This window comes from Paracoccus aurantiacus (assembly GCF_007993065.1).
GTDB lineage: Bacteria > Pseudomonadota > Alphaproteobacteria > Rhodobacterales > Rhodobacteraceae > Paracoccus > Paracoccus aurantiacus.
Genome location: NZ_VOPL01000001.1, coordinates 1 through 228205, shown reverse-complemented (window position 1 = coordinate 228205; position 228205 = coordinate 1). Strand labels below are relative to the sequence as shown.

Sequence of the window (228205 nt, the reverse complement as noted above, 5' to 3'; positions counted from 1 at the left end):
TGCGACCTTCTGCTGAACGGTTTTGCAAAACTTCTGCGCCGTCGCGGCGGCACGATTCAGCATGATGCGCCGGCCAAGGCGATCGACCGCAGCGACGGGCTGTGGCAAGTCACAACGCCTGCCGGACGCTTTTCTGCCCCGGTCATCGTCAATGCAGCCGGTGCCTGGGCGGACGAAGTTGCCAAAAGCGCGGGCATAGGACCGCTGGGTCTGGTGCCGCACCGGCGCAATGCCGCGATCCTGCCTGCGCCCGAGCATCATGACATCGCCGCATGGCCGATGGTGGTAAATGCGTCGGAGCGCTGGTATTTCAAGCCCGAGGCAGGCAAGCTCATGTTCTCTCCCTGTGATGCCATCGCGACGCAGCCGATGGACGCGTGGAGCGATGACATGGAACTGGCGGAGGGGCTGGATCGGTTCAGTCAGGACGTGACTTACGAGGTCACGCGCGTCGAACGCTCCTGGGCCGGGCTCAGGACATTTGCGCCAGACCACGTCCCCGTCATCGGGTTCGATCCGTCCGCAGAAGGTTTCTTCTGGCTGGCCGGTCAGGGCGGCATCGGAATTCAGACATCGCCCGCGCTTTCGGAACTGGCCGCCGCGCAGATCCTTGGGCTGCCTTTGCGTCTGTCGGCACAAACCGTCGCAGCACTTTCGCCGGCGCGGTTCACGCCGGCTCAACCATAAAGCTGACGGGCGCGATCTTCGAAGGCACGCACGATCCGGCCCATTGCCTCGTCAAAGACAACGCCGATCAGCTTGCCCAGAATGGCGTTGCGGAATTCGAAATCCACGAAGAAATCGACCTCGCTGCCGCCTTCCGGCAGGTCGCGGAAGGTCCAGCCGGATTTCAGATAGCGGAAAGGACCGTCGAGATATTCGGTGTCGATCTTGCGATCATCGGGCCACAGGACCACACGACTGCCAAAACGTTCGCGGAAGACCTTGAAGGAGATAACCAGATCGGCCTCGATCACCTCGGACCCGTCCGGGCGCGTCTGTCGTTCACGGATGCGGGCAGCGGTGTTCCAGGGCAGGAATTCCGGGTAGCGTTCGACATCGGCGACCAGTTCATACATTTGTTCGGCGCGATAAGGCAGTTTGCGCGTTTCAGAACGATGAGGCAAAAGCTAAGGTCCGTTGCAGGCGATTTCGCCGGGAATAGCGCAGGGGGCGCATATGAGCAATCTGAACTGGCTGATCCGCGCGTATCGTTGGGCGCGCAACCCGCCGGGTCCGCGACGCATCAAGCTTGTTTTCGGCATTATCGCTGCGGGCCTGATCATGTTGGCGCTGGAGAAGCTGGGCTGGTGGCCAGACTGGGCGACGATGGAGCGGGGCCGCGGTCCGTGAACCGCGACCCGATCCGAACGTCCTAAAGACCCGCCGCCTTGAAGGTATTGCAAGACGCGAGATTGCCGCCGTCATAGCCGCGCATGAACCATTCCTGCCGATCGGCAGAGGAGCCATGCGTGAAGGCATCCGGCACAACTGCGCGGCCGGAGCTTTGCATCAGCGCGTCGTCGCCCACCGCAGCGGCCGCATCCATCGCCTCGCCAATGTCTTCGCGGGTGATCTTCAGGTCCTGCGCCGAATTGCGGGCCCACATACCCGCAAAGCAATCGGCCTGAAGCTCTGTCAGGACAGACAGATAGTTCGAATCCTTCTGACTGGACTGCTGGCGCATCTGGGTGACGCGCGGCAAGATGCCAAGCTGGTTCTGGACGTGGTGGCCCACCTCATGCGCGATCACATAGGCCGCAGCCAGATCGCCGCCGGCGCCCATCCGGTTCTGCATGGTGTTGAAGAAATCCGTATCGAGATAGACCTTCTGATCCATCGGGCAATAGAACGGCCCCATCTGTGCCGACGCCCCGCCGCAGCCTGACTGCGTCATGCCGGAATACAGCACCATCTGTGGATCCGTGTAATCCTTGCCGGCCTGATCGCGCACAGTCTGGCCGAACACGTCTTCGGTCTCCGCGAGGATGACGGACACGAACTGGCCCATCTGCTGTTCCTCTGCCGTCAGCTCGCGTGGCTCGCTGCTGGTTTGCGTCTGCGAAACGCTGTTCACCACCGGCGAGATGTCGATGCCGAAGAAATAACCGAATGCCAGCACGGCCAGCATCCCGACGATCCCCATGCCACCTGCACCACTGACGCCCATCCCGCGCCGATCTTCCACATTGCGGCTGGTCCGCCGTCCGCGCCATTCCATCGCTGTCTTCTCTCCTGCAAAAGGCTGCGCCGTGTTCACAGGCGCATGATTGGCAAGGATAAACCCTAAGCGGGCTTGACGGTTCCTGCAAGGCGCGCGAGACGGGGCGCGAATTCGTCGGTTGAAGGGACCACGACCATGCTGAGACGGCTTTACGACTGGACAATGGACCTGGCCGCGCGCCCATATGCGATGTGGGCGCTGTTTGTCGTGGCCTTCGTCGAAAGCTCGTTCTTTCCGATCCCGCCCGATGTGCTGATTATCCCGATGGTGCTGGCTGCACGGCACAAATGGGCGCGGATCGCGCTTGTCGCGACGGCCGGATCTGTGCTGGGTGCCTTGTTCGGCTATTGGATCGGCGCGGCCCTTATGGACACGCTCGGCAACCGCATTCTGGCGGCTTACGGCAAAGAGGGCGACTTCGCATCGCTGGCAGCCCGATTCGATCAGTATGGGGGCTGGGCAGTCCTGTTCGCGGGCCTTACCCCCTTCCCGTTCAAGGTTATCACGATCTTTTCAGGTGCCGTGAACCTGAGCCTGCCGGTCTTCATCGGCACGGCGATCATCGCACGCGCCGGGCGGTTTTTCCTGGTGTCCTGGCTGCTGTATCGCTTTGGCCCGCCGATCCGCGACTTCATCGAAAAGCGGCTCGGCCTGGTCTTCACCGTCTTTCTGGTCTGCCTGATCGCAGGCTTCTATGTGCTGAAATTCCTATGATTGACCTTTCCGCACGTCAGCTTGCAATCGCCGCGGGCGCAGGTTCTGCCGCCCTGCTGATCGCAGCCCTTGGCTTTCAGTCGATCGGATATGTCCCCTGCGAGCTTTGTATCCTGCAACGCTGGCCGCATCTGGCGGCGGCGATCATCGCGGCAATCCTGATTTTCGCCGATATCCGGATTATGCGTTGGGCCGGGGCGCTTGCCGCAGGTCTGGCCTGCGCCTTCGCGATCTATCACGCCGGTGTCGAACTGGCATGGTGGGAAGGCCCGGCAGCCTGCACGGGCGGGATCGACGCGATGCTGAACATGTCGACACAGGACCTGATGACGCAGCTTCAATCGGCGCCTGTCGTGCGGTGCGATCAGCCGCAATGGTATTTCCTTGGCCTGACGATGGCCGGCTGGAACGCGATCATTTCAGCGATCCTGACCGGAATGTGGCTGCGTTCGGCGCTTGGTGGCGGCATTCGTCTCTGACGGCGTTGCACCCCACCAAGTGCAGGTGCTATACCCCGCCTCAACAATATCTTGAGGCGTGAGACGTGGCCGATACCCCCGAAGACGACGATCTGGAACTGGCCGGAAACGGCAATGGCGACGACACGACAGGCACGGCCCGCGCGGTCATGCCTCATGACGGCCCGCAGATCGACATTACCGATGAAATGCGGTCGAGCTATCTCGACTATGCGATGTCGGTCATCGTCAGCCGCGCGATCCCGGATCTGCGCGACGGGCTGAAGCCTGTGCATCGGCGCATCCTTTACGCGATGCACGAGACTGGCAACACGCATGACAAACCCTATCGCAAATCGGCGCGCCCGGTCGGCGATGTGATGGGTAAATACCACCCGCATGGCGACGCCGCGATCTACGATGCGCTCGTCCGGATGGCGCAGGACTTTTCCATGTCGCTGCCGCTGCTGGACGGACAGGGCAACTTCGGGTCGATGGACGGCGACCCGCCCGCCGCGATGCGCTATACCGAAGTTCGCATGGCCAAGCCGGCCGATTTCCTGCTGGCCGATATCGACAAGGATACCGTCGATTTTCAGGACAACTATGACGGCAAGGACCGCGAGCCGACCGTCCTTCCGGCGCGCTTTCCGAACATGCTCGTCAATGGCGCGGGCGGTATCGCCGTCGGCATGGCCACCAATATTCCGCCGCATAATCTGGGCGAGGTGATCGACGGCACGCTGGCGCTGATCGACGACCCGGATCTGTCGACCGAACGCCTGATGGAGATCATCCCCGGCCCCGATTTTCCGACCGGGGCGACGATCCTGGGCCGCTCGGGCATCCGCAAGGCCTATCTGGAAGGTCGCGGCAGCGTCATCATGCGCGCCAAGACCCGGATCGAGGCGTCCTCGCGCAGCGGGCGCGAGTCGATCATCATCGAGGAAATTCCCTATCAGGTGAACAAGGCCACGATGATCGAAAAGATCGCCGAACTGGCCAAGGAAAAGCGGATCGAAGGGATTGCGCACGTTCAGGACGAATCCGACCGCCACGGTGTCCGCGTCGTGGTGGAGCTGAAGCGCGACGCGACCGCAGAGGTGGTGCTGAACCAGCTTTACCGCTTCACGCCGATGCAGACCAGCTTCGGCGCGAACATGCTGGCGCTGAACGGCGGCAAGCCCGAACAATTGGCGCTTCGCGATTTCCTGACCTATTTCATTCAGTTCCGCGAAGAAGTTGTTGCGCGCAGAACGGCGTATGAGTTGCGCAAGGCGCGCGAACGCAGTCACATCCTGTGCGGCCTGGCGGTGGCCGTGTCGAACGTGGACGAGGTCGTGGCAACGATCCGCTCCTCCTCTGACGCAGCAGAGGCCCGCGAAAGGCTGATGTCGCGCCGCTGGCCGGCGCATTCCATCCTTGAATACCTCAAGCTGATTGACGACCCGCGCCACCCGGTCAACGATGACGGCACCTATAATCTGTCGGAAACGCAGGCCCGCGCGATCCTTGATCTGCGCCTGCAGCGTCTGACCCAGCTTGGCGTGCAGGAAATCACGGACGAGTTGCAGACGCTTGCCGACAGTATCCGCGACTATCTGGCCATTCTTGCCAGTCGCGAGCGGATCATGGCCATCATCTCGGACGAGCTGCGCGAGGTGCGCGACCAGTTTGCCGTGCCGCGCCGGACCGAGATCACCGACTGGGCCGGTGACATGGACGACGAGGATCTGATCGAGCGCGAGGACATGGTCGTCACCATCACCTCGGGCGGATATATCAAGCGCACGGCACTGGCCGAATTCCGCGCGCAGAAGCGCGGCGGCAAGGGCCTGTCCGGTATGGCCACGAAGGAAGACGACGTCGTCACCACGCTTTTCGTTGCCAATACGCATACCGAGCTTCTGTTCTTCACGACGGGAGGCATGGTCTATCGGCTGAAGACGTGGCGTCTGCCGCTTGGCGGACGGACGGCGCGCGGCAAGGCACTCGTTAATATCCTTCCGATCGACAACGGCACCTCGATCGCGGCGCTGCTTCCGATGGATGCACCGGAAGCGGAATGGGATGATTATCAGGTGATTTTCGCGACGGATGGCGGCGAGGTCCGTCGCAACGCGCTTTCGGATTTCACCAATATCAAGTCAAACGGCAAGATCGCCATGAAGCTGCCGGAAGGCACCAGTCTGATCGGTGTCCGGCTGGCGACGGCTGATGACGATGTGATGCTGATCACGGCGAAAGGCCGTGCGATCCGCTTTGCCGCCACCGATGTGCGGGTGTTCAAGGGCCGCGACTCGACCGGCGTGCGTGGCATCCGGCTGGCGCCGGGCGACCGCGTGGTCAGCATGTCGGTTATCCGGCATTTCGAGGCCGATCCGGCAGAACGCGCTGCTTACCTGAAGATGCGCCGTGCGGTTGCAGGCGCGCTGGATGATGGGGCCGAAGCCGACGAGGACGAAGAGGCAGTGGCCGAAGGCAGCATCACCCAGGAACGCTATGCCGAGATGTCTGCAGCCGAGGATCTGATTCTGACCATCAGCGCCAAGGGTGCGGGCAAGACCAGTTCCAGCTTCGACTATCCGCTGCGGGGCCGGGGCGGACAGGGCGTCATGGCGATGGACAAGGCGATGCGCGGCGGCGAGCTTGTTGCCTCGTTCCCGGTAGAGCCTGACGACCAGATCATGCTTGCCACATCGACCGGGCAGTCGATCCGGGTGCCCATCGACGGGATCAGCTTCCGGTCCCGGTCCGCAGGCGGCGTGAAGGTGTTCAACACGACGAACGGCGAGACCGTGGTTTCGGTTGCACGCATCGCGGATCAGGGCGAGGATGAGCCGGTCGAGATCGGCGAAGCCTGACAGAGAGGGCGAGAGTGGAGCCACAGAACCAGATTCTGCGCGACCGGCTGCAGACCGGTTTTCTTGGCATCATCGCGTTCGCTCTGCTTCTGTTCCTGCTGGTTCAGGCGCGGTTCATGCTGATCTGCCTGGCCATCGCGATCATCATCTTTTCGCTGACATCTGATGCGATCGGCGCAATTGCGCGGCGCGGTGTCCCCAACTGGCTTGCCACGACGCTGGCGCTGATCGGGATCGGCAGCGGGCTGCTTTGGGCCTCGGCAACCGTCGTAGGCCAGATCAACGAGGTGGTGACGACCTCTATTTCCTATGCCGAGCAGATGCAGGCGGCACTGCCGGCCCTGCTTGAATGGCTGGGTCCGGAAGCGCAGCAGACCGTCGATACCGCGATCCGCAATTTCAACGTGACCGGCTGGATGCGCACGGCCGCGGGCAGCGCGTCGAACCTGTTATCGGGCGCGGTGCTGATCTTCTTGTTCGTGGGTTTCATGTTCGCGGAACGGACCTGGTTCCCGCTGAAGATCGAAAGCCTGCTCAGCAATGATGCGGTGGCGACGCAGCAGGTGCGCAAGATCATCAACTCGATCATGCGGCGAGTGAACCGCTATCTGATCGTCAAGACGCTGGTCAGCGCTGCAACGGCGCTGTGTGTCTGGGTGATCTTCACGGCAGCCTCACTACCGCTGGCCGGGGCGATTGCGCTGTTGACCTTCGCGCTGAACTTCATCCCGTCGATAGGGTCTATCGTGGCGACGATCATTGCGGTCGTTCTCAGCTATGTGCTGACTGCCGACCTGACCACGACGGTTGCCATTGCCATCGCCTGCACGGTGGTTCAGTTCGCCATCGGCAATGTGCTGGACCCGATGCTTCTGGGCCAGACGCTGCGCCTGTCCAGCTTCGGTATTATCCTGTCGCTGGCGTTCTGGGCCGCGATCTGGGGAATACCGGGCATGTTCCTTGCAGTGCCGATCATGGTCGCCATGATGATCGTCTGCGCCCATATTCCGTGGCTCAGGCCTGTCGCGGTCATGCTCTCTCGCGAGGGGCATCCTGATGACGGGCTGGCCGATGATGAATAAGCCGGGCGATCCGGTCGGGCGCAACGCCGGGAGGAGCACAAAATGAGCCGCAGCCGCGTCAACGACATCGCCGCCGCCCTGCCCGGTGCCGCCCATTCCGACCCGTGGGGCGGCGGACATGACTGCTGGAAAGTCGGCGGGAAGATCTTCGCGCTGATCGGCGCATCGGAAGACCGTGTCTCTGTCAAATGTGACAGTATCGAAACCGCAGATATGCTGATCGAGGCAGGCATCGCCAGCAAGGCGCCCTACATGCATCGAAGCTGGGTGTCGCTGGCATGCGACGCCGCGGAGGATGAGCTGGACCACCGTATCCGGCAGTCCTACCGGATCATCCGCGGCACACTTCCGAAAAAGGCGCAGGCCGAACTGGCGGAGATCGACCCGACCCGCTGACAGGTCCGGCCGCGCCCTAGCGAAACAGGATCAGGCTTGACGGGGCCCAACCGATCACGCCGCGATCGCCGACGCAGGACACGTCCCGCCCATAGACATTCCGCATCGAGATGCGCACCGGCTTGGACTGCGTGCCGTCCTCTTCATCCAGACGCACATCGTAATAGGTCATGTCGCCGTAATAGACGACCTCGTCAATCGTGCCGCCGTTCTGGCGCGGCGCTGTCTGGCTCTGCCCTGCCGGGAAGATGCTGACGGCCTCGGGACGAAAGCCGATCATCGGTCCCGCATCCGGGTCTTCGTTGCGGGCAACCTGGGAATGGGCAAGCTCGATCTCGCCCAGGCCTTCGACGTCAACGCGGATCACCTCGCCATCTTCCGACAGGATCGTTGCGGGCAGAAAATTCATGACGCCGATGAAATCCGCCACGCGGCGCGTCACCGGTCGGGCGTAAAGCGATTCCGGTTCGTCCAACTGTGCGATCTGACCTTCGAACATGACCGCGATGCGGTCCGACATGACAAGCGCCTCTTCCTGATCGTGAGTCACCAGGACAAAGGTGATACCGACCTGACGCTGAAGTTTTATCAGTTCGACCTGCATCTGCTCGCGCATCTTGCGATCCAGCGCCGAAAGCGGTTCGTCCAGCAACAAGACCTTCGGCTTCAGGATAAGCGCACGTGCCAGCGCAACACGCTGACGCTGACCACCCGACAAAGCATGGGCGGCACGGTTGCCATAGCCGGTCAGCCCGACCATCTTCAGCGCCTCGTCAACGGCTGCGGCCTTTTCCGATTTGCTGCGGGGATCGCGCCGCAGGCCGAATGCGACGTTTTCGGCGACGGTCAGGTGCGGGAAAATGGCGTAGGACTGAAAGACCATGTTGGTCGGCCGCTTGTTGGCAGGCACCGCCGCCATGTCCTTGTCGTCGATCAGAACCACGCCCGAGGAAATATCCTCGAACCCCGCGATGGTGCGCAAAAGCGTTGTCTTGCCGCAGCCGGAAGGACCGAGCAGGGAAAAGAATTCCCCCTCGCGGATATCAAGGTCGATGCCGCGCAGGGCGTGGTAGTCGCCGTAGTATTTGTGCACCTCGCGGCATTCGATCATCGGTCGCGCTGCCTGCAATTCGCCATAGCGGTTCGCAGATTTTGCGTTGCGCTGCATCGGGGCCGGACGTACGTCCGGTTGCCGGGCGGCGGTGTTCGAATCGTTCACAGGAAACCCCCATGGTCTTTCTGGCCGGTCCGGGCAACGCCGCGGCGGCGGAAATATTCAGCTATCGTCAGAAGCACGATCGACATGACGACAAGCACGGTGCCAAGCGACATGATGACCGGAATCGCCTTCGGAAAACGAAGCTGGCTGAAGATATAGGTCGGCAGCGTCGGCTCGTTCCCGGCGAGGAAGAAGGCGATGATGAATTCGTCAAGGCTGATCGTGAAGCTCATCAACAGCGCCGAAACGATACCCGGCATCACCAGCGGCAGGATCACAAGGCGAAAGGCGCTCCACTTCGTTTCGCCAAGATCATAGGCCGCTTCCTCCAGCGATTTGTCCAGACTGTTGAACGCCGTCGACAGGATCGCGATTGCGTAGGGCAGACAGATCAGCGTGTGACCAAGGATCACCGTGAAGATGGAAAGCTGCACCCCGATGGCCAGCAGCACGACCAGAAGCGACATTGCGACGATGATTTCCGGCAGCACCAGCGGAAGCATGATAAGCCCCATGATGCCGGGCTTGCCCGGAAAGTTGAACCGGGTCGAGGCGCGCGCCGCGAAGATGCCAAGGCAGGTCGCCATGATCGACGAACTGACAGCGATAATCAGCGAATTGGTGAATGCCCGGCGCAGCGTCGCATTCGCGACCATCTGACCGAACCATTCGGTCGTGAAGCCCTTCAGGGGGAAGGCGATGATCGTGCCTGAATTGAACGCGAAGATCGGCAGCAGCAAGATGGGCGCATAAAGAAAGATCAGATACGCTATCGCGTAAGCGCGCAGACCCCCGCCCTTCATTGCTGCACCCTCAGGAATCGCCGGTTGAAGAACAGGAAGATCAGGCTGACCACCGTTACGATCAGCATGGCCGTGATCGCCAGCGCAGACCCCATCGGTTTATTATCAAGCGCAAGCATGTTCGCCTGGACCATATTCGCGATCATCGGGATCTTGCCGCCGCCGATCAGTTCGGGCGTCACATAGTCGCCGATGGTCGGAATGAAGACGATCAGCGTCGCCGCGATCACCCCCGGCATGGCAAGCGGCAGGGTCACGCGCCAGAATGTCATCAGCCGCGACTCGCCCAGATCGCGCCCGGCCTCCAGCAGCGAGCGGTCGATCTTTTCGAGCGCCACATAGATCGGCAGGATCGCGAATGGCGCATAGGCATGGGCAAGCGTGATGACCATTGCCTGAACGTTAAACAGAAGAAAGCCAAGCGGCTCGTCAATAAGCCCGAGGCCGGTCAGCGATGAATTGATGACCCCGTTATGCCCAAGGATAACCTTCCACAGGAACACGCGGATCAGATACGAGGTCCAGAACGGAATGGTGATAAGGAATATCCACAGCGCCTTGCGTTCCGGCTTGACCACGAAGGACAGGAAATAGGCCACCGGAAAGGCCAGCAGGACCGTGGCCAGTGTCACCGCCACCGCAACCCCGAGCGAGCGCAGCATGATCTTGTGAAACACCGGATCAGTCCACACCGCCCGATAGTTTTCCAGCGTGAATTCCCGGATCACCTCCAGATAACCGTCCTTGAAGAAGGAATAGGCGAGGATCGTCAGAAGCGGCGCGGCCAACAGCAGGATTGCATAGATCAGCGGCGGCGAGACCATCGCCAGCCCCTGGCGCGCTTCGGCGTCGAAACGGGGTGCGGACATCATTTCTCCCTGCTGGCCGTTTGCGACCACTCTATAAAGGGAACCGCCGAGATGAAAAGCCGCATTGCGACATGGATTTGCCCTTGGGGCGCGCTTTGACTGCATGCTGGGCAACCCGCAAAAGCCTTCCCTTGCGTCAGCTTTCGCGGATACCGTTTTTTTGAACAGGTGAAGGCGTTTAAACTCGACAGAGCCATGAACGCATGCTCATTATGCGGCAAGCGGGGCCGAAACGAACCTCGCCTTGTGGAGGAACTATGACCGATAAATCGAAACTCGACCGCCGTCGCTTCCTGACGCATGCGACGATTGGCGGGGCGTCTGCCGCCGCTGCCAGCACGCTCGCCGCGCCGGCGATCGCACAGGAAATGCCGACCATAAACTGGCGGATGACCTCGTCCTTCCCGAAATCGCTCGACACCATCTATGGCGGTGCGGAAGTACTGTCGCAGATGGTCAGCGACGCGACTGACGGCAAATTCAAGATTCAGGTTTTCGCGGCAGGCGAACTCGTCCCCGGCCTGCAGGCAGCGGACGCCGCCAGCGAAGGCACGGTGGATTGCTGCCACACGGTTTCCTACTATTACTGGGGCAAGGACCCGACCTGGGCGCTTGGTGCCGCAGTGCCGTTCGCGCTGTCGGCCCGCGCCCACAACGCTTGGCAGTATCACGGCGGCGGGATTGACCTGTTCAACGAATTCCTCGCGACGCAGAACCTGTTCGGCCTGCCGGGCGGCAATACCGGCGCCCAGATGGGTGGCTGGTATCGCAAGGAAATCAACACGGTCGACGACCTGAAGGGTCTGAAGGTGCGCCTTGGCGGGTTTGCCGGTGCCGTGGCTGAAAAGCTGGGCGTCGTGCCGCAACAGATTGCCGGCGGCGACATCTATCCGGCGCTGGAAAAGGGCACGATCGACGGCGCTGAATGGGTTGGTCCCTATGACGACCAGAAGCTCGGCTTCGCGAAGGTCGCGCCGTATTACTACTACCCTGGTTGGTGGGAAGGCGGTCCGACCGTCCACTTCCTGTTCAACAAAGAGAAGTATGACGGCCTTCCGCCGGTCTATCAGAACATTCTGCGCACCGCCTGCCAGGCAGAAGATGCCGACATGCTGCAGAAATACGACTGGAAGAACCCGACTGCCCTGAAAGAGCTGGTCGCCTCCGGCGCGCAGCTTCGTCCGTTCCCGCAGGATGTGCTTCAGGCCTTCTACGAGGCCGCGAACGAGGTTTATACCGAACTCGACGCCTCGAACGAGAACTGGAACAAGATCTGGACCTCGATCAAGGCATTCCGCAACGACTGGTATCTATATAACCAGACGGCCGAATATACTTACGATACCTTCATGATGATTCAGCAGCGCAACGGCACGCTGTAATCAGATCGTATGAATGCGAAAAGGGCGCCTTCGGGCGCCCTTTTTCATTTGCTACGCTGGCGCAATAGCCGGTGAGCGCGATGCGCAGTCAGGTCGCAGCACAGCAAGCACCTGCCCGCGCCCGGCGCAGCTGCGCGACAGCCGCGTCAGCGGCCGTTTTCCCCTTCCCATCCGGCGCGAACCCTGCTATGCGCCCGGCTTCGGCTTCACCCTTGGAGGAAGCCGCGTAACCTGAAAGGAATATATCATGGCCAAAGAGATCCCAGATCTGGTGGCCGAGGCACGTACGGGGACAGGCAAGGGGGCCGCCCGTCAAGCTCGCCGTAACGGCAAGGTGCCCGGCATTGTTTATGGTGACCACAAGGACCCGGTCGCCGTTCAATTCGACTTCAACCAACTGCTGACCAAGCTGCGCGCCGGTCGCTTCATGTCCACCCTGTGGAACCTGAAGCTGGACGGTCAGGACGACGTGCGCGTCATCTGCCGCGGTGTTCAGAAAGACGTGGTGAAGGACCTGCCGACGCATATCGACTTCATGCGCCTGCGCCGCACCTCGAAAGTGAACCTGTTCATCCATGTCGAGTTCATCAACCATGAAAAGGCCCCCGGCCTGAAACGTGGCGGCACGCTGGTCACGGTTCGCCCGGAAGTCGAGCTGAACGTGACTGCTGGCGATATCCCGGAAAGCATCGTCGTGGACCTTGAAGGCCATGAAATCGGCGACTCGATCCATATCGGCGATGTGAAGCTGCCGGCTGGCGCGACGCCGACCACGGACCGCAACTTTGTCATCGCGAACATCGCTGCCCCGTCGGCGCTGGTGTCGGAAGAAAACGAAGGCGGCTCGGACGAGACTGCGGCCGATGCAGATGCAGAACTGCCCGAAACCGAAGAAGAAGCCGCAGAAGAGTGATCTTCTGCCGCAACGGCTTCAGCAAAGGCGGCGCTTCGGCGTCGCCTTTTTCTTTGTCCGCTCAGATGACCTTGCGCGGCTTGGCCGTCGCGGCGTCGCCGGTATTCGGCGTGCCGGTAGGTTCGATCAGCAGCAGATGTGCCTCGGTTCGGGCGACCGGCCGATGCTCCACATCTTTCGGCACGACGAACATCTCACCCTTTTTCAGCGTCACGACGCGGTCCCGAAGCTGAATGTCGATTTCACCATCCAGCACCAGAAAGAAGTCATCCGTATCCGGGTGGGAATGCCAATTGAATTCACCCACGACCTTCACGACCATGACGTCATGGCCGTTGAACTCTGTCACCGTGCGGGGCGACTAGTGATCGTCGAAGGTGGCGAGTTTGTCGGCCAGATTGATCGCATCAGCCATGCGCGGCCTCGCCTGCGGCTTCCGCTTCATCAATGGCGGCAAGGGCCGCCTGCCATGACAACATGATCGAGGCGTGGCGGTTCGGATAATCCCGCGCGGGCACCAGCACCTCAAGGCCGCCCCATGGCGCGTCCGGCACTGGCCCCGCTTCTTTCAGCATTGCGCGCAACTGGTCGGCACCCTTTGCGATTTCGTCACGACTGGCACCCATGACGCTCTGTCCCAATACCCCCGCCGAGGCCTGCCCAAGTGCGCAAGCCCGTACCTCTTGCCCGAAATCCGCGATGCGACCGCCTTCCATCCGCACATGCGCCGTTACCGTGGACCCGCATTGGGGCGAGCGTTTCATGGCGCTTCCCTGCGCGTCCGCGATCTTGCCCAGATGCGGAATATCCGCCGCCAAAGCGAGGATCCGCTTGGAATACAGCTGCATCATATCGGCGTCGGACATGGTTTTCCTCGGGTGGTTCAATGGTTAGATAGGCAGCGTATCCCCGAAAGGAAAGTCCATGTTCGATCCATCCACGCTGCGCTATGACGCCAATGGGCTGATCCCCGCCATCGCGCAGGACGCCGCAAGCGGCGAGGTGCTGATGATGGCATGGATGAATGCCGAATCCGTCGCGCGCACGCTGAACAGCGGCAATGTCACCTATTGGTCGCGTTCGCGGCAAAGCTTCTGGGTCAAGGGCGAGACATCGGGCCACCTGCAAAAGCTGGTGGAAATGCGCGTCGATTGCGACCGCGACACTTTGCTGGTGCTGGTCGATCAGACTGGCCCGGCCTGCCACACCAACCGCAGAAGCTGCTTCTATACCGCGCTGCGCGACGGTCAGGAAATCGAGATCCTGAAGCCGCTACAGGCCGACTAGGGTCCGAATATCGGCGGGGCTTGCGCCCTGCCCGCGCAGTTCCCGCAGGCTACGGGCGTCGTCGCGCTTGGCCAGCCGCTTGCCTGCCTCATCCCGGATCAGGCGGTGATGAAGGTATTCGGGCGTCTGCAGATCCAGCAACCGCTGCAGCAGGACGTGAATCCAGGTCGAATCGAACAGGTCCAATCCGCGCGTCACCAACGTGATCGCCTGCGCCGCATCATCGACCACGACCGACAGATGATACGAGGTACCCATCCCTTTCCGAGCCAGAACCACATCGCCAATGCCGCGCAAAAAAGCATCACGGTTCAGGACATGAGGGCCGTTGTCGCGAAAATTCAGCATATTGTCGCCAAGCAAGTCGAAGGCGCGTTCTGCGTCCAGCCGGATCACGTCGCCCGGCTGGATCGACGCCATCCTGCGCCCTCGACAGGTGCCGGGATAGACCAAGCCGTCGGGCCCATGGATTGGCGCGCCCTCCTGCGGGGCCGAAAGCGCGGCCTTGATATCGCCGCGCGTGCAGGAACAGGGGTAGGTGACGCCAAGCCCGGCCAGATGATCCAGCGCGTTTGCATAGATGCCCAGCCGGTCAGATTGCCGCATCACGGGTTCGGGCCAGTCCAGCCCAAGCCAGCGAAGATCGTCATAGATCGCGGCTTCGAATTCGGGCTTGCAGCGGTCCCCGTCGATATCCTCGATTCGCAAAAGCATATGTCCGGCCTCGGCCGCGACAAGCGCCGAATAGGCATGACCCAGGTGCAAAAGCCCCGTGGGCGACGGCGCAAACCGCGTTACTGTACCGCCAGCCATGCCCGGAAATCGTCCTTGGCGCGGTTCGTATAGGCCGGATAGCGGTCCTTGCGGCCACGACGCCCGCCCTTTGCCTCGACCGGGGGGAACAGGCCGAAATTCACGTTCATCGGCTGGAAGGTCTTGGCCTCTGCCCCGCCGGTGATGTGGTGGATCAGCGCGCCCATGGCCGTCGTACCGGGCGGCGCGGCCAGGTCGCGGCCAAGCGCCTCGGCAGCGGCCATCCGGCCCGCCAGCAGACCCATCGCCGCACTTTCGACATAGCCTTCAACCCCCGTCACCTGCCCGGCAAAACGAAGGTTCGGACGGGCACGCAGCCGCATCCGGTCGTCCAGCAGCGTCGGCGAATTCAGGAAGGTATTGCGGTGAATACCGCCAAGCCGCGCGAATTGCGCATTCTGCAAGCCGGGGATCATGCGGAACACCTCGGTCTGGGCACCGTATTTCATCTTGGTCTGAAAGCCGACGATATTATAAAGCGTTCCCAAAGCGTTATCCCGGCGAAGCTGGACAACGGCATAGGGCTTTTCTTCGGGCTTATGGGCATTGGTCAGCCCCACCGGCTTCATCGGGCCGTGGCGAAGCGTTTCGCGCCCGCGTTCGGTCATCACTTCGATCGGCAGGCAGCCGTCGAAATAGCCCGCTGTTTCGCCCTCGTGGAATTCAGCCTTCTCAGCGGCCAGCATGGCGTCGATGAAGGCTTCATATTCCGGTTTGGTCATCGGGCAGTTGATATAGGCCGTCCGCTCTTCCTCGGTCTCGCCCTTGTCATAACGCGACTGCCGCCAGGCGATATCCATGTCAATGCTGTCGGCATAGACAATGGGCGCAATGGCATCGAAGAAGGCCAGCGATTCCGCCCCGGTTTCGGCCCGGATCGCAGCGCCAAGTGCCGCCGAGGTCAAAGGCCCGGTCGCGATGATCCAGCGACCATCCTGCGGCAGTTCGGTGATCTCGCCTTCCTCGACGCTGACCAGCGGTTCGGCCCGCAATGCGGCAGTCACATCGGCGGAAAAGGCGTCGCGATCCACCGCCAGCGCACCGCCGGCGGGCAGCTTGTGACGGTCGGCCATGGCCATGATCAGCCCGCCCGCAGCCCGCATTTCCCAATGAAGCTGGCCCACGGCGTTGTTTTCGTCATCGTCCGACCGAAACGAATTCGAGCAGACCATTTCCGCGAAATCGCCGGACTTGTGGGCGAAGGTTTCAACCTTGGGCCGCATCTCGTGCAGCACCACAGGCACGCCCGCGCGGGTGATCTGCCAAGCGGCCTCTGATCCGGCCAGGCCGGCACCGATGATATGAATGGGTTCCATGGCGGGCGGTTAGCAATGCGCGTCGCGGGACGCAAGGAAAAGGCGCGGCCAGGCCGCGCCTTCATCGTCATGACAGGATCAGGCGTCGAAGCTTTCGACGCGCTTCGGCCCCTCGACACGTTCGATCGCGATCTGGCGGGGCTTCAGCGCCTCAGGCACTTCGCGGACCAGGTCGATATGCAGCATCCCGTCCTGATGCGAGGCGCCTTCGACGCGGATATGTTCGGCCAGCGTGAAGCGGCGTTCGAACGCGCGGGTGGCGATACCCCGATGCAGGAATTTGCGGCTGTCATCTTCCTCGGCCTTCCTGGCCGAAACGATGACAGAGCCGTCGCGCAGTTCGACATTCAGATCATCGGCGGTAAAGCCCGCAACAGCGATGGAAATGCGATACGCATCATCGCCGGTTTTTTCAATATTATAAGGAGGATAGGACTGGGTGGCGCTGTCAGCGGACAGGGCGCGATCCATCAGGTCGGCCATGCGGTCGAATCCGACCGAGGCGCGGTAGAGCGGTGCGCGATCAATATGACGCATGATACATCCTTTCGAAGCGATGCCTATGTGATGCCCCCGGATGACCGGGCGGCGTTTGACGAGACCCTTGCGGCGTCCCGCAGGGCGAATCTGGGATTGATTTCGATGGTTTCAAGAGGGGTAAAACCGCACCGCGCAGGCCGTCCACCGGCTGTGCACAGCACGTACACCGCCCGCAAACCGCCAAATGACGCGTGACGTCAGGCCGATAGCGCCGCCGGTTTCGGCCCGCCGGTCGCCCAGTCCAGCAGCTCTACCGTATGGACGACCGGGGTTTCGGTGCCCGACCCGATCTGGACCATGCAGCCGATATTGCCTGCCGCGATGATCTCGGGCTTTGTCGCCGCGAGCGTCGCCAGCTTGCGCGATTTCAACGCGCCCGACAGTTCCGGTTGCAACAGATTATACGTCCCTGCCGAGCCGCAGCAGAGATGCGGGTTTTCCGGTTCAACCACGGTAAAGCCCGCCTGCGAAAGCAGGGTTTTCGGCGCGGTCTTGACCTGTTGGCCGTGCTGCAGCGAGCAGGCCGAGTGATAGGCCACGCGGGCCGCCTTGGGCGTCACCTCGGGCAGACCGAACACCTCGAAGAATTCGGTCACGTCCTTTGCCAGTGCCGAGACGCGCGCGGCGTCGGGATCATCGGGGAACATATGCCCGTAATCCTTGATCGTCGTCCCGCAGCCCGAGGTGTTGATAATCACAGCATCCAGCGGGCTTTCGCGATCTGCCGCGATCAGGCTGGCGATGGCTGCGCGTGCGGTCGCGCGCCCCTCGTTGTCGCGCCCCATATGCAGCGTCATCGCGCCGCAGCAGCCGAAATCCTTCGGGATCACCACCTCGCAGCCCGCGCGGCGCAGCAGACGGATGGTCGCATCGTTGATATCCGTGTTCAGCGCGCGCTGCGCGCAGCCGATCATCAGCGCGACGCGGGCGCGTTTTGCGCCAGTGGGGGCGAAAACCTGTGCCTGATCGTTGCGGCTGACCGGCGGCAGGGCGGGCGGCGCAATTTCCAGCATCGCGCGCAAACGCGCATCCGGCATCAGCGCGCGAAACGGCCGGGCGATCCGGGCACCGCGCATCGCCAGACGGAAACGCCCGGCATGCGGCACGATCTTCGCGAGCATCCAGCGCAGCGCCCGGTCACGCCACGGGCGGCGGTAAGTCGCCTCGATATGCGCTTTGCCGATTTCCAGAAGATGCGCGTAATGCACGCCAGAGGGGCAGGTCGTCATGCAGGCAAGGCAGCCCAGACAGCGGTCGATATGCATCACCGTCTTTTCGTCGGCGGGACGCCCGGTTTCCAGCATCTCCTTCATCAGATAGATGCGCCCGCGCGGGCTGTCGAGTTCATCCCCGCGGATGAGGAATGTCGGGCAAGTCGCTGTGCAAAAACCACAATGCACGCACGAACGCAGGATCTTGTTGGCCCGGGCCAGATCGGGATCGGCAAGCTGTTCGGGCGTGAACTCGGTTTTCATGGAGCGCCCCCGAAAATGCCGCGCGGGTCGAATTTCTGTTTCAGCCCGGCATTTAGCCGCGCGGTGACGGGGTCGGTTTCCGGCAGGCTGGCGGCATCGCCGCGCAGGCGGGTGGCGCGTGCGCCGGGTGGCAGATCGGGCATCCAGTCGGGCGGGGCCTCGGCCCAGATCAGCGCGCCGCCCCAATCGACAGCATGTCTGCCCGGAAGCCCGGCCAGCATCTGTGCCGCATCGGACGGTCTCAGCACCATCCGCCAAAGCGGTCCGGTCGCGCCCGCAGCAAAATCGCGCAACATGGCGAAATCGGCATCGCCTTCCAGTATGTCCGCATCGCCATGTTTCGCCACGGCATCGCGCAGCATCCCGGCGCGGATTTCAACCGATCCCGGCAGTCCCTCCAGCCGCAGGATCACGTTGCCATCGGGCAAGCGCCCCGCACCCGTCACGTCAAAAGGCCCGCTCATGGCCGTCACCATGACCGCAATCGCGCTGGTGTCGTCCCGCGCGCGAAGGCGCAGGGTCGCGCGGACGGGCGGGATGGGCGCCGTTTTCAGCGCCACTTCCGTAATCGCGCCCAACTGACCGCGCGACCCCGCCATCAGCTTTACCAGATCATAGCCCGTCACGTTCTTCATCACGCGCCCGCCATTCTTCACGATTTCGCCGTCGCCCGTGACAAAACGCACGCCCAGCATCGCATCGCGGCACGCCCCGGCCGAAAGTCTGCGCGGGCCAGAGGCATTCGTCGCCGCCACGCCCCCGATTGTCGAACCGGGGCGCGGATCGGGTTCGAATGCCAGCATCTGACCTTCTGACGCGAGCGCGGCCTCTATCTCGGCCAAGGGGGTTCCGGCCCGCGCGACCAGTGTCAGCGCCTCGGGTTCATACAGGGCGATCCCGCTCAGCCCGGCCATGTGCAACGGCTCACCGACTTCGTCCGGCAGCGCACGTGTGCCGCCGCCGGTGATGCGGAGGGGTGCCTTTGCCGCGCGGATCATGGCAGCAAGATCGGCCTCAGTTTCAGGCTGCATGCCGCCCCCGGCGCCGCGCAGAGGCGTCCAGCGGAAAGACCTTGGCCGCGTTCAGGTGCCAGCCGGGATCGAACACGTCCTTCACGGCCATTTGTGCCTCCAGATCGGCATCGGAATATTGTGCGCCCATCAGCTCGCGCTTTTCCACCCCGACGCCGTGTTCGCCGGTCAGGCAACCATCAACCTCGACACAGAGGCGCAGAATATCGGCCCCCAATGCCTCGCAACGCTCCAGATCGCCGGGTGTGTTGGCGTCATAAAGGATCAGCGGATGCATGTTGCCGTCACCGGCATGAAAGACATTGGCGACGCGAAGCCCTGCCCTGGCTGAAAGTTCGCCGATGCCGGCCAGCACGTCGGGCAGCCGGCTGACCGGGATCGTGCCGTCCAGGCACATATAGTCGCTGATGACGCCCATAGCGCCGAAGGCGGATTTGCGGCCCAGCCAGATGCGGCGCGATTCCTCCTCGGACCGGGATTCGCGGAATTCCAGCGGGGCGAAGCTTTCGGCTATTTCGCGGATCAGCGAGAGTTGTTCGTCGATTTCGGCGGGCGTGCCCTCGACCTCGACGATCAGCAGCGCCTCGCAATCGGGATAGCCTGCGCCGCAGAAGTCCTCGGTCGCGGCGATGCAAGGGCGGTCCATGAATTCGATGGCGACCGGCAGGATGCCGGATCGGATGATCGCCGCGACGCAGGCCCCGGCGGTCACGGGACTGTCAAAGGCGATCAGCACGGGCCGCGCGCCGGCAGGCTTTGGCAGGATGCGCAGCGTCGCCTCGGTCACGATGCCAAGCTGACCCTCGGACCCGCAGATCAGACCCAGCAGATCCAACCCCGCACCTTCGCCCATCGGCCCGCCCAGCTCAACGACCGAGCCGTCCATCAGCACCACCGTTGCGCCGAGCAGGTTATTGGTGGTCACGCCATATTTCAGGCAATGCGCGCCGCCTGAATTCATCGCTATATTGCCACCGATCGCGCAGGCAAGCTGGGATGACGGGTCAGGCGCATAGAAAAACCCCTGCCCGTCCACGGCCTGCGTGACCGACAGATTCGTGCGCCCGGTCTGCACGCGGACAAGGCGATCCGCGGAACTGATTTCAAGCACCGCATTCATCCGCGCCAGACCGATCAGCACGGCATCCGATGTGGGCATGGACCCGCCGGCAAGACTGGTCCCTGCCCCGCGCGGCACGACGGGCGCGCCTTCCTCGGCACAGATCTTCAGGACAGCGGAAACTTCTGCCGTGGTCGATGGCAGCACGACCATCAAAGGCGGGCAGCGATAGGCCGACAGCGCGTCGCATTCATAGGCGCGCGTCTCGGCCGGGCCGGTCAGGACGGCATCGCGGTCGGCCAGAGCCGCCCGCAGCCGCGACGCGATGGCGTCGCGACGGGCGATGACGCTGGTATCGGGTTCCGGCATCTGCATCTCGGGTCATCCTCGCGCTGCGGAATTGGCAGGAAGGCAGGGTGCGGGCCGCTCGGGCATGTCGTGTTTCCTCGCAGCAGTGCCTGTTCTGCGAACATGATATGCGCGCCGCTTTGCGACTGGCAACCATGAGAAACTGCCCCTATCAAGAAGCGATGGATATACCTGCGCATATCTGGGTGCTTACACCGCTGGACGTGGTCGCGCTGATCTGGCTTTTCGGGAACTGGCTGGGCATCGGCTGGCTGACCGAACACCCACCGGCATCGCGCCCCTCGGTCACGACGCTGACGGTGCATTACCGCCATGAATGGATGCGTCAGTTCATCACGCGCCAGCCCCGCATCTTCGACAGCGCAATCCTGCAGACACTTCGCGAGGGACCGACCTTCTTTGCCTCTGCCTGCCTGATCGCGATCGGGGGCGGCATGGCACTTGTCGGCAACCCCGAGCGGCTGAGACAGGTCGCGGGAGAGCTGGAGCTGGGCCAGTCGCCGACAGTGCTGTGGCAGATCAAGGTCATCGTCGCGATGTTCTTTGTCGCGAATGCGCTGCTGAAGTTCATCTGGTCCCACCGCCTGTTCGGCTATTGCGCGATCATGATGGCGTCGGTCCCCAATGATCCCGCCGATCCGCTGGCGCTGCCCCGCGCCGAGCAGGCGGCAGAGATCAACGTCACAGCCGCGCGCAGCTTCAATATCGGGTTGCGCAGCATCTATTTCGCGCTTGCCGCACTGGGCTGGCTTGTGGGGCCGTGGGGGCTGATCGTGACCAGCACATTCGTCACCGCACTGACCTGGCGGCGCGAATTCGCGTCACATTCACGCGCCGTCATGCTGCGCGATCTGCCCCGGCGCAAGGCGCGCTGATGCAGAGGCGGGTGCTCTACATCCCCGGATACGACCCGATACCGCCGCGCCGCTATCGAGAGCTTTTCAAACGCGAAGGCGCCGAGCAGGCGGCGATTTCGGGCTATCGGCTTGCGACCGGCGCGCGCACCGACCGCACAGGCTTCGGCTGGGGCGCGACGACGCTGACGGGCGATCAAAGCGCCACGGCAGAATTCGAGGTGCTTGTCTGGTCCGATATCGTTGCGGGATCCATGGGGCAGTCGATACCGGCGACTTACGCCCAGCTCGCGCGCACGGCATGGGCCTATATCGGGTCGGGCGCGCTGTGGCGACTGATGCGGCTGCGACGCGGGCCGGTTCTGGCTGCACTTTATCCGATTGTCGTTTTGCTGGCGCAGGCACTGGCCGCCGTATTGGCGGGCTGGCTGGCGGGGTGGCTGGTATCCCTGGTTGCGACGTGGTGGCTGGGTCTGCCGGTGGCGCTTGTTGTGTTCGTGTTGGGCCTTCGGCAATGGCGCAAGCTGGATGGCAAGATTTTCGCATATTACCTGATGCATGACTACGCGTTCACGGCGCAGAGCGGCGGCGCATACCCACCTGCGCTGCAGGCCCGTATCGCCGAATTTGCCGAGCGCGTGGCCGAGGTCGGTTCACAGGACTGGGATGAGGTGCTGGTGATCGGCCATTCCTCGGGCGCTTATATCGCGGTGTCGGTGCTGGCGGAGCTTGCCCGCGCGGGGCGATTGCCGCAGCAGGTCGCGCTTCTGAGCCTTGGCCATGTCGTGCCGATGGCGTCCTTTCTGCCGCGCGCCGATCAACTGCGACGGGATCTGCACGATCTGGCCGCTGCGCAGACGGTCTGGATCGATGTCAGCGCGCCGGGCGATGCCTGCTCGTTCGGATTGTGTGATCCGGTCGCGGTGTCGCGCTGTGTGCCCGAAGGCGGCGGCGGACCGCTGGTGCTGTCGGCGGCGTTCACGCAAACGCTTTCGCCGGAAAAGCAGCGTGCCTTGCGGCACCGCTGGTTCCGGCTGCATTTCCAGTATCTGTGCGCTTTCGACCGCCCAGGCGATTATGACTATTTCCAGATAACGGCGGGGCCGCTTGGCCTTGCCGAACGCTTTGCAAACCGCCACCACTCGCCGGGACGCATCGCCGTGCCGGCCAATCGCTGGCATTACCCATGACCCCCCCGAAGCCGGAAAGTTCCGAAGCCCGGACCGGACTTCTGCACTATATCAGGCATTTCCGCCGCGACCTTCTGTCTGCGCTGCCCGCAAGGCTTTACCGGGCATGGATGGCGGAATTCCGTGCCGGGCCCATTCACAGCTTCCTGTGCAACGATCCCGACCTCGTCAACCTTGTCCTGCGCGAGCGTCCCGGCGACTTTCCGAAATCCGACCGCCTGCGCGAGGGGTTGGCCCCGCTTCTTGGCCGGTCGGTCTTCGTGACGAATGGCGAGGAATGGCAGCACCAGCGGCGCATCATCGACCCGGCGTTCGAGGGCGGTCGCCTTCGAGAAATATTCCCGCAGATGGCCGACGCGGCGCGCGCCGCGGCGCGGCGCATGCCGCAGGGCGAGGTCGATATCGAACCCCTGACCTCTCATGCCGCCGCCGATGTGATCTTTCGCACGCTGTTTTCTATTCCGATCGAAGATGAAACGGCCGCGCAGGTCTTCGCGGCCTTTCGCGACCATCAGCAGGCGCAGCCCATCGTAAATATCGGCGCGCTTCTGCCGCTGCCGGGCTGGTTTCCGCGATTTCATTCACGCCGCGCGACGACCACGGCGGCACGGATCAGAGGGCTGATCGAAACGCTTGTCGACACCCGCGCGCGCGAGATCGAGGCAGGCAACGCGCCGGACGATCTGGCGACTAAGATCATGACCACACCCGACCCGCAGACCGGCAAATGTTTCAGCCGGTCCGAAATGGTCGATCAGGTCGCGATCTTCTTTCTTGCCGGTCACGAGACGAGCGCCTCGGCCCTGGCCTGGGCATCATGGCTGCTGGCGGCGCATCCCGACTGGCAGGAGCGGCTCGCGGCAGAGGCGCTTACGCTGTCAGATACGCCATCCTTTTCAGATATTTCCGAGCTGAAGTTAAGCCGCGCCGTATTCCGCGAGACTTTGAGGCTTTATCCGCCGGTGCCGATGATGGTCCGTGAGACGACCCGTGCCGAGAAATTTCGCGACCGGAATGTCCCGAAAGGCGCCCAGATCGTGCTGTCGCCCTGGCATCTGCATCGTCACGAACGGTTGTGGGACAACCCCGACGGCTTCGACCCGGCGCGGTGGGAGACGCCCAACGGCAAGGCATGCCAGCGCAACGCCTTCATTCCCTTTTCGGCGGGGGCGCGGGTTTGTCCCGGCGCGGGATTTGCGATGGTGGAAGGCCCGCTTATTCTGTCGATGATCCTGCGCGATCACCGGCTGGAGGTGACAGAGCCCGCGCCCGTTCCCGCCGCACGGCTGACCGTGCGTGGGCAGGACGGGATCAGGGTCAGGATTTCACCTCGCGCCCCGGCTTCGTCTTTCCGTCCGTGACGCGGGTGTAAGTCCCCTCGCCCGCCAGAATGCCGCGGAAGCCGCCCGGCTCGTCCAGCGAAAAGACGATGATCGGCAGCTTGTTGTCGCGCGCCAGTGCAATGGCCGAGGCATCCATCACACCAAGGTTCTTCTGCAACGCCTCGTCATAGGTCACTTCGTCATAGCGCACGGCATCGGCGAATTTCTTCGGGTCCTTGTCATAGACCCCGTCGACCTTGGTGCCCTTGAAGATCGCCTCGCAGTTCATTTCGGACGCCCGCAGGGTGGCGGCAGTATCGGTGGTGAAATAGGGGTTGCCGGTGCCCGCCGCAAAGATGATGACGCGCTTCTTTTCCAGATGGCGCACGGCGCGGCGGCGGATATATGGCTCTGCCACCTCGTCCATGCGGATGGCGGTGATGACGCGGGTATGGATGCCCTTGGCTTCCAGTGCCGACTGCATTGCCAGCGCGTTCATCACGGTGGCAAGCATCCCCATGTAATCGGCGGTCGTGCGTTCCATCCCCTGCGCGCTGCCCTGCAGGCCACGGAAGATGTTACCGCCGCCGATGACCATGCAGACCTCGACACCAAGGTCGGTGACCGATTCGACCTCGTCGGCGATGCGCGCGATGGTCGGCGGGTGAAGGCCGAAGCCCTGATCGCCCATCAGCGCCTCGCCCGAGATCTTCAGCATGACGCGATCATAGCTGGTCGGGGCCTTCGTTTCCGCTTCGCTCATCGAGATTCCCTTCCAGTGGTTCAACTGCGCCGCAAAATGTCGCAAAAGGGGTTCGGGTTCAACCGCCGGAATGGACAGTCATGGGCACGGATTACAGCCAAGTGATCGAAACGATCGACCCGCAGCGTCATGTGGTGATCGCGGGGCCGACGGCCTCGGGCAAGTCGGCGCTGGCGCTGGCGATTGCCGAAGCGCAGGGCGGCACCATCGTGAATGCCGATGCGATGCAGATCTGGTCTTGCTGGCGCGTGCTGACCGCGCGACCGGACGCGGCGGATATGGCGGCAGCGCCCCATGCGCTTTACGGGCATGTCGATCCCGGCCAGAGCTATTCGGTCGGCGACTGGCTGGGCGATGTCGCCAAAATCGAGGGGCGGCTGATCGTGGCAGGCGGCACCGGGCTTTACCTGACGGCGCTTACCTCTGGCCTTGCGCATATTCCGCCGGTCCCGCCCGAGATCCGCGATACCGGCGACGCGATCCTTGCCGGTGGCGGGCTTCAGGACATGATCGCCGGGCTTGACGACGCCTCGCGCGAGAAGATCGACCTGAACAACCCCGCCCGCGTGCAGCGCGCTTGGGAGGTTCTGCAGGCGACCGGGCGCAGCATCGTGGACTGGCAGACGGAAACGCCGCCACCGCTGATCTCGCCCGAGGATGCGACATGTCTGGTGCTGAAATCCGACCGCGACTGGCTGGCCAAGCGTATTCTGGTGCGATTCGCGCAGATGTGGCAGGACGGCGCGGTCGATGAAGTGCGTGCGATGATGCCCGTCTGGGACGAGCGCGCGCAATGGACCCGCGCCATCGGCGCACCCGAGATCGCGGCCTATCTTCGCGAGGAAATCGACGCCAAGACCGCGAAATCGCGGGCCATTATCGCGACGCGCCAATATGCGAAATCGCAGCGGATCTGGTTCCGGTCGCGGATGAAGGCGTGGAATACGCTGCGGGTCGGCCCGGCCGCCTGATCGCGGCCGCTCAGACGGCTTCGCTCATTCGTCAGACTGCGGGTCGTCGGACTGCGGATCGTCAGGCCGGGCTTCGTCGCCCTGAGCGCACTGCCTGCCGCGAAAGCCTGTGGCTACGACGAATTTTTCGGACGAATCGGACCGCGAAGCCGGCGGCTTCACATTGGCCACCTTGTCGAAATTCTGCTTGAGCAGGGTCTGCAGCGACTGTTCGGCACCGCCGGCCAGCACCTTGGCCACGAACGTGCCGCCCGGTGCCAGCACGTCGAACGCGAGTTCTGCCGCAGCTTCGACAAGCGTCACGATGCGCAGGTGATCCGTCCCCTGATGCCCAGAAGACGAGGCCGCCATGTCCGACATGACCACATCGGCCTCGCCGCCCAGCCATGCCTTGACCTTGTCGTCCGCGCCGTCCTCAAGAAAATCCAGAACATGGATTTCGGCGCCGGGAATCGGATCAATTTCCTGCAGATCGACGCCGATGATACGGCCCTGCTTCTTGCCGGATTTCTCGCCCAGCGCATTAATCCGCGGGATCGCAACCTGCAACCAGCCGCCGGGCGCGCAGCCCAGATCGACAACCCGCGCACCGGGCACGAGAAAGCGATACTTGTCGTCCAGTTCCAGGATCTTGAAGGCGGCGCGGCCGCGATAGCCTTCGCGCTTGGCGCGCTGCACATAGGGATCGTTCAGCTGCCGTTCCAGCCAAAGCGTGCTGCTGAGCTTGCGGCCCTTGGCAGACTTTACCCGTACCCGCAGATCGCGCTGCCCGCGGCCAGAGGATTTGCGTTCGCGTGGCCCGTTCACGCCGCCCGGCTTTTTCGCCATCAGGTCACCCCGTTCATCTCGTCATCGGTGATCGCGCCGTCGCGGACCATCTGGGAATATAGCAGCCCCTCGCGCAGGCCACGGTCGGCGACCGACAGGCGGCGCGTCGGCCAGATGCGCATCAGCGTCTGCAAGATCGCCGCGCCCGACATGATCAGCGCGTGGCGTTCGCGCCCGATGCGCGGATCGGTGCGACGCCCTTCCGGCCCAAGCGCAAGGTAATTGCGGATCACGGCGTCGATTTCGGCGCTTGTCATGGTCAGACCGTCAACCTTGGTGCGGTCATAGCGTTTCAGCCCCAGATGGCTGGCGGCAACCGTTGTAACCGTTCCCGAGGTGCCGATGATCTGGAAACCGCGATCCGGCGCCCCTTTCGCATAGGGCGCAAAATCCGCGAGCATTTCTTCGAAATACCAGCTCATCAGCGCAAAACGTCCCGGATCGTCGGTCACATCCGCGAACTGGTCGCGCAAGGTCGCCACGCCAAGGGGCACGCTGATCCAGTCCACCACGCGCGCGCCGCCCGGCTCGACCGAGGAGAAGCCGTTTCCCAGCTTCATGATCGCGCGCGACCGTTCGCGCGGTTCCACATCGCCAAGGTCGATCCAGACCAGTTCGGTCGAACCGCCGCCGATGTCGACGACCAGCAATTGCTCGGTCTTCTGGTTGACCAGCGGCGCGCAGGAAATGACGGCGAGGCGGGCCTCTTCCTCGGCGCCGATCACCTCGATCGGCAGGCCGGTTTCGCGCCGGATCATGCGCATGAAATCGCGGCTGTTGCGCGCACGGCGGCACGCCTCGGTCGCGACAAGGCGCATGTTCTGGACCTTGTGCTGTTCCAGCTTGCGCCGGCACACCTGAAGGGCATGCACGGTGCGCGACATGGACGCACGTGACAGCCGCCCCGACGCCTCCAGCCCCTGACCGAGCTGGACCGGCTTCGAAAAGCTGTCGACAACCTGGAACTGACTGCCCGTCGGTCGGGCAATCAGCATCCGGCAACTGTTTGTTCCCAAATCCAAAGCTGCGTATAGCGGCCCCGAATCGGGGGGGCGGGTGCCTGACGGCTCAACCTTCGGTGCCGGGAACGCGTCCGCACCCGCGGGACGCCTGGGCGCCATGGTCACGCCCTCCGATATCAAGTTAGCCCCAAGGTAACGAGCCGACGCTTCCGGTTCAAGGGGGCGACAGAGCGAGCGGGACGTCAGGTTTCGGGGCGGGGATCGCCGGTCGTTTCGCCCTTCGCCTCGCCGGTCCCGAACAGGCCCGCAAGCCCGCGAGAGACGAGATTGCCGACCTTGGGCCGGGGCTGCGCGATAAAGGGCAGCGGACGGCAGACCTCCATCGCGGCGATGCCGACACGCGCGGTCAGCGCACCGTTCACGACGCCCTCGCCGAAACGGCGCGACACCTTGGACAGAAGGCCGCCGCCTGCGACCGTATGGATCAGATCATCGCCCGCCGCGACCGCGCCCGTGGCCACAAGATGGGTCATCACGGTGCGCGCCAGCCGCCAGCCGCCGACAGCACCCGCGCGTCCGCCATAGATTTCGGCCATGCGCCGGATCATGCGCAGATTCGCCGCCAGCGCCGCCGCGACATCGGCGAAGGCCAGCGGAATGAGCGCGGTCGCCGTCGCGACGGTTCGCGCCGCAGCCTCGATCTCTCGCCGCGCCTCCTGATCGAGCGGCGCGAGAAGCTGCGTCTCGGCCAGCATGAGAAGCGTTTCGGCATCGAAGGCATCGGGCGCGCGCTCGGCCAGCGTCGTACGCCCCCACTGCGCCTGCGGTCGTTCGGCATAAATCGCATCGAGCCGCTTCACCACGCTGCGCGCCATGCCGAGATCCTCATCCGCAAGCGCTTTTCCGGCATCGCGGTTGATATGGTCGATCTGCGCAAACCTGCCCCAGGCGCGGTATTCGCGCACGGCAAGCCCCAGCACCGCCAGCGTGAACAGGGCAAACAGCCCCACCCCGACCCAGCCAAGGATCGGCCAGCGGGTCATCAGCCGGTCGATGTAATTCAGTGCCGCGACCGACAGAAGAAATGTCAGAAGCGCCGCAGCAGCGTTGAAGAAAAACCGCGTCAGCTTCGACGGACCGCGACCTGCCAGCCGTGTGACCAGGTCCATCGTCGCAGGTCGCGGCAGGGATGACGGCGCATCCTCGATGGGGGTCGCATCAGCGGGGTTCGCGTCGGCGCGCTGACGGGGGGTATCCTCGTCAAGCTCTATCAGCACGGGGCCGTGGCGTCGTTGGTCGGTCAAAGTCGATCTCCGATCAGAAATTCTGCGGCCCGGTCCAGCCGGATATGGGGCGGCCCGTCGCCCGGACGCGAGGTATCGGCGGCAGGTCTGAAGTTCATCGCGGCGTAATCGCCGTCCAGCCATTCGGTCTTGCCTTCGCGCGCGGGCACCAGAAGTTGCGCCGGGTCGGCAGGCAACTCGCCCGGATAGAAGGCCGCGCGCCGCCCGTCCATCAGCGTGCCCCGCACGGCAGGAAGATCCTGCCCGTTCTGTTCGATCATCGCCTCGGTCGTGGCGCGAAGCGAGGCAATCGCCATCGCTTCTGTCCGCGCGCCCGCGAAATCGGCGCGGTCGCGGGCCTCGCGCAGAAGTGCGGTGGCGATATTGGCCAGTCGCGGATGCTGGGTATGGTGCAGGTGATCGGCCTTGGTGGCGGCGAACAGGATGCGCTCGACCCGGCGCAGGCCCAGCAATTGCGCCAGCCAGCCGGTGCGGCCCGGATTGAAGGCGGACAGGATATCGGCCATCGTCCGGCGCAGATCTTCCAGCGCTGGTGGCCCGGCATGGATCGCGCCCAGCACATCGACCAGCACCACCTGACGGTCGATGCGGGCGAAGTGGTCGCGGAAGAAAGGCTTCACGATGCGCGATTTATAGGCCTCGTAGCGGCGGGCGAATTCGCGGCGCAGCGGCGATTTGCCTTCGACCGGCGGCAGGGGCGCGAAGGTGAGCGCGGGCGATCCTGCCATCTCGCCCGGCAAAAGGAAGCGGCCCGGCGTGCAATCGGACCAGCCCGCCTCGCGCGCGGCCTGCAGATGCGCGGTATAGGACGCCGAAAGCGATTGGGCGGTCTGCTCGTCCAGACGCGCATCCAGATCGACGGCTGCAAGGGCGGCAAGATAATCCTCTGCACCCGGCCTGCCCGGCATCCGCGAAAGCACCTCGGCAGACCACTCGTCATAGCTGCGTTCCATCAGGCGCAGGTCCAGAAGCCATTCGCCGGGGTAATCGACGATGTCGATATGCACGGTCTGCGGCTTGCGCCACCCGCTGAGCAGCCCCGAGGGCTGCACCCGCAGGGACAACCGAAGTTCCGAGATATGCCGCGTCCCCTCGGGCCAATACGGCTCTGGCCCGGTCAGGGCGGCAAGATGGTTTTCGAATTCAAAGCGCGGAACCGTATCGTCGGGCTGCGGCTGCAACCAGGCCGCCTTGATCGACCCGTCAGCGGCGGCCTTCAGCGCCGTCATCCGACCGCGATCCATGAGGTTTGCGACAAGCGATGTGATGAACACCGTCTTTCCCGCGCGGCTTAGCCCCGTCACCCCAAGCCGGATCACCGGGTCGCCGACACCGATGCCGCGCAGCAGATCACTTCCAAGTCCCATCGTTCACCTCAACCCCGGATCGCCGGCTTCGGCAAGATAGGCGCTCGTTGCGCGGATGTGTAGGCCGCGCCATTGCGCTTTGACACGCCAGCGCCCGAATTGGGCGAGAACCACGCGCGGGAATGGCTAGGATGGGGTTTCGTGCGATGCAGATGTTTCCGACCCGCCCCGGCTGCTCTATGTCGGGTTCATGACCGATACGCTGCCCATCGACGACGCCCTTCCGCAACTGGCCGATGCCATGAAAACGCATGGCCGCGCGGTGCTGATTGCGCCGCCCGGCGCTGGCAAGACGACGCGGGTGCCGCTTGCGCTGATGGATCAGGTGCCGGGCAAGATCCTGGTGCTGGAGCCGCGCCGTCTTGCCGCGCGCGCCGCGGCCGAACGACTGGCCGAGGGCCTTGGCCAGAAGCCCGGCGAAGACGTAGGCTACAGGATGCGTGGCGACTTCGTGGCAGGTCGCAGGATAGAGGTCGTGACCGAGGGCATTCTGACGCGAATGCTGCAATCGGACCCTTCGCTTGACGGGATCGGCTGCGTGATCTTCGACGAATTCCACGAACGCAGCCTGAATGCGGATCTGGGACTTGCACTCGTGTGGGAGGCGCGGGGGGCCTTACGCCCCGATTTGCACATTCTGGTGATGTCGGCCACGCTGGATGCCGGGCCGGTTGCGACGTTGTTGGACAGCGCGCCGATCATCGAAAGCATGGGCCGCGCCTTCCCGGTCGAGACGCGCTATCTCGCGCGCCTCCTGCCCGCGGGCCACCGTCTGGATAGCGAAGCCGCCCGCCTGATCACGCAGGCAGAGGCTGAAACGCGCGACGATCCGGGTGGCACCATTCTGGCCTTCCTGCCCGGCGAGGGTGAAATCCGCCGCGTTGCCGCCGCCCTGTCGGATCTGCCGGTCGAGATTGCGCCACTTTACGGCGCAATGGATTTCAAGGCCCAACGCGCCGCGCTGTCGTCCCCCGGCGACCGTCGCAAGATCGTGCTGGCGACGGCCATCGCGGAAACCTCGTTGACCATTCCGGGCGTGCGCGTCGTGGTCGATGCGGGGCGCGCGCGGCGGGCGCGGTTCGACCCGGGTTCGGGCATGTCGCGACTGGTCACTGAACGCGTCAGCCGGGCCGAGGCCGAACAGCGCCGCGGCCGCGCGGGCCGCGTCGCGCCGGGCATCTGCTATCGCATGTGGGCACGGGCCGAGGAAGGCACCCTGCCCGCCTTCGCCCCCCCCGAAATCGCCGTGGCAGACCTGACCGGCCTTGCGCTGGAACTGGCGAACTGGGGCAGCGACGGCGACGATATGGCCTTCCTGACACCGCCCCCGGATGCCGCCCTGACCGAGGCGCGGGCGCTGCTTCGGGATCTGGGTGCGCTGGATGGCGGCGACCGGATCACGCCTCATGGCCGCGATCTGGCGGCGCTTCCCGTCCATCCGCGCATCGCCCATATGCTCGCCGTCGCGGGGCGCGATGCTGCGCCGCTTGCAGCACTGATGGAGGATCGCGACCCGCTGCGCGGCGTCGGCACAGACCTGTCGCTGCGCCTGCGGGCGCTTGAAAATCCCGCGCGTCACGATGCCGCGCGCGGTGCGCTGGAACGCATCCGGCAGGAAGGCCGCCGCCTGTCGCGGCTTGCCCCTGAAACCCGCGCCCTTTCGCCCGGCGCTGCTGCCGCGCTTGCCTATCCCGACCGGATCGGGATGCGCCGTCCCGGCGACCAGCCGCGCTTTCTTCTGTCGGGCGGGCGCGGCGCCGTGCTGCCTGAAGGCGATGCGCTGGCGGGTGAGCCATTTCTTGTCGCCACCGATCTGGATGGCGAGGGCCGCGAATCGAAGATCCGCCTTGCCCTGCCCATCACCGAGGCCGAAATCCGCGATCTTTTCACAAGCCGGATCGTGTCCCGCGACGCTGTCGAATGGTCAACGCGAGAGGGCCGCATCCTCGCCCGCCGTCGCGAGCTTCTGGGCGCGCTGACCTTGTCCGAACGCCCGCTGGAAAAACCAGACGAGGACGCTATCGCCCGCGCCGCATGGGACGGAATCCGGGCCGACGGCCTGCCATGGGGCGCCAAGGCCGCACGTCTGCGCGCCCGGATCAGGCTGCTGCCAGACGGTCCCGATGTCAGCGACGAGGGCTTGCTGGCCGATGGTGACTGGCTGCTGCCGTTTCTTGGAAAGGTCCGCAATCGGGGCGATCTTCGCGGTCTGGACCTGACGCAAGCCTTGATGAACCTGCTTGGCTGGGACGGCCAGCAGACGTTGAACAAGCTTGCCCCTGCCCATTTCACCACGCCGCTTGGGCGGCAGGTGCCAATTGACTATGACGCTGAAACCCCTTCAGTCGAGTTGCGCCTGCAAGAGGTTTTCGGCGTCACCAGCCATCCGATGATCGGCCGCCAGCCCCTGCGGATGACCCTGCTCTCACCGGGTCAGAAACCCATTGCGGTCACGACCGACCTGCCGGGCTTCTGGGCCGGATCCTACGCCGATGTCAGGAAGGACATGCGCGGGCGCTATCCCCGTCACCCTTGGCCCGAAGACCCGACCGAGGCCGACCCGACATTGCGCGCCAAGCCACGCGGCCAGTAGGCCGGCCCGCCAACTCGGCTGCAGATTCAGAGGAAAATATCCGGGGATACACCCAGCCAGGCTGCGACCTTGGGGGCAAAGACGTAGCCCGCAATCATCATCACGACACTGCCCATCATAAAAAGCACGCCGGCGAACATCGAGTAGAAGAAGAACAGCAACGGAACCGCGCAAAGCGCGCCAAAAGGCGCATAGATAAACAGCACGACATAGAGGAAAAACAGCGCCGTTCTCATGCCTTATCACTCGTCTTGCTAGTTCATCCGCAGGACCCGCCTGTCCATCACTCGCCGCCACAACGGCGGCACCATCGCAATCGCGCCCATGACTGGCAGCGAATAGGGCAACATCGGGCGCTTTTCCGCACCAAGCCGCAGCACCGGATATTCGCGGCCCGGATGGGCATGGTGGTCGGAATGGCGCGGCGCATTGACCATCGCCAGTGACGAAAAGGGATGCGGGGCGTCCCAGCTGTGGCGCGGCCCCACAGGTTCCGGCCGCCCATCATCGCGCGCGCGGCGCAGCCCATAATGCTGCACATAGTCCGACAGCATCAGCTGCATCTGCGCGTAAAGGCACAGCAGCAGATAGTCGAGCGTCGCGCGCGGTCCGAAAATGCTCCACACGAGAACCATGCAAAGCACCGCCCCGCCAAGCCAGAAAACATAGGGGTTCAGCCGCCCCGATGACGCGGCCCGCTTCCTCTCCGCCATCAGGCCCGCCTTGAACGACCCGAACCAAGCACGCGGAAAGAAGCGCCAGAAGCTTTCGCCCTTGCGGGCAGAATTCGGATCGCCATCGGTTGCCACATGGACATGATGCACCAGCCGATGCGCGCTGACATGGTGCCCGAACAGCAGCGAGACATAGACCGCCGCGCCCAGCCGGAACAGGCCGCGGCTGCGACGGTGGATCAGTTCATGCGCGAAAGAGTTCGAGACCTGCCCGAACCACATGCCCGCGCCAAGAAACAGGGCGACGCGTTCCAGGCCGCTAAGCCAGTCATTCGCGAAGGCGCGAAGCGTCCCCACAAGCAGATCAAGATGGATGATCGCCAGCACGACCAGCAGGGCATTCGCACCCGGAAAGCGCGCGCCATCCTCCACGTCGCCAAAGCCACGCGCGATGATCGTATCTGCCAGCGGGGCGGCGACCGCCATCCACAAGAACCCGGCCCAGATGGTCCAGCCGCCATTGGCCGCACCCCAGATCAGCAGCGCAGCAGGCGCGACAGAGACAAAGGCGAAGGCCGCGACCGAAGGGACGCGGCCCGACATCACAGCCCCACGAGCGCGCGGGCGAATTCGTCGGGTTCGAAGGCGTCAAGATCGTCGATCTGCTCGCCCACACCGATGGCATGGATGGGCAGGCCGAACTTGTCGGCAAGCGCCACCAGCACGCCACCGCGCGCCGTGCCGTCCAGCTTGGTCATCACCAGACCCGAGACATCGGCCAGTTTGCGGAAAGTCTCGACCTGCGACAGCGCGTTCTGCCCTGTCGTCGCATCCAGCACCAGCAGGGTGTTATGCGGTGCCGAGGGGTCTTTCTTGCGGATCACCCGGACGATCTTGGCCAGTTCCTCCATCAGATCGGCGCGGTTCTGCAGACGGCCTGCGGTGTCGATCATCAGCAGGTCCGCGCCCTCAGCCTCGGCGCGAGTCATGGCATCGAAGGCTAGGCTTGCGGGGTCCGATCCCTCGGGCGCGGTCATCACCGGAACCCCGGCGCGCTGACCCCAGACCTGAAGCTGTTCGACGGCGGCAGCGCGGAATGTATCACCCGCAGCGATCACAACATTTTTCCCAGCCGCCTTGAACTGGCTCGCAAGCTTGCCGATCGTCGTGGTCTTGCCAGAGCCGTTAACTCCGACGACCAGCACCACCTGCGGCTTTTTGGGGTAAAGCGGCAGCGGACGGGCGACTGGGGACATGATCCGGGTGATTTCAGTGGCAAGAAGGGTTTTCAGCTCGCTCGCCGAAACCCGACGCCCCATCCTTCCCTCGGCGATATTGGCGGTCACGCGCAGGGCGGTATCGACGCCCATATCGGCTGCCACCAGTGTATCCTCAAGCTCCTCAAGCATCGCATCGTCAAGCTCTCGCTTCGGCTCGGCGGGCGCGGGCGCTGCGCCTCCGAAGATACGGCCCATCAGGCCGGGCTTTTTCGTGGCCTCTGGCGCAGGGGCCGGCGTGGGAGCCTGTGCGGGGGCCTGTGCAGGGGTCGGCGCGGGGCGCGCAGCATCTGGCACCGGCATCGGGATCGGCGCGGGATCGCTGCGGCGCGGCTGCTCTGCCGCGGGTGACTGCGCCGGACTGGCAGATGCCGGGCCTGCCGGGGGCGCGGGTGCCGTCGCACCAGCGGAAGGCGCGGTTTCGCGGTCAGGTTGCGCGGCCGCCGCTTCCGGCTCGGGCGAGCCCTCGCCGACCAGATCGTCAAGCCCCTGCCCGATCTTTGACGATGATTTGGTCAGCCGCTCGCGCAGCTTGGAAAAGAACGACATGGCCACCTCTTTCTTCTGGACGGGAACCTAAGACCTCGGATGGCAAAGCGAAAGTGCCGCGCCGATGCGCCGGTTCAGAACGCCTTGAATGTCATCGTGGTCAGGGTTCGGTTGATGCCGTCGATGCCGAACAGATTCTCGTTCAGCCAGTGACCGACATCGGCATCTTCGGGAATGTAAACCTTGGCGAGCAGATCGTATTCGCCCGAGGTCGAATACAACTCGGACACGATCTCTCGGTCATAGATGGCGTCGGCGACGTCATAGGTCTTGCCGGGTGCGCAGCGGAACTGCACGAAAACGGGACGCATGGGCGACCTCTCCTTGGATTTCGGCGAAAGACTAGCGCGCGGCAGGCGCAGGGGTCCAGTCCCCGCGCGCAAGCCCCCCATAGAAGCGGCGCAGCATCAGCACGGCCGCGACGCAAAGCCCGGCCAGCAATCCGGCCCACAGCCCCGCCGGACCCATCCCGCCGGGAAATGCCAGAAGATAGCCGGCGGGCAGCCCGATCAGCCAATAGCTGAACCCGGCCAGCCACATCGGCACGCGCGTATCCTGAACCCCGCGCAGCAGACCAAGCGCCTGCACCTGAAGCGCATCGGCAAGCTGAAACAGCGCAGCCCAGAACATCAGCCCGACCGCAAGCGACAGAATCGGCGCGGCTTCGGGATTGGTCGGGTCGAGGTAAAGCGATACCAGCGGCTCGGGCGCGATGACGAAAAGCGCACTGGTCATGATGCCGAAAATGGCGGAGATCCAGATCACCGTGCGCGCCGCGTCGCGCATCATCACGATATCGGCACGACCCTGTGCCTGACCGGCGCGAATGGTGGCGGCATTGGACATGCCAAGCTGAAACATGAAGGTGATCGAGGCGAGCTGCAGCGCGATGCCATGCGCCGCCAGCGCCACGGTGCCAAACCATCCCATCATGATATTGCTGCCGACAAACATTCCGATTTCCGCGACCAGCGTCAGCCCGACAGGCATCCCCAGCCGGAAGATGGCGCGGAAGGCGGGCCAGTCAGGGCGCCAGAAGCGCTGCAGAAGCGCGATGGGCCGGGTCTGGGGCAGCCACAGCGCATAGCAAAGGATCGCCAGCAGCGTGACCGCCTGCGTCACGACCGAGGCGATGGCCGCGCCGCGCACGCCCAGTTCCGGCGCGCCGAGATTGCCGAAGATGAACATCCAGTTCAGCAGCACGTTCAGCGGCAGCCCGGCCACAGTCAGCCACAGCACAACCTGCGTCCGCTCCATCGAGGCGAGGTATGAATTCATCACCATCGCCCACAGCGTCAGCCCCGCACCCCAGCCCGCGATGCGAAGATAGTCCTGCGACAGTTGCGCCACGATCTGCTCTTGTCCCAAGGCCAGAAGGATCGGCTTTGAATACCACAGCGCAGGCATGATGATCGCGGCATGGATCGTCGAAAGCCACAGCGCCATGCGGGTTGCCCGTCGCATTTCGGTCGTGTCGCCGCGCGCATGGGCAGAGGCCAGAAGACCAAGCGCGCCGATACCGTATCCGGCGCCCAGCATCATGAAAATGAACAGAAACGAAGTCGCGAGCACAAGCGCCGCCAGCGCATCGACCCCATACCAGCCGACCATGACAGTATCGCTGATGCCAATGGCCATGCGCGCCAGATGACCGCCGACAAGCGGCAGGCCAAGCGCCAGCGTGGCGATTACATGAGGGCGGTAACGGGTAACATCCATCCGCCGCGATTATAGCGGGGGGAAGCGAAGGGCAAGGGCCTCAGGGCGCCGGCGAAAAGGCCGCCGCGGCGGCGGCGGCAAGGCGTCGGTCGGCCGCGTCCTCGGGCCCGGTCGCGCCGGGCCGGAAGCGCAGGCGGAACGCGGCAAGGCGGGCCTCGGCACCGGCATCGGGATAGCCGATCGCGGTCAGACTGTCCTGCAGCGGCCTGTCATCGCCCGGACCCTGCGGGTGGATCGCAAGCCCCTGCCGCGCCAGCCGCGCCCAGTCGAAGCGCGGGCCGGGGTCAATCTTGCGGCCGGGGGCCATGTCGGAATGGCCGATGACGCCACCGGGTCCGATCGACCACCGCGCCATGATCCGCCCCAGCAGAAGTTCTAGCGCATCCATCTGGGCTGCGGGAAACGGGCGATTGCCGGGATTGACCAGTTCGATACCGATCGAGCGGGAGTTGACGTCTTCCTGTCCGCGCCACGCCCCCGCGCCGGCATGCCAAGCCCTGCGATCTTCGGGAACCAGCGCCTCTGTCGTGCCGTCCTCGTGAACCAGCCAATGCGCGCTGACCTCGGCTGCGGGATCGCACAGACGGTCCCGCGCCGAAGGCCCGTCCGCCATGCCGGTATAGTGGATCACGATCAGCGACGGCACGGCGCCACCGCGCCTGTCGCCGTGGTTCGGCGAGGGGAACGTCATTCGCGACCACTGCGCCGGATGGTTCCGTCATCGCCGATGACATGCCAGTCAGGATGAACGAGAAACAGCGTCTCGCCCTCGTCCGGGTAGCGCACGGTTTCGGCTGGCGGGTTGGTTCCCGCACACAGATAGCGAAGCGGCGTCTCGCCTTGGTTGACGACTTGATGCGCAACCGTAACGCCCGCTGGCCAGATCGCCATATCGCCGGGGCCGATTTCGGTCGCGCATTCGTCTTCGATGACGGTCGCCGTTCCTTCAAGGACCAGAACAAATTCGTCGCTATGCGAGTGCCAGTGCTTCTGGGCAGAGCGTTCGCCGGGGGCGAGCGTCACGACGTTGACACCCATCCCCGTCATGCCTGCGGCATCGCCGAAGCGTTCCTCGATGCGCGGGGCCGAGCCTGCGACATGTTCCGCCGCGACACTGCCTGCGCGCAGGATCATCAGCGTTCCGCCATGTAATAGGTCGGGTCCCATTCACAGACGAAACCGTCGCCATCCGGGTCCATTCCCAGCGGATCGCGCTGCGGCCCGCCCGAGGACAGGAACATGAGCTGCGCGGCTTCGGCATTGGGGAACTGGGCGCAGGCGCGGGCCGCGTCGGTCTGCGTGCCCCGCGTACGCGGATAAACGATCTCGCCGACGGGGTGGTTCTGGGTGACGGCATAGCGGCGCAACCTGTCGGCCTCGGCCTCTGTCACCGTTGCCGGGGGCACCGCATGGGTCGTCACGGCGGGCGTCGCGGCTGTTACAGCAGCGCTGCGCGTATTGCCCGAAGCGGTCACGCGACGGCCCGTCGCGGGGTCGTAATAACCACCGCCTGCACCACGCGCCCCGGCAGCCTGGCCAGCGCGCGCACGCGACGCCTCGATCCGCTGCCATGCCGTGGGCGAGGCGATCTGTTCGGGTGTCGGCGCGGCGAAGGGCCGCTTCTTCGGAACGGTCGTCGGGGTCGCGCCCTGCCCGGTCAGTGCCAGTTCGCGCTGCGCCCGGTACTGATCATAGGGGGTCGCGCCGCTGAAACGATATCTCGGGTCCAGCACCTGCCCGGTTCCGTCTGCACAGGCTGATACGCCAAGCGCGCAGGCCAATCCAAGAACCACCTTCTTCATCGCGCGCCCTCCTTCAGGACTTTACCACCACTGTTCCGGTTTTGCCGCGAAACCGGCCGCTCGTTCAAGTACATAGGCGTGATTCAGCAAATCGCCTTCCTCGAAAGGCCGGCCAATAAGCTGCAAGCCAAGCGGAAGCCCCTGTCCGTCAAGGCCAACCGGGACCGAGATCCCCGGCAAACCGGCAAGGTTTACCGTCACCGTGAACACGTCGAGCAGATACATTTCGACCGGGTCCTTGCCGGACATTTCACCCAGCCCGAACGCAGCGGACGGCGTAGCAGGCGTCAGGATCGCGTCCACGCCTGCCGCATAAGCCTGTTCGAAGTCACGCTTGATCAGCGCGCGCACCTTGCGGGCGCGGTTATAATACGCGTCATAGAAGCCTGCCGAAAGCACGTAAGTGCCGATCATCAGGCGACGCTTGACCTCTGGCCCGAAGCCTTCGGCACGGGTTTTTTCATACATCTCGACGACGCCGTCGCCCTGCGCCAGCTTCGCGCGGCGCCCGTAACGCACACCGTCATAACGGGCAAGGTTCGACGATGCCTCGGCGGGCGCGACAACGTAATACGCCGGCAGCGCGTATTTCGTATGCGGCAGGCTGATATCGACAATCTCGGCGCCTGCGTCGCGCAGCATCTCGGCACCCTTCTGCCACAGTGCATCAATCTCGGCAGGCATCCCGTCCATGCGGTATTCGCGGGGAATGCCGATCTTCTTGCCGCGAATATCGCCGGTCAGCGCCGCTTCGAAATCAGGCACCGGAATATCGGCAGAGGTCGAATCCTTCGGATCGACCGAGGCCATCGCCCCCAGCATGATCGCCGCGTCACGCACGGTCTTGGTCATCGGGCCGGCCTGATCGAGACTGGACGCGAAGGCAATCGTGCCCCAGCGGCTGACGCGACCGTAAGTCGGCTTCAGCCCGACGGTTCCCGTGAACGCGGCAGGCTGACGGATCGACCCGCCCGTATCGGTTCCGGTCGCCGCCAGGCAAAGGTCTGCCGCGACGGCAGCGGCCGAGCCGCCCGACGATCCGCCCGGCGTCAATTGCCGGTCATCGACCTTCCACGGATTGACGGCATTGCCATAGGCGCTCGTCTCGTTCGACGACCCCATCGCGAATTCGTCCATGTTCAGCTTGCCCAGCATGACCGCGCCCGCATCCCAAAGGTTCTGCGTCACGGTCGATTCATATTCCGGCCGGAAGCCGTCCAGAATATTGCTCGCCGCCTGTGTCGCGACCCCGTTCGTGCAGAACAGGTCCTTGATTCCCAGCGGAATGCCCGTCATCGGCGCGCCGTCGCCCGCCTTGATACGATGGTCCGCGACCCTGGCCATTTCGACCGCAAGTTCCGGCGTCTGGTGGACGAATGCATTCAGCGTTCCCGCGCCGTCGATTGCATTAAGGCATGCTTCGGTCAGCTCGACCGAGCTCAGCTTGCCTGCCCGCATCCCGTCGCGGGCCTCGGCGATGGTCAGCCTGTTCAGATCGCTCATTCGACCACCTTCGGCACGGCAAAGAACCCCTCGCGCGCATCCGGCGCATTGGCGAGGATCTTTTCGGGGTAACCACCATCCGTCACGACATCCTCGCGACGCTTCAGGCGCATCGGGGTCACGCCGGTCATCGGCTCGACACCTTCGACATCGACCTCGTTCAACTGCTCCATGAAATGAAGGATATTGTTCAGCTCTGCGGCGAGCGCGGGAAGATGTTCCTCCTCGACCGCGATCCGGGCCAGATGGGCGACCTTGCGCGCCTCGTCTTGCGTGATGGACATGGATGCTCCTTTAACTTGGCGACGGTTTAGCCCCGCCCGCAAGTCGCTGCAAGGCGCGCCGGCCCGATCAGGGGCTGAAGGGGACCATGACCTCCGGTTCGATCAGCGTGACGCCAAGATCGCGAAGCGGCCCCAGATCGGGTTCCAGAAACGGGAAGGTCAGATAGTGAGAACAGACAATGCTGTCGAAATCGAACCACCGCTTCGACGCATAGGCCGCACGCGCCGGGTCCATCGTGAAATGACCGCCGATGGAAAGGATGCCGATATCGGGCTTGTGCAGATCGCCCATCCATTCCATGTCGGCCATGATATCCGTATCGCCAGAGAAATAGATGGTCTTGCCCTCGCCCGCGATCATGAAGCCGGATTCGTGGCCCGCATAGACCGGCGCACCGTCCGCGCCCGCCATGGACGAGGAATGCGCTGCATTCACCATCGTCACCTTCGCACCGCCCAGATCGACCGTGCCGCCCTTGTTGAACCCGATGGTTTCAATCCCGTGCGCGCCCTCCCAATACTGCATCAGGTCATAGATCCCCGAGACCGGAACCTTCAGTTCTTGCGCCAGCGCCACGGCTTCCGAGGCGTGGTCGCCGTGACCATGCGTAATCAGGATGTGCGTTGCACCGCTGACCGCGTCGGCCTTGCGGTCGTCCGGAAAGGACGGGTTGCCGTCCAGCCACGGGTCGATAAGGATCACCGCATCCTCGATTTCCAGCCGCCAGCTTGCATGTCCCAGCCAGGTCAGACGCATGGCCTGCCTCCTTCCCCAAGTTGTTTCCGAACGCGACGCTAGCGCCAATCGCGGCCATAGGACAATGAAAATAAAAAATTAACGATTGAGTTAACTATTTCTTAATCATCTTCCGGTTGTTTTCTGATCAGCGCCGAGATGATGTTGCGGCCCGGGGATACCAGACGCGCATGTCCTACATGATCCAGGCCTATACCTTTGCCGCGCCCGTGAAATCGACCAGCGGCTATCCCTTCGCGAGCCAGAAGAACTTTACATTCGGCGCTGCCGAACAGACGACGATTTATCTTGCAGACGATGACCAGCAGTTCGAAGCCAGCGACAAGAACGCGGAAATCGGTCAGGCGCTGCTGAAGGATACCGAACTGGGCGGGCAAGTGCTGGCCGAGGGAAAGATCCTCACCATGAAATCGAGCCTGCTGAGCGTGATAACCCTGGCCGGTTCGACCGCGACCTACTACGTCTTCTTCCCGCATCAGGGCGGCAACAGCACCACAACGCCGGTCGAGGTCGGCGACCGCAGCACGGTTCTGGTCATTCCCGTGCAGCCCGACTATCCGCCATTCGATCCGACCAAGACCTATAACTGGACGCGCACGGGCAGCAAGGCCATCATCGACGTCGCCGCAAGTCCGATCCCGCCAAGCTATCTCAGCCAGCCTTGCTTCACGACCGGAACGCTGATCCGCACGGCCACCGGCCCGCGGCCGGTCGAAAGCCTGCAGGCGGGCGATCTGGTGATGACCCGCGACCACGGCCTGCGCCCGGTGGCGTGGACCGGGGGGCGTCACCTCAGCGCGCGGCATCTGGACATCGCGCCCAACCTGCGGCCGGTGCTGATCCGCAGGGGCGCGCTTGGCGCGGGGCTGCCGGTCCGCGATCTGCTGGTGTCGCCGCAACACCGCGTGCTGATCCGATCGAAAATCGCCGAGCGCCTGACCGGCGAGGCAGAGGCGCTTGTCGCGGCGCGTCATTTATGCGGAATGCCGGGGATCGCGGTCATCAATCCTGCGAACGGCGTCGGCTACTACCACATCCTGTTCGACAGGCACGAAATCGTCGAATCGAACGGCTGCTGGACAGAATCGCTGTTTACAGGGACGCAGGCCCTCGCCTCGATCAGTCCGGCGGCGCTTCGCGAAATCCGTGCGATTTTCCCGGAACTGTTCCAGCCGCACCCGTCACCCCGATCTGGTGCGCGCAGGTTTCTGGACGGGCGCGACGCGAAAGAGCTGCTGCGCCGCCATATCAAGAATTCAAAGCCACTGATCGTCTGAGGCAGGCGCATCAAAAAGCCCGGCCCGATCAACTGGGCCGGGCTTCGGATCTTTGCGGCGGCTTACTGTGCGGCAGGTGCCGTCTCGGCCTCCGACGGGGTTTCGGAAGCGGGCGCATCCGCTGCGGAATCGCTTGCCGCCTCCGCGTCTGCGGGCGCTTCCGCCGCTGCCGGTTCCGCGTCGGCTGCAGGCTCTGCTTCGGTCGCGCCGTCTGTCGCGGCAGCGTCGGCGCGGGCGTCTGCATCTGCCTCCGGTGCAGCAGCGGCCTCGTCACCGACCACGGTGATGCGGCCGTCCGTGGCAGGCGAGAAGTCCGCACCCTGTCTGGCGATGTATTCCGCCAGGACATCGGCTAGATCAGGCCCGAAATCGTAAACCTGGGTCGCATTCGCCTCGAACACGGAATAGCCGTCGCCGCCATTGCGCATATAGTTGTTCGACACGACACCATATTCCGCCGAGCGGTCGATAGGCACCCAGTTGCCGTCCTTCATCACCTGCACGTCGCTGATCCGCTTGCCGGCTTCGGCGGCCGGATCAACGGTGTATTTCAGTCCCGCCACCTGCGAGAAGCGGCCCGCGCCCTCTTCCATCTGACTGGCGCCGTTCTCAAGCGCGGCGACGACGTCCGAGCCTTTCAGCTTGAAGGTTGCAAGCGTGTTCTGGAACGGCAGAACCGAGATGATTTCGCCCATCGAGATCGGCCCGGCGTCAATCGAGGCGCGAAGCCCGCCGCCGTTCTGAATGGCGATTGTCACGCCCTGATCCTTGACCCGGTCGAGCATCGCATCCGCCACGAGCGTGCCCATCACGCATTCCCGCGCACGGCAGTCGTTCCGGTCGGCACCGATCTCGGTCTTGGTTTCCGCGACGATCTTGTTCTTCAGCTCTTCGATCGGCGCCGCAAGCTCCTTGATGCGCGCGCTCAGCGTCTCGTCCGGTGTGACCGAACTGTCCAGCAGCACCGGCTGGCCCTCGGCTTTGATAAGCTTGCCGGAATCGTCAAAAGTCAGCACGAGGTGGCCAAGGTATTTTGAATAGGCATAGGCAGTTACGACCGGAACCTCATCCCCGCCTGCGCCCGCGACCATGGTCGGATAAGGGCCAGCAGCGCCTTCCATGTCACCCAGCAGCGTATGGCTGTGCCCACCGACAACTGCATCGACGCCCGGAACCGTCTCGGCGATTTCCTGATCCTTCAGATAACCGGTATGGGTCAGCGCGATGATCTTGTCGACGCCCGCATCGCTCAGTTCCTGCGCATCCGCAGTCAGCGCCTCGATCTCGTCCTGAAAGATCACGCTGTCCGACGGCGAGGACGTCTCGGGCGTGTCGGTCGCCAGCGCCGAGATGATACCGACCTTCTGACCGCCGACATCCAGCACGGCGGTTCCATCGACAATGTCTTTCAGCCGGTTGTTCTGGCTGAGATCGAGGTTGCCGGAGATGACCGGGAAGTCCACGCCTTCCGCAAGCAACGCCAGACCGTCATCGCCGTCGTCGAATTCGTGATTGCCGACCGCCATGGCGTCATAGCCAACAGCGGTCATGAACTCGACCACATCCTTGCCCTTGTAGGTCGTGTAAAACAGGCTGCCCTGATACTGATCGCCCGCGTCGAGCAGAATTACATTTCCGCCTTCGGCAGTGATCTGGTCGGTCAGTTCTTTCACCTTGGTCGCCACGCGGGCAATCCCGCCGAAGCATTCACCAGCCGCCGACGTCTCTGCGTCGCAGGTCGAATCATATTTGTTGATCTCCTCGATGCGGCTGTGAAGATCGTTGGTGTGCAGGACATGCAGCACATATTCAGCATTCGCGGCACCGGCGAAAAGCGAAAGCGCGGCTGCGGTCGCCATCAGGCGGGACTTGGTCATCGTTATCTCCTCAACGGGCAGGACCGGACGTCATCATCGAACAGATTGGCGCGGCATTGCGCGCAGGTCAAACGCTGAACGCATATCGCGACTTCACGACAGCGGTATGGCAGGCGCCCCCTTGACCCGGACGGCGCAAGGCCTGAAACAGCGCCATGATGATCTTCAAAGTGCTTCGCGATACCGAATGGCAGCAGTTCCGGGCGGCGGGCGAAACTGCCGGCGCGCCGGTCGATCTTGCCGACGGGTATATCCACTTCTCGACCGCCGAAACGCTTGCGGGAACGCTCGACAAGCATTTCTCGGGTGAGGACGGTCTTTGGCTTCTGGCCTGCGACGCCGAGATCCTTGGCGATGCGCTTCGCTGGGAGCCGTCGCGCGGCGGGCTTCTGTTTCCGCATCTTTACCGCGCATTAAGGCTGGATGAGGTCGCCTTATCGCGCCCGCTGCCCCGCAAACCCGGCGGCGGTTTCGAGATCGGGGCACTGCCGTGAAGCTGATCGAGACATTCGGCCTGCGCGCCCTGCACCGGCTCGATCCGGAACAGGCGCATGATCTGTCGATCAAGGCGCTGCGCGCCGGGCTCGTCCCGCTGCCGGGTGCGCCGGTGACATCGGGGCGGCTGAAAACAAGCTTGGCCGGGCTGGACCTGCCGAACCCCGTCGGGCTTGCGGCAGGCTATGACAAGAATGCGCGCACCCTGCCCGCGCTGATGCGCGCCGGATTCGGCTTTGTCGAATGCGGCGCCGCCACCCCCCGCCCGCAACCCGGCAACCCCAGACCCCGGCTTTTCCGGCTGACCGAGGACCGCGCCATCATCAACCGCTTCGGCTTCAATAATGACGGGGTTGCAGCGATTTCCGAACGCATGGGCGCGCGCCCGGCGGGCATTCCGGTCGGCCTGAATATCGGTGCGAACAAGGACAGCAAGGACCGCGCCGCCGATTTCGCCGAGGTCGTCAGGGTTGCCGGGGCGCATGCCGATTTTCTGACCGTGAATGTCTCATCGCCGAACACCGAAAAGCTCCGCGATCTGCAAGGCGCCGACGCGCTCGCCGCGTTGCTGCAGGGCGTGATCGAGGCCCGCGACGCCCTTCCGGCGCATCGCCCGGTCTTTCTGAAGATCGCGCCCGATCTGGACGATGCGGGCCTTGCCGATATTGCGCAGGTCGCGCGCCAGACCGGCATCGACGCCATTATCGCGACGAATACCACGCTGTCGCGCGATGGACTTCGCAGCGAACACGCGCCCGAGGCCGGCGGAATGTCGGGGCGGCCCCTGTTCGAACGCTCGACGCGGGTTCTGGCAAAGCTTTACCGACTGACCGGCGGCCATATCCCACTGATCGGCGTCGGCGGAATCGGCAGCGTCGATGACGCCTGGCAGAAGCTGCGCGCCGGAGCGAGCGCGGTGCAGCTTTATTCGGCGCTGATCTATTCCGGCTTCTCGCTTGCCACAGAAATCGCGCAGGGTCTGGATGAGCGGGCCGGCCGCGAGGGGCTGACCTGCCTGTCGCAACTGACCGGCACCGGTGCCGAAGACTGGCTTTAGCGCGCCCGGCAGCGCACCGGGCGACGCATTCCGCTTTCACAGATTGCGAACTGACCCTAGGTTGCGGGAAAGCGGATAAATGCGGAGTTCATCATGCTGACCATTCACGGCGTCACCCGGTCGCGGGCCTCGCGCATCATCTGGCTTTGTAACGAGATCGGCCTGCCCTACAAGCAGGTGCCGGTCATTCAGGCGTATCGCCTGCGCGACCCCGATGCACCGGACGCACCCCTGAACACGCATTCGCCCGCATTCCTGAAGCTGTCGCCTGCCGGAGCGATCCCCGTTGTCGAGGATGACGGGCTGCTGCTGACGGAATCCTACGCCATCATCATGCACCTTGCCCGGAAGCACGGCGCGCCTGTCGGTCCCAAGAGCGAAGCCGAGGACGCACTGATGATGCAATGGTGCTTCTACGCCGCCACCGCGGTAGAGCCGGACGCGCTGACCCTTCTGTTTCTGCATGGACGTGGCCAGTCCCAGTCGGGTGAAGATCAGGCCCTGATCGCCAACGCGGCCGAGCGGCTGGTCCGGCCCTTTCAGGTGATCGAGGATCACATCGCGCGGCATGGCTATCTGGTCAGTGGCCGCTTTACCGTGGCAGACATCGCCATGGCAGAGACGATGCGCTACGCGCAGGGTTACGGGCCGTTGATGGAACAGTTTCCTGCACTTCACCAGTGGCTGACAGACGCGCAGGCGCGCCCCGCCTTCCAGAAAATGTGGGAGGCAAGGCTCGCCGAGCCGGAATAGCGCGACAAGCAGGACGGCCAAAGGCGTCGGGAGCGGGGCAGCAAGCTTTGACGCGGCGCGGCTCGCAGTTTGGATGACAGCGCATCCGGCTTCACAGTCGGCGGCCGGAGCTACACCTAGCGGCCCCCGGCAACCCGACCGCAAACCCTTGCCCCGAGCCGCCCCTTCATGAGATAACCGGCGAAATCAATAAAACGAGCAGCGCATGGCCGACGATCTTTTCCCGACGACACAGGAAGACAGCACCTATTCCGCCGCCTCGATCGAGGTGCTGGAGGGGCTGGAGCCTGTTCGCAAGCGCCCCGGCATGTATATCGGCGGGACTGACGAACGCGCGCTGCACCATCTGGTGGCGGAAATCCTCGATAACTCGATGGACGAGGCTGTCGCGGGCCACGCCACACGGATCGAGGTCGAATTGCAGGCCGATTACAGCGTCGTCGTTCGCGATAACGGGCGCGGCATTCCCATCGACCCGCATCCGAAATTCCCCGGCAAATCCGCGCTGGAGGTGATCCTGTGCACGCTGCATGCGGGCGGCAAGTTCTCGGGCGATGCCTATCAGACCTCGGGCGGGTTGCACGGGGTCGGTGCATCTGTCGTGAACGCGCTTTCGGACAGCATGGTTGTGCAGGTCGCGCGGAACAAGGAACTGTTCGAACAGCGGTTCTCTCGCGGTGTGCCGCAAGGCCCGGTCGCCAAGGTCGGCGCGGCCCCGAACCGGCGCGGCACCACCGTCACCTTCCACGCGGATGAGGAAATCTTCGGCCATCACCGTTTCAAGCCAGCACGGCTGCTGAAGATGGTGAAATCCAAGGCCTATCTGTTCAGCGGCGTGGAAATCCGCTGGAAATCGGAAATCGACGACGGCGAAACCCCGATGGAAGCCGTTTTCCACTTTCCCGGCGGGCTGGCCGATTACCTGACCGAAACGCTGGACGGCGTGACCACCTATTCCGAGCGGCCCTTTGCCGGGAACGTTGATTTTCAGGGCCGTTTCGGCGTGCCGGGCAAGGTCGATTGGGCCATCAACTGGACGCCGTCGCGCGACGGCTTCATCCAGTCCTATTGTAACACCGTCCCCACCCCCGAAGGCGGCACGCACGAGGCCGGGTTCTGGTCCGCGATCCTGAAGGGCGTGCGTGCCTATGGCGAGTTGGCCAACAACAAGAAGGCCGCCCAGATCACCCGCGAGGACCTGCTGACCGGGGGCTGCGCGCTGGTATCCTGCTTCATCCGCGAACCGGAATTCGTCGGCCAGACCAAGGACCGGCTGGCCACGGTCGAGGCGCAGCGGCTGGTCGAAGGCGCGGTGCGCGATCATTTCGACAACTGGCTGGCGGCGGACCCGAAATCGGCGGGTGCGATCCTCGATTTTCTGGTCCTGCGGGCCGAAGAACGCCTGCGCCGCCGTCAGGAAAAGGAAACCCAACGCAAGACCGCGACGCAAAAGCTGCGACTGCCCGGCAAGCTGGTCGATTGTTCGGCCAAGAACCGCAGCGGCACGGAATTGTTCATCGTCGAAGGCGACAGCGCCGGGGGGTCGGCCAAACAGGCGCGCGACCGGACGACGCAAGCGCTGCTGCCCTTGAAGGGCAAGATCCTGAACGTGCTCGGCGCGGCCTCGGGCAAGCTGGGGTCGAACGCGGAAATCAGCGATCTGTGTCAGGCGCTTGGCGTCGGCATGGGGACGAAGTTCAACGTTGATGATCTGCGCTATGACAAGATCATCATCATGACCGATGCCGATGTCGACGGCGCGCATATCGCATCACTGCTGATGACGTTCTTTTTCACCCAGATGCGCCCGATGATCGACAAGGGGCATCTGTATCTGGCTTGCCCGCCGCTTTACCGGCTGACGCAGGGTCAGCACCGCGTCTATGTCGCGGACGACGCGGAAAAGGAGCGGCTGTTGGCCACCGGCATCGGCGGGAAGGGCAAGATCGACGTGCAGCGGTTCAAGGGCTTGGGCGAAATGGACGCCAAGGACCTGAAGGACACGACCATGAACCCGGCCACGCGCAAGCTGATCCGCGTCACGATTGATGAGGATGCGGCCGGCGAAACCGGCGATCTGGTCGAACGCCTGATGGGCAAGAAGCCCGAGCTGCGCTTCGAATATATTCAGGAAAATGCCCGCTTCGTCGAAGAAGAAGGCTTGGATGTCTGACGCCGGGCCATCGCAGCTTCGCCTGACCGACGCGCTTGTGCAGCGGGCAACACGCGCCGTCGACGGGCCGCGATACCGGGACGAATGGCACCTGTTGGACGATGCCGACCTGGACAAGCTGGCGGATCAGCTGACCCGAAACCGCCCGCTGCCGGTGCCGATCTTCGCCTATGGGTCGCTAATCTGGAATCCGGGCTTTGCGGTTTCGGCCAGTCGGCGCGCGACGGCCATCGGCTGGCACCGGCAGTTCAGCATCGCGCTGGATCATTTCCGTGGCACGGCCGAGCATCCGGGCCTGATGCTGGCGCTTGCCTCGGGCGGGAAGTGCGAAGGCCTGATCCTTGAGGTCGCACCGGGGACCGAACAGGAATCGCTGCGCGCGGTCCTGAAACGAGAGCTTGTTGCCCATGAACTGGCCGCAAATGCACGCTGGATAGAGGTCGAGGTGGACGGCAAGCGTTCCGAGGCGCTGACCTTCTATGCCGATCCGATCGACGTGCCGCTGACGAATCTGACAGTCGGCGATCAGGCGCGGCTGCTGGCACGCGCGAATGGCGCGGCGGGATCGGGCAGCGAATATTTGCTGCGCACGGCGCAGGGGCTGGAAGCCGCCGGGATTCACGATCCCTATATCTGGGAATTGCAGGATCTGGTGGCAGCGGAAATCGAAAGCTGGCCGGCCGAACAGGTCAGAACTTCATCCCAACACTGAACGACGCCCCATCAGTCCCGATCCCGAAATCGGCGGCGCCGAAGCTGAAGCCGATCAGCGCACCGGTCCAGACCTGCTGCGGCGTATGCTCGCCAGCATGGATGCGGCTATAGCCGGTCAGGCCTGCGGCCCCGTATGCCATCGCGCCCGCCTCGGGTTGGTCTTCAAAGCATTTGCCCGCCAGATCCGACGCGCCGAAAAATGCTGCAGCCGTATGTCCCGACGGAAAGCCCTCGCCCGCGCCCGTGGGGCGGCGAGAGATTGGCTTTCCGTCGAAATACCGCTTCGTCGCCAGAACGATGCCAGCTTGCAAAATGCCGCGAACGGCAAAATCCTCTGCCCGGTCCTGATCGACCGCGCAGACGGCAGCCGCCAGCGGCAGCCCGTATTTCATCGCGGTGCCGAAGCTTTCAAAAGGGTCGGCGGCGGCCGGAAAGCCGAGGCCAAGGGCACAGATCGTGGCGACGATTTTCACGGCATCCTCTCAGCGTTCAGACCGGTGTCGTGACATCCGCTTATCGCAACGTTCGGGTGCGTGTAAGCCTTTCCGGCATGTGAGGTGCGGGGCAGTTCGCGGACAGTTGTATGCGACACGCCTTCGCTTCGTGCATTTTTTTGCCTATCCCCTAGGGCCTGAAGATCGTGCCACGCCATGCCCGGCACGAGAGGTTGTTAAGCACTGGCCGCTCCGCACGCGGGGCGATGCTGTGCGCTCTGGGCATCGCAGCGGAGCATCCTGTATTGTCCAGTCAGTCATGACGACACGGCCGGACCATTACGCCACCTTCGCGCGGCCGAAACGCAAAGGCCGGGGACATGCCCCGGCCTTTTGAATGATGCGATGCGGGTGCGATCAGACCGCTGTCTTGGCGCTTTCCTTCTTCGCCTCGGCATGAATGATCAGGGGCTTTGCCGACGAATTGTCGACCGCTTCTTCATTCACCACGACCTCCTCGACACTTTCGAGGCCCGGCAATTCGAACATGGTATCCAGCAGGATGTCTTCCATGATCGAACGCAGACCACGCGCGCCCGTCTTGCGCTTGATAGCGCGCTTGGCAATGGCAGAGAGCGCGTCCTCGGTAAAGGTCAGCTTGACGCCTTCCAGATCGAACAGGCGCTGATACTGCTTCACCAGCGCATTCTTCGGCTTGGTCAGAATAATAATCAGCGCTTCCTCGTCCAGATCGGTCAGGGTCGCGATTACCGGCAGGCGGCCGACAAATTCCGGGATCAGGCCGAATTTCAGCAGATCCTCGGGCTCCAGCTCTTTGAAGAGTTCGCCGACACCGCGGTCGTCGTTTTCCTTGACCGAGGCACCGAAACCCATCGCCGTGCCCTTGTTGCGCTGCGCGATGATACGGTCCAGACCCGCAAATGCACCACCGCAAACGAACAGGATATTCGTCGTGTCCACCTGCAGGAATTCCTGCTGCGGATGCTTGCGCCCGCCCTGCGGCGGCACGCTGGCAACGGTGCCTTCCATGATCTTCAGCAGCGCCTGCTGAACACCTTCCCCGGACACGTCGCGCGTGATCGAGGGGTTGTCGGACTTGCGGGTGATCTTGTCGACCTCGTCGATATAGACGATACCGCGCTGTGCGCGCTCGACATTATATTCCGACGCCTGAAGCAGCTTGAGAATGATATTCTCGACATCCTCGCCGACATAGCCGGCCTCGGTCAGGGTCGTCGCGTCGGCCATCGTGAAGGGAACGTCCAGAATACGCGCGAGCGTCTGCGCCAGCAGCGTCTTGCCGCAGCCGGTCGGACCAATCAGCAGGATGTTCGACTTCGCCAGTTCGATGTCGGATTTCGCGCCGTGGTTCAGCCGTTTGTAATGGTTGTGCACCGCCACCGAAAGAACACGCTTGGCGCGTTCCTGACCGATCACGTAATCATCAAGAACCTGGCAGATTTCCAGCGGCGTCGGCACCCCTTCGCCGGATTTCAAACCGGAGGACTTCGTTTCCTCGCGGATGATATCCATGCAGAGTTCGACGCATTCGTCGCAGATGAACACTGTCGGGCCCGCAATCAGCTTGCGCACCTCGTGCTGGCTCTTGCCGCAGAAGCTGCAATAGAGCGTGTTCTTGCTGTCGGTCTCTGTCGCCATGCTACGTCCTTACGTCCTGCGCGGTTCAAATCCGCCGGCTCCCGATGCGGGTAAGCCCATGTTAGGGGCCGTGGCCCCAAGTCTCAATCCCCAACTCGCACCGGCACGCAAGGCCGGTCGCGGGTCACTTCGTCTCTGCCTCGGCCTTGCCACGCGGGCTCAGCACCTCGTCAATCAGGCCCCAATCCTTCGCTTCTTCAGGGGACATGAAGCGATCACGTTCCAGTGCCTCTTCCACGTCTTTCAGCGACTGGCCGGTATGATGGACATAGATCTCGTTCAGGCGGCGCTTCAGCTTTTCGGTTTCGCGCGCATGAATAAGGATATCGGTCGCCTGCCCCTGGAACCCGCCCGAGGGCTGGTGGACCATGATACGGCTGTTCGGCAGCGAATAGCGCTGCCCCTTTTCGCCGGCGCAAAGCAGCAGCGAACCCATCGAAGCTGCCTGCCCGATCACCAGCGTCGAAATCCGCGGCCGGATATACTGCATCGTGTCATAGATCGACAGACCGGCCGTCACGACACCGCCCGGGCTGTTGATATACATGGAGATTTCCTTGGACGGGTTCTCCGCCTCCAGAAACAGAAGCTGTGCGCAGATCAGCGTCGACATTCCGTCATGCACGGGACCCGAGACGAAGATAATCCGTTCCTTCAGCAGCCGCGAGAAAATATCGTAGGCCCGTTCCCCGCGTGAGGTCTGTTCGACCACCATGGGGACAAGCGTGTTCATGTAGAATTCTGCCGGATCGATCATGTCTTTTCCTGCCCGATTACCTTCGCCCTGTCGATTCGAGGCCGGAGCGGACCCCGGCAGAGCGGTGTTCTACCTTCGAAAGGTTGACAGAGTCTTATTTACGCCCGATCTCATCCGCAAGGGATGGATCGAATTTGAGTTTGAATCTGGACGGATAACGGCATGAAACTGATCGTTGGGCTTGGCAATCCGGGCGCGAAATACGCAGCGAACCGCCATAATATCGGCTTCATGGCGGTGGACCGGATCGCGGGCGATCACGGCTTTTCCCCGTGGCGCTCGCGCTTTCAGGGCGAGGTCGCGGAAGGCCGTCTCGGGTCCGAAAAGGTCATGCTGCTGAAGCCCGCGACCTTCATGAACCTGTCGGGCCAGTCGGTCGGCGAGGCCATGCGCTATCTGAAGATCCAGCCAGAAGATGTGATCGTCGTTCACGACGAACTTGACCTTGCACCCGGCAAATGCCGCGTGAAGCTGGGTGGGGGCCATGCTGGCCATAACGGCCTGCGCTCGATCCACCAGCATATCGGCGAGGCATATCACCGGGTCCGTCTGGGCATCGGCCATCCCGGTCACAAGGATCGCGTGGCCGGCTATGTCCTGTCCGATTTCGCCAAGTCAGATGCGGATTGGCTGGATGATCTGATGCGCGGGATCTCGGACGGGGCCGAGGCGCTGGCAGCGGGCGACGGGCCGGGCTTTCAGAACAAGGTGGCGCTGCGGATGAATCCGGGGCGCGGACCGACGCAGGCCGATGCGCGGGTCGCGCGCCCGAACCCAGCGCCGAAGCCGCCAACGCCCGAGGAAAAACCGGCGCAGAGCCTTGCCGAGAAGCTTCAGTCCCTCGCGGGCCGGTTCAGGTGACGCATATTCGTGCCGCCTTTGACGATCAGGCGCAATCCTGTCGGCAGCTCGGCTCGGATCTGACCGCGCGGATCGTTGAAAACCTTGGCAATATTCTGTCACAGGACAGCGGAGCCGTCGCCGCAAAGGTGCGGGGCTGGCACGGCGACATCTCGTCCCGCGGCGCCTCGGTCCCGCTGCGTCTTGCCGGGGCACTGCATGGGCTTGTGCTGGACGGTTCGGCCCCCGATCTGGCGGCCGCCTATGCGCGGGGCGAGGCACCAGAGAGCCTGCTGCAGGATGCAATTGCCGCGCATCAGGTGCGCATTCTCGACTGGCTGAATTTTGCCCCCCAGACGAATGAAGTGGGTCGGTCGGCCGCGCTGATTGCGGCAGCAGCCTTTGCCGTGCAGCAGCTTGACCACAGCCTGCCGCTGGCCCTGTCAGAACTTGGCGCAAGTGCCGGTCTTAACCTGAATTTTCCAGATTATGCAATTGAAGTAAAAGGGAAACGTATCGGACCTGCTGAAGCGCCACTGATCCTGCGGCCCGATTGGTCGGGGTCGGCGCCCATGGCAACCGAATTGACAACTACGGTGCGGCGCGGTGTCGATCTTGCACCGCTTGATCGGTCCGACCCGCTGCGCATGCGCGCCTATATCTGGCCCGATCAACCCGACCGGCTGGCACGGCTTGATGCCGCGATCGCCCATGCCACTACCCATCCGCCGAGCGTCGAGCGGGGGGATGCCGCGGATTGGCTCGACCACGTTCCCCTGGCTCGCGAAGGTGCGCTGAGCTTTGTGTATCACACCATCGCCTTCCAGTATTTCCCACCCGAAACCCAGCGCCGCGTCACCGCGCGGCTGTCCCGTGCCGGTGCCGCAGCCAGCAGCACGGACCCGCTTGCCCATTTCGCGATGGAGGCCGACAATCGACCGGGCGGCGCGGCGCTGACGCTTGATCTTTGGGCGGGTGAGCATCGCCGGTGGCACCTGGGGCGCGCCGATTTCCACGGTCGCTGGATCGACTGGCAGCCGCAGGAACTGTAAGACTTGCCCAATCGCGATCAGGAGGGTCCAATGGAACCATCGCTGAATGTCCTGGGCGGACCACTCGCCCCCTGCTCGACCGATCCGTTGACCGGGTTCTTTCGCGATGGGTGCTGCAACACCTCGGCGCAGGATCAGGGCAGCCATACGGTCTGCGTGATCGTGACGGCAGAGTTTCTGGCCCTTTCGAAATATCTTGGCAACGACCTGTCCACGCCACGGCCCGAATTCCGTTTTCCGGGGCTGAAACCCGGCGATCAGTGGTGCCTTTGTGCCGCGCGTTTCCTTCAGGCCGCGCAGGAATTCGCCGCGCCGAAGGTGGTCCTGGAAGCGACCCATGCACGGGCAATTGATGTGGTTCCCTTGGAACTTCTGCGCGCCCACGCAGTAGATGAGGCATAGATCAGACGACGGAGCCTGACCATGCGAAGAACCGCCATTGCCGCCCTGACACTGTGCCTGAGCCTGCCTGTTTATGGACAGGAGACAGGGCCCATGACACTCAGCGACGGCACGACGGTGAGGCCGGACGATGCCGACCGGCTGAACAATTTCAGCGTCCATTTCAGCGGCGCGCTGCGTCAGGCCTTCAACAGCGAAAACTCTGACGACGTCGCGATGCTGGTGCAGTCGCTGCGCGGGCCGGCCATGCCGCCGAACGAAGCGATGGATGCCCTGCAGGGCGACTGGAAGTGCCGGACGATCAAGGCGGGCGAAAGCTCGGCGCTGATCGTCTATGGCAATTTCGACTGCCGGGTTGAAGGTAACAGCTTCGAGAAGACCTCGGGCTCGCAGCGCACACGCGGGACGGTCCACGAAGATGCCGGGCGGCTGATCTATCTTGGCACCGGCTTCGTTCAGGGAAGCGAAGTCCCCGATTATGCCGCCCTGGCCCCCGATCCGCTGAACGCGCCCGTCATCGGACAGGTGTGGTCGGATATCGCGTTGGTAGAAGTAGTCTCTCGCGATCGCGCGCGGATGATTTTCCCCGATCCCGCGCTGGAATCGCAGATGAACGTCATCTACCTGACGCGCTGAGGCCCTGCGCGGCGCTGCGCCCGGTCTTTTTGCAGGCTGGATCAGCGCCACCGGGAACGCATGCGAGGGGAACGACAGATGAAGATAGCTTTCCTGCCCGGCGACGGGATTGGCCCAGAAATCACCGCAGCCACGCGGATGGTTCTGGAAACTTTCGCGACAAAGCACGGTCTTGCGTTCGATCTGAGCGAAATCGAGATCGGCGAGACGGCGCTTGCCTCGCAGGGCAGCACATTCCCGGAAGCCGCGTTCGAAGCGGCGCGCAGTGCCGACGGGCTGATCCTCGGGCCGGTCTCGCATCTGGGCTATCCGCCGCGCGACCAGGGCGGGCTGAACCCATCGGGAGAGCTTCGCAAGCGGCTCGATCTCTATGCCAATATCCGACCGGCGCGGACGCGAGATCATCTGCCTTCGGCGACCGGGGCGCGCTTCGATATGGTCATCTATCGCGAGAACACCGAAGGCTTCTACGCCGACCGCTCGATGCATTCTGGGCCGGGAGAGTTGCAGGTGACAGAAGATGTCACGCTGGCAATGCGACGGATCACACGGCAGGCGTCGATGCGTATCGCCGAAGCCGCATTCGCTGGCGCGGCCGGGCGGCGCGGCAAGGTCACTGCGGTCCACAAGCAGAACGTGCTGCGCCTGACGGATGGGCTGTTTCTGGCATGCTGCCGAGAGGTCGCGGAACGCCATCGTGAAATCAACTATGAGGAGCTAATTGTTGACGCCGCCTGCGCCCATCTTGTGCGCCGGCCCGCCGATTTCGACGTTATTGTGACCACGAACATGTTCGGCGATATTCTGTCCGACCTCGCGTCCGAGCTTTCGGGAAGTCTCGGCCTCGCAGCGTCGCTGAATGCCGGGGCCGATCACGCGATGGCGCAGGCGCAACACGGCTCTGCGCCGGATATCGCTGGCAAGGGTATCGCAAATCCTGCCTCGCTGATCGGGTCGATGGGGATGCTGCTGGAATGGCTGGGCGCACGGCATGAACGCCCGGACCTGCTGGCTGCCGGCAGGTCCGTTCTTGATGCGCTGGAACGGTGCCTTGCCGATCCGGCCACCAGGACCCGCGACCTTGGCGGCGATCTGAACACGCAGGCATTCGCACAGGCCGTCAGCACCCAACTGGCCGGTTGACGCGTCAGCGGCCCCCTAGCCGCTACGCGCCTCGATCCGCCCGACCAGCCGGATCAGCGGCCGAGCCAGCGGCATCAGCATGAAGATGCGCACGACATGCGCCGCCGTCACCAGCGACGGGTCGAGATGCAGATACTGCGCCGTCAACGCCATTTCGGTGACACCGCCGGGTGCCACGCCAAGAACCAGCACCTCCCAGCCGATGCCAGTCAGGCGCGACAACATCACCGCGCCCGCGCATGTCAGTGTCAGCATCAGCAGCGTGCCGCCAAGCGATACGACCATCTCGCGGCGCGCACCCCTGAACAGATGCGGCTGAAAGGTCGAACCAAGCCATGCGCCCAGCAGAATCTGCGCAGCCGCTAGCATCACCGCAGGGTAATGCGGCAGCTCAAATCCCGCCGCCGTCACCGCACCGGCAGCGGCCAGCGGACCCAGAAAGAACGGATTGGCCCAACCGAGCAGCCTGAACAGGAACCCGCCCCCCGCCGCAACCGCGATCAGCACGATCAGCCCCGCCGGGTTCCAGCCCGCACTTGCCGGAAGGGCGGCGATCTGTGGCCGACCGTCAATGGCATAAATAAGCAGCGGCACCGAAACGACGATGGCGGCAATGCGCAGCGTCTGTGCCATGACGACGGGCGCGGGCGGGATACCGACGCTTTCGGCGATGACCGCGGATTCGACCGGCGCGACCGGGAAGGTCGCAAGCACCATGCGCGACAGCCGCGCGCCTGACAGCCGCGCCTGCAGGACCGAAACCGCAAGCGCGAGGCTTGCCGTCATGGCCGACATGACGATCAGCAGCGGCATCGCCTCGATCACGGCACGCAGCGCCGCAGGCGTGAAGGCAAGCCCGACTGTCGATGCGACAACCGCCTGACCGAAGGGTCGTGTCCTCACCGGCAAAGGCGCGGTCAGCCGCTGCGAAAGCGACAGCGCGGCCGTCATCAGCAGCGGTCCGATCATGTAAGGCAGTGGCAGGCCCGCCAGCGTCCCCAGCCAGCCGATCACGGCGCCCGCAAGATAGATCAGGGCAAGCCGCAGAAAACCGTGGCGCGGCCGGAACAGCCGGGTCACGCGCAACGCATCGGCTGGCCGGCACGCGGCAGCCGCTCGTTTCGGGAACTGGCAGGTCTTTGCATCACTCCTCCGATACCAGCGTGGTTTTGACCTGCCCGCTCGCAGGATTCAATTCCAAACCGCGTCCGACAAGATAAGAACAAGCTATTATGGCTTGCGCGGCACGGTGTTGATCGGGTCCAATCGCCGCGCAAGGGCGGAGGATATCATGAATACCGACAATCCCACTCTCGGCTTTATCGGCTTCGGCGAAGCGGCAGAGGCTTTCGCGACCGGTCTCGGTCCCGAGATCGCGGGCCGAAGCCGGGCCTACGACATAAAGGTCGCGGAACCGAAGCTTGCCGCCCTGCCAAAAGAGCGCGCGGCACGTGCGGGTGTGACGCTGACCGGCAACCGCGCAGCCGCGCTTGAAGCTGCCGATGCGGTCTTCTGCCTTGTCACAGCCGATCGTGCCACCGCCGCAGCCGAGGAATGCGCGGAATTGCTGAGGCAAGGCAGCTTCTGGTTCGACGGCAATTCCTGCTCGCCCGGCGCAAAGCGGCGCTCGGCAGCAACCATCGACGCGGCAGGCGGGCGCTATGTCGATATTGCCATCATGGCCCCGGTTTATCCCAAGATGCACAAGACCCCGCTTCTGATCGCCGGGCCGCATGCGAAAGACGCGGCAGAGGTTCTTGGGGCGATGGGGATGAACGCGCGCGTCATGGGCGAGAATATCGGCGATGCGTCTTCGATAAAGATGATGCGTTCGGTCATGATAAAGGGGATGGAGGCGCTGACCGCCGAATGTCTGCTTGCCGCACGGCGCGCGGGCGTCGAGGAGAAGGTGCTGGCCTCGCTTTCGGCCTCGAACCCCGAAATCGACTGGCCGAAGCAGGCGGCGTACAATCTCGAACGCATGATGGTCCACGGACGCCGGCGCGCCGCCGAAATGCGCGAGGTTGCAATCACGTTGGAAGAACTCGGCCTGCCGAATGGTCTGGCGCAGGCGACGGTCGAGTGGCAGCAACGCATCGGCGACATGGCGCTGGATCCGGGCGAGGACAGCTTTGCCGCGCGCGCCGATCTGGCGCTGAAAAAGCTGTAGCAGCCGGATCGCAAATGCTTTTGCGCGCTGCGGAACCGCTTGGGTTCGCGCAATTTTCCGCATAAGCCGGTGGTCCGCGACGTCCGTGTCGCATAACCTGCAGCGAAATCAGGTGGGCACGATGATGAACAGATCCCTCTCAATCATCTTTATCGTCGATGGCGAAAGGCTTCAGGCGCAATCGCTTCTGCTTGTCTCATCGCTATACCGCCAGCTCGCGGATACCCCAGCGACGGAGCTTGTCGCCTATGCGCCCGAACGCGCATTCGGCAAGCTCAGCCCGGCGACGCAGGCGCTGTTCGACCTTTGCGGGGTTCGTGTCTGCCAGCTGCGGGACGCTGACGGGATGTGGAAGAAGGACTATCCGCATGGCAACAAGCTGCTTGCAGCGGCGGAGTGCCGGGACAGCGAGGCGACGCTGTTTCTAGATACCGACATGGTCTGCCTGCGCCCCTTCCCGGAACTGGATTTTGAAAGGGCCGGGACCGTGTTCGCGGTGCCCGAAGGTGTTCCGACATGGGGCGAGCAGAATGATCGCTGGCGGCGGGCCTATGCCCATTACGGCATGGACCTGCCCACCGACCGCGTCACCCTGACGCGTGGCGCGCAGCGCAGCTATTACCCTTATTTCAATGCGGGTTTCGTGGGCTTTGCGAATTCAGCGGTCCATGACGGCAAGCATTTCGGCCAGCTCTGGCTGGAAACGGCCAGCGATTTCGACTGGAACTGTTCGATTGCCCAGAAGCGTCCCTGGCTGGACCAGATCACCATGCCGTTGACGATCAAACGTTTCGGTCTGGAATATGAGGCGCTGCCCGATGTCTATAACTACTCGATCTCGAATCGAGAGGATATGTCAGGCACCGAGGATGCGCGCATCCTGCATTACCACCGCGCCATGTTCCTTGAACGCGCGCCACAATATCCCACGCTGAGAGACGATCTTTTCGCGCTGATGCCGCGAGAGCATCATGCCGAAATGTCGCGGCTTCTGACGCTGGCGAACTATCCACTGCCGAGCGGCTGATAACAGGTCATGCGCCGGCCTGGATAAGGGCGGACAGGCGCGCCACCTGCCGGTCGAGCAGGTCACGGTCGCCCCTCGCCTCGACATTCAGGCGCAGCAATGGCTCGGTATTCGAACTGCGCAGGTTGAAGCGCCAGCTTCCCATATCCAGCGAAAGGCCGTCCATGTCGTCGCGTCCGACCGCGTCGGGGGCGAATTCCGCCTCGACCCTGTCACGGATCGCTGCCGCGTTCTCAACCGTGAAGTTTATCTCACCGGATGACGGGAAGGCCGCGCGTCGTTCGGCCACCAGCGCAGAAAGCGGCTGCCCGGTGCGGCCCATCAGCTCTGCCACCAGCAGCCACGGGATCATACCGCTGTCGCAAAAGACGAAGTCGCGGAAATAGTGGTGTGCCGACATTTCGCCGCCATAAACCGCATCGTGTTCGCGCAAGGCCGCTTTCAGAAACGCATGCCCGGTGCGCGACTGAATCGGGACGCCGCCGGCGCTTTCGACGATGTCGCGGGTGTTCCAGATCACGCGCGGGTCGTGGACGATGCGCGCGCCCGGCTCGCGCGACAGGAACGCCGCCGCGAGCAGCCCGACAATATATTCGCCATCAACGAAGCGCCCGGTTTCGTCGAAGAAGAAGCAGCGGTCGAAATCGCCATCAAAGGCGATACCCATATCCGCATCCGCTGCGCGCACGGCTTCCGCCGTCGCGGGCTGGTTTTCGCGCAGAAGCGGATTCGGAATGCCGTTCGGGAAACTGCCGTCGGGCTCATGATGTATGCGCAGGAACCGAAGCGGTGCGTTCCGCGCGGCAAGTGCATCGGCAATGGCGTCGAAGGTCGGTCCGGCGGCACCGTTGCCGGCATTCACGACGATCCTCAGCGGACGCAGGGCATCGGTGTCGATGAAACTCATCAGGCGCGCGACATAGGCCGCACGCGCCTCGGCCGATATGTCACAGAGGCGTCCCCCGTCGCGCGCGGGGCCGAAATCGTCGGCCTCCGCCAGCGCCTGCACAGCATCAAGTCCCGTTGCCGACCCGAGCGGCGCAGAGCCCGCGCGCACCATCTTCATGCCGTTATAATCCATCGGATTATGCGAGGCGGTGACCTCTATCCCGCCATCCGCGCCGAAATGGCTGACCGCGAAATACATCTCTTCGGTCCCGGCCAGTCCAAGATCCAGCACCTCGACCCCCTCGTCGATCAGCGCATCAGCGACAGCCGACGCCAGTTCCGCCGACGACGCGCGAATGTCGCGGCCCAGCACGACCTTTTTCGCATCCAGCGCGCGTGCAAAACCACGCCCGATACGTCGGGCAATCGCGGCATCCAGATCGGTGCCAAGCCGTCCCCGGATATCGTAAGCCTTGAAACAGGACAGCGCAGCCGGCATCAGCCTTTGGCCCCCTGCCCGCGCGCATAGACATCCTCGTATCGAATGATGTCATCCTCGCCCAGATAAGTGCCGGTCTGAACTTCGATCAGGACCATGGGAACCTTGCCGGGATTTTCCATACGGTGAACCGCCCCAAGCGGGATATAGACCGACTGGTTTTCGGTCACGAGTTGAGTCGTATCGTCAATCGTGACCTTTGCCGTCCCCTCGACCACGATCCAGTGTTCGGCGCGGTGGTGGTGGCTTTGCAAGCTGAGTGCCGCGCCGGGATGGACGACGATGCGCTTGACCTGAAAGCGCGGGCCGAGAACCAGTGTTTCATACCAGCCCCACGGGCGATAGTCGCGCGGCAGCGTTTCGGCCTGCGCGCGCCCCCGCTTCTTCAGAAGCTCTACCGCAAGTTTCACATCCTGCGCGCGATCCTTGGGCGCGACCAGAACCGCATCCGGCATGGCAACGGCAACGATATTATCCAAGCCGATGCCGACAAGAACCTGAGCATCGCTTTCGGCACGCAACAACGTATCGGTGCAGCCAATCGCTTCAGCCGGTCCGGTCAGCGCGACACCATCCGCGTCCGCGCCCTGCTCTCTCCAGACCGCGTCCCAGCCGCCAAGATCTGACCACCCGGCCGAAAACGGCACAACGGCAAGGTTATCGGCCTTCTCCATCACGGCGTAATCGACCGAGATTGACGGCACGCGTGCGTATTCCTCGGGGGCAAGCCTGAGAAAGCCCAGATCGGCGGTGGCCTTTTTCAGTGCCTCTGCGACCGGGTCGACAACATCGGGCGCATGCAGGCGAAATGCCTCGACCATATCTGCCGCGCGGGCCAGAAATATTCCGGCATTCCACAGAAAATTTCCCGATGCGCACATGGCTTCCGCGCGCGCGGAATCCGGCTTTTCGACAAAACGCACAAGATCGACAGGGCCTTCCGACGCGGCGGGCCGCGCGCCGAGTTCAACATAGCCATAGCCGGTTTCGGCCCGGTCAGGCGTTATCCCGAAGGTGACGATGCGCCCTTTTTCGACCGCTGGCAGGCCCCGCCCGACCGCCTCGCGAAATGCAAGCGCATCCGGGATCGCGTGATCGGACGGCGCGACCAGCATGATCGCATCAGGGTCGCGCGCCATCAGATAGAATGCGGCCGTCAGGATCGCAGGGGCGGTATTGCGCCCCTCGGGTTCGATGATGACCGCACCGGGATCTATGCCCAGTTCAGCAAGCTGCTCGACGACGATGAAGCGAAAATCTGACCCCGTCACCACCAGCGGTGCGCTGAAAGCAGGGCTTGCACCGGCCTGAGACGCGTCCGGAGCGAAACGCAAGGCGGCCTGCTGAAACAGTGTCAGATCGCCAAGAAGCGGCGCGAATTGCTTCGGATATGACTTGCGGGACAGCGGCCAAAGCCTTGTGCCAGATCCGCCACTCAGCAGGACCGGAACGATGGAAACGTCTGTGATCTTCATATTACCTGCAATTTCTTGAACCGGCCCACCCAAGGCACTTTCGCCGCTGGAATGATTACGCGCCCCATTCACCCGAGGCAATTGCTTCTGTCCCGCCGCCGGTCGCGCAGGGTGACAGGCGTCGCGTCACCTGTGTGACAATGTATGACTACGCCGCAGGACAGCCGCGGCCTCAGTTCACGGCGAGCTTGCGCGGCTCCAGCCCGGTTGCGGCGCGATACCAATCGACAATCGCCTGACGCTCCTCAGGTTCCATGAAGCTGACATTCACCGGCGGCATGGCCTGCGTCAGCCCGGCCTGCAGATAAATCTGGCGGGCCGCGCGGGTCACGTCGTCTGGCGTTTCCAGCAGCAGATCCTTTGGGGCACGATGAATGCCTTCATAGCCCGGCTCTCTCGCGTGGCACATCGCACAACGACCGGGGACGATGTTCATGACCTGATCGAAACCCGCCGCATCGGCGAATTTCTGCTGCGCTGGCGAAAGGGTGCGCGACTCTGACGCCTCATAGCTCGACTGCCACAAGGGCGCGGTCGACAGCCACATTACCCCGATGAACAGCATGGCGGTGACAGCCCATGTCCACCACTTCATGCCGCCGCCCGAATGCATGGTATTGAAGAAATGCCGGATCGTGACGCCCATCAGGAAGATCAGCGCGGCGATCAGCCAGTTATATTCGGTCGCGAAGGCCAGCGGGTAGTGCGTTGACAGCATCAGGAAGATGACCGGCAGCGTCAGGTAGTTGTTATGGGTCGAGCGCAGCTTGGCGATCTTACCGTATTTCGGGTCAGGCTTGCGGCCCTCCTGCAGGTCTTTCACCACGATGCGCTGGTTCGGCATGATGATGAAGAACACGTTGGCCGTCATGATCGTGGCGGTGAACGCACCCAGATGCAGCATGGTCGCACGGCCCGTGAATATCTGATTATATCCGTAGCCCATGACGACCAGCAGCCCGAATAACAGCAGCATCAGCAGCGTCGGGCGTTCACCAAGCGGGGATTTGCACAGAAAGTCATAGACCAGCCAGCCGACCGACAGGGACAGCGCGGAAATGATGATCCCCTGCCACAGCGCCAGGTCAGCCTTGGCGGGGTCGATCAGGAACAGCTCGCCCCCGACCCAGTAGACGATCATCAGCAGTGCCGCGCCCGACAGCCATGTCGAATAGCTTTCCCATTTGAACCAGATCAGGTGGTCCGGCATGTTTTCCGGTGCGACCAGATATTTCTGGATGTGATAGAAACCGCCGCCGTGAACCTGCCATTCCTCGCCATGCGCGCCCGGCGGCAGATGCGGCGATTTGCGCAGCCCAAGATCGAGCGCGATGAAATAGAAGCTCGACCCGATCCAGGCGATGGCGGTGATGACATGGACCCAGCGGACCGCAAAGCCGATCCAGTCCCAGATGATTGCAAATTCGGTCATGCCCCGTCCCCTCAGGCGTTTGCGCCAAGCCTAGCCCGAATCCGGGTGACTGGGTAAGGGCGATAATGCCGTGATGCGATGGGGAAGCGGACACAGCCGGCGCGTTGCCTGCCGGCTGTGCAGGTTGTCGTCAGCTATAGCTGGACACGTTCGTCCCGGCGAGGGCCGAGATATTCATCAGCCCGCGCACGGTAATGCCCGGCGTCACGATATGGGCGCGGTTTTCCATCCCCATCAGGATCGGCCCGACCTCCAGCCCGCCCGCGACCGAACGCAGCATATTGCGCGCCGCATTGGCGATTTCGGCATTGGCATAGACAAGGCCGTTTGCCTTCCCGGTCAGCCGCCCTTCGGGATAGAGTTTCTCGCGCAGTTCCGGGTCAAGCGCCAGATCGGCAGGCATCTCGCCCTCATATTCGAAATCGAGATCCATCCCGTCCAGAATTTCCATCGCCGCGCGCATGTTCCGGCTGGTATCGGTGTCGAGATTGCCGAACTGAGATGCGGAACACAGCGCGATCTTGGGTTCGACCCCGAAGCGGCGGATATGGCGGGCGGCACCGATGACGGTTTCGGCAATCTGCTGCGGCGTCGGGTCCAGATGGACCTGCGTATCGGCAATGAACAGCGGCCCGCGATCCAGGATGATCAGCGACAGCGCCCCGACCGGATGCGCATTCCCGCGCGCGAGGATTTCGCTGACATAGCGCAGATGCCAGCGATATTCGCCGAACGTCCCGCAGATCATCGCGTCCGCCGCACCCAGATGCACCATCATCGCCGCGATTGCCGTCGTATTGGTGCGGATGATTGCGCGCGCGAGGTCGGGCGAGACACCCTGACGCCGCATCAGCTTGTGATAGGCGGTCCAGTAATCGCGATAGCGCGCGTCGCTTTCGGGGTTGATGACCTCGATCCGGTCCAGATCCAGCCGGATGCCCTCGCGGTCGAGCCTTTGCTGGATCACCTCTGGCCGGCCGATCAGGATGGGGGTGTCGTGACCTTCCTCGATCAACTGGCTGGCGGTATGCAGGATGCGTTCATCCTCGCCCTCGGCAAAGACCAGCCTGCGGCGGGCCATCCGGTCGGCCTCGAACACGCTGCGCATGATATTGTAGCTGCGATAGACGCGACCCTGCAGGCGGCGGGTGTAATCGTCCAGATCAAGCTCTCGGGTGGCCACGCCCGATTCCATCGCGGCTTTCGCAACGGCGGTGGCGATGGTCGGCAGCAGGCGCGGATCGAATGGTTTCGGGATCAGGTATTCCGGCCCGAAGGTCAGCACCTCGCCCCGGTAGGCCTGCCCGACCTCGGCCGAGGTGGTTTCGCGGGCAAGGGCCGCAATAGCTTCGACGCAGGCCACCTTCATCTCGTCATTGATCTGGGTCGCGCCGGTATCCAGCGCACCGCGGAAGATGAAGGGGAAACACAGGACGTTGTTGACCTGATTGGGATAATCGCTGCGGCCGGTCGCAATCAGGGCGTTCGGGGCGGCGGCGCGGGCCTCTTCCGGCATGATTTCCGGCGTCGGGTTCGCAAGCGCGAAGATGATCGGCCTGTCGGCCATCTGCGCCACCATCTCGCGCGTCAGAAGGCCGGGGCCGGAAACGCCAAGGAACAGATCCGCGCCCTTCATCGCCTCTATCGTGGTGCGCAGTTCGGTATCGCGGGCGAATTCCTGCTTTTCGGGGTTCAGATCGTTGCGCCCCGTATGCACGACGCCCTTGCTGTCCAGCATGGTGATATTGTCCTGCCGGACGCCCATCACCATCAGCATCTTCAGGCAGGCGATCCCGGCCGCACCTGCGCCAAGCGCCACGACCTTGATATCCTCGAATTTCTTGCCCGACAGACGCATCGCGTTGCTGGCCGCGGCCGCTGCGACAATCGCGGTGCCGTGCTGGTCGTCATGGAAAACCGGAATATTCATCCGTTCCTTGCACAGCCGTTCGACCAGAAAGCAGTCGGGGGCCTTGATATCTTCAAGGTTCACCGCGCCAAAGGTCGGTTCCAGCTTGCAGACCAGATCGGCCAGCTTTTCGGGATCGGTCTCGTTCACCTCGATATCGAAGCAATCGACGCCGGCGAATTTCTTGAAAAGGACCGCCTTGCCTTCCATCACCGGCTTCGATGCCTGCGCGCCGATATTGCCCAAGCCAAGCACCGCCGTCCCGTTCGAGATCACCGCGACCAGATTCGATTTCGCGGTATAGCGCATCGCATCCAGCGGATTCTTCTCGATCTCCAGACAGGCATCGGCGACACCGGGGGAATAGGCGTTCGACAGGTCGCGCCCGGTATCCATGGGCTTTGTTGCGCGGATCTCCAGCTTACCCGGTTTGGGGAATTCGTGGTAATCCAGCGCCTCCTGGCGGCGGTCATTGGCGATATCGTCGGCTGGCATGTCGTCCCTCCTTTGCGCGCGAACGCTTTTCCTTGCGTCAATTCCGCAACTTCTGGACAGGATTTGCAATGCCCAGTTTTGCCGCAGCCGCCCTTGTCGCGGCAAATCATTGCGCTATCAGTAGGGTGTTACCCTTGAACGGAGCGCGCGAATGTCCGATTTCGACCTGGTCCTGTCCGGCCGCGTGATCCTGACGGACCAAGAGATTCCCGCCGGTTTCGTCGCCGTCCGCGATGGCCGCGTCGCGATGATCGGCGAAGGCGCGGCCCCGGCGGGGCGCGAGCGCCACGATCTTGGCGCGGCAATGATTCTGCCGGGTGCCGTCGATGCACAGGTGCATTCGCTGTCGCAGAAGGGCGCGGAAGGCTTTGCCGCATCCACCGCCGCAGCCGCATCGGGTGGGGTCACCACAATTGTTGACATGCCTTATGATGAGGGCGATCTGATCTGTTCTGCCGCAGCCGTCGCCCGAAAGGCCGCACTGGCCGAGGCAGAGGCGCGGGTGGACGTGGCAATCTATGGCACCATCGACCCGACCGAAGGCCCCGCGCGCATCATCGAACAGGCCGATGCCGGTGTCTGCGGCTTCAAGTTTTCGACCTTCGGCACTGATCCGAAACGATTTCCCCGCATTCCGCCTGCGCTGCTGATGGCCTGCTTCGCCGAAGTCGCGAAGACCGGGCTGGCGGCGGGGGTGCATAACGAAGACGACGCTTTCGTGCGCGAGGCGATTGCGCAAGTCGAGGCGATGCAGATCACCGATTGGCGCGCGCACGGGCTGTCGCGCCCGCCGATGACGGAAATTCTGGCGCTGCAGCAGATTTATGAAACCGGCCACGCAACCGGCTGCCCGGCCCATGTCGTACATTGCTCGCTTGGTCGCGGCTATGAGATCGCGCGCCAGTACCGTGACGGCGGCGATCTGGCGACCATCGAATGCTGCATTCACTATCTGGTGCTGGACGAGGAAAACGATGTTGCCCGCCTTGGCGGCAAGGCCAAGATCAACCCGCCGATCCGTCCTCGGGCCGAAGTCGAAAGCCTCTGGCGTCATGTTGCGGCGGGCAATGTCAGCATGGTGTCAACCGATCATGTCAGCTGGTCCGAGGATCGCAAGACCAACCCCGACATGCTGAAAAACGCCTCTGGCGTGCCGGGGTTGGAGGTGATGGTGCCGCTGTTCGTCAAAGGCGCGCTGGAACGCGGCATTCCGCTGACTTGGGCAGCGAAGCTGATGGCCGAAAACCCGGCGCGCCATTTCCGCATCGACGACCGCAAGGGTGGGATCGCGGTGGGTCGCGACGCCGACCTGATGGTTCTGGAACCCGTGGCGCAGGTCTATGATGCGAAGGACAGCCGCCATTCCATCGCGGGCTGGTCGCCCTATGACGGGATCGAATTGCCGTGGTCTGTCGCGGGCACATGGCTGCGCGGGCAGCAGGTCTTCGACGGCACCGATGTGCTGGCCCAGCCCGGCAATGGCCAGTTCATCCGCCCGCCCCGCCCGCTTGGGCTGCGAAAGCCGCTTCATGCGTAATCTGCGCGTCAATGCCGACCGCATCGCAGCCGATCTGGACGCGATGTCGAAGATTACCGATCCGGGCCGCCCGTGGACGCGCCGCGCCTTCTCGCCCCGCTTCGATGAGGGGCGCGAATGGCTGGCCCGGCAGTTTACCGAGGCGGGGCTGATCGTTTCGAATGATGCGGGCGGCAATCTGCTGGGACGGCGACCCGGCGGCGACCCAAAGCGCGGCACCATCATGCTGGGCAGCCACTCTGACACCGTGCCTGATGGCGGCCGCTTTGACGGCGTCGCGGGGGTTATCGTGGCGCTGGAGGTCGCGCGGATGCTGGACGAACGGGGCATCAGGTTGCGTCACCACCTCGACGTGGTGGACTTTCTTGCCGAGGAGGTTTCGGTCTTCGGCGTCTCCTGCATCGGTTCTCGCGGCATGGCGGGGGTGCTTCCGCAGGACTGGCTGGCGCTGACGCATGAAGGCCGCAGTCTGGATCAGGCGATCCGCGATTGCGGTGGTGTGCCCGAGTGGCAGATACCCGCCACCAATATCCGCGCCTTTCTGGAACTGCATATCGAACAGGGCCGCGTGCTGGAAGCCCACGGCACCGATCTGGGCATCGTCACCGCCATTGCCGGGATCACCCGGATCGAGATCGTGCTGACCGGCCAGCCCGACCACGCAGGCACGACGCCGATGGGAACCCGCGCCGATGCGCTTGTCGCCGCCGCAGCCCTTGTCACCGACATTGATGCCGAGGCAGTCCGCCGCGCCCATGGCCCCGACCACTTCACCGCCACGGTGGGGGAGTTCAGCATCGAACCCGGCGCCGCCAATGTCGTGCCGGGCCGGGTGCGGATGCTGATTGACGCGCGTTCCGACAACCGCGACCAGATGCGGGAATTTCTGGGGTGGAGCAGGCAGCGGCTGACGAAACTGCCCACGAAGATCAGCGCGGACATGCGCGTTCTGTCTGACAACCGGCCGACGCCTATGCACGCGGACATCATCAACGCACTGGAAGCCGCCAGCGGCAAAGTCGGGGCCACCCATCGCCGCATGGTATCGGGCGCGGGCCATGACGCGGCCTTCATGGCGCGTCTTGCCCCAACGGCCATGCTATTCGTCCCCAGCAAGGACGGCCGGTCCCACTGCCCCGAAGAGTTCAGCGAAATCGCCGATATCGCGCTTGGCGCGGAAGTCATGGCCGAGGCCGTGATCGCAATAGATCAAGAAGGAGACTAAGATGCGTCGTGTGCTGACCGAAAAAGACGTGGAGCCGGCAGTTCGTGGCGGTTCCGTCTATGCCGCAGGCGGCGGGGGCTGGGCCGATCATGGCCGGATGCTGGGCTATGCCGCCGTCAAGGCAGGCGCGCCGGAACTGGTCAGCGTGGATGAGTTGGACGACGACGATTTCATCGCCACCGCCGCCGCCATCGGCGCGCCTGCCTCCACCACGCCGTGGGAGATGCGCGGCGTCGATTACATCAAGGCCGTGCAGATGCTGAATGACGCTTTGGGCCAGCCGGTCGCGGGGCTGATGGTCGGGCAGAACGGCAAATCCTCGACCCTGAACGGCTGGCTTCCCTCGGCCATTCTGGGCTGCAAGGTGGTCGATGCGGTGGGCGATATCCGTGCCCATCCGACCGGCGACATGGGGTCGATCGGTATGGCAGGCAGCCCCGAACAGATGATCCAGACGGCTGTCGGCGGCAACCGCGAACAGAACCGCTATATCGAACTGGTGGTGCGGGGGGCGACGGCCAAGGTGTCACCTATCCTGCGTACGGCATCCGACATGTCTGGCGGCTTCATCGCGTCGGCGCGGAACCCGCTGCGGGTGTCTTACGTCGCGAAACATGCGGCGCTTGGCGGGATCTCCATGGCGCTGGATCTGGGTCATGCGATCCTTGCCGCCGAACAGAAAGGCCCCGCCGCCGTTATCGACGCGATGGTGGACAAGACCGGCGGCGTGATCCTTGCCAGCGGGGAAATCACCGCGAAGGACGTTATCTATACGAATGAGGCCTTCGATGTTGGCACCGTCACTGTGGGGCGAGGGGACAAAGCGCTGACCCTTCATGTAATGAACGAATATATGGCCATCGACGACGCAGGCGGCAATCGCATCGCCAGCTTCCCCGATGTGATCACAACCCTGTCCGAAGACGCCCTGCCGCTGTCTGTCGGTGAGTTGGAGGTGGGGATGAAGGTGCATATCCTGCACGTCCCGAAATCGGTGATCCCGCTGAGTTCCAGCGTGCTGGACCCGTCGGTCTATCCCGTCTGCGAGCGCGCCATGGGGATCGAGCTTGCGAAATACGCGCTGGAGGGGACCGATGCCTAAGCCGAACCCCCGCCACCCCGATTTCCCCATTCCCGGCGGCCCGGAAAAGCGGGCGAAATCTTGGCGCGCCGAAGGCCTGCTGAGGCTGATGGAAAACGTGCTTGCCGTGGGCGAGGCACCGGACAAGCTGATCGTCTATGCGGCACTTGGCAAGGCCGCGCGCAGCTGGCCCGCACATGACGCCATTGTCCGCACGCTGTCCGAGATGGACGAGGACCAGACGCTGATTATCCAGTCGGGCAAGCCGGTGGGGCTGCTGAAAACATCAGCCGCCGCGCCGATGGTCATCATGGCGAACTGCAATATCGTCGGGCAATGGGCCAAGGCCGAGGTGTTCTATGATCTGGAACGCAAGGGGCTGATCTGCTGGGGCGGGCTGACCGCCGGGGCATGGCAATATATCGGTTCGCAAGGGGTCATTCAGGGCACCTACGAAATCTTCATGCGCATCGCTGAACGGCGCTTCAATGGCAGCCTGAAGGGGCGCTTCATTCTGACCGCCGGTCTGGGCGGCATGGGCGGCGCGCAGCCCTTGGCGGGGCGCATGGCGGGGGCAGCGATCCTGTGCATCGACATCGACCCCAAGCGCGCCGAAATGCGCAAGGAGATCGGCTTTCTGGACGAGATCGCCCCCGATCTGGATACGGCCTTGAAGATGATCGAGGAAGCAAAGGCGGAAGGCCGGGCGACCTCTATCGCGCTGATCGGCAATGCCGCCGAAATCTATCCCGAGATCGCCGCGCGCGGGATCGTGCCGGATATCGTGACCGACCAGACCTCCGCCCATGATCTTGTTTATGGTTATGTGCCAGCGGGTTACGATCTGGACCGGGTGCGCCGCCTGCGCGATCAGAACCCCGATGAACTGATCGAGGGAGGCCGCAAATCCATCGCCCGCCATGTCGCGGCGATGCTGGAATTCCAGCAAAAAGGGGCCGAGGTTTTCGACAACGGCAACCTGATCCGCACGCAGGCGAAACAGGGCGGCATCGAGAACGCTTTCGATATTCCGATCTTCACCGAAGCCTATCTGCGCCCCCTGTTCGCCCGCGCCATCGGCCCATTCCGCTGGATGGCGCTGTCGGGCGAGGCCGACGACATCGCCAAGATCGACGATCTGGTGTTGCAGATGTTCCCCGACAACAAGATCGTCACCAACTGGATCAAACTCGCCCGTGAAAACGTTCCGTTCGAGGGCCTGCCGGCGCGCATCGCGTGGCTGGGTCATGGCGAACGCACCGCACTCGCCCGCGCGGTCAACAAGATGGTGGCGGATGGTACGCTGGCTGGGCCGGTGGCCTTCTCTCGCGACCATCTGGACGCGGGCGCGATGGCGCATCCGAATATCATGACCGAAAATATGCGCGACGGTTCGGACGCAATTGCCGACTGGCCGCTGCTGGATGCGATGACGCTGTGCGCGTCCGGCGCGGATCTGGTGGCGGTGCATTCGGGCGGCGGCGGCTATGCGGGCTACATGACCTCGGCAGGCGTCACGGTCATCGCCGACGGCACTGACGAGGCTGACGCGCGGCTGGATCACGCCCTGACCAACGACACCTCGCTTGGGGTGATCCGTTATGCCGACGCCGGGTACGAGGATGCGCTTGACGAGGCGGCGAAAAAGCAGATCGGCCATATCCGGCTGTGACGGATCAAAGAAAGTCGATCTGATGGTGCAGCGGCAATTGGCGCAGCCGCTGCCCCGTCGCCGCGAAGATCGCATTGGCAAGCGCGGGCGCGGTCGGCGGGACCGGCGGCTCTCCGATACCGCGGATTTTTTCGGCATTGCCCAACGCGCGGACCTCGATGGACGGGCACTGATACAGGCGCATCCCCTCATGTGCGTTGTAATTGCGTTGCACGACAGCGCCGTCAGCAAAGGTGATCTCGCAATTCATCGCGGCACCAAGACCGAACACCACCCCGCCCTGCACGAGATTTTCGAAATTCACCGGATCGAGGACCGGCCCGCAGTCGCAGGCAACCCAGACATTGTCGATCCGGATGCCCCGCTCGGTTGCCGTGACCTCGACCACTTCGGCAACGGGGACACCGAAGCTTGACACCATCGCCACACCCATGCCCCGCCCCTTGCCTGCCGCACTGCGCCAGCCCGACATCTCGCCCACAGCTTCCAGCACCGCGCGTGTCACCGGATCTGACGCGAGGCGGATGCGTTCGGCCAGCGGGTCTGCGCCGGCCTGATGGATCAGCTCGTCCAGAAAGCTTTCCAGAATGAAGCCGCCGCCGTTCGCCCCGACGGCCCGCCAGCTTGAAACCGGGGCCAGCCCTTCCACGGCATAGGCGCGCACGCGGAAATCGGGGACGGCATAGGGTGCATTCCACGCACCCGCCGGGATCTGACTGTCGGGTCCGGGCACGTTCAGCCCCAGACGACCCATCTGTGAACGCGTGACCGACGGCGCCGCGATTTCAAGATCAATGGCGGCAACCTGTCGGGCCCGGACAGTGCCGCGCGCACGGCCAATCGCGATATGTCGGGGAAAATCGGTCGCGAAATCTTCCTGTCTGGAATAGGTCAGCTTTACCGGAACCCCCGGCATCTGGGCCGCGATTGCGGCAGCGTTGCGAATGAAATCGACCTCTAGGCGGTGGCCGAAGCTGCCGCCGATAAGCTGGTTGTGGAAACGCACCTTTTCCGGCGCAAGCCCTGCGGCCTCGGCCACCGCCTTCTGCGCCTCTCGCGGGACCTGATGGCCGGACCACGCCTCGGCGCTGTCTTCACGGATCACGACAATCGCGGAAAGCGGCTCCAGCGGGGCATGGGCCACATAGGGAGAGCGGTATTCGGCGCGAAACGCGTCGCTGCTTTGGGTCGCGGCGCTCGCGTCGCCGTCATCGCGCCACACGCGGTCCAGCCTGTCCTTGGTAAAACCCTGTTCCAGCCGCTGCCAGTGCCCGGTCTGCGAGGCCGGATAGCTGGGCGGTTCCCATTCGACCCGCAGGGCCTCGGCACCGCGCATCGCATGCCAACTGGTCGCGCCGATGACGGCAAGCCCGCCAGGTATCGAAAGCACCTTCTCGACCCCGTTCAGCGCCAGCGCGGGCGACGGATCATGGCTGCGGACCGCGCTGCGAAACGGGCTGAGGCGGATGGCGGCGTGAACCATGCCCTCGATCGTCAGATCGACGCTGTAGCGCGCCGTTCCGGTCGATTTCGCCACCATATCAAGCCGCTGCATCGGCTTGCCGAGCAGCCGCCATTCTGCGGGCGCGCGAAGCGCCGGCATATCCACGGGATTGACTGATGCCGCCTCGGCGGCAAGATCGGCATAGGCGATGCGTGTACCATCGCGCAGCAGAACCGCGCCTGATTCCGTGCGCAGATCGTCGCGCGCAACGCCGGTGCGGCGCGCAGCGGCTGCCTTCAGCGTCTCGCGCGCAAGGGCGCCTGCCTCGCGCAGTTTCACAAAGCTGTCCGGCACCGTGGTCGAGCCGCCGGTAATCTGCATCCCCAGCGTCTTGACGGCCAGATCGGCAACATCGCGCCCGGCATTGGCCAGCCAGCTTTCGTCGTCAGGGCGGAAGGGCAGCATGTCGTCGCCAAGCGCGGTGTTCCAGTACGCCGCCGCCGGATCGCCGAATTCGACGCGAAAGCCGCCCCAGTCGAGATCCATCTCCTCGGCCAGAAGCGCCGCCTGAACCGACATGACCCCCTGCCCCTTATCGGCATGCGGCGCGATCAGCGTCACGCCGGAGGCGTCGATCAGCACCCACGGATTGAAGGTTGCGGCCCCCTCCGGCAGATCGCGGGCCAGCGGGTTTTCAGGCGTCCTGCGCCCCAGATAGACGCCGAACGCGACGCCTCCGGCAATCGCTGCGGAGCCGACCAGAAGCGCACGGCGGGTGAATTTGCGCAGCGACATCCTCATGCCTCGTCAGTCTGGGCAGATGCCGGGGCGGTGGCCGCAGCAGCACGCCGGATCGCCGCACGGATACGCGGATAGGTTCCGCAGCGGCAAAGATTGCCCGACATGACGGCGTCGATCTGGTCGTCATCCGGCATGTCATTTACCGCAAGAAGTGCCGCCGCCTGCATGATCTGGCCCGACTGGCAGTAGCCGCATTGCGCGACCTGCGTCTCGATCCACGCGGTTTGCACGGGATGCGGCGCGTCTGGCGTTCCAAGCCCCTCGATCGTGGTGATTGATGCACCGTCCAGATCGCCCGCGCGGACCTGACACGCGCGCACCGACTGCCCGTCCAGATGCACGGTGCAGACCCCGCAATAGCCGATGCCACAGCCATATTTGGTGCCGGTCAGTCCGATCACCTCGCGCAGCACCCACAGAAGCGGCATATCCGGGTCGAGCTCGGGGTCATGGATGATCCCGTTGACAGTGAAGGACATGGTGGCTCCGGTATGTGTTGATACCCGAGTTTAGCGCTTTGCCCGGTCACATGGCCAGAGCCGCGTGCCAGGATCTTTCGGGGACGCGCGTGAGTTGACTTCCCCGAGCCCGCGTCCGAACATCGCGCCGAACGCAGACAGACAGACAGGCAGCATGATGCGACCCACGGACTTGTCTCGCCGCCAGTTTCTGGCCACAGCCGCAGCACTCGGGGTCATCGCGACCGTCCGCCCCATCGGGCAGGCGCAGGCCGCCATGATGCCCTCTCCCGTGGGGCAGGATGCGGGGTGGTTCGCCGATGGCAAGCTGCGCTACCGGCGCGACGGCATGGCGAAGGTGACGGGATCGAAAGTCTTTGCCGTCGATATGCGCGCGCGTGATCTGGACGGCTGGCCAGACGAGCAATCGCACGCCATGACCATCCATATACCGCGCGCCGACCGGGTCTATGAGGGGCTTGACCTGTCTGTGCTGGAGGCCGACGGCCTGATGCCCGACCTGCTGATCGACGCCGCGCGCGCCGAGGCCGACGGGCTGCACATGCCAGACCCGGATTTCTACGGCGAGTTCTTCCTGAAGCCCGGCACGCTGCCCCCCATGCTGGGTCAGCCTGTCGCCATCGGCATCTGGCACGATTACGAACGCTTCCGCGCCGCGCGCAGCCTGATCCGCTTCAACGAGGGGATCTTCCGTTTCGGGGCCGAGGCGGAACAGCCGGCCCGCGCACCTTATGGCGCGGCACAATATGTTCGCGTCGGCGGCGACGATCCGCGCGGCGAGGACGTGTTTTCGCCGATGAAGGATCTTGTCGTCTGGCCCTCGACCAGTCCGGCCGGGGTCGCATGGCCCGGCCCGGACGATCCGGCCTTCGGTGCCGCAATCGGGCATTCGCAGGCCATTCGTGACGGGATCGAGAATCCGCCCCAGGGCATCACTGTCTTCAAGCGGCACTATTCAAGCCAATCCATCGAGCATTGCACGATGGAGCCAGAGAACGGCAATGGCTGGTATGATGCGGCGACAGGCACATTGCATGTCATCGGTGCCACGCAATCGCCCTATTCTGCGGCAGCCCATATCCTGCATCTCGTTCAGTCGAGCCGGTTTGGCCTGAACAAGCTTGATTTCGTGACTGGCTACACCGTCGGCTATGGCCAGAAGGAACATCAGTCCTTTCCGAATTACGTGGCGCTTGCGGCGCTTTACGGCGACGGGCGCCCCGTGCGTCTGGTTCTGGACCGCTGGCAGCATTTCCAGTTTGCCCTCAAGCGCCACCCGTTCGAAACCGATCTGAGCATCAGCGTCGATGCCGAGGGGCGCTTTCAGGCGTTCATCTGCGACATGATCGGTGATGGCGGTGGCGTCATGAATTTCAGCCCCTCGGTCGGGACGGTGGCGGTGACAGCCGCGCAATCGGTCTATTACTTCCCGAAAAGCGATCTCAAGGCCGAGGTCCATCCGTCGATCGGCGTTACGGCGGGGTCCATGCGGGGATATGGGACGCTGCAATCCATGGCCGCAACGGAAATGCTGGTTGACGAAATCGCGGACGAGATCGGTCGTGACCCCATCGCCTTGCGCCGGCTGAACGTGATCGGCAGCGGCATGAAGAACACCCAGGGCGCGGTGCCATCGGGCCAGATGCGCATCGACGAAATCCTTGCCCTTGCCGAGCAGGAGCCGTTGTGGACGGATCGCGCGTCGCGCAAGGCCGAATACGAGGCCGCGAATCCCGGCATGCTTTACGGGGTCGGCTTCGGTTCAGTGCAGAAGGATTTCGGCACGGGGGCCGAGGCGGCGGTCGTCTCGCTGGAAATCTCGCCCGAAGGACGACTGTCCATGCGCCATGTCGCCAGCGAGATCGGCGCAGGTGCCACGACCGCGCAGATGCTGGTGACAGAGCCGTTTCTGGGACGCCCCGCCGATGAGGTGGAATTTTCGGTCCAGAACTGGCCGCAAATGCCGCTTGAGACCGAGGATCAGCCCTATACCACCTCGCAAGAGGACGAGGACAGGCTGGCGCAGAACCCTCATTGGGTGCCGCGCTTCACCTCTCCGCGTTCCGCATCGAATTCGGCCTATTATTTCACCCACGCGACCCAGCAGGCCGCGCAATTGCTTCTGCGGCTTGGCCTGTGGAAAGCGGCACTGTCGATCTGGGGCGGCGGCCCGGCAGGCGGGCAGATGCTGCCAGAGCCGGTGCGCGTCGAAGACGCGCGCTGGCAGGACGGCATGCTGACAGCCCGCTCGCTGGAACCGCTGAGCCTGGAGCGCCTTGCCGCGCGCGCGCATCGCGACGGGCTTGTCACCGGCGTCTGCGTGCACACCTTCAATAGATGGGCCTGGACCGAGGCCGATTTCGACCTCGACGGCGACCGTTTCAGCGCCGTGATAGACGCGCTGTCCGTCAAATGGGGTGACGGCGCAACGGCTGCGCAGAAATCGCGGATGACCGATGGCGGCTTTGCCTTCATCCCGCGCAGCGCCGTGCGCTATCCCCCGGTTCAGCGCAACAATGCCGGCACGGTGTATTATGCGCCCTGTGCGACGATGGTCGAACTTGCGGTGTCGTCAGGCTCTGGCGAGGTCACGATCCTGTCGCACAAGACCTGGCTTGAATGCGGCACCCAGATTGTCCCCGAACTTGTCTCGGGCCAGTTGGAGGGCGGGGTCGCGATGGGCATCGGCCACGCGCTTTACGAGGAGTTGCCCCCCGGCGCCGACGGTCCGGGCAATGGGACCTGGAACTTCAGTCGCTATCACCTGCCCCGCGCATCGGAGGTCGCGGTGTGGACGCAGCAGGGCCATGTCCTTCCCGCGCTTTCGGATAATGATCCGCCAAAAGGCATGGCCGAAGTGGTGATGATCCCGGTCGCTGCGGCTTGCGCCAATGCCATCGCAGCGGCAACCGGTCATCGCTTCAACCGCTTTCCGATCAGTGCCGATCGCATTCAGGAGGTGCTGTGATGGCGATCCAGAAAATCAGCTTCAGCGCAACGATCAACGGGCAGAAGGTCGGCCCGATGGATCTGCCGGAAGATCTTATGGCGGTTGAGTTGCTGCAGGAATATCTGAACCTGACGGGCACCCGGCTGACCTGCGGGCAAGGCGTTTGCCGGGCCTGCACGATCATTGTCGAGGGCGAGAACGGCCCGAGGACCGTGCCCGCCTGCATCACCGGGATTTCGTGGCTGAACGGACGCTCGATCCGCACCATCGAAGGCATCGCGGGCAAGGACGGCGACGGGAAGCCCGTTCCCTCTGCCGTGCAGCAGGCATTTCTGGAACATTTCGCCTTTCAATGCAGCTATTGCACGCCGGGCTTCGTCAATGCCGGCACCGTGCTGGTCGAGACGCTGGAACGCGCGCCGATCCCTGCGGCGCAGGTCGAGGCGCGCATCCTTGATGCGCTTGACGCGAATATCTGTCGATGCACCGGCTATGTCCGATATTATCAGGCGCTGCGCGACGTGATCCTGAACACCCCCGGTCTCACGACCGATGATGCGCAGGAAACCGCACTCAACACGGCGGAAAAGGCATGATCCGGTTTTTGCGTATTCTGTGCCTGCTGGTTATCCTCGGGCTGGTCGCCGCAGGCCTGCTGATGTGGAAGGGCTGGGGCGCGGGGGATATTCCCGCTGCCACGGTCGATCTTGCCTCGCTTGACGACAGCCAGCGCGCCGATCTGGTGACGCGCGGCGAAGCTGTGGCGCGCGCGGGCGATTGCGCGGCCTGCCATGCCGATCCGGGTGGCGGTTCCGACCTTGCCGGCGGGCTTCCGATGGTAACGCCGATGGGGACGATATACGGCACCAATATCTCGCCTTCCGCGGATCACGGCATCGGCGGGTGGAGCGCGGACGATCTTTATCGCGCGGTCGCATGGGGCGTCGCGCCGGGTGGGCGTAACCTTTATCCCGCCATGCCCTATGTCAGCTATCACGCGATCACCCGCGAGGATTCGGACGCGCTTTATGCCTGGCTGATGGCGCAGCCACCGGTCGAGAAACCGAACCGCGCGAACAGCATGATCCCGCCCTTCAACTTCCGCTTCGGTATCAGCATGTGGAACGCGCTGTTCCGCCCCGATGCAGAACCCTTCCAGCCCGCCGCCGAAGAAGCGCCGCAGGATGCGCGCGGGCGCTATCTGGTCGATGTGCTGGGCCATTGCGGCGAATGCCATACCCCGCGCAACGCGGCCTACGCGATGACCGATGACCACCTTGCTGGCAACGTGATCGAAGGCGCGCTCGCGCCCGATCTGCGAGGCGCGGCGCTGGCGGAACGGGGCTGGACCGAAAGCGATCTTGACCAGTTCTTCCATCGCGGTGTGGCCCCGCAGGGCGTCATGACCTTCCGCATGTTCCCGGTGCTTGCCCATTCCACCAGCCACCTGTCAGACGACGATATTGCCGCGATGTCCGGCTATCTTCTTGCGGGTCAGGACGCGCCGGGTCCGAAGCCGCGCGACCTCGCAGGCAATCCTGACGAAAGCGGGCACCAGCTTTATCTCGGGCTATGCGCAGGGTGTCACGGGACCGACGGTCGCGGCCAGCCGCACAGTTCGGTGCCGCTCGACACCAATACAACGGCGATGTTTGCCGACCCGATCAACCTCATCCGCATCATCGGTCACGGCATCGAGGAGCGGAACCTCGCCCAAGGAGAGCGTATGCAGACCATGCCCGCGTTCGACGATCAACTGAGCGATGCCGAGATGGGTCATCTCGCCACCTATCTGCGCCAGCGTTGGGGCGGCCAGCCCGAGGCGGTTTCGGCAGCAGCAGTCAGCGATGCGCGCGACACCATCCGTCAGGCAGAAGCCGCACATTAACAGCTTTCCGGCAGTGCCGTTGGGGCGGGGCCGGTTTGCATAAATTGTCATGGCTCACATGTTTGCGACTTGCGGGTGATCCATTGTGACGTGACAGTACGCATTATGTTCCCGGATCGAATCCATCGCCTTCGCTGCGCCATTGCCGCGGCTGCACCCGTGGTCGCGGGTGGAGTCCTTCTTGCGCCACATGACGCGCATGCGCAGGGACAGGGCGAACGCGGTCCGCAAGGGCCTTCAGAGGTCGGGGTAATCGCGGTTTCGCGCAGCGCGGTGCCGGTGACGGTCGAACTGCCGGGCCGCGCCGTGGCCTTTCAAATGGCGTCGATCCGCCCCCGCGTCGGTGGTGAGATAACCGCGATCCCCTATGAAGCAGGTGCCGAGGTCAAGGCGGGCGATGTGCTGTTCCGGCTGGAGGATGAGACGCTGGCTGCAGAGCTTGCGGCGGACAATGTGGCGGTCGCCTCTGCCAGGGCCGCCTTGACCGGCGCGCAGGCAACGGTGGACCGCTATCGCAGGCTCAGCGGGTCCGGCGTCAGCAGGGCCGAACTGGAATCGGCCGAGGTGGCGCTCGCCGCTGCCGAAGCCGGGCTTGGCGTCGCCGAGGCGCAGCGCGATCTGTCGCAGCTCGCCCTCAATCGAAGCGATATCGCCAGCCCGATCGACGGCGTAGCCGCCGTCACCCCTTTCAGCGTTGGCGACATTGTAGCGGCGGGCCAGTCCGACCCTTTGACACAGGTCGTGCAGATCGATCCGATCTATGTCGATGTCATGGAATCGCGCGCCCATGTGCTGCGATATCAAAGCCGGATGGCCGATGGCAGCATGGCGCCAACCGCAGCCCCGCCGGTCGCACGGCTGACCCTTGAAACCGGCGAAGTCTATGACGAGCCCGGCCGGCTTCTCAGCCCCGGCACGCAGGTTTCCGCGACCACCAGCACGACCACGGTAAGGCTGCAATTCGCCAACCCGGACCATCTGATCCTGCCCGGCCAGTTCGTTCGGGTGACGATGACCATCGGCCAGATCGATGCCTTTCTTGTTCCGCAGCGCGCAACGCGCCGTAGCGCAGCGGGCCAGTTGACGGCGTTCGTCGCGCGCGACGGAAAGGCTGTCGAGGTTCGTCTGACCGAGGAAGGCACGCATGAAAACGCTTGGATGGTAACATCGGGGTTGCAGAACGACGACGCGCTGATCCTCGACGGACTGAACAACCTGCTTGACGGGGCCGAGGTCACGACGGTGCCGGTGACGATCGACGCGGAGGGTGTCGTCCGCGACGCTGCCGAACCGGAAACTGCCATGCAACCGCCCCCCGAAGGCCGCGTCGAAGCTGACAGCAAGGCGCCGCCATCCGGGGGCAGCGGCGGCGGCTGAGGATGGGGCAGTTCTTCATCCATAGACCCGTTTTCGCCTGGGTGCTGGCAATCGTCACGATGCTTGCCGGGATCTATGGGCTGATCGGGCTGCCCGTTTCGCAATATCCAGATATTGCACCCACCACGATCCGCATCACCGCCAGCTATTCCGGCGCGACGGCAGAGGCGGTGCAGAACTCTGTCACGACGCCTATTGAGGATTCGCTGACCGGGATCGAGGGGCTTCTGTATTTCGAATCCAGTTCCTCGCTGGGTCGGTCGTCGCTGACGCTGACCTTCGATGACAGCGTGTCGCCAACCGATGCCCTGAACGAGGTCCAGTCAAATGTCCGCAGCGTCGAATCGCGCCTGCCTTCGGCGGTGCAGTCCGATGGGGTCAATATCCGGCGCTCGTCCTCGTCGATCCTCATGGTCGGCTCTCTGGTGTCGGTCGACGGGCGGTATTCCACGGTCGAGCTTGGCAATATGCTGGAAGAAGTGGTCGAAGGCCCGGTCAAGCGCGTCCAGGGCGTGGGCGATATCAACGTGTTCGGGTCAGGTTATGCGATGCGCGTCTGGCTCGACCCGTTCCGGCTGGCGCAATACGGGCTGTTGCCGACCGATATCACCGCAGCGGTCGCGGCGCAGAATTCGACCGTATCGGTCGGCTCTCTGGGGTCGCAGCCGGTCCTGCCGGGGCAGCAGTTCACCTCGACCATCACGGCACAAAGCCAGCTGGGCAGCGTCGAGGAGTTCAGCCGCATCCTTCTGAAAACCGATGAGGAAGGCGCGGCCGTCTGGCTGAGCGATGTGGCCGATATCGCAATCGGGCAAGAGCGCTACGGCTCGGACAGCCGCTTCAACGGGATGAACGCGGCCGGTTTCGGGGTCAATCTTGAAACCGGGGCAAATGCGGTCGAAACCGCGCGCGGCGTGCGCGAGGTTCTGGCGCAGTTGAACAACGCCCTGCCCGACGGTGTTGACCTTCGTGTCGCCTACGACACCTCACCTTTTGTCGAACTGTCGATCGAGAAGGTTTATCACACGCTGATCGAGGCAATCGTGCTTGTCGTCGCGGTGATCCTGATCTTCCTGCAAAGCTGGCGCGCGACCTTCATTCCCGTGATCGTCGTGCCGGTCGTGATCCTTGGGACATTCGCGGTTCTTTCCGCGCTCGGCTATTCGGTGAACACGTTGACGATGTTCGCGATGGTGCTGGCAATCGGGCTGCTGGTCGATGACGCCATCGTCGTTGTCGAGAATGTCGAGCGTGTCATGCGCGAGGACGGTGTCGGACCCGTCGAGGCGACGGAGCGCAGCATGCGCCAGATCTCGGGCGCGCTGATCGGCATTGCGGCGGTGCTGTCTGCGGTGTTCCTGCCAATGGCCTTCATGGCCGGATCGACCGGCGTCGTCTATCGGCAGTTCTCGGTCACGATCATCACTGCAATGGCCCTGTCGCTTGCTGCGGCGCTGATCCTGACACCCTCGCAAACCGCGACCATCCTGCGCCCCCATCACGGCGAGGCACGCTTTGCCCCCGCGCGATGGTTCAACCGCAGCTTCGAAAGCCTTGCCGCTGGCTATGCCCGGCTGATCGCCCGCTTTGTCAGGCATTCATTCCTGTCGATCCTGCTGCTGATCGTAATTTCCGCCGGTGTCTGGCACCTGTTCAGCCGCATGAACTCCACATTTCTGCCGACCGAAGATCAGGGCGTTCTGATGGCGCAGATCAGCCTGTCGGAAGGGTCCACCATCCAGCAGACCCGCGCCGTTGTCGAAGACATCGAAGCCTATCTGCTGACCGAGGAAACGGCCGTCGACTCGGTTTTCGGGGCACTGGGCTGGGGGTTTTCGGGCAGCAGCCAAAGCCGCGCCATGCTGTTCGTGAAGCTGAAGGATTTCGGGCTGCGCGACACGCCCGAGCAATCCGCCAGTGCCGTCGCCGACCGCGCCAATGCGCGCTTCGGGAACAACCGCGCGGGACGGATCAGATTTAACCAGCCGCCGCCGATTCAGGGCCTTGGCAATCAGGCGGGCTTCGAGATGTTCCTGATCGACCAGACCGGACAGGGCATTGACGGGTTGCGTAACGCATCCGCTGCGCTGGAGGCAGAGGGCGAGGCGAATGCATTCGTGATCAATCTTGAAGGTCGCGGCGACGAAGATGACGCAGCGCTTCGTCTGGATATCGACGCGCAGCGTGCCGAGACGCTGGGGCTGAACCTGAACGAGGTGAACGGCATGCTCTCGGTCATCTTCTCGGGGCGCGAAGTCAACGATTTCGCGATGGGCGCGACCCTGCGCCCGGTGATCGTGCAGGGTGACGCAAGGTATCGCATGCAACCCGAGGATCTGGAGGCGTGGTATGCACGCAATTCGTCGGGCGAAATGGTGCCGTTCAGCGCCTTCACCTCGTATCGCTGGGTACCCGTCGCACCGCGCCTGCAGCGCTTCGAAGGCACTGACGCGATCTCCATGTCGGGTGCTTCCGCCGGCGGTGCCAGCAGCGGACAGGCAATGGACGCGATGGAGGAAATGGTCAGCGAACTGCCCGGCGGTTTCGGTGTCGCGTGGACAGGACTGTCCTATCAGGAGCGCCAGTCAGGCAATCAGGCGCCCTACCTTTATGCGCTTTCCGCGCTTGTCGTGTTTCTGGCGCTGGCAGCAATCTACGAAAGCTGGACCGTGCCGATGGCGGTCATCCTTGCGGTGCCGGTCGGCGTTCTTGGCGCCGTCACGGCGGCGCTGATTTTCGGGCAATCGAATGACGTCTATTTCAAGGTCGGCATCCTGACGACAATCGGCCTTGCGGCGAAGAACGCCATTCTGATCGTCGAATTTGCCCGCGTGCTGGAACTGGAAGGGCGCAGCACCGTTGCCGCCGCGGTCGAGGCCGCAAGGCTGCGGTTGCGCCCGATCCTGATGACATCCTTTGCCTTCATTCTTGGCGTGGTTCCGCTTGCACGCGCAGGCGGTGCGGGGGCTGCGGCGCAGAACTCCATCGGGATCGGCGTCATGGGTGGCATGATCGCGGCAACCTTTATCGGCATCTTTCTGGTGCCGAGCTTCTATGTCGCGATCCGCAGTCTGTCAGGGCCGCTGCGCCCCTCGCAGTCGAAAAGCCGCGCGGCAGAGCCTATGCCCGGCGAATAAGGATGGCGCGGAAATCGTTCACATTCGTCAGCGTCGGGCCGGGTACGACCTGATCGCCAAGCGCTGCGAAAAAGCTGTGCGCGTCGTTGCGGCGCAGTGCCTCGGCCGGATCGACACCGGCCGCTTTCGCGCGCGCCAGCGTGTCCGGGCTGATAACCGCGCCTGCGACCTCTGCCGCGCCATCTACGCCATCGGTATCGCAGGCAATCGCGTAAATTCCCGTCGCACCGTTCAAAGCGACGGCAAGTGCCAGCGCGTATTCCGCATTCGGGCCGCCTACCCCGTCGCCACGCCGCGTCACCGTCAACTCGCCGCCCGAAAGCAGGATCACCGGCGCGTCATATTCGGCGAGATCGGCCTGCATCATCAGCGCCAATGCGGCATGTTCCGCCGCGACATCGCGCGCTTCACCGTCCAGATCGTCGCCGAGGATGATATTCGCGAACCCGCCCTCTCGCGCCATGTCGGCTGCCGCGGCAAGCGACTGCGCAGGCGCGGCGACTACACGATTTTCAACGCGCTCCAGCCGGGCGTCGCCAGGTGGGATAACACCGGTCGGTCGCGAAAGTGCCGCCCTGGCACTGGCGGGCAGTTCGATCCCCCAACGCTCGACAATCGCCAGCGCATCGGCCGTGGTCGACGCATCGCCGACCGTCGGACCCGAGCCGATCATCGCCGGATCGTCGCCCGGCACGTCCGAGATCATTAGCGCCATCACCCTCGCCGGCGCGGCAGCCGCCGCCAGTTGTCCGCCCTTAACCCGGCTCAGATGCTTGCGTAGCACGTTCATCTGCCCGATGGGCGCGCCAGATGCCAGCAGCGCCGCGTTCACCGCCTGCTTTTCGGTCAGTGTCATGTCGCCTGCGGGGGCAGATAGCAGCGCCGATGCCCCGCCCGAAATCAGCATGAGGACCAGATCACCCTCCGCAAGTCCGCCCAACAGATCCAGCATTCGCCGCGTCGCATCGACGCCGGCTTGATCGGGAACGGGATGCGCGGCCTCGACGATCTCTATCCCCTGGGTCGGGCGGCCATAGCCGTAGCGCGTTATGACCAGCCCGTCACACCGGCCCCATTCGGCCTCGACCGCTTCGGCCATGCGGGCGGATGCCTTGCCCGCACCGACGACGACCAGCCTGCCCTTCGGCTTTTCCGGCAGGTTCTTTGCAATGAAGCGCATCGGATCGGCGGTTTCGACCGCTCGGTCGAACAGGCGGCGCAGAAAGGCGGTATCGTCCATCATTCCATCCCAAGGCTGGACGCGCGTGCGATCAGGTTGACCGGCGCGCGAATTTCGGCGTCAGGCGCCGCGCCGCCATCCAGCCAGCGCAGCAATCGCCCCGCCGTATCATCCCCAAATCCGGCAATATCGCAACTGACCGAGGACAGCGCCGGCCACACCTCTTCGCATTCGGCGATCCCGTCAAAACCTACCAGCCGGATGTCGCGGCCCGGCATGCGGCCGTGTCGGGCCAGCCCGTTCATCAGCCCGAGCGCGACAAGATCGTTGAAGCACAGAACTGCGTCGATCCCATCGGGAAGCGTCTCGGCCGCCGCGCGCCCCTCGTGTCGCGTGATCGGGCCGTGGAATACACATGGTTGCAGCCCCGCTGCCCTCATTTCGGCCAGATAGCCAGAGGCGCGTTCGACAGTGATCGGGCGATCCGGGCGGCCACCCAGAAATGCGATCCGCCGCGCGCCCGTTTCCAGCAGATGCCGTGTCGCCGCCGCGCCGCCGGCCGCGTAATCGAAGGATGCGAAGGGCAGCTTGCCCTCGCTGCCCTCGATCCGGCGCAGCACCTGCATGGCCGGAATTCCGGCCGCCGCAATCTGGTGCAGGATCGGACCGGGATCGCCGAAGCTGGGCGAGATCACAAGCCCGGCCACCCCGTGTTCGATCATCGAGCGCACAAGCTGCGCCTGACGCGCCGGGTCCTCATCCGAATTGCCGATGACCGTTGCATAGCCCCGTTCCGCCAGCCGCATCTGCATGGTCGCGGCCAGTTCAGTAAAGAAAGGGTTGCGCAGATCGTTGATGACCAGCCCGATCAGCCCCGTCTGTGCGGACCGCAGATTTGCCGCCGCACGGTTATAGACATAGCCGACCTTTGACATGGCATCACGGACCGCAAGGGCGGTTTCCTCGCGCACCAGATCGCTTTCCTGAAGCACTAGCGAAACGGTCGATTTCGACACGCCCGCCGCCTTTGCGACGTCCAGAATTGTCGGGCGTCGGGTCATCCGTCGACGCCGTAGATCGCCAGAAGCTGGCGCATCCGCGCTTCGGCCATATCGGGTTTGGACAGCAGGCCAGCGTCTGCGGCCAGCCGGTAGACCTCGGCATAATGCGTGATGGATCGCGTGGACTGGAAGCCCGCGGGCATGATGAAGGCGGGCTGCATCCCGTTCAGCCAGGACAGGAAGGCGATCCCCGCCTTATAGAACTGCGTCGGCGCGCGGAAGATTTCGCGCGACAGCGGGATCGTGGGGTTCATCAGCGCGTCATAAGTGGCGCGATCGCCCGCCGCCAGTGCCTCCAGCGCCTGTGCGGCGGCGGGGGCGATGGCTGTGAAGGCCCCCAGAAGCGCGTGGGAATGGTGCGCGCCGTCTCCCGCGATCAGCGCCGCATAGTTGAAGTCGTCGCCGGTATAAAGCTTCACCCCATCCGGCAGGCGGGCGCGGAAATCCTCCTCATGCGCCTGATCCAGAAGCGAAATTTTGATGCCGTCCACTTTGTCCTTATGCGCCGCGATCAGGTCCAGCACGGCATCCGAGGCGGCAGCGATATCGGTATGCCCCCAATAGCCTTTCAGGGCCGGATCGAACATATCGCCAAGCCAGTGCAGCACGACCGGGTCCTTCGCCTGCGTCAGCAGCCGGTCATAGACGCGGCGGTAATCGGCAGGCGAGGCGTTTACCGCCGGAAGCGCCCGCGTGGCCATCAGGATCAACTGGCCACCTTCCGCTTCAATCGCCTCCATCTGATGCTCATAAGCGGCAATAATGCTGTTAAGATCCGGCAGTTCTGCCAGCACCTTGTGATCGGTCCCGGCCCCGCAGGCCACGCGCGGCTTCAGCGGATGGGCCTTGGCTTCCTTCATCGTCCGCGCGATCAATTCCCGCGCGGTGGCCCAATCGACGCCCATCCCACGCTGCGCGGTATCCATCGCCTCGGCCAGTCCCAGTCCCTGATCCCACAGGCTGCGGCGAAAGTTCAGCGTCGATTCCCAGTCCACGGCAGGGCGGTCAGTCCAGGGGTTCCGCTCGGTCAGCGGGTCGCTGACAACATGGGCGGCGGCAAAGGCGGTTCGCGTCCATTCGCGCTGCGGGGCACGCGGAACCAGCGGCTCGCGAGTGATGCCGAAGGGGGCAAGCGTGCCGTCATAGGTGGGCAGGTTCAGCATGGTTCAATCCTTCACAGCAAGATCGAAAACAAGGATTCCGTCCAGCCCGCCCACCGCATTCGCGATCAGCGCGTCGCCGACGCGGCGATGGTCTGGATGGGCCTGATAGGCGGCAAGGGCGTCCCAATCGGTGAAATCGGCGACGAAGCCGTGCTGGAAGCCGCGCTCGATCTGTTCGGGGCTTTCGCTGCGGCCCGAGGTGATCGACAGCACCCCCGGCAACACGTCGCGGATGCTGTGCAGATCGGCGAAGATCTCAGCGATGCGGGTTTCCGGCACATCATCGCGGAAGCGGATCAGGACGATATGGCGGATCATCTTGCGTCCTCCTTGATCATATCGGCGGCTTTTTCGGCGATCATGATGGTCGGCGCGTTGGTGTTCGACGACACCAGTCGCGGCATGATCGAGGCATCGACGACGCGCAGCCCCTCGATCCCATTGAAGCGCAGCCTTGTGTCCACGACCGCCGCCGCATCGCTGCCCATCCGGCAAGTGCCAGCGGGGTGGTGGTCGGTCTTGGCATTGGCGCAGGCATGTTCGAAATACTCCTGATCGGTGCGGACCTCTGGCCCCGGCAGCACCTCTCGCATCACGAAGGGTTTCAGCGCGTCCTGCCGCATGATCTCCTGCGCAAGCTTCAGCCCCGTGATCGACATTTCGCGGTCATGCGGATCGGCCCAATAGTTCGGGTCGATCAGCGGCGCGGCCTTCGGGTCATTGCTGGCGAGCCTTACAGTGCCGCGCGAACGTGGCCGCAGGTAGGCCGAGTTCAGCGTGACGCCGCCATTCGGCATCGCGGCCACACCCGCCTCGATCCCGGAACCGAGGCCCAGATGGAACTGGATATCAGGCGAACGCGCGCCCTCCTCGGCATACCAGAAGCCGCCTGTTTCAAACAGGCTGGATGCAACCGGTCCCTTTCGCGTCATAAGGTATTGCAGCCCGGCAATCAGCGAATAATGCGGCTTGGCATAGCGGTCATAGGTATGCGGGCCGGTGCATTCGGCGATCACGAACAGGTCCAGATGATCCTGCAGATCAGACCCGACGCCGGGCTGGTCCAGCACCACATCGACGCCGACGCTGCGCAGGTGATCGGCTGGCCCGATCCCCGAAAGCTGCAACAGACGCGGCGAGCCGATGGCACCCGACGACAGAATCACCTCAGCATCCGCATCGATCCGCTTTTCGCCGCTGCCATCTGCCACGCGGATACCCGTGGCGCGACCGTTTTCAACCACGATCCCCAGCACCTGCGCGCCCGACATCACCGTCAGGTTCGCACGGCTTCGCGCCGGGTCGAGAAACGCGACCGAGGTCGAGGACCGCCGCGCATGTTTCTGGGTCAGCTGATAATAGCCCAGCCCCTCCTGTTCCTCGCCGGTCATGTCGTGATTGGTTGGGATGCCAAGCTCTCGCCCGGCCTTGAAATATGCCTCGCAGATCGGCAGGGGCGCGGCAGGTTTCGACACGCCCAAGGGGCCGCCCTGCCCGTGGTAACGGTTGTTATGGGTGTCGTTATCCTCGGATTTGCGGAAATAGGGCAGCACGTCTTCGTAGGACCAGCCGTCGCAGCCAATCTGCCGCCATTCGTCGTAATCCAGCGCATTTCCGCGCGTATAGATCTGCGCATTGATGCTGGACCCGCCGCCCAGAACCCGCGCCTGCGTGAAGCGGACGACGCGATCCATCATGTGCTTCTGGGGAACCGTCTCCCACCCCCAGCTGCCGATGCCCTTGGTCATTTTCGCAAAGCCAGCAGGCATGGCGTAGAACGGGTGACGCGGGCGCCCGCCGGCCTCGACCAGCAGAACGCGGGCATCGGAGTTTTCGGACAGGCGGTTCGCCAGCACGCAACCCGCGCTGCCGCCGCCGATGATGATGTAATCGTAACCTTCGGCCATCGGGGCCTCCTTCACAGTCGCGGGATGGACAGACCGCCATCCACGGAAATCACGCTGCCGGTCGAGAATGCCATCTCGCCGCGCACCAGCGGCAGGACCGCGCGGCCAATGTCGGCGGGCTGTCCCCATCGCGCGGCGGGGACCAGACCGCCGTCGATCAATGCGTCATATCTGGCGGAAACGCCCGCAGTCATGGGGGTGGCGATGATGCCGGGGCGCAGTTCGAACACGCCGATGCCGTCCGCCGCGAGCCTTGCTGCGAAAAGCTTCGTCATGATAGATGCTGCGGCCTTCGACATGCAGTATTCGGCGCGTTCGGGTGACACCATCTCGGCGCTGACCGAGGTGACGAAGATCATGCTGCGATAAGGCTCTGCGCCCTGCCCCAGCATCCGGCGCGCGACCTGTTGCGCCAGAAAGAAGTTGCCGCGCAGGTTGATGTTCATGGTCCAGTCGAAATTCTCGGGGAGCATGTCGAGCATGTCGCCCCTGATCCGCGCAGGCACCCCCGCATTGCAGATCAGTGAGGTGACGGGGCCGAGATCGCGTTCGACTGAATCCAGCAGCGCCGGCACCGCATCGATCTGCGAAAGATCATGCTGGTAATAGCGCGCTTCGGGGCCGAGTTTCTGCATTGCATCCGCAACCGCATCCGGCGCCTGTTCCGCCGCAATCGCCAGTCGCCACCCTGCCGCTTTCAGCGCCTGCGCGATGCCAAGCCCGATGCCCTGCTGGCCCCCGGTGATGAGTGCGACACTCATGCCCAGTCCTTTCCGCGAATATGGTCCGCCGCCCGCAGAGACAACGCCGCGATGGTCAGCGCCGGGTTCACGGCGGCAGAGGTCGGAAGCACGCTCGCATCGGTGATGAACAGGTTCGGATGGTCGTGGCTGCGATTGCGGATGTCGGTGACGCTGGCGGCGGGATCGCGCCCCATCTTTGCAGTGCCGCACTGATGCGACGGCGTGCGCCGGTCGAAGGGTTTCGACAGCACGATGGGATAGCCCGCGCGGCGCAGTTCCTTTTTCAGACGTGCCACAAGCGCCTCATGCGCGGCCCAGTTCGACCGTTTCCAGTCCAACACGATCTGATCGCCCTTCAGGCTGACGCGGCTTTCGGGGTCGGGCAGGTCCTCGGACATGGCGTAAAGATCCAGCGCGCGGGACGAAATCGCATTCGCGACCGGCAGCGGCAGTCCCGACCCCGCTTTCAGGATCGGCCCCGTCACCCGGCCCAGCATCTGGATGTTACCAAGCGGTTCGCCATCCGGCCCGCCGGTTTCATAAAAATCATTCATCATCAGCGTCTTCTGATAGATGGTCCTGTTCCGTCGGAAGGGGTGGATCGCAAGCACCGCCGAACAATTGTGGTTCATGAAGTTCCGGCCCAACTGATCGGAGCCATTCGCCAGCCCGTTCGGATGCGCCTCATCCGGCGAGCGCAGCAGCAGCGCGGCAGAGTTCACCGCCCCCGTCGCAAGCGCAAACAGCGGTGCCTCCAGACGCCGCGCGCCCTTTGGGCCGACGACATGAACCGCCACGATCCGCCCATCCGGCCCGCATTCCAGCCGCGTGGCTCGCGTCCCGGTCAGCAAGGTCACATTCGGATGCCGCAAAGCCTCGGCAATGCCCACGGTCTCCGCGTCCATCTTGCCGCCGACCGTGTTCGGATAACCATCCCACCCAATTTTGGCACGTTCCAACCAACGGTCGAGATCCACTCCCAGCGGCAGATATGAGGGGTTGAGGCCAATTCCCTTCAGGCGGCGGCGCAGATCGGCAACCTCCGGTTCGTCGGGAACGGGTGGGAAAGGGTAGTTGCCGGAATGCGCAGGCTCGCTCGGGTCGTCACCAAGCTGACCGCGGACCTGATACATCTCCTCGGCGGCCTGATACCAGGGCTCGATCTCGGCATAAGAAATCGGCCAGCCGGGTGTCGTGCCGCCCATGTGGCGGATCGGGCTGAAATCGCTTTCCCGGTAACGCAGCAGCACCGCGCCGTAGAATTTCGAATTGCCGCCAACATAGTAGAAATTTCCGGGACTGAAGGGCTGACCCTGCCCGTCGAGCCAAGTCTCCCTCGGCCGGAACACGCCCCGCCCGTGGATGGCGTAACCGTCCACGGCGTCGGGGCTGTCCTGCATCCGCTCGCCCGTCTCGACAATCAGGATGCGTTTGCCGGACGGGGCAAGGGCTGCGGCGAGTGTCGCGCCCCCCATGCCCGATCCGATAATGATCAGATCCGCGTCCATCAGTCCACGATCCGGTCTTCGGTTTCGGGATCGAACACTACGGCCTTGTCCATGTTCACCACGAAATCGAAGGGCTGCCCGGCATGAACGTCCACGTCCGCGCGCATCCGCGCGATGCAGGCCTTGCCCGAAAGCGAGGTCTCGACAAAGGTGTCGGATCCGGCGGGCTCTGTCACATGCACCATGTTGCGCAGGGCCTGTGTGTTTTTCGCGTTGCGGTCCACGCCATCGGCATCGGTGATTGCCTCGGGCCGGATGCCAAGGATCACCGGCTTGCCCAGATAGCTGCGCAGGTTCGGCCCGTTCTGCGACAGGTTCAGCATGATCTGCTGGCCCTCCGCCCCGGTCAGTTCCGCCGCCAGACCGCCATTCGCCTCGCGCAAGGTCGCGGGCAACAGGTTCATCGAGGGGCTGCCCATGAAACTCGCCACGAACATGTTCGCGGGCGTGTCATAAACCTCTTTCGGGGTGCCGAGTTGCTGGACATAGCCCTTGTTCATCACCGCGATGCGGGTCGAGAGCGTCAGCGCCTCGATCTGGTCATGGGTGACATAGACAATGGTGCTTTTCAGGCGCTGATGCAGCTTCTTGATCTCGGTCCGCATGTCCACGCGCAGCTTCGCGTCAAGGTTCGAAAGCGGCTCGTCAAACAGGAACACGTCGGGATCGCGCACCAGCGCGCGGCCCATCGCGACGCGCTGACGCTGACCGCCCGAAAGCTGCCCCGGCTTTCGCGCCAGAAGCTGTTCGATCTGAAGAAGCTTCGCGACCTCGGCCAGTTTCTGTTCGCGCTCGGGCTTGGGGATGCCGTGCATCTCCATCCCGAAGGTGATGTTCTGGCCGACCGTCATGTTCGGGTAAAGCGCATAGCTTTGGAACACCATCGCGATGTTGCGCTTGGACGGGTGGACGTCGTTGACGACCCGGTCCTTGATCGAGATCGTGCCACCGGTGATATTTTCCAGTCCCGCGATCATGTTCAGAAGCGTAGATTTCCCGCAGCCCGAAGGGCCGACGAGAACCAGAAACTCGCCCTCTTCCACGCCGATATCGACGCGGTGAAGCACTTCGACATTGCCGTAGGATTTGGTGACGTTATCGATGTCGAGAAATGGCATCGCGTTATCCTTTCACAGAGCCGGCCATGAGACCGCGCACGAAATAGCGGCCGGCAACGATATAGACGAGCAGCGTCGGCAGGGCGGCAAGGATCGCCGCGGCGAAGTGGACGTTATATTCACGCACCCCGGTCGATGACTGCACAAGGTTGTTCAGCGCCACTGTTACCGGCTGGGCATCCAGCCCGCCGAAGGACACGCCGAACAGGAAGTCGTTCCAGATATTGGTGAACTGCCAGATGATGCAGACCACGGCGATCGGCCCGGAAACGGGCAGCATGATGCGCCAGAAGATGCGGAAGAACCCAGCCCCGTCCATCATCGCCGCGCGCACAAGCTCGGTCGGGAAGGCGGCGTAATAGTTACGGAAATACAGCGTGCCGAAGCCGATGCCATAGACGACGTGAACGAGGATCAGCCCGGTCAGCGAACCTGCCAGCCCGATTTTGCCCAGCACCATCGCCATCGGGATCAGGACGATCTGGAACGGGATGAAGCAGGAAAACAGCAGCAGCCCGAAGATCAGGTTATCACCCCGGAACCGCCATTTCGTCAGGATATAGCCGTTCAGCGCCCCAAGGATGGTCGAGATCGCGACAGCAGGCACGACCATCAGGATCGAGTTCATGAAATAGGGCTTCAGGCCCGTTGCCTCGACCCCGATCTGGGCCGTGGACCATGCCGATTTCCACGGCTCGATTGTCGGATCGGTCGGCAGCGCCATCATGTTTCCGCCGGTGATTTCGGGCAGCGGCTTGATCGAGTTGATCAGCATGATGAAGAAGGGCAGCAGATAGAACAGCGCGAAGAAGATCAGCACCACGTAGATGAAGGTGCGGGTGACGCGGCCGGTGCGGATGGCCTGGTCCTGTGCTCCACCGGACATCAGCGGCTCTCCTTCACTTCGGCGTAGATATAGGGGACCATGACGGCCGCCACGCCCATCAGCATGATGACGGCGGATGCGGCACCGACCCCCATCTGATTGCGGGTGAAGGTATAGGAATACATGAAGGTCGCAGGCAGTTCGGTCGCGCGTCCCGGCCCGCCGCCTGTCAGCGCGATAACAAGGTCATAGGACTTGATCGCGAGATGCGCGAGGATCACGAAGGCCGACAGGAAAGCGGGCCTGAGCAGAGGTATCACGATGCGGCGATACAGGTTCCAGTTCGACGCGCCGTCGATCTGGGCAGCCTTCAGCATCTCGTTGTCTATTCCGCGCAGGCCGGCGAGGAACATCGCCATGACAAAGCCGGACGATTGCCAGACCGCCGCGATCACCAGCGTATAGATGGCATAATTGCGGTCCTTGATCCAACCGAACTTGAAGCTTTCCCAGCCCCACAGATGCATGGTGTTTTCCAGCCCGATACCAGGGTCCAGCAGCCATTTCCACGCCGTCCCGGTCACGATGAAGGACAGCGCCATGGGGTAAAGATAGATCGGGCGCAGCACACCCTCGCCCCGGATTTTCTGATCCAGAAAGATCGCCAGCAACAGCCCGATGGCAATGCAGATGACGATATACAGGCTGGCAAATATCGCGAGGTTGATCAGCGCCGTGGTCCATGCCGACAGGCCGAACAGGCGGGTATAGTTTTCCAGCCCGATTATCTCGTTGCTGGGCAGCATCTTGCTGTTCGTGAAGGACAGGTAGATCGTATAGATGATAAAGCCATAGACAAAGACCATCATCGCCGCCAGCGAGGGCGAAAGAACCAGCTTCGGCAACCAGTTCTGCAATGTGGTGCGCATGTCCTGTGGCGCGCGGTCGGACCGGGCCATGTCGTGTCTCTCTCCCCCCATGTATCTCGGATCGCGCGGGGGCATTGCCGCGCGGTGTGGCGGCGCCCCTTTCCGGGACGCCGCCGCGTTTCATGACGCGTTTATTGTGCGCCTTCCACGGCGTTCAGCAGTTCTTCCGCTGCCGTGGCGCTGTCATATTCGCCGTTGAAATGCGCGGTGATGACATCATACATCGCGTTTTTCACCGCAGCCGGGTTGGCATGGCCGTGGCCCATCGAACCAAGAAGCGTGCCTGCCTCGGACGCGGCCTTGAGGTCCTTCATGGCCTGCTTGCCGCAATCGTCGAAGCCTTCGTCCGACACGTCGGTCCGCGCGGGAACCGAGCCCTTTACGATGTTGAAGGCAGACTGAAATTCAGGCGATTCCGCGGCCTTGGCCATTTCGATCTGGGCGGCTTTGGCGGCGTCATCGTTCTGCTTGAACATCACGAATTCGTCGCTGTTGAAGGTCACGACGCCCTCGGTGCCCGGCACGCGGAAGCACAGGAAGTCGGTTCCCGGAACCTTGTCGGCGCGTAGGAATTCACCCTTGGCCCAGTCACCCATGATCTGGAAGGCAGCCTCGCCGTTGATGACCATGGCCGAGGCGAGGTTCCAGTCACGCCCCGAGAAGTTGTCGTCCACGAAGCCGCGCAGCTGTTCCATCTTGTCGAAAGCCGCGACCATTTCGGGCGAATTCAGCGCCTCTGGGTCAAGGTCGATCATCGACTTCTGATAGAATTCCGGGCCGCCGGATGCCAGCACGGCGCTGTCGAAGATGGTCGCTTCCTGCCAGGGCTGACCGCCATGCGCCAGCGCGACCTTGCCCGAATCCTTGACCTTCTGCAGGGCCGCGATGAATTCGTCCCAGGTGGTCGGCTGGGCGATACCAAGCTCGTCCAGGACGGCCTTGTTGGCCCAGACCCAGTTGGTCGAATGGACGTTGACGGGCGCGGCAATCCAGGTGCCGTTTGGCTTGGCGAATTTCTGGATCGCGGCCGGGATCACGGCGTCCCAGTTCTCGGCCGTGGCAGCCTCGCTGAGGTCGGCCAGAACGTCGCCCTGATTAGCCCAGTCGAGGATGTCGAAGCCCAGCATCTGCACGGCGGTCGGCGGATCGCCGGCCGTTACGCGGGCACGCAGCGCGGTCATCGCGGCTTCGCCGCCGCCGCCTGCAACGGGCATGTCCCGCCAGCCGATATCCTTGCTGGCCAGATCTTCCTTCAGCACGTTCAGCGCCGCAGCCTCACCGCCGGCGGTCCACCAGTGCAGGACTTCGACGTCCTCGGCCATGGCGACACTTGCCGTCAGACCCAGCGCCATTGCTGCAGTGGTAGCCAGTTTCAGTTTCAAACGCATGGTTTTCCTCCCCTATTGCGTTATGCCTTTATCGCTAACAGTTTGCCCGCTAGCTGTCACCCACCCAGTTTGCCCGGCCCGGTGCGACGCGCAACTGGATTGTTTTGACCTCCAGATATTCCTCCAGTCCATAGCGGCCCAACTCGCGCCCCTGACCGCTTTCCTTGACGCCGCCAAAGGGCATTTCGGCAAAGCCGTCCATCCAGGTGTTGGTCCAGACCGTGCCCGCCTGAACCTTGCGGGCGAAGTTCAGGCAGGTGTGGATGTCGCGGCTCCAGACCCCCGCCGACAGGCCGTAGGCGGCGTTGTTGGCAAGTCCGATGGCTTCGTCTGCGTCTGTGAAGGTCAGGACCGACAGGACGGGGCCGAACACTTCCTCGCGCGCGATGGCCATGTCGGGGGTGACGCCTGCGATGACCGTCGGGCCATAGAACTGCCCGCCCATGCCCGGCACCGCCAGATCGGACCCGCCGATCAGCACCTTGGCGCCGGCCTTTTCGGCCTCGCGCACATAGCCGTCGATTTTCTGGCGATGGGCATCGGAAATAATGGCGCCGACCTGCGTGCGTTCGTCCAGAGGATCGCCGAACGGAACCTTCGCCGACAGCGCCGTGACCTTGGCCAGCAATTCATCGGCCACGTCCTTGTGGACGATGATGCGGCTGCCGGAATTGCAGCATTCGCCGGCGTTGAAATAGACCCCGAAGGCGATGGCGTCCGCCGCCGCATCCAGATCGGCATCGGGGAAGATCACCTGCGGATTCTTGCCCCCCAGTTCAAGCGACACCTTTTTCAGCGTCCCCGCCGCCGCTTCCACGATCCGCTTGCCGACCCCGGTCGATCCGGTGAAGCTGACCATATCAACCCGAGGATCGGACGACATGATCGCTCCCACCGGATCGCCGTAGCCCAACACGATATTGGCGACTCCAGCTGGCAGCCCTGCTTCCATCAGCAACTCACCAAGGATCACTGTGGTTGAAGGCGTCATTTCAGACGGTTTAACGACGGCCGTGCAGCCCGCAGCCAGCGCAAAGGGAAGCTTCTGGCTGACGATCAGGAACGGGAAATTCCAGGGCGTGATGATCGACGCGACCCCGATCGGTTCCTTCAGCACGACGCCCAGCATGTCCGGGCCAAGGCTGTTATGGCTGTCACCATGCACGGTGCGCGCCAAGGCGGCGGCATAGCGCCACAGATCGGCGGCACCCTCGATCTCGCCCCGCGCCTGCGCGATGGGCTTGCCGGATTCCAGAACCTCGATCAGCGCGATACGCTCGCGGTCGCGGTCGATCAGATCGGCCACCCGGTTCAGGATCGCCGCGCGGTCCTTGCCCGAGGACATGCGCCATGCGCCTTCGTCAAAGGTCTTGCGGGCGGCAGCGATGGAGGCCAGCACCTCGACCTCGCCGCCCTTGGCGGAACGGCTGACGACGACGCCATGGGCGGGCGACAGGCGTTCGAACGTCGCGCCGCCCTCGCTGTCTTTCCATTCGCCATTGATCAGATGGCGCCCGTCGAAGGCTTCGGGAAGGGTCGCGCCACTGGCGCCGATTACGGTCATTTCAGTCATGTCATTTCCCCGGAAAGACGGGTTTGCGTTTTTCAGTGAAGGCGGCGACGCCTTCGGCCTTGTCGGCGCTGGCGGCGATCATGCCCGACCCGAGCGCCTCGATCATGGCGTCGCGATCCTCGGCCACGGCGGCGTGGATCATGTATTTCGCCACTTCCGTCGCGCGGGGCGAGGTGGTCAGAAGCTTTTCGGCGATCTCCAGCGCGGCGGCGAAGGGCATTTCGGCGATCTCGGCTGCGAAACCGCAGGATAGCGCGCGCTCGGCGCTGATCCGGCGACCGAAAAGGGCCATTTCCTTCAGCATCGCTTCTGGGATCAGCCGGGCCAGACGCTGCGTCCCCGACCAGCCCGGAACGATCCCAACCTGAGATTCCGGCAGCGCCAGCGTGGCATCCGGCGCCATGACGCGAATGTCGCAACAGGCCGCGAGTTCCAGCCCGCCGCCGAAAGCATGGGCGTGGATCACCGCGATTGTGGGCTTGGACAGCCGCGCCAGCCGGTCGAATATCCGATGCCCGTCGCGGACCCAATGACGCGAGAAATCGAAGGGTGACAGCGGCGCCCATGCTTTGATATCGGCACCCGCGCAGAAGGCGCGCCCGCCCTCGCCCGTCAGGATCACGCAGCAGATGTCAGGGTCATTTTCCAGCGTCTCGCAATGGCTTTCCAGTTGCGCCAGCATTTCCGGCGTAAACGCATTCAGCCGCGCCGGGTTGTTCAGCAGCAGTTTGGCGATGCCGCCGTCGATTGTCAGGTCAAGCGAGGCGATCACAGATCCAACCCCATCGCGCCCTGCGACAACAGTGCCTTGGGCATGGTCACAGCGTTTTCCGCCACCTGCACCCGGCCCTGCGAGGCTTGCACAATATCGCGCTGCGCCTCGATCCCCGGAATGATCTCTGTTGCCACCAGTCCCTTATCGGTCAGCTGCATCACGCAGCGTTCAGTGACATAAAGCACCTTCTGTCCGCGGCTGAGCGCCCGCTGGCCCGAGAAGGTGACGTGTTCGACCGCCTCGACCATTTTCGTGAACTTGCCGGGTTTGCGGACGCGCAAGCCGTCCTCGGTCAGGTCCAGATCGGCCCCGGCTTCGAAAAAGCCGGAAAACACGATCTCGGGCGCATTTGCGGTGATGTCGACGAAGCCCCCGCAGCCCGCTGTCAGGTAGGGCTTTTTGCCAAGTTTCGAGACGTTGACATTGCCCTGAACGTCAACTTCCAGAAATGACAGGAACGAAAGGTCAAACCCGCCGCCCTGAAAATAGGTGAACTGCTGCGGCGAGGGCATGTAGGCGTCGGCGTTCGACGCGCAGCCGAAGGCGAAGCCGGTCAATGGCATGCCACCCACCGCGCCCTGTTCGATGGCCCATGTGACGGCCTCGGGGTGGCCAGCTTCCAGCAGGATGCGGGGGACCATGGCGGAAATGCCAAAGCCCAGATTGGCGGTCTGGCCGCGCTTCAGTTCCATCGCCGCACGCCGCGCGATGACCTTTTCGACGCCGTGATCCGCCAATGCGAAACTGTCCCACGGGCGCATGATCTGGCCCGAAATCGCCGGGTCATAGTCGGTTTCCGTGGTCTGGCGCTGATCGGGATCAACCACGATCAGATCGACCAGATGGCCCGGCACATGCACGTCATGCGGGCGCAGGGAACCCCGCGCCGTCACCCGCTTGACCTGTGCGATGACCAGCCCGCCGTGGTTCTTGGCGGTGATCGCCTGTTCCATGCCGCCCAGATAGGCGCCTTCATGTTCATAGGTCAGGTTGCCGTGTTCGTCGGCGGTGGTGGCGCGGATGATGGCGACATTGGGGATGATGTTGGGGAAATGCAGCCATGTCTCGCCCGCAAATTCGGTGCGGTGGACGATGGGCTGTTCGGCGGCGCGGTCGTTCATGGCGCAGCCTTCCCGGATCGGGTCGGCGAAGGTGTCCAGCCCCACCTGCGTCAGCACGCCCGGACGGCGCGCACCCGCGTCGCGGTTCATGTCGAACATGATCCCCGACGGCACGTTATAGGCCGCGACCCGGTTTTCGACGACCATCTTCCAGATCTCCGGCATCTCCAGCGAGGACGGCCCGGACGGATAGGACCCGGCCAGAATGCGCGTCAGCAGCCCGTCCTTGGCGATATGGTCGACGCCCTTGATGCCGTACATATCGCCCGCCGCAATTGGATGCAGCGTGGTCAGGTCGCGGGGATGGCCTTCGGCATCGAAGCGCGCGCCAATCGCCCGCAGCACCGCATCCGGGCAACCCAACCCCGAGGATGAAGAGACCGAGACGACAGCCCCGTCCGCAATGCGCGAGGCAGCCTCTGCCGCCGAAACCAGTTTCGACATTACGTGTCCCCGTAATCTACGGCAGTGCGCTGACCTGTCTCTGCCGCCCTGGCCACAGCCAGCGCCACAGCAAGCGAGGCGATACCGTCGCGGCCGGTCGCCGCAGGCTGGCCCTTGCCTGCCACGGCCTCGCCGAACATGCGGGCGCTGCGCAGATACAGGTCTTCGGGCTGGAAGGCGACCGGCGTGGTTTCATCCCCCTTGCGCAGCACCACCTCTCCGCCCGGGTTCTGGGTCATCACGCCACGCGCGATGATCGAGCCTTCGGTGCCGTGGAATTCAATCCCCGTGCCGGCATTGGCATGGGTAAAGCTTTCATGGGTCTGAACCTGCACCCCGGACGGCATGGACCAGACCGACATGACGCTGTCCTCAACGCCCTTGCCCAACCGGCCAGATGTGGTCATTGCCACGACCTCTGCCGGGTCCTCGCCCAGATGGAAGCGGACCGTGTCGGCGTCATGAACAACGATATCCAGAATGACGCCGCCGCCTGCACCGGGATTGTCAACGCGCCAGCCCTGCAGGGCAGATCGCAGGAAGACGGCATGAAAGACCCGCGCGCTCAGCACATCGCCGATTGCGCCCTGCCGGATCAGGTCGCGGATGGCACGGTGGGTGCCGGCATTACGCAGATGATGATTGGTGGCAAAGACCAGCCCGGCATCTTCGGCCGCCTTCACCATCGTGACGGCATCACCGACATTCATGCTGAGAGGTTTTTCGCACAGCACATGCTTGCCAGCCTTGATCGCGGCCATGGCCTGCGGGAAGTGTTTTTCGTTGGTTGACGAGATATAGACCGCATCGACATCGGGCCGGGCCAGCAGTTCGTCCAGGTCGGTCGTGGCATGGGGGATATCGTTCTTCGCCGCGAATTCATCGGCGCGTGCCTGACCACCACTTTGAACCGACGCGATGTCCTGACCATTGCCGCGAAACGCCTCGATCATCCGGCCTTCAGCGATATTACTCGCCCCGATCAAACCCCATTTCATCGCGAAACCTCCCCTAAATCCAGATTTGGACCGTTCCAAATGCGTAATTACCCGGCTTACCCGATTCGGTCAAGACGGGTCATCCGTGCCGGCGGCGCCAGACCTGCCAGATGCTCAGCAGGATCAGAAGACATGTGGCGATGGTAAAGCCGCAGGCGATCGGACGTTCCAGAAAGACCATCGGATCGCCGCGAGAGATCAGCATGGCGCGGCGCAGATTGGTTTCGATCAGCGGGCCAAGTACGAAACCGAGCAGAAGCAATGCGGGGCTGAAACGCGCAAGGGCCATAAGATAGCCCGCGATGCCGACGACCGCGACCACACCCATATCGAAGCTTGAACCGCGGACAGAATAAACACCGAGACAGACGAAAATCAGGATCGCCGGGTAAAGATAGCGGAACGGAATGCGCAGCATCGACACCCATATTCCGATCAGCGGCATGTTCAGGATCAAGAGAAGCAGGTTGCCGATGCCAAAGCTGACGACCAACCCCCAGAACATTTCGGGACGCGCTTCCAGCATCATCGGGCCGGGCTGAACACCGTGGATCACAAGCGCGCCCAGCATCAGCGCCATGATCGGATCGCCGGGGATGCCAAGCGTCAGGGTGGGCACGAAGGCCGTGATCGAAGCCGCGTTATTCGCGGCCTCCGGCCCCGCAACCCCCTCGATCGCGCCCTTGCCGAACCGCTCGGGCCGGCGCGCGACGCGCCGCTCCATCGCGTAGCTGAGAAAGCTGGAGAGCGTCGAACCCGTTCCCGGCAATGCACCGAAGAAGCTGCCAAGCGCGGTGCCGCGCAGCGCCGGAAAAGGGATGCGGCGCAGGTCGTCCCTTGTCGGCATCATCTGGCGGAAGCCGACCCTCTCGGGCGCGGCCTGCCGTTCGGCATTGCGGATATTGCCGATCACCTCGGCCACGCCGAACAACCCCATCGCAAGCGCGACAAGATTGATGCCGTCCAGCAACTCTGTCCGGGCGAAGGTGAAGCGCTGCGCGCCGGAATTCACGTCCGTTCCGACACAGCCGAGGATCATTCCCAGCACGACCATCGCGAAACCTTTGACCGGTCGGTCGGAACCGATGGTCGATGCCGCGACAAGGCCAAGGATCATCATTGCCGCGTAGTCAGCCGCGCCGAACGCCGTTGCGGCCCGGCTTAGCCAGCCGGCCAGCACGACCAGCACGATGATCCCCAGGATCGAGCCGATGAACGATGACGCCATCGACACGAACAACGCGACCCCTGCCCGACCCTGCTGCGCCATCGGATAGCCGTCCAGCGTTGTCACCGCAGATTGCGGCGTGCCCGGCAGGCGCAACAGGATAGAGGCGACGGCCCCACCATACTGCGCGCCGTAATAGACCCCGGCGAGCATGATCAGCGCAGCCTCGGGAGAGATATAGAAGGTGATCGGCAGCAGCAGCGAGATCGCCGCCATTGCCCCGATCCCCGGCAGCACGCCGATGAATGTGCCAAGCGTTACACCCAGCAGGCAATAGATCAGGACATCAGGCTGCAGCGCGACCCCGAAGCCGTAGGCGATGCCTTCCCACGCCGTCATCCGAACCTCGGCCAGACTGGCAGCCCCATGCGCAGTCCAAGGATGAAAACCACCCAGACAAGCAGCGTCACCGCGACCGCAAGCAGCACCCGCCATAGCCAGCCGCCATGCGGCGCGGGAACAGACGCCACGATAACGGCCAGAAAGCAGGCAAGTGCAACGCCAAGCCGGCCCATGCCAAGCCCGAAGATCAGGATTGCCGCGATCACCGCGCCTGCGTCCAGCCAGCGGAATATCACGGGCTCTGCACCGCGTTTCAGCGCCGGCAGGGCGATGCCCGCCCCCATCAGCAGCAGCAGCACGCCAAGCGTGACCGGAAAGAAGCCGGGGCCCATGGCGCGCAGCGTGCCGAAATCCAGCCGCAGCCCGGCATGGAGGGCGACGCCCGCACCGACAAGGGCAAGGACCGCCCCACCCCAGATATCCGCCCAGTCACGCTGCATCGGCTTTACTGCGCCTCGATCCGGTCAAGAACTGCGCCCCACATCGTGGTATCTTCGGCGATGCGGTTCTTCATGTCGTCGGCGGTGCCGCCAGCGGCCTGCCAACCCATATCCAGAAGCTTCTGCTGCACGGCCTCGTCCTGCAGGATCTCGTTGATCTCGGTATTCAGACGCTCGATTACCGCAGGATCCGTGCTGGCCGGCGCGATGAACCCGTTCCACAGTTCCGCCCGGAACGTTTCGGGCAGACCGGCATTACCGGCCATGACCGGCACGTCGGGGATCTGCGCGAAGGGTTCAGCCGACGTGACGCCCAGCATCTTCATCGTGCCGGCCTCGACATGCGGAAGCGCTGCCGAGGGGGCCATGAAGCCCGCGTCAATCTCTCCGCCGATGATCGAGGTTGTGACCTCGGCATAGGAGGTGAAGGGCACATGCAGCATCTCGATCCCGGCATCGGCGTCGAACAGTTCTGCCGTCAGATGCGCGCCAGAGCCCTGCCCGACGGACCCATAGCTCAGGGCGCCCGGCTCGGCCTTGGCAAGATCGACAAATCCCTGAAGATCCCCGGCTTCGTTCTTGGCATTCACCGCAAGCACCAGCGGCGAGGTCGCAATCAGCGCAACCGGCGCGATGTCGGTGGCGACATCATAGCCGATATCGGGCACCAGACGCGGCGATGTCGTCAGCGGGCCGTTGATCGAAGTGCCGAAGACATGGCCACCCTCTGCGTTGGCGAGCATCTGCTGAACGCCGATGACACCACCCGCGCCGGGCTTGTTTTCGACCACCACAGGCTGACCCAGCCGTTCGGCAAGCGGCTCGGTAATGATCCGGGCCAGCAGGTCGGGCGAAGAGCCGGCAGGAAAGCCTACATAGACATGCACCGGTTCGCTCGGCCATTCCTGCGCGAATGCGGGCATGGCGATGGCGGCTGCGGTCAGCGCAATGACGGCGCGGCGGGTGATTTTCATGTTATATCCTCCTGTCAGGTCATGTCTGGCGCAGGGCGGGCAGCCCGACGCCGGTTGCATCGAATCCGCCATCGGCGGCGATGGTCTGGCCGGTCACATACCCGGCCTTTTCGGAACACAGAAAGACGATCACCTGTGCGATTTCGTCTTCCTTGCCATAGCGGTTCAGCGGGATCGCATCGTGATAGGCCGCGCGGATTTCGGGGCTATGGACCGCAAGCGCAAGCTTGGTATCCACCGGGCCGGGGGCAACGCAATTTGCCCGGATGCCGCGTTCGCCCAGTTCCGCTGCCTGCTGCCGGGTCAGATGGATCACGGCAGCCTTGGACGTGCCATACGCCACCCGCAGCGTCGAGGCGCGCAGCCCGCTGATCGAGGCGATGTTGACGATCGCCCCACGCCCGGCCGTCATATGCGGAATAACCATCTGAGATGTCAGGAAAACGCCGTCAAGATTGGTCGCCATGACGCGCCGCCACACCTGCAGGTCGGTCTGGTCCATCGGGCGGAAATCCGCGACGCCTGCATTGTTCACCAGCGCGTCGACGCTGCCGAAATCCTTCGCAACCTGCCCGGCCATCGCCGCGACCTGTGCTTCGTCCGACACGTCGCAGACGATGGGCAACACGTTTTCCAGCGCCCCGGCCGCCCGCGCAAGTTCGTCGGCATCGCTGTCGATCATCGCGACGCGGCGCCCCTCGGCCAGAAACAGCTTCGTGGTCGCGAGGCCGATGCCGCGCGCGGCACCTGTGACGATGGCATTCGGCATCCTACTCTCCCAGCACGCGAACGAGGAACAAAGACATTTCGGGGAAGGCCGCGACACCGATCAGTCCGACCAGACTGGCCAGCAGGAAAGGAAACGCGCCCCTTGCAACCCGCTCGATCGACAGCTTCGTGACATTGGCGGCGACGTAAAGATTGATGCCAACGGGGGGTGTAATCAGCCCTATGGCAAGGTTCACCATCAACAGCACCCCGAACCAGACCGGCGACCAGCCGAGTTCGTGGACCACCGGCATGAAGATCGGCAGCGAGATGAACATGACCGTTACCGCATCCATGAACATTCCCGCCACCAGCAGGATCAGCATGATGACGATCAGGACGACCCAGCCCTGATCCGACACGCCAAGAAGCGCGGTGGAATAGCTGCCGACCAGATCCTCGACCGTGACGACCCAGCCGAACAGGCTTGCATAAGCCACGACCATCATGACCACGGCCGAGGACGAAGCCGCGTCGGCCAGCGATTCATAAAGCCCGCGAATATTCAGCGTGCCATAGAAGATGCCGCCCACCGCCAGCGCATAGACCGTCGCGACAAGCGCCGCCTCGGTCGGCGTGAAGACGCCGGAATAGATGCCGCCAAGGATAACGACCGGCGTCATCAGCCCCCAGAAGCTGTGCACAAAGCTTCGCCACAGCCGCGCGCCATAGCCGTGGCCCGCATAGGGGTCGGGGCTGATCCTGTCCAGTGCCGTTCGCCCCTTTCCGCGTTCGGCGAAGGGCAAGACCGCCAGCATCATCAGCCCCATGAAAATGCCGGGAATGATCGCCGCAATGAAAAGGTCCGAGATCGACGTATCGGCGATCACCCCGTAAATCACGAGGCCAATCGATGGCGGGATGACGATTGAAAAGGCCGCACCCGTGGCAACCAGCCCCGCGGCGAAGGCGCGGCTGTATCCGTCTTCCTCCATCGCGCGGATCAGCATGGGGCCGATGGCGGCGACAGATGCGGGGCCAGAGCCGGATACCGCTCCCCAGAACAGGCAGACGACCGTTCCGACCACACCCATGCCGCCCGGAAGGCTGCCGATCAGCACGCGAAAGAACCGGATCATGCGCTCGGCAATGCCAAGCGACCCCATCAGCGACCCGGCAAGAATGAAGAACGGAATGGCCAGCAGAGAATATTTCGCAATGCCCGCGGCAATCAGATCGCCCGCGAGTTCAAAGCCGAAGCCGATCAGCCACATCGCGTAAAGCGCCGACAGACCAAGCGAGAAAGCGACCGGCACACCGACCGCCATAAGCAGGAAGAATGCCAGCACCATCTGCGTGCCGGCCGGGATCTGCGCCAGCAGGTCAGACATCGGGCACCTCGTCCGGCGCGCTGTCAGGATCGCGCAGATATGTCGCCGCATATTGCAGGTAACGCACGATAATCAGCGCAAAACCGAAAGGGACCGCCGCCTGATAATACCAGGCCGGGATCTGCAGCGCATAGGATGTCATCCCGTTGCGGAAGGTGTTGACGAGCGCCTGCCACGAAAACCAAGCCGACATTGCCAGAAGGAACACAGTCAGCGCCACTGCCAGCAGAAACACGGCCCTGCGCAGCGTCAGCGGCAGCTTGTCGGTCAGCAGGGTCACGGCCAGATGCTCGCCCCGGCGCGCGGCGATGGCGGCACCGAACACCGTCAGCAACAGGAAGCCATAGGTCAGCAGCTCTTCGGTCGCGGCAAGGGAGTAATGGGTCAGGTAGCGCGCGCAGACATTCGCAAAACCGATCGCGGTCATGCCCAGAAAGATCGCCGCGCAAACGATCTTCTCAGCCTCGTTCAGAATAAAGCGCATCTTCCCCCCGGATGGTTGCGGCGGACAGCATGGCCCGCCGCGCGCGTTGTTATTGCGCGGACGCGACGGCGTCCTGGAACGATTTCACCAGATCGGGACCGACCTTCTCGGCCCATGTATCGAATGCCGGCTTGGTCGCTGAGCGGAAGGCGTCAAGTTCCTCTGGCGTGGGTTCGTAGATTTCCATGCCTTTTTCCTTCAAGAACGCGACGCCGCTATCGGTGGCCTCGCGGCTGATCTCGCGCTGATATTGCATGGCTTCGGTCGCGGCCTCCTGGAACTTCGCCTGCGTATCGGCATCAAGGCTGTCCCATTTCGCCTGCGACACACCGAGGAACAGCGGGTCATAGGAATAGTGCCAGGTCGTCAGATATTTCTGCATCTCATAGACCTGCTGCGGGATGATGACCGCGCCAATCGGGTTCTCCTGCCCGTCAACCACGCCCTGCTGCAGCGCGGTAAGGGTTTCCGACCACTGCATCTGCTGCGGATTTGCACCCAGCGCGTTCATGACGTCGATATACATCGGCCCCGCCACGCGGATATTCAGGCCCTTCATGTCGTCGGGCGATTTCACCGCGTGCTTGTTATTGGTCAGTTCCCTGAAGCCGTTCTCGCCCCAGGCAAGAACCTTGATCCCTTTCCCGAGAAGGATCTCCTCCAGCGGTTTGACCGCATCGCCCTGTGTCGTCGCATCGACCTGCGCATAGTCGCTATACATGTAGGGCAACGAGAAAACGGCCATTTCAGGCACCAGCGGCGTCACATTGATCGCAGATGTCACGACGAGATCCAGCGCGCCGCGTCCGACCATCTCAGCCTGTTTCATCTGATCGCCGCCCGAGAGCTGCGCATTCGGAAAGACACGAACGTCATAGGCGTCGCCGGTTTTTTCTTTCAGCAGCTCACCGAATTTTTCTGCGCCTTTCTGCCATGTCGTCGTGTCGCCGACATTATGTGAAAGGCGCAGCGTTTCGGCCTGCGCGGCAATCGTCATGATCGCCGTCGCGGCAAGGGCTGCAAGGCTGGTGCGAACAAAACTCATCGGAATCCTCCCTGATCCGTTGCGGGCGGCGCGTTCACGCCTGCCCCAGTTCTTCGCCGGCAAGATGGACCGAAGCCCCGCATGCATACAAGGCGTATTTTCAGCAGCCGGCGTCAGTCGCGCAACCTCTCGGCGTGCCAGCGTACATGATCGCCCATGAAGGTCTGCACGAAAAAGTAGCTGTGATCGTATCCCTCCTGCATCCTCATCACCGACGGCTGACGACGCGCCGCCATCGCCTCGGCCAGCGCCTGCGGTCGCAGCAGGTCGAGAAACTGGTCAGAGCTGCCCTGATCGACAAGCAGATCGCCGGGATAGCCCTTCTCGCGCATCAGCAACGTCGCATCATGGCCACCCCAGGCAGCAGCATCATTGCCCAGATAGGCTGCAAATTGCTTGCGGCCCCAATCGGATTCGGAGGGGTTCGCGATGGGCGCGAATGCCGACAGGCTTCGATATGTCTCGGGCATGGTCATGGCGATTGTCAGCGCGCCGTGCCCGCCCATCGAATGCCCCGTAATCCCCTGAGCGTCGCGGCGCAGAGAGAAGCGGTCGAACACAACGGCGGGAAGCTCTGCCGTGATGTAGTCCCACATCCTGAAATGCGGTGCCCACGGCGTTTCTGTCGCATTGACATAGAAGCCCGCACCCTGCCCCAGATCAAAAGCCTCGTCGTCGGCGACATCCTCGCCGCGCGGCGAGGTATCGGGGAAGATCAGCGCGATGCCCTCGCGGGCTGCATGTTCCTGCGCGCCGGCCTTGGTCATGGCGTTTTCATGCGTGCAGGTCAGCCCGGAAAGATACCACAGAACCGGCACCGGGCCGGCTGCGGCGGCGGGCGGCAGATAGGCCGCAAAGGTCATCCGCGTGCCCGTCGCCTCGGACGAATGCCGGTAAACACCCTGAACGCCGCCGAAACTCCTGTTCTCACTGATCGTCTCAAGCGTCATCGGATTCATCCTTCATCAGGTCGTGATACATCACCAGCGCGTCGACATAGCCCAGACGGGGATGCAGAAACGCGCCCGGCAGACGCCCGACGACCGCGAACCCCGCTTTCTGCCAGCTGTGAATGGCGTCGGCATTGCTGGCAACGACAAAATTGAACTGCATGGCCCGGAAGCCCTGCGCGCGTGCCCAGTCCTTTGCATGAGCGACAAGCCGCGACGCGACCCCGCGTCCGCGTGCTTCGGGCGCGGTCGCGAAGCTGGCATTGGCCACATGGGACGCACCGCCGGGACGGTTGCGCCCGACATGGCTGGTGCCCAGAACCGTGCCATCTGCTTCCGCGACAAACACCGTGAACGGCTGCGCGAACCAGTCGGCAAGCGCGTCCTCGGCCGAAATGTCGCGGTCGATGCAATAGGTTTCGCCGGCGCGATAAACGGGTTCAAGAATGGCCCAGATTGCGTCCTCATCCCGCGCTTCCGCCTTGCGGATGAAGATCGCCTGCCCTTGCGTATCACCCACTTCAGTACACGACGACCGAGCGGATCGACTTGCCCTCGTGCATCAGGTCGAACCCTTCGTTGATCTGATCCAGGGTGAGCTTATGGGTAATCATCGGATCGATCTCGATCTTGCCGTCCATATACCAGTCAACGATTTTGGGAACATCGGTTCGACCGCGCGCGCCGCCAAAAGCCGTGCCCTTCCAGACCCTTCCGGTGACAAGCTGGAAAGGCCGGGTGCTGATTTCGGCCCCTGCGGGTGCGACACCGATCACGACCGAGACGCCCCAGCCGCGATGCGTGCATTCCAGCGCGTCGCGCATCACCTTCACATTGCCGGTGCAGTCAAAGCTGTAATCCGCGCCGCCGATCTGGTCGAACGGGGTTTTCGTCAGATTGACGATCTCCTGCACGACATTCTCGACATTCTTCGGGTTGATGAAATGGGTCATGCCGAACCGCTCGGCCATCGGCTTCTTGTCGTCGTTCAGATCGACCCCGATAATCATGTCGGCGCCTGCAAGACGCAGGCCCTGCAACACATTCAGACCGATGCCACCAAGCCCGAATACAACCGCCTTCGCGCCGATCTCGACCTTGGCTGTGTTGATGACGGCCCCGATGCCCGTCGTCACCCCGCAGCCGATATAGCAGATCTTGTCGAAAGGCGCGTCCTCGCGGACCTTCGCGACCGCGATTTCCGGCAGCACGGTAAAGTTGGAGAAGGTCGAGCAACCCATATAGTGATGGATCGGCGTGCCGTCCGGCATTGAAAAGCGGCTGGTTCCGTCCGGCATCAGCCCTTGGCCCTGCGTCGCCCGGATCGCGGTGCAAAGGTTGGTCTTGCCTGACAGACAGGATGCGCATTGGCGGCATTCGGGCGTGTAAAGCGGGATGACGTGATCGCCCGGCTTTACACTGGTGACGCCCGCGCCCACCTCGACCACCACGCCCGCGCCTTCATGACCAAGGATCGCCGGAAACAAGCCCTCGGGATCGGCACCGGACAGGGTGAATTCATCGGTGTGGCAGATACCGGTAGCCTTGATCTCGACCAGAACCTCGCCAGCCTTCGGGCCTTCGAGATTCACCTCCATGATTTCCAGCGGCTTGCCTGCTTCCAGGGCGACTGCGGCACGGGTTTTCATTCGGCAACTCCTTTGCTTTTGGCCATGTTCGGAAACCCTGATGATGGGGTCAAGCCCTGCCGGACGCGCTGCCGCGGCTTAACGCCATTGCCCAAACCGGGGCGCTCTGGCACAGTTGCAGGAGTTCTTTAAATATTGGGGATTTTGTCATGCGCAGGGCGATTTCGGCGGTGTTGGGTATGGCATTTCTGGGGCTGGCCTCGGCGGTCGGCGCGCAGGGCATCGTGCCCCAGACGCGCATCCCCCTTCAGGACGGCTTCGATCTGCCCGGTGGCGATCTGGGACCGATCTTCAATATCAACCAATCCGCCTGCGTTCAGGCCTGTCTGGCCAATGATGCCTGCACCGCGCTGACCTATAACGCCGCCAGCCGCGCGTGTTTTCCGAAGGCCGGTTCCGGCGCGCGCGTGCCATTCGGTGGCGCGCTGTCGGGCGAGGTCATGCATACCGACCCGATCACGGCAAGCCGCGCCCGCGATCGTGCCGATGCCGCGCGCGACTGGCTGTCCGAGCGCGATCTTGCAGCCGCATTCTCGCAGGCACAGACGCTTGGGCAGACCTATCCGGGATATGGGCTGCCCATCGACGATCTGCGCCAATCGGTCGAGGCGTGGCGCGGCAGCGATCCGCGCGGCGCGCTGCGCACACAGGGCGCGATCACAGCGCTGACCGATCTGACAGAGGACTGGACGACACTTTCGCGCCTGATGAGCGCGGCCGCCGAAGGTGCCGATGATGCCGCCAACCTGCGCGCTGCCGCGCTGATCGCGGCGACCAATGCGTGGCTGCGCGATCCGCGTGACGGGGACGATCTTCTCGCGCTGTGGGCACGTGCCGCCGACGCGGTTGATCGCGGCCGCGACGGGTTGCAGGCGCTTCGGCAAGGCTCGGCCGACGATCCGGCGATTGCCGCGATCCTTGATGATTTCGAAGGTCGCTTCGGCTTCCGCGTCACCGATAACAACGTCGCAGCCAGCGGGCCGGAGCCACGCTTTTGCATCAGCTTCTCGGAACCGGTATCGCGCAATGTCGACCTGCGCACCTATATCGGCCTGCCCGACCCCGCGATGGGGATAGAGGCGCAGGGCTCCGATATCTGCGTCACCGGAATGGCGCGGGGACAGGACGTGACAGTGACGCTGCGCGCAGGCATGCCCGCCGCGTCGGGTGAGCTGCTGCGCCGCGACGTGACCCAGACCAGTTATATTCCCGACCGCGATCCCGTGGTCAGATTTCCGGGGCGCGCCTATGTGCTTCCGGCCTCGGGCGATCTTGGGCTGACCATGTCCACGATCAACACGGATGAAGTGGCGTTGACGCTGTATCGCATGTCGGATCGCAACCTCGTCACCGCGCTGCGCGACGACATGTTCGGGATGCCGCTTCAGGGGTGGCGCGCCAGCAATTTCTCCTCAAGGCTCGGCGACGCGGTCTGGACAGGTTTCGCGACAGTCGCACCGCCGGTCGGCGGCGGAGATCATCCGATCAATGCCGAGGTCACGACCCGCCTTGACCTGCGCGATCAGGCCGGCCCGCTTCTGCCGGGCATCTACGCGCTTTCAGCCTCGGTTCCCAATGTCGATCCCTATACCAGCCCGGCGGCAACGCAATGGTTCATGGTCTCTGATCTGGGTCTGTCCAGTTTCTCGGGCAGCGACGGGCTGACCGTCGCGGTGCGGGGGCTGTCGGATGCCGGGGCACGGCCGGGCATTTCCGTGTCGCTCGTGTCGCGCGGCAATGCTGTTCTTGGCACGGCCGTGACCGACGATCAGGGAATTGCCCGCTTCGATATCGGCCTGACGCGCGGTCGCGACGCCGCCGCGCCGGCGATGGTGACGGCGACACGGACGGAAGACGACGAGATCGCCGATCTAAGTTTTCTGTCGCTGATTGACCCGGAATTCGATCTGTCCGACCGGGGCGTTGAAGGCAATCCGCCCGCCCCGCCGGTCGATGTTTTTGTGGCCCTTGATCGCGGCGCCTACCGCGCAGGGGAAACAGCGCATGCGACGATCGTGACGCGCGACGGGCTGGCCGCTGCGATTGACGGGCTTCCGCTTACCGCGACAATCTTCCGGCCGGACGGGGCCGAATATGCGCGCCTGATGCCCGAAGCTGCGGGCGATGGGGGCTATGTGCTGAATTTCCCGATCCCGGCGACCGCGCCGCGCGGGTCGTGGCGTATCGACCTTGTGGTCGAAACCGATGGCCCGGCGCTTGCATCCGCGAATATGCTGGTCGAGGACTTTCTGCCCGAACGGATCGACTTCACGCTCGATCTGCCCGACAGCCCCCTGCCACCGACGGCAGAGATCACGACCGAAATCAGCGCGCGCTGGCTGTTCGGCGCGCCCGCAGCCGATCTTTCAGTCGAGGGGCAGGCAACGCTGCGCCCGGCGCAGACTGTTCCGGGTTGGGAAGGCTATCGCTTCGGCCGTCATGACGAAACCGAAAGCCAAAGCGCAGAGATGCTGGCGGGCCGGACCGACGCCGAGGGCAACTTCACCGCCAAGATCGCCCTGCCGCCGGGGCTGGCCAACGCGTCGCGCCCATGGACCGCAGAACTGCGCATCGACGTGCTGGAAGGCGCAGGCCGCCCGGTCGAGCGCCGCGACACGGCGCTGATCCTTCCGGCGACGCAAACAGTCGGCATTCGCCCCGGTTTCGAAGGCGACACGGTGCCAGAGGACGCCGAGGCCACGTTCTCGATTGTCGCGCTTGGCGCGGCGCTTTCACCCGAACAGGCTGAAGTCAGCTGGCGGCTGAACCGGATCGAGACGGATTACCAGTGGTATGCCATCGACGGCGACTGGCAGTGGGAACCCGTGACCAGTCGCAGCCCGCTTGGCGCTGGCACGCTGGATTTGCGCGGCGATGGACCGACCGAACTTGCCGTTCCCGTCACGTGGGGACAGTTCGAACTGGTCGTGACCGCAGCGAATGGTGCGGAAAGCTCGGTCGTGTTCGATGCAGGCTGGGGCGCGGTGTCGGCAGCGGCCGACACCCCTGACCGGCTGCGGGTCACACTGGACAAGCAGGCCTATCGCGCCGGCGACACAGCTCGCGTCACCTTCGAGGCAGCGGCTGACGGCGCGGCGCTGGTGTCCGTCATGTCAAACCGCCTGGTCGCGCTGGAAACCGTCGCTATGCGCGCCGGGACGAATACGGTCGAGCTTCCTGTCACAGATGAATGGGGCGCGGGCGTCTATGTCGCGGTCAGCGCAATCCGTCCCGTCGCCGCCGATGCGGGCCATGCGCCGGTTCGTGGATTGGGGCTTGTGCCGGCAAGCGTCGACCCCGGCGACAGGTTGCTCAGCGCCAGTTTCGAAGCCGCAGCCGAAACAACGCCGCGCCAGAATGTAGAAGTCCTGCTGCGTGTGAAGGGCGCAAACGCGGGCGAGACGGTTCATGCGACCGTCTGGGCCGTGGATCAGGGCATCCTCAACATTACCGGCTATCAACCCCCTTCGGCAGCCGCGCACTATTTCGGTCAGCGTCGGCTTGGCGTCGGACTTCGCGATCTTTACGGAAGGCTGATTCTCGCCTCTGGCGCCGCGGATGGTGCGATCAGGTCGGGTGGAGACGCCATGGCCGCAGGTTCACTGGCCCCGCCCCCGACCGAAAAGCTGATGGCATGGTTTTCCGGCCCTCTGACACTCGGCGCGGACGGGACCGCGACAGTTTCCGTCCAACTGCCCGATTTCAACGGCGAGGTGCGTCTGATGGCCGTGGTGTGGTCGCGGACCGGCGTGGGTCAGGCGGATCAGACGATGCGGGTCCGCGACCCTGTCGTCATGACCGTGACGGCACCGGCCTTCCTGTCCCCCGGCGATCAGGCACGGGCCGAGATTGCGCTGACCCATGTTTCCGGCCCCGCCGGCGAGATTGCGCTGTCGGTTTCACCACAGGGCGATGGCGGCGTAACGCTGGTAACAGCAGACCTGCCAGAGAAGGTCACAATCGCGGATGCCGAGCGTTTGCCGCTGAACCTGTCGCTTGTCGCGCCAGAGCAGGAGGGCATCGCCGGATTGACGGTGTCGGCCGTGCTGCCGGACGGGCGAACGGTGACAAAAGACCTGCAGGTGCCAGTCATGCGCCTTGATCAGCCGATCACGCGGGCGCTGCGCCTGACGCTTCGTCCGGGCGAATCCCTTCGCCCGGATCTGTCGGCGCTTGGCGAATTCGCCCCCGGTTCGGGCCGCCTGATGCTTGCGGCTGGCCCGTTCGCGCTGCTGGATGTCCCCGCCGCGCTGACATTGCTGCGTGACTTCCCCTATGGCTGCACGGAACAGATCACCTCATCCGCGATGCCACAGCTTTATGCGGCGGGACTGATGCCGGAAGGCGGACCCGCACTTTCCGCAGAAAACACGAAAAGCGTTGAGGATGCGATCACCCGTATCATAACGCGCCAGACCGCATCCGGCGGGTTCGGTCTGTGGAATTCAAGCTATGGCGAGCCCTGGCTGGACGCATTTGTCAGCGATTTCCTGTCGCGTGCGCGTCAGGCCGGCCATGCCGTGCCCGAGGCGAACTTCCGGCGCGCATTGTCCAATCTGCAAAACCGCCTGAATGCCGCGCCTGATCCGCAATATGCCGACGCAGATGAGACGGCCGCGATGGCCTATGCCGCCTATGTCCTCGCCCGAGAGCGCGCGGCAGTGGTCAGCGACCTGCGCTATTACGCCGATGTCGGCAGCGAAAGCTTCAAGACGCCGCTTGCCGCAGCCCAGCTTGGCGCGGCGCTGGCGTCCCTTGGCGATCAGCCGCGCGCCGACCGCATGTTCGGACGCGCCGCCAGCCTGCTTGATGCGCAAGTCGATCCGCAAAACCTGCGACGCGATTTCGGGACATTGCTGCGCGACCGGGCGGCGGTGTTGACGCTCGCCGCTGAAGCGGGAACCGAGAAACTGGATCAGAACCGCCTTGCCGCCGACATCGCGCGCGAAATCGCTGCGCGGAGTGATCGCGGCGGCCTTTCGACGCAAGAGGCGCTGTGGACGGTTCTGGCGGGCCAAGCCCTGCTGAGCCGAAGCGATCCTGCGCAGGGCGTCACGGTCGGGGATGCACCGCTTGGCGCGCCTGTCGCGGACCTTGGCGATGCAGGCACGCCGCTGGCGCAGCCGCTTGGCAATTCCGGGACGCGGGATGTCGATGTGACGATATCGGCGACCGCGGTGCCTGTCGGGCCAGTCAGCGCGGGCGGCACGGCCTATCAGATTTCGCGTCGCTATTTCACGCCCGATGGTCAGCCCGTAGATCCGGCGCGTCTGCAACAGGACGCGCGGATGGTCGCCGTGATCGACATCACACCCTTCGACGACATGGGCGGCCGCCTTATCATCACCGATCCGCTTCCGGCGGGCTTCGAAATCGACAACCCCAACCTGATCGCCGCGGGCGAGCTTTCCGGTCTGGACTGGCTGAAAAGCACCGAGACGGAGATGGCGGAATTCCGGGCAGACCGCTTTGCTGCCTCGGTCGAACTGACCGAGGCCAGACCGATCCAGCTTGCCTATCGGCTGCGCGCGGTGACGGCAGGGCAATTCCACCATCCGGCCGCCACGGTGTCGGATTTCTACCGGCCCGAGCGGCGAGGCTGGACGATGAGCGGTGACGTTACCATTGCGCCCTGACAGCGCCGCCCGGTCGCGTTCCGGCGATCCGGACGCCGAGCTTGCACATCGTGCAGGACGCCGCCTGATCGCGGCGGCTGTTCTGCTGACGCTGCTTGCGTTCAGCGCCGATATGGCGCGGCTCGCCTTCGGGCGCTGGCTTGACGCGACGCCGATGCCAGCGCTGGCTGTCCCGACCGGGACCGAAGTGCTGGCCCGCGACGGCAGCCTGCTGCGCGCCTTTCAGGTCGGAAGCGGCTTGTGGCGGCTTGCACCGCCGGCAGCAGGCGTCGATCCACGGTTCCAGAAGATGCTCATCGCCTGGGAAGATCGCAATTTCGACACGCATCGCGGCGTGGACCCGCGGGCGGTCGCGCGCGCGGCGGCGCAGGCGATCTGGCATGGTCGGATCGTCTCTGGTGCGTCGACGCTGTCGATGCAGACCGCGCGCCTTCTGGAGCGCGGCCCGACCGCCGACTGGCGCGCCAAGTTGCGTCAGGCACGTCTGGCCATGGCGATGGAGCGTCGGATCGGGAAAGAAGGCGTGCTTTCGCTGTATCTGCGGCTGGCACCCTATGGCGGGAATACCGAGGGGGTGCGCGCGGCGACGCTGATGTGGTTCGGCAAGGAGCCGACGCGCCTGACGCCAGCCGAAGCTGCATTGCTTGTCGCGCTGCCCCAGGCACCGGAAGCGCGCCGCCCCGATATCCCCGCCCGCAGGGAAGCTGCGCGCATCGCCCGCGACCGGGTGATCGCGCGCGCGGAACAAGCCGGCATCATCAATGCCGAGGCCGCCGAACTGGCGCGCGGAACACCTTTGCCCACGGCGCGGCGCGCCTTTCCGGCGCACGCGGCATTGCTGGCCGAACGGCTGCGCAGACAACATCCCGGCGCCGCACGGATCGAAACGACGATCGACCCGACGCTGCAACGCGCCGCCGAACGCATGGTAGCGCGCGCCGTGGCGGGCCGGTCAGAACGTGTCTCGGCCGCTGCGATCCTCGCCGATCATCAGAGCGGCGAAATACTGGCCGAGGTCGGCACCGCCGATTTCGGCGCGACGCCGCGCGCGGGCTTCATCGACATGACGCGGGCCATCCGCTCTCCCGGATCGACGCTGAAACCCTTTGTCTATGCGCTTGGCTTCGACGAGGGGCTGATCCATCCCGACACGCTGATCGAGGATCGCCCGGCGATTTTCGGGCGCTGGCAGCCCGAGAATTTCGACCGTATGTTTCGTGGCACTGTCACAATCCGCGAGGCTTTGCGCCAATCGCTGAACGTCCCCGTCGTCCGCGTGGCCGATGCACTTGGCCCGGCGCGCATCATGGCCTTGCTGCGACGTGCCGGAATGCGTGTGGAAACCGCAAATCACGCACCGCCGGGCCTGGCCGTGGTGCTGGGCGGGGCCGGCGTCTCGTTACGGGATCTGGTGACAGGCTATGCAGCGCTCGCGCGGGGCGGTCGGACGGTCGTCTTAACTGAAACCCCTGCTGACGCGGAAGGACAGGACCAGACAGGCATGCGCCTGGTCAGCCCTGCCGCCGCTTGGCAGGTCGCCGCGATCCTGTCGCGCATCCCGCCGCCGGACGGGCGCGCGGCGGGGCGCATCGCCTACAAGACCGGGACGAGCTATGGGCATCGCGACGCGCTGTCGCTTGGTTTCGACGGGCGTTTCGTGGCCGGGATATGGCTGGGCCGGCCGGATGGCACGCCGGTGCCGGGCGCCTTTGGCGGGCAGGTCGCTGCCCCGCTGCTGTTCGACATATTCGATACGCTCGGCGCGCGCCGCCGTCCGCTTCCGCCGCCCCCGCCGGAAACCCTGATCGCGTCCAACCCGCAACTGCCAGCACCGCTGCGCCGCTTCACGCCCCCCGGCCATATAAGCGCGGCAGCGAACGGGCCCGGCGCGCCGGCGCGCGCCCTGATCGAGCCGCTTGTGATCGTGTTTCCACCCGACGGGGCCGAACTTGAACTGGGCGGTCAAAGCGTCCCTGTGCGGCTGCGCGGCGGCGTGCCTCCCTATACCTGGATGCTGAATGGCACGCCCGCGGTGGTCGCATTGAGCGAACCGGTCGCGACATTGCCGGGTTCGCCCGGCGCGTCAGAGGTTACTGTCACGGATGCAAGCGGCGCCACGCGCCGCGCCCGCTTCCGAATGGTCGCTCCCTGAGAGCCGAAGCCGACGGCTTTGCATGCGAATCGGGCAGCACAAATCCGTGAGTTGACAAAAATCTGACAAAAACACTCATTTCCGACTAAAACTCTTTCCGAAACCGTGCTAGACAGGATGCAGTTCAACTGACCTTGGACTGACGCCAAGTATTTCTGGGAATACAGCCATGATCGTCTGCCACTGCAATCAGATTACCGACCACGATATTCGTGCCGCGGTCGGCTGGATGCGCGCCTCGGACCCTGATACCATCGTCACGCCGGGCAAGGTTTATCACGCGCTCGGCAAGCGCGCGGATTGTGGCGGCTGCATGAAGCTGTTCGTCGCCGAGATGCGTGCCGCTGAAGGGTTTGCCGTGGGCAAGGAGCATAAGCTTCCCCCGGTATTGATGGGTCTGCGCAAGAAGATCGCGGGCTGACAAGAAAGGGACAGGAATGAAGGGCGACGCCAAGGTCATCGAATATCTTAATTCTGCGCTGCGGTCGGAACTGACGGCGGTCAGCCAGTATTGGCTGCACTATCGCCTGCAGGAAGACTGGGGTTATGGGCGCATCGCCGACAAGTCGCGCGCCGAATCGATCGAGGAAATGAACCACGCTGATCGCCTGATACAGCGCATCATCTTCCTTGAGGGTCATCCCAACCTGCAGAAGCTCGACCCGCTGCGGATCGGGGAAAACCTCAAGGAAACGCTGGATGCGGACCTTGCGGGCGAACATGACGCGCGCAATCTGTATATCGAGGCACGCGATCACTGCGAAAAAGTCGGCGACTATATCAGCAAAAACCTGTTCGAGGACCTGATCGGCGACGAGGAAGGCCATATCGACTTCCTGGAAACCCAGATCGAACTTTACGACACGATCGGCGCCCAGAATTACGGCCTGCTGAACGCAAAGCCCGCGGACGAGGCCGAATAAGCCGGTCCGGCGCAAAACATATCAAGAATGGCAAAAGGCGTCGCATCTGCGACGCCTTTTTCAGTTGTGGTGCTTCGGGACAGGCGCCGCCCGCCCCTGCAAGCTCATTCCAGTTCGATCAGCAGATCCTTCGCATCGATCTGCTGGCCGGGCGCAACATGAACGGCTTTCACCGTGCCGTCATGATCGGCGTGGATCGCGGTTTCCATCTTCATCGCCTCGATGGTCAGAAGCAGATCGCCCGAATTGACCTTCTGGCCCTGCGTAACGGCCACCGTCGCGGCAACGCCCGGCATCGGCGCACCGACATGGCCCGGATTACCCGAATCCGCCTTCGGTCGTGCCGCACTGGCCGCACCTTCGGCGCGGTTCGGCACGCGGATATTGCGCGGCTGGCCGTTGAGTTCGAAGAAAACCTTCACCTCGCCCTTCTCATCGGTATCGCCGATGGCCTGAAGGCGGATTTCCAGGGTCTTTCCGGGGTCGATCTCGCAGGAAATCTGGTCGCCCGGCTCCATCCCGTAAAAGAAATTGCGCGTCGGCAGGGTGCGGACCGGCCCGTAGCTTCGATGCCGGCCCATATAGTCCAGAAAGACCTTGGGATACATGAGATAGCCGTTCAGATCCTCGTCATCCACGGCCATGCCGTCCAGTTGCTCTGAAAGATCGGCGCGGGCCGCCTCCAGATCGACGGGCTGCATCGTTGCGCCGGGGCGCGTCGTCATGGGCTTTTCACCCTTGAGAACCTTTTTCTGCAGCGCCTCGGGCCAGCCGCCCGGTGGCTGCCCCAGATTACCCTTCATCATGTCGATGACGCTGTCGGGAAATACGACCTCGACATTCGGGTCTTCGACCTGCGCGCGGGTCAGGTTCTGGCTGACCATCATCAGCGCCATGTCGCCCACCACTTTGGACGACGGCGTCACCTTCACGATATCGCCGAACATCTGGTTCACATCGGCATAGGCCTGCGCGACCTCGTGCCAGCGATCCTCCAGCCCCAGCGAGCGCGCCTGCGCCTTGAGGTTGGTGAACTGGCCGCCCGGCATCTCGTGCAGATACACCTCGGACGCGGGGGCCTGCAGGCCGGATTCGAAGGCGCGATAGTCCTCGCGCACACGTTCCCAATAATTCGAAATCTCGCGGATCGCACCGATATCGAGGCCGGTATCGCGCTCTCCTCCGGCCATGGCTTCGACCACGGAACCGAGTGTCGGCTGTGAGGTGTTGCCGGAAAGCGCGTCCATCGCCCCATCGACAATATCCACGCCAGCAGCCGCCGCCGCCAGATATGACGCGCCACCCATACCGCTTGTGTCATGGGTGTGGAAATGGATGGGCAGCCCGACCTCTTCCTTCAGCGCCTTGACCAGCTTGCCGGCGGCCGCAGGCTTCAGAAGCCCGGCCATGTCCTTCAGCCCGAGGATATGTGCGCCAGCGTCGCGAAGCTCTTTCCCCATAGAAACATAGTATTGCAGGTCATATTTCGCGCGATCCGGGTCATTGATATCGCCGGTATAGCAGATCGCGGCCTCGCAGATCTTGCCGGTCTCGATCACCGAATCCATCGCGACGCGCATATTCTCGACCCAGTTCAGGCTGTCGAATACACGGAAAACGTCGATACCCGTTTCGGCTGCCTGCTTCACGAATGCCTGCACGACATTGTCGGGATAATTCGTATAGCCCACCCCGTTCGACGCGCGCAGCAGCATTTGCGTCAGCAGGTTCGGCATCGCCGCACGAATATCGCGCAGGCGCTGCCAGGGGCATTCCTGCAAAAAGCGGTACGCCACATCAAAGGTCGCGCCACCCCAGCATTCCACGCTGAACAGCTGCGGCAGATTGGCGGCATATGCCGGTGCCACGCGGATCATGTCGATCGAGCGCATGCGCGTCGCAAGAAGAGACTGGTGCCCGTCGCGCATCGCCGTATCGGTCATGAGCAGTCTGGACTGATCGGCGACCCAATCGGCAACCGCCTGCGCGCCCTTTTCTTCCAGCAATTGCCGCGTTCCGGCGGGCGGGGGCGAGACGCGCGGCTTTGGCGGAACGGCGGGCCGCACCTCTGCCGGCGGCGCGGCGCGACCCGAGGTTTCGGGGTGACCGTTCACGGTGATGTCGGCCAGATAAGTCAGAATCTTTGTGGCGCGGTCCTGACGGGCGCGGAATTCGAACAGTTCCGGCGTCGTGTCGATGAACTTCGTCGTGTAGGTATTGTCCAGAAAGGTCGGGTGTTTCAGCAGGTTGATAACGAAATCAATATTCGTCGAGACGCCCCGCACCCGGAATTCGCGCAATGCCCGGTCCATCCGGCGGATCGCCTGTTCCGGGGTCTGCGCCCAGGCCGTCACCTTGACCAGCAGCGAATCGTAGTAACGGGTAATGACGCCGCCTGCATATGCCGTGCCACCATCCAGACGTATCCCCATTCCGGTCGCGCTGCGATAGGCGGTGATGCGGCCATAGTCGGGGATGAAGTTGTTCTGCGGGTCTTCCGTCGTGACACGACACTGGACCGCATGCCCCGACAGCGTCACGTCGTCCTGCGTCGGCACGCCCGTCGCCTCGGCCAGTGTCGCGCCTTCGGCGATCTTGATCTGGGCCTGTACGATGTCGATGCCGGTCACTTCCTCGGTCACGGTATGTTCGACCTGAACGCGCGGATTCACCTCGATGAAGTAGAATTCGTTCGTGTCCATATCCATCAGGAATTCGACAGTGCCCGCTGCCTGATAGCCGACAGCCTGACCGATCTTCAGTGCCAGCCCGCAGACCTCTGCACGCTGTTCGTCGGTCAGGTAAGGTGCCGGGGCGCGCTCGACGACTTTCTGGTTTCGACGCTGCACCGTGCAGTCGCGTTCAAACAGATGATACAGACCGCCATGCGTGTCGCCCAGCAACTGCACCTCGACATGGCGGGCGCGCAGGATCATCTTTTCCAGATATCCCTCGCCATTTCCGAAGGCCGCCTCGGCTTCGCGACGGCCTTCGCGGACCTTCTCGGTCAGCTCATCAGGGCCGTTGATCGGCCGCATCCCGCGACCGCCACCGCCCCAGGACGCTTTCAGCATCAGCGGATAGCCGATCTCGGCTGCTTCGGCCTTGATCGCGTCAAAATCGTCACCCAGCACCTCGGTCGCGGGGATGACCGGCACGCCCGCGTCAATGGCGACCCGTCGCGCGCTTGCCTTGTCACCAAGCGCGCGCATCGTCTCGGCCTTCGGCCCGATGAAGATGATGCCTTCCCGGTCGCACGCATCCACAAGCTCGGGGTTCTCCGAAAGCAACCCGTAGCCCGGATGGATCGCGTCAGCGCCGGATTCCTTGGCGACGCGGATTATCTCGTCAATCGAGAGATAGGCCGCGACAGGCCCCAACCCCTCGCCGATCCTGTAGGCTTCATCCGCCTTGAAGCGGTGCAGGCCCAGCTTGTCCTCTTCTGCGTAGACTGCGACGGTTCGCTTGCCCAGTTCATTGGCCGCGCGCATGACGCGGATGGCGATTTCGCCGCGATTGGCGATCAGGATCTTGCGAATGTCGCGCATGGCGCTCTCCCGAAGTTTCTGCAACTGCGAAGAACAATACCGAACGAAAGCCACTTGTAAACGCGAGATGACGGGTCGACCGTTGTTATAGGGCAGGCCTATGCCGCGATATCGACCCAGACCGGAACGTGATCCGAAGGTTTTTCACCCGCCCGGACTTCTTTATCTACGCCGCATTCTATCAATATGTCAGCGGCTTGCGGGGATAACATCAGGTGGTCGATGCGGATGCCGTTGTCACGACGCCATGCGCCGGCCTGAAAATCCCAGAAGGTGAAGGGGCCGCGCGTTCCGAAAGGATCGCGGCTGCGGATCGCGTCTGTCCAGCCCTGCGCTGCGATGCGGCGAAAGGCAGCGCGGCTTTCCGGCAGAAAGAGCGCATCCTTGACCCATTCGCCCGGCTCTGCCGCGTCCCGAGGCTCTGGTATGATGTTGAAATCGCCAAGCATCACCACCGGCATCTCGGTCTTCAGCAGTTCTGCCGCGCGCAGGCGCAGCCGCTCCATCCAGGCCAGCTTATAGTCATATTTCGGTCCTGGTGCGGGATTTCCGTTCGGCAAATACAGCCCCGCAACGCGGACCGCCCGTTCCCCGACAACCGTCGCCTCGATATAGCGCGCCTGCTCATCCGCGTCGTCGCCGGGCAGCCCGCACGTCACATCCTCAAGCGGAAGCTTCGACAGGATGGCAACGCCGTTGAAACCCTTCTGGCCATGCGTTTCGACATTGTAGCCCAGGTCAGCGAAGTGATCGGTGGGAAATCCCTCGTCTATCGTCTTGATTTCCTGAAGAACAACAAGGTCGGGATTGGCAGCGGCCAGCCATTCGGTCAGCGCGTTGATCCTGGCCTTGATGCCGTTGATATTGAAGCTTGCGATTTTCATGGCGTGCATGATGTGCCGGGGCGCGGCGATTGGCAAGTTGATCCGAAGCGCATATCCTGCGTGGTGAGAGGTTAAGATGCGCCTTCTTTTCATCCTGTTGCTGATAGCCGTCGGTCACGCTGCCGTCGCGGATGACGCGCGACCGCCGGCCGGGTTGCTGTGGAAGCGAAGCGACTTGCCAGCGACACTTCCCTTGCAGCTGAAGACACCGGCGGGGCAGGATTACGTCGTCTTCCTGACCCGCCCCGAGGTTACAGAGCCCGAGATGGCTGCCTATGTCAGGGGAGGATCATTCTTCCGCCTGCTCGTACCGCCCGGCGATTGGCGGATCAGCATCGCCTCAGGGCAGCAATGGCAGGGTGAGGAACGGCTGTTCGGCCCCGAAACCAACTGGACAGAGCTGTCCGATCCGCTGAATTTCATGGCCGGCAACGCGACCATGAACGGTCATGTGCTGAGCATTGACGATGCGAAACCCGAAGCAACCATCACCGTCGCCCCCCGCGTCGTGTGCCGCGTCCCGTCATACCAATCGGTAAAGCCCGAAAGACGCGACGCGCCGCCCAGCCCGGTTATCCGTCAGGATCGCGCGACGCCCTATCGGCTGGATCCGCGCGATCCGCTGGCCCATGATCGCCTGTCGGATGGCAGGCTCGACCCGCGTGATCCGCTTGCACATGACCGGCTTTCTGGTCGGCTCGACCCGCGCGATCCGCTGGCGCATGACCGGCTTGCCCGCACCCAGCGTCAACCACGCGACATCGTCCCGCCGCAAGATCTGTCGCCCTCAGCGCTGCGCCGGGGACAGATCAGGTTACGATCCGTTACCTGTGACTAGATCGAGAACGATGTGCCGCAGCCGCAGGAAGATGCCGCGTTCGGGTTTTCGATGGTAAAGCGCGCGCCTATCAGCTCGTCCGCGAAATCGATCACGGCACCGGCCAGAAATGGCAATGAGACAGGGTCGACCAGCACGCGCTGACCGTTGCCTTCCAGAATCAGGTCATCCTCGGCCGGGGCGTCCAGCTTGATCTCATACTGAAAACCCGAACAGCCGCCGCCTTCCACGGCGACGCGCAGCGCCTGCGGGCTTTCGGTACCGTCATTGATCTCGGCCAGACGGGCAAAGGCGCGGTCGGTGACAGATGGGGGCAGGTTCATGGGGCGTTCCCGTTTCGCTGAGGCTTCACGGAATATAGGGTTTGGCCCGTAACGCTGCAAGGAACCCGCATGACCGCGTCCTATGCCTGTCAACCCGATGCCAGCCGCGGCCGGCTTTACCCGGAAAGTCTGTCGAGCTTTCGTTCGCCCTGGCAGCGCGACCGCGACCGTATCATCCATTCCTCTGCATTCCGTCGGCTGAAACACAAGACGCAGGTTTTTGTCGAACAGGAAGGCGATGCCTATCGCGGCGACTATTTCCGCACTCGGCTGACCCATACGATCGAAGTCGCGCAGGTTGCGCGAACCATTGCAGGGGCGCTTGACCTGAACACCGATCTGGCCGAGTCGGTTGCCCTTGCCCATGACCTTGGCCACCCCCCCTTCGGCCATACCGGCGAGGATGCGCTCGCGACGCTTATGCAGCCCTATGGCGGGTTCGATCACAATGCGCAGGCGCTGCGGATCGTTACCCGGCTGGAACGTCACTATGCCGGTTTCGACGGGCTGAACCTGACATGGGAAACGCTGGAAGGCATCGCCAAGCATAACGGCCCGGTCGATGCGCCCCTGCCCTATGCTTTGGCAGAGGTGAATGCGCAATGGGATCTGGAACTGCACACCAATGCCAGCGCCGAAGCGCAGGTTGCTGCCGTGGCCGATGACATCGCCTATAATCACCACGATCTGCATGACGGCCTGCGGGCAGAGCTGTTCACCGAAGACGATCTGGCAGAACTGCCGGTCGTCGGCCCCGCCTTTGCCGAGGTGGATGCGAGACATCCCGGTCTTGACCCCGACCGCCGCCGGCACGAGGCGCTGCGCCGTGTCTTCGGTGTCATGGTCGAGGACGTGATTGCCGTGGCCCAGAACCGGCTGGCATCGCTGCAGCCGAAATCCGTGGACGAAATCCGCAACATGGACGGCCCCATCATCCGGTTTTCAAAGCCGCTGTATCAGAATCTGAAGGCGATCAAGCTGTTCCTGTTCACGCGCATGTATCGTGCGCCCTCGGTCGTCGATGAACGCCATCTGGTGACGGGAATGCTGAACGACCTGTTCCCGCTGTTCATGTCGAACCCCGAAATGCTGCCCGAGCATTGGCGTCCCGAAGCGTTTGCCGCAACCGAGACAGAGCGCGCGCGGATCGTTCTCGACTATGTCGCGGGGATGACCGACCGCTATGCAATGGCCGAATGGGAAAGGCTGTGCGGGAAGGGATGATCCCCCAGCACAGCCCAAGGGTCAGCCTGAAGGCGGCGCGAAGCCGGTCAGTGCCCGGCGTGCGGGTCCGCCTCGCCATTCACCGGCGCGGTGGCGTCCGCGGGCATGTCCATGCCTTCATGCGGGGTCGGCTTGTATTCGGGATCATTCTTTTCCAGCCAGCCTTTCATGAAGGCGATCTCGGCCTCCTGCGCGGCGATCACCCCTTCGGCCAGTGCCTTCACCTCTGGGTCGCCGCCATGTTCCAGCGCGACGCGTGCCATGGCGACCGCGCCTTCGTGATGCGGGATCATGCCGCGCATGAAATCAATATCGGCGTCGCCCGAATATGGGATCATCATGTCGCCATGCATCTGGTTCATCGCCTGAAAATATGCGGCGGTCGAAGGGGAAGCCCCGTCCGGCACGGCCACCTCCATATTCGCGGCGCCGGTTGCCATCTGTTCGGTTGGGGCGGCATCCTGCGCCGCCACCGCACCAACCGAAATGGCGGCCAGGGCGGCGGCAAGTGACATTGCGATGAAGCGGGATTGGGTCATGGATATCGTCCTGGATTGAGGTTTCAGACCAAATTTAATCAATTGCCTTCGGTTTGTGCATCACTTTGACGAAAAACGGGTCACGAAAAGATCAGGGCCATGCCGATCATCGCGATGACCGCGCCGGCCCAGCTTGTCGCACTGGGCCGCGCGCCCGTGATGATCCACAGGCCGGGCAGGATAAAGACCGGCGACAGCGCCGACAGGGTGGACACGATCCCGACCTTCCCGCCCTGCAGCGCAAACAGCAGCAGCGACATGCCGATGACCATTGCGACGACACCCGATCCCGCGAGAAGCACAAACAGCCGCAGGTCCAGTTTGCCCTGCGGCTTGACCACGCGGATCGGCAGCGCGCACAGCAGAGACAGGAAGAACGCCGCCGTCGTCACCCGGATCATGCTGCCCGTAAAGGGATCGAAACCCTGTTCCATCACCGGGCGCGCGATCAGAGAGCCGACCGCCTGCGCAAGTGCCGCGATCAGGCCCAGCAGGACGCCTGTGCCGATATGCCCGCGAACGGCCTCGAAACTGTGATCTCCGCTGCGACCCGGACGACCCAGCACGGCCATGCCGACACCGACTGCGCACAGCGCGACACCCAGCCACCCCACCGGGCGCAGGTTTTCGCCCAGGACCACCCAGCCAAGGATCGCGGCCATTGGCGCATTCAGCGCGAACAGCGCCCCGCCGCGACGCGGCCCAAGCCGCGCGACCGCTGCGAACAGAACCGTATCGCCGACGAAAATCCCGATAAATCCCGAAAGGATCAGCGGCCCGACCTGCGCCCAGGTCGATCCGTGCCACAGCCCGCCGATCCCCACGATCAGCGCAAGCACCAGCGCGGTGAAGCTTTGCCGGTAGAAATTGAAGGCAAACGCCCCGAGCCGGTTCAGCGGCGGAGCGACCATCAATCCTGTAACTGCCCAAGAAATAGCCGCACCGATGGCCGCAAGCTCATAAACAGGCAATTCGACCTCCGCCGCGCCTAACTTTTGTCGATTCTGTGAACCCGCACTGTCCCTGCGCGTTATCTGTGCAGATACAGGAGGACGACATGATTACCAAGACCGGTTCAGCAAAGTGGCAGGGTGGCCTGAAAGACGGCAAGGGCGAGGTGTCGACCCAGTCCGGCGCGCTGTCTTCCCAGCCTTACGGTTTCGCGACGCGGTTCGAGGATAAGGCAGGCACCAATCCCGAAGAACTGATCGGTGCGGCGCATGCGGCCTGCTTCTCGATGGCGCTGTCAAAAGCGCTGGAAGATGCCGGTGTAACTGACGTCTCGATCGAAACGACGTCGGCCATTTCGCTCGACAAAGAGGGCGATGGCTTTTCCGTCAAGACCGCTGCGCTGACCTCGACCGTGTCTGGGACAGGCGACCGCGCGGCAATCGAATCGGCCGCCGAAGGTGCCAAGACCAACTGCCCCATCTCGAAGCTGCTGAATGCCGACGTGACCCTTGATCTGACCGTCGCATGATGCGCATTCGGTATGGATATGACATCACGATAGAGGGCGACGGCCCTCTGTCGATGCTTCTGCAGATGTCGGTCAGGCCAGAACGGCAGCTGGACCTGCAAGGCGTCGAGGATTTTTCGACAGAGCCGGGCGTCGCCTATTCGACCTTCGTCGATGATTTCGGCAATTTCTGTCGCCGTCTGTCGGCACCCGCTGGCCGCTTCAGAATGAGGCAGCTTGCCACGATCACCGATAGCGGCTTGCCCGAACCGGAATTCCTCGACGCGCAGGAAATGCCGATCCAGGCGCTTCCCGACGACGTGCTGCAATTCCTGCTTCCGTCGCGCTACTGCGATTCGGACTTGCTGATGCAACCGGCATGGGACTTGTTCGGCAATGTCGCGCCGGGCTGGAACCGCGTGCAGACGGTGATGGACTGGGTCCACAACCACATCACCTTCAACTATCAGGACGCGGACGCGACCCGCACCGCGCATGACGCGTTCGAACAGGGCAAGGGCGTCTGCCGCGACTTCGCGCATCTTTCGATTGCGATGTGTCGTGCGCTGAACATTCCGGCGCGCTACGTCAACGGCTATTTGGGCGATTTCGGCATTCCGGCACCGCCCGACCCGATGGATTTCGCTGCCTCGGTTCAGGTTTACCTGTCCGGCCGCTGGTGGGATTTCGACCCGCGCAACAACATGCGCCGCATCGGTCGCTTGCCCGTCGGCTATGGTCGGGATGCCACGGATGTTGCGCTGATCTCAAGCTTCGGGCTGCACCGGTTGCTGAACTTCACCGTCATCACCGATGAGATCGACGATGACGGCAATATCGTCCCGCCTCTCAAGAAAGAGGCCGCGGAATAAGCCTCAGTAAACGATGCTGCCCGTGCCGGCCGGCAATGCCCCGTAAGGCAGCCAGACGGTTTTCCACTGCACCGCGTGATCCAGATAGCTGCGTCCCTGCCCCACAGGTTTCGACCAGTCGCGATTGGCGAAAGACCAGACCGGCTTGAGGTTCCCGGTCGAGGCTTTTTCGACCGCAGCCGCACCTTCCACGCCGCAGAACCACAGCGCCGCAACATCGTCATGCTGGGCCAGCACCTGCGCCAGTTCGTCCTTCGGCCCCGACACGATATTGACCACGCCGCCGGGCAGATCCGAGGTATCGAAGACCTGCGCCAGATCAAAGGCCGCGACCGGATCGTCCTGCGCCGGGATCACCACGACGGTGTTACCCATGGCAATGGCAGGCGCGACAAGGCTGATGAACCCCAGCAGAGGCGCGTCATTCGGGCAAACGATGCCGATGGTCCCGAAGGCTTCCGGGATCACGTTGACCAGATAATTCGGCTTGGTCTGGACGTTCAGCCCGTCATATTTGTCGGCCCATGCAGCATAGTAGAACAACCGCTCGATCGCCGCATCGACGGGTTTTGCGCCATGTTTCTTCGCCAGATCATCGCGGCGTTGCGACAGGTTTTCAGCAATGAAATACAGCACCTGCGCACGGGCATGGCCGCCCATCGCTGCCCATTTTGTGGCCTTCTTCGCCGCCTCGACCGCGTTGCGGATGTCCTTGCGATTGCCAAGCGGCACCAGATCGCCGGATGCCGCGCGATAGCTGGCCCCACCATCGGGCCGCTTCTGCGCGCCGCCGATATACAGCTTTTCCGTCCGGTCGATGCCGCCGCCTGCACTGGCGCCGTCCAGAACCGCCTTGGGCGTGGGCGAGGCTTTCTCCTTCGCCTCGGGCAGTTTGGGACCGTTGAGATAATCCAGCATCCCGACGCGGCCACCTTCGCGGCCATATCCGGATTCGCGCATCCCGCCAAAGGGGGCGGCAGCGTCAAACATGTTCGCGCCGTTGATCCAGACCACACCCGCCTTCACCGATGCAGCCAGATCGGTCGCGACCGTGGCGCTTTCCGACCAGATCTGCGCGGCCAGACCATAACGCGAGTTGTTCGCCAGACTTATCGCCTCATCCGCGGTGCGGAAGGTGGTCAGGGTGGCGATGGGGCCAAAGATCTCCTCGCTCCATGCGGGGTTCGCGGGCGAGACCTGACGCAGATAGCCCGGCGCGATGAAGCAGGTTTCGCGCGGCGCACCGCCGATCAGGTCGGCACCGGCTGATACCGCCAGCGCGGTCAGGTTAAGGATGCGGTCCTTCTGCACCGGATCGACGATTGCGCCGACATCGGTGGATTTATCCAGCGGCGGACCTACCCGCAGCGTCGCCAGACGGCGCTGCAATAACGCCTCGAACCGCTCGGCCACGGCTTCGGCCACAAGAATGCGTGAACCGGCGCAGCAGACCTGGCCCTGATTGAACCAGATGGAATCGACGACACCTTCGACGGCAGCGTCCAGATCCGCATCCTCCATGACGATGAAGGGCGATTTGCCGCCGAGTTCCAGCGTCAGACGCTTTCCCGTCCCGGCAGTTGCCGCGCGGATCGCGCGCCCCACTTCGGTCGAGCCGGTGAAGGCGATCTTGTCCACGTCAGAGGCCACAATCGCCGCCCCCGTCTCTCCATCGCCGGTGACGATGTTGACGACGCCCTTTGGCAGTCCGACTTCCTGACATATCTCGGCGAACGCCAATGCCGTCAGCGAGGTATATTCGGCCGGCTTCAGCACCACCGTATTGCCCGCCGCAATCGCCGGCGCGATTTTCCATGCCAGCATCAGCAGCGGGAAGTTCCAGGGGATGATCTGGCCCGCCACGCCGATGGCGCTGTGACCGGGGAATTCATCCGCCATCAGCTCTGCCCAGCCGGCGTGATGATAGAAATGGCGGACCACCAGCGGAATGTCGGCATCGCGGCTTTCACGGATCGGCTTACCGTTATCCATGCTTTCCAGCACCGACAGGAAGCGTTCACGCTTCTGAATGGTGCGCGCGATGGCATAAAGATACTTCGCCCGTTCATGCCCCGGCAGACCGGCCCATTTCGGTTGCGCGCGGCGGGCGGCCTTGACGGCGGCGTCCACATCTTCCGCCGTGCCCTGGCTGATCCGGGCCAGAACGGTGCCGGTCGCCGGGTCACTGGTATCGAAGCCCTCGCCCGGCTTGGTAAAGCTGCCATTGATGAAATGGCCGAATTTCGGGTTCGCCTTCAGCCAGTGGCGAACGGCGCTGCTGTCCTCGACCGAGGGGCCGTATTCCATCGTTTGCATGATCTCGCTCACAGTCGGCATGTTATCCCTCAGGCCATGGTCAGGCGGTGCGACGCGGCATAGCGGCCGGTCACGTAATGGCTGATCTGGCGTTCCAGATCGCCCAGAAGCGAGCTTGCGCCAATGCGGAACAGGTCCGGGCGCGTCCAGTCATCGCCGAGTTCTTCCTTCATCAGAACCTGCCAGGCAATCGCATCCTTCGAGGTTTTCAGCCCCCCCGCAGGCTTGAAGCCGACCTTGAAGCCGGTCTGGTCCTGATAGTCGCGGATCGCCCGGCACATCACCAGCGAAACCGGAAGCGTCGCGTTGACGCCTTCCTTGCCGGTCGAGGTCTTGATGTAGTCGCTGCCCGCCTGCATCGCGACATGGCTGGCCTTGGCGACATTTTCCAGCGACTTAAGATCGCCCGTCGCCAGAATGGCTTTCATCCGGGCGGGCCCGCAGGCCTCGCGCATGGCGCGCATCTCGTCATAAAGCGCGGTCCAGTTGCCCTGCAGCACATGGGCGCGGGTAATCACGATGTCGATCTCGTCCGCGCCTTGGTCGACGGCATAGCGGATTTCCGCCAGACGCAGATCCAGCGGCATCAGCCCGGCCGGGAAACCCGTCGCCACGCTGGCGACCGGCACCCCGGAATTCCCAAGCGCGCGCTTCGCCGCGCCGACCATCGTCGGATAGACGCAGACCGCACCCGTGGTCAGGCTGTCCACCCCCATCGCCGCAAGCTGATCCGGCGCAATCGGCTGCATCGCCTTGGCGCAAAGACGGGCAACGCGGTCTTCGGTATCGTCACCCGCAAGCGTGGTCAGGTCGATGCAGAGGATCGCGTTCAGGATCCACCCTGCCTGCCATTCCTTCTTCAGGCTGCGCCGCACCGGCAGCGTCGCTGCCCGCCGTTCGACCGCAGGCGTGTTGATGCGAATTTGCTCGAACCATTCGGGCCGCAGATCGGTGCCCGGATTGCGCAATGACGCTGTCGCCATGATGTTCCCTTGCGTTTCAGACGGCTAACCTAGCCCAAGCGGTGCCCAAGCGGCAAGCAGGGCGCGGCGTCAATTACGCAGGGGACGGCTACCGGCAAGCAGCTCGGCATTCTGTTCATAGAGTGCGACAATTCGGTCGATCACGCAGCGGATATGCGGCAGGTGGCGGTCGTCGGCATGCATGACCAGATGCTGGGTTTCGGTCAGATCCTCGATCAGCGGGCCTGCGCGGGTCAGCGACGGATCGCAATCGCCCGTCAGGCAGGGCATGACGCCTATACCTGCCCCTGCACGGACCAGTTCGTGGACAGTCGCGACCGAATTCGCCTCGACCGCGACTGGCAGATTCTGGTCATGCAGCCATCTCGCAGCCGGGTGTCTGGCATGGGTCGGGTCCATCGCCACCCATTCCAGCAGTTCCGGGCGCGGCACCGCCCAACTGCGATAAGACGCAAAGCGCAGCACACCAAGCGGGCGCGAGGCAAGATTGCCAGCTTCTGCCGGACGGTTACGGATGCCCAGATCGACTTCGCGGTGAGCGATGTCCAGAACGGCCTCGGTGGTGACGAAGTTCAGGCGAAAAGCATCGCCCGGCTGGCTCAGCGTACAGAACTTGTCAGCCAGAAACATCGCCGTCGCAGTGCCCGCCGTCAGCCGCACCACGGGCCGGGCCTGATCCGGCCCGAACATCGCCGCGACCGGACGCGCTCCGCCTGCATGGCCCGGACCTTCTGAAAAAGTGCCCGCCCGGAAGCAGTCAGGCTGTATCCCGACTGCGCACGTTCGAACAGCGTTTTCCCCGTCGCCTGTTCCAGCGACAGCATCCGTCGCCCGACCGTCGCAGCACTCAGCCCAAGTTTGCGGCCCGCGCCTGACAGGCTGCCCGTCTCGGCGACGTGGAAGAAGATATGCAGATCGTCCCAGGACATATTTTTCATAAATGAAAAGTCTCTTGCTGAAACGGCCAATTATCTCGCCGTGAGGATAGGCTATCTTTCCATTATCAAAAAATAAAGGAGGCCCGAATGACCCCCCTTGTGATCCATCGCCCGGTCGACACCATGTCCGAGACCGAGTTCTACGCGGTTGGCCAAGACTGGCCGCTGCGCCTTGCCGCGTGGCTGCTGGCAAGGCGCGGGCGGCGCGCGATCACTTCGGATCGCGCGGCTTGCCCTTCCATGTATCCAGCCAGCCGGTAAAGCCTTCGCGCGCTTCGGTGAATTCCTGCCCGACGCGGTCCATTGCGGCGTCAGCACGCGCGTCCACATTGTCGACGGCGGCGCTGACGCGTCGTGCGGCGGGGTCGATGGTGCGTTCGCGAAACTGGTTCCACATCCGCCACAGAAGCGCCAGAAGCGCGCCGAGCACCAGCAGTATCATCATCGCGGGCCAATTCAGCGGCGCCGCCTGCGCATCGGCGACCGGCCGCATCGAGATCGCGTTAGGATAGATCGAGAACATGGGAATCCGCCAGCCATAGCCGGTCACGCTGACCCATTTCGGATTGGCGGAATCAGAACGGTTGTTCGTCGCCTCGGCCTGCAGGTTCGAACTGTCATATTTGAAGTAAGGCGGCCAGATCCAACCGGTATCCTCGTTGCGATAGACGAAGACCTTGCCGTTCGGGCGAACGGTCTCGATGAAGCGGATGTCGCGCTGACCCTGCGCATTCTGCACGGTGCCGGTGTCGGCGGCCGCGTAGAACATGGAATTCGCGCCGATATCGGTCAGGCGGTTATAGGTATTCGTGACCCGGACGGTGTTCTTGCTGGGCAAAGCGTAATCCAGAAACAGGAATACGGTAATGCCCAGAAGCACGCCGAGTACGACCTTGACATAATGCATTGGCGCGCCTCCTTACTGCACGTTCACGAACCAGGCGATCACCGCAATGGCGATCGTCGGCAGGATGAAGACAAGCCCGACAAGACGGGCTTTCAATGTCTTCTGAAACCCGACCATCGAACGCCTGACGAACGCGCTTCGTTCCGCGCTGTCGCCGGCCCTGTCGGGATGTCGGCGGTCCCATTCATCTTCCAGCGCTTCCCGCTTGGTCGAACGAAGGTAGATTGTCAGCAGCAGATAGAAGATCACCTCGACGATGAACAGAAAAAGGACAAGACGCAGCAGAACCATCATCCGTTACCCCACGGGCCACGTATACCCGATGCCGATGGCGATGCTGTTTCGGCGTTTCCGCGCAGCCTGTCATCGCCCGAGCGCAAGCCGTCCGAACCTTCGCTGATGCGCGCGCCCCTGCCGCTGCGCGCCGTTCCCCAAGGTCCGGGCATACCGGTGGTCCCGCTTGCGCCGAAAGGCTCGTTCATGCCGGGTTCGGGGCCGAAAAGCGCCTCTCGGGTGCCCTGCTTGTCGATCTGGTATTCCCGCGCGAGCTGGTTCACCACATATTCCTTCTTCGCCTCATCCCAGGTCTGGTAGCGCTTATAGAACAACGGCTTGTGCATGATGAACAGGTTGCGCACGTCATGCGGCGCAAGCTCGGTCAGCATCTGGTTGATAAGGTCGCGCGTCGGCCCGGCGCTGGCGCGGATGGCATAGAAATAGGCAGCATCGCCGCTGTCGATGACGGGCCAGGCACCGCCTTCTTCGGCATAACGCAACAGCGCGGAAAGACCGCGCACCTCTTCGGGCAGGCCCGCGCCCATGCGGGCTGCCGCGCGGCGCAGCGCCGAACGCGTGCCGTCGCCCGTGTCGATCCCAAGCCGGACGGCAGCATCGACCAGAACGAAGTCGATCTTCTGGCGCAGGATCGCAGCACCGTCGGCACCCTGCGCCGTGATGATAGGTTCCGCGAGCGCATTGCGCGCCATCCACATGGCAACGGCATTGGTATCCTGAAGCGCGATCATCTTCACCGCTGCCGGTTCTGCGTGTGGGGCAGGATCGCTCACCAAGGCAGGATCGGCAAAGATCATCGCCTTTTCGCGCGGGCTGCGGAACACATAAACGCCCCCGAACAGCGAGGTCCAGAAATCCGGCACGTCATACTCGCCGGTCTTGAGATGAACAGGGTTTCGGATCACGTCGCCCGATTCCTTCGCCTGCTCGATCATCCGCGCGATCAGCACATCGTCATACCAGGCATCCTGCTGGGTCCGGAACCGTTCGATCAGCGCGGTCAGCTTGTCGGCCCCGGCAACATGGTTGCCCGTCGTGTCGGCGCTGATGCGGATACGATTGATCTGCAGCAGATCGGCAGGTGCCTTGACCTGCCAGACCATGTCATCCATCTCGCCCACCACCGCATCGCGGGCGGTCAGGCTGAACAGCTGACTTTCATTGCCGTGAATGAATTTCTGCAACAGATCGCGTAAGACCGAGAGGTCCGCATTCAGCAGCGGCGCCGTCTTCTGTTCGGTCGTCAGCAGGATGAACTGCCGATGCGCACTCTCGGGGTTGAGATAATCCATATCCCCGATCTCGTCCCCGATCTCGGGCGAGTAGCCGGCAAGGTCGATATGAAACTCTGCCAGAGCGGTTTCCTTGCCCGTCACCAGCTTCAGCGCCCGGTTATACCGCGAGACCCATGCCGGGCTATCCACCCGGATCATGTTCCCGAACATCAGACCTTTTTCGATGAGGCGTTTCATGGGGTCACCTTAGGGTTGGGCACGTGTCTTAGTAAGGCCTGGTGGTAGAAATATCGTCATATGCAACGAACCATGACTAGGCGAAAGTCTTCCCATCGGCTTGTGTTCTGCCTAGCCTCGATCGAAGTGGCACCGGATCAGCGGATGTTCGGATAAATTTTTGTTTCATCGACCGAGTCTCGCCGCTAGGATGTCATCTATTATCAGCGACAAATTCTCATAGATACTCCCGGCTTCATCCAGCAAACCTCCCACTTTCTCCCACACTTCTGCAAACTCCTGACGAGCCTCTGCGATCTCCTGATGAGCCTCTGCAAGCTCCATTTTTGCCGCTTCTGGTATACTATTTTGTTCCGGCATTTTGCGCATCGTATTGGCCAACTTGCGCTCCATATCCATCATTTTAATCATATTAGTCGAAGACTCTTCGACGTTTTCAGAAACTCTTTCTAGAAGATCGAATACTCTTCTTTGCTTCAATCCCCACAAAACTCTTGCTTCCGCTGCTAGAGCGAGTAAATCTATTTTCTCTAGGGAAATCGCATTTAGTGTTGATGAGAACTGCTCAAAAAAAACTTCATCAATACTGAAATCATGCCGCATATTGTTAGCTATCGCAATCTTTCGACGTAGCGCGTGTTTGGATCGAATTATATTTCGCGCTAACTCAATATCAATTTTGAAGTTTTCCTGCTTCCGCCACGTCGACAGCCCACGATGGGCAATAGAAACTGCCCCGACCGCTGCAATTGCGCCGAGTACCGAGGCGGCGGTACCCCAGTCGTCTGCGCTCCAAAGTAAGGGGTTCACTACTGCCTCCCCCTGAACCGCTTCTGCGCCTCGGCCATCCGCTCCATCCCGCGCACTGCCTCCTCAATCGCTGTCTCGTCGCTTGAATCCGCATATCGCCACTCACTATCCGCATAGCGGTTGATCTCCTGCGCGATCATATCGCGGGTGATGGGCTGGCGCAGGGCCTCGATCATTTCCAGCTTTTTCTCATAGGGCTGGTGCATGAACGGCTCGGGCGAGGTGAACCATTCGTCGGGCATGTCGAAATCCATCGACCGGGCCTTGATCGCGTCGGTGATGTTCTTGATGGCGCGGCCGGTAAAGCGTTCGTCGGCCACCGAAATCGCGTGCAGATAGGTGCCGAACTCGGCCAGCGTGTCCAAGGGACCGGTGCTTGCCGTGACCTCGTTCCACACCTTGGCCAGACCGGCTTCCTGCGGCTGGCTATGCTTTTCCAGACTGTCGGCCACGGCGGTCTTGATGACCTGCGCCTTCATCAGGTCGTGATCGCCCACGGGAATGTCGTGACGTTTGCCCAGAAGCAGGGACAGGATGTCGATGTAATCCGCCTGCGTCTTCGGCCCGTCGATCAGGAAGCGCGCGCCGGCCCGCTGGCGCAGCGCGTCGTCGATGGATTCGGCATAGTTCGAAAACATCCCGAAGGTCGCATTGCCGCGCACGATGGTGCTTGCGCCAGCAAACGCCTCCATCAGCACCGCCGTGATTTCCTGCTGGCCGGATGAGGACTGCTTGTCGCCGCGCTTGCCCGCGATCTGGTCGATATCGTCGATGGTGCCGAAACCGATCACGCCGGGGTCGATGACGTTATTGATGAAGGCGCGGGCGTTCTGCCCCGACTTGCCCTGATAGCTGTCGACATTGTCGATGGACAGGTTCGCATAGCGGAAGGGATAGCCCGCAACGGTGCAGTAATCGTTCAGCAGCCCCGCCATCATCTGGATCAGCGTCGTCTTGCCGGTGCCGGGCTTGCCGTCGCCAAGGAAGGTATAGATGAACCCGCCGAGTTCCACGAAGGGGTTCATCCGGCGGTCGAAATCATAGGCCACCAGCATCCGCGCCAGCCGCATCATCTGGTGCTTGGCGATGGCGTTGCCGACAACCTCCTCGGGCTTTTTGAAGGCCAGTTGCACGGGCTTGCCGCGTGCCTTGGTGGCGGGGGCATAGCCTGCGATGGGGAAATCATCCGCCGCCACGCGCCAGCTTGCGCCGGTAAAGGCACCGGTGCGGGGTGTGCTTTCGGCGCGGGCCTGAACGGCGGCGGACAGCGCCTCGGCATAGGCAATGACGGTCGCCACCAGCGTCTTGTCGTCATGGGCGGTGCGCGACAGGTTCTGATCCAGCTCCCACAGCGCGCCTTGCAGGGCCGTCAGGGGGTTGTCGGTCAAAAGCTCATCCGCAGTGATGCCCTCGACCGTTTCAGGGCCGGCATGTTCGGCCAGCAGAAACGCTGTCGCATTGGCAAAGACCGACAGCGCCGCCAGCGATTCCGCCGCCAGCAACTCGCCGAACTCGCCGCGTTTCTCGGCGGGCAGACGGCCTTCAAGATTGGCGCGCTTCAACTCGGCAGCACCGGAGCGCGCCGACACCTCATCCACCACCGCCAGCGAAATCGCCAGCGCCCGGCGCAGCGCGCGCGCCACCGTGGCAGCGGCAGGAGAGGCCAGATCGTCGCCGCCCACGTTTTCGATCCGGTCGATAAGCTGCGTGCCTTCGGGACGCGCGGTGCTGACAGAACGGCCAGCAAGGCCGGGTGTCGTGGACCGGAAACGGGTCGTGCGCGGAATGCCGGGCGAGCGTTCGGGCTGCGCTGCGGGGGCCACGGCCTTCCCCAGCCGTGGCGCGTGGTCAAAGCCGTTCAGCAGCGACAGCGCTTGCGGGTAATGGGCGCGGATTTCGGCCTCGGGCAATTCCATTTCGTTGCGAACGTCCATTCAGTCCTCTTTAATCCACAAATCGGGGTAATCGGTGACGAAGCCGTCGGCATCGACGCTCAGATCCGCCTCGAAACCGGGAGAGTTGTAATGCCAGCCCTTCTCGGTCCGGCGATAGGTCTGCGGCAGGCGTTTCAGTGCGAAATCTTCGGTATCGAGCCAGACCGCCGCAATCTCGGCCTGGGTCTTGCCCTGCTGCCGCAGCCGCCGGATCGGAAGGGTGTTCGTGGCGGGCGTGAAGCCGAGGTCGATATCCTGAAGCCCACAAAGATCGGGCAGTTCCTCGCCCGATGCGTGCCAGTTTCCCGTCTCGCCCCGATGGATCGACAGCGTGATCTCTCGCACGCCGACCCTGCCCTGCACGCGCACAGAACGGGTGATCCAGTCCGGGTCGCAGGTGACCTGATAGGCCAGATGGGCTGGACCGGCGGGGTCACGCCAGACGGCAACCCCATCAAGGCCCTGACGCTCTCCATCCTGCCATTGCCGGCACGCATCATGGCCGGGAAGGTCCAGACGCCGCCAGACAATCTGCGGATCGCGCGCCATCAGCGATAGGCGGTCACGCGGCCATCCGGCAGCGGGACATATTTGCGGATCTTGCGGAACCCTGGCGGGTCGAGTTCGGCCAGCGACTGATAGGGGCGCGCGGGCAGGACCAACGCCCGCTCGACAGCACTTGCGCCCTGCCCGGCCCCGCCAAGGCCAAGCGGGTCCAGCTTGAAGATCTGCCGTTCGGTCACACCGAAAAACCCGGTCGATTCCATGATCGCGCGTTCGGCCTGCAGATCCTCGATCGTCAGCGCGACGGCCCAATCCTCGCCGGACGGAGCGCGGGCGTTGTCCAGCACCTCTTTGATTGGCCCTTCCTGAGTGGTGAATTGCTGCGAATAGATCGGTCCAAGCAGCATCCGGCGCAGACGATAGGGATGCAGTTTGTCGAAATCACGGTCGAACCCCTGCGCGATAGTCACCAGCTGCAGGGTCGTGACCGATTGCGCCATCAGATGGGCCTGCACCTCTGGCCAACGCTTGCTGTCCTCGGCCAAGGGGCGGCGGCCACTATCATCGCAATCCATCAGATAAACGACGGGCAGGTTAAGCTGGCTGTCATAAACGGCCCAGTGAACCAGCCAGCGCCGCCGATGCCCGGCATCAGACAGCCAATAGGCCTGCGGATGCATCTGCGGCCAGAACAGGCCACCTTTGGCCAAAGTCTCATAGTAAAGCCGCTGTGACATTGCGTATTGCAGCCGCGTCGGAATCGTCAGATCGCCAACGATCTGGCGGATCATGTCGTCCTTGATCTGCTTTGCATCAGCGGTACGCGCAAGCTGATCTGTCGCCTGCGCGGCATCGGCGGCCATCTGCGCGATCTCGGACCAGACCGGATAGCCGGATTCATGAACGTCGATGGTCAGAAACCGGCGCAGCGGGCCGTCCACACGGCCCGATACCAGATATTTCATCGACAGCGCATCGGCCGAGCGAAGCATCGCATCAAGGTAGAAACCGATCACCTCGACCTCGGTCCGGGTGAACAGCTGGTCACGCACGGTTTCAGCCAGCACACCCGGCAGCGTTGTCGAGATCAGGCGCAGTTTCTCGAAATAGCGCCGGGCGATCAGGTCGTCCTCGATCTGGCGGTGATCGGCGTCCAGGGTGCCAGTTTCAGCCATCCGGCCCGTCCTTGTCATGCGTGGCGACCCGACAGGCCACCGGTCCTGATCGAGCCCCGGATAACCGGGGCTCAGCGTGCGCGACAATCAGCCGCCATACAGATTGCTGTCGTGCTTCTTCACGATCTCGCTGAAACGACGCGCGAAGCGTTCGTCTGCCTTGGCTTTTTCTTCCAGCACCTTGCGGGCAAAGACCATGTGGTCGCCATGGGCTTCCAGCATATCGGCCATGCGGTCATTGGTGGCGGTGCCGATGGCGGCCATCTGGGCCTGTGCTTCCTGATCGGTTTTCACACCGATCTCGTTGATGCGGTGGGCCACGTCCTGCTGTTGCGCGGTTTTCAGCGACTTGGTCAGCGCGTCATACAGCACCACGCGCTGCTTGGTATCCGTCTGCAGCTTGTTGATCAGCACCATCTGGGTCGCGGCCTGGTTCTGAAGGCTGTCGACCCAGGTCTTTCCGGCCTCGATATAGCGTTCCAGCGTCTGCGACTTCGCCAGCGCGACCTGTTCGTCCTGCACCAGCGCGTTATGTTCCTTGTTGGCATTGGCCAGTTCGGTTTCCAGCCGCGTCCGGTCGCTGGGATCGGTGGTGCTGGCAACCTTGTTTTCAAGCTCGATCAGCTGCGGGTCCATTGCCGCAATCCGCTCGCGCAGGGATTCCAGCGTGTCCACCGTCGCCTCGCGTTCGTCCAGTGTGCCGGTCAGGTTCGCCTCGACCTTGGCCTTCTGGTCGTTCAACTGCGTAAGCTGATCCTGCAGCAACCGGGTAATCACGTCGGACTTCGAAATCAGATCCTGCAGCTTGTCGTCGATGGATGCGGTGCGCAGGCGTTCCTGACGCATCGCCTCGGACTTGCCGCCGGCGAAGATGCCCACGAACTTTTCCCAGCCGGTCTTGGACCGCATCTGGTCGAAATCCTTGGAAAAGCCCGCTGTCACATCGTCGAGCCCCATGATCAGCTCGGCGATATTGGCGTTCATCGTCTCGGTATGGGCATTGACGTCGGCCAGCGTCGCATTCGCAATGTCGATCCCTGGTTCGGCCACGTCGGCACGCGCTGTGGCGCGATCGAGCTGGCTCGTTACCTCGGCCATTTTCTGTTGCGTCAGCACGATCTGCTTCTGCGTTTCGGTCATTTGCTGGTCGAGCGATGCCATCGGTTATCCCCTGAGAACTGTGCTAACAAAACTTTAGGCTCTAACGCGGCTCATACAAGACCTGTTCCGGTAAATCGACCGCTGGACAGCCCCGGCCCGGCGCGTCAATCTGCGCGGCATGGACATGCTTTCCGACGCCATCCTTTCCCGCCGCGACGACCTGATCCGGCTGACACAGGATCTGATCCGCATCCCGACGCTGAACCCGCCGGGCCAGCATTACCGCGATATCTGCGAATATCTTGAGGCCCAGCTAACGCCCAAGGGTTTTGAATGCGAGTTGGTGCGCGCCACCGGAACGCCCGGCGACAGCCAAAAATACCCGCGCTGGAACCTGATCGCGCGGCGTCAGGGCGAACGGCCCGGCGAATGCGTGCATTTCAACAGTCACCATGACGTGGTCGAGGTCGGAAACGGCTGGACCCGCGACCCGTTCGGCGCGGAATACGACGCCGAAGAAGACCGCATCTATGGCCGCGGTTCCTGCGACATGAAAGGCGGGCTTGCCGCCTCCATCATCGCCGCCGAAGCCTTTGTCGAAACCTGCCCGGATTTCGCCGGAAGCATCGAGATTTCGGCCACTGCGGACGAGGAAACCGGCGGCTATGGCGGCGTCGCCTTTCTGGCGGAACAGGGCTACTACGCCGATGTCCAGCACGTCATTATCCCCGAGCCCCTGCACAAGGATCGTATCTGCCTTGGCCATCGCGGCGTCTGGTGGGCCGAGATCGAAACCCACGGCCGCATTGCGCATGGATCAATGCCCTTCCTGGGCGACAGCGCCATCCGCCATATGGGCGCCGTGCTGGCGGAGATGGAGGAAACGCTGTGGCCGCTGCTGGCGGGCAAGCGAACCGAAATGCCGGTCATCCCCGATGGCGCGCGCAGTTCCACGCTGAACATCAATTCGATCCACGGGGGAGAGCCGGATCTGGGCCCTGACTTCACCGGCCTGCCAGCGCCCTGCGTGCCCGACCGCTGCCGCATCACCATCGACCGCCGCTTCCTGATCGAGGAGGATCTGGCTGAGGTGAAGCGCGAGATCACCGCGCTGATGGAACGTGTCCGCGCGCGCCGCCCGACCTTCCGCTATGAGATCCGCGATCTGTTCGAAGTCATCCCAAGCATGACCGAGCGCGATGCGCCCGTCGTGCGCACCACCGCCGCAGCTATCGAGCGCGTGCTGGGCATTCAGGCAGGCTATGTGGTCAGCCCCGGAACCTATGATCAGAAGCATATCGACCGCATCGGCAAGCTGCATAACTGCATTGCCTACGGTCCCGGCGTTCTTGAAATGGCGCACCAACCCGACGAATGGATCGGGGTGGAGGACATGCTCGATTCGTCCCGCGTCATGGGGCTGGTGCTGACAGATCTGTTGACCGTTAAACAGTAGGAGATTTACCATGCAGTTGCCTGAAAAAGCCTACGATCTTTACGTTCTGGCCGATTCCGCCCCGGAGATTCACGGCGACCGTCAAGATGGCTGGTGCTATGGCCTTCCGCCCGGAATCCTGCCCGAAGAATGGCCGCTGGATCCGGCCAATGGCTATCCGATGCAGCACGGCTTCACCCTGATGCTGCCCAAGGAGTACCTCTGCCACGGGCCGGATATTGTCGCGATCAGCTTCTTCAGCCTTGCCTTCGATCATAATGACGGCGGCCCGGCCACCAACGAAGCCGTCGCGGAAGCCATGGCTGCAACCGAGGCCCCAACCGACCCCGCGTTACTGCCTTTCTGGCAGGCATATCAGCACCAACACCCCCGCCTTCATCGCATGAAGGACATTCTGGATGCCGACTATGCGATAATCCTGCTGACGCAGCAGGAATTCGACGCGCCATTCACCCGTCCGCCTGCCTTGATCGACAGCCCATTGCTGGGGAAGGTTCCTGCGCCTGACTGGCTGTCAATGGGTGCGGCGGCGGCTTGGAACGACATGAATTATTCACCCCTGCCCCAAAAGACCGATCATCTGGGGACGCTTGCGGCATTGGGCGGTGAACACGCGACGCTGGCAGACGATATATCAAACCGCGCCCTGCTGCCCTTCAACCGCGCGCTGAAACTGGTGCCGCGCGCAAGTGATCCGAACGCCGGCAAGACACCCGAGGAAAGCTGGAACAGCGATCCGACGGGGGCAGGCTATCAAAGCTTCTATTATTGGCAGGATGGGAAGACTGGGGTCGAAAACTATCGGGAACACGATTGGGCCAAGTGCCATCAATTGAACCACCTTGGCGGAACCATGCGTCCCGTTCAGGCAGTCCCGCAAGGGATCGGCCCGTTCTATATCGGGTTCGAGGAATACTTGGGCGGCTTCAACTTCGGTGGCGGGAATGCGCAGCTTGATTTTCAGAACATGATTTTCGACTGGGCCTGCGGCTGACACCGCGGACCCTGCATTTCGTCCCAGATCCCGACCCTTCAGATGGTCAGAACCGTACCACCCTTGTTGATGACAGCACCACCAACCATGGCACCCAATTTGACGATGGCCCCTGCACGGATCAGCAGATCTCCGTTCACAAGACCATGCAACGTCAGTTCGACCCCTTCGGCGACGACCACATCACCACCGATCATTCCGTCGAATCTGCCGCTTTCAGAAAACAGGTGATCGCCAGCGATCATGGCACGTTTACCGGACATGGCAGCTCCCCCCAAAGAAATAGACCTAGCAGAATAGTCCGAGTATCTGGCGCGCGACACGCGAACTCAACATTTTTCGTCACTGGCTTTCGGCAGGTGCCGAAACCCGCCCAGACCCGGATTGCACGCCGGCGCGGGGTCAATTTCCGCAACCGGCAGCGCATATCTAGCATCTTTGTGTAACAGCCGTGTTTCGATGCAATTTTTTTGCACGCTGGTTGGCTACACTGTCCGGGCCGGGTTCACGCGACTGGACGCGGGGCGTGGTCGCATCTATTCTCGGCCGCACAGGACAGGCCTGCCGAACGCGAAGGAAGCGACCATGGAACTGACCTCGACCGTCGATATCGACGCCCCTGCCGACCGAATCTATCCGCTATTTCTTGACGCGACGATGGACGAGCGCATTCCGCTGCCGTTTCGCTTCGGGCTGCCAAAGGCCGTGTCCTGTTCGATCATAGATGGCGATGGGGGCGTGGGCAGCATCCGTCGCTGTATCACGACGCGCGGCTTCATGGATCAGGTGATCGAAGGGGCCGAACCGGGCCAACGCTTCGCTTACCGGTTGATCGACAGTGATTACTGGGGACAGCCGTTCATCGGCCATGTCGCCGACGAAATCACGCTGAGCCCGCTGCCCGGCGGGCGCACCCGTGTCCGGCGTGTGACCAGCTTCGACGCGAGAGGCATATTGAGGTGGCCGGCGCGGATCATCATGCGGCAGGGCTTCCGTCACGCCCACAGCTATGCCAACGAAAACTGGCGTCGCATCGCAACCGCCTGAGGAGGCGCAGATTCAGTTCGGGGAAAGGCCCCAGATCGCCGGCAGGACATGATCTCGCGTCAGCGGCGCAAGGATGAATTCCTCTGTCTCCTCGGGCAGTATCCAGCGGGCCTCGGCGATTTCGGCCTGCGCGATAAAATCGGCCTCTGTTTCAAGACGGTAAAGCTCTGCAATGACGCGGCTGCCCTCTTCATTCGCGGCGACCGCCTCGAACCGCCCAAGATAGGTTGCGGAGCCGTCGGCAGGCTTCAGGTCCAGTTCCTCGGCCAGTTCGCGATAAAGCGCGACCAGCGGTGCTTCGCCTTCGTCAATCTTGCCGCCCGGCTGCATGAAGGCGTTCGTTCCGCGCTTTCGCACCAGCAAGGTTGCGCCGTCCGATCGGACAAGCGCAGCGGCAGCGATGTGAATCTCCATATGCGTCTCCCACTCCCCCCGGTAATGAATTGAAACCACGGCCTTTCGGCTTCGACAACGTTCATGCGCACGGGATGGGCATTTGCCGACATGCATCGGCCATTTCCCGCCGATGCAACAGGTTTGAATTGCGCCCCTTATCAGCGTCACGATGCCTTTCCCCGGCGCATTGATTGTGCAAACATGCGCGCAAAGGTCCAAAGAAGGCCATAATCGGGACAGCGCATGTCACAACGCCTATCGCTTTCGGCGATCATCATTGTTCTGCTGGCGGTTCTGGCCAGCCTGTATTTCGCTTTCGCGGCCGTCCAGGGGCCGTCCGGACTGATGCGGCGCATACAGTTACAGGCGGAAACAGAGAATCTGCGCGGGGAACGCGACGAACTTCAGGCCGAGGTGGACCGGATGAAAAACCTGACCCGCCGGCTGTCCGACGATTATCTTGACATTGACCTTCTTGACGAGCGCGCACGCGAGGTTCTGGGCCTGATCCGCCCCGATGAAGTCATCATCCGTTAGGTCAAGATCGCACGTTGCAGCCCCCCAAGCGATACGCTACGGATAGTTTAACGCTGAACTATCCCGCCAGCTTGCAGGAGGAACCCGCATGGCCAGGAAACCCGCAGCCACCAAGAGTGAAGCCGCAAAACCGGCAGCGTCCAAAGGTACATCAGGCGCCAGATCAAGCGCCAAGCCGAATGTCTCGAAGGACGAACTGCTCAAATACTATAAAGACATGCTGCTGATCCGCCGATTCGAAGAAAAGGCCGGCCAGCTGTACGGCATGGGCCTGATCGGCGGCTTCTGCCACCTTTACATCGGGCAGGAAGCGGTGGTTGTCGGTCTGGAAGCCGCCGCCGAGGAAGGCGACAAGCGCATCACCTCTTACCGCGATCACGGGCATATGCTGGCCTGCGGCATGGACCCCGGCGGCGTCATGGCCGAACTGACCGGGCGCGAGGGCGGCTATTCCAAGGGCAAGGGCGGCTCGATGCACATGTTCTCGAAAGAGAAGCATTTCTACGGTGGCCACGGCATCGTGGCAGCGCAGGTGCCGCTGGGTGCGGGGCTGGCCTTTGCCGACAAGTATCTGGACAACAAGCGTGTGACCTTCACCTATTTTGGTGACGGTGCGGCCAACCAGGGCCAGGTCTATGAAACCTACAACATGGCCGAGCTTTGGGACCTGCCGGTGATTTTCGTTATTGAAAACAACCAGTATGCAATGGGCATGTCGGTCAAGCGCTCGACCAAGTCGACCTCGCTGTTCGGGCGCGGCGAAGCTTTCGGCATTCCCGGCGAACAGGTGGACGGCATGGACGTGCTGGCTGTGAAGGCTGCTGGCGAAAAGGCCGTCGCGCACTGCCGCGCGGGCAAGGGGCCGTATATCCTTGAAGTCATGACCTACCGCTATCGCGGCCATTCCATGTCGGACCCCGCGAAATACCGCACGCGCGAGGAAGTGCAGAAGATGCGCGACGAACGCGACGCCATCGAACATGTGCGAGAGCTGCTGCTGCAGGGCAAGCACGCATCCGAAGATGACCTGAAGGCCATCGACAAGGAAATCAAGCAGATCGTCAACGACGCGGCAGAGTTTTCGAAGGAAAGCCCGGAACCGTCGCTGGACGAGCTGTGGACCGACATCTACGCCGACGATCAGGCACCGCAGGAAGCGTAAGGGAGGGATCAAGAATGGCTACAGAAATCCTCATGCCCGCCCTGTCCCCGACCATGGAAGAAGGGACGCTGGCGAAATGGCTGAAAAAGGAAGGCGACACCGTATCATCCGGTGACATCATCGCCGAGATCGAAACCGACAAAGCGACGATGGAATTCGAAGCCGTGGACGAAGGCATCCTCGGCAAGATCCTGATCGAGGAAGGCACGCAGGGCGTCAAGGTCAACACGCCCATCGCCGTGATGATCGAGGAAGGCGAAAGCGCCGACGATATCGACACATCGTCCTCTGCCCCGGCTGCGTCATCGGACGAGCCGCCCGCGCAGAAGGGCGAGGGCGAGAATTCCAAGGATGAGGTCGGCGAAACCACCTCTGCCGTGGCTGATGTGAAAACGCCGCAGCCCGACCGTTCGCCAGACTGGCCGGAAGGCACCAAGATGAAGTCCATGACCGTGCGGGAAGCCCTGCGCGAGGCGATGGACGAAGAAATGGCCCGCGACGAGACCGTGTTCCTGATGGGCGAGGAAGTCGGCGAATATCAGGGGGCCTACAAGATCAGCCAGGGTCTGCTGGACAAATACGGTCCTAAACGCGTGGTCGATACGCCGATTTCGGAAATCGGCTTTGCCGGCATCGGCGTCGGCGCGGCCTTTGGTGGTCTGCGTCCGATTGTCGAATTCATGACCTTCAACTTCGCCATGCAGGCGATCGACCACATCATCAACTCTGCCGCCAAGACGCTGTATATGTCGGGCGGGCAGATGGGTGCGCCGATGGTCTTTCGTGGTCCGAACGGTGCCGCCGCCCGCGTGGGCGCGCAGCACAGCCAGGATTACGCGGCTTGGTATTCGGCCATTCCGGGCCTGAAAGTGGTCATGCCCTATTCCGCAGCCGACGCGAAGGGCCTGTTGAAAACCGCGATCCGCGACCCGAATCCGGTGATTTTCCTTGAAAACGAGGTGCTTTACGGGCGCAGCTTCGACGTCCCGGATGTCGAAGACTTCACCATCCCCTTCGGCAAGGCGCGCATCGCGCGGCAGGGCAAGGACGTGACAATCGTCAGCTTCGGCATCGGTATGTCCCACGCGCTGGAAGCCGCCGACAAGCTGGCCGAGGAAGGCATCGACGCCGAGGTGATCGACCTGCGCACCCTTCGCCCGCTGGATTACGGTTCGATCATTGAATCGGTGCAGCGCACGAACCGGCTTGTCACGGTAGAGGAAGGCTTCCCGGTCGGGTCCATCGGCAACCATATCTCTGCCTATGTGATGGAAAACGCGTTCGATTACCTTGACGCGCCGGTCATCAACTGCACCGGCAAGGACGTGCCCATGCCCTATGCGGCCAATCTTGAAAAGCACGCGCTGACCTCTGCCGCCGAGGTGATCGAGGCGGTCAAGAAAGTCACCTACAAGTAAGGAGCAAGCGAGATGCCCACAGAAATCCTGATGCCCGCGCTTTCTCCGACGATGGAGGAAGGCACGCTGGCCAAATGGCTGGTGAAGGAAGGCGACACCGTTTCGTCCGGCGACATTCTGGCCGAGATCGAGACCGACAAGGCGACGATGGAATTCGAAGCCGTCGATGAAGGCACCATCGGCAAGATCCTGATCGAGGAAGGCGCGCAGGGGGTGAAGGTCAACACGCCCATCGCCGTGCTGCTGGAAGAAGGTGAAAGCGCCGACGATATCGGCGCATCCTCGGGCGGTGGCGCGGCCAAGGCCGAAGCACCCAAGGACGACGCCAAGGCAGAAGCGCCGAAGGCCGATGCGCCCAAGGATGCGGCCCCCGCGAAGTCCCCGCCCGCGCCGAAATCGGGCGATGGAAACCGGGTGTTCGCATCTCCCCTCGCCCGCCGCATTGCTGCGGAAAAGGGGCTCGATCTGGCATCGCTGAAAGGATCGGGGCCGCATGGCCGGATCGTGAAGGCCGATGTGGAAGACGCCAAGCCCGGTGCCAAGCCTGCCGCTGCTGCTGCGGGCGATGCGCCGAAAGCTGCTGGACCTGCTGCCGCTGCCGCGCCTGCCGGTCCATCGGCGGAAACCGTCCTCAAGATGTATGCAGACCGCGAGACGGAAGAAGTCGCGCTCGACGGCATGCGCCGCACCATCGCCGCCCGTCTGGGCGAGGCCAAGCAGACCATCCCGCATTTCTACCTGCGCCGGTCCGCAAAGCTGGACGAACTGATGAAGTTCCGCGCCACGCTGAACAAGCAGCTTGAAGGGCGCGGTGTGAAGCTGTCGGTCAACGACTTCATCATCAAGGCCTGCGCGTTGGCGCTGCAGGAAGTGCCGGACGCCAATGCCGTCTGGGCAGGCGACCGTATCCTGAAGCTGAAGCCGTCCGATGTGGCCGTCGCCGTCGCCATTGAAGGCGGGCTGTTCACCCCGGTTCTGAAGGACGCGCAGCAGAAAACGCTATCCACCCTTTCGGCAGAGATGAAGGATCTGGCCAATCGCGCCAAGAACAAGAAGCTGGCCCCGCATGAATATCAGGGCGGCAGCTTCGCGATTTCGAACCTCGGCATGTTCGGGATCGAGAATTTCGACGCCGTCATCAACCCGCCCCACGGCGCGATCCTTGCCGTCGGCACGGGCATCCAGACGCCAGTTGTCGAGAATGGCGAGGTGGTGATCCGCAACGTCATGTCGATGACGCTGTCGGTCGATCACCGCGTCATCGACGGCGCGCTTGGCGCGCAGCTTCTGGAAAAGATCGTCGCCCATCTGGAAAATCCGATGGGGATGCTGGCCTGAGGCAAGTTACTTGAACCTGAATGAATGAAGGGGGCCGCCGGCCCCCTTTTTTCTTAGGCCAAGGTCCGCCGACGCTACCGAGCCTTTGAACATCGCGTTAATCAAACGCATTTTTATATCTTTGACGTTAGGTTAACTGAAGCGCAATTTCGCCTCACGGGTCGCACCCTCGGTGCGCCCATTGGAGGAGACATTACCATGACAACCTATTCGACGGCCGCCCCGCACGGCGGGCGTCAATCCGGCAAGGCTGCGGCAAGCGGCTGGATCGGATCGGCGCTGGAATATTACGACTTCTTCATTTACGCGACCGCCGCCTCGCTGGTATTCCCCGAGATATTCTTTCCCTCGGAAAATCCGCGCGTGGCGATCATCGCGTCACTGGCAACCTATGGCGTGGGATATGTTGCCCGCCCCATCGGCGCCTTTGTGCTGGGCCACCTGGGCGACACGCACGGCCGCAAGAATGTGCTGCTTCTTTGCATGTTCCTTATGGGGATCTCGACCTTGCTGGTCGGACTGCTGCCGACCTACAGCCAGGTCGGCATCCTGGCTCCAATCCTGCTTGTGATCCTGCGGTTGGTCCAAGGCTTCGCCGTCGCAGGAGAGATTGCTGGCGCCAGCTCGATGATCCTTGAACACGCGCCTTTCGGGCGGCGTGGATTCTTTGCCAGCTTTACCCTTCAGGGCGTGCAGGCGGGTCAGATCCTTGCCGCAGCGGTCTTTCTGCCGCTGGCACATTTCATGCCGGACGAAGCCTTCAACAGCTGGGGCTGGCGCATTCCGTTCCTGCTGAGCTTTGTCGTCATCATCGCGGGCTATATCATCCGGCGCGACGTCGACGAAACACCCGCCTTCGTCTCGGAGGAATCGCATGACGCGACGCCAAAATCCCCGGTGATCGAAGCGATCCAGAACAACTGGCCCGATATGATCCGCGTCGTCTGCATGGCGCTGATGAACACGATCCCGGTTGTCACGACTGTCTTTGGCGCGGCCTATGCCGTGCAGGCAGCTTACGGGGTCGGCTTTCACAAAGACGTCTATCTGTGGATCCCGGTCATGGGCAATATCGTCGCCTGCTTCGTGATCCCGTTCGTAGGCAACCTTTCTGACCGGATCGGTCGCCGCCCGCCCGTCATCATCGGCGCGCTTGGCGCGGGGCTTCTGTCCTTCGGATATCTTTACGCGATCTCGATTCATTCGGTGCCTTTGGCAATCCTCATGTCATTGCTGATGTGGGGGGTGGTTTATCAGGGATATAACGCCGTCTTCCCAAGCTTCTATCCCGAACTGTTCCCGACGCGGACTCGCGTTTCCTCGATGGCGATTTCGCAGAATGTCGGCACGACCATTACCGCCCTTCTGCCCGCGTTGTTTGCCACCGTGGCCCCACCGGGTTCGGCCAATGTGCCGCTGGTGGTTGGATCAATCGCCTTCGCGATTACCTGCATCGCCGCCACCGCTGCCTGGTCCGCTCGCGAAACCTATAGGGTCCGGATGGAGGATCTGGGCAAGCCAGACGCCGTTCCTGTCGACAAGGCGACTTATGACAGGCTGCGCGAGGAGGCGATGACCAGTACCTGAACAGGTGCGGTTCGAGGCCACGACTGAAAAGGCTCCGCGTCGCGGGGCCTTTTTAATTCCACTTGCCAAGGCAGTTTATCTGACTATTGTCAGCGATTATCCCTGACAATAGTCAACTATATCGAGACCACGATGCTCACCGACCAGATCGCCCGCACCCGCCGCTTCTACCGCGCCGTGACTGCTGAATCCGGCGCGCTCGACAGCTCTTATCTTGGGCTTGGCCGCCCGCTTGGGCCTGCGCGCGTTCTGAACGCCATCGGACAGGGGATGGAGGAACTGGACCAGATCCGCAATTACCTTCGGATCGATTCCGCGCAGCTTAGCCGTTATCTGCGCGGGTTGGAGGATGAGGGTCTGGTAACGACCAGAATAAGTGGGAGCGACAGCCGTTGCCGCATCGCCACGCTGACAGACGCGGGCGCTGAAGAGATCCGGTCATACGAGCGGCTTTCCGACGAACAGGCGTCCACCGTCCTTGCCCGCCATCCGCGACCCAAAGCCCTGCTGGATGCGATGGATCTGGTGGCGATTGCCTTCGGACTGGACCGAACCCGGTATGAAATCGTATCTCCATCAGACCCGCGCGCGCAGGCGTGTCTGAACGCATTTTATACCGAACTTTCGCAGCGCTTCGAACGCGGTTTCGACGTCGCGAAGTCCTGTGACCCGGATCATGCCGACATGACGCCGCCTCGCGGGGCCTTCCTGCTAATGATGCTGGACCGCCTGCCCATTGGATGCGCCGGACTGAAAGGCACCGATCATGGCTATGCCGAAATCAAGCGCATGTGGATCACCCCCGCCGCGCGTGGCATGGGCCTGACGCACCGGCTGATGGCCGAAATTGAAGATAAGGCCCGCGCACTTGGCATCAACACGCTGCGGCTGGACACTAACAGCATTCTGACCGAGGCCTGCGCCTATTATCGCAAGCATGGCTGGACAGAGATCGAGCGTTTCAACCCCGACCCCTACCCGGATCTGTTCTTCGAAAAGAAGCTGTAGCCGTCAGAAATGCGCCTTCGGCTCATCCGGTTTGCCCGCAGCGATGGCCAGAATGCCCGCCGTCAGGCAGAAGCCGATGGGGAACATGGTGAAGACGCCAAAGCCGAACGCGTAATAGATCAGCCCACCGGCGATCAGCAGCAGAATACCACCCCACAAGGCGCGGGCGGGCGCCATGGCACCCCCGGCAATCGCCAGAAGCGGGGCAAGAAAGCTGGCGGCGCGGATCAGATCGGGGTTATCGACGGTGCCGAACGTGTCGGCAAAGGCAGCGTGCTGGTTGGCAAGCTCGGTATAGCCATAGCTGAAAAACCCGATCAGCATGGCAAACAGCCCGCCGATCACCCCCAACATCAAAGCCGCAACGCGCATATCTTCCCCTTCTGCCTGTCAGGCCTGCATCAGACATGGCCCGCGACCCGGCAGCATTCAAGGCAGGCGGTCGGATCAGGGCGACGGATAACGCGATATTGTAAGCTGAGGCCCGAACCCGGTCAGACCATCATTTCCTTTGTCGCCGTCAGCTTCAGTTCGGGCTGATCGCGGGTCACGCGGTCGATGTCCCATTGCAGGCGCGTCAGGTAAACCAGATCGCCGTCATGGTCGGTCGCCATGTGCTGTTTATTCAGGTTGGCAAAGGCCTCGACCTTTTCCTTTGGGCCGGACAGCCAGCGCGCGCTTGTGAACTGCGACGCCTCAAAGCGGACGGGAATGCCGTATTCCAACTCGATCCGGCTGGCCAGCACCTCGAATTGCAGGGCACCGACAACGCCGACGATAAAGCCGGACCCAATGGCGGGCTTGAAGACCTTTGCGGCCCCTTCTTCCGCAAATTGCATCAGGGCCTTCTCCAGATGCTTGGCCTTCATCGGGTCGGTCGCGCGGACCGATTGCAGCAGTTCCGGCGCAAAGGAAGGGATGCCGGTGAATTTCAGCGCCTCGCCTTCGGTCAGCGCGTCGCCGATGCGAAGCTGCCCGTGGTTCGGAATGCCGATGATGTCACCGGCCCATGCCTCATCCGCCAGTTCACGGTCGGCGGCCAGAAAAAGCACGGGATTGCTGATCGCCATCGGCTTTTTCGAACGGACATGCAGCAGCTTCATTCCGCGTTCGAAATGCCCCGAAGCCAGCCGCACGAAGGCCACGCGGTCGCGGTGCTTGGGGTCCATATTCGCCTGAACCTTGAAGACAAAGCCCGTAACGGCCTTTTCCTCTGGCGCAATCTCGCGATCCGCGGAATTCTGCGGCTGAGGCTCGGGGCCATAATTGCCGATACCGTCCATCAGTTCGCGTACGCCGAAGCTGTTGATGGCGCTGCCAAACCAGATTGGCGTCATGTGCCCTTCAAGAAAGGATTTCCGATCGAATTTCGGAAGCAATTCGCGTGCCATTTCAATTTCTTCGCGCAACTTTCTCAGCTGTTCCGCGGGGATATGATCGGCCAGTTTCGGATCGTCAATGCCAGAGATCTTGACGGTTTCCGCAACCTTGTTCCGGTCCGCGCGGTCCATGATTTCCAGCCGGTCGTTCAACAGATCGTAAGCCCCGATGAAATCCCGACCTACGCCGATGGGCCAACTGGCAGGCGCCACGTCAATCGCCAGGTTTTCCTGAATTTCGTCGATGATTTCGAAGGTGTCGCGGCTTTCGCGGTCCATCTTGTTACAGAAGGTCAGGATCGGCAGATCGCGCAGGCGGCACACCTCGAACAGCTTGCGCGTCTGGCTTTCAACGCCTTTCGCGCCGTCGATGACCATGATCGCCGCATCAACGGCAGTCAGGGTGCGGTAAGTATCCTCGGAAAAGTCACTGTGGCCCGGGGTGTCGACAAGATTGAACCGGAAGTCATTGTATTCAAATGACATCGCCGACGCGCTGACCGAAATGCCGCGATCCTGTTCCATCTTCATGAAGTCCGACCGCGTCCGCCGCGCCTCGCCCTTTGCACGCACCTGACCGGCCATCTGGATCGCGCCACCAAAAAGCAGGAATTTTTCGGTCAACGTGGTCTTGCCGGCGTCAGGATGGCTGATGATTGCGAAGGTGCGGCGGCGCGCGATTTCAGGCGGCAATGCTGGGCGGTTACTGGTCATTTCGGATGTCCTTTCCTGACCGCGCCATGTATCGCGCCCGGTCCCGAAACGAAAGCCCGGCCTTTGCCCGAAATTTCGCCACATGCTGCCTGTTCTGGACGGGACGGTCTGATTAAGGCACGAATAATGCACATATTTCGGCGCTTTGACGGAACGGATGGGCGGCTGGTCCGTTGACTCGGCATCTTAAACACAGCATTTTTGCACGCATCCGCACGAGGTGACATATGAGCGAAAAGACCCTTACGCGCATGGATCTGGCCGAATCCGTTTTCCGTGAAGTCGGCTTGTCGCGTCACGAATCAGGACAGCTTGTCGAAAGCGTTCTGACCCATATTTCTGACGCGCTCGTGCGCGGTGAGCAGGTGAAGGTTTCTTCCTTCGGCACATTTTCCGTGCGTGACAAGAATGAGCGTATCGGCCGCAATCCCAAAACCGGGGAAGAGGTTCCGATCACGCCGCGCCGGGTGCTGAGTTTTCGCCCGTCTCACCTGATGAAAGAGCGCGTGGCAGCAGGTAACAAGGGCTGAGATGAAAAAGGCGGCAGAGGCGTTTCGATCAATTGGCGAAGTATCGCAACTGGTCGGCGTCGCGCCGCATGTCCTGCGTTATTGGGAAACGCAGTTTCCCCTGTTCAGTCCCGTGAAACGACGCGATGGGCGTCGCTACTATCGACCGGACGACGTTCGACTGGCGGCAGGCCTCTGCGAGATCCTGCGCGAAGAGGGCGTGACGATCCGTGGTGCGAAAAAGCAGATGACGGCGGATCGCGGTGCTTCGCTGAAGGCGCGCGGGGCCGCACGTCTGGGTGGCGATTTCGCCGAGGAAACCGACATGGCACCGACCGAAAAGCAAGCGCCAGCCCCGAAAAAGGCCGATAGGTCGAATGCTGGCGGCAAGTCGGCAAAGTCTGCGGGCAAGCGGAAAGCAAACGCCAATGCGGACACGCTGCCGCTCTTCCCGGATTTCGCGCAGAACAGGACCGGGCCGGATGGCGCGCGCCCCCAGCCTTCCGCCGCGCCGCGCGACTGGATCAGACGGCTGGATGACGTTCGCACCGGCCTGCGCCGACTGTCGCGCGATGATGCGACGAAAACACACGCCGCTCAGTTGCGCGACCGGCTGCGTGAGGCGCGCGCCGGGCTTGCTGCCTGATTGTGCGGGACCCCGAAGCCTGTCAGTCCGGCGACCGGCGTTACAGACTGTTTTCATGCGTCGGATTTTTGTGATTCCGCCCCTTGTGTCCGGCGCGCGCTTCGCCCTATATGGCCGGCGTCGGGCCGTGGCGCAGTCTGGTTAGCGCGTCCGTCTGGGGGGCGGAAGGCCGCGAGTTCGAATCTCGCCGGCCCGACCATTACCGAAACGCCCACTCCGTCCGGGGTGGGCGTTCGTCTATCCGGGGGGCGGAATGAGCGGCGTTCTTCCTGACAATGCCTTGCGAGAGCTGATCGGGCGTGGTGCCATTTCGGCCAGCCAACCGATCACCGATGCGCAAATCCAGCCCGCGAGCCTCGACCTCAGGCTTGGCACAACCGCTTGGCGGCTTCGCGCCTCGTTTCTGCCGGGCAAAGGCCAGCGGATCGAAGACCGCCTGCCAGATTTCGAGATGCACCGCATGGATCTCAGCAATGGCGCCGTGCTGGAAAAGGGCTGCGTCTATCTGGTCCCGTTGATGGAGCGGCTGCGCCTGCCGGAAGGTCTTTCCGCCGTTGCGAACGCCAAAAGCTCGACGGGGCGGCTGGATCTGCTGACCCGGCTGATTACTGATGACGGAACCGAGTTCGACCGACTGCCCGACGGCTATGACGGACAGCTTTATGCCGAAATCTGCCCGCGCAGTTTCTCTGTCCTCGTCAGGCCGGGGATGCGGTTGAACCAGCTTCGTCTGCGCAAGGGTCATGCCGTTCTGGACGATGACAGCCTGCGCGCGCTTCACGCCGAGACGCCGCTTGTCGGCGGGCGGGCGCTGATCGATCAGGGTCTGGGCTTTTCGGTCGATCTGCGGCCGGATGAGGGCGATCTTGTCGGTTATCGTGCAAAGCCGCATAGCGGCGTGGTCGATCTGGACCGGATCGGGGCCTACGATCCGCGCGATTTCTGGGACGCGCTCAGCAGCCGCGACGGACGCCTGATCCTTGATCCCGGCGCATTCTACATCCTTGTCAGCCGCGAAGCGGTCGCAATCCCGCCGGATTACGCGGCCGAAATGGCCCCCTATCTGGCCATGGTCGGCGAATTCCGGGTGCATTACGCGGGCTTCTTCGATCCCGGTTTCGGCATTGGCACCCTGGGCAGCGGCGCGCGCGGCGTGTTGGAGGTGCGCTGCCACGAGGCCCCCTTCGCGCTTGAACACGGTCAGGTCGTCGGGCGATTGGTCTATGAGAGAATGCTGGATCGCCCTGCCCGGCTTTATGGGCAGGACATCGCGTCCAACTATCAGGGCCAGGGCCTGAAACTGGCCAAGCAGTTCAGCGAATACGCCGGCTGATACGCGCCGCCTGACGCGCGCGCTTTACCATCTTGCGGGTATCATGCTTGGCTTTCTGGGCCAGCTTGCGCTCCTCGGCTGTCATTTTCGCGGGGTCCTTGCCGCGATTGGCGACATAGTCGATGCCCTTGGTAATGCCGATGGCAAGCGCGGCGCGCGTCACGGCCTTCATCAGATGACGCCCGAATGCATTTACGAACTGGTTGTTGCTCATCTTCTCATTCCTCCTCGCCGAACAGATCTCCGGGGCGGGTTTCATCTGCAATATCGTCATCCTCCTGCTCGCGAACAATGGGCGGCGCGATATCGACAGGCGCGCGGCTGTCCAGCAAGCCCGCTGCGCGAAGTTCCGCCAGACCCGGAAGATCGCGGGCGGTTTCCAGACCGAAATGATCCAGAAAGCCCTCGGTCACGACAAAGGTGACGGGGCGGCCCGGCGTCATGCGCCGCCGCCCGACACGCACCCAGTTCAGTTCGATCAACTGATCGAGCGTCCCCCGGGATGTCGCGACGCCGCGTATTTCCTCGATCTCGGCACGCGTAACTGGCTGGTGATAGGCAATGATCGCCAGCGTTTCCGTCGCGGCGCGCGACAGGCGGCGCGATTCGACCGTTTCGGTTTGCATGAGGAATGAAAGGTCCGGCGCAGTCCGAAAGGCGAAGGCATCGCCGATACGGGTCAGTTCTACACCCCGCCCCTCATATCGACGGCGCAATCGTGCAACGGCCTCGGCGGGATCGGCGCCCTGCGGAAGCCGTTCGCTCAGGTCGCGCAGGCTGACGGGCTGGGCCGATGCGAACAGCATCGCCTCGACCATACGTTCCTGCTCCTCAAGCGCTGGCGGTGGAAATTCGGGATTATCGCTCATTCCTTCCCCGGTCTGATGCGGATCGAGATTGGGGCGAAGGTCTCGGTCTGGCGGATTTCGACCCTGCCCTGCTTCGCCAGTTCCAGCGACGCCGCAAAGGTCGCAGCCGTCGCAGAGCGTCCGCGTTCGCCGCCGCCCCATCCATCCGGCAGAAATTCAAGCAGTGATGTCCATTCACCGGCGAAGCCGATCAGATGCCGCATCCGGTCAAGGGCCTGCTCCATCGTGTAGACGTCTTTGCGGTCGAAGGCATAGGGACGAAACTCATCCTTCGTCTTGATCCGCGCATATGCGCGCATCAGGTCGATCAAGCCGACATCATACGTGACGCTGCGCTTGCGGGCGATCTGCTCGGGCTGGCCGCGTACGAAGCGTGTCTGACCCAGCCTGTCACGCCCCATGAGCCGCGCCGATGCCTGCCGCATTGCATCCAGACGTTCCAGCTGAAAGGCCAGATGCGCCGCGAGTTCGTCAGCGGAGGGTCCTTCATCCGCCGGATCGGGCGGCAGCAGCAGCCGCGATTTCAGAAATGCGAGCCAGGCAGCCATGACCAGATAGTCAGCCGCAAGCTCGATGCGAAGCTGGCGGGCCTGTTCGACAAAGCCCAGATACTGCTCGGCCAGTTGCAGGATCGACACCTGCATCAGATCGACCTTCTGCACACGCGCAAGGTTCAGCAGCAGATCAAGCGGGCCTTCATAGCCTTCGATATCGACGATAAGGGATTCTTCGGCACGACGTTCCTCGACCGTGCGCCGGACCTCCAGCGTCAGCTGTTCCGGACGCGCAGCCGAATTCGCGGGGCGCAGAGGGGTAACGTTGTCGGCCAAGGTGAACTCGCGTTGACAGGCTCGCAGAATCCGCGCCCGCGCGCCTTAAGTCAAGCCGCTGCCCATTCGACCTGTCCGCCAAGCGCGCGGTATTCTGCCAGAAGCTCTGCCGCGGGAACCTGATCGGGGGCGCGCCGGAAGCCGAGAGCACGTTCAGCGCGGCGGGTCGCATCCGCGCTCATTTCACCGGCCTTGGCGACGACGGCCTCCATTTCGTGCATATGGCCGTGGCAATGCAGGATCAGATCAATCCCCGCCGCGATCGACGCTGCGCTGCGCTCGCCAATGGTTCCCGAAAGCCCGTTCATCGAAATGTCGTCGGTCATCAACAGACCGTCGAACCCGATCTCATCGCGGATAAGGCCGATCATCCGCGCAGATGAGGTGGCGGGCGCATCGTCGAGATCGGCAAAGCGGATATGCGCGCTCATACCCATAGGCAGATCATTCAGCGCCCTGAACGTGGCAAAATCAGTCTGCGACAATTCCGCGTGCGGGGTGGTGACGACCGGGGTTTCATGATGGCTGTCAGCAACCGCGCGGCCATGACCCGGCATATGCTTCATGATCGGCACGACGCCGGCTTCCAGCAGCCCGTCAGCTACTGCGCGCCCAAGCCGCGCCACGTCCCCGGCATTGCGCCCGAGGCACCGGTTCTGCAGGAAGGGGTGGGTTTCATCGCTGGCAATATCCAGCGTCGGCGCACAGTCGCTGTCGATGCCGATTGCCCTGAGTTCCTGCCCGATCAGGCGATAGCGCAGGCGCATGGCATCGGCGCCGCGCAGCGCATCTTCCAACGGCGGTGTCCATTCCGCCCAATGCGGCGCGCGCATCCGCTGAACGCGCCCGCCTTCCTGATCCACGGTGATGATGGCATCGCGGCCCAGGGCGTCGCGCAGATCGCCGGTCAGGCGGCGCATCTGTTCGGGGTCAGCGACATTGCGCGCGAACAGGATGAAGCCCCACGGATCGGCCGAGCGGAAGAAATCCCGCTCGGCCTTGCTGAGTTCGGTTCCAAGCAGCCCGAAAATCGCCGCACTGGTCATTGCTGGGTCGCGATGCAGTCAGCGCCTTCCGCCAGAAGGGCTGCGCAGAACCGGCGCGCATCGTCGCGCGAATCGAAACCTGCGACGCGCAGCCGATAGAAGGTGCGACCGTTCTTTTCAGTGGTCTGCACGACCTGTGCCTTGCCCGAGAAAAGCGACGAGAACCGGCCAGAGATACGGCCCCATTCGCTGTCCGCAATCGCATCGCTGTCGAACGCGCCAAGCTGAACCACCGGAGAGCCCGATGCGACGCTGGCCCGTTCGGGTGCTGGCGCCGGCACTTCCTCTTCGGTCGCGGCTTCGGCGACCGCAGCCTCGATTGCCGGGCGCGTTGCGGGCGCTGCCTCGGCTGTCCGGGTTGCAGGGGCGGCCTGCGCTCGTGCGGCAATGCTTGCCGGGCGCGGCGCGGGGCGTGGGCCCGGGGCAACTGTCGGCGTCACCGTGGCTTCTGCCTCGGTTGCGGCCAGAGTGCTGTCGTCGCTGATCGCCAGGTCATCAACCGATACGATCCCGAGCGAGCCGAGATCGGTCGCCTGACCGTCGACCGACAGCGCCGCTTCCGCATCGGTCATCGCGACGACCGGGTTCTGTGGCGAGACCGGCGCGACTTCATCGGCGACGGCGCCGATGGCCGCAGGATCGGCAAGTTCGCCCATCGCGACATCGTCGTCAGCCAGCCCGGTCGGTGCCGGTGCAATCGCGATTTCCGCGTTCGGCGGCATGGCCACCCCGGCAGCGACCTCGTTCACAGTCAGCCCGCCATTGCGCGTCAACTCTCCGCCCGGCTCGTCAGGCGCGGTGCGCGCCTCGCCCTGAACGGCGCGAATGACCGGAACCCCGGACACGTCGCGCGCGACCAGCTTGTATCCCCAGACCACGAGGCCGATCAGAAGGATGACCGAGACGACGGCGCCAAGATAATGCGTCAGACGCCCAAGCCGCGCCCCGAGACCTTCGGGAACATAGTCCTGTTCGGCCTGGTCCTCGTCATACCAGCCGTAATCGTCTTCGTAATCGGCCTGCGCCTGATGTTGATAGGAATAGGACCGCGCCCGACGGGGCTCGGAATCCGCGAATCGGCGGGTGCCGAAATCGGTAACTGCCATACGATGCCTGCCTGCCGGGTGCCCGGCTGTTGATAACTGCCCGAGACCGGCCAGGGCACCTTTTGTCAGCGCATTTCCTTGGCCGGAGTCACCCCAAGAATAGCAAGACCGGACGAAATGACAACGCCAACTGCACGCACGAGCGCGATTTTTGCAGAAGTTGCCTGCGGATCGTGCTCTTGCACGAAGCGCAGCGAGGTATCGTCATTGCCGCGATTCCACAGCGAATGAAGATCGCCGGCCAGATCATACAGGTAAAACGCGACCCGATGCGGCTCGTGCGCGGCGGCGGCTGCTTCGACGAGGCGGGGATATTCCGCGACCTTGCCAGCAAGTGCCAGCTCTGCGGGATGCGCCAGGTGCGACAGATCTGCCTTCGACAGCGCCGCATCCGACACGTCGATCCCCATCTCGGCAGCGCGCTTCAGGACCGAGTGCACGCGGGCGCTGGCATATTGCACATACCAGACCGGGTTGTCCTTGGACTGTTCCAGCACCTTGTCGAAGTCGAAATCCAGTGGCGCGTCGTTCTTGCGCGTCAGCATGTGAAAGCGCGTGACGTCGCGGCCCGCCTGCTCGACCACATCGCGCAGGGTCACGAATGTCCCTGCCCGCTTCGACATCTTGAACGGCTCTCCGTTCTTGAACAGCTTGACCAGCTGGATCAGCTTCACATCCAGCGGCACGCGGCCATTCGACAGCGCACCCACGGCCGCATTCATCCGTTTGACATAACCGCCATGATCGGCCCCGAAGATGTCGATCAGCTGATCGAAACCGCGGTCGATCTTGTCCCAGTGATAGGCGATGTCCGGTGCGAAATAGGTCCAGGCTCCGTCGGATTTCTGCACGGCCCGGTCCTGATCGTCGCCGTAAGCGGTCGACCGGAACAGCGTCTGTTCCCGCGCCTCCCAATCATCGGGAAGCTTGCCCTTGGGCGGCTCCAGCGTGCCTTCATAAATGAGGCCAGCGGAGCGCAGCCGTTCGATTGCGGCCTCGATCCGGCCCGAGCCATACAGCGCCTTTTCCGAGGAATAGACGTCCATCCTGACATTCAGAAGATCGAGATCCTCGCGGATCATCTCCAGCATGGCATCGGTCGCGAAGTCGCGCACCTCGTCCAGCCATTCCTCTTCGGGCTGGTCGACAAGGCTGTCGCCATATTTCGCCTTCAACGCTTCGCCCACCGGGATCAGATAGTCGCCGGGATACAGACCTTCGGCAATCGCCGGCTCTAATCCGTTCGCCTCGCGGTAACGTTCATAGGCAGACCGAGCCAGGACATCGACCTGCGCGCCGCCATCGTTGATGTAATACTCGCGCGTGACATCAAAGCCCGCAAACGCCAGAAGGCTGGAAAGCGCGTCGCCGAATACCGCGCCGCGCGTATGGCCGACATGCATCGGGCCGGTCGGGTTGGCGCTGACGAATTCGACATTCACCCGCGTGCCCTGCCCGATTTCCGAACGGCCATAGCCTTCCGGCTCAGCAAGTGCGGCCCGAATGACGCCATGCCATGCGGACGGATCAAGCCGCAGGTTCAGGAAACCCGGACCCGCCACCTCTGCCGAGGTGATGCGCGGATCGTCCGACAGCCGCGCGGCCAGTCGTTCGGCAATATCCCGAGGCTTTGCACCCGCGGGCTTGGCAAGTACCATTGCGGCATTGGTCGCCATGTCGCCATGCGCGGGATCGCGCGGCGGCTCGACCGTGACATTGTGCAGGTTCAGCCCGACGGGCAGTTCACCTGCATCGGCCATTCCGTTCAGTGCGTCCAGCACGACGCCGCGCATATCGGCAAAAAGGTTCATCATCGTCATCCGCTTGTTCACGCCTGCGATAGCCCCGCCGGGGCCCGAAGGTCAACGGGGCGCAGTGTCTGCCGTCAGATGTCGCAGGCCATGCGTGACATCGGTGCGGATCGCCAGACGCAGGGCCGGCTCATCCCCGGCCTTCAACGCCGCGATAATCATGCGGTGATGGCGCGGCGGTTCGTTCCGCTGCACGCGACCGTAAAGCGCGCGCATCGTCGGGCCAAGCTGCAGCCAGACGGTTTCGACGATCGCAAGCATGGCCGGCGCCTGCGCGCGCAGGTAAAGCGTGCGATGAAATTCAAGATTGGTGCGGATATAGCCGACCGCATCGTGACGCATCACAGCCTCAGCGATGCCGTTATTGATGGCACTCAGCCGGTCGATCAGCGCGAAATGCGCGCGCGGCAGGGCCCGCGATGCAAGTTCCGGTTCGATCAGCGCGCGCAATGCAGCAAGCTCCTCAATGCGCTCGATCGACAGCTCCGGCGTCGTCACCCGCCCCGACGCCGAAAGTGTCAGCGCGCCTTCGGCTGCCAGCCTGCGCACCGCCTCGCGCGCGGGTGTCATCGAAACCCCGTATTCGCCCGCGATGCCGCGCAATGTCAGCGCCTTGCCGGGCGGCAACTCGCCCACCAGAATGCGGCCGCGAAGATTACGGTAAAGACGCTCATGCGCGGCCGGGTCTGCGATGCGGGCAGCTGTCATCCGATCTTTGTGATCACAGCGCTGGCGAAGGTCAATCCCTGCTTTTCAGTCTCGAAAGCGCCACGCCTGAAGCCCCGAACCGTTCTGACGAAGCCATGTCCGATAGGGAGCATATCCCGGCATCAACGCCTCGACCTGCGCCCAGAAACGGGGGGAATGATCCATATGGGCAAGATGCGCGACTTCATGGGCGGCGACATAATCGAGCACTTCGATCGGGGCCATGGCAAGCCGCCACGAGAACATCAGCCGTCCGTCGGATGTGCAACTTCCCCAGCGGGACCGCGTATCGCGCAGGCTGATGGCAGTTGGCTGACGACCCAGATTGGCCGCATGACGCCCGACCGCCTCGATCAGCGATACATGCGCGCGCTGCTTCAGCCATGCCTGAACGCTGGCGCCGATCGGTTTGCCGACCGGCACGCCCAGCACATCGCGGTCGAAGGTCACGCGCCTGATCGGCAGCGAACGCAGCGTCACCTCGCGCCCTGCAACGGGAAGGCGCGCACCCTCGGCCACCAGTTGCGGTCCGGGCATCGCGTCAACCGCGCGGCGCAGCCAGTCCGCCTTCGAGGATGCAAAATCCTGCGCAGCCTTCAGGCTGACCCGCGGAGGCAGCGTCAGCACGACGCCCCCATCTGTACGCGAGACGCGCAGCGTCATGCGCCGGGCGCGCGCATTGCGTCTGACCATCACGGCAATATCGTCAATCTGAATATCTTCGCGCATCGCCGGCGGGATAGGTCTTTACAGCCTCTTGGGCTTGTGGCAGGGGCGTCACCGATTTACCTATCCGCAGCGTAAGGAGATTACCATGCCCAAAGAGGAATGGGGCACGAAGCGCCTCTGCCCGCATTGCGGGAGCCGATTCTACGATCTCGGCAAAGATCCGATGACCTGCCCGGCCTGTGCCAGCGAGTTCACGCTGGAAAGCCTGACGCAGGGCCGCGGTCGTTCGCTCGTCTCGGAAAAGACCGCGACGAAAGATGACGATCAGGACGACGATATCATCGATGACGATCTTGATGACGATGACAGCAACGACATCGACGACGATCTTCTGGAAGACGACGATGACGACGGCGATGTATCGCTGGACGACATTGCCGATGTCGCGGATGACGACGAAGACTGATTGCAATTGCAACCAGTTGTGACCTATCCTGTTCCGGTAACTATCGGAACAGGAACACAAACTTGACTTACCAGAACCTCAACGCCTTTGCGCCGCAAATGCGCAGCGTCCTTCGCATCGTCTCGGCCCTGGTCTTTTTCGCCCATGGCACGCAGAAGATCCTCGGCTTTCCGGCAAGTGATCGCGCCTTTCCCGAAGTCATGTCGCGCTTCTGGATCGCCGGCGTGATGGAGCTGATCGGTGGCGCCCTTCTGATCATCGGGTTGTTCTCGCGCCCCGTGGCCTTTCTGCTTTCCGGCCTGATGGCTTGCGCCTACTGGCTGGCGCATGCACCTCAGCACTGGGTCCCGGCACTGAATGGCGGCGATGCTGCGATTCTTTACTGCTTCATTTTCCTCTACATCTTCTTCGCCGGGCCTGGTCCGATCAGCGTCGATGCGATGCTGAAGCGCGACCGCTGAACGCCCGATTCGCCTGACATCTCACGGGGCCGCGCGGCCCCGTTTTCGTTCAGTACCGGCACCGCGACGGAAAGCGAATTTTCCACTTGCGCACCCGAACACCTCCCCCTATACGACCCCCCACGGCAACGGCGCATGACGCCCTTGCAGACCTCCGGTGGGGCCATAGCTCAGTTGGTAGAGCGCTTGAATGGCATTCAAGAGGTCAGGGGTTCGACTCCCCTTGGCTCCACCAATAAAATCAGGCCATTGTGATCTCTGAAGCAAGCTCGACACGGGTTTTTTCCCTATCGGGGAAACGCCTGGAGCAGCCAAGCTCTGGTTCCATCATGCGAGCGACTACACGACTCCGATCAGCAGCGATCGGCGCTCATCTGTGTGAACTTCAGTCTGGCATGGAAGCGCGCCAGTTCGCCTTCTGTCGGCGGACAATCGCAGAATGTCTGGACGTAGCCGGGAACGCGGGACATGCGGACGGCCTGATCCTCGCGGACCTGCATCGAAATATAGCCGATCTGGACCAGATAGACCGCCCTTGCGCGGACATCGGCGGTTCCCGGGTCGAATCCGAAGCGCAGGAAAAGCGCCTTTATCGCGTCGAGCCGGACTTCATCTTCCTGATTGACGCGGGCCATGACCTCGTCTGACTGATGCGCCCAGCCTCGCACTGCGAAATCCAGTTGCGGCTCGAACAGGTCCTCATCGTGGAAGACCACAATCAGGTTCAGCATGGCCTCGGCGATGCTTTCCGCATAGGCGTCGCAGGCTGCGACGAAGGCGCCGGTATTCTTGGCCTGCCAGTCCTCCAGAAGCGCATCAAGGAGCGCTTTCCGATCCTTGAAAAACCAATAAAAGCTTGCCCGCGACAGGTTCAGGCTTGCTGCCAGCGGCTGGATCTTGACTGCGTCAAGCCCGGAATCCAGGAACGCCTGCTTTGCCGCATGCAACCAGACTTCGCGCGATCCGCGCCAGCCTGATGCGTTTTCGATCTCGGTTAGGGTGTCAGACCTTGTACTCATGCCCAAAGAATTAGCGCAAACCCGAACGCAGGACAAGAAAATATACATCAATGTATATTTTAATTGACACAAGTGTCTAGTTTTGGAATCGTCGGACAACCATCAGGGAGGCCAGCGATGATCAGCGACCCACTTTTCCAGCCTTACCAACTGAAACACCTGACCCTGAAGAACCGGCTGATGGTCACGAGCCATGAACCCGCCTATCCCGAAGACGGTATGCCGAAGGACCGTTATCGCGCCTATCACGTCGAAAGGGCAAAGGCCGGGATTGCCATGACGATGACGGCCGGGTCGGCAAGCGTCGCACGGGACAGCCCGCCGGTCTTCAACAATATCCTTGCCTGGAAAGATGAGGTCGTCGGCTGGATGAAGAAACTGACCGACGAGGTGCACGAACACGGCTGCGCCGTGATGATCCAGTTGACCCATCTGGGCCGCCGCACGCGTTGGGACAAGGCCGACTGGCTGCCGGTGGTCGCACCGGGATATGAGCGTGAGGCGGCGCACAAGGCCTTTCCGAAGCGCGCCGAGGACTGGGACATTGCCCGTATCATCGAGGATTACGCCGACGCGGCCGAGCGGATGAAGGAAGCCGGCCTCGACGGGATCGAATTACAGGCCTATGGCCACCTGATGGACCAGTTCTGGTCGCCGCTGACCAATGAGTTGGACGGGCCTTATGGCGGCAGTCTGGACAACCGGCTGCGGTTTACCTTCGACACGCTGAAGGCGATCCGCGAGCGGGTGGGCGATGAGTTCATCGTCGGCATCCGCTATACTGGCGATGAGGATCTGGCGGGAGGGCTGACGAAGGATGATGGGCTGGAGATCTCTCGCCGGCTCAAGGACAGCGGCATGGTGGATTTCCTGAATGTCATCAAGGGACATATCGACACGGATGCCGGGCTGACCGATGTGATCCCGGTGCAGGGAATGCGCAGCGCGCCGCATCTGGATTTCGCCGGGGAAATCAGGGCCGCGACCAGCTTTCCGACCTTCCACGCCGCCAAGATTCAGGATGTCGCCACGGCGCGCCACGCCATCGCCAGCGGCAAGCTGGACATGGTCGGCATGACCCGCGCCCATATGGCCGACCCGCATATCGTCGCCAAGATCCTGCGCGGCGAGGAAGATCGCATCCGTCCCTGTGTGGGCGCGAATTACTGCCTTGACCGGATCTATCAGGGCGGAATGGCGCTGTGCCTTCACAATCCGGCCACTGGGCGAGAGCTGGAACAGCCGCAGACGATCACCAAGGCCGTCCAGAAGCGGCGGGTTATCGTTATCGGCGCAGGCCCTGCGGGTGTCGAAGCTGCGCGCGTGGCGGCTGAACGGGGGCATGAGGTGATCGTGCACGAGGCCGCGAACCATCCGGGCGGGCAGGTGCGGCTTGCGGCACAAAGCCACAGGCGGGCCGAGATGATCCAGATCATCCAGTGGCGCGTGTCGGAATGCGAACGCCTTGGCGTCACCTTCCGCTATAACAGCTTTGCCGATGAGGAAACCATCGCGGCGGACAAGCCCGATGTGGTGATCGTGGCGACCGGCGGGTTGCCGCATACCGAAGTATTATCGGACGGAAACGATCTTGTCGTTTCGGCATGGGACATCCTGTCAGGCGATGTGAAGCCCGGCCGGAACGTGCTGATCTATGACGATGCCGGCGACTATGCGGGGCTTCAAGCAGCTGAAAAGATCGCCGAAACCGGTGCGAAGGTGGAAATCGTGACCCGCGACCGCAGTTTCGCGTCCGAAATCATGGCCATGTCACTGACCCCGTTCATCCGCGCATTGCAGGCGCGCGACGTGACTTTCACGGTGACGTGGAAGCTCGACTCCGTGCGGCGCGAGGGAAACGGACTGGTCGCCGTGATCGGGACCGATTACAGCGGCTTGACCCGCGAACGCGAGGTCGATCAGGTGATCGTCAATCACGGCACGCGCCCCTTCGATGACGTCTATTTCGACCTGCGCGACGGTTCGACCAATCTGGGCGAGGTCGATTACGAAGCCCTTGTCGACGGCCGTCCGCAGCAAGTCATCCGAAACCCCGACGGCGCCTATCAGCTTTTCCGCATTGGCGACGCGGTTTCCGCGCGGAATACCCATGCCGCCATCTATGATGCGCTGCGGCTGGTGAAAGATGTCTGAGATGCGTTCGGTAAAGACCGTTCATGTCATTCATGCCGAGGTCAGTGACGCTTTTGCTCGGGCACCACGTCGCCACGCGTCACGGCTGGATTAACCGCATTCACCCGCATATCCTGGACCCACCCCACCAGTGTCACGCACACCAAAAGCTGACCGACGCCAGCGGCGCAAGCAGATCGCGCCCCGCCACGCCATTCCGCCAAGGAGACAGCCCGGAGAAGCACCATGACGCCAAAGCGCAGATTTCTGCCCTCGCTCGGGTCCATGGCGACTTTCGAAGTCGCCGCCAAGCATCTGAGCTTTACGCTGGCCGCGACCGAGCTGAACGTGTCGCAGGCCGCCGTCAGCCAGCACATACGGGCGCTTGAAAAAGCGCTTGAGACGCCACTGTTCATCCGCAAGCATAACGATCTGGAACTTACCGCCGCGGGGGTGACGCTTCTGCAATCCGTCAGTCAGGGCCTCGACAGTCTGTGCGAGGGCATCGCAGCGATCACCTCGCCCGAAGACAGCGCGCCAATCACCTGTTCGGGGACGAATGCGGTCGCGTCCCTTTGGTTCAAGCCCTATATGGACCGCTTTCGCGAAATGCATCCGGACGCCCGCTTCGTCATGCTGTCATCTGACGAAAATGACGGGTTCCGCAACCATGCCGAGGTCGATCTGTCCATTATCTGCGGCAATGAGCGCTGCAATATGGGTGAACAACTGGTCTATCTGTTCCCCGAACTGGTCCAGCCCATGTGCAGCCCGGAATACCTGCGCCGCCACGGGCCATTCGCAACCGCCGAAAGCCTTGCCAAAGCCGACCTGCTGGAACTTCACAAGAAGCACTGGTCCGACAACGCAATCGGCTGGCAACCCTATACCTGGGAAAACTGGTTCGACGCGATGGAAGTGAGGGCGCCGCTGCCCCGGCCCAGCTTCGTCAGCAACAATTACCCCTTGCTGCTGGACGCAGCGGTGAATGGTGAAGGTGTGGTGATCGGCTGGAGCCACCTGACCGATCCGCTGGTGAAAGCCGGTCGCCTTTTGCCGCTTTTGGGTGCGCCCCTGCAGGCCGGACGCAGCTATTACCTGAAGATGAACGCGGAATCGCAGGGTCGGCCGAATGTTCAGGCATTCGCCGATTTCATCCAGAACGATATTGCAAAATCGGGCGCGAACCCGCCTCGGAACATGTTGTCGGCTGCGACGACGCGAGCCTGACAAGCGCGGGGCCTAGGATTTCGCCGGAAGATTCAGCCCGGTCCGCAGCCCGTCCAGACCGTTCTCCAACGCCTCATGCGCGCCGCAGTCCCGAAGCGCCTTTGAAAGCGTCTGGTTCAGCCCGCCCTCGGTCGCCAGCCCGGTTTTCAGATGGGAAAGTTCCGGCGCGTCATCTGCGGTCAGCAGGTTGCAGTAGCCGCGAATCTGCCCGGCGACATATGCGGCGGCAGCCCGTTTGTCGCCAGTAAAACCGGCAAGCCAGGTCGCCGCGATGTCGATCTGGTCCAGCAGTGGCAGCATCAACCCGGTGGCGCCGAAATGTGCGCTGATCTGTTCCTCGGACGCACAGGGATGGATATGTGCATGTTTGCCGAACAGATCGCGAAGGCGGGCGTTGTCAGGGTAGACAGCCAGAGGGGTCCCCCCAAGCGGCAATGGCGGCAGCGGGATAGCGATGGCGATGTCACGCGCCGGGGCGCAAAGCCTTGAAAGTTCTGCCAACGTCATACGGGCCATGACGGAGATCACTGTCTGCCCGTCCCGGAAGCGCAATTCGGGAAGAACCTGACGCGCAGTATCGGCCAGAAGGCAGACGAAGACCACGTCGCTGTCATCAACGACCTGCTGATTGTCCGCGCGCCTGACGTTGGAATAGGTCTTTTCCAGACGCGCCGACACCGTCTCGCTTCGCTTCGAGACGACGATCTCGTGCCCATCAGCGGCGATCGTCTCGACCAGAATCTGCGCGATCTCGCCGGTGCCCAGAAAACCTATCCGTGCCAAACTCGCCCTCCGATCAGTCCATGTAACCAAGCGCACGCGGCAGGAACAGGGCCAGCGGCGACCAGTAGGTTGTGACCAGCATGACCGGAAGCGCGCCGAATGCCATGAAATAGAAGGCCGGCTTGATGACGCGCGACATGCTGACGTCGCCTACCCGACATGCCATGAACAGGATCGGTGCCATGGGTGGGCTGTTCGCGCCGATCACCACGCTTGTGCCGATAATGGCGGCGAAATGGATTGGATCGACGCCGATTTCGGCCATGACCGGGACCATCAGCGGGCTGACAATCGCGATGACGCTGACATCGTCCATGAACATCCCCAGCAGGACAAGGAACACATTCACCATCAGCAGGATCACGATCCGGCTTTCGAAACTGCCCAGCAGGAAGTCGGTCAGTTGTTGCGGCACGCGTTCGATGGTGAAGATGCGGCTGGCGACGAAGGAAAACACCAGAATGATCATGATGACGCCGGTTGTGGCGGCAGCACTGACCACGGCCTCGAAAATCTTGCGCATGGTCAGATCGCGATAGACGAACATGCCGACCGGGATCGCATAGACGACGGCGACTGCGGCGGCCTCGGTCGGGGTGAAGAAGCCGCCATAGATACCGCCAAGGATCAGGATCGGCAGCATCAGTGCCGGGATCGCTCGCCAGCCAGTGGAGCGGATTTCCGCCATCCGCTCGCCCCAAGGCATCTTCGTCTCCTCGCCGGGCAGGTTCCGCGATACATGGATGCGGTTCAGGATCGACAGAATGATCATCAGCAATATGCCCGGCCCGATGGTCGCCAGAAAGCAGGCCGCGACGGATTGGCGCGTGACCACGGCATAAAGGATCATCGTGATCGATGGCGGGATCAGCAGTCCCAGCAGCGACGAAATCCCCAGAAGCGCGCTTGTATAGCCGCGCCCATAGCCGTGCCGTTCCATCGGGCCGATCATGATCGAACCGATGGACGCAACGGCCGCCGATGCAGTTCCCGAGATTGCGCCGAATATCCCGCAGGACACAATCATCGAGGTGCCCATGCCGGTGCGCGAACGTCCGACGACGGCCTCGACAAACTCGACCAGACGCTTTGCGATACCGCCCGTCTGCATCAGATAGCCGGTCATGACGAACAGCGGCAGCGCGACAAGGATAACCGAATTCACCGTCCAGTAACCGGTAATCATCGGCATAGACCACGCGACGTCATAGACGATGGTCAGGATCACGACCATGGCAGCAAAGGCAAAGACGACCGGCACGCCCAGCAGCATGAAGACGATCAGGGCGAGAATGGCGAAAAGGGATTCCATCGTTACACGTCCTTATCCGAGGTGGTGACCGGCGCATCCCCGCGCCAAAGCATGACCAGATCGCGCAGCAGGTAGGCGGTCAGCAGGATGGCCGCCAGAAGGATGCTGACCTGCGAGATCCAGAACGGGATCTTGAAGACCGGCGTCGTCTGCCAACGCGACATGCTGAAGGCCAGAAAATCCATCGCCCAGTAACAGAAGGCCAGCGACGCCAGGATCGAGATGACGGTCGCGATCATACCGACGATGCGGAGGACCTTTGGATTGTCGGTCAGGACATCCATCAGATCGGCCTTCAGATGCGACCCCTCGCGAGAGGCCAGCACCGCCCCCATCATGTAAAACCACATGATCGCCAGCAGCATGATCTCTTCAAGGCCGAAGACCGGCGTTCCCAGCACGCTGCGCGACACGATCCCGATTACCAGCAACAATGCGACGCCCAGCCCGATCACCACCACCACGGGTCGGATGATCTGATAGATCAGGATGTCCAGCTTCTTCAGAATATCCAACTTGCTTCCTCCGTCTGTGGCGGTGCGATCAGCTGTCAGCGGGTGGTGGCTCGCCCGGAACCGATGCGTTTGCGCGAACGACATCCATGATTTCGGTGCCGAGGCTTTCCTCGATCAGCGGCCAGACTTCGGCGCGGACCTTTTCGACCCATGCGGTCTTTTCGGCATCGGTCGGCACGATATATTCCATGCCGTTTTCCTGCGCCGTCTGGATCCAGCGTTCATCCTCGGCACGGGCCTCGGCGAATTGCTTGTCGATAACCTCGCGGGCGGATGACAGGACGATCTCGCGATCTTCCTCGTCCATCCCGTCCCAGACCTTGTCGCTCATCAGCAGCGAGTAGGATGAAAAATTGTGCGAGCTCTGGACGAAATAATCCAGCACATCGCCGAAATATTCGTAATCCCAGTAAATGACATTCGATGAATCGCCATCGACCACGCCAGTCTGCAGCGAGGTATAGACCTCTGCCCAGTCAATCGGCACGGCCTGAAAGCCCATCGTATTTATGGTCTGCGGTAACGGGAAAACCGGCTGAGAGCGGACCTTCAGGCCCTGCGCCTCCTCGAAGCTGGTCGCATAGCGCCCCTGCGTGGCAACGCCGCCGAAGCCTTCCGGGAAAGGCCCGATATACTTCAGCCCGATATCTTCATAGATCGGGGCCATAAGCTCCTGCACCCAGCCATCGGGGGCGAAGGCTGCAATCGCATCATCCCAGCCAAGGACCAGATAGGGGATATAATTGACGCCGACACGTTCGTCATAGGATGTCTGCGGCCAGGTGATCATCATGTCCACATTGCCGCGAACCAGTTGATCGAACAGCTCCTGCTGCCCGCCGAGTTCGCTTTGATAGAAAACCTCGACCTGCATCCTGCCGCCGGATCTCTCCTCGATCAGCGATTCCCAAAGCCGCATGGCGGTACCAAGCGGCGAGGCATGATCGCCCGCCTCACTTGTCAGGATCAGCCTGTATTCTTCGTCACTGGCCTGGGCGGCAGCCGTGAACATCACGCCCGACAATAATGTGGCAGCGAAGGTTCCAAGGTGTTTCGACATCTGGCTTCCTCTCTCGACCGGCACGGATCGGCGTGGAATATCCGGTCAATTCTTGGGAATATCAGCCATCATGCAAACAAGAATGCTCATGGAATGCGGATAATCTATAGCTTATGCATTTCAAATGAACTCATCCCTCGCAAGGCGATTGACGCCCTCGCCAGTTCGACAGCAAAGCTCGATCAATCTCAGGGCCCTTTGATTTCGCGCGCTTTTACCTGTCAGGTGCCGCAATGCGACCTGACCTATCATGCGGGCATCAGGATGAGCATGGGGGTATCACGCCGTCCTTGCGGCCTCGGTCACGGTTAGGGTGAAGCTGTAACACATTCAGGTAAAGCTCTCGCCCTATCTATAGCGGAACAGCGAGGCGTCGCGGTCTGCCTGCCCCATGATTCCAGCGGCGACGATCTGCGCTGCGATCATCGAAAAGGTAATACCGTTTCCGCCGAAGCCCATCACGGCCCAGACCCGCTCATGCCCCTCGACCCGGTCGATGATCGGCAACCCGTCCGTGGTGACGCTGAAAGGCGCGGCCCACATGTATTCGGCCGGGCCCACATCCAGCCCGGTCAGCGCCTTCAGCTTGCCGATGATCTTTTTCGTCTTGCGCGCCAGCAGCTTCGGATCGCTGTTTTTCTCTGACGCATCCTCGTCTTCGCCACCGGCGATAATCCGGCCCGACGGATCGGCGCGGAAATACAGATAGGGGTCGGCGGCCTCCCAGACGATGGTGTCTTTCAGCCAGCCTGGCATCTGGCGCAGCTTGAGTGTCGCCAGCGCCCAGGTCGAGGTCACATGATGCGAGCGGCTGCGCATCTGTGGCAGAAATTCGTATCCGGTGCAGAAAACCACATGTTCCGCCGTCAGCACCCTGCCGTCGCGCGTTGCAAGCGCCACGCCGCCGGGCATCTCGGCCATGTCCGTCACCTCGACCGGCGAGGCTATGACGGCGCCGCGCTTTTTCGCTGCGCGCAGAAGGCCGGCGCTCAGTTGCGCCGGGTTCGCACTCGCCGAGTCCTGCGACAGGATTGCAGCCTCGCGATCCATGCCGAAATCCTCGCGCAAACGATCGCGGCCGATCCATTCGGCGGCAATGCCTATCTTGCGGCGCGCCTTTGCCTCGGCCCAGAGATCCTCGGCATCAAGCTGATCCCCCGCAAGATACAAGGCTGGTTTCGGCTGCATCTGACAGTCGATCCTCAGATCCTGGGTCAGCGCGACAAGATCGCTTACCGCCTTCACGGAGCGCCGCCACGCCGCATTCGCCGCGCGCGATCCGCGCTGATCCTGAAGTTCAGTCAGCGGGGTGTCGATTTCGTGCTGGATCATCGCAGTTGACGCGGGCGTAGATCCACGCACGGGCGGCCGGCGGTCAAGGATCAGCACCGATTGCCCGGCCCGGCTCAGCGCTTCGGCGGTCAGCGCGCCGCTGATGCCGGCACCGACTACGATAGTGTCAAAGCGGTCGCGGCCGGGGTCGGCGACAAACGGAACCGAAATACCCTTCGTCGCAAGCCAATACGGTTCGCCCGTCCGCAGATCGTCCTTGCGCGTCTCAGAATCGCGTCCGTTCACGCCCGGCTCCTTCCGAAGGCAAACGGAAAAGCGCCACTATCCCCGTGGCGCTGCCGGTGCGTTTCAACTGAAAGGCCGGGCTAGACCGCAACCTTGCTGTCGTTCTTCAGCGGCTCGGTCACGTTGGCATGCGGCTCTGCGCCGCGCTTCCGCTTCGGCTTGCGCTCTGCCTCGGCGCTGGCTTCATCAATGAAGTCAAGGACAAGCGGGCGGATGTTCAGGCGCCAGCTCTTGCCGGCGAAGATGCCGTAATGGCCCGCGCCCGGTTCCAGATGCTGGGCCTTCTTGTCCTCGGGAACACCCGTGCAAAGATCAAGCGCCGCCACACATTGGCCGGGTGCCGAAATGTCGTCATTCGTTCCTTCGACGGTCATGACGGCGACATCCTTGATCTTGCCGATATCGACCGGCTTTCCGTTCGCGACAAACCGGTTCTCTGCGATCTCCAGGCCCTTGAATATCCGCTCGACGGTAGAAAGATAAAATTCGGCAGTCATATCCATAACCGCGAGATATTCGTCATAGAACTTGTTGTGCCTGTCGGCTTCGGAACCCTCGCCGCGCGCTTCCGAGAATATCTTGTCGATAAAGGCTTCGGCATGGGTTTCGGCATTCATCGCGATGAACGATGCAAGCTGCGCGAGCCCCGGATAGACCATGCGCCCGGCGCCCTTGTATTTGAAGCCGACCTGCTGAATGACCAGATATTCCAGTTCGCCCATCGTCATCCGGTTGCCGAAATCGGTGACTTCGGTCGCCGCCGCGTCCGGGTTGATCGGACCGCCGATCAGGGTCAGCGTGCGCGGCTGCTTTTTCGGGTCGTGTTCGGCAAGCAGCGCGGTTGCGGCAAGCGCGAGCGGTGCAGGCTGGCAAACCGCGATCACGTTCAGTTCCGGTCCGAGATGGCTCATGAACTCGACGAGATAGTCGGTATAGTCCTCGATATCGAACTTGCCTTTCGAGACCGGGATATTGCGCGCATTGTGCCAGTCGGTGATGTAGACATCGGCATCGGGCAGCAATGATGTCACGGTTGAGCGCAGCAGCGTCGCATAATGACCCGACATGGGCGCGACCAGCAGAATCTTGCGCTCCATCGGTTCGCGGCGGGCGACGCGGAAATGCAGCAGATCACCGAAGTCACGTTTCAACACCGGCTCGACATAGACGATATGGTCCTGGCCGTCCGCGCCCGCGATGGGCGGAATGTTCCAATCCGGCTTGATGACCATGCGCGAGAAGCTGCGTTCGGTGACGCGGCCCCATGCGCTCATCAGGCGGAACATCGGATGCGGGACCATCGCGAAGATCGGATAGGAGGCCATCGCACGGGCCGACGCGCCGAGCCATTCATTGGTATTGCGGATCGTCTCCATCGCGTCGTAGGAGATCAGCCCCTTCAATGGTTGCTTGGCCATTCCATACCTCATTTTCATCAGGTGCCGGCGTGGAACTGCCCCCTTTTTCAAAGGCGGGACGCCGGTTAAGATTACCGACGAAGACTAGGGGGGATGTTTGACCATGGCAAGCAACGACAAGCGGAAATCCGGTGGACGTGGCAAGGGTGCCGCAACGTCAAGCACGAAAAATACCGTGACTTCCCCGGCATCTGGAAGCGATCCGGCACCCGCTTCCGCATCCGGGTCGAAGCGCCGGGCACCACGTTCGCAAGCTGCGGAATCAGCGTCGAAGACTGCGCAGAAACCAGCGCGTTCTGCCCCGAAATCTTCGGGTGCAGCGACCAAGGCGGCTGGAAAGGCCGCAACGAAACCGCGCGGAACCACCAGACGGACCGAAGCCGCCCTGGGCGGTCGTGGAGTGGCGTCCGCCGCCGATGCGAAGGCATCGAAGTCTGAAAAGGCCGATGCGACGGCTCAGCCCGCGACGGCCAAGAAATCAGCTGCGAAGGGGCGCGCTGCGAAATCCGGGGCTGCAAGTGGCAGCACCGCCCAGCCTCGCGCCGCTGCATCAACCGCGACTGGACGAACGGCGAGGAAAGCTGCAAAGCCGAGCGCCGCGAAGCCGTCAGGCGCGAAGGCATCGGCTGCGACATCGTCTGCCACATCTGCCCAGCCACCCGTCGCGCCCGCAGGCACACCGCAATCGCCGCCAGCCGATCTCGCTGCTGGCGCATCCGTCACCAGCAGCGAGGCGAAGGGCGCGGCGACCGCGCCCCCGCTGCCCCACGCTGCGCCGAAAGAAGAGACGCTCGCCGCCGCCGGTCAGTTGACCGAGAACATGGAGCGGATCGAGGTATTGACCCAGCGCCTCGCCTCGGCTCTGTCACAACGGCCGATGCACGATCCGGGCGTCGAAGGGCCGGGCGCAGATCTGATGGTCAATGCCGGCCTCGCCTGGGCCAAGCTGTGGCACGAACAACCGGCGCGCATCCTTGAACAACAGGTCAAGTATTGGGGCGCGACCTTGGCCCATTACGCAGAAATGCAATCGCAGCTGGCCAAGGGCAAACTGACGGTGACACCGGCCGAGGAACCCGAAACCGACAAGCGTTTCCGCAACCCGTTGTGGCAGTCGCACCCCTATTTCAACCTCGTGAAGACCCAGTATCAGATCAACGCGCGCGCGATGCGCGAGGCGGCGCAGGGTCTGGACATGCTGAGCGCGGTCGATCAGCACCGGCTGAACTGGCTGACGGATCAGGTCATCGACATGTTCGCGCCGACCAACTTTCTGGCGACCAATCCCGATGCGATCGAACGGGCGCTGGAAACCGAAGGCGAGAGCCTCGTGAAAGGGCTGGAGAACCTTGTTCGCGACGTCGAGTCGCATGGCGGCGAGCTTGTGGTTTCGCTTGCCGACCGCAACGCGTTCGCTGTGGGCGAAAATATCGGCACCGCGCCGGGCGAGGTCGTCCGGCGCGAGCCTTTGTATGAACTGATCCAGTTCAGCCCGACCACCGAACAGGTGCATGCCATTCCGCTGGTGCTGTTCCCGCCCTGGATCAACAAGTTCTACATCCTCGACCTGAAGCCAGAAAACAGCCTGATCCGGTGGATCGTCGATCAGGGCTATACGCTGTTCGTCGTTTCCTGGAAAAACCCCGATGCCAGCTATGCCGATACCGGGCTGGAAGATTATGTCGATGCCTATCTTTCGGTCATGGACGCTGTCGAGGAGATTACCGAACAGCCCAAGCTGAATGCCGTCGGCTATTGCATCGGCGGCACGACCTTGTCGCTGACGCTGGCCCTGATGGAACAGCGCGGCGATGACCGTGTGGAATCGGCGACCTTCTTCACCACGCTGACCGATTTCGACGAGCAGGGCGAATTCACGCCGTTCCTTCAGGACGATTTCGTCGAGGGGATCACTGCGGAAGTCGCGCGCGCGGGCATTTTCGCCTCGCATCTCATGACCCGCACGATGAGCTTTCTGCGTGCGAACGACCTCGTCTGGGGACCGGCGATCCGGTCATACCTGATGGGCGAAGCCCCGCCCGCCTTCGACCTGCTTTATTGGAACGGCGATGCGACGAACCTTCCCGGCCGCATGACGGTCGACTACCTTCGCGGTCTGTGCCAGCAGAACCTGCTTGTGGGCGAAGGTTTTCCGATGAAGGGCCACAAGCTGACGCTTGCCGACATCAAGCTGCCGCTTTGTGCCATTGGCTGCGAGACCGACCACATCGCCCCCTGGAAATACAGCTGGCGGGGCGTCGCGAAGATGGCGAGTGCGGACAAGCGCTTTATCCTGTCGGAATCCGGCCATATCGCGGGGATCGTCAATCCGCCTTCAAAGAAGAAATACGGTCACTACACCGGCGGCACCGACTTTGCGAACGGGCCCGAGGAATGGCACGATTCGGCCAGCTTTACCGCAGGCAGCTGGTGGCCGACATGGCAGCGATGGCTGACCGAACGGTCCGGTTCAATGGTGCCTGCAAGGCAGCCAGAACCCGGATTTGGCGCGGCGCCGGGCAGCTACGTTCATGAAAGGCACTGAAATTTATGCATTTTCCTGGATGTGCAAAAATTTGCTGCAACGCAGAAATTTTGCCTTGAAATGCTGCGACGCAGAATCTATGTTCATGTCACTGTGACAGACAGGCGGTATTCCTCCCCTAGCCGCCAAAGACAGGAGATAGAGATATGGCAAAGACCCCCGATTTCACCAAGACGATGCAGGACATGATGGCGAACTTCCCGGTTGACACCTCGTCGATGCAGGACGCGTTCAAAAGCCAGTCGGCTCTGAACGAAAAGCTGTCGAAAGTCGCGCTGTCGGCTGCCGAGCGTTCGACCGAGATCTCGGCCCAGTGGGCCAAGGACTCGATCGCCCGCATTGGTGAGCTGACCGCCAAGAAAGACGACGCAAGCGCCTATGCCAAAGCGTTCACCGATTTCGCCAACGCTTCGGCCGAAACCGCTGCCGAGCACCTGTCGGCTTTCGCCGAAGTTGCGAAAAAGCTGCAGATGGAAACCGTCGATCTGCTGATGGCTGCCGGTAAGGACATGGCCAGCGACGCGCAGAAGTCGGCCGAGCAGGCCACCAAGCAAGCGCAGGACGCTGTCAAGAAAGCGACCAACGCTGCCAAGGGCTGATCGCCTTCAGGCATCAATCCGAAAGGGGTGGTCCGTGTGACCGCCCCTTTTTCCTTTGCAATTTAGGTTCTTTGCTTCCAAGATGCTGCGAATGCATTCATGAGGACAGCGATGGCCAATCCCGAACCCGCCGCGCCGCTGCTGATCAAGCGTTATGCCAGCCGGCGGCTCTATAATACCGAAACGAGCGATTATGTGACGCTCGAAGACATCGCAGGTTTCATTCGTGACGGTCGAGAGGTGAAGATCGTCGATCTCAAGACCGGCGACGACCTGACCCGGCAATATCTGCTTCAGATCATCGCAGAACACGAAAGCCGTGGCGAAAGCGTGCTTCCCGTTGACGTGCTGACCGATCTCGTGCGCAGCTATACGACTCAGGCGCAAAGCGTTGTGCCGCAATTTCTCGCCGCCAGTTTCGAGATGCTCCGCGAGGGCCAGTCCAAGATGATGGAGCGCATGACCGAGATGTCGAATCCGATGTCGCGGATGCCCGGATTCGACCAGCTTCAGCGCCAGCAGCAGGCTTTCCTGAAGGCCATGATGGGCGGCTGGGGCAGCGGCACTTCAGGCCCCGAAGCCGAAACTCAGACCGATTCCAAGGCCCCGCCCCCGGCGGATGGCGACATGGAAGAGATCCGTCGCCAGCTTGCTGCCCTGCAGAAACGGATTTCGAAGCTCTGATCTTGCGGTTCCCCGCGACAGTCGCTAACTAGCGCGGCACGGACGGTTGGCCGAGTGGTCGAAGGCGCACGCCTGGAAAGTGTGTAGGCGGGGAACCGTCTCGAGGGTTCGAATCCCTCACCGTCCGCCATTCACGCATTGCCATCCCAAGCAGCCGCCTTGCGGGGCGTTTTCCAGTGTGTTCGGGGTGAGCGAATCCCAGCCATGACGGCAAATCCTGCGGGCAGCCTGCTCGACTAAAGCAGCCAACGCACTGGATCATTCGCGTATCGCGGCACCGGCGCGCCGAGTGGCGGGCGTGGTGCCCTACTCTGCCAACTCGCGCATGACCTTGATGAGGTCGGATTTTCCTTCGAAACCGATGCCCGGCAGCTCAGGCATCACGATATGACCATCTTCGACATTCACGCTGTCTGGGAAACCGCCATAGGGCTGGAACAGGTCCGGGTAGCTTTCATTCCCGCCCAGGCCAAGGCCTGCGGCGATGTTCAGCGACATCTGGTGGCCGCCATGTGGAATGCAGCGTGACGGCGACCAGCCGAACTGGCGAAGCACGTCAAGCGTGCGCAGGTATTCCACCAGACCATAAGACAGCGCACAATCAAATTGCAGCCAGTCACGATCGGCGCGCATACCGCCATAGCGCAGAAGGTTGCGCGCGTCCTGATGCGAGAACAGGTTTTCGCCCGTAGCCATAGGCGCGTCGTAAAATTCTGAAATCGCTGCCTGAAGCGCGTAATCCAGCGGATCGCCGATTTCCTCGTACCAGAACAGCGGATAGTCGCGCAGCATCTTGGCGTAGGCGATGGCGGTTTCCAGATCGAAGCGGCCATTGGCATCGACCGCGAGCTGTGCGTCGGGTCCGATCTCTTCCAGAACTGCCTCGATACGGGCGCGATCATCGTCAATCGGGGCGCCGCCGATCTTCATCTTCACCACATTATAGCCGCGGTTCAGGTAGCCGCGCATCTCGGCCCGCAGCGCGCTGTTATCCTTGCCGGGATAGTAATAGCCGCCCGCTGCATAGACGAAGACGCGCGGATCGGCCTCGCGGCCCTTCATATCGGCCAACAGGCGAAACAGCGGCTTTTCCTCGATCTTGGCGACCGCGTCCCAGACGGCCATGTCGATTGTCCCGACCGCGACAGAGCGTTCGCCGTGGCCGCCGGGCTTTTCATTCATCATCATGGCCGCCCAGATCTTGTGCGGATCAAGATTTGTGCCGTCACCATTCATCAGGCTTTCGGGATCGGCTTCAAGGATGCGATCGCGGAATCTCTCTCGGATCAGACCGCCCTGCCCGTATCGCCCGTTCGAGTTGAACCCGTATCCGACCACCCGCCGTCCGTCGCGGACAACATCTGTCACGACGGCAACCAGACTCGCCGTCATCTTGGAAAAGTCGATATAGGCGTTGCGGATAGGCGACGAGATTGGCTTCGTGACTTCGCAGATGTCGATGATGCGCATGATGTTCCCCGGAAGATTGTCGCAGCGGCCCGCCGCTCTTGCGAATGAGATTATCCCTGCGATGTCTGGCAGGCCAATGCCGATCGGGGCCATTTCAGTGCCGGATTGGCATAGGTTAGGCTGGAATTCCAGTGCGTTCAGCGTAAGTTCATATTCTAACTGGTGCCTTATATGCATGGGACGGTATGGACACGACCTGGCTCGATGACCTTCAGGCGCTTGCCAAGACGCTGAATTTTTCGCGGGCGGCGGAAGCGCGCAATATTACCCAACCAGCCTTCGGGCGTCGCATCCGCGCGCTGGAAACGTGGTGCGGGGCGACGCTGATTGATCGCAGCACACATCGACTGTCGCTGACGCCAGCCGGGCGGATCATGATGGATGCGGCGGGCGACGTGGGCCAGCGGCTCGACCGCGCGAGGCGCGAGATCGCGCAGGCGCAAACGGCAACGGCGACGCTGACCTTCGCGGCCACCCATGCGCTGTCCTTCCGCTTCTTTCCCGGCTGGATGCAGGGGCTTGGGACAGAAATGGCCGCCCTGCCCGTCAGGCTTCTGTCCGACAATATGAAGGAGTGCGAGCGCGTGCTATTGTCGGGCGACGCCCAATTTCTTCTGTGTCACCATCACCCGGCCAGCCCGACGGCGCTTCCCGAAGCAGATTTCCGGCATATCGTCCTGTCGCACGACCGCCTTGTCCCCGTCAGTCTCCGCGACGGTGCCAAGCCGCGCTTCGCCTTGCCAGGAACGCGCGATGCGCCGGTCCCAGCCCTGCGATACGAAACCGGGTCGGGCATGGGCAGAATACTTGACGCGGTGCTGTTCGCGAAAACCGGCGAGCTTCATCTCGCGCCGGTTCTGACATCGCATCTCGCCATGGTTCTGCATGCGCTCGCGATTGAAGGCAGGGGCGTCGCATGGGTGCCCGAATCCCTTGCCGCGCCCGAATTGCGTGACGATGGCAGGCTTGTTCTGGCCGGCGGCGCAGAATGGTCGGTCGCGGTCGAGATCGGTCTGTTTCGTCCGCGCAGCCGCCTGCCCGACATGGCAGAGCGTTTCTGGCAGCAGGCCCGCCGCGCCTGATGGGTCACGGCAATTGCAGGCTCGCGGTGGCGTCGCGCAGCCGTTCCCGCAGCAGGTCGATGAAGATGCGCACCTTGGCCGACAGGTTCAGCCGCTCTGGATAGACGGCCATGACATCGGCGCGCATGAAATGGCGCGGCAGCACGACTTCCAGCTTACCGGCGCGGACATGTCGCGCAATGTCCCATTCCGAGCGGAGCATGATTCCGTGTCCGTCCAAAACCCACTGCACGGCGATTTCGCCGTCATTGCTGGACAGCCGACCCGCGACGCGCACATTTTCCTCGTTCCCGAAACGCCAGACGTCATAGGCTGAATGCTCCTGACGCAGCACGATACAGTCATGCTGCGCGAGATCGGCGAGCCGCTTAGGCCGCCCGTGGCGGCGCAGGTAATCCGGTGCCGCAATCAGCACACGCCGGTTGCGCAGGATCAGCCCCATCACCTGACTGGTGGCCGTCGGCTCGCCAAAACGGATCTGCAGGTCGATCCCCTCATCGACGATATTGAGAGGCGCGTCGGTCAGAACGAGTTGAACCTGCACATTGGGATAGAGCGCCGAAAAAGCGGATATGGCTGGCGCCACATGTTCGCGCCCGAACTGAAAAGTCGCGTTGATCCGCATCAGCCCCTGCGGATCGCCGCGCGACGAGGTCATCGCCTCCTCCACGGTCGCAATACGCTCGATGATGTCGAGAGACGAGCTCAGATAGGCATCGCCTTCGCCGGTCAGGCGCAGCCGTCGCGTGGTCCGGTTTATCAGACGCACGCCCAGACGGTCCTCGATCCGCGCCAGCCTGCGGCTTACGGCAGATGCCGTTAGCCCGAGTTCCAGCGCCGCTTCGGCAAGACTGTTGCGCTGCGCGACGACGGCGAAGAATTCCATGTCCGACTGGCTGCTCATCCGCGCCCCACTCGTTCCTTGAATTCAATAATGAAGTGAATATTCGGAAATTCATAGCGCGGATTGCAGCAGTTAAGCTTCACCTGTCCTGCCATGCGGCGGGGCGACCGGCCGGGGGAGACGCCGGGTTGCATGGGCACGGACGGACGCGCTGCGGGAACGGCGCATCCCCGACCAAGGCAAACACGACCGGGCCCGCCCCGTTGGGCAAAACACAGGGAGGACGACATGACATTACGCAAGACAATTCTCGTCAGCGCCGCCATCGCGCTGAGCGCCGCAATACCAGCTTTCGCACAGGATGCGGCGTCGTTTCCGACCAAGGCGATGACCTATATCATCCCCTTCGATGCCGGGGGCGAATCCGACATCTCGGCACGGTTTCAGCAGGCCGAATGGAACGAGCATACCGGCCAGGATGTCATCATTCAGTATCAGCCCGGCGCGGGCGGTGCGCAGGCGTGGTCGCAACTGAACGACATTGCGGGCGACGGCTATACGATCATGGGCATCAACCTGCCCCACACCATCCTGCAACCGCTGGAGGGCGATGCCGGCTACAAGACCGAGGATCTGACGCCGGTTCACTATTTCCACTATACGCCCAATGCGATTTTCGTGACCGCCGACAGCGAATTCGAAACGCTTCAGCAGCTGATCGACTATGCCAAGGCGAATCCCGGCATGGTCACGTTTGCGGGCTCTGGCTCCAAATCGGCGAACAATCTCGGGCAGCTTGAATTCGACAGTGCGGCGGGCGTGACCACGACCTATGTTCCGTTCTCGGGCACCGGGCCGTCGGTGACGGCGGTTCTGGGCAAGCAGACCACGGCAGGCTTCAACTATGCGACCTCGGCCATGGCGCAGGGTGACGCGCTCCGCATGCTCGCAGTTGCCTCGGACGAACGCATGCCGGCCTTCCCGGATGTGCCGACCTTCAAGGAACTCGGCTTCGACATCGTCGGCGGTGCCTATCGCGGCGTGGCCGTTCCTGCCTCGACGCCCGAAGATCTTCGCCAGCGGATTTCCGACATTGTGGCAGAGATCAACGCCGACCCGGATTTCGTCAAGAAGATGGAGGATGGCGGCTTCGTTCTGACCGACATCACCTATGACAAGATGCCGGATTTCGTGGCCCAGATGACCGCGGAATATTCCGAGGGCGCCAAGGCGCTTGGCATCGGCCAGTAAGCAGCGGGACAGCGAATGGAACTGCTCAGCTATTTTCTGCATGCGCTGACACCGATGAACCTGCTTCTCGCGCTTGTGGGCGTGGTGCTGGGGACGGTGATTGGCGCGCTGCCGGGACTGTCGGCCACGATGGCGGTGGCTGTGCTGGTTCCATTCACCTTCGCGATGGAGCCCGCTTCGGGCCTCATCGCGCTTGGCGCGATTTACACGGGCGCGATTTACGGGGGTGCCTTCGCTGCGATCCTTGTGAACACGCCCGGCACACCTTCGTCGATCGCGACAACCTTCGACGGCTACCCGATGGCACGCCGGGGCGATGGCGGGCTGGCAGTAACGCTGGCCACCTTCGCCTCTGTCTCGGGCGGGATCGTGGGGGCGCTGGCGCTTCTGTTTCTGGCCCCGCCGCTGGCAAAGGTGGCACTGGCATTCGGGCCGCCGGAATATTTCTGGCTGGCAATCTTCGGACTTACGCTGATTGCGGCACTGTCGGTCGGCAATACGCTGAAAGGGCTGATCGGGGCCTGTATCGGGTTGCTTCTGTCGATGGTCGGCGTGGCGGTGGTCGGCGGCGATGTGCGCCTGACCGGCGGTCTGCCGTCATTTCTGGGCGGCATCGACGTGGTGTCGGCGCTGATCGGTCTTTACTGCATCCCGGTAATACTCGATCTGGTGGCGACCAAGGCCGCGCATCTGAAGGTCGAGGCTGACGACAAGGGCTATCGGCTGGCCGAGGCTGCGGCAATCGCCTGGAAGTCCAAGTTCAACGTCGTCCGGTCATCCGTGATCGGCACGGTCGTGGGCATCCTGCCCGGGGCGGGCGGCTCCATCGCCGGGCTGGTCAGCTATACCGAGGCACGCCGCGCCTCTCCTCGCTCGGCCAATTTCGGAAAGGGCGAACCCGATGGCGTGATCGCGACCGAGGCGGCAAACAACGCCACGGTCGGCGGCGGCTTCATCCCGACGCTGGTGCTGGGTATCCCCGGCACGCCGCCCGACGCGATCATCCTTGGCGCGCTGCTTGTGCAGGGCATCAAGATCGGGCCGCAGCTTTTCAACGCCGAGGCCGATACCGTCTATACCTTCATCTATGGGCTGCTGATCGCGACCGTGCTGATGTTGCCGGCGGGGCTTCTGATCGGGCGCTATGCCTACAGGTCGATCATCTCGTTTCCGAAATCGCTGCTGGTGCCGACCATCGCATTCCTGACGGTCGTCGGCTCATTCGCGATCCATTCCAACGTGCATGACGTGCAGGTGATGTTCGTTCTGGGCGTCATTGGCTGGATATTGAACCGCTACGGCTTCCAGCCATCGCCTATCGTGCTGGGCCTCGTTCTGGGTCAGATCGCGGAACAGGGCTTCGTGCAAAGCTGGCTGATCGGCAGTTCGACCGGCAATCTGGCGGGAATGTATTTCGGCCGGCCGATCAGCATTGCGATCATTGCCGCTGCAGCCCTGACGCTGTGTTACCCGTTCTACGCCGAATGGCGCGCACGCCGGCGCAACAGCGAACCGCTGACAGAGATCGCGACCGAGGCAGAGGCCCACCCGACCGCCCCTGCCGCGACCGGGGCGCCCCAGGCATCCACCCGCGACACCGGCGCGATGATCTGTGCGGCCATATTCGTGGTGATCGGCGCGATTGCCCTGATGGATACCGCGGATATGAGCGCGATGGGCGCCGTCTTTCCGCGCGCGATCTCCATCCTGCTGATCGGCTTTTCGCTGGTCATGATCGGCCTTGCGCTGACCGGCCGCGGTGTTCGCGCACCCGCGCCCGAACCCGCAGAGGCGTCGCGCAAACGTATCGCGCTTGGCGTGGCTTTTGCCGCCTGGGTATTTGCGATCCCGGTGCTTGGCTTCGGGGCCAGCAGCCTGATCGCGTTTCTGGTCATCATGTTCATCGCCGAACACGAACCGCAGCCCAATGCAGTCTGGCTTCGCCGTATTGTGATCGCGATTGCGATTGTGGCGCTGTTCTGGCTGCTCATGGCGAAGGGTCTGCTTTTGCGGATGCCGGACGGCCTGCTGTTCTAGCCGCCGGCCCCCGCCCCACCACATGAACGCTGCCGCGTCCCGGCCGCAGGAAAGAGGAGTCCCATGTCTGACAACCGCATGAACATCGCCGTCATTCCCGGTGACGGCATCGGCAAGGAAGTCGTGCCGGAAGGCATCCGGGTGCTGGAAGCCGCCGCCGGAAAATATGGGCTGAATTTCCGGTTCGACGATTTCGACTTCGCCTCCTGCGACTATTACGGGCGCCACGGCCAGATGATGCCCGACGACTGGAAGGATCAGGTCGGCGGTCATGACGCGCTGTTCTTCGGCGCGGTCGGCTGGCCGGAATCCGTCCCGGATCACATCTCGCTCTGGGGGTCGCTGATCCAGTTCCGGCGCGAGTTCGACCAATATGTCAGCCTGCGCCCCGCAAGACTGATGCCGGGCGTCAAATCGCCTCTGGCCGGTCGCGGGCCCGGTGACATCGACATGATGATCGTGCGCGAGAACACCGAAGGTGAATATTCCTCGGTGGGGGGGCGGATGTTTCCCGGCACGGACCGGGAGGTGGTCATTCAGGACACGGTGATGACCCGCACCGGCATCGACCGCATCCTGCGTTACGCTTTCGATCTGGCGGCCAAGCGCAGCGGCAAGCTGACCTCGGCCACCAAATCGAACGGCATCTCCATCACGATGCCCTATTGGGACGAGCGCGTGATCGAGATGGCGAAATCCTATCCCGACATCGCCGTCGACAAGTATCACATCGACATCCTGACGGCGCTTTTCGTTCTGCACCCTGATCGCTTCGACGTGGTCGTGGCGTCGAACCTGTTCGGCGACATCCTGTCCGATCTTGGCCCTGCCTGCACGGGAACCATCGGCATCGCGCCATCGGGTAATATCAACCCGGAACGCGCCTTTCCGTCGCTGTTCGAACCTGTCCATGGCTCTGCCCCCGACATTGCGGGGCAAGGTATCGCGAACCCTGTCGGCCAGATCTGGGCGGGGGCGATGATGCTGGACCATCTTGGACACGCCGAAGCCGCCAGCGGCATCATGGCGGCGATTGAACGCGTGCTTGCCGAACCGGCATTGCGCACCCGCGATCTGGGCGGCACCGCCAACACCGAAGATTGCGGCAAGGCGATAGCCGACGCGCTCGGCTGATTTTCACATATCCCGTTTCAGGAGTTTCTCATGAACACCTACAAGATCGCCGCCATTCCCGCTGACGGTATCGGCCCCGAGGTCATTGCCGCCGGCCTGCAGGCACTGGAAGCCCTTGCCCGGCGGGATGGAGGCTTCGCCTTCGACGTGACCGAATTCGACTGGAGTTCCGCGCGCTACAAGAAGACCGGCGCGCTGATGCCCGAGGACGGGCCGGAACAGTTGAAGGTCTTCGATGCCATCTTCTTCGGTGCGGTCGGCGCACCCGATGTCCCCGATCACGTCACGCTCTGGGGGTTGCGACTGCCGATCTGTCAGGGCTTCGATCAATACGCGAATGTGCGGCCGACAAAAATACTGCCGGGCATCACCTCGCCTCTGGCCGGGGTTGGGCCGGGGGATCTGGACTGGGTGATCGTGCGCGAGAACTCGGAAGGGGAATATTCCGGTCACGGTGGCCGCGCGCATAAGGGCCTTCCCGAAGAGGTCGGCACCGAGGTCGCGATCTTCACCCGCGCCGGCGTGACGCGGATCATGCGCTATGCCTTCGGGCTGGCGCAGTCACGCCCCCGGAAACTGCTGACCGTGGTCACGAAATCCAACGCGCAGCGACACGGCATGGTGATGTGGGACGAGATCGCGGCAGAGGTATCAAGGGAATTTCCCGATGTGACCTGGGACAAGATGCTGGTCGATGCGATGACAGTTCGCATGGTCAAAAACCCCAAAAGTCTGGACACCATCGTGGCGACCAATCTGCACGCAGATATCCTATCTGACCTTGCCGGTGCGCTGGCGGGCAGTCTTGGCGTCGCGCCGACCGGCAATATCGACCCCGAAAAGCGCTTTCCGTCCATGTTCGAGCCTATCCACGGCTCGGCCTTCGACATCACCGGCAAGGGCATCGCGAACCCCGTCGCGACCTTCTGGACCGCCGCCCAAATGCTGGATCATCTGGGCGAGGCGGATGCTGCCAAGCGTCTGATGCGCGCTGTCGAAAAGGTCTGCGCCGATGGTATCCTGACCCCGGATGTCGGCGGCAACGCCACAACGCAGCAAGTGACCGACGCGGTCGTGGAAGCGATCCGGGGCGAGAATATCTGACGCCGGGCGAGGGCGATTAGCCGGGCAGCTGGCCCAGCCCGGACAACCGCTTTCCAAGCAGGGCATTGGCCACGATTGCTTCGGTATAAATTCCGAAAAGATCGTCATAGAGTTCGCGCATCGACGCATCAGGCTCGTAAACCCGGTCTGTCCGCGTCATTGCATCATGTGCCTCGGCAAAACCGGCGAAAAGGCCCGCGCCAATTCCGGCGAGGATTGCCGCGCCCAGCACCCCCGGCTCTTTCGCGGTCAGCGTTCGCAATGGGATACCCAGCACATCGGCGCGGATCTGCGTCCACGACGCAGAGCGAAAGCCGCCGCCGCCGCATGTCATCATCGCGACTGGCGACCCTATCGAGGCCTGCAACAGCCCCAGCGCGTGGCGCGCCGACAGTGCGACCCCCTCATAGACCGCGCGGGCAAAGTCGGGCAATGCCGTCTGGCGCGAAACGCCCAGAAAGGCCGCCCGCAGGTCCGCATCCCAGACCGGTGCGCGCTCGCCTTCCAGTTGCGGCATGAAAAGCGGTGTCGCTGAGCGCCTTGGCGACGCCGCGACAAGCGCGCTCATTTCGTCCATCGAAATGCCGGACATCTCGGCAAACCATCGCTTCGCATCGCCCCCGGACTGGGTCGGCGCAGCATGGACCCGCAGGCCGCGATATTCGGGAAAGACGATACTGCCCGTCACGGGCGCGACCCGGCGCGAGGTAATTCCCAGATTTTCGCTCGTCCCGCTGAGATAGGCCGCCGCCCCCTCGCCGACCGCGCCCGCGCCGATCAGCCCGGCCCAGGCATCCATCGTCCCGGTCACAAGCGGACAGCCCGCGAAAGGACCCTCGCGAAATCTGCCCGCGATCTCGGTCAGACCGACCAGCGGCGCGACCCGTTCGGCCGCACCGGGCACCAGCGCCAGCACCCCGCCGATGTAATCAAGATCAGCACCAACAAGTCCGATATTGGATATCGGATCGCTGGAAACCTCACCCGTAAGGTGCCAGATGCAATAGTCTTTCGGTAGCAGGACATAGCGCGTTCGCGCCCATATCTCGGGGCGGTGCTGCGCCACCCATTCCATTCGCGCGATCGCGTGACTGGCGTGAACCGGGGTCGGCGCGCCCCACCATTCGGTCTTCTGCCGTTCCGGCACGCGCATATCCAGTTTCGCCGCGACCGCGCCAGCCCGCCCGTCCTGCCACAGGATCGCTGGCAGCAAGGCCTCGCCGCGTTCATCGACAAAGACATGCGTGTTGACCTGACTGCACAGCCCGATGGCAAGCGCCTGATGGCCCGCGAATTGCGAAAGCGCCTGCTCGACTAGACGTGTCCAGTCGCGAGGGTCCTGCTCGACATAGTTCTGGCCGCTTCGGCGCGTTGGGTAAGTGGCGGAAAATTCATCATGAACGCGGCCGTCGAGGCCGATCGCCGCTGCCTTGACGGACGTGGTCCCGACATCAATGCCGATGATGACCTCGCCGCCCATGCCCACCCTTTCGTATCACGCCCGATGCGGAAACCGGCGCGACTTGCCCCGTGCTGGGGCAAAGTCTGCGCCGTGACCCGCAGCCGCTGGCCGGCGCAAAAGCGCCCTTCCATCAAATGCATCACGCAAATGCGCCGACCGCAAGGGCCAGGACGGCGCCGCAGCCAGCGCCACAGCGGCAGGCCGAGGACGCGAAGTTATTCGACGCCGTAGATGCGCGCGATATCGTCCAGCATAAGCCCTGCCGCGATGACGCCGCCGGCGGTGTTCCAGATGCCGTCATCGACCTCGTGGACACGGCCCGCCTTCACCGCTGACAACGACTGCCAAAGCGGATCGGAAAGCGCCTCGTCTTTCAGCGCGACCCCGTCGCCATTGCCGGTGTCATAGGTGAAATAGAAGATCCGGTCGCCGTCCATGTCCGGGATGCTTTCCTTTCCGGTGCGGATGGCGAATTCCTCGACATCCTGATTGGGCGGACGGTGAAAGCCCAGTTCCTTCAGGACAACGCCGGAAAAACTGTCGAGCTGATAGATACGGATCTGACCGGGCGTGAAGCGGATGACCGACACCTTTTCCTGCGTCTTGTCGCCCAGCTTTTCGCGCAGTCCCGCGACCTTCGCCTCATAAGCCGCGATCACCTCTTCGCCCTTCTCACTCAGCCCGAGCGTTTCGGCGTAGAGGCGAAAGTTTTCCTTCCAGTCCCCGCGCAGACGTTCCGACAAAACCGTGGGCGCTATCGCCGAGAGCTGAGGATAGATCTCCTCGTGCCGCATCTTGTTTCCGATGATGAGGTCGGGCTGAAGTGCCGCCAGCATTTCCAGATTGATCGCCGATTCCGTGCCGAGCGGTGTTACATCCTTCATCGCCTCGGTGATGTGGGGCCACCAGGGATCGCCAACGAATGAATTGGCCGCACCAATCGGGGTGACACCAAGCGCGAGAAGCGCCTCGGTCCCTTCATTCGTCAGGATCACGACTTTCTCGGGCGCGTCAGGAACCTCTGTCATGCCCATCGAATGCGTGATCTCGCGCGCAAGCACAGGATGCGCCGCAAGGCCGAGTGCAAGCCCGGCCCCAAGTGCCAGACTTATAAAACGCCGCCGCATCGGATTCATTGTCATTTCCCGCCCCTTCATGTCGGTCATGCCCGGACGAGCACTTGCCGGGCCGCTGTTCAGGGCGTATTCCTGACTTAAACGATAAACCAAGTCAATCAGAAGCGACCCGAGTTGACCCGGCCCAATATCATCCTCGCGCTCGCGCTTTGCGTCATTGCCGCCGCGGTCATCAGCCTGCATGTCGGGCTTCGCTTCTATGGCCCGGCTCAGGTTGTGCATGCGCTTTTCGGCGGGGCGGACGACACGGACGCGCTGATTATCCGCACCCTGCGACTGCCGCGCATGGCTGTCGCAATCACCTGCGGGGCGGCGCTGGCACTGTCGGGGCTGCTGATGCAGACGGCGACGCGCAACCCATTGGCCGAGCCGGGGCTGCTTGGGGTGAATGCCGGTGCAGCACTGGCGGCAGTGATCGGCGTCACCTTCTTCGGCGCGACCGGCCTGCTTGCCGTTTCGGCCATTGCAGCACTTGGCGCGGTCGTCGCGGTCGCGGTGGTTTTCGGGATTTCGATGATGGGAGATGTGCGATTCGATCCTGCCTCGATCCTGCTTGCCGGGGTCACGCTTGCGGCGCTTTGCGGGGCGCTGTCGCAGGTCATCCTGCTAAGCCATGAAACAGCTTTCGAAACCTTGCTGTTCTGGCTGGCCGGAAGCTTTGCCGACAGGGATATCCGGCTGGTCTGGATCGGCGCGCCGGTGGTCCTGCTCGGCATCGTCGCGACGATCCGGCTTGCGCCCTCGCTGGATGCGCTGCGCGCCGATGACGACACGGCGGCGGCGCTTGGGGTGCCGGTGCTGACGGTCAGGGTTCTGTCACTTGCACTGGCGGCGCTGCTTGCGGGCGTCTCGGTCGCGCTTGCGGGACCGGTGATCTTCATCGGGCTGATCGCGCCGCATCTGGTCACCCGGCTGCTGCCCGGTGCCACGCATGGATGGCTGGCGCTTGCCTGCCCGCTGGCCGGAGCACTTCTGGCGCTTCTGGCGGATATGCTTGCGCGCATCATCGTGGCGCCGGCTGAAGCGCCGATGGGGACCGTGCTTGCGCTTGTCGGCGTGCCTGCGCTTGTGATCCTGCTGCGCCGGTCGGGCGCGAGGCAAGCGGCATGAGCGTCGCGACTGTCGATATTGCGCAGAAGGCAAGGTCCGCGCGGTCGGGGCGTTCGCGCTTGCTCGCCCTCGCAGCAGCCTTGCTTATGCTGATCGTTCTTGGCTGCGGTATCGGGTCAAGCTTCATGCCGCCCGGACGCGTCATCGCCGCGCTAGCGGGACACGGGGCGGGCACGGATGGGATCATCCTGTGGACCCTTCGCCTTCCACGCGTGGGTCTTGCCGTTGCAGGAGGCGTTGCGCTGGCACTGTCGGGCGCGATCCTGCAGCGCGTGGCGCGCAATCCGCTTGCCGCGCCTTCGATCCTCGGGATCACAGATGGCGCGGCGGTGGGCGTTGTCGGGTTCCTGTGGCTGTTTTCGAACGAAACCAACAGCCTGACAGTCTCGATCCACTGGCAGCCGCTTGCCGCGATGCTTGGTGCTGCTGGTTTTGCCGCCATTACCGGCGCGCTGACCTTGTCCGATCCAAGGCGCGGCCCGCTTGGCATGATCCTTTACGGCGTCGCGATGGCAGCCTTGGCGAAAGCAATGGTGACGTTGCTGATGATCATGGGACCGATCTATCGTGCCGGACAGGCGTTGACATGGCTGTCCGGTTCGGTCGGCGCTGCGCATTGGTCAGACGTCGCGATCCTTGCAGCAATCATCCTGTGCTGCCTTCCGCTGCTGATCCTCGCCGCGCCGGTTCTGGCGCAATTGCGCCTAGATGCGGAATCGGCGCGTTCGACCGGACTGTCGCTTGGCGCGGCGCAGATCGGTCTGGTGCTTCTTTCGGTCCTGCTGACCGCCTCCGCGGTTGCCTTTGTCGGTGCGATCGGCTTTGTCGGTCTGATCGCGCCCCATGCCGCGCGACGGATCATCGGCGACGGCAGCGCGCTGTGGTTGCCCGCGACCGCGCTGATCGGGGCGGGGCTGGTTCTGGCCGCCGACATCACCGCGCGCGTGGTCGCGCCGCCGCTGGAACTGCCTGCCGGCGCGGTAACGGCGGCGGTCGGTGCGCCGCTGTTTCTGCTGTTGCTGGTCAGGGAAAGGGCCGTGCATGACTGAGCCCCTTTTCAGCCTTCAGAAAGCCCGCGCCGGCTATGGCCGCCTGCCGGTTTTCGACGGGCTCGACCTCGATCTGCCGGCGGGCAAGGTCATCGCGCTCTGCGGGCCGAATGGCAGCGGCAAATCGACCGTGCTTCGGGCCCTGCGCAAGCTGCTGCCGGTGGTCGAGGGGCGTATCCTGCTGGATCAGCGCGAACTGGCCGCATGGCCCGATAAAGAGCTGGCGCGCCGCCTTGCCATGCTGTCGCAGTCCCCCGAGGCCCCGCCCGAGATGAGCGTGGCCGAACTTGCCATGCTGGGTCGGTTCGCCCACCGCAAGCCGCTGGCTGGCCCTTCGCAGAATGACCGCGACGCCTGCGCACGCGCCCTTTCCGCAGCCGGACTGAGCCATCTTGCGCAGGTCCCGCTCGGCTCGCTTTCCGGCGGCCAGCGGCAGCGGGCGTGGATAGCGATGGTGCTCGCGCAGGAATCGGGAACGATCCTGCTGGATGAGCCGACCAACCATCTGGACATCGCGCACGCCTTCGAGGTGCTTGAACTCGTGCGCCACCTCAACCGCGCCGAGGGGCGAAGCATCGTGGTCGTTCTGCACGATCTTAACCTGGTTACGCGATATGCGGATCATGTGGTGATGTTCGACGCCGGTCGCGTCGCGGCGCAAGGCAGTGTCGCCGAGGTACTGACCGAGCAGCGACTGGCAGATGTCTATGGGATCAACGTGTGCATCCTGCGACCGGACGAGCTCGACTACCCGGTCATTGTACCGCTGCATACCCACGCGCGCCGTTCCGACCGACCCGAGTAAGGCCGGATAATGGGCCCCTTACCGGCGCGAATGCGCCGAAGCCCCCTGCGTCTTGCGCGGATCGTCGACGGTAGCCTTACGTAGCGAAAGTTTAGGCTTGCCGAGCCGGGCTTCATCGCCGATTCTGGTCACGGGCGCAGCCACCGGCGAATTACGCCGGAGCAGTAGCGTTCATGCGATTTCGCTGGATGTGCGAAGTGCCGCTGCGAAATCTTGTGCGTTAACTATGAGATTTTTGGTTAACCCATTGACCCCAGCCGATAAATATTTGCTATTTGTGCTATTGTATCCAACGGTCCGTGACATTCGGCGTCTGTCGCTCTGGGGATCAAACAAAAAGTCGAGACAAGAGAGTATTTTGGATATGAAAGACTTTGATTATCAGCCCCTTCCCAACTCCAAAGTCGAGCTTGGCTATCTTGCGGGCGATCTGACATTCATGACACGGGTTCTTTCGGCGCATATTCGCGTCGCCAATGTCGAATTTCAGCGTGAATGGGATACGGTCAGCGGATCGCTGACCCTGCTGAGCCTGATCGGGCTCAATCCCGAAATTTCCCAGAACGATCTGGCCGCGGTTGCGGTCATGAAGAAATCAGCCGTCACCAAGATTGTCACCGACCTGGAGGAACGCGGCTTGGTCATCCGCGACAAGCACAAGTCGGATCGGCGCTTCAACGCCCTGACGCTCAGCCCCGAGGGCGAGGCTTTCTGGAAGGACATGCGCAAACGATCCGAGATGCGCCACGAACATCTGCTGCACCCATTGAGCGCGCGCGACCGCGAGAAGCTGTTTTCGCTTCTGGGTCGCCTGATCGCCCATTACAGCGAGGATCGCTCGGGGAGCCGTAGCGGGGCCAGCATCAAAAGCCACTGAACGCGAGGGCTAGCTAGCGAACCGTTATCGGTATGGGCAGGCAGCGACGGCCCGTCAGGATCGCGATGCCGTCAGGCACCAGCGCTTGCAAGGCCGGGTGGTCGCTGCGCAGCCCGCCCGTATAATGCCCGAAAGCAGGCAGGATCAGGTGGTCGCGGCCAACCAGAAACGCGGGGCGGGCACGCCCCGCGACGCGCGCCTTCGGGTGATAGTGGCCCGAGATATCCGGTCCCTGCCCCGGCATCGCGATATGGCGAAGGCTCAGCCCGCCCCACGCCATCGCCTCGGCACCCGAGGCGCTATCGTGATTGCCGGCAATCAGAAACGTCTCTCGGCATCCGGTCAGGTCCGTGAACTGGGCACGCTCGGCTTCCGGCAACGCCACTGCGGCGGAATTGTCGTCGTAGATATCGCCAAGAAGCGCCAGTCGCGACGGGCGCAAATCCTCCAGTTCCGTCTGAAGCCGGAGGAGCGTCTCTCGTGTCTCGAACGGCGGCAACAATGCGCCGCCGCGCCTGGCCATGCGTTCGGACTTGCCAAGGTGAAGGTCGGAAACGATCAGCATGTCCTGTGACGGCCAGTAAAGCGCGCCAGAGGCACGGGCGACGAAATCCTGCCCTGCAAAGCGGAACGCGTAACCTGTCATGCCGCGGCCAGACCTGCCTCGGTCATCAGGCGCGCTGCCTCTTCCTCCAGCAGGCGATCCTCACCAAGTCCCTGGATCGGCACCCTGCCCGCCTCCAGCATCAGGGGCGCGGCCAAGGGTGTCACATGGGGCGGCATGGCGGTGACAATCTGAGGGCGCGCGATCAGCATTTCCTCGATCCGGCCGAAATCCACGAGGCCGCGCATCGCCTCTGTCCGGGTCAGGCGCAGCAAGACATGATCCGGGTCGTGCCGGCGCAGCGTGTCATAGATGATGTCGCTGGAAAAGGTCGCCTGCTTCCCGGACTTGCGCTGCCCCGGCAAATTGCGTTGCAACAGCCCCGCCACGGTCGCGACATTCCGGAAGCTGCGCTTCATCACCGCGTTCTCGCCCAACCAATCCTCCAGCCCGTCGCGAAGCGAGGCGCGCGTGAAGAAGGGCGCGGGGTCTGTGACGAGGTCCATCGACCAGATCAGAACAGCGTAATCGGTGGCGACGAAACCCAGCGGGCCAAGGCCCGTCTCCTCCATTCGTCGGGTCAGGATCAGGCCGAGCGTCTGGTTCGCGTTGCGACCGGCGAAGCTATAGGCGCAGAAATAGGCCCGTCCGCCGCGCATGAAGCTTTCGCAGGTCAATGTGCCCGGTCGCGGCAGGACAGAGATCTCTCGCTGCAATTCCAGCCAATCCCGCGTCGATCCCGGAAGCGCATCCCATTTCTGCGGGTCGCCGATCAGTGCCAGAACGCGCGCCGACAGCTCGGTCGATGTGGCAAGCTTCGTGCCGTTGAAGACCGCGATCTTCGGCTGCCGCGAGGGCTGCGGCGTGACCTCGACCACCATTTCGCGCAGACGGTCATAGCGCACGGTCTTGCCGCCGATCAGGAAGGTGTCGCCCGGTGAAAGACTGGCTGCGAAGCCTTCCTCGACCTCACCAAGGGGTGCGCCGCCATTGCGGTTGCGGACTTTCAGGGTCTCGACATCGTTGATGGTGCCGATATTCATGCGGATCATCCGCGTGGCGCGCGGGTCGCGCAACTGCCACAGACCGCCGCGTTCCACCAGCCTCTGCCAGCGATCATAGGCGCGCAGCGCATAGCCGCCAGTTGCCGCGAAATCCAGACAGTCATCGAATTGCGCGCGGTTCAGCGCGGCATAGGGGCCGGCGCTTCGGAATTCGGCGAATAGCGCGTCGGCATCGAACGGCCCGGCGCAGGCGGTCAGCAGTATCTGCTGGCACAGCACATCCAGCCCGCCGCGGGACGCAACCGGGCCACGTCCCTCGCCATCCAGATCGCCCTCGGCCACGGCTTGCAGCGCGGCCACGCATTCGATGACTTCGAAGCGGTTGGCCGGCACGATCCGCGCCTTCGAGGGCGCATTATAGCGGTGATTGGCACGCCCGATCCGCTGCACCAGCCGCTTGACGTTCTTCGGCGCGCCGACCTGAATGACCAGATCGACATCGCCCCAGTCGATGCCCAGATCCAGACTGCCCGTGGCCACCACCGCACGCAGTTCACCCGCCGCCATTGCGGCCTCGACCCTCTCGCGGACTTCGCGCGACAGGCTGCCATGATGCAGCCCGATCGGCAGGTTCGCATCGTTGACGGCCCAAAGCGCCTGAAAGAACAGCTCGGCCTGCGCGCGTGTGTTGATGAACACCAGCGTCAGCCGCGCTGCGGCGATCTCGTCCATCACGTCCTGCGCCGCATAGCGGCCGCCGCCACCCGACCACGGCGCGGGTAAGGCGGTTTCCAGCATGGCGATATCCGGCGCAGGGCCGGGATCGGCCATGACAATCCGCGCGCCGCCCAGATATTCGGCAAGGGCCGTGGGGTCGTCCACCGTAGCCGACAGGGCAGAAACACGCAGATCTGGCGACAGGGTCCTCAACCGGGCCAGTCCCAGCATCAGCTGATCGCCGCGCTTGCCTTCCGCCAGCGCATGGATTTCGTCGATGACGACCCGCTTCAAGGCGCCGAATATCTTCGGAGCTTCCGGATAGGACAGCATCAGCGCCAGACTTTCCGGCGTGGTCAGCAGGATTTCGGGCGGATCGACGCGCTGTCGGGCGCGTCGGGATGAGGCAGTGTCGCCGGTGCGATCCTCGATCCGGATATTCAGGCCCAGATCGGCCACAGGCCGCGAGAGATTGCGCGCGATGTCATTCGTCAGCGCCTTCAGTGGAGAGACATAAAGCGTGTGCATCCCCTGATGCGGGCCGTTCAGAAGATCGGCCAGCGTAGGCAGAAACCCGGCCAGCGTCTTGCCGCCGCCGGTCGGCGCGATCAGCAGCGTGTCGTCGGTTGCATCGAACAGGTCAAGCTGATGGGGATGTGGCTTCCAGCCTTGCCTGCTGAACCAGTCGCCGATCCTGGCGGGCAGGCTCATGTCACCTCTGGCGGCAGCATGGCGCGCAGGGTTTCGATCCGGTCGGCCTCGGCCGCGGGCTTGTCGTCGCGGATGCGGCTGATGCGGGGAAAGCGCATGGCGACGCCGGATTTGTGCCGCGCAGAGCGGTTCAGGCCTTCGAACGCGACCTCGACCACCTTTGACGGTTTGACCGCCCGCACCGGACCATAGCGGTCAACGGTATTATTGCGCACGAACCGGTCGAGCGCCTTCAATTCCTCATCCGTGAAGCCAAAATAGGCTTTTCCGACCGGCACCAGTTCATCCCCGTCCCACACCCCGAAGGTGAAATCCGAATAATAGCCCGAGCGTTTGCCGTGGCCACGTTGGGCATATAGCAGCACAGCGTCGATCACCAAGGGATCTCGCTTCCATTTGAACCACGGGCCTTTCATCCGCCCGGCCAGATAGGGGCTGTCGCGGCGCTTTATCATCACGCCTTCGATCACCGCGTCGGGCGGATCGGCGCGCAGCGCGGCCAGATCGTCCCATGTCGCGAATTCCAGCAGCGGCGAGGCGTCGATCTGCGGATCGGCAAGCCCCGTGATTGCCAGGTCCAGCCGCGCCCGACGGTTGTCGAATGGCAGCGCGCGCAGATCCTCGCCGCCCCAGATCAGCAGATCATAGCCGCGCAGACCCGCCGGATGGCTTTCGAGCAATTTCTTGGAAACCGTCTTGCGGTTCAGGCGCTGCTGCAACTCGCCGAATGTGCCGACCTGATCGCCGCGCCGGACCAGCAATTCCCCGTCGATCACCCCGTCGAAATCAAGTCGGTCCAGAAGATCAGGGAAGGCCCCGCCGATATCCTCGCCCGTTCGGGAATACAGGCGTCGCGTTCCCTGATCGGACACGGCCTGCACACGGATGCCGTCCCATTTCCATTCCGCTGCATACTCCGCCGGGTCGAGCGCCTTCAGCGCATCGAGATCGGTTGCCGTGGACAGCATGACTGGCCGGAAAGGCGCAAGCGCCGCGGCCTCGGGCTTCGCGCCCCCTTCCGCCCAGCCGAACAGTTCCAGATAAGGCGGTGTCAGGCCGTGCCAGATCTCCTCGATCTCGGTCAGGGGAAGGCCGCCATATTCGGACAGGGCCGCCCTCGCCAGCCGGGCAGAAACGCCGACACGCATCCCCCCGGTCGCAAGCTTCAGATAGGCATAGCGTTCGGACGGGTTCAGCGCATCCAGCCGCGACGCAATCAGCGCGGGCAGGCCGGCCTTGCCGGTGGTCTGGAATTCCTCGACCAGTTGCGGCAAAGGCAGGTCTGGATCGTTCGGGGGGGTGTCAGGCTCTGGCCAGATCAGCGCGATGGTTTCGGCAAGATCGCCCACGAAATCATAGCTGATCGCGAACAGTTCCGGGTCCACGCGTTCCGCCACCAGACCGCGCAGAAGCGAGGGCGTGACCGCGCGCAATTTCAGATCACCCGTCAGCGCCGCCAGTGCCAGCCCGCGTTCCGGGTCGCTGACGGCGGCGAAATACTGCGCCAGCAGACGCAGCTTGCCATTTCGCTGCGGCGTGAAGGCCAGCCGTTCCAGAAGGGCCGCGAAATCCTTCATTCGGCCTCATCCTCGTAACCCGCCAGATGCAGCGGGCGGGCGGCGCGGCCCTGCAATTCGCACCAACGGATCACCGCATCTTCACGGCCATGCGTCACCCATGTTTCGGCGGGGTTCAGTTCGTCGATGGTGCGGGTCAGATCGGCCCAGTCCACATGGTCCGAAATGACAAGCGGCAGTTCCACCCCGCGTTGCCGGGCACGCGCGCGCACCGACATCCAGCCGCTGGCGAATGCCAGAACAGGGTCGGGAAAACGCTGCGCCCAAGTCGCCTCGAACGCCGATGGCGGGGCGATGATGATCTGGCCGGCAAAGTCGGCCTTCTTCATGCTGTCATCGGTCGCGGGACGCAAATCGCCAAGTGCGACACCCTGCGCGATATGATAGTCGCAGATGCGTTGCAGCGCGCCGTGAATATAAATCGGCGCGTCCCAGCCAGCCTGCCGCAGCAGCATGATGACGCGCTGCGCCTTGCCAAGCGAATAGGCCCCGACAATATGCGCGCGTTCGGGAAATGCCGCGACCGAAGCCAGCAGCTTTTCTGCCTCGCCAGCGGGGTCCGGGTGCCGGAAAACGGGCAGACCGAACGTCGCCTCGGTCACGAAGATGTCGCAGGGAACGGGTTCCCATTCCGCACAGGACGGGTTGGCAACACGCGCGTAATCGCCCGATACGGTGACGCGCTGCCCTTCTGCTGTTACCGAAATCTGTGCCGATCCGAGGACATGGCCAGCCGGGTGAAAGCTGACCCTCGTATCGCCGAGCGTCATTTCGCCATCAGCGACCTGCCGCGCGCCTGCGAAATCATCGCCATACCGGATCGCCATAAGGTCCAGCGTCTGCCGCGTCGCAAGCACGGCGCCGTGCCCCGCGCGGGCGTGATCGGCATGGGCATGCGTCACGAGCGCGCGTTTCACCGGCCGCATCGGGTCGATGTAAAAGTCGCCAGAGGGGCAATAAAGCCCCTCTGGCCGTGTCAGAAGGGGCGATTTCGCCTTGGCCATTCAGGCGAAGGTCACGCTGCCATGACTACCCAGATCCGGCTTCTCGCCCGTCACTTTCGCCTTCGCGACCTGATAGAGGAAGCCGACCGCACCGCCCTCGGTCACCCAGACCTCGGCCGATTTCGGGGTATAGCGGACAAGCTGCAGATCGGGGTCCTGCTTGCCGTCCTCGAACCAGCTTGACGCCACGACACCCCAGACCTGATCCAGCTTTTCACGATCATCGGACACCACCATATCGCCTTCGATATCGGCATAGATGCCCTTGCCGTCGCTGCAGATCAGATAGCGCGCGGCGACGCCCTGCGCGGCGGCCTTTGCCATGGGTGTGTCCTTGGCGGTGATGAACCACAGATGCGGGTCATCCTCGACCACGCTGTGGGACATGGGAACGAAGCGACCGTCGACTTCAAGCATGCCGGTGCGGACATCTTCGATACGGTCACGGAATTCGGTCTTCAGATCGTCGGACATTGCGAAGCTCCTCGAATGAATCGAGAAGACAACTTTGCCTGCGCCCGCCGGTTCCCGGACCTAGTGCCCGAGGATCTGGCTGAGGAACAGCTTCGTGCGCTCGTTCTGCGGATTGTTGAAGAACTCGGAAGGCGTATTCTGTTCCACGATCTGCCCCTGATCCATGAAGATCACGCGGTCGGCGACGGCCTGCGCGAAGCCCATTTCGTGGGTCACGCACAGCATCGTCATCCCGGTTTCGGCAAGTTCGATCATCGTATCCAGCACTTCCTTGATCATTTCGGGATCGAGCGCTGATGTCGGTTCATCAAACAGCATGATCCGCGGCTCCATGCAAAGCGAACGCGCGATTGCGACGCGTTGCTGCTGACCGCCGGACAACTGGCCGGGATATTTGTTCGCCTGTTCGGGGATACGAACCTTTTCAAGAAACCGCATCGCCAGTTCCTCGGCCTTGGCTTTCGGCATCTTGCGCACCCAGATCGGCGCGAGCGTGCAGTTTTCCAGGACCGTAAGATGCGGGAACAGGTTGAAATGCTGGAACACCATACCGACTTCGGATCGCACCTTGTCGATATTCTTGATGTCGCTCGTCAGCTCGATCCCGTCGACGATGATCTGGCCTGATTGATGCTCCTCCAGCCGGTTTATGCAGCGGATCAGCGTCGATTTGCCGGAACCGGACGGCCCGGCAATCACGATCCTTTCGCCCCGCGCGACAGTCAGGTCAATGTCGCGCAGCACATGGAATGCGCCATACCACTTGTTCATGTCGCGGATTTCAATGGCCGGGGCGGTGCTTGTGGCATCTGCCGGCACATCGTTGCGGTCTATGGTGGTCGTGGTCTCGGACATGGCGTCCCCTCAGCGGTTCTCGCGGCTCAGCCGGCGTTCAAGATACATCGAATAGCGCGACATCGAAAAACAGATGACGAAGAAGATCACGCCGACGAAGACGAAGGGTTCCCAGTAGATGCCCTTCCAGTTGAAATCCGCGCGCACGAAATCGGAAATGCCCTTCAGCGGTTCATAAAGCCCGATCAGGCCAACAAGGGTGGTGTCCTTGAACATGCCGATGAAGGTGCCGACGATACCGGGGATCGAGATCTTCAGCGCCTGCGGCAGGATGATCAGCCGCTGCGCCTGCCAGTAATCGAGACCCAGCGAATCCGCCGCCTCGTATTGTCCCTTCGGCAGCGCGGCAAGTCCGCCGCGGATCACCTCGGCCATATAAGCGGCAGCGAAGATCGTCACCATGATGATGACCCGCAGGATGATGTCGAAATTCGTACCCGGCGGCATGAAATAGTTCAGCAGCGTGGATGCCACGAACAGAAGCGAGATCAGCGGCACGCCCCGGATGAATTCGATGAACATGACCGCGAATGTCTTGATCAGCGGCATGTCGGACCGGCGCGCCAGTGCCAGCACGATGCCAAGCGGCAGTGACATGGTGATGCCGGATACACCGATGACAATGGCCAGAAGGAAGCCGCCGAATTCGCGCGAGGTCACGTGCAGCAGAGAGAGCGGCAACACCCCCGCCAGCGCGTCGGCCAGCGGCTGCGAGATGAATGCCCACCAGATCGCGATCGTGATGATGGCCGCGAATGGCGCCAGACCCGGCGCCCGTTTCGCCAGCAGCCGCGCCACCACGAAGCCCGCAGCAAGGCCCGCCAGCACCATCATCGGCGACCAGAGAGAGCCGCCCCATAGCAGCCACACCCCAAGCACAGGGTAGAAAACCGTGAACCACAACAACCGCCCCGGCGCATATTCGGCAAGCAGCAACGCAACCCCGAACAGCGCCAGCATAAGCATCGCCGACCATAACGGCACGCCGCAGATCGCCATGAGGATCATCGTCAGCAAGCCGCCACCGGCCAGAACGCGGCGGCGGATCGTGGCGCTGACCGAAAAAAGCACCGGTGCCAGCGCGATGAACATAAGCCCGATCGTCATGACCGGCCGCCAGTATTCAGCGCGTGGATAGAAGCCGAACAGATATTGATGCCAGCGCTCGCGGATAACGGCAAAACATGCGCCGCTGGCCCCCTCGCCCCATGTCGCGGCGATAATCTCGCGGCATTCACGCAGGCTGCCGGCACTCCAGACGGAATGCGCAAACCACGGCCAGAAATGGCTGACGAACCACCAGATGATCGCGATCCCAAGAACGGTCAGAACCGTGTTGAACCAGTTCGAGAACAGGTTTTCGCGCAGCCAGCCGAGCGCGCCCTTGCGCTGCATCGGGGCGGCACGCGGCGGCAGCATTTCGGTGCGCACATAGGCGGTCGGCACGGTGGTGTCGGTCACGCTCATCTCAGCGCTCCTTCAGCGCGACGCGCCGGTTATAAAGATTCATGCCGCCAGAGATGATGAGACTGATCGCAAGATAGACCAGCATCATCAGCAAAATCCCCTCCATCTCGCGACCGGTCTGGTTGACCGTGGTGCCGCCGAGCGTGCCGCGCAGGTCCATATAGCCGACCGCTATCGCAAGCGAGCTGTTCTTCGTCAGGTTCAGATATTGCGAAATGAGCGGTGGGATGATGACCCGAAGCGCTTGCGGCAGGATCACAAGATTCATCGTTCGGTTCGGCCGCAGGCCAAGCGAATAAGCGGCCTCTGTCTGCCCTTTCGAGACGGACAGGATGCCTGCGCGGGTAATCTCGGCGATGAAGGCGGCGGTATAAAGTGTCAGTGCCAGCCACAGCGCGACAAGCGCGTTATCGACATTTATCCCGCCCTTGAAGTTGAACCCGGCCAGTTCCGGCACGTCGAGATGCAGCCCGAAGGCCAGCCAGATCACCACAGGCGGCACGACAAACAGGGCGAGGTTGACCCACCATGTCACCGGGCGCTTGCCGGTCTGATTCTGAATACGCTGCGCACGCGCGTTGATGCGGTTGCGTATGACAATCGCCGCGCCAAGGCAGGCAAAATACAGAATCGCAAGCCAGGGGATCGCGATCCGCCCCAGATGCAGCATACCGGGCGACCGCTCGGCGACGAAGGCGGGAATGGCGGTATAGCGATTTGTCGGCGCGATAAGCCCCAGGAAAAGCTGGCGCGCATCCTCGCCCTGGTAGGCGCGCGGGGCGGGCGTGATCTCTGTCAGGATCGCGTAGATGATAAGAATCCACAGCAGAAGCGGGATGTTGCGGAAGGTTTCGACGTAAATCGTCATCAGTCTGGCAAACAGCCAGTTGCGCGACAGGCGCAGCACGCCGACGGTCACGCCAAGGATGGTGGCAGCGACGCAGCCCAGAACCGATACCAGAAGCGTGTTCAGCAGGCCAACCACGGCGGCGCGCAGATGCGTGTCGTCGCTGGTATAAGGGATCAGCTGCTGAGGGATGTCATAGCCCGCGCGGTTGAAAAGGAACCCGAAATTGATGTCCTTGCCCAGCCGGGACAGGTTTTCGATCGTATTGCTGACCAGCCACCAGAAAAGCGACATGACCAGAATGAAGACGATCACCTGAAAAGTCAGCGACCTGTAGCGCCGATCATAGATCAGCATGCTAAGCCGGAACGGCGGCGCGGTTGGCCCGGCCGGAACGCTGTCGTTCATTCAGTTCTCCCCGTAGCGGACGTGGGTTTGCCCCATCTTGCCGCGGAATTTAAAGGCGCGCGGGTTGCCCCGCGCGCCGATCTTTCGTTCCCTCCGGTCAGCGGAAGGGCATCGCGTACATCAGACCACCCTGGGTCCATTGCGCGTTCAACCCGCGGGCCAGACCAATCGGTGTCTGCTCGCCAATGGTGGCGGCGAAGATTTCGCCGTAATTACCACCGGCCATGATGGCGCGCTTGGCCCATTCCTTGTCTAGGCCCATCATCGCGCCAAGATCGTCCGTGGTGCCGAGCATGCGCTGCACCTCAGGGTTCTCGGACGACTTCGACAGTTCCTCGATGTTTGCGGAGGTCACGCCGTATTCCTCGGCCGCGATCAGCGCGTAAAGGGTCCAGCGGACGATATCGCCCCAGTTGTTGTCGCCGTGACGGACCATCGGCCCAAGCGGTTCCTTCGAGATGATCTCTGGCAGGATGACGTGCTGGTCAGGGTTCGCGAAGGCCGCGCGTGTTGCCGCCAGCCCCGAGGCATCGGTCGTATAGGCGTCGCAGGCACCGGCCATGTATTGCTGCTCGCCCTCGGCATTGCTGTCGATATTGACGGGCTGATAGCTCATGTTGTTGGCCTTGAAATAGTCGGCCAGGTTCAGCTCGGTCGTGGTGCCGGTCTGGATGCAGATCGTGGCCCCGTCGAGTTCTTTCGCGGACGAGACACCAAGCGATTTCGGCACCATGAAGCCTTGGCCGTCGTAATAGTTCACGCCGGCGAAATCGAGCTTGAGGTCGGTATCGCGAGAGAATGTCCATGTCGAGTTGCGCGACAGCATGTCGACCTCGCCCGAGGCGAGACCTGTAAAGCGTGTCTGCCCGGTCAGCGGAACGTATTTCACCTTGGTGGGATCGCCCAGAACGGCGGCCGCCACAGCCTTGCACAGCGCCACATCGAAGCCGGTCCAGTTGCCATTCGCATCGGGCGATGCAAAGCCAACCAGGCCAGGATTGACACCGCACAGAAGCTCTCCGCGGCTTTTGACCGTGGCCAGCGTGTCACCTTCCGCCGCCAAACCGGCACCGGCGATCAGACCGCTTGCCGCGACCACGCCGAGAAACACGGATGTCTTCATGAATTTCCCTTCCCGTTGGGGCGGCTTAGCCGCCTGTCATTGTCGGCGGGCCGTTCGGGCCCGATAGGCGGTATTGTGCCGATCAGTCGCCACGCGTCAAGCGCGGCAACGCGACATCCGCATCACGACTTCAGAAGGCCAAGCAGGCGTTCGGCATTTTTCATCGCCTCAAGACGGCCGGCAGCGGCCTTGTCGGCTTCATCGTCGCGGCCCCAGCGTTCGGCCTGAAACTCTTCATCAATCCGCGACAGGGCGTGCGCTTCATCAGCGCTCAGCCGCCCTTCAAGCACGGCCAGGCCCAGCACCAGAGAGCCGGGAAGCGTCACCAGATCATGCAGCGCCGTCAGTTCGAAAGCGTCCAGTTCGCCAATCCGCGACCGCAGACGGGCGACAGCTTCCGCATCCTGATCGACCGGCATCAGCCCTTCGGTCACATTCAGCGGCGCATCGAATCTGTCCCTTGCCCATGCCAGAACCGGGTCCCACTCGCTGGCCTGCCGCTCCGTCAGCTCTGACGGATCAGTTGCCCGATAGCTAAGCAGGTCGGTGCCGCCATAGGCACCCAGCATATCCGCCACCGCGTCGAATTGCGGCTTCACCTTTTCGATTGCCGAATTTGCAGCCCGCGTCAGCGGCATCGAAAGCGGGTCGATAACGTCGGATTGCGCCTCCCACTCGGCGGCAAGTGCGTCGGCAAGGGCGCGGTTTGGCAGGATCAGAGGCTGCTTGCCGGGCGTCATGACCGGCTTGCCATCCAGCGTGATACGAAAGCCGCCCTCGGCAGGTTCGACCGCAGTATCCTTCCAGAAACGTCTCGCCTTCCACTCGCTCATGCTGCCCATCCTTCGATCATGCGCTGCAACTCGGCGAAATCGCCCGCTACGGGCACGCCGCCGACGCTCAGCTCGTCGGGGTGATGATAGCCCCAGGCGACGCCGATTCGCATGACACCTGCGGCATTTGCCATCTGCATGTCAAAGGTCGTGTCGCCGATCATCAGGGACCGCGCGGGATCGACGCCCGCGCCTGCGCAGGCCGCCAGCAGCATTGCCGGATGCGGTTTCGACGGTTGGCCATCGGCGGTTTCGAGCGACACGAAATATTCGCGCAGCCCGTGATGCTTCAGCATCGCGTCAAGACCGCGCCGCGACTTGCCGGTGGCGATACCCAGTAACAGATCATCGCGCGCTGCCAATGCATCCAGACATTCGCGCGCCCCCGGATAAAGCGGCGCCTCGCTGGAAATGCGGCGGGTGACGAATGCCTGCCGATACCCATCGACAATCGCGTCGCGCTGATGCGACGGGGCATCGGGAAGCAGACGTTCCACCGCCACATCAAGCGAAAGCCCGACAATTGACAGGACATGGTCGCGTTCCAAGGGGGCCAACCCCTCGCCCTCGAATGCCGCGCCCATCGCGCCCACGATCAGCGCCTGACTGTCGATCAGCGTGCCGTCGACATCGAACACGACCAGCTTCATGTCTGCTCCTCGAACGGATCGGCCGGCACGTCGTTTTCAAACCAGCCGAGCGTCTTCCATGTGCGCTTCATGTGATCGGGAAGTGGCGCAGTCAGGGTTACGCGTTCTTTCGTGACCGGATGCGTGAAGGACAGGCTGCGCGCATGCAGATGCAGCTTGCGGCTGATCTCTCCTCCCAGTTGCGCACCCCAGCCGTCGCCAAGGTTTTCCTGACCTGATCCGCCATATTTGCCGTCGCCCACGATGGGATGGCCAAGTTCCGCCATATGCGCGCGAAGCTGATGTGTGCGACCGGTAATCGGCACAAGCGCACACCAGCTTGCCCGCTGCGCGAGATTGTCCAGCACCGCGTAATCCGTGGTCGCGCGCTTGGCGCCCTCGGTTGTGTCGACATCGCGCGGATGGACGGCGACCATCTTTTCGCCCTCGCCGCCGCGCCCGTGACCTGGGGCCTTGACCAGCCCGTAGCGGATCGTGCCCATCTTCGGGCTTGGCACGCCGGCGACGGCCGCCCAATAGATCTTGCGGGTATCACGATGCCGGAACGCCTCGGACAGGCCGCGCGCCACCCGGTCGGTTCGCGCCAGAAGCAGGATGCCCGAGGTATCCTTGTCCAGCCGGTGCACCAGCTTTGGCTTTTCCTTGTAGCCGAATTTCAGCGCTTCGCTGAGGCCGTCAACATGCCGGTCGCCCTGCCCCGAGCCGCCCTGCGAGGGCAGACCGGGCGGCTTGTTCAGCGCGATGATATGCTGGTCCTTCCAGATCACCGCCTTCTGGATCATCGCGGCGTCTGCATCGCTGATGCGCGGGCCTTCGGATTTCGGCGCAGGCGCGGCATCGGGCAAGGGCGGCACGCGCACCTCCTGCCCCGGCTCAACGCGGGTACTGGCCTTCACACGGCCACCGTCGACGCGCAGTTCTCCCTTGCGGCACATCTTCTCGACCGCCCCTTGGGTCAGTTGCGGAAAGCGCTTCTTCAGCCAGCGATCCAGCCGCTGATCGCCTTCGTCCTTGCCGATGCGGATGGTCTGCACGCCACTCATGCCCAAAGCCCCCGCCCGATCGCCATGCCCGAGATCACTGCCAGCAGGGACAGAATGACCGAACCGACCACATAGACCGCAGCAGCCCCGCCCTGCCCGCGTTCCCACAAGGTCAGCGCGTCCAGCGAAAAAGCCGAAAACGTGGTGAAGCCCCCCAGAACCCCGGTCAGCAGCAGGGGCGCATAGTGATTGTTCCAGCGATAGGCCATCAGCGCGGCAAGCATACCCATCACAAGGCTGCCCAGGACATTGACCACGCCCGTCGCGAACGGAAAGCCGGTCACGGGAATCGCGCGATAAACGGCATAGCGCGACACCGCGCCGATTGCGCCGCCAAGGGCGACCTGAAGAAATGGGTTCATCATAGGCCCTCAATCCAAGCGCAGGCGGACAAAGTCAACCACGCTTGGCACGCTGCTGCACGAACCAGTCGAGGCGCTTCTTCAGCTCTCGCTCGAACCCGCGTTCGACAGGGTTATAGAGCACCGGACGCTTCATGCCCTCGGGGAAATAGTTCTGACCGCTGAAGGCACCTTCGGCATCGTGATCGTATTCGTATCCCGAACCGTAACCTTGTTCCTTCATAAGCTTCGTGGGCGCGTTCAGGATATGGGCGGGCGGCATCAGGCTGCCCGTGCGCTTCGCCTCGGACCGCGCGGCCTTGTAGGCGACGTATCCCGCGTTGGATTTCGGCGCGAGCGCCAGATAGATTACGGCCTGTGCCAGCGCCAGTTCGCCTTCCGGGCTTCCCAGCCGCTCATACAGCGCCCAGGCATCCAGACAATGCCGCTGCGCCGCCGGGTCGGCCAGACCGATATCCTCGACCGCCATGCGGGTGATGCGCCGGGCGAGATAACGCGGGTCCTCGCCCCCTTCCAGCATCCGCGCCAGCCAATACAGCGCCGCATCCGGGTCAGAGCCGCGCACCGACTTGTGCAGCGCCGAAATCAGGTTGTAATGTTCGTCCCCCGACTTGTCGTAAAGGGTCGCGCGCTTCATCAGCCGTTGCGAAAGCTGGTCGGTCGAAAGCTTGCCATCCACCTTCCAGGCCATGACCTGCTCGATCAGGTTCAGCGCGGCGCGGCCGTCGCCATCTGCCATGTCCAGCAGCGCCTCGCGCGCCTCACCGTCAAGCGGCAAGGGTCGCCCAAGTTCGCGCTCAGCGCGCTGCGCCAGAAGCTCCAGATCAGCAAGGTCGAGCCGCTTCAGCACAATGACCTGCGCCCGCGACAACAGCGCGGCGTTCAACTCGAAGCTGGGATTTTCCGTCGTCGCGCCGACAAGTAATATGGTGCCGTCTTCCATATGCGGCAGAAAGCTGTCCTGCTGCGCGCGGTTGAAGCGGTGGATCTCATCGACGAACAGCAGCGTGCCACCGCCATTCTGACGCCGGACCCTGGCGGCCTCGAACACCTTGCGAAGTTCAGGCACACCCGAGAAGATCGCGCTGATCTGGACGAAATGCAGATCCGTCACATCCGCCAGAAGCCGCGCAATGGTCGTTTTGCCAACCCCCGGCGGCCCCCAGAGGATCAGCGAGGACAGGCTTTCCGCGCCCAGCATCGCCCCAAGCGGGCCGTCTTCGCTCAGCACGTTTTCCTGACCGATCACCTCGGACAGCGATTGCGGGCGGATACGATCGGCCAATGGCGCCGCGCGCGTCGCGCGCGGCGCATCCGGACCCGTCTGGGTCGATGGGACGTTGTCGAACAAATCTGCCATGACGAGTGGAAGATAAGACGCTCGCCAGCCGCACGAAAGGGTCAGTGCAGCTTCTGAACCAGATTTGTCGCGACGCATTGGAAGGCGCCGTCATCGAAGTTCATGACCGGCCCCATCGCCTCGCCCTCCATCCCGCAGCGGCGGTACCACCGCGGCCAGTTGGAATCGATCAGGCCGATATGGCGGGTCGCGCCCAGTTCTCGTGCCGCCTGATTAAGACCGGCGATCAGCTCTGCGTGGACCTTGCGGCGAATGCCCATAGGAACGGCATGGCTTACGAAAACACGGCTGGATTCCCAGATATGCTCGTCGACCGGGGCCTCCTCGAACAGCAGGTTCTGCGGGATGCTGCCGCCAAGAATGCCACGCTGCGCGTCGCGGATCATGTAGGAATAGATCCCGCAGCGTGCCGTTGTCGGGGTCAGCCGGATACCGGCAAGAACCTCGCCGCGCTCGTGGACCGCAACCCAACGCGAGGCCGGGGTGTCGTACTGGTCGTATTCCATGCCTTCGGATTGCGGCAGGTCCCAGTTATTCTGCACGATGAAGCTCTGACGGCGGGCGCGAAGAATATTGGCGAACAATTCGCCGTGGGTGTGCATGTTTGCAAAGGAAATGGTGGTCGTCTGCATAGTCTGTTCTCCTGGGATTGAGGGCAGGCCCCCAGGTGGGCGGAAGTCGGGCGGCGCCCTACAGCAGACGGTATTCCTTGGCCCTTTGGAGCGCTTCCGCAGTGGTCCGGGCCATCAGCCTCTCGCGCGCCGAGATGAGCCGGGCCTTGAAGGCGCTTTCAGTGATTCCAAGTTTGGCAGCCGCTGCTGCATGACGGTCACCCTCCGCGATACACCGAAGGGCCTCGATCTGAGCCTTTGTCAGGCTCTCCGGCGGCTCCGTGAGTTCGTGGAGCAGTCGGATCTGTTTCGAGATCTGTTCGATCTCGGAATCGGTGTACTCACGGTCGGCGCGCGTCAGCCCTGCGATCGTTCGCGAGCTGATGGGACCGTGCGAAATGGCTACGCCATACTTCATGCCGAAGGATGCGGCGTCGCCAAGAATGTTAAACGGATCGGGCACCGGCACGGCGGACCACCTGACCGCGCCATTCGTAGAAAAACCCCAGGCGATCATCGGGTCTCGCAAGGCGTAAGCCTTTGTCGAGTAATGATCCGCCCACTCTTTCGAATAGGTCTGGAACTGCATGATCGGGGCTGCGAACCGGATATGCAGCCCGATGAAATATCCTTTGGGTGCAAGCGGATTGAGCTTGCTGAGGATGGCGTTTATCTCTGCGCGTGCTGACATCTGTATTTTTAGTCAATTTGTCTCAATTGCGGTTGAAATTGACATTGGCTTGTTTCCTCCCCCAAGTGAAGCGGAATCATTCAGTTCAATCACAAGATGTAGCCTTTTCTTGGACGAACCCCTCAAGAACTGGTTAACAAACCACGATTTTGTGTGGTTTTGCGGCATTTCCGGCCTCGATTCCAAAAGAATCACTTGGCGGAACGCAAGACGGAGAATGCGAAAACCCCGCAACGACGGGCGTTGCGGGGCGAATCACTTCGGTGCCGAAAGGCTCAGTCTTCAGCCGCTTCTTCGGCGTCCAGACGCTCGCGATCGGCAGCGCCTTTGGCGGCGGTGTCGCGGTCGACCAGTTCGATGATCGCCATCGGTGCCATGTCGCCATAGCGGAAACCGGCTTTCAGAACGCGGACATAGCCGCCCTGACGGTCCTTGTAACGCTCGCCCAGAACCTCGAACAGCTTGGCGACGTGCTGGTCCTGCTTCAGTTGCGATGCAGCCTGACGGCGGGCATGCAGATCGCCGCGCTTGGCCAGCGTAATCAGCTTTTCAACGATCGGACGCAGTTCCTTGGCTTTCGGCAGGGTCGTCTTGATCTGTTCGTGTTCGATCAGCGAGCCGGCCATGTTGGCGAACAGCGCCTTGCGGTGTTCGTGGGTACGGTTGAGGCGGCGATAGCCACGTGCGTGACGCATGATAATTCTCCGTTTTTACGTCTTTTGCTTTGTCTGGCAGCCCATGCGTGCGGGCCGCTCTCCTTGGGGCGGAATGCCCAGTCGTTCCGGGGGCACCATGTGTACACCGAACGTACACAACCTGTACACAGGGCGTATGGTGCCCCCGGTAGTCCTTAGAACTGGTCGTCGAAACGCTTGGCCAGATCTTCGATGTTTTCCGGCGGCCAGTCCACGACGTCCATGCCCAGATGCAGGCCCATTCCCGAAAGCACTTCCTTGATCTCGTTCAGCGACTTGCGGCCGAAGTTCGGGGTGCGCAGCATCTCGGCTTCGGTTTTCTGGATCAGATCGCCGATATAGACGATATTGTCGTTCTTCAGGCAGTTTGCCGAACGCACCGACAGTTCCAGCTCGTCCACCTTCTTCAGCAGACGCGGATCGAATTCCAGACCGTCGTCGTCGCTTTGCGCACGGGCCGCTTCCGGCTCGTCGAAGTTGACGAAGACAGACAGCTGATCCTGCAGGATGCGCGCAGCGTAAGCCACGGCGTCCTCGGGGGTCAGCGAGCCGTCGGTTTCGACCTTCATGGTCAGCTTGTCATAGTCGAGAACCTGACCTTCGCGGGTCGGAGTGACTTCGTAGCTGACCCGCTTGACCGGCGAGAAGATCGCGTCGATCGGGATCAGGCCGATGGGCGCATCTTCGGGACGGTTCTTGTCCGCGGCGACATAGCCCTTGCCGGTCGCGACCGTCAGTTCCATGTTCAGATCCGCACCGTCATCCAGATGGCAGATGACGTGGTCGCGGTTCAGGATCGTGATGCCCGCGGTTTCCTGAATGTCGCTGGCCTTGACCTCGCCCGGACCTTTGGCCGACAGCGTCAGGCGTTTGGTGCCTTCGACATCCATCTTCAGGGTCACGCCCTTCAGGTTCAGGACAATGTCGGTCACGTCTTCACGGACGCCGGCGACGGACGAAAATTCGTGCAGAACGTTGTCGATCTGCACAGAGGTGATGGCCGCGCCCTGAAGCGAGGACAGCAGCACGCGGCGCAGCGCGTTGCCGAGGGTCAGACCAAAGCCGCGCTCCAGCGGTTCAGCCGTAACGGTGGCGCTGCGCGTCGCGTCGGCGCCGGTCTTCACGTCAAGCTGCGCGGGCTTGATCAATTCGGCCCAGTTCTTGTGGATCATGCGTTTGCCTCCATACTTGTTCCGATCCCATGACCAGCAATCGGAACGCCCGAGGTGAAATGCGAAAAGACCCGCCAGCGCAGCCGCGAGGCTGCGCAAACGGGAAAATCAGGTCCGATCAGACGCGGCGGCGCTTGGGCGGACGGCAGCCGTTATGGGCAATCGGGGTCACATCGCGGATCGCGGTGATGTTGAAGCCGACAGCAGCCAGCGCACGAAGCGCCGATTCACGGCCAGAGCCGGGGCCCTGAACTTCGACTTCCAGCGTGCGGACGCCGTGTTCCTGCGCCTTCTTGCCGGCATCTTCTGCGGCCATCTGGGCGGCGTAAGGGGTCGATTTGCGCGAACCCTTGAAGCCCATCGTGCCAGCCGACGACCACGAGATCGCGTTACCCTGCACGTCCGAGATCAGGATCTTGGTGTTGTTGAACGAGCTGTTCACATGCGCCACGCCAGTGGCGATGTTCTTGCGTTCCTTGCGCTTGGTGCGCACCTTGTCACGAGCCATTTGCCTGCCTCCTTACTTCTTCTTGCCGGCGATCGGTTTCGCCGGGCCCTTGCGGGTGCGGGCATTGGTGTGGGTGCGCTGACCGCGGACCGGCAGGCCGCGACGGTGGCGCAGACCACGATACGAACCCAGGTCCATCAGACGCTTGATGTTCATCTGGTTTTCGCGACGCAGGTCGCCTTCGACGGTCAGGTTCGCGTCGATATATTCACGGATCTGCAGAACTTCCGCATCGCTCAGTTCATTGACGCGGCGCGCCGGGTCGATCCCGACGGCTTCAATGATCTGGCCAGCGAAATGCGGACCGATTCCGTGGATGTAAGTCAGTGCGATGGGGACACGTTTCCCCGTCGGAATATTGACGCCAGCAATACGAGCCACGCGTTTTCCTCTTCATGTTGCGGTTCCGTAGCACCGGAACCTTTTTTCACAACCGAAGGCCCGAAAGACGGCTTTCGGGCCATATCAGTTCACCGGAATGGTGATTCCCCTTGCGGGATGCCGTGACGTAGTGTCGATTTAACGACTTGTCAACCGCCGCAGCCCGCATTCGCGCAGAAGCCGGGGGATCCAGGCTGGCGGGGACGCGCGAGCCCTGACGCGGGGGCAGACACAGGTCAGACCCCGCGTAAGTCGAGGATCACAAACGATCCAGCACGCCCGCCATTTCGCCCGCGACCGTGTCAACTGCGGCCATGCCGTCGACGGGGTGCAGGGTGCCCTTGGCATAGTAATAGCCGATCAGAGGCGAGGTCTTCTTGTAATATTCCAGAAGCCGGGTCTTCAGGCTTTCCGCATTGTCATCGGCGCGGCGGCGCAGATCGGTCGAACCGCAGACATCGCAGACGCCTTCGACTTTCGTGGGCTTGGTGCTGTCATGATAGACCTCGCCGCAATTGCCGCAGGTATACCGCCCCGAGATCCGCTCGACGAGCGCGTCATCATCGACCCGCATCTCGACCACGCCATCAACCTTCTGGCCCATCCCGTCCAGCAATTCGCCAAGCGCGTCGGCCTGTGCCAGCGTGCGCGGGAAGCCGTCGAAGATGAAGCCCGGCGCGTCCGACCCTTCCAGCTTTTCACGGATCAGACCGATCACGATCTCGTCCGTGACAAGCTGCCCCTTGTCCATCACCTCGGCGACAACATTGCCCATCTCGGTCCCCGAGGAGCGCGCTTCGCGCAGCATGTCCCCGGTGGAGAGCTGGACAAGTCCCCGTTCGTCGACCAGGCGGCGGGCCTGCGTTCCCTTACCCGCGCCCGGAGGCCCCAGAAGGATGATGTTCACGGTCATGGGTCCCTCTTCCCTTTTTTGTCGTGAGTGACCGGCGCGTCAGCGGCGCGCCGGGGCCTTGCGTGGTTTTGTGGTGCCCGGCTTGCGCTTGCCGCGCAGCTGGGACTTTTCGATCAGACCTTCATATTGATGCGCAAGCAAGTGGCTTTGCACCTGATTGATCGTGTCCATCACCACCGACACGACGATCAGAACCGAGGTGCCGCCGAAATAGAACGGCACGGAAAGCTGACTGCGTATCACCTCGGGCAGAAGGCAGACGGCGGCGAGATAGGCAGAGCCGATCACCAGCACCCGGTTCACCACATAGTCGAGATATTCCTCCGTCCGCTTGCCCGGACGGATGCCTGGAATGAAGCCGCCCTGATTTTTCAGGTTGTCGGCCACATCGTCGGATTTGAAGGCGACGTTCTGGGTATAGAAATAGGCGAAAAACACGATCATCGCCGCGAAGAAGATCAGGTAAAGCGGCTGTCCGGGGCCGAAATAGGCCAGAACGCGCGACATGATCGGCCCGGTCTGGTTGCCCGAGAAGGTCGAGATCGTGATCGGCAGCAGCAGCAGCGAGCTGGCGAAGATCGCCGGGATCACGCCGGCCGGGTTGACCTTGATCGGCAGGTGCGAGGACTGGCCGTCGTAGACCTTCATGCCAACCTGACGGCGCGGATACTGGATGTGGATCTTGCGGAGCGCGCGTTCCATGAACACCACGAAGGCAATCACCGCAATCACCATGACGATCACGCCGATAATGACCGGCGTCGAGATCGCGCCCGAGCGGCCCTGACTGAAGAACTGCGCCAGCGCGCCGGGGATTTCCGCGACGATCCCCACGAAGATAATCAGAGAGATGCCGTTGCCGATGCCGCGCGCGGTGATCTGTTCGCCCAGCCACATCAGGAACATGGTGCCGCCAACCAGCGTGATCACCACGCTTGCCTCGAAGAACACGCCGGGATCATGGGCCAGACCGCCCGCTTCCAGCGATTTTGCAAGACCGAAGGCCTGGAACAGCGCCAGTGCAACGGTCGCATAGCGCGTGTACTGGTTGATCTTCTTGCGCCCCTGCTCGCCCTCTTTCTTCAGCTGCTCCAGCGCCGGCACCATTGATGCCAGAAGCTGCACGATGATCGAGGCAGAGATATAGGGCATGATGCCAAGCGCAAAGACACCCATGCGGCCAAGCGCGCCGCCGGTGAACATCGACAGGATGCCGCCAATGCCCGATTGCGCCTGCTCCATGAAGTTGCGCAAGGCAACGCCGTCGATGCCGGGGACCGGGATATAGGTGCCGAGGCGATAGATAATCAGCAGACCAAGGGTGAACCAGATTCGCTGACGTAGTTCCGTGGCCTTGCCCAAAGCCCCCCAAGAGAGGTTTGCGGCCATCTGTTCTGCGGCTGACGCCATATTTGCCCCCAAATTCGCGGGTCGTATCATGACAGCGCCGCCGGATCCGGCTGAGATCCCGCGGCGCTTAGGAAACTCGGTGCTGTATGTAAGGGGACGGGCGTCCCCTCACAAGCACAATCACTCGGCCGCGGCTTCTTCCCGCACCGGGGCGGTCAGGGTGATCTTTCCACCGGCTTTCTCGATAGCCTCAACAGCGGATTTCGACGCGCCTGCGACGGTGAGGTCCAGCTTGGCTTTCAGATCGCCCTTGCCCAGAACACGCACACCGTCCAGCTTGCGGCGGATAAGGCCTGCTTCGACCAGAGCGTCTTCCGAAACGGCTTTCTTGGCATCCAGCTTGCCGGCGTCGATAAAGGACTGGATCTGACCCAGATTGACGACGGCGTATTTTCTGGCGTTCGGTGCGGTGAAGCCACGCTTCGGCAGGCGGCGGTACAGCGGCATCTGGCCGCCTTCGTAACCGTTCAGCGCGACGCCCGAACGCGAGGTCTGACCCTTGATACCACGGCCGGCAGTCTTGCCCTTGCCGGAACCCGGGCCACGTGCCACGCGCTTTTTCTTGCGGTTCGCGCCTTCATTGTCGCGGATTTCATGCAGTTTCATATCGCTTCTCCTTAAGCCGGAAGCGCCCCATGAAGCGAAGGGGGCGGACACGGCATTTCTTGCTTGTTGAATCAGTACCCGAAGGCACCGGCGTCACCTATCGGGAAAGCTGCGACAGGTCAAGCATCGCCCGACGGCCAAGACCACAGATCATTCCCCTGCCCTGGTCGCGGGTTGACGCCACGTCAGCAATTAAAACGATCGGCGGATTCTTGCCGAATCAATGTTTCGACCGTATACATCGGGCGTCTGAAAACCTGCGGATTGCCAAACCGCTAAGATGCTGACGTAAGGGACGATCCGGCGGGCCATGCCCGTTTCAGCGCAGACACCGGCGTTTTGGGCGATCCCACCGGGTCGGTCCTGGATGCGTTAAGTGTCCGTGGTTTAGCTGGTGTCGCGTTATCGTTGACGAGTAATGTCCTTGGCCGATCCGGCTTTCCGCCGGAACGGTGTGCCCAGACTTGCGCAAACAGTAGTCGATTGACGATTTCGCCCGTCTTGCACGACTTCGCCGGTCTTGCATGACGGGACGAGCCGCCGCTTTTGTCTCGCACGGCGGACCGCCCAGCAAAAGAAAAGGCCGGGTTTCCCCGGCCCTGATCTCAGTTCTTTTCTTCGATGATCACCGCGAGATGCGGGATCTTCGCGACCATGCCGCGAACGGCCGGGGTGTCTTCCAGCTCGCGCGTGCGGTGCATCTTGTTCAGGCCCAGGCCTTTCAGCGTTTCGCGCTGGATGGCGGGGCGGCGGATCGGTGAGCCGATCTGCTTGACGACGATGGTTTTAGCCATTCTGCCTCTCCTTACGCTTCAGCCGAGGTGACGGTGGCGTCGGTGCCAACGGTGGCTTCGGGTGCCTTTTCCTGCGACGGCAGGATGTCGGCGACTTTCTTGCCACGACGTTGCGCGACCGAACGGGGCGAGGCTTCTGCCTTCAGGCCCGCCAGCGTGGCGCGGATCATGTTATAGGGGTTCTGCGAACCGAGCGACTTCGCAACAACGTCCTGAACGCCCAGCATTTCGAATACGGCGCGCATCGGACCACCGGCGATGATCCCGGTACCCGGAACGGCGGTGCGCATCACGACGCGGCCAGCACCGTGGCGGCCTTCGATGTCGTGGTGGAGCGTGCGGCCATCGCGCAGCGGTACGCGGACCATCTGGCGCTTGGCTTGTTCGGTGGCCTTGCGGATCGCTTCCGGCACTTCCTTGGCCTTGCCCTTGCCAAAGCCGACACGGCCGCGCTGATCGCCGACAACGACGAGGGCTGCGAAGCCGAAGCGCTTACCACCCTTGACGGTTTTCGACACACGGTTGATCGCGACCAGACGATCCTGGAATTCCGGGGTTTCGTCACGATCTTCGCGGCGGCCCCGACGGTTATCACGTTCTGCCATAAGGCATCCTTTCAATGGTGGCGCGCTTTGCGCCGACAATATCAATCCAGGTGGGCAGGCCAGCAAAGGCCCCCTGCCCCCGGATCATCGGGACGGCCAGCACGGCCGTCCTCGCTTTTTCGGTTTGCCCGCATGCGCGGACGGGTCTTAGAACTTCAGACCGCCTTCGCGGGCTGCATCGGCCAGGGCTTTCACCTTGCCGTGGAACAGGAAGCCGCCACGGTCGAAGACGACTTCTTCGACACCGGCTTTTTTCGCACGTTCCGCAATCGCCGCGCCAACCTTTGCGGCGGCTTCGACGTTGTTCTTGCCAACCACGCCGAGATTCTTTTCCAGCGTCGATGCTGCGGCAAGGGTGACCCCCTGCGCATCGTCGATCAGCTGAGCCGAGATGTTCTTCGACGAACGGTGGACGGACAGACGCGGACGGCCAGAGCCTTCCGCACGCAGTTTGTTCCGGTTGCGCAGGCGGCGCTTGAGGAACAGTTGTCTCTTGTTCATTGCCATGATTGCGCCCCTTACTTCTTCTTGCCTTCCTTGCGGAAGACGAACTCGCCCTTGTAGCGAATGCCCTTGCCCTTATAGGGCTCTGGCGCGCGCCACTCGCGGATGTTCGCGGCAACCTGACCAACCTGCTGCTGGTCGATGCCTTCCACAACGATTTCGGTCTGCTTCGGCGCGGTGATCGTCACGCCATCGGGCGTTTCGAAATTCACCTCGTGCGAATAACCAAGCGACAGTTTCAGGGTCTTGCCCTGCATCTGCGCGCGGTAACCGACGCCCTGGATTTCCAGTTCCTTCTTGAAACCTTCCGACACGCCGGTCGCCAGGTTCGCCACCATGCTGCGGGTCATGCCCCACTGCTGGCGGGCGCGCTTGGACTGACCGCGCGGCGCCACGACGACGCTGCCATCTTCCAGTTTCACGTCCACATCATCGGTCGCGGTGAAGCTGCGGGTCCCTTTCGGGCCTTTCAGTTCGATCGTCTGACCTTTGACTTCGGCCGTCACACCCTTGGGCAGTTCGACCGGCTTCTTACCAATACGAGACATCCTGCCCTCCTTAGAATACGGTGCAGAGCACTTCGCCGCCGACATTGGCGTTGCGTGCATTTGCATCCGACATCACGCCTTTCGGCGTCGAGACGATGGAAACGCCCAGACCCTGGCGGACCTGCGGAATTTCCTTGGCACCGGCATAAACGCGACGGCCCGGCTTCGACACACGGGACAGTTCGCGGATGACCGGCTGGCCTTCGAAGTATTTCAGCGAGATTTCCAGCTCGTTATGGCCGGTCTCGGTGGTGACTTCTTCATAGCCGCGGATGTAGCCTTCGGCCTGCAGCACGTCCAGAACCCAGGCGCGCAGCTTGGAGTTCGGCGAGCGGACGGTCGATTTGCCACGCATCTGCGCGTTGCGGATACGGGTCAGCATATCGCCGAGAGGATCGTTCATATTCATTGTCGCCCCCTTACCAGCTCGATTTGACCAGGCCCGGAATCGCGCCCTGCGAGCCAAGCTCGCGCAGCATGATCCGGCTGAGTTTCAGTTTGCGATAATACGCATGCGGGCGGCCGGTCAGCTGGCAACGGTTGTGCAGCCGGGTGGCAGACGAGTTGCGCGGCAGTTCGGCCAGCTTCAGCGTCGCCTTGAAACGCTCTTCCATCGGGCGTTCCTGATCGTGAATGATCTCGTTCAGTTCGGCACGCTTGTCAGCGTATTTCTTGACCAGACGCTCGCGCTTCTTTTCGCGCTCGACCATGGATTTCTTAGCCATATCTTCTTCCCTCCGCGATCAGCTGTTGAACGGCATGTTGAATTGCTTCAACAGCGATTTCGCTTCCGCGTCGGTCTTCGCGGTGGTGCAGATGATGATGTCCATTCCCAGAACTTCGTCGACCTTGTCGAAGTTGATTTCCGGGAACACGATGTGCTCTTTCAGGCCCATGGCATAGTTGCCGCGGCCGTCGAAAGCCGTGCCCTTGACGCCGCGGAAGTCGCGGACGCGGGGCAGCGCGATGTTGATCAGACGATCCAGGAATTCATACATGCGGTCGCCGCGCAGGGTCACTTTCGCACCCAGCGGCATTTCCTCACGCACGCGGAAGCCGGCGATGGACTTCTTGGCTTTCGTGATGACGGCCTTCTGACCGGCGATCAGCGACAGCTCGTCAGCGCCCTGCTTGACCTTCTTGGTGTCCTTGACAGCTTCACCGATGCCCATGTTCAGGACGATCTTGTCCAGACGGGGGATCTGCATGTCGTTCTTGTAGCCGAATTCTTCCTTCAGCGCAGCCCGGATCTGATCCTTGTAGGCGGCCTTCAGGCGCGGCGTGTAATTGGCTTGGTCCAGCATCAGATCACGTCTCCCGTGGTCTTGGCGAAACGCACCTTCTTGCCGTCTTCCTCGCGGAAGCCAACGCGGGTCGCTTTGCCGTTCTTGTCCAGCAGCGCCAGGTTCGACAGGTCGATCGGCATGTTCTTGGGAACACGGCCGCCCTGTGAATTCTGCGACTGGCGGGTGTGACGCAGCGCGATGTTCACGCCATCGACAACGGCCTTGCCGTCTTTCGGCAGAACCTGCGTGATCTCACCCTGCTTGCCCTTGTCCTTGCCGGCAAGGACGACGACCTTGTCGCCTTTTTTCAGCTTGGCAGCCATTACAGCACCTCCGGAGCGAGCGAGATGATCTTCATGAAGTTCTTCGCACGCAGCTCGCGCACGACCGGCCCGAAGATACGGGTGCCGACCGGTTCGCCCTGGTTGTTCAGGATGACGGCGGCATTCTGGTCGAAGCGGATCGAGGTGCCGTCTTCGCGTTTCACTTCTTTGGCGGTGCGCACGACGACGGCCTTGCGGACGTCACCCTTCTTCACGCGACCGCGCGGAATGGCTTCCTTGACGGATACGACAATAATGTCGCCCACCGACGCATAGCGACGGTGCGAACCACCCAGAACCTTGATGCACTGAACTTTCCGGGCACCGGAATTGTCAGCAACATCCAGATTGGTTTGCATCTGGATCATGGTTTACTCCCGACCTTTGGGGACGACGATGCGGGTCGCCCCAGGGTTTCGATTATCTCTGGACCTCAGGCCGACGCGGCTGCGTCATCCGTCAGAACGGTCCAGCGTTTGGTCTTCGAGATCGGCGCGCATTCGACGATGCGAACGGTGTCACCGACCTTGAACTGGTTATCCGCGTCATGGGCGCGGTATTTCTTCGACGAACGCACGGTCTTGTGCAGCAGCGGGTGCTTGAAGCGGCGTTCGACCAGAACGGTCACGGTCTGCTCGTTCTTGTCCGAGGTGACGGTGCCTTGCAGGATGCGTTTGGGCATATCGGTCCCCTTACTTCGACGAGGCGGCGTCAGCCGCTTTCTGGTTCAGAACGGTCTTCACGCGGGCAACGTCGCGACGGACGGCGCGCATGCGTGCGGTCGATTCGAGCTGGCCGGTGGCCTGCTGGAAGCGCAGGTTGAACGCTTCCTTTTTCAGCGCGACGAGCTGCTCGTTCAGCTGCTCGGGCGTCTTTTCCTTCAATTCGGCGGCTTTCATGCCCCTTGGTCCTTTCAACATCACCGGAGAGCCCCGCGTCGCGGGCCACCCTTGATCCGGTGGAGTTTCGTGATGAAGCCGTGCCTATAGGCCCCTTCGTCGTGGATGACAAGCGATTTCTGCAATATCGCGGTCTTTTGCGTCGCCGCCAAACCGTCCTGTCAGATCCTGGGAGCAGTTCGGCGTCGGCAGGCGCAGCAGCACCCCCAGATACCCAAAGACCCCGCCGTGAAAGGCGGGGTCTTCGATTCTTGTCGCGGCACTGACCGGAGTTACCAGTCCTGACGCTCGACGATGCGGGTCGTGACCGGCAGCTTCATCGCGCCAAGGCGCAGCGCCTCGCGGGCGATGCTGTCGGCGACGCCGTCAATCTCGAACATGATCCGGCCGGGATGGACGCGGGCGGCCCAGTAATCGACCGAACCTTTACCTTTACCCATCCGCACTTCCGTCGGCTTCGAAGAAACCGGCACGTCCGGGAACACCCGGATCCAGACCCGGCCCTGACGCTTCATGTGGCGGGTGATCGCGCGGCGGGCCGCTTCGATCTGGCGCGCCGTGACGCGCTCTGGCTCGGTCGCTTTCAGGGCGAAGCTGCCGAAGTTCAGGTCGTAACCGCCCTTCGCCTCGCCGTGGATGCGGCCCTTGTGCTGTTTGCGGAACTTCGTCCGTTTCGGTTGCAGCATTGTTTCCTACTCCTTACCGGCTGTCGCGATCGCGACGCGGACCACGGGGAGCCGGACCTTCCTGAGCCTCGGCGGCCTTGCGGTCGCGGGCCTGCGGATCATGCTCCATGATCTCGCCTTTGAAGATCCAGACCTTGACGCCGATGATCCCGTAAGGGGTCATGGCCTCTGCCAGCGCATAGTCGATATCCGCGCGCAGCGTGTGCAGCGGAACGCGACCTTCGCGATACCATTCGGTCCGCGCGATCTCGGCACCGCCCAGACGGCCGGCGACGTTGACGCGGATACCAAGGGCACCCATGCGCATCGCGTTCTGAACCGAGCGCTTCATCGCACGGCGGAACGAAACCCGGCGCTCAAGCTGCTGCGCGATCGATTCCGCGACCAGTTGTGCGTCCAGTTCCGGCTTGCGGACTTCGACGATGTTCAGGTGCAACTCGCTATCGGTGAACTGCGCCAGTTTCTTGCGCAGAACTTCGATATCGGCGCCCTTCTTGCCGATGATGACGCCCGGACGCGCAGCGTGAATGGTCACGCGGCACTTCTTGTGCGGACGCTCGATGATGACGCGGCTGATGCCGGCCTGCTTGGCTTCTTTCTTCACGAATTCCCGAATTTTCAGGTCTTCGAGCAGAAGATCGCCATAGTCCTTGTCGTCGGCATACCAACGGCTGTCCCAGGTGCGGTTGACCTGGAGGCGCATCCCGACGGGGTTTACCTTCTGACCCATTACGCTTGCTCCTCTGCGGTGTCTGCCTTGGCGGTCTTGCGCGAAGCCTTCTTGGCTTCGGCAGCAGCCGCGGCAGCGGCCGGGTCGACCTCACGCAGCTTGATGGTGATTTCCGAGAACGGCTTCATGATCTTGCCATACCGGCCACGTGCACGCGGACGACCGCGCTTCATGACCAGGTTCTTGCCGACCCATGCCTCGGCGACGACCAGGTTGTCGACGTCCAGGTTGTGGTTGTTCTCGGCATTGGCGATGGCCGATTGCAGGCACTTCTTCACATCGCCCGCGATCCGCTTGTGCGAGAAGGTCAGGTCGGCCAGGGCCTTTTCCACCTTCTTGCCGCGGATCAGACCGGCGACGAGGTTCAGCTTCTGCGGCGAGGTGCGCAGCATCTTGGTCTTCGCCATCGCCTCGTTATCCGCCACGCGGCGCGGATTTTGTTCCTTACCCATGGCTTACTTCCTTTTCGCTTTCTTGTCGGCCGCGTGACCGTAATAGGTCCGCGTCGGCGAGTATTCACCGAATTTCTGGCCGATCATATCCTCGGACACATTGACCGGGATATGTTTCTGACCGTTATAGACGCCAAAGGTCAGGCCGACGAATTGCGGCAGGATGGTCGAACGACGCGACCAGATCTTGATGACATCCGACTTGCCCGACTCGCGGGCCTTTTCGGCCTTCTTCAACACATAGGCGTCGACGAACGGGCCCTTCCAAACAGAACGTGCCATGGATTAACGCCCCTTCTTAACGTGACGCGACCGCAGGATATACTTGTCGGTCGACTTGTTCGTACGGGTCTTCTTACCCTTGGTGTCCTTACCCCAGGGCGTCACCGGCGTGCGGCCACCCGAGGTGCGGCCCTCACCACCACCATGCGGGTGGTCGATCGGGTTCATCGCGACACCGCGAACGGACGGGCGGATGCCCTTGTGGCGGTTGCGACCGGCTTTACCCAGGTTCTGGTTCGAATGGTCGGCATTCGACACGGCACCGATGGTGGCCATGCATTCCTGACGGACCATGCGCAGCTCGCCCGAGCTGAGGCGGATCTGGGCATAACCACCGTCGCGGCCGACGAACTGGGCATAGGTGCCAGCCGAGCGCGCGATCTGGCCGCCCTTGCCGGGCTTCAGTTCGACATTGTGGACGATCGTGCCGATCGGCATGCCCGAGAAGGGCATCGCGTTGCCCGGCTTCACGTCAACCTTGCTGCCGGCGACAACCTTGTCGCCAACGGTCAGGCGCTGCGGGGCAAGGATATAGGCCAGTTCGCCATCTTCATACTTCACCAGCGCGATGAAGGCGGTGCGGTTGGGATCGTATTCGATCCGCTCGACCGTCGCGCTGACATCGAATTTGTTGCGCTTGAAATCGACAATGCGATACAGGCGCTTCGCCCCGCCGCCCTGGCGGCGCATGGTGATCCGTCCGGTATTGTTCCGGCCGCCCTTCTTGGTCAGACCCTCGGTAAGGGTTTTGACCGGACGACCTTTCCAAAGCTCCGAACGGTCGATCAGAACCAGCCCACGCTGGCCAGGCGTCGTCGGTTTATACGACTTGAGTGCCATCTTTCTGTCTTCCGTTGCTTTGTTTCGTCAAAAACTCATGCGGTCCCCGGACACCCCGGAGACCGCGATCCTTCGCCCTTCGATCAGAGTCCGGTGGACACGTCGATCGAATTGCCTTCTTCCAGCGTGACATAGGCTTTCTTCACGTCCGAACGGACGCCGGGGCGGCCGCGGAAACGCTTGTGCTTGCCTTTGGTCACGGTCGTATTGACCGCCTTGACCTTCACGTCGAACAGGTTTTCCACAGCGTCCTTGATCTGCGGCTTGTTCGCGTCAATCGCCACTTCGAAAACGAAGGCATTGCTTTCGCCCGCCATGGTCGCTTTCTCGGTGATGATCGGCTTGCGGATCACATCGTAATGTTCAGCTTTCGCGCTCATTTCAAACGAGCCTCCAGAGCTTCGACACCTGCGCGCGTGATGATCAGGGTATCACGCTTCAGGATGTCATAGACATTGGCGCCCATCGAAGGCAGCACATCGACGCCTTCGAGGTTGCGCGCGGCACGGGCAAAACCCTCGTTCAAGTCGGCACCGTCGATCACCAGAACGCGCTTCCAGCCGTTTTCCTTGACCGCTTTCGCAACGGCCGAGGTCTTGGCGTCGGCAATGTTCAGATCCTCGATCACCACCAGTTCACCTGCGGTCGCCTTCGCGGACAGCGCATGCTTGAGGCCAAGCGCGCGGACCTTTTTGGGCAGATCGAAGGCGTGCGAACGCGGGGTCGGACCCTTGTAGACACCACCCTTGCGGAAGATCGGGGCCTTGCGGGAACCGTGACGAGCGCCGCCGGTACCTTTCTGGCGATAGATCTTCTTGGTCGAGTAGCTGACATCCGACTTGCCCAGCACCGAGTGCGTCCCGGCCTGTGCCTTGGCACGCTGCCAGCGGACGACGCGCTGCAGGATGTCGCCGCGCGGCTCCAGCCCGAAGATCTCGTCGGCCAGCTCGATGGACCCGGCCTTACCGGAGTCCAGCTTGATCACATCGAGTTTCATTCCTTGTTCTCCCCTTCCGGAGCGGCATCGTCAGCCTGATCCGCATTGGGATCGGCAGCCTCTTTATCGGCTTCGATCGAGGCTTCGGCTTCGGCGAGCGCTGCAGCTTCCTGCTCGGCAGCCAGACGTGCGGCTTCCTCGCGGGCGGCTTCTTCCTCGGCGGCAGCGGCTGCTGCGGCTTCCTCGGCGACGCGCTGCGCTTCTTTCAGCTTTGAACGGGTCGCAGCCGGGGTGATCAGGTTCTCTGGCAGAGCCTTCTTGACCGAGTCCTTCACGGTGACCCAGCCACCTTTCGAACCCGGAACAGAGCCCTTGACCATGATCAGGCCACGGTCGCTGTCCGTGCGGATCACCTGCAGGTTCTGCGTGGTGACGCGAACGGCACCCAGATGACCTGCCATTTTCTTGCCCTTGAACACCTTGCCGGGGTCCTGGCACTGACCGGTCGAACCATGCGAGCGGTGGCTGATCGACACACCGTGCGAGGCGCGCAGACCACCGAAGTTGTGACGCTTCATCGCACCGGCAAAACCTTTACCGATCGAGGTGCCGGCAACATCGACATACTGGCCGGCGAAATAGTGATCGGCAACGATCTCTTCGCCCACATCGACCAGATTGTCTTCGCTGACGCGGAACTCGGCGATCTTGCGCTTCGGCGCGACACCCGCTTTCGCGAAATGGCCGCGAACCGGCGCGGAAACGCGCTTGGCTTTGGCATCGCCCGCGCCCAGCTGGACGGCAACATAGCCGTCACGGTCGGCGGTGCGCTGATCGATCACCTGCAGATTGTCGAGATGGAGGACGGTCACTGGAACCTGGCGGCCATCTTCCAGAAACAGCCGGGTCATGCCCAGCTTCTTGGCGATAACACCCGTACGCATGTTGCCCCCTTACACCTTGATCTCGACATCCACGCCAGCGGCGAGGTCGAGCTTCATCAGCGCGTCGACGGTCTGCGGCGTCGGATCGACGATGTCCAGCAGACGCTTATGCGTGCGGATTTCCCACTGGTCGCGCGACTTCTTGTCGATATGCGGACCGCGCAGGACGGTGAATTTCTCGATCTTGTTCGGCAGCGGGATCGGCCCGCGAACCGTGGCACCCGTGCGCTTGGCGGTGTTCACGATTTCCTGGGTGCTGGCATCCAGCACGCGGTAATCGAACGCCTTCAGCCGAATGCGGATATTCTGACTTTGCATCGTCATCCCTCGGAGCTTTGAGGGTTCCAGTCGAGAGGCTGACGACACACCACGCGGCGCCAGCATCGGACCATATAAAAACTGCGAAGCCGCCCTATAGGGGGCGGCCCCGACAGATGCAAGCGAATCCTTGTGGTACAGGCGGATTCGGATGCGATGCGCGCGTATAGCGTTAGGTGGGGGTGAGGGTCAAGGCGGATAGCAAGACTATGTCAGGAAAAGAACTTGCTGCGTGTCCGGTAGGACAATCACTCGGTCGAAGCGCTTTCTTGTATTGCTGACCTCTCTACGGAACCTTCTTGCGCATTATAGCAAGCCAACAGCTGTTCACCGGCTGCTGTTGAACCATTGGCCGACACTATGAGAGCCGCGCTACTTATTCCGTCCTTAAAGCCCAGCTCAGATCGCGCCCCAGTGAATGACTCCAGAAAGAGTTTTGCGTCTTCGCCTCTTAAGTAAATTTCTGCTGTAACCTGTCCCGACCCAACAGAACCTGTTGCGGCATCTGCTAAGGATACTTCCAGAACCTCGCCGTCGACAGCTATCGCAGCACCGCTGAATACATCAAATGCAGACGCTTCACCTTCCCACCCAGGGACAATCCGGATCGTCACTCCTGCTTGAGAAGAGTCGCAAAATACCAGCACGGCTTCACGAATACTGGCCAAATAATCGACTGTGACCCGCGTACCCTTCGTGAAAGGATCAGTCTCGACCTCATAGGTCCATCGCTCGAAACCGGCGAGAACGGGCTGTGCAAGGAAAAAAATGGTCGTTGTAACAGCTGCTAACGTTCTCATATTTTCCTCCGACAGACACACTACAGTTACCTATGAAAAATGAATAAATCCAGCTTATTGAGAGCATCAAGAGTAGCATAGGGCTAAGATAGTTCGCCTGAACGGTCCTACCGCGTCGCTAGCCCGGCTACCTAACTACGTCAACAGGTTCAAACTCGCCTCAAGGGATAAAAAAACAGCTAAAGCAATAGATTATCGCATGCCATTCCCATGCAAAAGCCCGCCCCTTTCGGGGCGGGCTTTCCATCATGATATCGCTCGGGCCGAGGCCCGGTCGATCACTCGATGATTTTCGAGACCACGCCGGCGCCGACGGTGCGGCCGCCTTCGCGGATGGCGAAGCGCAGTTTTTCTTCCATCGCGATCGGGGCGATCAGCTCGACCTCGAACTTCAGGTTGTCGCCCGGCATCACCATT

223 protein-coding genes, 3 tRNA genes and 1 pseudogene (1 of these 227 cut by a window edge) are annotated in these 228205 nt (G+C 62.8%); 77 read left to right on the top strand and 150 right to left on the bottom strand.

From position 1 onward, the window contains the following. Nucleotides 1-687, top strand: partial view of an NAD(P)/FAD-dependent oxidoreductase gene (locus FQV27_RS01125; protein WP_147095924.1) — the 3' portion only. Its footprint begins 420 nt before the window's first position; the window shows 687 of its 1107 coding nt (coding positions 421-1107); its start codon lies off the left edge, out of view; the stop codon is at nt 685-687. On the opposite strand, the gene FQV27_RS01120 is transcribed toward FQV27_RS01125, so the two are convergent. After that, complete coding sequence (locus FQV27_RS01120) at nt 678-1127, bottom strand: type II toxin-antitoxin system RatA family toxin (RefSeq protein ID WP_147095923.1); 450 nt, start codon at nt 1125-1127, stop codon at nt 678-680. The genes FQV27_RS01125 and FQV27_RS01120 overlap by 10 nt on opposite strands. Before the next feature lie 52 nt (nt 1128-1179). Here FQV27_RS01120 and FQV27_RS18775 point away from each other — a divergent pair, with 52 nt between their 5' ends. Further along, the gene (locus FQV27_RS18775) at nt 1180-1353 is read left to right on the top strand and encodes a hypothetical protein (protein WP_186827177.1); all 174 of its coding nucleotides are present in this window, start codon (nt 1180-1182) and stop codon (nt 1351-1353) included. 22 nt (nt 1354-1375) lie between these two features. Here the strand turns inward: FQV27_RS18775 and ypfJ are convergent, their stop codons facing one another. Beyond that, nucleotides 1376-2221, bottom strand: coding sequence for a KPN_02809 family neutral zinc metallopeptidase (ypfJ, locus tag FQV27_RS01115; protein WP_147095921.1), 846 nt, complete (start codon nt 2219-2221; stop codon nt 1376-1378). Nucleotides 2222-2359: 138 nt separating this feature from the next. Between ypfJ and FQV27_RS01110 the strand changes: the two genes are divergently transcribed. From FQV27_RS01110 to FQV27_RS01090, 5 genes are all read left to right on the top strand, one after another. After that, a complete protein-coding gene (locus FQV27_RS01110) occupies nt 2360-2938 on the top strand; it encodes a YqaA family protein (protein WP_147095919.1) in 579 nt (192 codons plus the stop codon). After that, on the top strand, nt 2935-3417 hold the full coding sequence (locus FQV27_RS01105; protein WP_147095917.1) for a disulfide bond formation protein B: 483 nt from the start codon (nt 2935-2937) through the stop codon (nt 3415-3417). Before FQV27_RS01110 ends, FQV27_RS01105 begins: the two co-directional genes overlap by 4 nt. Before the next feature lie 65 nt (nt 3418-3482). After that, the gene (gyrA, locus tag FQV27_RS01100) at nt 3483-6260 is read left to right on the top strand and encodes a DNA gyrase subunit A (RefSeq protein WP_186827176.1); all 2778 of its coding nucleotides are present in this window, start codon (nt 3483-3485) and stop codon (nt 6258-6260) included. A gap of 14 nt (nt 6261-6274) precedes the next feature. Then, a complete protein-coding gene (locus FQV27_RS01095) occupies nt 6275-7342 on the top strand; it encodes an AI-2E family transporter (RefSeq protein WP_246132955.1) in 1068 nt (355 codons plus the stop codon). A gap of 42 nt (nt 7343-7384) precedes the next feature. Then, nucleotides 7385-7738, top strand: a complete 354-nt coding sequence (locus FQV27_RS01090) for an MmcQ/YjbR family DNA-binding protein (protein ID WP_147095915.1) — start codon at nt 7385-7387, stop codon at nt 7736-7738. Between the two features lie 16 nt (nt 7739-7754). Here the strand turns inward: FQV27_RS01090 and FQV27_RS01085 are convergent, their stop codons facing one another. The 3 genes from FQV27_RS01085 to FQV27_RS01075 all read right to left on the bottom strand — a co-directional run bounded on the left by FQV27_RS01085 (nt 7755) and on the right by FQV27_RS01075 (nt 10629). Next, nucleotides 7755-8849 carry an ABC transporter ATP-binding protein gene (locus tag FQV27_RS01085; protein WP_147096809.1) on the bottom strand — a complete coding sequence of 365 codons (1095 nt, stop codon included), beginning with the start codon at nt 8847-8849 and terminating at the stop codon, nt 7755-7757. A gap of 104 nt (nt 8850-8953) precedes the next feature. After that, on the bottom strand, nt 8954-9760 hold the full coding sequence (locus FQV27_RS01080; RefSeq protein WP_147095913.1) for an ABC transporter permease: 807 nt from the start codon (nt 9758-9760) through the stop codon (nt 8954-8956). Then, complete coding sequence (locus FQV27_RS01075) at nt 9757-10629, bottom strand: ABC transporter permease (protein ID WP_377768722.1); 873 nt, start codon at nt 10627-10629, stop codon at nt 9757-9759. The genes FQV27_RS01080 and FQV27_RS01075 overlap by 4 nt, the downstream gene beginning before the upstream one ends. Nucleotides 10630-10886: 257 nt before the next feature. On the opposite strand from FQV27_RS01075, the gene FQV27_RS01070 reads away from it, so the two are divergent. Further along, entirely contained in the window at nt 10887-12011 is a 1125-nt protein-coding gene (locus FQV27_RS01070; protein WP_147095909.1) for a TRAP transporter substrate-binding protein, read from the top strand. 247 nt (nt 12012-12258) lie between these two features. Next, nucleotides 12259-12924, top strand: a complete 666-nt coding sequence (locus tag FQV27_RS01065; RefSeq protein WP_147095906.1) for a 50S ribosomal protein L25/general stress protein Ctc — start codon at nt 12259-12261, stop codon at nt 12922-12924. Nucleotides 12925-12985: 61 nt separating this feature from the next. Here the strand turns inward: FQV27_RS01065 and FQV27_RS01060 are convergent, their stop codons facing one another. Further along, nucleotides 12986-13273, bottom strand: coding sequence for a cupin domain-containing protein (locus tag FQV27_RS01060; RefSeq protein WP_425467928.1), 288 nt, complete (start codon nt 13271-13273; stop codon nt 12986-12988). A 58-nt stretch (nt 13274-13331) separates the two neighbouring features. Next, nucleotides 13332-13790 carry an iron-sulfur cluster assembly scaffold protein gene (locus FQV27_RS01055; protein WP_147095904.1) on the bottom strand — a complete coding sequence of 153 codons (459 nt, stop codon included), beginning with the start codon at nt 13788-13790 and terminating at the stop codon, nt 13332-13334. 58 nt (nt 13791-13848) lie between these two features. Between FQV27_RS01055 and hisI the strand changes: the two genes are divergently transcribed. Then, nucleotides 13849-14211: a phosphoribosyl-AMP cyclohydrolase gene (gene hisI, locus FQV27_RS01050; protein ID WP_147095902.1), complete on the top strand. Its 363-nt coding sequence runs from the start codon at nt 13849-13851 to the stop codon at nt 14209-14211. Here hisI and gluQRS read toward each other — a convergent pair. From gluQRS to FQV27_RS01020, 6 genes are all read right to left on the bottom strand, one after another. Continuing rightward, nucleotides 14197-15024 carry a tRNA glutamyl-Q(34) synthetase GluQRS gene (gene gluQRS / locus FQV27_RS01045; protein ID WP_147095900.1) on the bottom strand — a complete coding sequence of 276 codons (828 nt, stop codon included), beginning with the start codon at nt 15022-15024 and terminating at the stop codon, nt 14197-14199. The genes hisI and gluQRS overlap by 15 nt on opposite strands. Next, nucleotides 15006-16340, bottom strand: a complete 1335-nt coding sequence (trmFO, locus tag FQV27_RS01040) for a methylenetetrahydrofolate--tRNA-(uracil(54)-C(5))-methyltransferase (FADH(2)-oxidizing) TrmFO (RefSeq protein ID WP_147095898.1) — start codon at nt 16338-16340, stop codon at nt 15006-15008. Before trmFO ends, gluQRS begins: the two co-directional genes overlap by 19 nt. Before the next feature lie 78 nt (nt 16341-16418). After that, nucleotides 16419-16877 carry an Hsp20 family protein gene (locus FQV27_RS01035; protein ID WP_147095896.1) on the bottom strand — a complete coding sequence of 153 codons (459 nt, stop codon included), beginning with the start codon at nt 16875-16877 and terminating at the stop codon, nt 16419-16421. Nucleotides 16878-17077: 200 nt separating this feature from the next. Beyond that, a complete protein-coding gene (gene glcF, locus FQV27_RS01030; protein WP_147095894.1) occupies nt 17078-18355 on the bottom strand; it encodes a glycolate oxidase subunit GlcF in 1278 nt (425 codons plus the stop codon). Further along, on the bottom strand, nt 18352-19386 hold the full coding sequence (locus FQV27_RS01025; protein WP_147095892.1) for an FAD-binding protein: 1035 nt from the start codon (nt 19384-19386) through the stop codon (nt 18352-18354). Before FQV27_RS01025 ends, glcF begins: the two co-directional genes overlap by 4 nt. Next, entirely contained in the window at nt 19376-20821 is a 1446-nt protein-coding gene (locus tag FQV27_RS01020) for an FAD-linked oxidase C-terminal domain-containing protein (RefSeq protein WP_147095890.1), read from the bottom strand. The genes FQV27_RS01025 and FQV27_RS01020 overlap by 11 nt, the downstream gene beginning before the upstream one ends. Nucleotides 20822-20976: 155 nt before the next feature. On the opposite strand from FQV27_RS01020, the gene FQV27_RS01015 reads away from it, so the two are divergent. The 3 genes from FQV27_RS01015 to FQV27_RS01005 are packed head-to-tail and all read left to right on the top strand — an operon-like array spanning nt 20977 to nt 24220. Then, on the top strand, nt 20977-21690 hold the full coding sequence (locus FQV27_RS01015) for a DUF599 domain-containing protein (protein WP_147095888.1): 714 nt from the start codon (nt 20977-20979) through the stop codon (nt 21688-21690). Continuing rightward, nucleotides 21690-22859 carry a hypothetical protein gene (locus tag FQV27_RS01010; RefSeq protein ID WP_147095886.1) on the top strand — a complete coding sequence of 390 codons (1170 nt, stop codon included), beginning with the start codon at nt 21690-21692 and terminating at the stop codon, nt 22857-22859. The genes FQV27_RS01015 and FQV27_RS01010 overlap by 1 nt, the downstream gene beginning before the upstream one ends. Beyond that, nucleotides 22856-24220 (top strand): cytochrome P450, encoded by a 1365-nt coding sequence (locus tag FQV27_RS01005; RefSeq protein ID WP_147095884.1) that lies wholly within the window; start codon nt 22856-22858, stop codon nt 24218-24220. The genes FQV27_RS01010 and FQV27_RS01005 overlap by 4 nt, the downstream gene beginning before the upstream one ends. Here the strand turns inward: FQV27_RS01005 and pyrH are convergent. Beyond that, the gene (pyrH, locus tag FQV27_RS01000) at nt 24177-24944 is read right to left on the bottom strand and encodes a UMP kinase (RefSeq protein ID WP_147095882.1); all 768 of its coding nucleotides are present in this window, start codon (nt 24942-24944) and stop codon (nt 24177-24179) included. The two genes, FQV27_RS01005 and pyrH, sit on opposite strands and share 44 nt — an antisense overlap. An 80-nt stretch (nt 24945-25024) precedes the next feature. Between pyrH and miaA the strand changes: the two genes are divergently transcribed. Beyond that, nucleotides 25025-25915, top strand: a complete 891-nt coding sequence (gene miaA, locus FQV27_RS00995; RefSeq protein WP_147095880.1) for a tRNA (adenosine(37)-N6)-dimethylallyltransferase MiaA — start codon at nt 25025-25027, stop codon at nt 25913-25915. A 24-nt stretch (nt 25916-25939) separates the two neighbouring features. On the opposite strand, the gene FQV27_RS00990 is transcribed toward miaA, so the two are convergent. From FQV27_RS00990 to FQV27_RS00975, 4 genes are all read right to left on the bottom strand, one after another. Continuing rightward, nucleotides 25940-26743 carry an RlmE family RNA methyltransferase gene (locus tag FQV27_RS00990; protein WP_147095878.1) on the bottom strand — a complete coding sequence of 268 codons (804 nt, stop codon included), beginning with the start codon at nt 26741-26743 and terminating at the stop codon, nt 25940-25942. Further along, on the bottom strand, nt 26743-27864 hold the full coding sequence (locus tag FQV27_RS00985; RefSeq protein WP_147095876.1) for a Ppx/GppA phosphatase family protein: 1122 nt from the start codon (nt 27862-27864) through the stop codon (nt 26743-26745). Before FQV27_RS00985 ends, FQV27_RS00990 begins: the two co-directional genes overlap by 1 nt. An 83-nt stretch (nt 27865-27947) precedes the next feature. Beyond that, complete coding sequence (locus tag FQV27_RS00980; RefSeq protein ID WP_147095874.1) at nt 27948-29009, bottom strand: YcjF family protein; 1062 nt, start codon at nt 29007-29009, stop codon at nt 27948-27950. After that, the gene (locus FQV27_RS00975) at nt 29006-30376 is read right to left on the bottom strand and encodes a YcjX family GTP-binding protein (protein ID WP_147095872.1); all 1371 of its coding nucleotides are present in this window, start codon (nt 30374-30376) and stop codon (nt 29006-29008) included. Before FQV27_RS00975 ends, FQV27_RS00980 begins: the two co-directional genes overlap by 4 nt. Nucleotides 30377-30566: 190 nt before the next feature. On the opposite strand from FQV27_RS00975, the gene hrpB reads away from it, so the two are divergent. Continuing rightward, nucleotides 30567-32969, top strand: coding sequence for an ATP-dependent helicase HrpB (gene hrpB, locus FQV27_RS00970; protein WP_147095869.1), 2403 nt, complete (start codon nt 30567-30569; stop codon nt 32967-32969). Nucleotides 32970-32995: 26 nt separating this feature from the next. Here hrpB and FQV27_RS00965 read toward each other — a convergent pair whose 3' ends face one another. The 11 genes from FQV27_RS00965 to FQV27_RS00915 form a co-directional block, all read right to left on the bottom strand. Beyond that, entirely contained in the window at nt 32996-33205 is a 210-nt protein-coding gene (locus FQV27_RS00965) for a hypothetical protein (RefSeq protein ID WP_147095867.1), read from the bottom strand. Nucleotides 33206-33223: 18 nt separating this feature from the next. Beyond that, entirely contained in the window at nt 33224-34246 is a 1023-nt protein-coding gene (locus FQV27_RS00960; RefSeq protein ID WP_147095865.1) for an alkane 1-monooxygenase, read from the bottom strand. After that, entirely contained in the window at nt 34246-35469 is a 1224-nt protein-coding gene (ftsY, locus tag FQV27_RS00955; protein WP_147095863.1) for a signal recognition particle-docking protein FtsY, read from the bottom strand. Before ftsY ends, FQV27_RS00960 begins: the two co-directional genes overlap by 1 nt. A 74-nt stretch (nt 35470-35543) precedes the next feature. Continuing rightward, on the bottom strand, nt 35544-35780 hold the full coding sequence (locus FQV27_RS00950) for an Lrp/AsnC ligand binding domain-containing protein (RefSeq protein ID WP_147095861.1): 237 nt from the start codon (nt 35778-35780) through the stop codon (nt 35544-35546). A 31-nt stretch (nt 35781-35811) separates the two neighbouring features. Next, the gene (locus FQV27_RS00945) at nt 35812-37188 is read right to left on the bottom strand and encodes an MATE family efflux transporter (protein WP_147095859.1); all 1377 of its coding nucleotides are present in this window, start codon (nt 37186-37188) and stop codon (nt 35812-35814) included. A gap of 40 nt (nt 37189-37228) precedes the next feature. Further along, nucleotides 37229-37879 carry an N-acetylmuramoyl-L-alanine amidase gene (locus FQV27_RS00940; protein ID WP_147095857.1) on the bottom strand — a complete coding sequence of 217 codons (651 nt, stop codon included), beginning with the start codon at nt 37877-37879 and terminating at the stop codon, nt 37229-37231. Further along, nucleotides 37876-38322: a cupin domain-containing protein gene (locus tag FQV27_RS00935; protein ID WP_186827175.1), complete on the bottom strand. Its 447-nt coding sequence runs from the start codon at nt 38320-38322 to the stop codon at nt 37876-37878. Before FQV27_RS00935 ends, FQV27_RS00940 begins: the two co-directional genes overlap by 4 nt. Continuing rightward, a complete protein-coding gene (locus FQV27_RS00930) occupies nt 38322-38990 on the bottom strand; it encodes a hypothetical protein (RefSeq protein ID WP_147095852.1) in 669 nt (222 codons plus the stop codon). Before FQV27_RS00930 ends, FQV27_RS00935 begins: the two co-directional genes overlap by 1 nt. A 21-nt stretch (nt 38991-39011) precedes the next feature. Then, on the bottom strand, nt 39012-40493 hold the full coding sequence (gene gatA / locus FQV27_RS00925; RefSeq protein ID WP_147095850.1) for an Asp-tRNA(Asn)/Glu-tRNA(Gln) amidotransferase subunit GatA: 1482 nt from the start codon (nt 40491-40493) through the stop codon (nt 39012-39014). Next, nucleotides 40490-40777, bottom strand: a complete 288-nt coding sequence (gatC, locus tag FQV27_RS00920) for an Asp-tRNA(Asn)/Glu-tRNA(Gln) amidotransferase subunit GatC (protein ID WP_147095848.1) — start codon at nt 40775-40777, stop codon at nt 40490-40492. The genes gatA and gatC overlap by 4 nt, the downstream gene beginning before the upstream one ends. Before the next feature lie 67 nt (nt 40778-40844). Further along, nucleotides 40845-41534 carry a metal-dependent hydrolase gene (locus tag FQV27_RS00915; protein ID WP_147095846.1) on the bottom strand — a complete coding sequence of 230 codons (690 nt, stop codon included), beginning with the start codon at nt 41532-41534 and terminating at the stop codon, nt 40845-40847. Between the two features lie 170 nt (nt 41535-41704). Between FQV27_RS00915 and FQV27_RS00910 the strand changes: the two genes are divergently transcribed. Beyond that, entirely contained in the window at nt 41705-42811 is a 1107-nt protein-coding gene (locus FQV27_RS00910) for a Hint domain-containing protein (protein ID WP_246132954.1), read from the top strand. Between the two features lie 62 nt (nt 42812-42873). Here FQV27_RS00910 and FQV27_RS00905 read toward each other — a convergent pair whose 3' ends face one another. Beyond that, entirely contained in the window at nt 42874-44688 is a 1815-nt protein-coding gene (locus tag FQV27_RS00905; protein WP_147095844.1) for a bifunctional metallophosphatase/5'-nucleotidase, read from the bottom strand. Nucleotides 44689-44843: 155 nt separating this feature from the next. On the opposite strand from FQV27_RS00905, the gene FQV27_RS00900 reads away from it, so the two are divergent. The 5 genes from FQV27_RS00900 (at nt 44844) to FQV27_RS00880 (ending at nt 49878) form a co-directional block, all read left to right on the top strand. Further along, complete coding sequence (locus FQV27_RS00900; protein ID WP_147095842.1) at nt 44844-45182, top strand: DUF952 domain-containing protein; 339 nt, start codon at nt 44844-44846, stop codon at nt 45180-45182. Continuing rightward, entirely contained in the window at nt 45179-46240 is a 1062-nt protein-coding gene (locus FQV27_RS00895) for a quinone-dependent dihydroorotate dehydrogenase (RefSeq protein ID WP_147095840.1), read from the top strand. The genes FQV27_RS00900 and FQV27_RS00895 overlap by 4 nt, the downstream gene beginning before the upstream one ends. Before the next feature lie 93 nt (nt 46241-46333). After that, entirely contained in the window at nt 46334-46993 is a 660-nt protein-coding gene (locus tag FQV27_RS00890; RefSeq protein ID WP_147095838.1) for a glutathione S-transferase family protein, read from the top strand. A gap of 205 nt (nt 46994-47198) precedes the next feature. After that, nucleotides 47199-49166, top strand: a complete 1968-nt coding sequence (gene parE, locus FQV27_RS00885) for a DNA topoisomerase IV subunit B (protein WP_147095836.1) — start codon at nt 47199-47201, stop codon at nt 49164-49166. Continuing rightward, a complete protein-coding gene (locus FQV27_RS00880) occupies nt 49159-49878 on the top strand; it encodes a gamma-glutamylcyclotransferase (protein WP_186827174.1) in 720 nt (239 codons plus the stop codon). The genes parE and FQV27_RS00880 overlap by 8 nt, the downstream gene beginning before the upstream one ends. Here the strand turns inward: FQV27_RS00880 and FQV27_RS00875 are convergent. The 3 genes from FQV27_RS00875 to FQV27_RS00865 form a co-directional block, all read right to left on the bottom strand. Further along, nucleotides 49856-50353 carry a phosphatase PAP2 family protein gene (locus FQV27_RS00875; protein ID WP_246132953.1) on the bottom strand — a complete coding sequence of 166 codons (498 nt, stop codon included), beginning with the start codon at nt 50351-50353 and terminating at the stop codon, nt 49856-49858. The two genes, FQV27_RS00880 and FQV27_RS00875, sit on opposite strands and share 23 nt — an antisense overlap. Nucleotides 50354-50731: 378 nt before the next feature. After that, the gene (gene clpX, locus FQV27_RS00870; RefSeq protein ID WP_147095832.1) at nt 50732-51994 is read right to left on the bottom strand and encodes an ATP-dependent Clp protease ATP-binding subunit ClpX; all 1263 of its coding nucleotides are present in this window, start codon (nt 51992-51994) and stop codon (nt 50732-50734) included. A 124-nt stretch (nt 51995-52118) separates the two neighbouring features. Beyond that, nucleotides 52119-52751 (bottom strand): ATP-dependent Clp protease proteolytic subunit, encoded by a 633-nt coding sequence (locus FQV27_RS00865; protein ID WP_147095830.1) that lies wholly within the window; start codon nt 52749-52751, stop codon nt 52119-52121. 162 nt (nt 52752-52913) lie between these two features. Between FQV27_RS00865 and pth the strand changes: the two genes are divergently transcribed. The 5 genes from pth (at nt 52914) to FQV27_RS00840 (ending at nt 56824) form a co-directional block, all read left to right on the top strand. Then, a complete protein-coding gene (gene pth, locus FQV27_RS00860) occupies nt 52914-53612 on the top strand; it encodes an aminoacyl-tRNA hydrolase (RefSeq protein ID WP_147095828.1) in 699 nt (232 codons plus the stop codon). Beyond that, a complete protein-coding gene (locus FQV27_RS00855; RefSeq protein ID WP_147095826.1) occupies nt 53609-54643 on the top strand; it encodes a DUF2332 domain-containing protein in 1035 nt (344 codons plus the stop codon). Before pth ends, FQV27_RS00855 begins: the two co-directional genes overlap by 4 nt. A gap of 30 nt (nt 54644-54673) precedes the next feature. Further along, nucleotides 54674-55045, top strand: a complete 372-nt coding sequence (locus tag FQV27_RS00850; RefSeq protein WP_147095824.1) for a DUF2237 family protein — start codon at nt 54674-54676, stop codon at nt 55043-55045. Nucleotides 55046-55138: 93 nt separating this feature from the next. Next, nucleotides 55139-55681 (top strand): DUF4893 domain-containing protein, encoded by a 543-nt coding sequence (locus tag FQV27_RS00845; RefSeq protein ID WP_186827173.1) that lies wholly within the window; start codon nt 55139-55141, stop codon nt 55679-55681. A 78-nt stretch (nt 55682-55759) separates the two neighbouring features. Beyond that, nucleotides 55760-56824 (top strand): isocitrate/isopropylmalate dehydrogenase family protein, encoded by a 1065-nt coding sequence (locus tag FQV27_RS00840; RefSeq protein ID WP_147095821.1) that lies wholly within the window; start codon nt 55760-55762, stop codon nt 56822-56824. Nucleotides 56825-56839: 15 nt separating this feature from the next. Here FQV27_RS00840 and FQV27_RS00835 read toward each other — a convergent pair whose 3' ends face one another. Continuing rightward, complete coding sequence (locus tag FQV27_RS00835) at nt 56840-57904, bottom strand: AbrB family transcriptional regulator (RefSeq protein WP_186827172.1); 1065 nt, start codon at nt 57902-57904, stop codon at nt 56840-56842. A 211-nt stretch (nt 57905-58115) separates the two neighbouring features. Here FQV27_RS00835 and FQV27_RS00830 point away from each other — a divergent pair, with 211 nt between their 5' ends. Both FQV27_RS00830 and FQV27_RS00825 read left to right on the top strand, forming a co-directional pair. Then, nucleotides 58116-58994, top strand: a complete 879-nt coding sequence (locus FQV27_RS00830) for an NAD(P)-dependent oxidoreductase (RefSeq protein ID WP_147095817.1) — start codon at nt 58116-58118, stop codon at nt 58992-58994. 121 nt (nt 58995-59115) lie between these two features. Then, the gene (locus tag FQV27_RS00825) at nt 59116-60021 is read left to right on the top strand and encodes a hypothetical protein (protein WP_147095815.1); all 906 of its coding nucleotides are present in this window, start codon (nt 59116-59118) and stop codon (nt 60019-60021) included. 7 nt (nt 60022-60028) lie between these two features. On the opposite strand, the gene FQV27_RS00820 is transcribed toward FQV27_RS00825, so the two are convergent. The 4 genes from FQV27_RS00820 to FQV27_RS00805 all read right to left on the bottom strand — a co-directional run bounded on the left by FQV27_RS00820 (nt 60029) and on the right by FQV27_RS00805 (nt 66719). Then, entirely contained in the window at nt 60029-61408 is a 1380-nt protein-coding gene (locus FQV27_RS00820) for a phosphohexomutase domain-containing protein (protein ID WP_147095813.1), read from the bottom strand. Continuing rightward, a complete protein-coding gene (locus tag FQV27_RS00815) occupies nt 61408-62883 on the bottom strand; it encodes a mannose-1-phosphate guanylyltransferase/mannose-6-phosphate isomerase (protein WP_147095811.1) in 1476 nt (491 codons plus the stop codon). The genes FQV27_RS00820 and FQV27_RS00815 overlap by 1 nt, the downstream gene beginning before the upstream one ends. Nucleotides 62884-63055: 172 nt before the next feature. Then, nucleotides 63056-64315 carry a urate hydroxylase PuuD gene (locus tag FQV27_RS00810; protein ID WP_147095809.1) on the bottom strand — a complete coding sequence of 420 codons (1260 nt, stop codon included), beginning with the start codon at nt 64313-64315 and terminating at the stop codon, nt 63056-63058. Nucleotides 64316-64445: 130 nt separating this feature from the next. Continuing rightward, nucleotides 64446-66719, bottom strand: a complete 2274-nt coding sequence (locus FQV27_RS00805) for an NADP-dependent malic enzyme (protein WP_147095807.1) — start codon at nt 66717-66719, stop codon at nt 64446-64448. 151 nt (nt 66720-66870) lie between these two features. Between FQV27_RS00805 and FQV27_RS00800 the strand changes: the two genes are divergently transcribed. From FQV27_RS00800 to FQV27_RS00785, 4 genes are read left to right on the top strand one after another with little or no spacing between them, the layout of a single operon-like run. Further along, nucleotides 66871-68256, top strand: coding sequence for a dihydroorotase (locus FQV27_RS00800; protein WP_147095804.1), 1386 nt, complete (start codon nt 66871-66873; stop codon nt 68254-68256). After that, nucleotides 68249-69481 carry a Zn-dependent hydrolase gene (locus FQV27_RS00795; protein ID WP_147095802.1) on the top strand — a complete coding sequence of 411 codons (1233 nt, stop codon included), beginning with the start codon at nt 68249-68251 and terminating at the stop codon, nt 69479-69481. The genes FQV27_RS00800 and FQV27_RS00795 overlap by 8 nt, the downstream gene beginning before the upstream one ends. A gap of 1 nt (nt 69482) precedes the next feature. Beyond that, nucleotides 69483-70583: a thiohydantoin desulfurase gene (locus tag FQV27_RS00790; RefSeq protein ID WP_147095800.1), complete on the top strand. Its 1101-nt coding sequence runs from the start codon at nt 69483-69485 to the stop codon at nt 70581-70583. Beyond that, on the top strand, nt 70576-72234 hold the full coding sequence (locus FQV27_RS00785) for a thiourocanate hydratase (protein ID WP_147095798.1): 1659 nt from the start codon (nt 70576-70578) through the stop codon (nt 72232-72234). The genes FQV27_RS00790 and FQV27_RS00785 overlap by 8 nt, the downstream gene beginning before the upstream one ends. 4 nt (nt 72235-72238) lie before the next feature. Here FQV27_RS00785 and FQV27_RS00780 read toward each other — a convergent pair whose 3' ends face one another. Both FQV27_RS00780 and FQV27_RS00775 read right to left on the bottom strand, forming a co-directional pair. Further along, on the bottom strand, nt 72239-74473 hold the full coding sequence (locus tag FQV27_RS00780; RefSeq protein WP_147095795.1) for a xanthine dehydrogenase family protein molybdopterin-binding subunit: 2235 nt from the start codon (nt 74471-74473) through the stop codon (nt 72239-72241). 2 nt (nt 74474-74475) lie between these two features. Then, on the bottom strand, nt 74476-74958 hold the full coding sequence (locus FQV27_RS00775; RefSeq protein ID WP_147095793.1) for a (2Fe-2S)-binding protein: 483 nt from the start codon (nt 74956-74958) through the stop codon (nt 74476-74478). A 154-nt stretch (nt 74959-75112) separates the two neighbouring features. Here FQV27_RS00775 and FQV27_RS00770 point away from each other — a divergent pair, with 154 nt between their 5' ends. The 5 genes from FQV27_RS00770 (at nt 75113) to FQV27_RS00750 (ending at nt 84310) form a co-directional block, all read left to right on the top strand. Continuing rightward, nucleotides 75113-77926: a xanthine dehydrogenase family protein molybdopterin-binding subunit gene (locus tag FQV27_RS00770; protein ID WP_222611648.1), complete on the top strand. Its 2814-nt coding sequence runs from the start codon at nt 75113-75115 to the stop codon at nt 77924-77926. After that, complete coding sequence (locus tag FQV27_RS00765; RefSeq protein ID WP_147095791.1) at nt 77926-78504, top strand: (2Fe-2S)-binding protein; 579 nt, start codon at nt 77926-77928, stop codon at nt 78502-78504. Before FQV27_RS00770 ends, FQV27_RS00765 begins: the two co-directional genes overlap by 1 nt. Next, entirely contained in the window at nt 78501-79796 is a 1296-nt protein-coding gene (locus FQV27_RS00760; protein ID WP_147095789.1) for a cytochrome c, read from the top strand. Before FQV27_RS00765 ends, FQV27_RS00760 begins: the two co-directional genes overlap by 4 nt. Before the next feature lie 105 nt (nt 79797-79901). After that, nucleotides 79902-81173 carry an efflux RND transporter periplasmic adaptor subunit gene (locus FQV27_RS00755; protein WP_147095786.1) on the top strand — a complete coding sequence of 424 codons (1272 nt, stop codon included), beginning with the start codon at nt 79902-79904 and terminating at the stop codon, nt 81171-81173. 2 nt (nt 81174-81175) lie between these two features. Further along, on the top strand, nt 81176-84310 hold the full coding sequence (locus FQV27_RS00750; protein WP_147095783.1) for a multidrug efflux RND transporter permease subunit: 3135 nt from the start codon (nt 81176-81178) through the stop codon (nt 84308-84310). On the opposite strand, the gene FQV27_RS00745 is transcribed toward FQV27_RS00750, so the two are convergent. The 25 genes from FQV27_RS00745 to FQV27_RS00625 all read right to left on the bottom strand — a co-directional run bounded on the left by FQV27_RS00745 (nt 84294) and on the right by FQV27_RS00625 (nt 110255). Next, nucleotides 84294-85553 carry a glycerate kinase type-2 family protein gene (locus FQV27_RS00745; protein WP_147095781.1) on the bottom strand — a complete coding sequence of 420 codons (1260 nt, stop codon included), beginning with the start codon at nt 85551-85553 and terminating at the stop codon, nt 84294-84296. The genes FQV27_RS00750 and FQV27_RS00745 overlap by 17 nt on opposite strands. Then, nucleotides 85550-86551 carry a LacI family DNA-binding transcriptional regulator gene (locus FQV27_RS00740; protein WP_147095778.1) on the bottom strand — a complete coding sequence of 334 codons (1002 nt, stop codon included), beginning with the start codon at nt 86549-86551 and terminating at the stop codon, nt 85550-85552. The genes FQV27_RS00745 and FQV27_RS00740 overlap by 4 nt, the downstream gene beginning before the upstream one ends. Then, nucleotides 86548-87714 carry a dihydrodipicolinate synthase family protein gene (locus FQV27_RS00735; RefSeq protein ID WP_147095776.1) on the bottom strand — a complete coding sequence of 389 codons (1167 nt, stop codon included), beginning with the start codon at nt 87712-87714 and terminating at the stop codon, nt 86548-86550. The genes FQV27_RS00740 and FQV27_RS00735 overlap by 4 nt, the downstream gene beginning before the upstream one ends. Nucleotides 87715-87717: 3 nt before the next feature. Continuing rightward, nucleotides 87718-88032, bottom strand: a complete 315-nt coding sequence (locus tag FQV27_RS00730; RefSeq protein WP_147095774.1) for a Dabb family protein — start codon at nt 88030-88032, stop codon at nt 87718-87720. After that, nucleotides 88029-89621 (bottom strand): GMC family oxidoreductase, encoded by a 1593-nt coding sequence (locus FQV27_RS00725; protein ID WP_147095772.1) that lies wholly within the window; start codon nt 89619-89621, stop codon nt 88029-88031. The genes FQV27_RS00730 and FQV27_RS00725 overlap by 4 nt, the downstream gene beginning before the upstream one ends. Nucleotides 89622-89632: 11 nt before the next feature. After that, complete coding sequence (locus tag FQV27_RS00720; protein WP_147095770.1) at nt 89633-90382, bottom strand: 3-ketoacyl-ACP reductase; 750 nt, start codon at nt 90380-90382, stop codon at nt 89633-89635. Next, complete coding sequence (locus FQV27_RS00715) at nt 90379-91872, bottom strand: GMC oxidoreductase (protein ID WP_147095768.1); 1494 nt, start codon at nt 91870-91872, stop codon at nt 90379-90381. The genes FQV27_RS00720 and FQV27_RS00715 overlap by 4 nt, the downstream gene beginning before the upstream one ends. Further along, nucleotides 91872-92990 (bottom strand): ABC transporter ATP-binding protein, encoded by a 1119-nt coding sequence (locus FQV27_RS00710; RefSeq protein WP_147095766.1) that lies wholly within the window; start codon nt 92988-92990, stop codon nt 91872-91874. The genes FQV27_RS00715 and FQV27_RS00710 overlap by 1 nt, the downstream gene beginning before the upstream one ends. A gap of 4 nt (nt 92991-92994) precedes the next feature. Next, the gene (locus FQV27_RS00705; protein WP_147095764.1) at nt 92995-93876 is read right to left on the bottom strand and encodes a carbohydrate ABC transporter permease; all 882 of its coding nucleotides are present in this window, start codon (nt 93874-93876) and stop codon (nt 92995-92997) included. Continuing rightward, nucleotides 93876-94775 carry a carbohydrate ABC transporter permease gene (locus tag FQV27_RS00700; protein ID WP_147095762.1) on the bottom strand — a complete coding sequence of 300 codons (900 nt, stop codon included), beginning with the start codon at nt 94773-94775 and terminating at the stop codon, nt 93876-93878. Before FQV27_RS00700 ends, FQV27_RS00705 begins: the two co-directional genes overlap by 1 nt. 101 nt (nt 94776-94876) lie before the next feature. Beyond that, nucleotides 94877-96133 (bottom strand): ABC transporter substrate-binding protein, encoded by a 1257-nt coding sequence (locus FQV27_RS00695; protein ID WP_147095760.1) that lies wholly within the window; start codon nt 96131-96133, stop codon nt 94877-94879. A gap of 49 nt (nt 96134-96182) precedes the next feature. Continuing rightward, complete coding sequence (locus FQV27_RS00690) at nt 96183-97706, bottom strand: aldehyde dehydrogenase family protein (protein WP_147095758.1); 1524 nt, start codon at nt 97704-97706, stop codon at nt 96183-96185. Between the two features lies 1 nt (nt 97707). Continuing rightward, nucleotides 97708-98478 (bottom strand): enoyl-CoA hydratase/isomerase family protein, encoded by a 771-nt coding sequence (locus FQV27_RS00685; protein WP_246132952.1) that lies wholly within the window; start codon nt 98476-98478, stop codon nt 97708-97710. Next, nucleotides 98475-100046 (bottom strand): acyl CoA:acetate/3-ketoacid CoA transferase, encoded by a 1572-nt coding sequence (locus FQV27_RS00680; RefSeq protein WP_147095756.1) that lies wholly within the window; start codon nt 100044-100046, stop codon nt 98475-98477. Before FQV27_RS00680 ends, FQV27_RS00685 begins: the two co-directional genes overlap by 4 nt. Beyond that, nucleotides 100046-101044 (bottom strand): Gfo/Idh/MocA family protein, encoded by a 999-nt coding sequence (locus tag FQV27_RS00675; protein ID WP_147095754.1) that lies wholly within the window; start codon nt 101042-101044, stop codon nt 100046-100048. The genes FQV27_RS00680 and FQV27_RS00675 overlap by 1 nt, the downstream gene beginning before the upstream one ends. Nucleotides 101045-101123: 79 nt before the next feature. Then, nucleotides 101124-102611 (bottom strand): tripartite tricarboxylate transporter permease, encoded by a 1488-nt coding sequence (locus FQV27_RS00670; RefSeq protein ID WP_147095752.1) that lies wholly within the window; start codon nt 102609-102611, stop codon nt 101124-101126. Beyond that, nucleotides 102608-103054, bottom strand: a complete 447-nt coding sequence (locus FQV27_RS00665) for a tripartite tricarboxylate transporter TctB family protein (protein ID WP_147095749.1) — start codon at nt 103052-103054, stop codon at nt 102608-102610. Before FQV27_RS00665 ends, FQV27_RS00670 begins: the two co-directional genes overlap by 4 nt. Before the next feature lie 5 nt (nt 103055-103059). After that, nucleotides 103060-104028, bottom strand: a complete 969-nt coding sequence (locus FQV27_RS00660) for a Bug family tripartite tricarboxylate transporter substrate binding protein (RefSeq protein ID WP_186827171.1) — start codon at nt 104026-104028, stop codon at nt 103060-103062. 19 nt (nt 104029-104047) lie between these two features. Then, nucleotides 104048-104797, bottom strand: a complete 750-nt coding sequence (locus FQV27_RS00655) for an SDR family NAD(P)-dependent oxidoreductase (protein WP_147095737.1) — start codon at nt 104795-104797, stop codon at nt 104048-104050. 1 nt (nt 104798) lies between these two features. Next, nucleotides 104799-106127 carry a TRAP transporter large permease gene (locus FQV27_RS00650; protein ID WP_147095735.1) on the bottom strand — a complete coding sequence of 443 codons (1329 nt, stop codon included), beginning with the start codon at nt 106125-106127 and terminating at the stop codon, nt 104799-104801. Then, nucleotides 106120-106611, bottom strand: a complete 492-nt coding sequence (locus tag FQV27_RS00645) for a TRAP transporter small permease (protein WP_147095734.1) — start codon at nt 106609-106611, stop codon at nt 106120-106122. Before FQV27_RS00645 ends, FQV27_RS00650 begins: the two co-directional genes overlap by 8 nt. A gap of 49 nt (nt 106612-106660) precedes the next feature. Further along, complete coding sequence (locus FQV27_RS00640) at nt 106661-107656, bottom strand: DctP family TRAP transporter solute-binding subunit (RefSeq protein ID WP_147095731.1); 996 nt, start codon at nt 107654-107656, stop codon at nt 106661-106663. 113 nt (nt 107657-107769) lie between these two features. Then, nucleotides 107770-108606, bottom strand: a complete 837-nt coding sequence (gene fghA / locus FQV27_RS00635) for an S-formylglutathione hydrolase (RefSeq protein WP_147095729.1) — start codon at nt 108604-108606, stop codon at nt 107770-107772. After that, nucleotides 108596-109126: a GNAT family N-acetyltransferase gene (locus tag FQV27_RS00630; protein WP_246132951.1), complete on the bottom strand. Its 531-nt coding sequence runs from the start codon at nt 109124-109126 to the stop codon at nt 108596-108598. Before FQV27_RS00630 ends, fghA begins: the two co-directional genes overlap by 11 nt. Before the next feature lies 1 nt (nt 109127). Further along, nucleotides 109128-110255, bottom strand: coding sequence for an S-(hydroxymethyl)glutathione dehydrogenase/class III alcohol dehydrogenase (locus FQV27_RS00625; protein WP_147095727.1), 1128 nt, complete (start codon nt 110253-110255; stop codon nt 109128-109130). A 149-nt stretch (nt 110256-110404) separates the two neighbouring features. Between FQV27_RS00625 and FQV27_RS00620 the strand changes: the two genes are divergently transcribed. From FQV27_RS00620 to bfr, 4 genes are all read left to right on the top strand, one after another. Next, on the top strand, nt 110405-115891 hold the full coding sequence (locus tag FQV27_RS00620) for an alpha-2-macroglobulin family protein (RefSeq protein WP_147095725.1): 5487 nt from the start codon (nt 110405-110407) through the stop codon (nt 115889-115891). Then, nucleotides 115869-118043, top strand: coding sequence for a penicillin-binding protein 1C (gene pbpC, locus FQV27_RS00615; RefSeq protein ID WP_342779861.1), 2175 nt, complete (start codon nt 115869-115871; stop codon nt 118041-118043). Before FQV27_RS00620 ends, pbpC begins: the two co-directional genes overlap by 23 nt. A gap of 169 nt (nt 118044-118212) precedes the next feature. Continuing rightward, nucleotides 118213-118464: a (2Fe-2S)-binding protein gene (locus tag FQV27_RS00610; protein WP_147095723.1), complete on the top strand. Its 252-nt coding sequence runs from the start codon at nt 118213-118215 to the stop codon at nt 118462-118464. Nucleotides 118465-118480: 16 nt separating this feature from the next. Then, nucleotides 118481-118966 (top strand): bacterioferritin, encoded by a 486-nt coding sequence (gene bfr, locus FQV27_RS00605; protein WP_147095721.1) that lies wholly within the window; start codon nt 118481-118483, stop codon nt 118964-118966. Nucleotides 118967-119070: 104 nt separating this feature from the next. Here the strand turns inward: bfr and pyc are convergent, their stop codons facing one another. Beyond that, the gene (gene pyc / locus FQV27_RS00600; RefSeq protein WP_147095719.1) at nt 119071-122514 is read right to left on the bottom strand and encodes a pyruvate carboxylase; all 3444 of its coding nucleotides are present in this window, start codon (nt 122512-122514) and stop codon (nt 119071-119073) included. A 98-nt stretch (nt 122515-122612) separates the two neighbouring features. Then, entirely contained in the window at nt 122613-123398 is a 786-nt protein-coding gene (xth, locus tag FQV27_RS00595) for an exodeoxyribonuclease III (RefSeq protein WP_147095717.1), read from the bottom strand. A 76-nt stretch (nt 123399-123474) separates the two neighbouring features. Between xth and FQV27_RS00590 the strand changes: the two genes are divergently transcribed. Continuing rightward, nucleotides 123475-124236 carry a hypothetical protein gene (locus FQV27_RS00590; protein ID WP_147095715.1) on the top strand — a complete coding sequence of 254 codons (762 nt, stop codon included), beginning with the start codon at nt 123475-123477 and terminating at the stop codon, nt 124234-124236. Here FQV27_RS00590 and FQV27_RS00585 read toward each other — a convergent pair. Further along, nucleotides 124233-124559 carry a HesB/IscA family protein gene (locus FQV27_RS00585; RefSeq protein WP_147095712.1) on the bottom strand — a complete coding sequence of 109 codons (327 nt, stop codon included), beginning with the start codon at nt 124557-124559 and terminating at the stop codon, nt 124233-124235. The genes FQV27_RS00590 and FQV27_RS00585 overlap by 4 nt on opposite strands. A gap of 69 nt (nt 124560-124628) precedes the next feature. On the opposite strand from FQV27_RS00585, the gene FQV27_RS00580 reads away from it, so the two are divergent. Continuing rightward, nucleotides 124629-125783, top strand: a complete 1155-nt coding sequence (locus FQV27_RS00580) for a deoxyguanosinetriphosphate triphosphohydrolase (RefSeq protein WP_147095710.1) — start codon at nt 124629-124631, stop codon at nt 125781-125783. A gap of 47 nt (nt 125784-125830) precedes the next feature. Here FQV27_RS00580 and copM read toward each other — a convergent pair whose 3' ends face one another. Continuing rightward, entirely contained in the window at nt 125831-126223 is a 393-nt protein-coding gene (gene copM / locus FQV27_RS00575) for a CopM family metallochaperone (RefSeq protein WP_377768725.1), read from the bottom strand. Between the two features lie 179 nt (nt 126224-126402). Next, nucleotides 126403-127293: a DMT family transporter gene (locus tag FQV27_RS00570; RefSeq protein WP_147095705.1), complete on the bottom strand. Its 891-nt coding sequence runs from the start codon at nt 127291-127293 to the stop codon at nt 126403-126405. Nucleotides 127294-127379: 86 nt separating this feature from the next. Between FQV27_RS00570 and FQV27_RS00565 the strand changes: the two genes are divergently transcribed. Continuing rightward, nucleotides 127380-127802, top strand: coding sequence for an OsmC family peroxiredoxin (locus FQV27_RS00565; protein WP_147095703.1), 423 nt, complete (start codon nt 127380-127382; stop codon nt 127800-127802). Next, entirely contained in the window at nt 127799-128653 is an 855-nt protein-coding gene (locus tag FQV27_RS00560) for a transglutaminase-like domain-containing protein (protein ID WP_246132950.1), read from the top strand. Before FQV27_RS00565 ends, FQV27_RS00560 begins: the two co-directional genes overlap by 4 nt. Before the next feature lie 3 nt (nt 128654-128656). Here the strand turns inward: FQV27_RS00560 and FQV27_RS00555 are convergent, their stop codons facing one another. From FQV27_RS00555 to FQV27_RS00500, 12 genes are all read right to left on the bottom strand, one after another. After that, nucleotides 128657-130990 (bottom strand): aldehyde dehydrogenase family protein, encoded by a 2334-nt coding sequence (locus FQV27_RS00555; protein WP_147095701.1) that lies wholly within the window; start codon nt 130988-130990, stop codon nt 128657-128659. Nucleotides 130991-130998: 8 nt separating this feature from the next. Continuing rightward, nucleotides 130999-131952 (bottom strand): deoxyribose-phosphate aldolase, encoded by a 954-nt coding sequence (deoC, locus tag FQV27_RS00550; RefSeq protein ID WP_147095698.1) that lies wholly within the window; start codon nt 131950-131952, stop codon nt 130999-131001. Nucleotides 131953-132021: 69 nt separating this feature from the next. Next, the gene (locus FQV27_RS00545; protein ID WP_147095696.1) at nt 132022-132642 is read right to left on the bottom strand and encodes a LysR substrate-binding domain-containing protein; all 621 of its coding nucleotides are present in this window, start codon (nt 132640-132642) and stop codon (nt 132022-132024) included. After that, entirely contained in the window at nt 132603-132890 is a 288-nt protein-coding gene (locus tag FQV27_RS00540; RefSeq protein ID WP_147095694.1) for a LysR family transcriptional regulator, read from the bottom strand. The genes FQV27_RS00545 and FQV27_RS00540 overlap by 40 nt, the downstream gene beginning before the upstream one ends. 211 nt (nt 132891-133101) lie before the next feature. After that, entirely contained in the window at nt 133102-133797 is a 696-nt protein-coding gene (locus FQV27_RS00535; RefSeq protein ID WP_147095692.1) for a DUF1523 family protein, read from the bottom strand. A 12-nt stretch (nt 133798-133809) separates the two neighbouring features. Then, complete coding sequence (locus FQV27_RS00530) at nt 133810-134091, bottom strand: hypothetical protein (protein ID WP_147095690.1); 282 nt, start codon at nt 134089-134091, stop codon at nt 133810-133812. Next, the gene (locus tag FQV27_RS00525) at nt 134088-135563 is read right to left on the bottom strand and encodes a DUF6638 family protein (protein WP_186827170.1); all 1476 of its coding nucleotides are present in this window, start codon (nt 135561-135563) and stop codon (nt 134088-134090) included. The genes FQV27_RS00530 and FQV27_RS00525 overlap by 4 nt, the downstream gene beginning before the upstream one ends. A gap of 165 nt (nt 135564-135728) precedes the next feature. Next, the gene (locus tag FQV27_RS00520) at nt 135729-136373 is read right to left on the bottom strand and encodes a hypothetical protein (RefSeq protein ID WP_147095688.1); all 645 of its coding nucleotides are present in this window, start codon (nt 136371-136373) and stop codon (nt 135729-135731) included. Continuing rightward, complete coding sequence (locus FQV27_RS00515) at nt 136373-138307, bottom strand: AAA family ATPase (protein WP_147095686.1); 1935 nt, start codon at nt 138305-138307, stop codon at nt 136373-136375. The genes FQV27_RS00520 and FQV27_RS00515 overlap by 1 nt, the downstream gene beginning before the upstream one ends. Further along, nucleotides 138308-138856, bottom strand: coding sequence for a putative glycolipid-binding domain-containing protein (locus tag FQV27_RS00510; protein WP_147095684.1), 549 nt, complete (start codon nt 138854-138856; stop codon nt 138308-138310). Continuing rightward, nucleotides 138856-139986, bottom strand: coding sequence for a hypothetical protein (locus FQV27_RS00505; protein ID WP_147095682.1), 1131 nt, complete (start codon nt 139984-139986; stop codon nt 138856-138858). The genes FQV27_RS00510 and FQV27_RS00505 overlap by 1 nt, the downstream gene beginning before the upstream one ends. 87 nt (nt 139987-140073) lie before the next feature. Beyond that, complete coding sequence (locus FQV27_RS00500) at nt 140074-141147, bottom strand: hypothetical protein (protein WP_147095680.1); 1074 nt, start codon at nt 141145-141147, stop codon at nt 140074-140076. Between the two features lie 118 nt (nt 141148-141265). On the opposite strand from FQV27_RS00500, the gene FQV27_RS00495 reads away from it, so the two are divergent. Both FQV27_RS00495 and FQV27_RS00490 read left to right on the top strand, forming a co-directional pair. Then, on the top strand, nt 141266-142543 hold the full coding sequence (locus FQV27_RS00495; protein WP_147095678.1) for an acetylornithine deacetylase/succinyl-diaminopimelate desuccinylase family protein: 1278 nt from the start codon (nt 141266-141268) through the stop codon (nt 142541-142543). Nucleotides 142544-142553: 10 nt separating this feature from the next. Further along, nucleotides 142554-143537, top strand: coding sequence for a hypothetical protein (locus FQV27_RS00490; RefSeq protein WP_147095675.1), 984 nt, complete (start codon nt 142554-142556; stop codon nt 143535-143537). A gap of 38 nt (nt 143538-143575) precedes the next feature. Here FQV27_RS00490 and FQV27_RS00485 read toward each other — a convergent pair whose 3' ends face one another. Further along, the gene (locus FQV27_RS00485) at nt 143576-143800 is read right to left on the bottom strand and encodes a hypothetical protein (RefSeq protein WP_222611647.1); all 225 of its coding nucleotides are present in this window, start codon (nt 143798-143800) and stop codon (nt 143576-143578) included. 322 nt (nt 143801-144122) lie between these two features. Between FQV27_RS00485 and FQV27_RS00480 the strand changes: the two genes are divergently transcribed. Next, a complete protein-coding gene (locus FQV27_RS00480; RefSeq protein WP_186827169.1) occupies nt 144123-144584 on the top strand; it encodes an SRPBCC family protein in 462 nt (153 codons plus the stop codon). 12 nt (nt 144585-144596) lie between these two features. Here FQV27_RS00480 and FQV27_RS00475 read toward each other — a convergent pair whose 3' ends face one another. After that, on the bottom strand, nt 144597-144998 hold the full coding sequence (locus FQV27_RS00475; RefSeq protein ID WP_147095671.1) for an NUDIX hydrolase: 402 nt from the start codon (nt 144996-144998) through the stop codon (nt 144597-144599). Nucleotides 144999-145223: 225 nt separating this feature from the next. Between FQV27_RS00475 and FQV27_RS00470 the strand changes: the two genes are divergently transcribed. The 6 genes from FQV27_RS00470 (at nt 145224) to FQV27_RS00445 (ending at nt 152030) form a co-directional block, all read left to right on the top strand. Then, nucleotides 145224-145517, top strand: a complete 294-nt coding sequence (locus tag FQV27_RS00470) for an FtsB family cell division protein (protein ID WP_147095669.1) — start codon at nt 145224-145226, stop codon at nt 145515-145517. A gap of 88 nt (nt 145518-145605) precedes the next feature. Next, nucleotides 145606-146679, top strand: a complete 1074-nt coding sequence (pdhA, locus tag FQV27_RS00465; RefSeq protein ID WP_246132949.1) for a pyruvate dehydrogenase (acetyl-transferring) E1 component subunit alpha — start codon at nt 145606-145608, stop codon at nt 146677-146679. Between the two features lie 14 nt (nt 146680-146693). Next, nucleotides 146694-148097, top strand: coding sequence for a pyruvate dehydrogenase complex E1 component subunit beta (locus tag FQV27_RS00460; RefSeq protein WP_147095667.1), 1404 nt, complete (start codon nt 146694-146696; stop codon nt 148095-148097). A gap of 12 nt (nt 148098-148109) precedes the next feature. After that, nucleotides 148110-149435 carry a pyruvate dehydrogenase complex dihydrolipoamide acetyltransferase gene (locus tag FQV27_RS00455; protein ID WP_147095665.1) on the top strand — a complete coding sequence of 442 codons (1326 nt, stop codon included), beginning with the start codon at nt 148110-148112 and terminating at the stop codon, nt 149433-149435. A gap of 198 nt (nt 149436-149633) precedes the next feature. Next, on the top strand, nt 149634-151022 hold the full coding sequence (locus FQV27_RS00450) for an MFS transporter (RefSeq protein WP_147095663.1): 1389 nt from the start codon (nt 149634-149636) through the stop codon (nt 151020-151022). 132 nt (nt 151023-151154) lie between these two features. Then, nucleotides 151155-152030, top strand: a complete 876-nt coding sequence (locus FQV27_RS00445) for a helix-turn-helix domain-containing GNAT family N-acetyltransferase (RefSeq protein ID WP_147095661.1) — start codon at nt 151155-151157, stop codon at nt 152028-152030. A 3-nt stretch (nt 152031-152033) separates the two neighbouring features. On the opposite strand, the gene FQV27_RS00440 is transcribed toward FQV27_RS00445, so the two are convergent. Beyond that, a complete protein-coding gene (locus FQV27_RS00440) occupies nt 152034-152402 on the bottom strand; it encodes a hypothetical protein (RefSeq protein WP_147095659.1) in 369 nt (122 codons plus the stop codon). A gap of 122 nt (nt 152403-152524) precedes the next feature. Continuing rightward, nucleotides 152525-154123, bottom strand: coding sequence for a peptide chain release factor 3 (locus FQV27_RS00435; protein WP_147095657.1), 1599 nt, complete (start codon nt 154121-154123; stop codon nt 152525-152527). 227 nt (nt 154124-154350) lie between these two features. On the opposite strand from FQV27_RS00435, the gene ihfA reads away from it, so the two are divergent. The 4 genes from ihfA (at nt 154351) to FQV27_RS00415 (ending at nt 156611) form a co-directional block, all read left to right on the top strand. Continuing rightward, nucleotides 154351-154653 carry an integration host factor subunit alpha gene (ihfA, locus tag FQV27_RS00430; RefSeq protein ID WP_147095655.1) on the top strand — a complete coding sequence of 101 codons (303 nt, stop codon included), beginning with the start codon at nt 154351-154353 and terminating at the stop codon, nt 154651-154653. A 1-nt stretch (nt 154654) separates the two neighbouring features. Further along, nucleotides 154655-155278, top strand: coding sequence for a MerR family transcriptional regulator (locus FQV27_RS00425; protein ID WP_147095653.1), 624 nt, complete (start codon nt 154655-154657; stop codon nt 155276-155278). A 121-nt stretch (nt 155279-155399) separates the two neighbouring features. After that, a tRNA-Pro gene (locus FQV27_RS00420) sits at nt 155400-155477 on the top strand. Nucleotides 155478-155531: 54 nt separating this feature from the next. Continuing rightward, nucleotides 155532-156611 carry a 2'-deoxycytidine 5'-triphosphate deaminase gene (locus FQV27_RS00415; RefSeq protein ID WP_147095651.1) on the top strand — a complete coding sequence of 360 codons (1080 nt, stop codon included), beginning with the start codon at nt 155532-155534 and terminating at the stop codon, nt 156609-156611. Here FQV27_RS00415 and FQV27_RS00410 read toward each other — a convergent pair. The 8 genes from FQV27_RS00410 to FQV27_RS00375 all read right to left on the bottom strand — a co-directional run bounded on the left by FQV27_RS00410 (nt 156592) and on the right by FQV27_RS00375 (nt 163710). Beyond that, entirely contained in the window at nt 156592-156825 is a 234-nt protein-coding gene (locus FQV27_RS00410) for a hypothetical protein (protein WP_246132948.1), read from the bottom strand. The two genes, FQV27_RS00415 and FQV27_RS00410, sit on opposite strands and share 20 nt — an antisense overlap. Before the next feature lie 4 nt (nt 156826-156829). Continuing rightward, on the bottom strand, nt 156830-157480 hold the full coding sequence (gene scpB, locus FQV27_RS00405; RefSeq protein WP_147095649.1) for an SMC-Scp complex subunit ScpB: 651 nt from the start codon (nt 157478-157480) through the stop codon (nt 156830-156832). After that, complete coding sequence (locus FQV27_RS00400) at nt 157477-158253, bottom strand: segregation and condensation protein A (RefSeq protein ID WP_246132999.1); 777 nt, start codon at nt 158251-158253, stop codon at nt 157477-157479. Before FQV27_RS00400 ends, scpB begins: the two co-directional genes overlap by 4 nt. Nucleotides 158254-158360: 107 nt before the next feature. After that, nucleotides 158361-159356 (bottom strand): glycoside hydrolase family 3 N-terminal domain-containing protein, encoded by a 996-nt coding sequence (locus tag FQV27_RS00395; RefSeq protein ID WP_147095647.1) that lies wholly within the window; start codon nt 159354-159356, stop codon nt 158361-158363. Beyond that, a complete protein-coding gene (locus FQV27_RS00390) occupies nt 159353-160462 on the bottom strand; it encodes an SPOR domain-containing protein (protein ID WP_147095645.1) in 1110 nt (369 codons plus the stop codon). The genes FQV27_RS00395 and FQV27_RS00390 overlap by 4 nt, the downstream gene beginning before the upstream one ends. Before the next feature lie 65 nt (nt 160463-160527). After that, nucleotides 160528-162273, bottom strand: a complete 1746-nt coding sequence (argS, locus tag FQV27_RS00385) for an arginine--tRNA ligase (protein ID WP_147096797.1) — start codon at nt 162271-162273, stop codon at nt 160528-160530. 51 nt (nt 162274-162324) lie between these two features. After that, nucleotides 162325-162981, bottom strand: a complete 657-nt coding sequence (locus tag FQV27_RS00380) for a GntR family transcriptional regulator (protein WP_147095643.1) — start codon at nt 162979-162981, stop codon at nt 162325-162327. Between the two features lie 45 nt (nt 162982-163026). Beyond that, nucleotides 163027-163710, bottom strand: a complete 684-nt coding sequence (locus FQV27_RS00375) for a M48 family metallopeptidase (RefSeq protein WP_147095640.1) — start codon at nt 163708-163710, stop codon at nt 163027-163029. An 85-nt stretch (nt 163711-163795) separates the two neighbouring features. Between FQV27_RS00375 and FQV27_RS00370 the strand changes: the two genes are divergently transcribed. The 3 genes from FQV27_RS00370 to FQV27_RS00360 all read left to right on the top strand — a co-directional run bounded on the left by FQV27_RS00370 (nt 163796) and on the right by FQV27_RS00360 (nt 164812). After that, on the top strand, nt 163796-164116 hold the full coding sequence (locus FQV27_RS00370) for an FYDLN acid domain-containing protein (protein ID WP_147095638.1): 321 nt from the start codon (nt 163796-163798) through the stop codon (nt 164114-164116). A 62-nt stretch (nt 164117-164178) separates the two neighbouring features. Continuing rightward, nucleotides 164179-164577, top strand: a complete 399-nt coding sequence (locus FQV27_RS00365; protein WP_246132947.1) for a DoxX family protein — start codon at nt 164179-164181, stop codon at nt 164575-164577. Between the two features lie 159 nt (nt 164578-164736). Then, nucleotides 164737-164812: transfer RNA gene (locus FQV27_RS00360), tRNA-Ala, on the top strand. A 118-nt stretch (nt 164813-164930) separates the two neighbouring features. Here FQV27_RS00360 and FQV27_RS00355 read toward each other — a convergent pair. Next, nucleotides 164931-165596 (bottom strand): TetR/AcrR family transcriptional regulator, encoded by a 666-nt coding sequence (locus FQV27_RS00355; RefSeq protein WP_147095636.1) that lies wholly within the window; start codon nt 165594-165596, stop codon nt 164931-164933. Between the two features lie 117 nt (nt 165597-165713). On the opposite strand from FQV27_RS00355, the gene FQV27_RS00350 reads away from it, so the two are divergent. After that, complete coding sequence (locus tag FQV27_RS00350; protein WP_147095634.1) at nt 165714-167750, top strand: NADH:flavin oxidoreductase; 2037 nt, start codon at nt 165714-165716, stop codon at nt 167748-167750. Nucleotides 167751-167975: 225 nt separating this feature from the next. Beyond that, entirely contained in the window at nt 167976-168959 is a 984-nt protein-coding gene (locus FQV27_RS00345; RefSeq protein ID WP_147095631.1) for a LysR family transcriptional regulator, read from the top strand. A 12-nt stretch (nt 168960-168971) separates the two neighbouring features. Here FQV27_RS00345 and FQV27_RS00340 read toward each other — a convergent pair whose 3' ends face one another. The 6 genes from FQV27_RS00340 to phaZ form a co-directional block, all read right to left on the bottom strand. Then, on the bottom strand, nt 168972-169742 hold the full coding sequence (locus tag FQV27_RS00340; protein WP_186827168.1) for an NAD(P)-binding domain-containing protein: 771 nt from the start codon (nt 169740-169742) through the stop codon (nt 168972-168974). 13 nt (nt 169743-169755) lie between these two features. Then, nucleotides 169756-171054, bottom strand: a complete 1299-nt coding sequence (locus FQV27_RS00335) for a TRAP transporter large permease (RefSeq protein ID WP_147095627.1) — start codon at nt 171052-171054, stop codon at nt 169756-169758. Between the two features lie 2 nt (nt 171055-171056). Then, a complete protein-coding gene (locus FQV27_RS00330) occupies nt 171057-171569 on the bottom strand; it encodes a TRAP transporter small permease (protein ID WP_186827167.1) in 513 nt (170 codons plus the stop codon). Nucleotides 171570-171597: 28 nt separating this feature from the next. Beyond that, nucleotides 171598-172629: a TRAP transporter substrate-binding protein DctP gene (dctP, locus tag FQV27_RS00325; protein ID WP_222611646.1), complete on the bottom strand. Its 1032-nt coding sequence runs from the start codon at nt 172627-172629 to the stop codon at nt 171598-171600. Nucleotides 172630-172977: 348 nt separating this feature from the next. Continuing rightward, nucleotides 172978-174207: an NAD(P)/FAD-dependent oxidoreductase gene (locus FQV27_RS00320; RefSeq protein ID WP_147095621.1), complete on the bottom strand. Its 1230-nt coding sequence runs from the start codon at nt 174205-174207 to the stop codon at nt 172978-172980. Nucleotides 174208-174287: 80 nt separating this feature from the next. Beyond that, a complete protein-coding gene (gene phaZ / locus FQV27_RS00315) occupies nt 174288-175625 on the bottom strand; it encodes a polyhydroxyalkanoate depolymerase (protein WP_377768723.1) in 1338 nt (445 codons plus the stop codon). 93 nt (nt 175626-175718) lie between these two features. Here phaZ and FQV27_RS19075 point away from each other — a divergent pair, with 93 nt between their 5' ends. From FQV27_RS19075 to FQV27_RS00295, 5 genes are all read left to right on the top strand, one after another. Beyond that, nucleotides 175719-176063 (top strand): hypothetical protein, encoded by a 345-nt coding sequence (locus FQV27_RS19075; protein WP_246132946.1) that lies wholly within the window; start codon nt 175719-175721, stop codon nt 176061-176063. Nucleotides 176064-176445: 382 nt separating this feature from the next. Further along, nucleotides 176446-178170, top strand: coding sequence for a PHA/PHB synthase family protein (locus tag FQV27_RS00310; protein WP_246132998.1), 1725 nt, complete (start codon nt 176446-176448; stop codon nt 178168-178170). 146 nt (nt 178171-178316) lie between these two features. Next, a complete protein-coding gene (locus FQV27_RS00305; protein ID WP_147095616.1) occupies nt 178317-178769 on the top strand; it encodes a Phasin in 453 nt (150 codons plus the stop codon). Between the two features lie 111 nt (nt 178770-178880). Further along, nucleotides 178881-179453: a polyhydroxyalkanoate synthesis repressor PhaR gene (gene phaR, locus FQV27_RS00300; protein ID WP_147095614.1), complete on the top strand. Its 573-nt coding sequence runs from the start codon at nt 178881-178883 to the stop codon at nt 179451-179453. A 40-nt stretch (nt 179454-179493) separates the two neighbouring features. Then, nucleotides 179494-179583, top strand: a tRNA-Ser gene (locus FQV27_RS00295). A 176-nt stretch (nt 179584-179759) separates the two neighbouring features. On the opposite strand, the gene FQV27_RS00290 is transcribed toward FQV27_RS00295, so the two are convergent. After that, on the bottom strand, nt 179760-180923 hold the full coding sequence (locus FQV27_RS00290) for a mandelate racemase/muconate lactonizing enzyme family protein (protein WP_147095611.1): 1164 nt from the start codon (nt 180921-180923) through the stop codon (nt 179760-179762). Between the two features lie 185 nt (nt 180924-181108). Here FQV27_RS00290 and FQV27_RS00285 point away from each other — a divergent pair, with 185 nt between their 5' ends. After that, the gene (locus FQV27_RS00285) at nt 181109-182005 is read left to right on the top strand and encodes a LysR substrate-binding domain-containing protein (protein WP_147095607.1); all 897 of its coding nucleotides are present in this window, start codon (nt 181109-181111) and stop codon (nt 182003-182005) included. A 4-nt stretch (nt 182006-182009) separates the two neighbouring features. Here FQV27_RS00285 and FQV27_RS00280 read toward each other — a convergent pair whose 3' ends face one another. Beyond that, on the bottom strand, nt 182010-182909 hold the full coding sequence (locus FQV27_RS00280; protein ID WP_147095605.1) for a LysR family transcriptional regulator: 900 nt from the start codon (nt 182907-182909) through the stop codon (nt 182010-182012). Nucleotides 182910-183137: 228 nt separating this feature from the next. Here FQV27_RS00280 and FQV27_RS00275 point away from each other — a divergent pair, with 228 nt between their 5' ends. The 4 genes from FQV27_RS00275 to FQV27_RS00260 all read left to right on the top strand — a co-directional run bounded on the left by FQV27_RS00275 (nt 183138) and on the right by FQV27_RS00260 (nt 188375). Further along, nucleotides 183138-184100: a tripartite tricarboxylate transporter substrate binding protein gene (locus FQV27_RS00275; protein WP_147095603.1), complete on the top strand. Its 963-nt coding sequence runs from the start codon at nt 183138-183140 to the stop codon at nt 184098-184100. A gap of 15 nt (nt 184101-184115) precedes the next feature. Then, nucleotides 184116-186137 carry a tripartite tricarboxylate transporter permease gene (locus FQV27_RS00270; RefSeq protein WP_147095600.1) on the top strand — a complete coding sequence of 674 codons (2022 nt, stop codon included), beginning with the start codon at nt 184116-184118 and terminating at the stop codon, nt 186135-186137. Between the two features lie 63 nt (nt 186138-186200). Further along, nucleotides 186201-187271, top strand: a complete 1071-nt coding sequence (locus FQV27_RS00265; protein WP_147095598.1) for a tartrate dehydrogenase — start codon at nt 186201-186203, stop codon at nt 187269-187271. 30 nt (nt 187272-187301) lie between these two features. After that, nucleotides 187302-188375 (top strand): tartrate dehydrogenase, encoded by a 1074-nt coding sequence (locus FQV27_RS00260; RefSeq protein ID WP_147095596.1) that lies wholly within the window; start codon nt 187302-187304, stop codon nt 188373-188375. 16 nt (nt 188376-188391) lie between these two features. On the opposite strand, the gene FQV27_RS00255 is transcribed toward FQV27_RS00260, so the two are convergent. Further along, the gene (locus tag FQV27_RS00255) at nt 188392-189855 is read right to left on the bottom strand and encodes a xylulokinase (protein WP_147095594.1); all 1464 of its coding nucleotides are present in this window, start codon (nt 189853-189855) and stop codon (nt 188392-188394) included. 197 nt (nt 189856-190052) lie between these two features. Then, a complete protein-coding gene (locus FQV27_RS00250; RefSeq protein WP_246132945.1) occupies nt 190053-190979 on the bottom strand; it encodes an ABC transporter substrate-binding protein in 927 nt (308 codons plus the stop codon). A 108-nt stretch (nt 190980-191087) separates the two neighbouring features. Here FQV27_RS00250 and FQV27_RS00245 point away from each other — a divergent pair, with 108 nt between their 5' ends. The 4 genes from FQV27_RS00245 (at nt 191088) to FQV27_RS00230 (ending at nt 194814) form a co-directional block, all read left to right on the top strand. Beyond that, complete coding sequence (locus tag FQV27_RS00245) at nt 191088-192083, top strand: FecCD family ABC transporter permease (protein ID WP_147095592.1); 996 nt, start codon at nt 191088-191090, stop codon at nt 192081-192083. Next, complete coding sequence (locus FQV27_RS00240; protein ID WP_147095589.1) at nt 192080-193132, top strand: FecCD family ABC transporter permease; 1053 nt, start codon at nt 192080-192082, stop codon at nt 193130-193132. The genes FQV27_RS00245 and FQV27_RS00240 overlap by 4 nt, the downstream gene beginning before the upstream one ends. Next, on the top strand, nt 193125-193937 hold the full coding sequence (locus FQV27_RS00235; RefSeq protein ID WP_147095587.1) for an ABC transporter ATP-binding protein: 813 nt from the start codon (nt 193125-193127) through the stop codon (nt 193935-193937). Before FQV27_RS00240 ends, FQV27_RS00235 begins: the two co-directional genes overlap by 8 nt. Before the next feature lie 364 nt (nt 193938-194301). After that, on the top strand, nt 194302-194814 hold the full coding sequence (locus tag FQV27_RS00230) for a MarR family winged helix-turn-helix transcriptional regulator (RefSeq protein WP_186827166.1): 513 nt from the start codon (nt 194302-194304) through the stop codon (nt 194812-194814). Between the two features lie 13 nt (nt 194815-194827). On the opposite strand, the gene pdeM is transcribed toward FQV27_RS00230, so the two are convergent. The 45 genes and pseudogenes from pdeM to FQV27_RS00005 form a co-directional block, all read right to left on the bottom strand. Next, nucleotides 194828-195460: a ligase-associated DNA damage response endonuclease PdeM gene (gene pdeM, locus FQV27_RS00225; protein ID WP_147095583.1), complete on the bottom strand. Its 633-nt coding sequence runs from the start codon at nt 195458-195460 to the stop codon at nt 194828-194830. After that, nucleotides 195457-197850 carry a ligase-associated DNA damage response DEXH box helicase gene (locus FQV27_RS00220; protein ID WP_147095581.1) on the bottom strand — a complete coding sequence of 798 codons (2394 nt, stop codon included), beginning with the start codon at nt 197848-197850 and terminating at the stop codon, nt 195457-195459. Before FQV27_RS00220 ends, pdeM begins: the two co-directional genes overlap by 4 nt. After that, a complete protein-coding gene (locus FQV27_RS00215; protein ID WP_147095579.1) occupies nt 197847-199427 on the bottom strand; it encodes a cisplatin damage response ATP-dependent DNA ligase in 1581 nt (526 codons plus the stop codon). Before FQV27_RS00215 ends, FQV27_RS00220 begins: the two co-directional genes overlap by 4 nt. Continuing rightward, nucleotides 199424-200431: a ligase-associated DNA damage response exonuclease gene (locus tag FQV27_RS00210; protein ID WP_147095577.1), complete on the bottom strand. Its 1008-nt coding sequence runs from the start codon at nt 200429-200431 to the stop codon at nt 199424-199426. The genes FQV27_RS00215 and FQV27_RS00210 overlap by 4 nt, the downstream gene beginning before the upstream one ends. Further along, entirely contained in the window at nt 200432-200905 is a 474-nt protein-coding gene (locus FQV27_RS00205) for a pyridoxamine 5'-phosphate oxidase family protein (protein WP_147095575.1), read from the bottom strand. Between the two features lie 60 nt (nt 200906-200965). Beyond that, nucleotides 200966-201760: an amino acid ABC transporter ATP-binding protein gene (locus FQV27_RS00200; RefSeq protein ID WP_147095573.1), complete on the bottom strand. Its 795-nt coding sequence runs from the start codon at nt 201758-201760 to the stop codon at nt 200966-200968. A 9-nt stretch (nt 201761-201769) separates the two neighbouring features. Beyond that, nucleotides 201770-203221, bottom strand: a complete 1452-nt coding sequence (locus tag FQV27_RS00195) for an amino acid ABC transporter permease (RefSeq protein WP_377768726.1) — start codon at nt 203219-203221, stop codon at nt 201770-201772. 7 nt (nt 203222-203228) lie between these two features. After that, the gene (locus tag FQV27_RS00190) at nt 203229-204482 is read right to left on the bottom strand and encodes an amino acid ABC transporter permease (protein ID WP_246132944.1); all 1254 of its coding nucleotides are present in this window, start codon (nt 204480-204482) and stop codon (nt 203229-203231) included. A 97-nt stretch (nt 204483-204579) separates the two neighbouring features. After that, nucleotides 204580-205605 (bottom strand): amino acid ABC transporter substrate-binding protein, encoded by a 1026-nt coding sequence (locus tag FQV27_RS00185; RefSeq protein ID WP_147095569.1) that lies wholly within the window; start codon nt 205603-205605, stop codon nt 204580-204582. A gap of 122 nt (nt 205606-205727) precedes the next feature. Continuing rightward, nucleotides 205728-206438: an ATP12 family chaperone protein gene (locus FQV27_RS00180; protein ID WP_147095567.1), complete on the bottom strand. Its 711-nt coding sequence runs from the start codon at nt 206436-206438 to the stop codon at nt 205728-205730. After that, a complete protein-coding gene (locus FQV27_RS00175; RefSeq protein ID WP_147095565.1) occupies nt 206435-207088 on the bottom strand; it encodes an HAD-IA family hydrolase in 654 nt (217 codons plus the stop codon). The genes FQV27_RS00180 and FQV27_RS00175 overlap by 4 nt, the downstream gene beginning before the upstream one ends. After that, nucleotides 207085-208131 (bottom strand): RluA family pseudouridine synthase, encoded by a 1047-nt coding sequence (locus FQV27_RS00170; RefSeq protein ID WP_147095563.1) that lies wholly within the window; start codon nt 208129-208131, stop codon nt 207085-207087. Before FQV27_RS00170 ends, FQV27_RS00175 begins: the two co-directional genes overlap by 4 nt. Then, nucleotides 208128-208496 (bottom strand): fluoride efflux transporter CrcB, encoded by a 369-nt coding sequence (crcB, locus tag FQV27_RS00165; protein WP_147095561.1) that lies wholly within the window; start codon nt 208494-208496, stop codon nt 208128-208130. The genes FQV27_RS00170 and crcB overlap by 4 nt, the downstream gene beginning before the upstream one ends. Before the next feature lie 31 nt (nt 208497-208527). Then, the gene (locus tag FQV27_RS00160) at nt 208528-209853 is read right to left on the bottom strand and encodes a replication-associated recombination protein A (protein WP_147096791.1); all 1326 of its coding nucleotides are present in this window, start codon (nt 209851-209853) and stop codon (nt 208528-208530) included. 41 nt (nt 209854-209894) lie between these two features. Continuing rightward, complete coding sequence (locus FQV27_RS00155) at nt 209895-210485, bottom strand: acyl-homoserine-lactone synthase (RefSeq protein WP_147095559.1); 591 nt, start codon at nt 210483-210485, stop codon at nt 209895-209897. Between the two features lie 58 nt (nt 210486-210543). Next, entirely contained in the window at nt 210544-211155 is a 612-nt protein-coding gene (locus FQV27_RS00150; RefSeq protein WP_147095557.1) for a helix-turn-helix transcriptional regulator, read from the bottom strand. A 275-nt stretch (nt 211156-211430) separates the two neighbouring features. Further along, nucleotides 211431-211850: a 50S ribosomal protein L17 gene (gene rplQ / locus FQV27_RS00145; protein ID WP_147095555.1), complete on the bottom strand. Its 420-nt coding sequence runs from the start codon at nt 211848-211850 to the stop codon at nt 211431-211433. 155 nt (nt 211851-212005) lie between these two features. After that, on the bottom strand, nt 212006-213022 hold the full coding sequence (locus FQV27_RS00140; protein ID WP_147095553.1) for a DNA-directed RNA polymerase subunit alpha: 1017 nt from the start codon (nt 213020-213022) through the stop codon (nt 212006-212008). Nucleotides 213023-213140: 118 nt separating this feature from the next. Continuing rightward, entirely contained in the window at nt 213141-213530 is a 390-nt protein-coding gene (rpsK, locus tag FQV27_RS00135; protein ID WP_101499575.1) for a 30S ribosomal protein S11, read from the bottom strand. A 12-nt stretch (nt 213531-213542) separates the two neighbouring features. Beyond that, nucleotides 213543-213911 (bottom strand): 30S ribosomal protein S13, encoded by a 369-nt coding sequence (rpsM, locus tag FQV27_RS00130; RefSeq protein ID WP_147095551.1) that lies wholly within the window; start codon nt 213909-213911, stop codon nt 213543-213545. Between the two features lie 259 nt (nt 213912-214170). Beyond that, nucleotides 214171-214824, bottom strand: coding sequence for an adenylate kinase (locus tag FQV27_RS00125; protein WP_147095548.1), 654 nt, complete (start codon nt 214822-214824; stop codon nt 214171-214173). 39 nt (nt 214825-214863) lie between these two features. Then, the gene (gene secY, locus FQV27_RS00120; RefSeq protein WP_147095546.1) at nt 214864-216234 is read right to left on the bottom strand and encodes a preprotein translocase subunit SecY; all 1371 of its coding nucleotides are present in this window, start codon (nt 216232-216234) and stop codon (nt 214864-214866) included. A gap of 120 nt (nt 216235-216354) precedes the next feature. Beyond that, a complete protein-coding gene (rplO, locus tag FQV27_RS00115; RefSeq protein ID WP_147095544.1) occupies nt 216355-216840 on the bottom strand; it encodes a 50S ribosomal protein L15 in 486 nt (161 codons plus the stop codon). A gap of 605 nt (nt 216841-217445) precedes the next feature. Further along, nucleotides 217446-217634 carry a 50S ribosomal protein L30 gene (gene rpmD, locus FQV27_RS00110; protein ID WP_147095542.1) on the bottom strand — a complete coding sequence of 63 codons (189 nt, stop codon included), beginning with the start codon at nt 217632-217634 and terminating at the stop codon, nt 217446-217448. Nucleotides 217635-217645: 11 nt separating this feature from the next. After that, nucleotides 217646-218239, bottom strand: a complete 594-nt coding sequence (gene rpsE / locus FQV27_RS00105; protein ID WP_147095541.1) for a 30S ribosomal protein S5 — start codon at nt 218237-218239, stop codon at nt 217646-217648. A gap of 147 nt (nt 218240-218386) precedes the next feature. Continuing rightward, on the bottom strand, nt 218387-218746 hold the full coding sequence (gene rplR, locus FQV27_RS00100) for a 50S ribosomal protein L18 (RefSeq protein ID WP_147095539.1): 360 nt from the start codon (nt 218744-218746) through the stop codon (nt 218387-218389). 11 nt (nt 218747-218757) lie between these two features. Continuing rightward, a complete protein-coding gene (gene rplF, locus FQV27_RS00095) occupies nt 218758-219291 on the bottom strand; it encodes a 50S ribosomal protein L6 (RefSeq protein ID WP_147095537.1) in 534 nt (177 codons plus the stop codon). A 10-nt stretch (nt 219292-219301) separates the two neighbouring features. After that, nucleotides 219302-219700 carry a 30S ribosomal protein S8 gene (rpsH, locus tag FQV27_RS00090; RefSeq protein ID WP_147095535.1) on the bottom strand — a complete coding sequence of 133 codons (399 nt, stop codon included), beginning with the start codon at nt 219698-219700 and terminating at the stop codon, nt 219302-219304. Nucleotides 219701-219710: 10 nt separating this feature from the next. Beyond that, nucleotides 219711-220016 carry a 30S ribosomal protein S14 gene (gene rpsN / locus FQV27_RS00085; protein WP_147095533.1) on the bottom strand — a complete coding sequence of 102 codons (306 nt, stop codon included), beginning with the start codon at nt 220014-220016 and terminating at the stop codon, nt 219711-219713. An 18-nt stretch (nt 220017-220034) separates the two neighbouring features. Beyond that, the gene (gene rplE / locus FQV27_RS00080) at nt 220035-220595 is read right to left on the bottom strand and encodes a 50S ribosomal protein L5 (protein ID WP_147095531.1); all 561 of its coding nucleotides are present in this window, start codon (nt 220593-220595) and stop codon (nt 220035-220037) included. Then, entirely contained in the window at nt 220595-220900 is a 306-nt protein-coding gene (rplX, locus tag FQV27_RS00075; protein ID WP_147095529.1) for a 50S ribosomal protein L24, read from the bottom strand. Before rplX ends, rplE begins: the two co-directional genes overlap by 1 nt. Beyond that, nucleotides 220900-221268, bottom strand: a complete 369-nt coding sequence (rplN, locus tag FQV27_RS00070) for a 50S ribosomal protein L14 (protein WP_090521031.1) — start codon at nt 221266-221268, stop codon at nt 220900-220902. The genes rplX and rplN overlap by 1 nt, the downstream gene beginning before the upstream one ends. 65 nt (nt 221269-221333) lie before the next feature. Beyond that, nucleotides 221334-221582, bottom strand: coding sequence for a 30S ribosomal protein S17 (gene rpsQ, locus FQV27_RS00065; protein WP_147095527.1), 249 nt, complete (start codon nt 221580-221582; stop codon nt 221334-221336). Between the two features lie 10 nt (nt 221583-221592). Continuing rightward, the gene (rpmC, locus tag FQV27_RS00060; protein ID WP_147095525.1) at nt 221593-221799 is read right to left on the bottom strand and encodes a 50S ribosomal protein L29; all 207 of its coding nucleotides are present in this window, start codon (nt 221797-221799) and stop codon (nt 221593-221595) included. Between the two features lie 272 nt (nt 221800-222071). Next, the gene (gene rplP / locus FQV27_RS00055; RefSeq protein ID WP_147095523.1) at nt 222072-222485 is read right to left on the bottom strand and encodes a 50S ribosomal protein L16; all 414 of its coding nucleotides are present in this window, start codon (nt 222483-222485) and stop codon (nt 222072-222074) included. Nucleotides 222486-222498: 13 nt separating this feature from the next. Beyond that, on the bottom strand, nt 222499-223215 hold the full coding sequence (gene rpsC / locus FQV27_RS00050) for a 30S ribosomal protein S3 (protein WP_147095521.1): 717 nt from the start codon (nt 223213-223215) through the stop codon (nt 222499-222501). 74 nt (nt 223216-223289) lie between these two features. After that, nucleotides 223290-223667 (bottom strand): annotated as a pseudogene (gene rplV / locus FQV27_RS00045) (50S ribosomal protein L22); the annotation flags it as partial. Between the two features lie 3 nt (nt 223668-223670). Then, nucleotides 223671-223949, bottom strand: coding sequence for a 30S ribosomal protein S19 (gene rpsS, locus FQV27_RS00040; RefSeq protein ID WP_147095517.1), 279 nt, complete (start codon nt 223947-223949; stop codon nt 223671-223673). Nucleotides 223950-223952: 3 nt separating this feature from the next. Continuing rightward, nucleotides 223953-224789 carry a 50S ribosomal protein L2 gene (gene rplB, locus FQV27_RS00035; RefSeq protein WP_147095515.1) on the bottom strand — a complete coding sequence of 279 codons (837 nt, stop codon included), beginning with the start codon at nt 224787-224789 and terminating at the stop codon, nt 223953-223955. Nucleotides 224790-224872: 83 nt separating this feature from the next. Continuing rightward, entirely contained in the window at nt 224873-225169 is a 297-nt protein-coding gene (locus FQV27_RS00030; RefSeq protein WP_147095512.1) for a 50S ribosomal protein L23, read from the bottom strand. Continuing rightward, on the bottom strand, nt 225166-225786 hold the full coding sequence (gene rplD / locus FQV27_RS00025) for a 50S ribosomal protein L4 (protein WP_147095510.1): 621 nt from the start codon (nt 225784-225786) through the stop codon (nt 225166-225168). Before rplD ends, FQV27_RS00030 begins: the two co-directional genes overlap by 4 nt. Further along, nucleotides 225783-226670 (bottom strand): 50S ribosomal protein L3, encoded by an 888-nt coding sequence (gene rplC / locus FQV27_RS00020; RefSeq protein WP_147095507.1) that lies wholly within the window; start codon nt 226668-226670, stop codon nt 225783-225785. The genes rplD and rplC overlap by 4 nt, the downstream gene beginning before the upstream one ends. Before the next feature lie 9 nt (nt 226671-226679). Then, complete coding sequence (gene rpsJ, locus FQV27_RS00015; protein WP_042247848.1) at nt 226680-226988, bottom strand: 30S ribosomal protein S10; 309 nt, start codon at nt 226986-226988, stop codon at nt 226680-226682. A gap of 248 nt (nt 226989-227236) precedes the next feature. Then, nucleotides 227237-227788: a hypothetical protein gene (locus FQV27_RS00010; protein WP_147095505.1), complete on the bottom strand. Its 552-nt coding sequence runs from the start codon at nt 227786-227788 to the stop codon at nt 227237-227239. A gap of 278 nt (nt 227789-228066) precedes the next feature. Beyond that, nucleotides 228067-228205, bottom strand: a 139-nt coding sequence (locus FQV27_RS00005) for an EF-Tu C-terminal domain-related protein (RefSeq protein ID WP_484217494.1), incomplete at its 5' end; no start/stop codon positions are given.

Excerpts from the sequence above, each read along its gene's own strand:
- FQV27_RS18775 (WP_186827177.1), top strand. The coding sequence starts at position 1,180 with ATGAGCAATCTGAACTGGCTGATCCGCGCGTATCGTTGGGCGCGCAAC.
- ypfJ (WP_147095921.1), bottom strand. The coding sequence starts at position 2,221 with ATGGAATGGCGCGGACGGCGGACCAGCCGCAATGTGGAAGATCGGCGC.
- FQV27_RS01110 (WP_147095919.1), top strand. The coding sequence starts at position 2,360 with ATGCTGAGACGGCTTTACGACTGGACAATGGACCTGGCCGCGCGCCCA.
- FQV27_RS01105 (WP_147095917.1), top strand. The coding sequence starts at position 2,935 with ATGATTGACCTTTCCGCACGTCAGCTTGCAATCGCCGCGGGCGCAGGT.
- FQV27_RS01090 (WP_147095915.1), top strand. The coding sequence starts at position 7,385 with ATGAGCCGCAGCCGCGTCAACGACATCGCCGCCGCCCTGCCCGGTGCC.
- FQV27_RS01085 (WP_147096809.1), bottom strand. The coding sequence starts at position 8,849 with ATGATCGAATGCCGCGAGGTGCACAAATACTACGGCGACTACCACGCC.
- FQV27_RS01080 (WP_147095913.1), bottom strand. The coding sequence starts at position 9,760 with ATGAAGGGCGGGGGTCTGCGCGCTTACGCGATAGCGTATCTGATCTTT.
- FQV27_RS01075 (WP_377768722.1), bottom strand. The coding sequence starts at position 10,629 with ATGTCCGCACCCCGTTTCGACGCCGAAGCGCGCCAGGGGCTGGCGATG.
- FQV27_RS01070 (WP_147095909.1), top strand. The coding sequence starts at position 10,887 with ATGACCGATAAATCGAAACTCGACCGCCGTCGCTTCCTGACGCATGCG.
- FQV27_RS01065 (WP_147095906.1), top strand. The coding sequence starts at position 12,259 with ATGGCCAAAGAGATCCCAGATCTGGTGGCCGAGGCACGTACGGGGACA.
- FQV27_RS01055 (WP_147095904.1), bottom strand. The coding sequence starts at position 13,790 with ATGTCCGACGCCGATATGATGCAGCTGTATTCCAAGCGGATCCTCGCT.
- hisI (WP_147095902.1), top strand. The coding sequence starts at position 13,849 with ATGTTCGATCCATCCACGCTGCGCTATGACGCCAATGGGCTGATCCCC.
- gluQRS (WP_147095900.1), bottom strand. The coding sequence starts at position 15,024 with ATGGCTGGCGGTACAGTAACGCGGTTTGCGCCGTCGCCCACGGGGCTT.
- trmFO (WP_147095898.1), bottom strand. The coding sequence starts at position 16,340 with ATGGAACCCATTCATATCATCGGTGCCGGCCTGGCCGGATCAGAGGCC.
- FQV27_RS01035 (WP_147095896.1), bottom strand. The coding sequence starts at position 16,877 with ATGCGTCATATTGATCGCGCACCGCTCTACCGCGCCTCGGTCGGATTC.
- glcF (WP_147095894.1), bottom strand. The coding sequence starts at position 18,355 with ATGAAAACCGAGTTCACGCCCGAACAGCTTGCCGATCCCGATCTGGCC.
- FQV27_RS01025 (WP_147095892.1), bottom strand. The coding sequence starts at position 19,386 with ATGCAGCCTGAAACTGAGGCCGATCTTGCTGCCATGATCCGCGCGGCA.
- FQV27_RS01020 (WP_147095890.1), bottom strand. The coding sequence starts at position 20,821 with ATGCAGATGCCGGAACCCGATACCAGCGTCATCGCCCGTCGCGACGCC.
- FQV27_RS01015 (WP_147095888.1), top strand. The coding sequence starts at position 20,977 with ATGGATATACCTGCGCATATCTGGGTGCTTACACCGCTGGACGTGGTC.
- FQV27_RS01010 (WP_147095886.1), top strand. The coding sequence starts at position 21,690 with ATGCAGAGGCGGGTGCTCTACATCCCCGGATACGACCCGATACCGCCG.
- FQV27_RS01005 (WP_147095884.1), top strand. The coding sequence starts at position 22,856 with ATGACCCCCCCGAAGCCGGAAAGTTCCGAAGCCCGGACCGGACTTCTG.
- pyrH (WP_147095882.1), bottom strand. The coding sequence starts at position 24,944 with ATGAGCGAAGCGGAAACGAAGGCCCCGACCAGCTATGATCGCGTCATG.
- miaA (WP_147095880.1), top strand. The coding sequence starts at position 25,025 with ATGGGCACGGATTACAGCCAAGTGATCGAAACGATCGACCCGCAGCGT.
- FQV27_RS00990 (WP_147095878.1), bottom strand. The coding sequence starts at position 26,743 with ATGGCGAAAAAGCCGGGCGGCGTGAACGGGCCACGCGAACGCAAATCC.
- FQV27_RS00985 (WP_147095876.1), bottom strand. The coding sequence starts at position 27,864 with ATGGCGCCCAGGCGTCCCGCGGGTGCGGACGCGTTCCCGGCACCGAAG.
- FQV27_RS00975 (WP_147095872.1), bottom strand. The coding sequence starts at position 30,376 with ATGGGACTTGGAAGTGATCTGCTGCGCGGCATCGGTGTCGGCGACCCG.
- hrpB (WP_147095869.1), top strand. The coding sequence starts at position 30,567 with ATGACCGATACGCTGCCCATCGACGACGCCCTTCCGCAACTGGCCGAT.
- FQV27_RS00965 (WP_147095867.1), bottom strand. The coding sequence starts at position 33,205 with ATGAGAACGGCGCTGTTTTTCCTCTATGTCGTGCTGTTTATCTATGCG.
- FQV27_RS00960 (WP_147095865.1), bottom strand. The coding sequence starts at position 34,246 with ATGTCGGGCCGCGTCCCTTCGGTCGCGGCCTTCGCCTTTGTCTCTGTC.
- ftsY (WP_147095863.1), bottom strand. The coding sequence starts at position 35,469 with ATGTCGTTCTTTTCCAAGCTGCGCGAGCGGCTGACCAAATCATCGTCA.
- FQV27_RS00950 (WP_147095861.1), bottom strand. The coding sequence starts at position 35,780 with ATGCGTCCCGTTTTCGTGCAGTTCCGCTGCGCACCCGGCAAGACCTAT.
- FQV27_RS00945 (WP_147095859.1), bottom strand. The coding sequence starts at position 37,188 with ATGGATGTTACCCGTTACCGCCCTCATGTAATCGCCACGCTGGCGCTT.
- FQV27_RS00940 (WP_147095857.1), bottom strand. The coding sequence starts at position 37,879 with ATGACGTTCCCCTCGCCGAACCACGGCGACAGGCGCGGTGGCGCCGTG.
- FQV27_RS00935 (WP_186827175.1), bottom strand. The coding sequence starts at position 38,322 with ATGATCCTGCGCGCAGGCAGTGTCGCGGCGGAACATGTCGCAGGCTCG.
- FQV27_RS00930 (WP_147095852.1), bottom strand. The coding sequence starts at position 38,990 with ATGAAGAAGGTGGTTCTTGGATTGGCCTGCGCGCTTGGCGTATCAGCC.
- gatA (WP_147095850.1), bottom strand. The coding sequence starts at position 40,493 with ATGAGCGATCTGAACAGGCTGACCATCGCCGAGGCCCGCGACGGGATG.
- gatC (WP_147095848.1), bottom strand. The coding sequence starts at position 40,777 with ATGTCCATCACGCAAGACGAGGCGCGCAAGGTCGCCCATCTGGCCCGG.
- FQV27_RS00915 (WP_147095846.1), bottom strand. The coding sequence starts at position 41,534 with ATGCGTCTGACCTGGCTGGGACATGCAAGCTGGCGGCTGGAAATCGAG.
- FQV27_RS00910 (WP_246132954.1), top strand. The coding sequence starts at position 41,705 with ATGTCCTACATGATCCAGGCCTATACCTTTGCCGCGCCCGTGAAATCG.
- FQV27_RS00905 (WP_147095844.1), bottom strand. The coding sequence starts at position 44,688 with ATGACCAAGTCCCGCCTGATGGCGACCGCAGCCGCGCTTTCGCTTTTC.
- FQV27_RS00900 (WP_147095842.1), top strand. The coding sequence starts at position 44,844 with ATGATGATCTTCAAAGTGCTTCGCGATACCGAATGGCAGCAGTTCCGG.
- FQV27_RS00890 (WP_147095838.1), top strand. The coding sequence starts at position 46,334 with ATGCTGACCATTCACGGCGTCACCCGGTCGCGGGCCTCGCGCATCATC.
- parE (WP_147095836.1), top strand. The coding sequence starts at position 47,199 with ATGGCCGACGATCTTTTCCCGACGACACAGGAAGACAGCACCTATTCC.
- FQV27_RS00880 (WP_186827174.1), top strand. The coding sequence starts at position 49,159 with ATGTCTGACGCCGGGCCATCGCAGCTTCGCCTGACCGACGCGCTTGTG.
- clpX (WP_147095832.1), bottom strand. The coding sequence starts at position 51,994 with ATGGCGACAGAGACCGACAGCAAGAACACGCTCTATTGCAGCTTCTGC.
- FQV27_RS00865 (WP_147095830.1), bottom strand. The coding sequence starts at position 52,751 with ATGATCGATCCGGCAGAATTCTACATGAACACGCTTGTCCCCATGGTG.
- pth (WP_147095828.1), top strand. The coding sequence starts at position 52,914 with ATGAAACTGATCGTTGGGCTTGGCAATCCGGGCGCGAAATACGCAGCG.
- FQV27_RS00850 (WP_147095824.1), top strand. The coding sequence starts at position 54,674 with ATGGAACCATCGCTGAATGTCCTGGGCGGACCACTCGCCCCCTGCTCG.
- FQV27_RS00845 (WP_186827173.1), top strand. The coding sequence starts at position 55,139 with ATGACACTCAGCGACGGCACGACGGTGAGGCCGGACGATGCCGACCGG.
- FQV27_RS00840 (WP_147095821.1), top strand. The coding sequence starts at position 55,760 with ATGAAGATAGCTTTCCTGCCCGGCGACGGGATTGGCCCAGAAATCACC.
- FQV27_RS00830 (WP_147095817.1), top strand. The coding sequence starts at position 58,116 with ATGAATACCGACAATCCCACTCTCGGCTTTATCGGCTTCGGCGAAGCG.
- FQV27_RS00825 (WP_147095815.1), top strand. The coding sequence starts at position 59,116 with ATGATGAACAGATCCCTCTCAATCATCTTTATCGTCGATGGCGAAAGG.
- FQV27_RS00820 (WP_147095813.1), bottom strand. The coding sequence starts at position 61,408 with ATGCCGGCTGCGCTGTCCTGTTTCAAGGCTTACGATATCCGGGGACGG.
- FQV27_RS00815 (WP_147095811.1), bottom strand. The coding sequence starts at position 62,883 with ATGAAGATCACAGACGTTTCCATCGTTCCGGTCCTGCTGAGTGGCGGA.
- FQV27_RS00810 (WP_147095809.1), bottom strand. The coding sequence starts at position 64,315 with ATGACCGAATTTGCAATCATCTGGGACTGGATCGGCTTTGCGGTCCGC.
- FQV27_RS00805 (WP_147095807.1), bottom strand. The coding sequence starts at position 66,719 with ATGCCAGCCGACGATATCGCCAATGACCGCCGCCAGGAGGCGCTGGAT.
- FQV27_RS00800 (WP_147095804.1), top strand. The coding sequence starts at position 66,871 with ATGTCCGATTTCGACCTGGTCCTGTCCGGCCGCGTGATCCTGACGGAC.
- FQV27_RS00795 (WP_147095802.1), top strand. The coding sequence starts at position 68,249 with ATGCGTAATCTGCGCGTCAATGCCGACCGCATCGCAGCCGATCTGGAC.
- FQV27_RS00790 (WP_147095800.1), top strand. The coding sequence starts at position 69,483 with ATGCGTCGTGTGCTGACCGAAAAAGACGTGGAGCCGGCAGTTCGTGGC.
- FQV27_RS00785 (WP_147095798.1), top strand. The coding sequence starts at position 70,576 with ATGCCTAAGCCGAACCCCCGCCACCCCGATTTCCCCATTCCCGGCGGC.
- FQV27_RS00780 (WP_147095795.1), bottom strand. The coding sequence starts at position 74,473 with ATGTCGCTGCGCAAATTCACCCGCCGTGCGCTTCTGGTCGGCTCCGCA.
- FQV27_RS00775 (WP_147095793.1), bottom strand. The coding sequence starts at position 74,958 with ATGTCCTTCACTGTCAACGGGATCATCCATGACCCCGAGCTCGACCCG.
- FQV27_RS00770 (WP_222611648.1), top strand. The coding sequence starts at position 75,113 with ATGATGCGACCCACGGACTTGTCTCGCCGCCAGTTTCTGGCCACAGCC.
- FQV27_RS00765 (WP_147095791.1), top strand. The coding sequence starts at position 77,926 with ATGGCGATCCAGAAAATCAGCTTCAGCGCAACGATCAACGGGCAGAAG.
- FQV27_RS00760 (WP_147095789.1), top strand. The coding sequence starts at position 78,501 with ATGATCCGGTTTTTGCGTATTCTGTGCCTGCTGGTTATCCTCGGGCTG.
- FQV27_RS00755 (WP_147095786.1), top strand. The coding sequence starts at position 79,902 with ATGTTCCCGGATCGAATCCATCGCCTTCGCTGCGCCATTGCCGCGGCT.
- FQV27_RS00750 (WP_147095783.1), top strand. The coding sequence starts at position 81,176 with ATGGGGCAGTTCTTCATCCATAGACCCGTTTTCGCCTGGGTGCTGGCA.
- FQV27_RS00745 (WP_147095781.1), bottom strand. The coding sequence starts at position 85,553 with ATGATGGACGATACCGCCTTTCTGCGCCGCCTGTTCGACCGAGCGGTC.
- FQV27_RS00740 (WP_147095778.1), bottom strand. The coding sequence starts at position 86,551 with ATGACCCGACGCCCGACAATTCTGGACGTCGCAAAGGCGGCGGGCGTG.
- FQV27_RS00735 (WP_147095776.1), bottom strand. The coding sequence starts at position 87,714 with ATGCTGAACCTGCCCACCTATGACGGCACGCTTGCCCCCTTCGGCATC.
- FQV27_RS00730 (WP_147095774.1), bottom strand. The coding sequence starts at position 88,032 with ATGATCCGCCATATCGTCCTGATCCGCTTCCGCGATGATGTGCCGGAA.
- FQV27_RS00725 (WP_147095772.1), bottom strand. The coding sequence starts at position 89,621 with ATGGCCGAAGGTTACGATTACATCATCATCGGCGGCGGCAGCGCGGGT.
- FQV27_RS00720 (WP_147095770.1), bottom strand. The coding sequence starts at position 90,382 with ATGAGTGTCGCACTCATCACCGGGGGCCAGCAGGGCATCGGGCTTGGC.
- FQV27_RS00715 (WP_147095768.1), bottom strand. The coding sequence starts at position 91,872 with ATGGACGCGGATCTGATCATTATCGGATCGGGCATGGGGGGCGCGACA.
- FQV27_RS00710 (WP_147095766.1), bottom strand. The coding sequence starts at position 92,990 with ATGCCATTTCTCGACATCGATAACGTCACCAAATCCTACGGCAATGTC.
- FQV27_RS00705 (WP_147095764.1), bottom strand. The coding sequence starts at position 93,876 with ATGTCCGGTGGAGCACAGGACCAGGCCATCCGCACCGGCCGCGTCACC.
- FQV27_RS00700 (WP_147095762.1), bottom strand. The coding sequence starts at position 94,775 with ATGGCCCGGTCCGACCGCGCGCCACAGGACATGCGCACCACATTGCAG.
- FQV27_RS00695 (WP_147095760.1), bottom strand. The coding sequence starts at position 96,133 with ATGCGTTTGAAACTGAAACTGGCTACCACTGCAGCAATGGCGCTGGGT.
- FQV27_RS00690 (WP_147095758.1), bottom strand. The coding sequence starts at position 97,706 with ATGACTGAAATGACCGTAATCGGCGCCAGTGGCGCGACCCTTCCCGAA.
- FQV27_RS00680 (WP_147095756.1), bottom strand. The coding sequence starts at position 100,046 with ATGTCGAAACTGGTTTCGGCGGCAGAGGCTGCCTCGCGCATTGCGGAC.
- FQV27_RS00675 (WP_147095754.1), bottom strand. The coding sequence starts at position 101,044 with ATGAAATGGGGTTTGATCGGGGCGAGTAATATCGCTGAAGGCCGGATG.
- FQV27_RS00670 (WP_147095752.1), bottom strand. The coding sequence starts at position 102,611 with ATGACGGCGTGGGAAGGCATCGCCTACGGCTTCGGGGTCGCGCTGCAG.
- FQV27_RS00665 (WP_147095749.1), bottom strand. The coding sequence starts at position 103,054 with ATGCAGCGTGACTGGGCGGATATCTGGGGTGGGGCGGTCCTTGCCCTT.
- FQV27_RS00660 (WP_186827171.1), bottom strand. The coding sequence starts at position 104,028 with ATGAAAATCACCCGCCGCGCCGTCATTGCGCTGACCGCAGCCGCCATC.
- FQV27_RS00655 (WP_147095737.1), bottom strand. The coding sequence starts at position 104,797 with ATGCCGAATGCCATCGTCACAGGTGCCGCGCGCGGCATCGGCCTCGCG.
- FQV27_RS00650 (WP_147095735.1), bottom strand. The coding sequence starts at position 106,127 with ATGTCTGACCTGCTGGCGCAGATCCCGGCCGGCACGCAGATGGTGCTG.
- FQV27_RS00645 (WP_147095734.1), bottom strand. The coding sequence starts at position 106,611 with ATGCGCTTTATTCTGAACGAGGCTGAGAAGATCGTTTGCGCGGCGATC.
- FQV27_RS00640 (WP_147095731.1), bottom strand. The coding sequence starts at position 107,656 with ATGAGTTTTGTTCGCACCAGCCTTGCAGCCCTTGCCGCGACGGCGATC.
- fghA (WP_147095729.1), bottom strand. The coding sequence starts at position 108,606 with ATGACGCTTGAGACGATCAGTGAGAACAGGAGTTTCGGCGGCGTTCAG.
- FQV27_RS00625 (WP_147095727.1), bottom strand. The coding sequence starts at position 110,255 with ATGAAAACCCGTGCCGCAGTCGCCCTGGAAGCAGGCAAGCCGCTGGAA.
- FQV27_RS00620 (WP_147095725.1), top strand. The coding sequence starts at position 110,405 with ATGCGCAGGGCGATTTCGGCGGTGTTGGGTATGGCATTTCTGGGGCTG.
- FQV27_RS00610 (WP_147095723.1), top strand. The coding sequence starts at position 118,213 with ATGATCGTCTGCCACTGCAATCAGATTACCGACCACGATATTCGTGCC.
- bfr (WP_147095721.1), top strand. The coding sequence starts at position 118,481 with ATGAAGGGCGACGCCAAGGTCATCGAATATCTTAATTCTGCGCTGCGG.
- pyc (WP_147095719.1), bottom strand. The coding sequence starts at position 122,514 with ATGCGCGACATTCGCAAGATCCTGATCGCCAATCGCGGCGAAATCGCC.
- xth (WP_147095717.1), bottom strand. The coding sequence starts at position 123,398 with ATGAAAATCGCAAGCTTCAATATCAACGGCATCAAGGCCAGGATCAAC.
- FQV27_RS00590 (WP_147095715.1), top strand. The coding sequence starts at position 123,475 with ATGCGCCTTCTTTTCATCCTGTTGCTGATAGCCGTCGGTCACGCTGCC.
- FQV27_RS00585 (WP_147095712.1), bottom strand. The coding sequence starts at position 124,559 with ATGAACCTGCCCCCATCTGTCACCGACCGCGCCTTTGCCCGTCTGGCC.
- FQV27_RS00580 (WP_147095710.1), top strand. The coding sequence starts at position 124,629 with ATGACCGCGTCCTATGCCTGTCAACCCGATGCCAGCCGCGGCCGGCTT.
- copM (WP_377768725.1), bottom strand. The coding sequence starts at position 126,223 with ATGGCAACCGGCGCCGCGAATATGGAGGTGGCCGTGCCGGACGGGGCT.
- FQV27_RS00565 (WP_147095703.1), top strand. The coding sequence starts at position 127,380 with ATGATTACCAAGACCGGTTCAGCAAAGTGGCAGGGTGGCCTGAAAGAC.
- FQV27_RS00560 (WP_246132950.1), top strand. The coding sequence starts at position 127,799 with ATGATGCGCATTCGGTATGGATATGACATCACGATAGAGGGCGACGGC.
- FQV27_RS00555 (WP_147095701.1), bottom strand. The coding sequence starts at position 130,990 with ATGCCGACTGTGAGCGAGATCATGCAAACGATGGAATACGGCCCCTCG.
- deoC (WP_147095698.1), bottom strand. The coding sequence starts at position 131,952 with ATGGCGACAGCGTCATTGCGCAATCCGGGCACCGATCTGCGGCCCGAA.
- FQV27_RS00545 (WP_147095696.1), bottom strand. The coding sequence starts at position 132,642 with ATGTTCGGGCCGGATCAGGCCCGGCCCGTGGTGCGGCTGACGGCGGGC.
- FQV27_RS00540 (WP_147095694.1), bottom strand. The coding sequence starts at position 132,890 with ATGAAAAATATGTCCTGGGACGATCTGCATATCTTCTTCCACGTCGCC.
- FQV27_RS00535 (WP_147095692.1), bottom strand. The coding sequence starts at position 133,797 with ATGCATTATGTCAAGGTCGTACTCGGCGTGCTTCTGGGCATTACCGTA.
- FQV27_RS00530 (WP_147095690.1), bottom strand. The coding sequence starts at position 134,091 with ATGATGGTTCTGCTGCGTCTTGTCCTTTTTCTGTTCATCGTCGAGGTG.
- FQV27_RS00525 (WP_186827170.1), bottom strand. The coding sequence starts at position 135,563 with ATGAAACGCCTCATCGAAAAAGGTCTGATGTTCGGGAACATGATCCGG.
- FQV27_RS00515 (WP_147095686.1), bottom strand. The coding sequence starts at position 138,307 with ATGGACGTTCGCAACGAAATGGAATTGCCCGAGGCCGAAATCCGCGCC.
- FQV27_RS00510 (WP_147095684.1), bottom strand. The coding sequence starts at position 138,856 with ATGGCGCGCGATCCGCAGATTGTCTGGCGGCGTCTGGACCTTCCCGGC.
- FQV27_RS00505 (WP_147095682.1), bottom strand. The coding sequence starts at position 139,986 with ATGGCTGAAACTGGCACCCTGGACGCCGATCACCGCCAGATCGAGGAC.
- FQV27_RS00500 (WP_147095680.1), bottom strand. The coding sequence starts at position 141,147 with ATGGCATCGCTCGACCAGCAAATGACCGAAACGCAGAAGCAGATCGTG.
- FQV27_RS00495 (WP_147095678.1), top strand. The coding sequence starts at position 141,266 with ATGGACATGCTTTCCGACGCCATCCTTTCCCGCCGCGACGACCTGATC.
- FQV27_RS00490 (WP_147095675.1), top strand. The coding sequence starts at position 142,554 with ATGCAGTTGCCTGAAAAAGCCTACGATCTTTACGTTCTGGCCGATTCC.
- FQV27_RS00485 (WP_222611647.1), bottom strand. The coding sequence starts at position 143,800 with ATGTCCGGTAAACGTGCCATGATCGCTGGCGATCACCTGTTTTCTGAA.
- FQV27_RS00480 (WP_186827169.1), top strand. The coding sequence starts at position 144,123 with ATGGAACTGACCTCGACCGTCGATATCGACGCCCCTGCCGACCGAATC.
- FQV27_RS00475 (WP_147095671.1), bottom strand. The coding sequence starts at position 144,998 with ATGGAGATTCACATCGCTGCCGCTGCGCTTGTCCGATCGGACGGCGCA.
- FQV27_RS00470 (WP_147095669.1), top strand. The coding sequence starts at position 145,224 with ATGTCACAACGCCTATCGCTTTCGGCGATCATCATTGTTCTGCTGGCG.
- pdhA (WP_246132949.1), top strand. The coding sequence starts at position 145,606 with ATGGCCAGGAAACCCGCAGCCACCAAGAGTGAAGCCGCAAAACCGGCA.
- FQV27_RS00460 (WP_147095667.1), top strand. The coding sequence starts at position 146,694 with ATGGCTACAGAAATCCTCATGCCCGCCCTGTCCCCGACCATGGAAGAA.
- FQV27_RS00455 (WP_147095665.1), top strand. The coding sequence starts at position 148,110 with ATGCCCACAGAAATCCTGATGCCCGCGCTTTCTCCGACGATGGAGGAA.
- FQV27_RS00450 (WP_147095663.1), top strand. The coding sequence starts at position 149,634 with ATGACAACCTATTCGACGGCCGCCCCGCACGGCGGGCGTCAATCCGGC.
- FQV27_RS00445 (WP_147095661.1), top strand. The coding sequence starts at position 151,155 with ATGCTCACCGACCAGATCGCCCGCACCCGCCGCTTCTACCGCGCCGTG.
- FQV27_RS00440 (WP_147095659.1), bottom strand. The coding sequence starts at position 152,402 with ATGCGCGTTGCGGCTTTGATGTTGGGGGTGATCGGCGGGCTGTTTGCC.
- FQV27_RS00435 (WP_147095657.1), bottom strand. The coding sequence starts at position 154,123 with ATGACCAGTAACCGCCCAGCATTGCCGCCTGAAATCGCGCGCCGCCGC.
- ihfA (WP_147095655.1), top strand. The coding sequence starts at position 154,351 with ATGAGCGAAAAGACCCTTACGCGCATGGATCTGGCCGAATCCGTTTTC.
- FQV27_RS00425 (WP_147095653.1), top strand. The coding sequence starts at position 154,655 with ATGAAAAAGGCGGCAGAGGCGTTTCGATCAATTGGCGAAGTATCGCAA.
- FQV27_RS00415 (WP_147095651.1), top strand. The coding sequence starts at position 155,532 with ATGAGCGGCGTTCTTCCTGACAATGCCTTGCGAGAGCTGATCGGGCGT.
- FQV27_RS00410 (WP_246132948.1), bottom strand. The coding sequence starts at position 156,825 with ATGAGCAACAACCAGTTCGTAAATGCATTCGGGCGTCATCTGATGAAG.
- scpB (WP_147095649.1), bottom strand. The coding sequence starts at position 157,480 with ATGAGCGATAATCCCGAATTTCCACCGCCAGCGCTTGAGGAGCAGGAA.
- FQV27_RS00395 (WP_147095647.1), bottom strand. The coding sequence starts at position 159,356 with ATGACCAGTGCGGCGATTTTCGGGCTGCTTGGAACCGAACTCAGCAAG.
- FQV27_RS00390 (WP_147095645.1), bottom strand. The coding sequence starts at position 160,462 with ATGGCAGTTACCGATTTCGGCACCCGCCGATTCGCGGATTCCGAGCCC.
- argS (WP_147096797.1), bottom strand. The coding sequence starts at position 162,273 with ATGAACCTTTTTGCCGATATGCGCGGCGTCGTGCTGGACGCACTGAAC.
- FQV27_RS00380 (WP_147095643.1), bottom strand. The coding sequence starts at position 162,981 with ATGACAGCTGCCCGCATCGCAGACCCGGCCGCGCATGAGCGTCTTTAC.
- FQV27_RS00375 (WP_147095640.1), bottom strand. The coding sequence starts at position 163,710 with ATGCGCGAAGATATTCAGATTGACGATATTGCCGTGATGGTCAGACGC.
- FQV27_RS00370 (WP_147095638.1), top strand. The coding sequence starts at position 163,796 with ATGCCCAAAGAGGAATGGGGCACGAAGCGCCTCTGCCCGCATTGCGGG.
- FQV27_RS00355 (WP_147095636.1), bottom strand. The coding sequence starts at position 165,596 with ATGAGTACAAGGTCTGACACCCTAACCGAGATCGAAAACGCATCAGGC.
- FQV27_RS00350 (WP_147095634.1), top strand. The coding sequence starts at position 165,714 with ATGATCAGCGACCCACTTTTCCAGCCTTACCAACTGAAACACCTGACC.
- FQV27_RS00345 (WP_147095631.1), top strand. The coding sequence starts at position 167,976 with ATGACGCCAAAGCGCAGATTTCTGCCCTCGCTCGGGTCCATGGCGACT.
- FQV27_RS00335 (WP_147095627.1), bottom strand. The coding sequence starts at position 171,054 with ATGGAATCCCTTTTCGCCATTCTCGCCCTGATCGTCTTCATGCTGCTG.
- dctP (WP_222611646.1), bottom strand. The coding sequence starts at position 172,629 with ATGTCGAAACACCTTGGAACCTTCGCTGCCACATTATTGTCGGGCGTG.
- phaZ (WP_377768723.1), bottom strand. The coding sequence starts at position 175,625 with ATGGCCAAGCAACCATTGAAGGGGCTGATCTCCTACGACGCGATGGAG.
- FQV27_RS19075 (WP_246132946.1), top strand. The coding sequence starts at position 175,719 with ATGTTTGACCATGGCAAGCAACGACAAGCGGAAATCCGGTGGACGTGG.
- FQV27_RS00310 (WP_246132998.1), top strand. The coding sequence starts at position 176,446 with ATGGAGCGGATCGAGGTATTGACCCAGCGCCTCGCCTCGGCTCTGTCA.
- FQV27_RS00305 (WP_147095616.1), top strand. The coding sequence starts at position 178,317 with ATGGCAAAGACCCCCGATTTCACCAAGACGATGCAGGACATGATGGCG.
- phaR (WP_147095614.1), top strand. The coding sequence starts at position 178,881 with ATGGCCAATCCCGAACCCGCCGCGCCGCTGCTGATCAAGCGTTATGCC.
- FQV27_RS00290 (WP_147095611.1), bottom strand. The coding sequence starts at position 180,923 with ATGCGCATCATCGACATCTGCGAAGTCACGAAGCCAATCTCGTCGCCT.
- FQV27_RS00285 (WP_147095607.1), top strand. The coding sequence starts at position 181,109 with ATGGACACGACCTGGCTCGATGACCTTCAGGCGCTTGCCAAGACGCTG.
- FQV27_RS00280 (WP_147095605.1), bottom strand. The coding sequence starts at position 182,909 with ATGAGCAGCCAGTCGGACATGGAATTCTTCGCCGTCGTCGCGCAGCGC.
- FQV27_RS00275 (WP_147095603.1), top strand. The coding sequence starts at position 183,138 with ATGACATTACGCAAGACAATTCTCGTCAGCGCCGCCATCGCGCTGAGC.
- FQV27_RS00270 (WP_147095600.1), top strand. The coding sequence starts at position 184,116 with ATGGAACTGCTCAGCTATTTTCTGCATGCGCTGACACCGATGAACCTG.
- FQV27_RS00265 (WP_147095598.1), top strand. The coding sequence starts at position 186,201 with ATGTCTGACAACCGCATGAACATCGCCGTCATTCCCGGTGACGGCATC.
- FQV27_RS00260 (WP_147095596.1), top strand. The coding sequence starts at position 187,302 with ATGAACACCTACAAGATCGCCGCCATTCCCGCTGACGGTATCGGCCCC.
- FQV27_RS00255 (WP_147095594.1), bottom strand. The coding sequence starts at position 189,855 with ATGGGCGGCGAGGTCATCATCGGCATTGATGTCGGGACCACGTCCGTC.
- FQV27_RS00250 (WP_246132945.1), bottom strand. The coding sequence starts at position 190,979 with ATGACAATGAATCCGATGCGGCGGCGTTTTATAAGTCTGGCACTTGGG.
- FQV27_RS00240 (WP_147095589.1), top strand. The coding sequence starts at position 192,080 with ATGAGCGTCGCGACTGTCGATATTGCGCAGAAGGCAAGGTCCGCGCGG.
- FQV27_RS00235 (WP_147095587.1), top strand. The coding sequence starts at position 193,125 with ATGACTGAGCCCCTTTTCAGCCTTCAGAAAGCCCGCGCCGGCTATGGC.
- FQV27_RS00230 (WP_186827166.1), top strand. The coding sequence starts at position 194,302 with ATGAAAGACTTTGATTATCAGCCCCTTCCCAACTCCAAAGTCGAGCTT.
- pdeM (WP_147095583.1), bottom strand. The coding sequence starts at position 195,460 with ATGACAGGTTACGCGTTCCGCTTTGCAGGGCAGGATTTCGTCGCCCGT.
- FQV27_RS00220 (WP_147095581.1), bottom strand. The coding sequence starts at position 197,850 with ATGAGCCTGCCCGCCAGGATCGGCGACTGGTTCAGCAGGCAAGGCTGG.
- FQV27_RS00215 (WP_147095579.1), bottom strand. The coding sequence starts at position 199,427 with ATGAAGGATTTCGCGGCCCTTCTGGAACGGCTGGCCTTCACGCCGCAG.
- FQV27_RS00210 (WP_147095577.1), bottom strand. The coding sequence starts at position 200,431 with ATGGCCAAGGCGAAATCGCCCCTTCTGACACGGCCAGAGGGGCTTTAT.
- FQV27_RS00205 (WP_147095575.1), bottom strand. The coding sequence starts at position 200,905 with ATGTCCGACGATCTGAAGACCGAATTCCGTGACCGTATCGAAGATGTC.
- FQV27_RS00200 (WP_147095573.1), bottom strand. The coding sequence starts at position 201,760 with ATGTCCGAGACCACGACCACCATAGACCGCAACGATGTGCCGGCAGAT.
- FQV27_RS00190 (WP_246132944.1), bottom strand. The coding sequence starts at position 204,482 with ATGAACGACAGCGTTCCGGCCGGGCCAACCGCGCCGCCGTTCCGGCTT.
- FQV27_RS00185 (WP_147095569.1), bottom strand. The coding sequence starts at position 205,605 with ATGAAGACATCCGTGTTTCTCGGCGTGGTCGCGGCAAGCGGTCTGATC.
- FQV27_RS00180 (WP_147095567.1), bottom strand. The coding sequence starts at position 206,438 with ATGAGCGAGTGGAAGGCGAGACGTTTCTGGAAGGATACTGCGGTCGAA.
- FQV27_RS00175 (WP_147095565.1), bottom strand. The coding sequence starts at position 207,088 with ATGAAGCTGGTCGTGTTCGATGTCGACGGCACGCTGATCGACAGTCAG.
- FQV27_RS00170 (WP_147095563.1), bottom strand. The coding sequence starts at position 208,131 with ATGAGTGGCGTGCAGACCATCCGCATCGGCAAGGACGAAGGCGATCAG.
- crcB (WP_147095561.1), bottom strand. The coding sequence starts at position 208,496 with ATGATGAACCCATTTCTTCAGGTCGCCCTTGGCGGCGCAATCGGCGCG.
- FQV27_RS00160 (WP_147096791.1), bottom strand. The coding sequence starts at position 209,853 with ATGGCAGATTTGTTCGACAACGTCCCATCGACCCAGACGGGTCCGGAT.
- FQV27_RS00155 (WP_147095559.1), bottom strand. The coding sequence starts at position 210,485 with ATGCAGACGACCACCATTTCCTTTGCAAACATGCACACCCACGGCGAA.
- FQV27_RS00150 (WP_147095557.1), bottom strand. The coding sequence starts at position 211,155 with ATGTCAGCACGCGCAGAGATAAACGCCATCCTCAGCAAGCTCAATCCG.
- rplQ (WP_147095555.1), bottom strand. The coding sequence starts at position 211,850 with ATGCGTCACGCACGTGGCTATCGCCGCCTCAACCGTACCCACGAACAC.
- FQV27_RS00140 (WP_147095553.1), bottom strand. The coding sequence starts at position 213,022 with ATGATCCACAAGAACTGGGCCGAATTGATCAAGCCCGCGCAGCTTGAC.
- rpsK (WP_101499575.1), bottom strand. The coding sequence starts at position 213,530 with ATGGCTCGTGACAAGGTGCGCACCAAGCGCAAGGAACGCAAGAACATC.
- FQV27_RS00125 (WP_147095548.1), bottom strand. The coding sequence starts at position 214,824 with ATGACCGTGAACATCATCCTTCTGGGGCCTCCGGGCGCGGGTAAGGGA.
- secY (WP_147095546.1), bottom strand. The coding sequence starts at position 216,234 with ATGGCGTCAGCCGCAGAACAGATGGCCGCAAACCTCTCTTGGGGGGCT.
- rplO (WP_147095544.1), bottom strand. The coding sequence starts at position 216,840 with ATGAAACTGCATGAAATCCGCGACAATGAAGGCGCGAACCGCAAGAAA.
- rpmD (WP_147095542.1), bottom strand. The coding sequence starts at position 217,634 with ATGGCTAAAACCATCGTCGTCAAGCAGATCGGCTCACCGATCCGCCGC.
- rpsE (WP_147095541.1), bottom strand. The coding sequence starts at position 218,239 with ATGGCAGAACGTGATAACCGTCGGGGCCGCCGCGAAGATCGTGACGAA.
- rplR (WP_147095539.1), bottom strand. The coding sequence starts at position 218,746 with ATGGCAATGAACAAGAGACAACTGTTCCTCAAGCGCCGCCTGCGCAAC.
- rplF (WP_147095537.1), bottom strand. The coding sequence starts at position 219,291 with ATGTCTCGTATTGGTAAGAAGCCGGTCGAACTGCCCAAGGGTGTGACG.
- rpsH (WP_147095535.1), bottom strand. The coding sequence starts at position 219,700 with ATGAATATGAACGATCCTCTCGGCGATATGCTGACCCGTATCCGCAAC.
- rpsN (WP_147095533.1), bottom strand. The coding sequence starts at position 220,016 with ATGGCTAAGAAATCCATGGTCGAGCGCGAAAAGAAGCGCGAGCGTCTG.
- rplE (WP_147095531.1), bottom strand. The coding sequence starts at position 220,595 with ATGCTGGACCAAGCCAATTACACGCCGCGCCTGAAGGCCGCCTACAAG.
- rplX (WP_147095529.1), bottom strand. The coding sequence starts at position 220,900 with ATGGCTGCCAAGCTGAAAAAAGGCGACAAGGTCGTCGTCCTTGCCGGC.
- rplN (WP_090521031.1), bottom strand. The coding sequence starts at position 221,268 with ATGATCCAGATGCAAACCAATCTGGATGTTGCTGACAATTCCGGTGCC.
- rpsQ (WP_147095527.1), bottom strand. The coding sequence starts at position 221,582 with ATGCCCAAACGCATCCTGCAAGGCACCGTCACCTCGGACAAGAACGAG.
- rpmC (WP_147095525.1), bottom strand. The coding sequence starts at position 221,799 with ATGAAAGCCGCCGAATTGAAGGAAAAGACGCCCGAGCAGCTGAACGAG.
- rplP (WP_147095523.1), bottom strand. The coding sequence starts at position 222,485 with ATGCTGCAACCGAAACGGACGAAGTTCCGCAAACAGCACAAGGGCCGC.
- rpsC (WP_147095521.1), bottom strand. The coding sequence starts at position 223,215 with ATGGGTCAGAAGGTAAACCCCGTCGGGATGCGCCTCCAGGTCAACCGC.
- rpsS (WP_147095517.1), bottom strand. The coding sequence starts at position 223,949 with ATGGCACGTTCTGTTTGGAAGGGCCCGTTCGTCGACGCCTATGTGTTG.
- rplB (WP_147095515.1), bottom strand. The coding sequence starts at position 224,789 with ATGGCACTCAAGTCGTATAAACCGACGACGCCTGGCCAGCGTGGGCTG.
- FQV27_RS00030 (WP_147095512.1), bottom strand. The coding sequence starts at position 225,169 with ATGAGCGCGAAAGCTGAACATTACGATGTGATCCGCAAGCCGATCATC.
- rplD (WP_147095510.1), bottom strand. The coding sequence starts at position 225,786 with ATGAAACTCGATGTGATCAAGCTGGACTCCGGTAAGGCCGGGTCCATC.
- rplC (WP_147095507.1), bottom strand. The coding sequence starts at position 226,670 with ATGCGTACGGGTGTTATCGCCAAGAAGCTGGGCATGACCCGGCTGTTT.
- rpsJ (WP_042247848.1), bottom strand. The coding sequence starts at position 226,988 with ATGCAAAGTCAGAATATCCGCATTCGGCTGAAGGCGTTCGATTACCGC.
- FQV27_RS00010 (WP_147095505.1), bottom strand. The coding sequence starts at position 227,788 with ATGAGAACGTTAGCAGCTGTTACAACGACCATTTTTTTCCTTGCACAG.